156 protein-coding genes, 2 tRNA genes, 6 pseudogenes and 1 riboswitch are annotated in these 183,899 nt (G+C 72.3%); of the genes and pseudogenes, 81 read left to right on the forward strand and 83 right to left on the reverse strand.

Going from position 1 to position 183,899, the window contains the following annotated elements; translation table 11 throughout:
- The 7 genes from AB0G35_RS16880 to AB0G35_RS16910 form a co-directional block, all read right to left on the reverse strand.
- A partial coding sequence (locus AB0G35_RS16880) for an ATP-binding cassette domain-containing protein (RefSeq protein WP_360949275.1) occupies positions 1 to 614 on the reverse strand: 614 nt, incomplete at its 3' end.
- Positions 607 to 1,536, reverse strand: coding sequence for an ABC transporter permease (locus AB0G35_RS16885; protein ID WP_360949277.1), 930 nt, complete (start codon positions 1,534 to 1,536; stop codon positions 607 to 609). The genes AB0G35_RS16880 and AB0G35_RS16885, both read right to left, overlap by 8 nt.
- 78 nt (positions 1,537 to 1,614) lie before the next feature.
- Positions 1,615 to 2,487, reverse strand: a complete 873-nt coding sequence (locus AB0G35_RS16890; protein WP_360949540.1) for a glycosyltransferase — start codon at positions 2,485 to 2,487, stop codon at positions 1,615 to 1,617.
- Positions 2,488 to 2,501: 14 nt separating this feature from the next.
- Positions 2,502 to 3,281 (reverse strand): CDP-alcohol phosphatidyltransferase family protein, encoded by a 780-nt coding sequence (locus tag AB0G35_RS16895; RefSeq protein ID WP_360949279.1) that lies wholly within the window; start codon positions 3,279 to 3,281, stop codon positions 2,502 to 2,504.
- Positions 3,259 to 4,320, reverse strand: coding sequence for an iron-containing alcohol dehydrogenase family protein (locus AB0G35_RS16900; RefSeq protein WP_360949281.1), 1,062 nt, complete (start codon positions 4,318 to 4,320; stop codon positions 3,259 to 3,261). The genes AB0G35_RS16895 and AB0G35_RS16900 overlap by 23 nt, the downstream gene beginning before the upstream one ends.
- Positions 4,308 to 5,045 (reverse strand): phosphocholine cytidylyltransferase family protein, encoded by a 738-nt coding sequence (locus tag AB0G35_RS16905; RefSeq protein WP_360949283.1) that lies wholly within the window; start codon positions 5,043 to 5,045, stop codon positions 4,308 to 4,310. The genes AB0G35_RS16900 and AB0G35_RS16905 overlap by 13 nt, the downstream gene beginning before the upstream one ends.
- Positions 5,042 to 6,847: a DUF5941 domain-containing protein gene (locus tag AB0G35_RS16910; RefSeq protein WP_360949542.1), complete on the reverse strand. Its 1,806-nt coding sequence runs from the start codon at positions 6,845 to 6,847 to the stop codon at positions 5,042 to 5,044. The genes AB0G35_RS16905 and AB0G35_RS16910 overlap by 4 nt, the downstream gene beginning before the upstream one ends.
- Positions 6,848 to 7,406: 559 nt before the next feature.
- On the opposite strand from AB0G35_RS16910, the gene idi reads away from it, so the two are divergent.
- Positions 7,407 to 8,018: an isopentenyl-diphosphate Delta-isomerase gene (gene idi, locus AB0G35_RS16915; RefSeq protein ID WP_360949285.1), complete on the forward strand. Its 612-nt coding sequence runs from the start codon at positions 7,407 to 7,409 to the stop codon at positions 8,016 to 8,018.
- On the opposite strand, the gene AB0G35_RS16920 is transcribed toward idi, so the two are convergent.
- From AB0G35_RS16920 to AB0G35_RS16930, 3 genes are all read right to left on the reverse strand, one after another.
- On the reverse strand, positions 7,993 to 8,484 hold the full coding sequence (locus AB0G35_RS16920; protein ID WP_360949287.1) for an ATP-binding protein: 492 nt from the start codon (positions 8,482 to 8,484) through the stop codon (positions 7,993 to 7,995). The genes idi and AB0G35_RS16920 overlap by 26 nt on opposite strands.
- Before the next feature lie 255 nt (positions 8,485 to 8,739).
- Positions 8,740 to 8,813, reverse strand: a tRNA-Met gene (locus AB0G35_RS16925).
- A gap of 86 nt (positions 8,814 to 8,899) precedes the next feature.
- A complete protein-coding gene (locus AB0G35_RS16930; RefSeq protein WP_360949289.1) occupies positions 8,900 to 10,558 on the reverse strand; it encodes an ABC-F family ATP-binding cassette domain-containing protein in 1,659 nt (552 codons plus the stop codon).
- A 54-nt stretch (positions 10,559 to 10,612) separates the two neighbouring features.
- On the opposite strand from AB0G35_RS16930, the gene AB0G35_RS16935 reads away from it, so the two are divergent.
- Positions 10,613 to 11,380: an enoyl-CoA hydratase-related protein gene (locus AB0G35_RS16935; RefSeq protein ID WP_360949291.1), complete on the forward strand. Its 768-nt coding sequence runs from the start codon at positions 10,613 to 10,615 to the stop codon at positions 11,378 to 11,380.
- A gap of 34 nt (positions 11,381 to 11,414) precedes the next feature.
- On the opposite strand, the gene AB0G35_RS16940 is transcribed toward AB0G35_RS16935, so the two are convergent.
- Positions 11,415 to 12,071, reverse strand: a complete 657-nt coding sequence (locus AB0G35_RS16940) for a DJ-1/PfpI family protein (protein WP_360949293.1) — start codon at positions 12,069 to 12,071, stop codon at positions 11,415 to 11,417.
- Between the two features lie 93 nt (positions 12,072 to 12,164).
- Positions 12,165 to 13,127: a GlxA family transcriptional regulator gene (locus AB0G35_RS16945; protein WP_360949295.1), complete on the reverse strand. Its 963-nt coding sequence runs from the start codon at positions 13,125 to 13,127 to the stop codon at positions 12,165 to 12,167.
- A 152-nt stretch (positions 13,128 to 13,279) separates the two neighbouring features.
- On the opposite strand from AB0G35_RS16945, the gene AB0G35_RS16950 reads away from it, so the two are divergent.
- The 3 genes from AB0G35_RS16950 to AB0G35_RS16960 all read left to right on the forward strand — a co-directional run bounded on the left by AB0G35_RS16950 (position 13,280) and on the right by AB0G35_RS16960 (position 18,352).
- Entirely contained in the window at positions 13,280 to 14,149 is an 870-nt protein-coding gene (locus AB0G35_RS16950) for a hypothetical protein (RefSeq protein WP_360949297.1), read from the forward strand.
- A 163-nt stretch (positions 14,150 to 14,312) separates the two neighbouring features.
- On the forward strand, positions 14,313 to 16,754 hold the full coding sequence (locus tag AB0G35_RS16955; protein WP_360949299.1) for a Tex family protein: 2,442 nt from the start codon (positions 14,313 to 14,315) through the stop codon (positions 16,752 to 16,754).
- A 389-nt stretch (positions 16,755 to 17,143) separates the two neighbouring features.
- The gene (locus AB0G35_RS16960; RefSeq protein WP_360949301.1) at positions 17,144 to 18,352 is read left to right on the forward strand and encodes a Cmx/CmrA family chloramphenicol efflux MFS transporter; all 1,209 of its coding nucleotides are present in this window, start codon (positions 17,144 to 17,146) and stop codon (positions 18,350 to 18,352) included.
- Here AB0G35_RS16960 and AB0G35_RS16965 read toward each other — a convergent pair.
- Positions 18,297 to 20,237 carry an FUSC family protein gene (locus AB0G35_RS16965; RefSeq protein WP_360949303.1) on the reverse strand — a complete coding sequence of 647 codons (1,941 nt, stop codon included), beginning with the start codon at positions 20,235 to 20,237 and terminating at the stop codon, positions 18,297 to 18,299. The genes AB0G35_RS16960 and AB0G35_RS16965 overlap by 56 nt on opposite strands.
- Before the next feature lie 214 nt (positions 20,238 to 20,451).
- On the opposite strand from AB0G35_RS16965, the gene AB0G35_RS16970 reads away from it, so the two are divergent.
- Positions 20,452 to 21,471 (forward strand): FAD-dependent oxidoreductase, encoded by a 1,020-nt coding sequence (locus AB0G35_RS16970; protein WP_360949305.1) that lies wholly within the window; start codon positions 20,452 to 20,454, stop codon positions 21,469 to 21,471.
- Between the two features lie 227 nt (positions 21,472 to 21,698).
- Here AB0G35_RS16970 and AB0G35_RS16975 read toward each other — a convergent pair whose 3' ends face one another.
- Both AB0G35_RS16975 and AB0G35_RS16980 read right to left on the reverse strand, forming a co-directional pair.
- Positions 21,699 to 23,042, reverse strand: a complete 1,344-nt coding sequence (locus tag AB0G35_RS16975; RefSeq protein ID WP_360949307.1) for a M14 family metallocarboxypeptidase — start codon at positions 23,040 to 23,042, stop codon at positions 21,699 to 21,701.
- 295 nt (positions 23,043 to 23,337) lie between these two features.
- Positions 23,338 to 25,302, reverse strand: coding sequence for a Xaa-Pro dipeptidyl-peptidase (locus AB0G35_RS16980; RefSeq protein WP_360949309.1), 1,965 nt, complete (start codon positions 25,300 to 25,302; stop codon positions 23,338 to 23,340).
- Positions 25,303 to 25,556: 254 nt separating this feature from the next.
- Between AB0G35_RS16980 and AB0G35_RS16985 the strand changes: the two genes are divergently transcribed.
- Positions 25,557 to 27,044, forward strand: coding sequence for a M1 family metallopeptidase (locus AB0G35_RS16985; RefSeq protein ID WP_360949311.1), 1,488 nt, complete (start codon positions 25,557 to 25,559; stop codon positions 27,042 to 27,044).
- A gap of 95 nt (positions 27,045 to 27,139) precedes the next feature.
- Here the strand turns inward: AB0G35_RS16985 and AB0G35_RS16990 are convergent, their stop codons facing one another.
- On the reverse strand, positions 27,140 to 27,997 hold the full coding sequence (locus AB0G35_RS16990) for an oxygenase MpaB family protein (RefSeq protein WP_360949313.1): 858 nt from the start codon (positions 27,995 to 27,997) through the stop codon (positions 27,140 to 27,142).
- A 183-nt stretch (positions 27,998 to 28,180) separates the two neighbouring features.
- On the opposite strand from AB0G35_RS16990, the gene sph reads away from it, so the two are divergent.
- The gene (sph, locus tag AB0G35_RS16995; protein ID WP_360949315.1) at positions 28,181 to 29,170 is read left to right on the forward strand and encodes a sphingomyelin phosphodiesterase; all 990 of its coding nucleotides are present in this window, start codon (positions 28,181 to 28,183) and stop codon (positions 29,168 to 29,170) included.
- A 51-nt stretch (positions 29,171 to 29,221) separates the two neighbouring features.
- On the opposite strand, the gene AB0G35_RS17000 is transcribed toward sph, so the two are convergent.
- The 3 genes and pseudogenes from AB0G35_RS17000 to AB0G35_RS17010 all read right to left on the reverse strand — a co-directional run.
- On the reverse strand, positions 29,222 to 29,704 hold the full coding sequence (locus AB0G35_RS17000; protein ID WP_360949317.1) for a macro domain-containing protein: 483 nt from the start codon (positions 29,702 to 29,704) through the stop codon (positions 29,222 to 29,224).
- 156 nt (positions 29,705 to 29,860) lie between these two features.
- Positions 29,861 to 31,327, reverse strand: coding sequence for an amino acid permease (locus AB0G35_RS17005; RefSeq protein WP_360949319.1), 1,467 nt, complete (start codon positions 31,325 to 31,327; stop codon positions 29,861 to 29,863).
- A 114-nt stretch (positions 31,328 to 31,441) separates the two neighbouring features.
- Positions 31,442 to 31,669 (reverse strand): annotated as a pseudogene (locus AB0G35_RS17010) (long-chain fatty acid--CoA ligase); the annotation flags it as partial.
- A 48-nt stretch (positions 31,670 to 31,717) separates the two neighbouring features.
- Between AB0G35_RS17010 and AB0G35_RS17015 the strand changes: the two are divergent.
- Complete coding sequence (locus AB0G35_RS17015; RefSeq protein WP_360949321.1) at positions 31,718 to 32,476, forward strand: MerR family transcriptional regulator; 759 nt, start codon at positions 31,718 to 31,720, stop codon at positions 32,474 to 32,476.
- A 711-nt stretch (positions 32,477 to 33,187) separates the two neighbouring features.
- Here the strand turns inward: AB0G35_RS17015 and AB0G35_RS17020 are convergent.
- From AB0G35_RS17020 to AB0G35_RS17045, 6 genes are all read right to left on the reverse strand, one after another.
- On the reverse strand, positions 33,188 to 35,392 hold the full coding sequence (locus tag AB0G35_RS17020) for a 3-hydroxyacyl-CoA dehydrogenase NAD-binding domain-containing protein (RefSeq protein ID WP_360949323.1): 2,205 nt from the start codon (positions 35,390 to 35,392) through the stop codon (positions 33,188 to 33,190).
- 33 nt (positions 35,393 to 35,425) lie between these two features.
- On the reverse strand, positions 35,426 to 36,640 hold the full coding sequence (locus AB0G35_RS17025) for an acetyl-CoA C-acetyltransferase (protein WP_360949325.1): 1,215 nt from the start codon (positions 36,638 to 36,640) through the stop codon (positions 35,426 to 35,428).
- 22 nt (positions 36,641 to 36,662) lie between these two features.
- A complete protein-coding gene (locus AB0G35_RS17030) occupies positions 36,663 to 37,805 on the reverse strand; it encodes an acyl-CoA dehydrogenase family protein (RefSeq protein ID WP_360949544.1) in 1,143 nt (380 codons plus the stop codon).
- A 27-nt stretch (positions 37,806 to 37,832) separates the two neighbouring features.
- Positions 37,833 to 37,964: a hypothetical protein gene (locus AB0G35_RS17035; protein WP_360949327.1), complete on the reverse strand. Its 132-nt coding sequence runs from the start codon at positions 37,962 to 37,964 to the stop codon at positions 37,833 to 37,835.
- Positions 37,964 to 39,145, reverse strand: coding sequence for a CaiB/BaiF CoA-transferase family protein (locus AB0G35_RS17040; RefSeq protein WP_360949329.1), 1,182 nt, complete (start codon positions 39,143 to 39,145; stop codon positions 37,964 to 37,966). The genes AB0G35_RS17035 and AB0G35_RS17040 overlap by 1 nt, the downstream gene beginning before the upstream one ends.
- Before the next feature lie 178 nt (positions 39,146 to 39,323).
- On the reverse strand, positions 39,324 to 39,704 hold the full coding sequence (locus AB0G35_RS17045; RefSeq protein ID WP_360949547.1) for an MmcQ/YjbR family DNA-binding protein: 381 nt from the start codon (positions 39,702 to 39,704) through the stop codon (positions 39,324 to 39,326).
- A 163-nt stretch (positions 39,705 to 39,867) separates the two neighbouring features.
- Here AB0G35_RS17045 and AB0G35_RS17050 point away from each other — a divergent pair, with 163 nt between their 5' ends.
- Positions 39,868 to 40,608 (forward strand): MgtC/SapB family protein, encoded by a 741-nt coding sequence (locus AB0G35_RS17050; RefSeq protein WP_360949331.1) that lies wholly within the window; start codon positions 39,868 to 39,870, stop codon positions 40,606 to 40,608.
- A 36-nt stretch (positions 40,609 to 40,644) separates the two neighbouring features.
- Here the strand turns inward: AB0G35_RS17050 and AB0G35_RS17055 are convergent, their stop codons facing one another.
- Complete coding sequence (locus AB0G35_RS17055; protein WP_360949550.1) at positions 40,645 to 42,174, reverse strand: sialate:H+ symport family MFS transporter; 1,530 nt, start codon at positions 42,172 to 42,174, stop codon at positions 40,645 to 40,647.
- 284 nt (positions 42,175 to 42,458) lie between these two features.
- Here AB0G35_RS17055 and AB0G35_RS17060 point away from each other — a divergent pair, with 284 nt between their 5' ends.
- Positions 42,459 to 43,649 (forward strand): saccharopine dehydrogenase NADP-binding domain-containing protein, encoded by a 1,191-nt coding sequence (locus AB0G35_RS17060; RefSeq protein WP_360949333.1) that lies wholly within the window; start codon positions 42,459 to 42,461, stop codon positions 43,647 to 43,649.
- Between the two features lie 35 nt (positions 43,650 to 43,684).
- Here AB0G35_RS17060 and AB0G35_RS17065 read toward each other — a convergent pair whose 3' ends face one another.
- Positions 43,685 to 44,389 carry an endonuclease V gene (locus AB0G35_RS17065; protein WP_360949335.1) on the reverse strand — a complete coding sequence of 235 codons (705 nt, stop codon included), beginning with the start codon at positions 44,387 to 44,389 and terminating at the stop codon, positions 43,685 to 43,687.
- A 169-nt stretch (positions 44,390 to 44,558) separates the two neighbouring features.
- On the opposite strand from AB0G35_RS17065, the gene AB0G35_RS17070 reads away from it, so the two are divergent.
- Positions 44,559 to 45,980 (forward strand): amidase, encoded by a 1,422-nt coding sequence (locus AB0G35_RS17070; protein WP_360949337.1) that lies wholly within the window; start codon positions 44,559 to 44,561, stop codon positions 45,978 to 45,980.
- A 31-nt stretch (positions 45,981 to 46,011) separates the two neighbouring features.
- The gene (locus tag AB0G35_RS17075) at positions 46,012 to 46,311 is read left to right on the forward strand and encodes a YciI family protein (RefSeq protein WP_360949339.1); all 300 of its coding nucleotides are present in this window, start codon (positions 46,012 to 46,014) and stop codon (positions 46,309 to 46,311) included.
- A 70-nt stretch (positions 46,312 to 46,381) separates the two neighbouring features.
- Here AB0G35_RS17075 and AB0G35_RS17080 read toward each other — a convergent pair.
- Positions 46,382 to 47,847: pseudogene (locus AB0G35_RS17080) on the reverse strand (sugar porter family MFS transporter).
- A 443-nt stretch (positions 47,848 to 48,290) separates the two neighbouring features.
- On the opposite strand from AB0G35_RS17080, the gene AB0G35_RS17085 reads away from it, so the two are divergent.
- The 3 genes from AB0G35_RS17085 to AB0G35_RS17095 all read left to right on the forward strand — a co-directional run bounded on the left by AB0G35_RS17085 (position 48,291) and on the right by AB0G35_RS17095 (position 51,131).
- Positions 48,291 to 49,196: a sugar isomerase gene (locus AB0G35_RS17085; RefSeq protein ID WP_360949341.1), complete on the forward strand. Its 906-nt coding sequence runs from the start codon at positions 48,291 to 48,293 to the stop codon at positions 49,194 to 49,196.
- Positions 49,197 to 49,313: 117 nt separating this feature from the next.
- A complete protein-coding gene (locus AB0G35_RS17090; RefSeq protein WP_360949343.1) occupies positions 49,314 to 50,195 on the forward strand; it encodes a class II fructose-bisphosphate aldolase in 882 nt (293 codons plus the stop codon).
- Between the two features lie 132 nt (positions 50,196 to 50,327).
- Positions 50,328 to 51,131 (forward strand): DeoR/GlpR family DNA-binding transcription regulator, encoded by an 804-nt coding sequence (locus AB0G35_RS17095; protein ID WP_360949345.1) that lies wholly within the window; start codon positions 50,328 to 50,330, stop codon positions 51,129 to 51,131.
- A 51-nt stretch (positions 51,132 to 51,182) separates the two neighbouring features.
- Here the strand turns inward: AB0G35_RS17095 and AB0G35_RS17100 are convergent, their stop codons facing one another.
- The gene (locus AB0G35_RS17100; RefSeq protein WP_360949347.1) at positions 51,183 to 51,959 is read right to left on the reverse strand and encodes an SDR family oxidoreductase; all 777 of its coding nucleotides are present in this window, start codon (positions 51,957 to 51,959) and stop codon (positions 51,183 to 51,185) included.
- A 418-nt stretch (positions 51,960 to 52,377) separates the two neighbouring features.
- Between AB0G35_RS17100 and AB0G35_RS17105 the strand changes: the two genes are divergently transcribed.
- Both AB0G35_RS17105 and AB0G35_RS17110 read left to right on the forward strand, forming a co-directional pair.
- Positions 52,378 to 52,980 carry a TetR/AcrR family transcriptional regulator gene (locus AB0G35_RS17105; protein WP_360949349.1) on the forward strand — a complete coding sequence of 201 codons (603 nt, stop codon included), beginning with the start codon at positions 52,378 to 52,380 and terminating at the stop codon, positions 52,978 to 52,980.
- Positions 52,981 to 53,421: 441 nt separating this feature from the next.
- On the forward strand, positions 53,422 to 53,733 hold the full coding sequence (locus tag AB0G35_RS17110; protein WP_360949351.1) for a hypothetical protein: 312 nt from the start codon (positions 53,422 to 53,424) through the stop codon (positions 53,731 to 53,733).
- A gap of 283 nt (positions 53,734 to 54,016) precedes the next feature.
- Here the strand turns inward: AB0G35_RS17110 and AB0G35_RS17115 are convergent, their stop codons facing one another.
- The gene (locus AB0G35_RS17115; protein WP_360949553.1) at positions 54,017 to 54,610 is read right to left on the reverse strand and encodes a TetR/AcrR family transcriptional regulator; all 594 of its coding nucleotides are present in this window, start codon (positions 54,608 to 54,610) and stop codon (positions 54,017 to 54,019) included.
- Between the two features lie 424 nt (positions 54,611 to 55,034).
- On the opposite strand from AB0G35_RS17115, the gene AB0G35_RS17120 reads away from it, so the two are divergent.
- Both AB0G35_RS17120 and AB0G35_RS17125 read left to right on the forward strand, forming a co-directional pair.
- Entirely contained in the window at positions 55,035 to 57,266 is a 2,232-nt protein-coding gene (locus tag AB0G35_RS17120; RefSeq protein WP_360949556.1) for an FUSC family protein, read from the forward strand.
- Between the two features lie 216 nt (positions 57,267 to 57,482).
- Positions 57,483 to 57,989, forward strand: a complete 507-nt coding sequence (locus AB0G35_RS17125; protein ID WP_360949353.1) for a MarR family transcriptional regulator — start codon at positions 57,483 to 57,485, stop codon at positions 57,987 to 57,989.
- A 21-nt stretch (positions 57,990 to 58,010) separates the two neighbouring features.
- On the opposite strand, the gene AB0G35_RS17130 is transcribed toward AB0G35_RS17125, so the two are convergent.
- Complete coding sequence (locus AB0G35_RS17130; RefSeq protein ID WP_360949355.1) at positions 58,011 to 59,249, reverse strand: oxidoreductase; 1,239 nt, start codon at positions 59,247 to 59,249, stop codon at positions 58,011 to 58,013.
- 404 nt (positions 59,250 to 59,653) lie between these two features.
- Here AB0G35_RS17130 and AB0G35_RS17135 point away from each other — a divergent pair, with 404 nt between their 5' ends.
- Entirely contained in the window at positions 59,654 to 60,067 is a 414-nt protein-coding gene (locus tag AB0G35_RS17135; protein ID WP_360949357.1) for an SsgA family sporulation/cell division regulator, read from the forward strand.
- A 129-nt stretch (positions 60,068 to 60,196) separates the two neighbouring features.
- Here AB0G35_RS17135 and AB0G35_RS17140 read toward each other — a convergent pair whose 3' ends face one another.
- Positions 60,197 to 60,799: a TetR/AcrR family transcriptional regulator gene (locus tag AB0G35_RS17140; RefSeq protein ID WP_360949359.1), complete on the reverse strand. Its 603-nt coding sequence runs from the start codon at positions 60,797 to 60,799 to the stop codon at positions 60,197 to 60,199.
- A 211-nt stretch (positions 60,800 to 61,010) separates the two neighbouring features.
- Here AB0G35_RS17140 and AB0G35_RS17145 point away from each other — a divergent pair, with 211 nt between their 5' ends.
- The 3 genes from AB0G35_RS17145 to AB0G35_RS17155 all read left to right on the forward strand — a co-directional run bounded on the left by AB0G35_RS17145 (position 61,011) and on the right by AB0G35_RS17155 (position 63,955).
- Entirely contained in the window at positions 61,011 to 61,544 is a 534-nt protein-coding gene (locus AB0G35_RS17145) for a PH domain-containing protein (protein ID WP_261954775.1), read from the forward strand.
- On the forward strand, positions 61,541 to 63,445 hold the full coding sequence (locus tag AB0G35_RS17150) for a PH domain-containing protein (RefSeq protein WP_360949361.1): 1,905 nt from the start codon (positions 61,541 to 61,543) through the stop codon (positions 63,443 to 63,445). The genes AB0G35_RS17145 and AB0G35_RS17150 overlap by 4 nt, the downstream gene beginning before the upstream one ends.
- A 96-nt stretch (positions 63,446 to 63,541) precedes the next feature.
- Positions 63,542 to 63,955 carry an SsgA family sporulation/cell division regulator gene (locus AB0G35_RS17155; RefSeq protein WP_360949363.1) on the forward strand — a complete coding sequence of 138 codons (414 nt, stop codon included), beginning with the start codon at positions 63,542 to 63,544 and terminating at the stop codon, positions 63,953 to 63,955.
- Between the two features lie 380 nt (positions 63,956 to 64,335).
- On the opposite strand, the gene AB0G35_RS17160 is transcribed toward AB0G35_RS17155, so the two are convergent.
- The gene (locus tag AB0G35_RS17160; protein ID WP_360949559.1) at positions 64,336 to 65,106 is read right to left on the reverse strand and encodes a polysaccharide deacetylase family protein; all 771 of its coding nucleotides are present in this window, start codon (positions 65,104 to 65,106) and stop codon (positions 64,336 to 64,338) included.
- 149 nt (positions 65,107 to 65,255) lie between these two features.
- Between AB0G35_RS17160 and AB0G35_RS17165 the strand changes: the two genes are divergently transcribed.
- From AB0G35_RS17165 to AB0G35_RS17180, 4 genes are read left to right on the forward strand one after another with little or no spacing between them, the layout of a single operon-like run.
- The gene (locus AB0G35_RS17165) at positions 65,256 to 65,960 is read left to right on the forward strand and encodes a response regulator transcription factor (protein ID WP_360949365.1); all 705 of its coding nucleotides are present in this window, start codon (positions 65,256 to 65,258) and stop codon (positions 65,958 to 65,960) included.
- Positions 65,957 to 67,564, forward strand: a complete 1,608-nt coding sequence (locus AB0G35_RS17170) for an ATP-binding protein (RefSeq protein ID WP_360949367.1) — start codon at positions 65,957 to 65,959, stop codon at positions 67,562 to 67,564. The genes AB0G35_RS17165 and AB0G35_RS17170 overlap by 4 nt, the downstream gene beginning before the upstream one ends.
- A complete protein-coding gene (locus AB0G35_RS17175) occupies positions 67,561 to 68,205 on the forward strand; it encodes a hypothetical protein (protein ID WP_360949369.1) in 645 nt (214 codons plus the stop codon). The genes AB0G35_RS17170 and AB0G35_RS17175 overlap by 4 nt, the downstream gene beginning before the upstream one ends.
- A gap of 43 nt (positions 68,206 to 68,248) precedes the next feature.
- Positions 68,249 to 68,650, forward strand: a complete 402-nt coding sequence (locus AB0G35_RS17180; protein WP_360949371.1) for a DUF1992 domain-containing protein — start codon at positions 68,249 to 68,251, stop codon at positions 68,648 to 68,650.
- Between the two features lie 18 nt (positions 68,651 to 68,668).
- Here the strand turns inward: AB0G35_RS17180 and AB0G35_RS17185 are convergent, their stop codons facing one another.
- Positions 68,669 to 69,946, reverse strand: a complete 1,278-nt coding sequence (locus AB0G35_RS17185; RefSeq protein ID WP_360949373.1) for a hypothetical protein — start codon at positions 69,944 to 69,946, stop codon at positions 68,669 to 68,671.
- 160 nt (positions 69,947 to 70,106) lie between these two features.
- Between AB0G35_RS17185 and mutA the strand changes: the two genes are divergently transcribed.
- The 4 genes from mutA (at position 70,107) to AB0G35_RS17205 (ending at position 75,687) form a co-directional block, all read left to right on the forward strand.
- Positions 70,107 to 71,993 carry a methylmalonyl-CoA mutase small subunit gene (gene mutA / locus AB0G35_RS17190; RefSeq protein ID WP_360949375.1) on the forward strand — a complete coding sequence of 629 codons (1,887 nt, stop codon included), beginning with the start codon at positions 70,107 to 70,109 and terminating at the stop codon, positions 71,991 to 71,993.
- A 5-nt stretch (positions 71,994 to 71,998) separates the two neighbouring features.
- Positions 71,999 to 74,230 carry a methylmalonyl-CoA mutase gene (gene scpA / locus AB0G35_RS17195; protein WP_360949562.1) on the forward strand — a complete coding sequence of 744 codons (2,232 nt, stop codon included), beginning with the start codon at positions 71,999 to 72,001 and terminating at the stop codon, positions 74,228 to 74,230.
- Between the two features lie 11 nt (positions 74,231 to 74,241).
- Positions 74,242 to 75,249 (forward strand): methylmalonyl Co-A mutase-associated GTPase MeaB, encoded by a 1,008-nt coding sequence (gene meaB, locus AB0G35_RS17200; RefSeq protein WP_360949377.1) that lies wholly within the window; start codon positions 74,242 to 74,244, stop codon positions 75,247 to 75,249.
- Between the two features lie 84 nt (positions 75,250 to 75,333).
- Positions 75,334 to 75,687, forward strand: coding sequence for a coenzyme f390 synthetase (locus AB0G35_RS17205; protein ID WP_360949379.1), 354 nt, complete (start codon positions 75,334 to 75,336; stop codon positions 75,685 to 75,687).
- Here AB0G35_RS17205 and AB0G35_RS17210 read toward each other — a convergent pair.
- Positions 75,684 to 76,622, reverse strand: a complete 939-nt coding sequence (locus AB0G35_RS17210) for a LysR family transcriptional regulator (RefSeq protein ID WP_360949381.1) — start codon at positions 76,620 to 76,622, stop codon at positions 75,684 to 75,686. The genes AB0G35_RS17205 and AB0G35_RS17210 overlap by 4 nt on opposite strands.
- 83 nt (positions 76,623 to 76,705) lie before the next feature.
- A complete protein-coding gene (locus AB0G35_RS17215) occupies positions 76,706 to 77,230 on the reverse strand; it encodes an ATP-binding protein (RefSeq protein ID WP_360949383.1) in 525 nt (174 codons plus the stop codon).
- 196 nt (positions 77,231 to 77,426) lie between these two features.
- On the opposite strand from AB0G35_RS17215, the gene AB0G35_RS17220 reads away from it, so the two are divergent.
- On the forward strand, positions 77,427 to 77,660 hold the full coding sequence (locus tag AB0G35_RS17220; protein ID WP_360949565.1) for a DUF397 domain-containing protein: 234 nt from the start codon (positions 77,427 to 77,429) through the stop codon (positions 77,658 to 77,660).
- A 130-nt stretch (positions 77,661 to 77,790) separates the two neighbouring features.
- Positions 77,791 to 78,696, forward strand: a complete 906-nt coding sequence (locus AB0G35_RS17225) for a helix-turn-helix transcriptional regulator (RefSeq protein ID WP_360949385.1) — start codon at positions 77,791 to 77,793, stop codon at positions 78,694 to 78,696.
- A gap of 84 nt (positions 78,697 to 78,780) precedes the next feature.
- On the opposite strand, the gene AB0G35_RS17230 is transcribed toward AB0G35_RS17225, so the two are convergent.
- Positions 78,781 to 79,596, reverse strand: a complete 816-nt coding sequence (locus AB0G35_RS17230) for an SAM-dependent methyltransferase (protein WP_360949387.1) — start codon at positions 79,594 to 79,596, stop codon at positions 78,781 to 78,783.
- 425 nt (positions 79,597 to 80,021) lie between these two features.
- Between AB0G35_RS17230 and AB0G35_RS17235 the strand changes: the two genes are divergently transcribed.
- Both AB0G35_RS17235 and AB0G35_RS17240 read left to right on the forward strand, forming a co-directional pair.
- Positions 80,022 to 80,840: a class I SAM-dependent methyltransferase gene (locus AB0G35_RS17235; protein WP_360949568.1), complete on the forward strand. Its 819-nt coding sequence runs from the start codon at positions 80,022 to 80,024 to the stop codon at positions 80,838 to 80,840.
- Between the two features lie 314 nt (positions 80,841 to 81,154).
- Positions 81,155 to 82,561 (forward strand): Ig-like domain-containing protein, encoded by a 1,407-nt coding sequence (locus AB0G35_RS17240; RefSeq protein WP_360949389.1) that lies wholly within the window; start codon positions 81,155 to 81,157, stop codon positions 82,559 to 82,561.
- Positions 82,562 to 82,678: 117 nt separating this feature from the next.
- Here AB0G35_RS17240 and AB0G35_RS17245 read toward each other — a convergent pair whose 3' ends face one another.
- Positions 82,679 to 83,107 carry a DUF6314 family protein gene (locus AB0G35_RS17245; protein ID WP_360949572.1) on the reverse strand — a complete coding sequence of 143 codons (429 nt, stop codon included), beginning with the start codon at positions 83,105 to 83,107 and terminating at the stop codon, positions 82,679 to 82,681.
- A gap of 390 nt (positions 83,108 to 83,497) precedes the next feature.
- Between AB0G35_RS17245 and AB0G35_RS17250 the strand changes: the two genes are divergently transcribed.
- The 3 genes from AB0G35_RS17250 to AB0G35_RS17260 are packed head-to-tail and all read left to right on the forward strand — an operon-like array spanning position 83,498 to position 88,142.
- Positions 83,498 to 84,967 (forward strand): aldehyde dehydrogenase family protein, encoded by a 1,470-nt coding sequence (locus AB0G35_RS17250; protein WP_360949391.1) that lies wholly within the window; start codon positions 83,498 to 83,500, stop codon positions 84,965 to 84,967.
- Positions 84,964 to 86,565 carry an APC family permease gene (locus AB0G35_RS17255; RefSeq protein WP_360949393.1) on the forward strand — a complete coding sequence of 534 codons (1,602 nt, stop codon included), beginning with the start codon at positions 84,964 to 84,966 and terminating at the stop codon, positions 86,563 to 86,565. Before AB0G35_RS17250 ends, AB0G35_RS17255 begins: the two co-directional genes overlap by 4 nt.
- Before the next feature lie 14 nt (positions 86,566 to 86,579).
- A complete protein-coding gene (locus AB0G35_RS17260) occupies positions 86,580 to 88,142 on the forward strand; it encodes a GMC family oxidoreductase N-terminal domain-containing protein (RefSeq protein ID WP_360949395.1) in 1,563 nt (520 codons plus the stop codon).
- A 95-nt stretch (positions 88,143 to 88,237) separates the two neighbouring features.
- Positions 88,238 to 88,410: riboswitch (TPP riboswitch) on the reverse strand.
- A gap of 190 nt (positions 88,411 to 88,600) precedes the next feature.
- Here the strand turns inward: AB0G35_RS17260 and AB0G35_RS17265 are convergent.
- The 3 genes from AB0G35_RS17265 to AB0G35_RS17275 all read right to left on the reverse strand — a co-directional run bounded on the left by AB0G35_RS17265 (position 88,601) and on the right by AB0G35_RS17275 (position 89,545).
- A tRNA-Leu gene (locus tag AB0G35_RS17265) sits at positions 88,601 to 88,688 on the reverse strand.
- 203 nt (positions 88,689 to 88,891) lie between these two features.
- On the reverse strand, positions 88,892 to 89,239 hold the full coding sequence (locus tag AB0G35_RS17270) for a chorismate mutase (protein WP_360949397.1): 348 nt from the start codon (positions 89,237 to 89,239) through the stop codon (positions 88,892 to 88,894).
- A 138-nt stretch (positions 89,240 to 89,377) separates the two neighbouring features.
- Complete coding sequence (locus AB0G35_RS17275; RefSeq protein ID WP_360949399.1) at positions 89,378 to 89,545, reverse strand: hypothetical protein; 168 nt, start codon at positions 89,543 to 89,545, stop codon at positions 89,378 to 89,380.
- On the opposite strand from AB0G35_RS17275, the gene fdhD reads away from it, so the two are divergent.
- Positions 89,544 to 90,392: a formate dehydrogenase accessory sulfurtransferase FdhD gene (gene fdhD / locus AB0G35_RS17280; RefSeq protein ID WP_360949401.1), complete on the forward strand. Its 849-nt coding sequence runs from the start codon at positions 89,544 to 89,546 to the stop codon at positions 90,390 to 90,392. The two genes, AB0G35_RS17275 and fdhD, sit on opposite strands and share 2 nt — an antisense overlap.
- Before the next feature lie 65 nt (positions 90,393 to 90,457).
- Here the strand turns inward: fdhD and AB0G35_RS17285 are convergent, their stop codons facing one another.
- Positions 90,458 to 90,904, reverse strand: coding sequence for a MarR family winged helix-turn-helix transcriptional regulator (locus AB0G35_RS17285; protein WP_360949403.1), 447 nt, complete (start codon positions 90,902 to 90,904; stop codon positions 90,458 to 90,460).
- A 135-nt stretch (positions 90,905 to 91,039) separates the two neighbouring features.
- On the opposite strand from AB0G35_RS17285, the gene AB0G35_RS17290 reads away from it, so the two are divergent.
- Together AB0G35_RS17290 and AB0G35_RS17295 are read left to right on the forward strand one after the other, a co-directional pair.
- The gene (locus tag AB0G35_RS17290) at positions 91,040 to 91,981 is read left to right on the forward strand and encodes a zinc-binding dehydrogenase (protein ID WP_360949405.1); all 942 of its coding nucleotides are present in this window, start codon (positions 91,040 to 91,042) and stop codon (positions 91,979 to 91,981) included.
- Between the two features lie 317 nt (positions 91,982 to 92,298).
- The gene (locus AB0G35_RS17295) at positions 92,299 to 94,275 is read left to right on the forward strand and encodes a sialidase family protein (RefSeq protein WP_360949407.1); all 1,977 of its coding nucleotides are present in this window, start codon (positions 92,299 to 92,301) and stop codon (positions 94,273 to 94,275) included.
- Here the strand turns inward: AB0G35_RS17295 and AB0G35_RS17300 are convergent.
- Positions 94,158 to 95,303, reverse strand: a complete 1,146-nt coding sequence (locus AB0G35_RS17300) for a bile acid:sodium symporter family protein (RefSeq protein ID WP_360949409.1) — start codon at positions 95,301 to 95,303, stop codon at positions 94,158 to 94,160. The two genes, AB0G35_RS17295 and AB0G35_RS17300, sit on opposite strands and share 118 nt — an antisense overlap.
- 182 nt (positions 95,304 to 95,485) lie before the next feature.
- On the opposite strand from AB0G35_RS17300, the gene AB0G35_RS17305 reads away from it, so the two are divergent.
- The 8 genes from AB0G35_RS17305 (at position 95,486) to AB0G35_RS17340 (ending at position 105,124) form a co-directional block, all read left to right on the forward strand.
- Positions 95,486 to 96,349, forward strand: a complete 864-nt coding sequence (locus AB0G35_RS17305; protein ID WP_360949411.1) for a LysR family transcriptional regulator — start codon at positions 95,486 to 95,488, stop codon at positions 96,347 to 96,349.
- Between the two features lie 256 nt (positions 96,350 to 96,605).
- Positions 96,606 to 98,432, forward strand: coding sequence for an AMP-binding protein (locus AB0G35_RS17310; RefSeq protein WP_360949413.1), 1,827 nt, complete (start codon positions 96,606 to 96,608; stop codon positions 98,430 to 98,432).
- 174 nt (positions 98,433 to 98,606) lie between these two features.
- Positions 98,607 to 99,614, forward strand: a complete 1,008-nt coding sequence (locus tag AB0G35_RS17315; RefSeq protein ID WP_360949415.1) for a hypothetical protein — start codon at positions 98,607 to 98,609, stop codon at positions 99,612 to 99,614.
- A gap of 15 nt (positions 99,615 to 99,629) precedes the next feature.
- A complete protein-coding gene (locus AB0G35_RS17320; RefSeq protein WP_360949417.1) occupies positions 99,630 to 100,463 on the forward strand; it encodes an aldo/keto reductase in 834 nt (277 codons plus the stop codon).
- A 196-nt stretch (positions 100,464 to 100,659) separates the two neighbouring features.
- Positions 100,660 to 101,451 (forward strand): VOC family protein, encoded by a 792-nt coding sequence (locus AB0G35_RS17325; RefSeq protein WP_360949419.1) that lies wholly within the window; start codon positions 100,660 to 100,662, stop codon positions 101,449 to 101,451.
- Between the two features lie 99 nt (positions 101,452 to 101,550).
- Positions 101,551 to 102,651, forward strand: coding sequence for a DUF1266 domain-containing protein (locus AB0G35_RS17330; RefSeq protein WP_360949421.1), 1,101 nt, complete (start codon positions 101,551 to 101,553; stop codon positions 102,649 to 102,651).
- Positions 102,652 to 102,681: 30 nt separating this feature from the next.
- Complete coding sequence (locus tag AB0G35_RS17335) at positions 102,682 to 104,061, forward strand: deoxyribodipyrimidine photo-lyase (protein WP_360949423.1); 1,380 nt, start codon at positions 102,682 to 102,684, stop codon at positions 104,059 to 104,061.
- Between the two features lie 118 nt (positions 104,062 to 104,179).
- The gene (locus tag AB0G35_RS17340; protein ID WP_360949425.1) at positions 104,180 to 105,124 is read left to right on the forward strand and encodes a YihY/virulence factor BrkB family protein; all 945 of its coding nucleotides are present in this window, start codon (positions 104,180 to 104,182) and stop codon (positions 105,122 to 105,124) included.
- 37 nt (positions 105,125 to 105,161) lie between these two features.
- Here the strand turns inward: AB0G35_RS17340 and AB0G35_RS17345 are convergent, their stop codons facing one another.
- The gene (locus AB0G35_RS17345; protein ID WP_360949427.1) at positions 105,162 to 105,473 is read right to left on the reverse strand and encodes a 4a-hydroxytetrahydrobiopterin dehydratase; all 312 of its coding nucleotides are present in this window, start codon (positions 105,471 to 105,473) and stop codon (positions 105,162 to 105,164) included.
- Positions 105,474 to 105,543: 70 nt separating this feature from the next.
- On the opposite strand from AB0G35_RS17345, the gene AB0G35_RS17350 reads away from it, so the two are divergent.
- Entirely contained in the window at positions 105,544 to 106,362 is an 819-nt protein-coding gene (locus AB0G35_RS17350; protein WP_360949429.1) for a helix-turn-helix transcriptional regulator, read from the forward strand.
- 14 nt (positions 106,363 to 106,376) lie between these two features.
- Here AB0G35_RS17350 and AB0G35_RS17355 read toward each other — a convergent pair whose 3' ends face one another.
- From AB0G35_RS17355 to AB0G35_RS17385, 7 genes are all read right to left on the reverse strand, one after another.
- Positions 106,377 to 106,751, reverse strand: coding sequence for a nuclear transport factor 2 family protein (locus AB0G35_RS17355; protein WP_360949431.1), 375 nt, complete (start codon positions 106,749 to 106,751; stop codon positions 106,377 to 106,379).
- Between the two features lie 135 nt (positions 106,752 to 106,886).
- Positions 106,887 to 107,867 carry a dTDP-glucose 4,6-dehydratase gene (gene rfbB, locus AB0G35_RS17360; RefSeq protein WP_360949575.1) on the reverse strand — a complete coding sequence of 327 codons (981 nt, stop codon included), beginning with the start codon at positions 107,865 to 107,867 and terminating at the stop codon, positions 106,887 to 106,889.
- Between the two features lie 48 nt (positions 107,868 to 107,915).
- Positions 107,916 to 109,304: an amino acid permease gene (locus tag AB0G35_RS17365; RefSeq protein ID WP_360949433.1), complete on the reverse strand. Its 1,389-nt coding sequence runs from the start codon at positions 109,302 to 109,304 to the stop codon at positions 107,916 to 107,918.
- Between the two features lie 345 nt (positions 109,305 to 109,649).
- Entirely contained in the window at positions 109,650 to 110,795 is a 1,146-nt protein-coding gene (locus AB0G35_RS17370) for an MBL fold metallo-hydrolase (protein WP_360949435.1), read from the reverse strand.
- A gap of 70 nt (positions 110,796 to 110,865) precedes the next feature.
- Entirely contained in the window at positions 110,866 to 112,086 is a 1,221-nt protein-coding gene (locus AB0G35_RS17375) for an aminotransferase class I/II-fold pyridoxal phosphate-dependent enzyme (protein ID WP_360949437.1), read from the reverse strand.
- 134 nt (positions 112,087 to 112,220) lie between these two features.
- Positions 112,221 to 112,538 carry a hypothetical protein gene (locus AB0G35_RS17380; RefSeq protein WP_360949439.1) on the reverse strand — a complete coding sequence of 106 codons (318 nt, stop codon included), beginning with the start codon at positions 112,536 to 112,538 and terminating at the stop codon, positions 112,221 to 112,223.
- Between the two features lie 60 nt (positions 112,539 to 112,598).
- A complete protein-coding gene (locus tag AB0G35_RS17385; RefSeq protein ID WP_360949441.1) occupies positions 112,599 to 113,075 on the reverse strand; it encodes a GNAT family N-acetyltransferase in 477 nt (158 codons plus the stop codon).
- 48 nt (positions 113,076 to 113,123) lie between these two features.
- Here AB0G35_RS17385 and AB0G35_RS17390 point away from each other — a divergent pair, with 48 nt between their 5' ends.
- The 3 genes from AB0G35_RS17390 (at position 113,124) to AB0G35_RS17400 (ending at position 115,962) form a co-directional block, all read left to right on the forward strand.
- Complete coding sequence (locus AB0G35_RS17390) at positions 113,124 to 114,605, forward strand: phosphatase PAP2 family protein (RefSeq protein ID WP_360949443.1); 1,482 nt, start codon at positions 113,124 to 113,126, stop codon at positions 114,603 to 114,605.
- A 126-nt stretch (positions 114,606 to 114,731) separates the two neighbouring features.
- Positions 114,732 to 115,547, forward strand: coding sequence for a class I SAM-dependent methyltransferase (locus tag AB0G35_RS17395; protein ID WP_360949445.1), 816 nt, complete (start codon positions 114,732 to 114,734; stop codon positions 115,545 to 115,547).
- 55 nt (positions 115,548 to 115,602) lie between these two features.
- The gene (locus tag AB0G35_RS17400; protein ID WP_360949447.1) at positions 115,603 to 115,962 is read left to right on the forward strand and encodes a VOC family protein; all 360 of its coding nucleotides are present in this window, start codon (positions 115,603 to 115,605) and stop codon (positions 115,960 to 115,962) included.
- A 71-nt stretch (positions 115,963 to 116,033) separates the two neighbouring features.
- On the opposite strand, the gene AB0G35_RS17405 is transcribed toward AB0G35_RS17400, so the two are convergent.
- The 5 genes and pseudogenes from AB0G35_RS17405 to AB0G35_RS17425 form a co-directional block, all read right to left on the reverse strand.
- Positions 116,034 to 116,957: an NADP-dependent oxidoreductase gene (locus AB0G35_RS17405; RefSeq protein WP_360949449.1), complete on the reverse strand. Its 924-nt coding sequence runs from the start codon at positions 116,955 to 116,957 to the stop codon at positions 116,034 to 116,036.
- A gap of 98 nt (positions 116,958 to 117,055) precedes the next feature.
- Positions 117,056 to 118,830, reverse strand: a pseudogene (locus AB0G35_RS17410) (DUF5107 domain-containing protein).
- Positions 118,831 to 119,053: 223 nt separating this feature from the next.
- Positions 119,054 to 119,629 carry a GNAT family protein gene (locus AB0G35_RS17415; RefSeq protein ID WP_360949451.1) on the reverse strand — a complete coding sequence of 192 codons (576 nt, stop codon included), beginning with the start codon at positions 119,627 to 119,629 and terminating at the stop codon, positions 119,054 to 119,056.
- Positions 119,630 to 119,908: 279 nt separating this feature from the next.
- Positions 119,909 to 120,148 carry a hypothetical protein gene (locus tag AB0G35_RS17420; RefSeq protein WP_360949453.1) on the reverse strand — a complete coding sequence of 80 codons (240 nt, stop codon included), beginning with the start codon at positions 120,146 to 120,148 and terminating at the stop codon, positions 119,909 to 119,911.
- Positions 120,149 to 120,307: 159 nt separating this feature from the next.
- Positions 120,308 to 120,877 (reverse strand): sigma-70 family RNA polymerase sigma factor, encoded by a 570-nt coding sequence (locus AB0G35_RS17425; protein WP_360949455.1) that lies wholly within the window; start codon positions 120,875 to 120,877, stop codon positions 120,308 to 120,310.
- Between the two features lie 127 nt (positions 120,878 to 121,004).
- Here AB0G35_RS17425 and AB0G35_RS17430 point away from each other — a divergent pair, with 127 nt between their 5' ends.
- Entirely contained in the window at positions 121,005 to 121,142 is a 138-nt protein-coding gene (locus AB0G35_RS17430; RefSeq protein WP_360949457.1) for a hypothetical protein, read from the forward strand.
- A 7-nt stretch (positions 121,143 to 121,149) separates the two neighbouring features.
- Here the strand turns inward: AB0G35_RS17430 and AB0G35_RS17435 are convergent, their stop codons facing one another.
- On the reverse strand, positions 121,150 to 122,046 hold the full coding sequence (locus AB0G35_RS17435; RefSeq protein WP_360949459.1) for a DUF2867 domain-containing protein: 897 nt from the start codon (positions 122,044 to 122,046) through the stop codon (positions 121,150 to 121,152).
- A gap of 51 nt (positions 122,047 to 122,097) precedes the next feature.
- Here AB0G35_RS17435 and AB0G35_RS17440 point away from each other — a divergent pair, with 51 nt between their 5' ends.
- From AB0G35_RS17440 to AB0G35_RS17450, 3 genes are all read left to right on the forward strand, one after another.
- On the forward strand, positions 122,098 to 122,697 hold the full coding sequence (locus AB0G35_RS17440) for a TetR/AcrR family transcriptional regulator (RefSeq protein ID WP_360949461.1): 600 nt from the start codon (positions 122,098 to 122,100) through the stop codon (positions 122,695 to 122,697).
- A 196-nt stretch (positions 122,698 to 122,893) separates the two neighbouring features.
- Positions 122,894 to 124,081 carry a cytochrome P450 gene (locus AB0G35_RS17445; RefSeq protein WP_360949463.1) on the forward strand — a complete coding sequence of 396 codons (1,188 nt, stop codon included), beginning with the start codon at positions 122,894 to 122,896 and terminating at the stop codon, positions 124,079 to 124,081.
- Positions 124,082 to 124,116: 35 nt separating this feature from the next.
- Positions 124,117 to 124,311, forward strand: a complete 195-nt coding sequence (locus tag AB0G35_RS17450) for a ferredoxin (protein WP_360949465.1) — start codon at positions 124,117 to 124,119, stop codon at positions 124,309 to 124,311.
- Between the two features lie 345 nt (positions 124,312 to 124,656).
- On the opposite strand, the gene AB0G35_RS17455 is transcribed toward AB0G35_RS17450, so the two are convergent.
- The 3 genes from AB0G35_RS17455 to AB0G35_RS17465 are packed head-to-tail and all read right to left on the reverse strand — an operon-like array spanning position 124,657 to position 128,919.
- Positions 124,657 to 126,687, reverse strand: a complete 2,031-nt coding sequence (locus tag AB0G35_RS17455; protein WP_360949467.1) for a prolyl oligopeptidase family serine peptidase — start codon at positions 126,685 to 126,687, stop codon at positions 124,657 to 124,659.
- Positions 126,688 to 126,731: 44 nt separating this feature from the next.
- Positions 126,732 to 128,093, reverse strand: coding sequence for a M20/M25/M40 family metallo-hydrolase (locus AB0G35_RS17460; RefSeq protein ID WP_360949469.1), 1,362 nt, complete (start codon positions 128,091 to 128,093; stop codon positions 126,732 to 126,734).
- Positions 128,086 to 128,919: a M55 family metallopeptidase gene (locus tag AB0G35_RS17465; RefSeq protein ID WP_360949578.1), complete on the reverse strand. Its 834-nt coding sequence runs from the start codon at positions 128,917 to 128,919 to the stop codon at positions 128,086 to 128,088. The genes AB0G35_RS17460 and AB0G35_RS17465 overlap by 8 nt, the downstream gene beginning before the upstream one ends.
- Before the next feature lie 348 nt (positions 128,920 to 129,267).
- Between AB0G35_RS17465 and AB0G35_RS17470 the strand changes: the two genes are divergently transcribed.
- A complete protein-coding gene (locus AB0G35_RS17470) occupies positions 129,268 to 130,149 on the forward strand; it encodes a helix-turn-helix domain-containing protein (RefSeq protein WP_360949471.1) in 882 nt (293 codons plus the stop codon).
- Positions 130,150 to 130,536: 387 nt separating this feature from the next.
- Complete coding sequence (locus AB0G35_RS17475) at positions 130,537 to 131,427, forward strand: serine hydrolase (protein ID WP_360949473.1); 891 nt, start codon at positions 130,537 to 130,539, stop codon at positions 131,425 to 131,427.
- Positions 131,428 to 131,784: 357 nt separating this feature from the next.
- Here the strand turns inward: AB0G35_RS17475 and AB0G35_RS17480 are convergent, their stop codons facing one another.
- The gene (locus AB0G35_RS17480; RefSeq protein ID WP_360949581.1) at positions 131,785 to 134,292 is read right to left on the reverse strand and encodes an MFS transporter; all 2,508 of its coding nucleotides are present in this window, start codon (positions 134,290 to 134,292) and stop codon (positions 131,785 to 131,787) included.
- A gap of 480 nt (positions 134,293 to 134,772) precedes the next feature.
- Positions 134,773 to 135,216 (reverse strand): SRPBCC family protein, encoded by a 444-nt coding sequence (locus AB0G35_RS17485; protein WP_360949475.1) that lies wholly within the window; start codon positions 135,214 to 135,216, stop codon positions 134,773 to 134,775.
- A gap of 175 nt (positions 135,217 to 135,391) precedes the next feature.
- Here AB0G35_RS17485 and AB0G35_RS17490 point away from each other — a divergent pair, with 175 nt between their 5' ends.
- Positions 135,392 to 136,531: an Rv2578c family radical SAM protein gene (locus tag AB0G35_RS17490; protein ID WP_360949477.1), complete on the forward strand. Its 1,140-nt coding sequence runs from the start codon at positions 135,392 to 135,394 to the stop codon at positions 136,529 to 136,531.
- 74 nt (positions 136,532 to 136,605) lie between these two features.
- Here AB0G35_RS17490 and AB0G35_RS17495 read toward each other — a convergent pair.
- Together AB0G35_RS17495 and AB0G35_RS17500 are read right to left on the reverse strand one after the other, a co-directional pair.
- Positions 136,606 to 136,830 (reverse strand): annotated as a pseudogene (locus tag AB0G35_RS17495) (MerR family DNA-binding protein); the annotation flags it as partial.
- A gap of 16 nt (positions 136,831 to 136,846) precedes the next feature.
- A pseudogene (locus tag AB0G35_RS17500) lies at positions 136,847 to 136,969 on the reverse strand (SDR family NAD(P)-dependent oxidoreductase); the annotation flags it as partial.
- Between AB0G35_RS17500 and AB0G35_RS17505 the strand changes: the two are divergent.
- Positions 136,962 to 137,246, forward strand: a complete 285-nt coding sequence (locus AB0G35_RS17505; RefSeq protein ID WP_360949596.1) for a hypothetical protein — start codon at positions 136,962 to 136,964, stop codon at positions 137,244 to 137,246. The pseudogene AB0G35_RS17500 and the gene AB0G35_RS17505 sit on opposite strands and share 8 nt — an antisense overlap.
- A gap of 79 nt (positions 137,247 to 137,325) precedes the next feature.
- Positions 137,326 to 137,904, forward strand: a complete 579-nt coding sequence (locus tag AB0G35_RS17510) for a GNAT family N-acetyltransferase (protein ID WP_360949584.1) — start codon at positions 137,326 to 137,328, stop codon at positions 137,902 to 137,904.
- Positions 137,905 to 137,988: 84 nt separating this feature from the next.
- Here the strand turns inward: AB0G35_RS17510 and AB0G35_RS17515 are convergent, their stop codons facing one another.
- On the reverse strand, positions 137,989 to 138,690 hold the full coding sequence (locus tag AB0G35_RS17515) for a HEAT repeat domain-containing protein (protein WP_360949479.1): 702 nt from the start codon (positions 138,688 to 138,690) through the stop codon (positions 137,989 to 137,991).
- Between the two features lie 396 nt (positions 138,691 to 139,086).
- Here AB0G35_RS17515 and AB0G35_RS17520 point away from each other — a divergent pair, with 396 nt between their 5' ends.
- The 10 genes from AB0G35_RS17520 to pssA all read left to right on the forward strand — a co-directional run bounded on the left by AB0G35_RS17520 (position 139,087) and on the right by pssA (position 152,596).
- Complete coding sequence (locus tag AB0G35_RS17520; RefSeq protein ID WP_360949481.1) at positions 139,087 to 140,907, forward strand: 3-hydroxyacyl-CoA dehydrogenase family protein; 1,821 nt, start codon at positions 139,087 to 139,089, stop codon at positions 140,905 to 140,907.
- Positions 140,908 to 141,043: 136 nt separating this feature from the next.
- Positions 141,044 to 141,847, forward strand: a complete 804-nt coding sequence (locus AB0G35_RS17525) for a TetR family transcriptional regulator (RefSeq protein WP_360949483.1) — start codon at positions 141,044 to 141,046, stop codon at positions 141,845 to 141,847.
- 49 nt (positions 141,848 to 141,896) lie between these two features.
- Positions 141,897 to 144,368, forward strand: a complete 2,472-nt coding sequence (locus AB0G35_RS17530) for an NB-ARC domain-containing protein (protein WP_360949485.1) — start codon at positions 141,897 to 141,899, stop codon at positions 144,366 to 144,368.
- 473 nt (positions 144,369 to 144,841) lie between these two features.
- Entirely contained in the window at positions 144,842 to 146,179 is a 1,338-nt protein-coding gene (gene ccrA / locus AB0G35_RS17535; protein WP_360949487.1) for a crotonyl-CoA carboxylase/reductase, read from the forward strand.
- A gap of 16 nt (positions 146,180 to 146,195) precedes the next feature.
- Positions 146,196 to 148,232, forward strand: a complete 2,037-nt coding sequence (locus AB0G35_RS17540) for a protein meaA (RefSeq protein ID WP_360949489.1) — start codon at positions 146,196 to 146,198, stop codon at positions 148,230 to 148,232.
- Positions 148,229 to 149,191, forward strand: a complete 963-nt coding sequence (locus tag AB0G35_RS17545; RefSeq protein ID WP_360949491.1) for a CoA ester lyase — start codon at positions 148,229 to 148,231, stop codon at positions 149,189 to 149,191. Before AB0G35_RS17540 ends, AB0G35_RS17545 begins: the two co-directional genes overlap by 4 nt.
- A 5-nt stretch (positions 149,192 to 149,196) precedes the next feature.
- Positions 149,197 to 149,721 carry a MaoC family dehydratase gene (locus tag AB0G35_RS17550; protein ID WP_360949587.1) on the forward strand — a complete coding sequence of 175 codons (525 nt, stop codon included), beginning with the start codon at positions 149,197 to 149,199 and terminating at the stop codon, positions 149,719 to 149,721.
- A gap of 5 nt (positions 149,722 to 149,726) precedes the next feature.
- A complete protein-coding gene (locus tag AB0G35_RS17555) occupies positions 149,727 to 150,932 on the forward strand; it encodes an acyl-CoA dehydrogenase family protein (protein WP_360949493.1) in 1,206 nt (401 codons plus the stop codon).
- 169 nt (positions 150,933 to 151,101) lie between these two features.
- Positions 151,102 to 151,749 carry a phosphatidylserine decarboxylase gene (locus tag AB0G35_RS17560; protein ID WP_360949495.1) on the forward strand — a complete coding sequence of 216 codons (648 nt, stop codon included), beginning with the start codon at positions 151,102 to 151,104 and terminating at the stop codon, positions 151,747 to 151,749.
- A complete protein-coding gene (pssA, locus tag AB0G35_RS17565; RefSeq protein ID WP_360949497.1) occupies positions 151,736 to 152,596 on the forward strand; it encodes a CDP-diacylglycerol--serine O-phosphatidyltransferase in 861 nt (286 codons plus the stop codon). Before AB0G35_RS17560 ends, pssA begins: the two co-directional genes overlap by 14 nt.
- A 97-nt stretch (positions 152,597 to 152,693) precedes the next feature.
- Here pssA and AB0G35_RS17570 read toward each other — a convergent pair whose 3' ends face one another.
- Positions 152,694 to 153,818, reverse strand: coding sequence for a glycerate kinase (locus tag AB0G35_RS17570; protein ID WP_360949499.1), 1,125 nt, complete (start codon positions 153,816 to 153,818; stop codon positions 152,694 to 152,696).
- 184 nt (positions 153,819 to 154,002) lie between these two features.
- On the opposite strand from AB0G35_RS17570, the gene AB0G35_RS17575 reads away from it, so the two are divergent.
- Complete coding sequence (locus AB0G35_RS17575; protein WP_360949501.1) at positions 154,003 to 154,515, forward strand: NUDIX hydrolase; 513 nt, start codon at positions 154,003 to 154,005, stop codon at positions 154,513 to 154,515.
- Positions 154,516 to 154,553: 38 nt separating this feature from the next.
- Positions 154,554 to 155,381 (forward strand): nucleotidyltransferase domain-containing protein, encoded by an 828-nt coding sequence (locus AB0G35_RS17580; protein ID WP_360949503.1) that lies wholly within the window; start codon positions 154,554 to 154,556, stop codon positions 155,379 to 155,381.
- Positions 155,382 to 155,481: 100 nt separating this feature from the next.
- On the opposite strand, the gene AB0G35_RS17585 is transcribed toward AB0G35_RS17580, so the two are convergent.
- Positions 155,482 to 156,117 (reverse strand): SDR family oxidoreductase, encoded by a 636-nt coding sequence (locus tag AB0G35_RS17585; protein ID WP_360949505.1) that lies wholly within the window; start codon positions 156,115 to 156,117, stop codon positions 155,482 to 155,484.
- 152 nt (positions 156,118 to 156,269) lie between these two features.
- Between AB0G35_RS17585 and AB0G35_RS17590 the strand changes: the two genes are divergently transcribed.
- Positions 156,270 to 156,935, forward strand: a complete 666-nt coding sequence (locus tag AB0G35_RS17590) for a helix-turn-helix domain-containing protein (RefSeq protein ID WP_360949507.1) — start codon at positions 156,270 to 156,272, stop codon at positions 156,933 to 156,935.
- A gap of 193 nt (positions 156,936 to 157,128) precedes the next feature.
- On the opposite strand, the gene AB0G35_RS17595 is transcribed toward AB0G35_RS17590, so the two are convergent.
- From AB0G35_RS17595 to AB0G35_RS17610, 4 genes are all read right to left on the reverse strand, one after another.
- Entirely contained in the window at positions 157,129 to 157,707 is a 579-nt protein-coding gene (locus AB0G35_RS17595) for a methylated-DNA--[protein]-cysteine S-methyltransferase (protein ID WP_360949509.1), read from the reverse strand.
- 10 nt (positions 157,708 to 157,717) lie between these two features.
- The gene (locus tag AB0G35_RS17600; protein ID WP_360949511.1) at positions 157,718 to 159,190 is read right to left on the reverse strand and encodes an AlkA N-terminal domain-containing protein; all 1,473 of its coding nucleotides are present in this window, start codon (positions 159,188 to 159,190) and stop codon (positions 157,718 to 157,720) included.
- 152 nt (positions 159,191 to 159,342) lie between these two features.
- On the reverse strand, positions 159,343 to 160,347 hold the full coding sequence (pip, locus tag AB0G35_RS17605) for a prolyl aminopeptidase (RefSeq protein ID WP_360949513.1): 1,005 nt from the start codon (positions 160,345 to 160,347) through the stop codon (positions 159,343 to 159,345).
- 9 nt (positions 160,348 to 160,356) lie between these two features.
- Positions 160,357 to 161,289, reverse strand: a complete 933-nt coding sequence (locus AB0G35_RS17610; protein ID WP_360949515.1) for a LysR family transcriptional regulator — start codon at positions 161,287 to 161,289, stop codon at positions 160,357 to 160,359.
- A gap of 130 nt (positions 161,290 to 161,419) precedes the next feature.
- On the opposite strand from AB0G35_RS17610, the gene AB0G35_RS17615 reads away from it, so the two are divergent.
- Entirely contained in the window at positions 161,420 to 162,814 is a 1,395-nt protein-coding gene (locus AB0G35_RS17615) for an MFS transporter (RefSeq protein WP_360949517.1), read from the forward strand.
- Between the two features lie 173 nt (positions 162,815 to 162,987).
- On the opposite strand, the gene AB0G35_RS17620 is transcribed toward AB0G35_RS17615, so the two are convergent.
- From AB0G35_RS17620 to AB0G35_RS17640, 5 genes are all read right to left on the reverse strand, one after another.
- The gene (locus AB0G35_RS17620) at positions 162,988 to 163,494 is read right to left on the reverse strand and encodes a hypothetical protein (protein ID WP_360949519.1); all 507 of its coding nucleotides are present in this window, start codon (positions 163,492 to 163,494) and stop codon (positions 162,988 to 162,990) included.
- A 333-nt stretch (positions 163,495 to 163,827) separates the two neighbouring features.
- On the reverse strand, positions 163,828 to 164,385 hold the full coding sequence (locus tag AB0G35_RS17625) for an O-acetyl-ADP-ribose deacetylase (protein WP_360949521.1): 558 nt from the start codon (positions 164,383 to 164,385) through the stop codon (positions 163,828 to 163,830).
- 31 nt (positions 164,386 to 164,416) lie between these two features.
- Entirely contained in the window at positions 164,417 to 165,838 is a 1,422-nt protein-coding gene (locus tag AB0G35_RS17630; RefSeq protein WP_360949522.1) for an NAD(P)/FAD-dependent oxidoreductase, read from the reverse strand.
- Positions 165,839 to 165,878: 40 nt separating this feature from the next.
- Positions 165,879 to 166,724, reverse strand: a complete 846-nt coding sequence (locus tag AB0G35_RS17635; RefSeq protein WP_360949590.1) for an inositol monophosphatase family protein — start codon at positions 166,722 to 166,724, stop codon at positions 165,879 to 165,881.
- Between the two features lie 486 nt (positions 166,725 to 167,210).
- Positions 167,211 to 169,070: a gamma-glutamyltransferase gene (locus AB0G35_RS17640; RefSeq protein WP_360949523.1), complete on the reverse strand. Its 1,860-nt coding sequence runs from the start codon at positions 169,068 to 169,070 to the stop codon at positions 167,211 to 167,213.
- Positions 169,071 to 169,415: 345 nt separating this feature from the next.
- Between AB0G35_RS17640 and AB0G35_RS17645 the strand changes: the two genes are divergently transcribed.
- The gene (locus AB0G35_RS17645; protein ID WP_360949593.1) at positions 169,416 to 170,183 is read left to right on the forward strand and encodes a Sir2 family NAD-dependent protein deacetylase; all 768 of its coding nucleotides are present in this window, start codon (positions 169,416 to 169,418) and stop codon (positions 170,181 to 170,183) included.
- An 8-nt stretch (positions 170,184 to 170,191) separates the two neighbouring features.
- Here AB0G35_RS17645 and AB0G35_RS17650 read toward each other — a convergent pair.
- The 3 genes and pseudogenes from AB0G35_RS17650 to AB0G35_RS17660 form a co-directional block, all read right to left on the reverse strand.
- Positions 170,192 to 170,509 (reverse strand): annotated as a pseudogene (locus AB0G35_RS17650) (LLM class flavin-dependent oxidoreductase); the annotation flags it as partial.
- Between the two features lie 140 nt (positions 170,510 to 170,649).
- Entirely contained in the window at positions 170,650 to 171,111 is a 462-nt protein-coding gene (locus AB0G35_RS17655) for a hypothetical protein (protein WP_360949524.1), read from the reverse strand.
- 183 nt (positions 171,112 to 171,294) lie between these two features.
- The gene (locus AB0G35_RS17660) at positions 171,295 to 172,599 is read right to left on the reverse strand and encodes a serine/threonine-protein kinase (RefSeq protein ID WP_360949525.1); all 1,305 of its coding nucleotides are present in this window, start codon (positions 172,597 to 172,599) and stop codon (positions 171,295 to 171,297) included.
- A gap of 2,108 nt (positions 172,600 to 174,707) precedes the next feature.
- Between AB0G35_RS17660 and AB0G35_RS17665 the strand changes: the two genes are divergently transcribed.
- Positions 174,708 to 175,364: a YeeE/YedE thiosulfate transporter family protein gene (locus AB0G35_RS17665; protein WP_360949527.1), complete on the forward strand. Its 657-nt coding sequence runs from the start codon at positions 174,708 to 174,710 to the stop codon at positions 175,362 to 175,364.
- Positions 175,364 to 175,780 (forward strand): YeeE/YedE thiosulfate transporter family protein, encoded by a 417-nt coding sequence (locus tag AB0G35_RS17670; protein ID WP_360949528.1) that lies wholly within the window; start codon positions 175,364 to 175,366, stop codon positions 175,778 to 175,780. Before AB0G35_RS17665 ends, AB0G35_RS17670 begins: the two co-directional genes overlap by 1 nt.
- Before the next feature lie 548 nt (positions 175,781 to 176,328).
- Here the strand turns inward: AB0G35_RS17670 and AB0G35_RS17675 are convergent.
- The 4 genes from AB0G35_RS17675 to hydA form a co-directional block, all read right to left on the reverse strand.
- On the reverse strand, positions 176,329 to 179,544 hold the full coding sequence (locus AB0G35_RS17675; protein WP_360949530.1) for a hypothetical protein: 3,216 nt from the start codon (positions 179,542 to 179,544) through the stop codon (positions 176,329 to 176,331).
- A 178-nt stretch (positions 179,545 to 179,722) separates the two neighbouring features.
- Complete coding sequence (locus AB0G35_RS17680) at positions 179,723 to 179,845, reverse strand: hypothetical protein (RefSeq protein ID WP_360949532.1); 123 nt, start codon at positions 179,843 to 179,845, stop codon at positions 179,723 to 179,725.
- A gap of 289 nt (positions 179,846 to 180,134) precedes the next feature.
- On the reverse strand, positions 180,135 to 181,151 hold the full coding sequence (locus tag AB0G35_RS17685; protein ID WP_360949534.1) for a TIGR03842 family LLM class F420-dependent oxidoreductase: 1,017 nt from the start codon (positions 181,149 to 181,151) through the stop codon (positions 180,135 to 180,137).
- A gap of 11 nt (positions 181,152 to 181,162) precedes the next feature.
- Positions 181,163 to 182,572, reverse strand: a complete 1,410-nt coding sequence (hydA, locus tag AB0G35_RS17690; RefSeq protein ID WP_360949536.1) for a dihydropyrimidinase — start codon at positions 182,570 to 182,572, stop codon at positions 181,163 to 181,165.
- A 303-nt stretch (positions 182,573 to 182,875) separates the two neighbouring features.
- Between hydA and AB0G35_RS17695 the strand changes: the two genes are divergently transcribed.
- Complete coding sequence (locus AB0G35_RS17695; RefSeq protein ID WP_360949538.1) at positions 182,876 to 183,748, forward strand: ABC transporter substrate-binding protein; 873 nt, start codon at positions 182,876 to 182,878, stop codon at positions 183,746 to 183,748.
- The last annotated feature ends 151 nt before the right edge of the window (positions 183,749 to 183,899 follow it).

The raw sequence follows: 183,899 nt of genomic DNA on the forward strand, positions 1-183,899 counted from the left end.
AACGCGCGGTCGCCGGTGGCCAGCGCCTCGTCGATCATCAGCACGTCGTGGTCCTTGGCCGCGGCGATGGAGAACCGCAGCCGCGCGGCCATACCGGAGGAGTAGGTGCGCATCGGCAGGGAGATGAAGTCGCCCTTCTCGTTGATGCCGGAGAAGTCGACGATCCCGTCGTAGCGCTCGCGGATCTGCTCGCGGGACATGCCCATGGCCAGGCCGCCGAGGATGACGTTCTTCTCGCCGGTCAGGTCGTTCATCAGGGCCGCGTTGACCCCGAGCAGGGAGGGCTGGCCGTGGGTGTAGACCTTGCCGCGCTCGGCCGGCAGCAGGCCGGCGACGGCCTTGAGCAGGGTGGACTTGCCCGAGCCGTTGGAGCCGATCAGACCGATGGACTCGCCCCGGTAGGCGGTGAAGGACACACCCTTGACCGCGTGCACCTCGCGCACGCCGGTGGAGGGCTTGCGGCGCACGATGCGGTTCAGGGCCGCGGTCGCGCTGCCCTTGCCGGCCCCGGTGCCGTAGACGCGGTAGACGATGTGCAGATCGTCCGCGATCACGGTCGGGATCCGCTCCTGGGCGGCCGCCGTCGGCCGCACGCCGTTGTTCTGCTCAGCCACGTCCGTACCGCTCCTCAGCCTTCCAGAAGTACACAAAGCCGGCGACGCCCATCAGCAGCGCCCAGCCGCCGGCGGACGCCCACACGTGCGGGGGCAGCTTGTCCGCCGTGAAGCTGTCGATCAGCGCGAAGCGCATCAGGTCGATGTAGACCGCCGCCGGGTTGGCGTTGAGCAGGACCTCCACGAACTGCGGGACGTGCTTGCCCTTGAGGATCAGGTCGATGCTGAACATCACGCCGGACGCGTACATCCACGTCCGCATGATGAACGGCATCAGCTGCGCCAGGTCCGGGGTCTTGGAACCCAGTCGCGCCATGACCATCGCCAGGCCCGTGTTGAACACGAACTGGAGCAGCAGCGCCGGCAGGACCAGGAACCACGACCAGGTCGGCAGCTGGCCGAAGCCCAGCAGGATCAGGACCAGCACACCCATGGAGAACAGCAGCTGCTGCAGCTGCATCAGGCAGAACGAGATCGGCAGGCAGGCCCGCGGGAAGTGCAGCGCCCGCACCAGGCCGAGGTTGCCGGAGATCGCCCGGGTGCCGGCCATCACCGAGCTCTGGGTGAAGGTGAAGATGAAGACGCCGGTCACCAGGAACGGCACGAAGTCGGGGACGCCCTTCCTCGTACCGATCAGCAGACCGAAGATCAAGTAGTAGACGAGCGCGTTCAGCAGGGGCGTCGCCACCTGCCAGACCTGCCCCAGCTTGGCCTGGCTGTACTGAGCGGTCAGCTTGGCGCTGGCGAAGGCGGAGATGAAATGCCGCCGGTGCCACAGCTGCCGGACGTACTCGGGGAGGCTCGGACGCGCCCCGCTCTGCGCGAGCCCGTACTTCTGGGCCCGCTGCGCCGCGGTCAGCCCTTCGTCGGAAGCTGCCGGGGCACTCATGGCGACCGCACTGTCGTGCGTGGTCTCGCTCACAGTTGACACTTTCGTCCTCAAGGTGCGCTGCCGGGGCCACGCCCCGGTTCGCGCCTGATGCTCTCAGATACGAGCTTGTCAGATGACGGGAGGGCGGCCCAGCCGGGTCAGTCGCCAAACGGTAGCCCACTTCATGGGACGCCTCGGACCGCACGGAGTGGCCCAGCCCTCCTTGAAGCCGCCCAGCCAGGCCCGCAGCGCCGGTCGCGAGGGGCGGCGGGCGAGGGTGAGCAGGAACCAGACACCGAGATAGACCGGAACCAGTGCGGCGGGGAGGTTGCGGCGGGCCAGCCAGACCCGGTTGCGGGCCACCATCCGGTGGTAGACCGCGTGCCGGGCCGGGGCCGTCGTCGGGTGGTACAGGACCATGTCCGACCGATAGTCGATCATCCAGCCGGCGTTCAGCGCCCGCCAGGCCAGGTCGGTCTCCTCATGGGCGTAGAAGAAGTCGTCGGGCAGCCCGCCGACCTCCGCGAACACCTTGGTGCGCACCGCGTTCGCGCCGCCGAGGAAGGTGGTCACCCGCGAGGAGCGCATCGGGTCGGACGCGCGCAGGCGGGGAACGTGCCGGCGCTGGGTCTCGCCGGTGTCCGGGTCGGCGATCCGGAAGCTGATGATGCCGAGCTCGGGGTCCTCGGCGAACGCCTCGCGGCACAGCTCCGCGGTGTCCTCCCGGGCCAGCAGCCCGTCGTCGTCCAGGAAGAGCAGGACGTCCATCTCGCGGCCGGCCGGCCCGAACGCCTCGATACCGACGTTCCGGCCGGCCGGGATGCCGACGTTCTCCGGGAGCTCGACGGTCCGCACGCCCTCGGGCAGCTCCGGCAGCGGCGAGCCGTTGCCGACGACGGCGACCTCGATCGGATCGCCGTCCTGCTTGGCCACCGAGTCCAGCAGCGCACGCAGCTCCTCGGGGCGGTTGCCCATGGTGATGATCACCGCACCGACGCGCATCTGGGACGCCCCCGTCACTTGAGCCTGCTGGAGGCGAGGATGGATACGAGGTGGAGCAGCGTCTGGACGAGCGCGATGCCGGCGAGCACGGCGACGCCCAGCCGCGAGAAGAACAGGTCGCCCCGGATCTGGTCCACCACCGCGAGGGCCAGGACCAGCAGGGACGCCTCGACGCCGAGGATCAGCCGGTGGAACTTCAGCGCCGCGGCGGCCTTCCGGGCCAGCGCCATACCGGACGAGCGCGGCTCGGACGCCGCCTCCTTCACCGGCGGCAGACCACCCTGGTGCCGGGCGACGCCGACCAGGTCGGTCTCGGCCTTGATCAGGATGGCGCCGAGCGCGGCGAGCGTGCCGAGGAAGGCCCACAGCCAGTCGATCCGCCCGGAACCCCACAGGTCGGCGGCGCGCAGCCCGAAGCCGACCAGGACCGCGGCGTCGCAGAGGTAGGCACCGACCCGGTCCAGGTAGACCCCGCCCAGCGAGAACTGCTTCTTCCAGCGGGCGATCTCGCCGTCGACGCAGTCGAGCAGCAGGTACAGCTGCACCATCAGCACGCCGAGCACGGCGCCCCAGACCCCCGGCACCAGAAGTGCCGGGGCGGCGAGGACGCCGAAGAGGGTCATCAGGTAGGTCAGCTGGTTGGGCGTGACCCGGGTGTTCACCAGGTGCCGGTCGATGCGCAGCGAGATCTCGCGCATGTAGAGCCGGCCGGCCCAGTGCTCGCCGCTCCGCCGGTCCTTCACCCCCGGGGGGTGAACGACCGGGCGGAGCTCAGCTACCGATGGCTTCTGCATAGTCGGCGTAAGCGTCCCTGATCTGGTCGGTGGACAGGTCGAGGTGCTCCAGGATCGTGTAGCGCCCGGGGCGGGTCTTGGGTGCGTACTCGACGACCTGGACGAATTCGTCGTCCGTGAAGCCGATCTCACCCGGCGTGACCGGCAGACCGTGCCGGCGCAGCACCTCGACCATCAGGTCACGGGTCTCCTTGTCCCCGCGCAGGTGCGTGGCGAACGCGGCGCCCAGACCGCACTGCTCGCCGTGGCTCGCCGCGCGCTTGGGGAAGAGGAGGTCGAAGGCGTGGTTGATCTCGTGGCAGGCCCCGGAGGCCGGACGGCTGTCGCCCGCGACCGACATCGAGATACCGGTGAGGACCAGGCCCTCGGCCAGCACCTGGAGGAAGCTGTCGTCGCCGACGCCGCCGGGGTGGCGCAGCACGGCCTCGCCGGCCTGGCGGGCCATGGCGGCGGCCAGCCCGTCGATGTCCTCGCCGGTCTCGCGGTGGGCGAGCTCCCAGTCCGCGACCGCGGAGATGTTGGAGATCGCGTCGCCGATGCCGGAGCGGACGAACCGGACCGGGGCCTCGCGGATGATGTCGAGGTCGATCACCACGGCGATCGGGTTCGGCACGCCGTAGGACCCGCGGCCGGCGTCGTTGTCGAGGGTGGCGACCGGCGAGCACAGGCCGTCGTGCGACAGGTTCGTCGCGACGGCGACCAGCGGCAGGCCGATCCGGGCGGCGGCGAACTTGGCGCAGTCGATGATCTTGCCGCCGCCGAGGCCCACGACCGCGTCGTAGTGCCCCTTCTTCATGGCGTCGGCGAGCTTGATCGCGTCGTCCAGGGTGCCGCCGCCGACCTCGTACCACTCGGCGCCCGGCAGCGCGGGGGCCAGCCGCTCACGCAGCCGTGCCCCCGAGCCGCCGCTGATCGCGATGGCGAGCTTGCCGGACGCGGAGATGCGCTGATCGGCCAGCAGGCCCGCCAGGTCGTCCAGGGCGCCGGCGTTGATGTCGACGACGACCGGGGACGGGATGAGGCGGGTCAGTACTGGCATGCGATGTCACGGCCCTTCGCCAGGTCGTCGTGGTTGTCGATCTCGACCCACTTGACGTCGCCGATCGGTGCCACGTCCACCTTGAAGCCGCGGTTGACCAGCTCCTGGTAGCCGTCCTCGTAGTAGAGGTCGGGGTCCCGCTCGAAGGTGGTCTTCAGGGCGTCGGCCAGCTCGTCGGCGGCGGAGCCCTCGATGAGGGTGACGCCGATGTACTCGCCGGTCGCCTCGGCCGGGTCCATCAGCTTGGTGATCTTCTGGACGCCCTTGTCGGGGTCCACGACGACCTTCATCTCCTCGTCGGCGAGCTGCTTGACGGTGTCCAGCGCGAGGATGATCTTCTGGCCGTTGCCGCGGGCGGCGAGCAGGGTCTTCTCGACGGAGACCGGGTGCACGGTGTCGCCGTTGGCGAGGATCACGTCGTGCTTGAGGGCGTCACGGCCGCACCACAGGGAGTAGGCGTTGTTCCACTCCTCGGCCTTGTCGTTGTCGATCAGGGTGAGCTTGAGGCCGTACTTCTGCTCCAGGGCCTCCTTGCGCTCGTACACGGCCTCCTTGCGGTAGCCGACGATGATCGCGACCTCGGTCAGGCCGATCTCGGCGAAGTTGCCGAGGGTCAGGTCGAGGATGGTGGTGTCCCCGTCAACCGGCACCAGAGCCTTGGGCAGGGTGTCGGTGTAGGGGCGCAGACGCCGTCCGGCGCCGGCAGCCAGCACGAGGCCGATCATGCGGGTTCTCCTTCATCGTGTACGGCGGGTGCTCCGGAAGAGACCCAGAAGCGGATGCTCTCGATGAGCACCAGCAGCGCAAGGACCACGGCCAGGGCCGTGAGCGCGATTGTGAAACCTTCAGGGGACAGCGCGGCTGCCAGGACGGTCACTGCGAGGACGCGTCCCTCGTGGCCGCCGGTTGCCCGGACCAGCCACCGCGGCGGGGCCCCGGTGCCACCGCGGATGCGGTAGACGGTGTCGTAGTGATGGTAGGCGACGGCCGCGACCAGCCCGAACGCCGCGGGGAGCGCTCCGGGCACGTCCGCGCGGGCCGCCAGAACGAGGATCGTGACGTACTCGCCGGCCCGGAAGAAGGGCGGCACGAGCCAGTCGAGGGCGCCCTTGAGCGGCCGGGACACCGCCGCACCGGCGAGCAGCGCGGAGCACACGGCGACGCCCACGGTGAGCCAGGACGCCGGGTCGTCCTCGAAGATCACCCAGACCAGCAGCACAGCGGCCGAGAGAAATGCCATAGCCGGGGCGAGGAACGAACCGGTCCGGCCGCGGCCGTGCGCACCGCGGGCGATCAGCTCGGCGAGCGGCCCGGAGTCGGCGAGGTCGGCCAGGGCCCGGGCGGCGCGGTCGGTGCGCCGGGCCCGCCGGGTCAGCGAGCGCAGCACCCGGCCGGCCGTGGTGTAGCAGGCGGCCAGCGCGCAGCCGAGGAGCAGGGCGTAGAAGACGATGCGCGGGGTGGTGGCCGCGGTGAGTACGGCGATCATGGCCCAGCGTTCGCCGATGGGCAGCACGATCATGCGGCGGACCCAGACCGTCCAGCCGACGCTGTCGAGCTTGTCGGAGAGCGCGGCGGTGGGGCTGGTGTTGCCGGTGGCGTCGTGGTTGGCCTCGTTGAAGGCGAAGTCGACGACATGCCGGCAGGTCTGCAGGACCATCGCGCCGAGCGCCAGGGCCCATACGTCGTCCCCGCCGCGGGCGGCGCCCAGCGCCAGCCCCGCGTAGTAGGCGTACTCCTTGGCCCGGTCGAAGGTGGCGTCCAGCCAGGCGCCGAGTGTCGAGTACTGCAGGGAGTAGCGGGCGAGCTGCCCGTCGGTGCAGTCCAGGACGAAGGAGAGGAGCAGCAGGATCCCCGCGGCGACGAAGCCGGCGCGGGTGCCGGTGGCCGCGCCGCCCGCCGCTATCAGGGCGGTGAGCAGGGAAGCGGTGGTGACCTGGTTGGGGGTGAGGCCGCGGCGCGCGCACCAGCGGGCGAGGTAGCGGGAGTACGGGCTGATGAAGAAGGTCGTGAAGAAGCCGTCGCGGGACTTCACCGCGGTGCGCAGCCGTACCGCCTCGTCGTCGACGGCCGCGACCGCCTCGCGGGCCTGCGCGCGCTGGGCGGGGGTGAGCGCGACGGTGGCGACCAGGCTGCCCAGCTCGACGCGGTGCAGCCCGACGTCCTCGCGGTCCAGGGAGTCGGTGAGCGTCTCGGTGAGGACGTCCGTGAGGTGGGCGGTGCCGGCGCCGACCGGGATCCGGCCGGCCGCGCGGGCCAGCGCGGGGCGGGCCGCGGCCTGGGCGGTGAGCGCGCCGGGCACGGCGGCGGCCGGGAAGCGGGGGTCGGTCAGCGCGAGCCGCAGGGCGTGCAGGTGGCCGACGAAGCGGGGGTCGACGAGGGCGACCCGCTCCTGGGCGGGCACCTCGGCGAGCAGCGCGGCGGCGGAGGCGGCGTCGTCCGCCGTACGGACGTCGAAGCCCAGCGTGCGCAGGTCGGCTTCGAGCGGCGACCCGGCGACCGGCGGACCGGTGAGGATGGCGGTCGACAGACGAACTCACTCCTTGGAGGCTGACAAGGCAGCGCCGGTCGATCCGCATTCGATACGGACTACCCGGGCAGCGGGCGTGGCACACCGGGCGCCCGGAGGGCCGGGTGGCACGTCGGCAGAGGCTATCGGATCGCCGGATGCGGCCGTTCACCGCGCATTCACCGCACGATCGAGTGACCGACGGCTGCGCCTGCCGCGATCATCATGGTGGATGGGGTGGCGCATGAACAACTGGCCCGCGGCCGGGGCCCTCGATCCGGTGCCGGTTATGAGCGGGCTGGTCACGGGGCGGGCGGGTTGTGCCGGGGGTGGTGTGGCGAGGGCCATGCCGGTCAGGGGTGATCACCGCGGGCCGGTGCGATGCCCCCTCCCGGGGCCCCGGGACCGTCTCGCGCGATGCCTTCGGACGGCCCTGGGGTGTGGCCGCTCTCACGGTGGGCCCCAGGTGGGCGCACTCCCGGCCGGACGCACGCAGGTGTGGCGCCGCGCACCCGCTCTGCCGGTGATGCGGACCCGGCTAGGGCAGACTTGACGTCGTAGACCGACGACAAGGATGGGCATGCCGATCACACCTGCCAACGGACAGACCGCCGAGGACACGGCGGTGCGCACGCCGGGCGGCGCCGCCGAACCGATCATGCTGGAGCTGGTCGACGAGGACGGTACGACGATCGGCACCGCGGAGAAGCTCGCGGCGCACCAGCCTCCGGGGCAGCTGCACCGGGCGTTCTCGGTCTTCCTCTTCGACGAGAAGGGCCGGCTGCTGCTCCAGCGCCGGGCGCTGGGGAAGTACCACTCCCCCGGTGTGTGGTCCAACACCTGCTGCGGTCACCCGTACCCCGGTGAGGCGCCGTTCGCGGCCGCGGCCCGCCGGACCGCGGAGGAGCTGGGCGTGGCGCCCGCGCTGCTGGCCGAGGCGGGCACGGTGCGCTACAACCATCCCGATCCGTCCTCCGGGCTCGTGGAGCAGGAGTACAACCACCTGTTCGTGGGGGTGGTGCGGGCCGAGCCGGCACCGGACCCGGAGGAGATCGGCGAGATCGCGTTCGTGACGCCGGAGGAGCTGGCCGAGCGGCATGCCGAGGCGCCGTTCTCCGCGTGGTTCATGACCGTGCTGGACGCGGCGCGCCCGGCGGTGCGGGAGCTCACCGGACGGTCGGCGGGCTGGTAGCCAGCGGGGTGAGCGGCAGCTCGGCCCAGATCGCCTTGCCGCCGCCGGCCGTGTGCTCGACATCGCAGGTGCCGCCCACCTCGGCTGTGACGGTCTTGACCAGCCACAGCCCGCGGCCCCCCACGTCGCCCTCGTCCGCCTCCAGGGCCTTGGGGCGGTAGGGGTGGTCGTCCTCGACGGCGACCCGTAGCCAGTCGGCGCCGATGGTGACCTGGACGGCGATCTGGGGCGAGAGCAGGGCGGCGTGCCGGACGGCGTTGGTGACCAGTTCGGAGACGATGAGCAGCAGGCCGTCCATGATGTCGGCGGCGACCGGCACGTGCTGTTCGGCGAGCAGGTCCCGGACCGCGTGGCGCGCCTGCGGCACCGAGGACTCCAGTGCCGGTGCGGTGAAGCGCCAGACACCTTCGTACGCGAGCGGGGAGGTCAGCTCGTCGGGGGGTTCTGCGGGGGGTCCGGAAGGCATCCTCACAGGAAGAGTGTTGGGAATGCGCTGGTCCGTGCCGGCCTGCTGAACACAAGTCAGCGTCTATCGACGGCTTTTGGCGGATTCCGAGAGTTTCCCGTGGGCTGAGGACCGGGCCTGCTCTCTTTGTGCCGGGTTCGTGGATTCCCCGGGGCCAGCACCCCCAAGATCCCGCCATCGGGGCGCCCGCCCGGCGACAGGGGCGGACAGCACGGCAGGCCCGGTGCCGGAGCACCGGGCCTGCCGTGTGTGCAGTAGCGGGGACAGGATTTGAACCTGCGACCTCTGGGTTATGAGCCCAGCGAGCTACCGAGCTGCTCCACCCCGCGTCGGTTTCCCCCACCTTACGGGGCGCCCGCCGCAGATCCAAATCGATGAACCGGCCACCCCCCGGGAGGCCGCCGCGGCCGCCGGCTCACACCGCGCGGTCGGTGATCCGTCCGGCCTCGACCTCGATCCGGCGGGTGGTGCGCACCGCGTCCAGCATCCGCCGGTCGTGCGTCACCAGCAGCAGCGTGCCCGGGTACGAGGCGAGCGCGGACTCCAGCTGCTCGATGGCCGGCAGGTCCAGGTGGTTGGTCGGCTCGTCCAGGACGAGGAGGTTCACCCCGCGGCCCTGCAGGAGGGCCAGCGCGGCCCGGGTCCGCTCCCCCGGCGAGAGGGTGTGCGCCGGGCGCAGCACATGGGCCGCCTTCAGCCCGAACTTCGCGAGCAGGGTGCGGACGTCGGCGGGCGCGAGGTCCGGCACCGCGGCCCGGAAGGCGTCCATCAGCGGCCGCTCGCCCAGACTGTGCCCGCCGAAGAGCCGGCCGCGGGCCTGCTCGATCTCGCCCACCACCACGCCGGGGCCGAGCGTGGCCTGCCCGGCGTCCAGCGGGAGCCGGCCGAGCAGGGCGGCCAGCAGGGTGGACTTGCCGGAACCGTTGGGGCCGGTGATCGCGACCCGGTCCGCCCAGTCGATCTGCAGGTCCACCGGGCCGAAGTGGAAGTCGCCGCGCCGGACGGCGGCCCCGCGCAGGGTCGCGACGACCGCACCGGCCCGGGGCGCGGCGGCGATCTCCATCCGCAGCTCCCACTCCTTGCGCGGCTCCGCCACCACCTCCAGCCGCTCGATCAGGCGCTGGGTCTGCTTGGCCTTGGCGGCCTGCTTCTCGGTGGCCTCGACCCGGCCCTTGCGGGCGATCTTGTCGTTGTCGGGGGCCTTCCGGCGGGCGTTCCTGACGCCCTTCTCCATCCAGTTGCGCTGGGTGTGGGCGCGGGTCTCCAGGGCGGCCTTGGTCTCGGCGTACTCCTCGTACTGCTCGCGGGCGTGCCGCCGGGCCCGCTCGCGCTCCTCCAGATAGGAGGCGTAGCCGCCGCCGTAGCCGTTGACCTGCTGCTGGGCCAGGTCGAGTTCGACCACGCGGTTGACCGTGCGGGTCAGGAACTCGCGGTCGTGGCTGACGAGGACGGTGCCGGCGCGCAGTGAGGTGACGAACTCCTCCAGCCGCTGCAGTCCGTCCAGATCCAGGTCGTTGGTCGGCTCGTCCAGCAGGAAGACGTCGTAACGGGAGAGCAGCAGGGAGGCCAGCGAGGCCCGGGCGGCCTGTCCGCCGGAGAGTGCGGTCATCGGCTGGTCGAGGCCGACGGTGAGGCCGAGCTGGGCGGCGGTCTCCTCGGCGCGCTCGTCGAGGTCGGCGGCGCCGAGGTCGAGCCAGCGGGTGAAGGCCGTGTCGTAGGCGTCGTCGGCGCCGGGGCGCTCCTCGGCCAGGGCCTCGGTGGCGGCGTCCAGGGCGCGCTGGGCCTCTGCCACGCCGGTACGGCGGGCGAGGAAGGCCCGCACGGTCTCCCCCGGCCGGCGGTCGGGCTCCTGCGGGAGGTGGCCGACGGTGGCGGTGGGCGGGCTGAGGGAGAGCGCGCCCTCCTCGGGGGTGTCCAGGCCGGCCAGCAGGCGCAGCAGGGTGGACTTGCCCGCGCCGTTGGCGCCGACGAGGCCGATCACGTCCCCGGGGGCGACGACCAGATCGAGGCCGGAGAACAGGACGCGCTCGCCGTGGCCGGCGGCGAGGTCTTTGGCGACGAGGGTTGCTGACATCAGACCCCCGATCGTAACCGGCCGCCCGGGCCGCGGTCGCTCTAATATCCGGGCATGGAACCGGGCCTCATGACGCACCTCAGCGACGGCACAGCGACCGTCACCATCAGCAACACGGGCAAGCGCAATGCGATGACCGTCCAGATGTGGCGGGATCTGCCGCCCCTGCTGGCACGGCTGGCGGCCGACCGCGCGGTGCGGTCGCTGGTGCTGACCGGTGCCGGCGGGACGTTCTGCGCGGGCGCGGACATCGCGTCGCTGCGCGGGGCGGCGGAGGAGTCGCAGGGGCTGGCGGTGGCGGCCGAGGAGGCGCTGGCGGCCTTCCCGAAGCCGACGCTGGCGGCGATACGCGGCTACTGCGTGGGCGGCGGCGCCCAGTTGGCGGCCGCCTGTGATCTGCGGTTCGCGGAGGAGGGGGCGCTGTTCGGGGTGACGCCGGCCAAGCTGGCGGTGGTCTACCCGGCGTCCGCCACCCGGCGGCTGGTCCGGCTGGTCGGGCCGTCGGCCGCCAAGTACCTGCTGTTCTCCGGGGAGTTGATCGACTGCGCGCGGGCGCTGCGGACCGGGCTGGTGGACGAGGTGCTGGCCGAGGGCGAGTTGGGCAAGCGGGTCGCGGAGTTCTCGGCCGTACTGGCGAGCCGGTCGCTGCTGACGCAGACGGCGGCGAAGGAGCTGACCGACGGGGCCTGGGACGTGCCGCCGGACGAGGCGGAGGCGCGCGGCGCCCACTGGGCCGCCGAGGCCCGGGCGAGCGGCGACACCGCCGAGGGTGCCGCCGCTTTCCTGGAGCGCAGGCCGCCGCGGTTCACCTGGCCCTCTTGAGGACGGTTCACCTGGCCCTCTTGAGGGCGGGGCGCTACGCCTGCCGTTCCTGCTCCCCGGTGAGCACGTACCGGCTGCGGTCCCGCAGCGCGGCGGTGGCCTCGGCAGGTGCCGTGTCCGGGGAGCCGGCGTCGTAGGGCGGCTGCGGGTCGTACTCGATGCCGAGCTGGATGACCTGGGCCGCGGTGTCCCCGGCGATCCGGCCGGCCAGTGCCAGGCCCATGTCGATGCCGGACGAGACCCCGGCCGCGGTGACGTACTTGCCGTCGAAGACCACCCGCTCCCCGGTGGGATCGGCGCCCAGGGCCGGCAGCTGGTCCAGGGCCAGCCAGTGGGAGGTGGCCCGGCGCCCCTTGAGGAGGCCGGCCGCCGCCAGGAGCAGCGAGCCGGTGCACACCGAGGTGGTCCAGGTGGTGGCGGTGTCCACGGTGCGGATCCAGTCGTGCAGCGGTCCGTCCGCCATGTGTGCGGTCTGCCCCGGGCCGCCGGGGACGACGAGGACGTCGGGCGCGGTGACGTCGTCCAGCGCGGCGTCCGCGACCAGCCCCACGGAGCCGAGGTCGCTGCGGTACGTCCCGGCGCGCTCGGCGACGAACACCGTCTCGGCGCCCGGGATGCGGCTGAGCGTCTCGTAGGGGCCGATGGCGTCCAGGGTGGTGAAGCGGTCGTAGAGGAGGATCGCGATCTGCATGGCGTTTCCCATCGGGAGTAGGGGCACATCGGGAGTAGGGGCACATCGGGAGTAGGGGCACATCGGGAGATGTGGCTCGGGCGGGTGGGCCGTTCAGCGGCCCGCGGGGGCCGGCTGGAAGCGGCGGCGGTATTCGGCCGGCGAGGCGGCCAGGGCACGGAGGAAGGCGCGGCGCATCGCCTCGGGGGTGCCGTAGCCGCACGTCCGGGCCACCTGGGCGATGCCGTCGGCGGTGTCCTCCAGGCAGCGGCGGGCGGCCTCCAGCCGCACCCGGTCGACATAGCGGCCCGGCGTCATACCGACCTCGTCGCGGAACGCCCGGGCGAAGTGCCGCGGGGAGAGCCCGGCGCGGGCGGCGAGGGCGTCGACGGACAGATCGGCGGCCGGGTTCTCGGTGATCCACTGCTGGACGTCGCGCAGCGGCCGCCGCTGTGCGGTCTGGGCGGCGAGCTGGGCGCTGAACTGCTTCTGGTTGCCCGGCCGGCGCAGGAACACCACCAGGTGCCGGGCGATGGTGAGCGCGACGTCCCGCCCGAGGTCCTCCTCGACGAGGGCCAGCGCCAGGTCGATGCCGGCCGTCACGCCCGCGGAGGTGGCCAGGTCGCCGTCCCGCACGTAGATCGGGTCGGCCTCCACCCGCACCGCGGGGAACCGCTCGGCGAGGGCGTCGCACAGCATCCAGTGGGTGGTCGCGCGCCGGCCGTCCAGCAGCCCGGCCTCGGCCAGCAGCATCGCCCCGCTGCACACCGAGACCTTGCGCCGGGCCCGGTGGGCGTTGTTCCGCAGCCAGTCGACCAGCCGCGGGTCGGGGGTGCGGGTGCCCTGGCCGCCCGGGACCAGCAGGGTGTGCGGCGGCCCGGCGGCGGCGAGCGTGGTGTCGGGGACCAGGGTCAGTCCGCTGGTGGTGCGCACCGGGGCGCCGTCCAGGGCGGCCGTGCGGATCCGGTAGGCGCCGGGGACGGCCTGCGCCGCGCCGCTGAAGACCTCCACCGGCCCGGTGACGTCCAGGGCCTGCACGCCGTCGAAGAGGACGACCAGCACCTCGCGCTGTTCCATGCCGTCCATCCTGGGCAGCGGCGCCGATGGCGGCAATGACGGGTTTCCCACCTTTCCTGCCATTGCCTGGTCAGGGCCCCTGCGGAAGCCGCCCCACAGGCCGTCGGGGCCCTGCCGCCGGCGCCATACCGACGGGTCGGTACCCTGCCCGCATGACCTCTCACAGCGCACTGCCCGAGCGGGCCGGCCGCACGTGCCACAACGTCATCAACCCCTTCCATTCCACGCACTACTTCGCGCCGGAGCTGCCCGCCGAGATGGCCGAGGCCGGGGTCGACGACCCCAAGGCCGGCTACTTCGTCTGCCGCAGCGCGGCGATGGGGGCGGTCGGCCCCGGCACCGTCGCGGCCACCTTCTACAACTTCAAGTACGACCTGATCGCCCGGCACCTGCCGGAGGTGTGGGCGAAGACCACCCCGCAGGCCGTGCTCGACGCCCGGCTGCGGGCCGCCGACGCCACCCTGCGCCGGCTGCTCGGCGACGAGGCGGTGGCATCGCCGGAGATGGCGGAGGCCGCCGAGCTGGCACTGCGCGCCACCGAGGCCTGTACCCGCCGGGCCCGCCCGCTCTACGCCGCGCACGCCGACCTCCCGGTGCCGGACGCCCCGCACCTGGCGTACTGGCACGCCACGACGCTGCTGCGCGAACACCGCGGCGACGGCCACCTGGTGGCGCTGCTGGACGCCGAACTGGACGGGCTGGAGGCGCTGGTCACCCACACCGCCACCGGACGCGGGATGAGCCACCGCGGCGTCCTGGCGACCCGCGGCTGGTCCGAGGAGGACTGGCAGGCGGCCCAGGAGCGGCTGCGGTCCCGCGGTCTCCTGGACGGCGAGGGCCAGTTGACCGAGGCCGGCGTCTCGCTGCGCAAGGACCTGGAGGAGACGACCGACCGCCTCGACCGGGCCCCGTACGAGCACCTGGGCGCGGCGGGCGTGGCCCGGCTCACCGAGCTGGCGACCGGTTTCACCACCGCCGTGATGAACGCCGGCGCGTTCCCCGCCACGCTGTTCGGCAAGTAGGCCGCGCGGCCACCGGGGTGTGCCGCTCCCCGCGCGGCCACCGGGGTGTGCCGCTCCCCGCGCGCACCCCGGTGCGGCCCACCGGCTGGGCGGCGCGACAGTCCGCTCGGTCACCCGGCACAATGCAGGCTCAAGCAAGAGCTGGAAGGCGGGCAGGATCAACGTGACGGCAGCCACTGAGCCCATCGGGGCCCTCGGGTCCATCGAAGCGCGGATCGCCGGGGAGCTCGGCGTCAAGGAGCGGCAGGTGAAGGCCGCGGTCGAACTGCTCGACGGTGGCTCGACCGTCCCGTTCATCGCGCGCTACCGCAAGGAGGCCACCGGGACGCTCGACGACGCGCAGCTGCGCTCGCTGGAGGAGCGGCTGCGCTATCTGCGGGAGCTGGAGGAGCGGCGCACCGCGGTCCTGGAGTCCGTACGGTCCCAGGGGAAGCTGGACGCCGCCCTGGAGGCGCAGATCCGCGGCGCCGACTCCAAGGCCCGGCTGGAGGACATCTACCTCCCCTTCAAGCCCAAGCGGCGCACCAAGGCGCAGATCGCGCGGGAGGCCGGTCTGGAGCCGCTCGCCGACGGGCTGCTCACCGACCCCTCCGTGGAACCGGCCACGGCCGCCGCGGCGTTCGTCGACCCGGACAAGGGCGTCGCCGATCCGGCGGCCGCCCTCGACGGTGCCCGCGCCATCCTGACCGAGCGGTTCGGCGAGGACCCGGACCTGATCGGCGAGCTGCGGGAACGGATGTGGTCCCGGGGCCGGGTGACGGCGAAGGTACGCGAGGGCAAGGAGGAGGCGGGCGCGAAGTTCGCCGACTACTTCGACTTCGCCGAGCCGTTCACCGAGCTGCCCTCGCACCGGGTGCTGGCGCTGTTCCGCGGCGAGAAGGAGGAGATCCTCGACCTCACCCTGGAGCCGGAGGACCCGTCGGAGGCCACCGAGGGGCCGAGCTCCTACGAGCGGTCCATCGCCGCGAAGTTCGGTATCGCGGACCGCGGGCGCCCCGCCGACCCCTGGCTGCTGGACACCGTCCGCTGGGCCTGGCGCACCCGCGTCCAGGTGCACCTGGGCATCGACCTGCGGCTCCGGCTGCGGCAGGCCGCCGAGGACGAGGCGGTGCGGGTCTTCGCGTCGAACCTGCGCGATCTGCTGCTCGCGGCGCCGGCCGGCACCCGCGCCACGATGGGCCTGGACCCCGGCTTCCGTACGGGCGTGAAGGTCGCGGTCGTGGACGCCACGGGCAAGGTGGCCGCCACCGACACGATCTACCCGCACGTCCCGCAGCAGAAGTGGGACGCCTCGCTGGCCACCCTGGCGAAGCTGGCCCGCGAGCACGACGTCGAGCTGATCGCGATCGGCAACGGCACCGCCTCCCGTGAGACCGACAAGCTGGCGGCCGACCTGATCGCGGCCCAGCCGGAGCTGAAGCTGACGAAGGTGATGGTGTCCGAGGCCGGCGCGTCGGTGTACTCCGCGTCCGCCTTCGCCTCCCAGGAACTGCCGGACCTGGACGTGTCGTTGCGCGGTGCGGTGTCCATCGCCCGCCGCCTGCAGGACCCGCTGGCCGAACTGGTCAAGATCGATCCGAAGTCGATCGGGGTCGGCCAGTACCAGCACGACCTGTCGGAGGTGAAGCTGTCGCGCTCGCTGGACGCGGTGGTCGAGGACTGCGTCAACGGCGTCGGCGTGGACGTCAACACCGCCTCCGCACCGCTGCTGTCGCGGGTGTCGGGCATCGGCTCCGGCCTGGCCGAGAACATCGTCGCGCACCGCGACGCCAACGGCCCGTTCCGCTCCCGCAAGGCCCTCAAGGACGTGGCCCGGCTCGGCCCGAAGGCGTACGAGCAGTGCGCGGGCTTCCTGCGGATCCGGGGCGGCGACGACCCGCTGGACGCCTCCAGCGTGCACCCGGAGGCGTACCCGGTGGTGCGCCGGATGGTGAAGTCGGCGGGCACCGAGGTCGGTTCGCTGATCGGCAACACGGCGGTGCTGCGCACCCTTGAGCCGGCCGATTTCGTCGACGACTCCTTCGGTCTGCCGACGGTGACCGACATCCTCCAGGAGCTGGAGAAGCCGGGCCGGGACCCGCGTCCGGTGTTCAAGACCGCGACCTTCAAGGAGGGCGTGGAGAAGATCGGCGACCTGGCGCCGGGGATGCTCCTGGAAGGTGTGGTGACCAACGTCGCCGCCTTCGGGGCGTTCGTGGACGTCGGCGTCCACCAGGACGGTCTGGTCCATGTCTCGGCGATGTCGCGGACCTTCGTCAAGGACCCGCGGGACGTGGTGAAGCCGGGCGACATCGTGCGGGTCAAGGTCCTCGACGTCGACATCCCGCGCAAGCGGATCTCCCTGACGCTGCGCCTCGACGACGAGCCCGGCAAGGGCGCCCCCACGGGCGGCGGCGAGCGCCGCGGCGGTGCGGGCGGCGGACGCGGGCCGCGCGACGGCGGCCGGGGCGGCGCGCCGCGGCAGCGCCAGGGCGGCGGCCGGCAGGGCGCCGGGCGCGGCAATGACCGCCGCGGCGGCGGCCGGGACGCCGGGCCGGCCAACGACGCCATGGCGGACGCGCTGCGCCGGGCCGGGCTGCTGGGCAAGGACGGCGGCGGCCGCTGACGGGCCGCCGGACCGGTCGGGCCCCGGGGAGTCTGCCGACACCCCGGGGCCTCCCCGTGTGCACCTCGTCAATCCCGTGGACGGGCCCGGCGGGCCGCCGTTAGTCTGCGTCCATGTCCAGCCCCGAGGCGTCAAGACGCTAGCCACCGGCCGTCCGGTGGCTCTCTCGCGTTGCCTCGCCGGCCCGGCGTTCCACCGTCGCGCCGCCCTCTCCTTGTGCTCCGCCGCCACCGGACCGTCGTCACCCGCCGTCAGCGCCGTCGTGCGCACGGCTTTCCCGTCCGACGTCTCGTCAGGACCGGTGTCGCTCCCCGCAGGTGCCCTGGCGTTCCGCTGCGCTCCTGTGAGGTGACGCGCGCCGGTCCCCGCTGTGGTTGCGGAGTGTTGCTGTGCCCTTCTTCCTGTATCTCCTCGGACTCGCCGTCTTCGCGCAAGGCACCTCCGAGTTCATGCTGTCCGGGCTGCTGCCGGACCTCGCCGCCGATCTGCGCGTCCCACTGTCCGCCGCGGGGTCGCTGACCTCGGCCTTCGCCGTCGGCATGGTCGTCGGGGCGCCGCTGATGGCGCTGCTCGCCCGGCGCTGGCCGCGCCGCCGGGCGCTGCTGGTGTTCCTGGTCACGTTCCTGCTGGTCCACGTGGCCGGCGCGGTCACCACCAGCTATCCGGTGCTGCTGGCCACCCGGGTCGTCGCGGCCCTGGCCAACGCCGGGTTCCTGGCCGTCGCCCTGGCCACCGCTGCCTCCGTGGTGCCCGCGGACGCCAAGGGCCGGGCCACCTCCGTGCTGCTCGGCGGCACCACCCTGGCCTGTGTCGCGGGCGTGCCCGCCGGCGCCCTGCTCGGTGCGGCGTGGGGGTGGCGCTCGGCGTTCTGGGCGGTCGCCGCGGTGTCGGTGCCGGCCGTGGTGGCGATCGTCCGGTCGGTCCCGGCCGACGGCGGGCGGGAGCCCGGCGGCCACGCGGTGCGGGCACGGGGCGAGCTGCGGACGCTGCGCTCACCCCGGCTGCTGCTGACCCTGCTCCTGGGCGCGCTGGTCAACGGCGCGACCTTCTGCACCTTCACCTATCTCGCGCCGCTGGTCACCGACGTCGCCGGGATCGGCGCCGGCCGGGTGCCGGCCGTTCTGGCGCTCTTCGGGCTGGGGGCGTTCGCCGGGGTGAGCGCCGGCGGGCGGCTGGCCGACACCCGTCCGGTGCCGCTGCTGACGGCCGGCGGGGCGGCGCTGCTCGCCGGGTGGACCGTGCTGGCGCTGACGGCCGGCAGCCCGGTGGCGGTCCTGCTGCTCGTCCCCGCCCTGGGGGCGCTGTCGTTCGGCGTCGGCTCCACCCTGGTGGCGCAGGCGCTCTACGCGGCGACCGGGGCGCCGGCCCTGGCCGGCGGGTTCGCCACGGCGGCGCTCAACGTGGGTGCCGCGCTGGGCCCCTGGCTGGGTGGCGCCGCCCTCACCACCGGGTCCGGCCACCGCGCTCCGGTGGCGGTCAGCGCCCTGCTCGTGGCCGTCGCGCTGGCGGTGGGCGGAGCGGCCCTGGCCGGCTCCCGCCGGCTCACCCGGCCCCGGCGTGCCCCCGGATGTGCTCCAGTTCCGCCGCGACGTCGGTGAGCGTGGCGCACTCCGGGTCGGCCCGCAGCTCGACGTCCGGCAGGCCCGTGCCCGGCCGGCTCCCCGGGTCCTCCAGGGCGTCGGCCATCGCGGAGAGCGCCCGGCACAGCCGCTCGGCCTCCTCGGTGCCCGGGCGGCGGGCACCGTGGTCGAGGCGTACCGCGCAGGCGGTCGCGGCGTCCACGATGCGTTCGGCGGCGGTGACCACGGCCGGCCAGTCGGGGTTGCGGTCCCGGGCGGCCAGGAGTTCGGCGGCGGCCGTCTCCGCGGCCGCCCGGGCCTCCGCCAGCGCCCGGTACGCGGCCCGGCGGAGCGCCAGCCGCTCGGCGGGGTCCGTACCGGGGCGGGCCGCCAGGACGTGCCGCAGGAAGCGTTCGGTGGCCCGCAGGGCCGCGGTGACCCGCTGACCGACCCGGCGGCGCGGGTCCGCGAGTCGCGGCAGATGCCCCACGACGAGCACGATGCCGCAGGCGATGGAGGTGTCGACGATCCGCTCGGCGGCGGCCTCCCGGGCCCCGCTGACGTACACGAACGACAGCACCATGAGGGTGATCGCCACGGTCTGCAGCGCGAAGTGCCGGATGGCGAACGGCAGCAGCGCCCCGCCCGCACCCGCCACCAGCGCGGGCCACCACTCCCCCGTCAGCAGCAGACCGGCCCCGGCGAAGACCAGCACCCCGGCGACGGTCCCGGCGAAGCGGTTGACGGTACGGGAGAACAGCGGGCCCAGGTCCGGCTTGACCAGGAAGGTGGCGGTCGCCGGGAGCCAGTACCAGTGGTCGGCCCGCAGCAGCAGCGCCACCGCCGCGCTCGCCGCGATGCAGAGCGCGACCCGCAGACCGTAGTCCCGGCCGGCAGGCCCGAGCAGTTCGTGCCCGCGCCGCGCCGGTTCCGGCCGCCCGGCACGCGGCCGGGTCCCCTTCAGCGGCTCGCTGCGGGCGAACGCCACCGCCGCGTCCAGCAGCGCCTGGTCGAAGGCGCCGCGGCCGGGTGTGCTGGTCGCGGGGGCGGACAGCCGGCCCGGTGGCCGGCCGGTGCGCAGCGCGGCGGCGAACCGGCGGGGGCTGTCGGCGACCCGGGCCGGCAGCGGGCGGGCCTCCCACAGCAGCGCGACGCTGGCCTCGCACAGTGCGGTGGCCGCGACGAACCGTTCGGCCAGCAGGAGTTCGTCCGAGCCGGCCGGACGGCGCAGCAGCCGGTCCGTCAGCAGGCGCAGCCGCAGCGCCTCGTCGGCGCGGTCCAGTGCGGCGGTGAGCCGGCGCCGGGCCGGCTCGGCACCGGTCCCGCCGGCCGCGCCCAGGGCGTCGGCCAGCGCGTCGAAGACCGTGGCGACCGCGGCACGCTCACCGCTGAGCGCACCGCCGGCCGGCCGCGGCGGGCGCAGCACCAGACGCAGCAGGAGCAGCCACAGACAGCCGGCGAGCAGCGTCAGGGCCTTGGCCCACGGTGCGCCGGGCAGCGGCATTCCGGCGCCCAGGACCGTGGTGGCCAGCATCTGCATCCCGGCGTTCGAGCAGACCGGCCCGGCGACGCTGCCCGCGCCGGAGACGAAACCGACCGCGAACAGCGCCGGTACCACCCACCAGCCCGCGTCCACGGCCCGCAGCGAGGCACCGATCAGCATCCCGAGCGCCGAGGCGAGCGCGGGCAGGCCGATGTGCACGATGCCGGTGCGGCGGGTGCCGGGGCGGTCGTTGACGCCGGCCAGCATGGAGCCGAGCGCGGCGAGCACGGCGGGCGCGGGGTGGCCGGTGGCGATGCCCGCGCCGAGCAGCGGCCCGGCGCAGAGCGCCCCGCGGGCAACGGCGGCCCAGGGCACGGGCAGCCGCTGCCAGCGGAACGGGTGGGCGAGCCAGGCGGGCACGGCGCGCTGCGCGCGGAGCATGGGCCTCCTCAGTCGACGGCGTACGGACGGCGGGCGGATCCGAGGGGCGACATCGGCCGACGGTGCTGCTCCCAGCCTAAAGGCCCGGTTCGTCGGCACCGCGTCCGGAGGGTTACCGCAAGATCACCGGTGGCGGAAGTCCGGCTGCCGTGGTGACCGCCCGGATGCCGAGCCGGAGGGGACACCTCGCGGGACTTCCCCCTAGCATCCGGCCATGACGATCGACACGGGCCCGGGCATCGACCCGGGCACGGACGAGGTGTGGGTGGTCGGCGGTGGCGTCATCGGGCTGACGTCGGCGGTGGCGCTGGCGGAGGACGGCCACCGGGTGCGGGTGGTGAGCCGGGACGCGGCGGACGCGACGACGTCCGCGGTGGCCGGCGGCCTGTGCTGGCCGTACCGCATCCGGCCCTTCGAGCGGGCGGTGGCCTGGTCCGTACGGTCCTTCGAGGTGCTGTCCGCGCTGGCGCGGCGGCCCGCGGAGACCGGGGCCCGGATGGTGACGGGCACGATGGCGACCGCCGCGGCGGGCGAGGACGACGGCCTCTCCGCCTGGTACGCGGCCGTTCCGGGACTACGGCCGGCCCGCCCTGACGAGCTCCCCGCGGGGACCGCCACGGCATGGCGGGCGTCTGCCCCGCTGGTGGACATGACGGTCCATCTCCACTATCTGGAACGCCGGCTGACCGCCGCCGGCGGCACGCTGGAACGCCGTGCGCTGACCTCCCTGGAGGAGGCCGGGCGGGCCGCCGGGGTGGTGGTGAACTGCTCCGGCCTGGGCGCCCGCGAGCTCGTCCCCGATCCCGAAGTACAGCCGGTGCAGGGCCAGTTGGTCGTCGTGGAGAACCCCGGGGTGCGGGAGTGGTTCGTGGCCGCGGAGGGCGGCGCGACGGACCCCACGTACCTGCTTCCGCAGCCGTACGGGCTGGTGCTGGGCGGTACGGCGCGCGAGGGCGCCTGGTCGCGGGAGCCGGACCCGGCGGTGGCGGAGGCGATCGTGGCGCGCTGCGCCGGGCCGTTCCCCGAGGTGGCGCGGGCCCGGGTCCTGGCACACAAGGTGGGCCTGCGCCCGGCGCGCCCCGCGGTGCGACTGGAGGCGGAACGCTTGCCGGGCGGCGCGTGGTGCGTCCACAACTACGGGCACGGGGGTGCGGGGATGACCGTGGCGTGGGGGTGCGCGGAGGAAGTGGTGGGGTGCGTGCGGACAGTGCTGGGTGCGGCCGGGCGGGAGTAGGCGGTGGGGGCGGGGTGAGAGGAGGCGGTTGGGACCGGGCGGGAGGCGGCGGTTGGGGCCGGGTGAGAGGAGGTGAGCGGGACGGGGCGGGAGGAGGCGGTTGGGGCCGGGCGGGAACAGGCGGCCGGTTCGGGAAGTGGGTGCGGCTCCCCTCCGCGGGCCCGCCGCTCGGCCCGGCAGGGCGGGCCCGCCGCCCGGCCCGGCCACAGACGGCCGGCCGGGCGGCGTTACGGCGTGCGGCCCGCCCGGGCGCAGTCGGCCAGCGGTGTGGCGGCCGTGAGGTGGTAGGCGGCCCGGCCGTCCAGCAGGAGCGGGACGAGGCGGCGCAGTGACTGGCGCAGCGGGACGACGACCGAGCCGTCCCGGTCCCGGATGCCGGTCACTCCGTGCAGCGACAGCTCGTCCCCGGTCTGTGCGAACTGCTCCGGGGTGAGCCGGTAGCCGCAGGGCGGGTCGGTCAGGACCTGGTCGGGGGCGGGGGGTTCGTTGTCCGCGCCGCCGAGGAGGACCGGGCCGCGGTCGGCGTAGCCGGTGAGCCGGGCGGCGGTGGTGGCCTCCTCGATGCGCCGGCGGTGCTGCGTGAGGAAGGCGAAGGCTCCCTTGAGCGCGGCGAGTTGGGAGGCGACCCGGCGTCTGTTGTTGACCGCCGGGTCGGCCTTCTCGGCGTCGGTGAGGGCGTCGACCCGGGTCTCGACGAGCAGCCCGACGGAGCCCTTCACCCCGGCGGTGTTGCGCAGGATGCGCTCCTGGCCGTCGCCGGCGACCTGCTTGACGGGGTCACCGGTCTCCGGGTCGGTCCAGATGCCGTAGACGCCGGTGCTGAAGCCGGCCTTCCGTACGGCGGGGGTGACGAAGTCCCGGGAGAGCGCGGCGGATTCCCGGTGCACGGGGCCCGCGGTGTTGAGGTTGCGCGGCCACAGCGACAGCAGGTCCTTCATGTAGTACGGCACGGTGGGGCCGTACTCGTGCAGGTCGTACACGGTGTCGGGGCGGTAGTCGCGGAGCACCCGGGCCATCGCGCGGGCCTCGGCGGTCTTCAGCGCGAGGTGGTCGCGGTTGATGTCCGTGCCCTCGGAGTTGCCGCGGGTGTCGGCGGCCCGGCCGTCGGGGTTGGCGGTGGGGAGGACCAGCACGCTGGTCTGCGCGAGGAAGCGCCGGGTGGCCCGGTCCGTGGCGTAGGCGAGGTCCCGGACGGTGGCCAGGCAGGCCTCGCGACCGGAGGGCTCGTCGCCGTGCTGGGAGCAGACGAGCAGTACGGAGTTGCCGCTCCGTACGGCGGCCGGGGAGGCGGGGGCCGGGGCGCCGATGCGGACGAGCCGGAGCGGGCGGCCCTGCGCGGTGGTGCCGATCCGGTCGATGCGGACGCGGGGGGTGGCGCGGTCGACGGTGGCCAGGAAGCGCTGTTCCTCGAACTCACTGGTCCAGCGCGCCCCCTGGCTGGTTTCGAACCCCGTACGGGGCAGGTGGTGTCCGGTCGCGCGGGCGGGTGGGGCCGGCAGGGTCGCGCCGAGGGTGGCGGTCAGACCGAAGGACAGCGTCGCGAGGGCGAGTCGGCGGGTACGGAGCATCACGGGCGGGTGCCTCCCTTGGGTGAGCGGTGGGGGTCGTCGGGGGCGGTGTGGGGGCCGGCCGTGCGGGTGGCCGGGGCGGGGTGGGGCCGGGGCCCGGGGTGGATGCGGCGGGCGGGTGCGGCCGTTCGCGGGGCCGCCCGCGGTGGGGCGGCCCCTAGGGGGTCTCCCTGGTCCGGCGGACCCTAGGGGTGCCTAGGGGTGCCTCCCTGGTCCGGCGCGGCCTGGGGACGGCGGGACCGGGAGACCGGCATCGACCGGGAGAGACCGGCATCCACCGGGAGGCACCCCTGGGTGGTCACTGCGCGCCGGGCATCCGGCTGATCGAGCGCGGCGGGGCGACCCCGGTCAGCGGTGCCGTGCGGTGCACGGGGCCGGACGCGTGCGCGGTGGTCCGCGCGAGGGCCGCGGGGCCGCCGGTCAGCGGCAGGCGTGCGGACGTGCGGGACAGGTCGAGGGTGAGGGTGGGCCGGGACGGGGGCGGGTCGATCAGCCCGGCGTCGGTGCCGGCCACGATCAGCGCGAGGCGGTGCCCGGCGGGCACGATGTGGTCGGTGGCGGCCAGGTCGAGGGTGAGGGTGTAGGGCTTGCCGGGGGTGAGCGGGCGGCCCTCGCGGGGGTCGGCGTAGTTCCCGAGGTCGGCCCAGCCGCGGCTGAAGACGGTGTGCGCGACGTTCTCGGTGTCGGCGGCGGTCTCCTTGAAGCAGCCGGTGTCCCCGTTGGTGCCGGCGCCCCAGCAGGTGCGCCGGTCGAGGGTGGTGATGCCCTCGCCGTCGGCGCCGTAGTTGCGGATGGTGTCGGGGCCGAGGTCCACCAGGACGGCGGAGAGGTGGGCGGTGGAGGTGCTCGGGGTGACGGTGACGGTCACCGATCCGGAGCCGGACAGCCGCAGGGGCGCGCGCAGCGGCCCGGTGGTGAACCCGGCCTTGGCGGGCGTCGGCCGGTCGATGTGGGCCGCCCAGTCGGCCTCGCCGAGCCGGGGGTCGTCGGTGAAGGTCTCGGTGGCGCCCTGGGGTGCCTTCTCGGCCCCGAGGACGCCGACGCCGGGTTCCTGGCCGGCGCGCGGGCGCAGTGTGGTGGCCGTGGTGCCGGGCGCGGGCCACTGCGGGTCGGTGGACCAGACGCCGGGCGAACGCTCGATGTCGGCCATCGGGGCGCGTTCGATGCCGTTGTCGTAGCCCATCAAATAGTGGTCGAACCAGTGGTGCAGGGTCTTGACCCAGTCGGTGCGCCGGTAGTCGAAGGGGTCGACGTGCCCGGTCTGCGAGAGCCAGATCTTGCGCGCGACGCCGTGCCGGGCGAGTGCGTCCCACCACTGACCGGCGTGCCGGGTGCGGACGTTGAGGTCCTGCATGCCGTGCACCAGGAAGACGCTGGCCCGGACCTTGCCGGCGTTGCGGACGTAGTCCCGTTCGGTCCACAGCGCGGTCCAGTCACCGCTGCGCGGGGCCCCGTCGACGAGCTTCTTCTGGACGGCGGCGCATCGTTTCTGCGCGTCCGGGCTGTCGACGGCGTGGGCGAGCGCGTCCGGGCCGGAGTCGTACAGCGGGGCGCCCTTGGCGAAGTAGTAGTCGTACCAGGAGGAGATGCCGGCGATCGGGACGATGGTTTTCAGCCCCTTGACCCCGGTGGCCGCGACGCCGTTGGCGATGGTGGCGTCCCAGCTCTTGCCGATCATGCCGGTGCTGCCGTTGGACCAGTCGGCGGTGACGGGTCTGCCTCCGGTGCGGGCGGTGTACGCGCGGCCCCGGCCGCCCAGCCAGTCGACGACGGCCTTGGCCGACCGGATGTCGGAGCGGCCGCCGACGTCGACGCAGCCGTCCGAGCGGTTGGTGCCGGCCAGGTCGACCAGCACCGTCGCATAGCCGCGCGGCACGAAGTAGTTGTCGTAGAAGAGCGGGAACTGCACCGGCCGGCCGTGGCCGTCGTAGGTCTTCTTCTGGCTCTCGTTGCCGCGTCCGCAGCACGAGTAGTACGGGCTGGCGTCCATGATCACCGGTATGCGGCGGCCCTGGCGGGCGGGTTCGGACGGCCGCACGATGTCGACGGCGACGCGGTCGCTCCGTCCGTCCGCATCGCCGTCGAGCCGGGTGTCGACCCACACCGATTCGCGTATCGCGTGGTCGTAGGAGTACACGGGTCTGCTCTCGCCGGGCGCCGCCTGCGCGGCGGCCGGCCCGATCAGTGCGGACAGCAGCGCGGCGACCGCCGCCAGCACGAGCGCCGTGAAGGGAATGCGGGGAAACCGCGCAGGATTCGTCACGGGCGGACCGTAGCGCGGCTCAACTCCCGTGCGTAAGGGTGCGGGTGACGACGGCCGTGCGGTCGGTGACGGCCGGATCCCAAGGGTCGCACGGGACCGGGCGGGGCGAAGGGCCCCGCGAGGCGCACGGCACCGGCCGGGGCGGTGGGTGGTTCATGTCGGTCATGTGTCAGATCCGGCCATGTCCATGACGCTGCCCCGGTGGGCTGTCTAGGGTCTGAACCAGAGCCATCCCCCTACGAGTTGGAGGACTCGTGCGTCACAGACTCCTCGTCCCGGGCGCGGCCGCGCTCAGTCTGCTGCTGGCAATCCCGGCTTCCGCGGCCGACTTCTCCCCGGGCGCTCCGGGCGTGGGCGACACCTACTACCCCGAGAGCGGGAACGGCGGATACGACGTTTCCCACTACGACCTGCGGCTCAAGTACCAGCCGAAGACGGACCTGCTGGAGGGCACGGCGACGCTGCTCGCCACCACCACCCAGGACCTCTCCCGCTTCAACCTGGACTTCGGCCTCAAGGTCAGCGAGATACGGGTCAACGGCAAGAAGGCCACCTTCGCCACCTCCGGCAAGCACGAGGTGGAGGTCACCCCGGCCGCACCGCTGGAGAAGGGCCGCCAGATCAGCGTCGTCGTGCGCTATGCGGGCAAGCCCTCCGAGCTGAAGATCGACGACTTCACCGCCTGGGCCCGCACGCCCGACGGCGCCGTGATCGCCCAGGAGCCGGACTCCGCGGTGTGGTGGTTCCCGAGCAACGACCACCCCACCGACAAGGCGACCTACGACATCTCGGTCGCGGTCCCGGACGGCACCCAGGCACTCAGCAACGGCGTGCTGGCCTCGCAGACCTCCAAGCTCGGCTGGACGCGCTACAACTGGCGCTCGGACAAGCCGCAGGCGACGTATCTGACGACGCTGGCGGTCGGCAAGTTCGACCTCACCACCGACACGACGGCCAACGGCCTGCCGGTGATCAACGCCGTCAGCAAGGACCTCGGCGCGAACGAGGGCTCGGCGCGGGCGAGCATCGAGCGCACCACCGAGATCACCGAGTGGCTGGAGAGCGTCTTCGGCCCGTATCCGTTCAACGCGGTCGGCGGCTACGTCCCGAACGTGCCGGCGCGGTACGCCCTGGAGACCCAGACCCGTCCGTTCTACGGCAAGAAGGCCTTCGACCGGGGCACCAACGTCTCGGTCGTGGTGCACGAGCTGGCACACCAGTGGTACGGCGACAGCGTCTCGCTCAAGGACTGGAAGGACATCTGGATCAACGAGGGCTTCGCCGCCTACAGCCAGTGGCTGTGGTCGGAGAAGGAGGGCGAGGGCACGGCGCAGGAACTGGCGGACTACGTCTACGCCCAGCACCCGGCCGACGACCCGTTCTGGACGGTCAAGCCGGGCAACCCCGGCGCGGAGAACCAGTTCGACGGCGCCGTCTACGACCGCGGCGCGCTGGCCCTGCAGGCGCTCCGCAACAAGGTCGGCGACAAGGTCTTCTTCGACCTCCTCAAGTCCTGGCCGACCGAGCACAAGTACGGCAACGCCTCGGTGGCCGACTTCGTGACGTTCGCCGAGAAGAAGTCCGGCAAGCAGCTGGCCGGTTTCTTCGACACCTGGCTGTTCCAGCCGTCCAAGCCCGCGGCGGGCGCGGCCAAGCGGACCCTGGGTGCGCCCCGGGGACCGGTGGCGCAGCCGAAGTCCTGGAAGCAGATCGCGGCCACGCACGACGTGCACGGGCACTGATCCCCGGCCGCACGGCGGCCGCCGAGCGCTGAACCGGGCGGAGCCGGGGCCCTCACCCCCCGGCTCCGCCCCCGTACGTCGTCCCCCAGGGACCGCTAGCGGGGCGCCGCCCGGCGCGCCGCGCACCGGGCGCGGCGGGCGATCGGCATGAAGCGCAGCCGCTCCGGAAGGACCGGAACCACCACGCGCACCACTCGGCCGAAGCGGCGCAGCCGGCGCTCCTGCGCCTCGGTCCACTCCAGGCCGATGGCGCGCCGGGCGTCCGGCGGCATCAGGCCGATGCTGACGAACCGTCGGAAGCGGGCGAACCGCGGGCGCAGCCAGGGCCAGACCAGCCGGAGCAGCAGCCGCAGCCAGCGCGGACCGCGGTCGGGCACCGGCAGCGGCGGATCCGGGTCGATCAACTCCCGTACTACTGCGGTCGCTTCGAGGTGGCTGTCGAGGACCCGGCGGTAGTACGGCCAGAACTCCTCGATGGTCTGCGGCATATCGCGGTCCTGGATGCCCAGCACCCGGCCGACCTGGAGCCATTCCGCGTAGAGCTGCCGCTCCTGCGCCTCGGTGAAGGGGCGGCCGAGGTAACGCTGGGCGTACCGGAAGACGGGGTAACCGGTGGCGTGCACCCAGGCGTAGGTCGCGGGGGTGAGCGCGTGGTACGAGCGGCCGTGCGGGTCGGTGCCCTGGATGGTGCGGTGCAGCCGGCGCAGCCGGCGGCCCTCCTCGGCCGCGCCGTCGCCGCCGTAGACCCACAGCTGCAGCGAGACCAGCGAGCGCTCGCCACGGCCCCACGGATCGGTCCGGAAGGCGGAGTGGTCGTCCACGCCGGCGCCCACCGCGGGGTGCGCGACCTGCATGGTCAGCGCCGGGGGCAGGGTGAGCAGCATGCGGATGTCCCCCGCCAACGACCAGAGGACGCCACCAACCGGTGGGGGGTTTGGCTGGCCTTTCTCCATATTCATAGCATTTCACATAATACGGCGCCCCCCGACGACGCGTGAGCAGCGGAATCCCCACCCACGCCGCGCCGACCCGGCGCGGTCCGTACATCTCCTGCCTCCCGGACGGTTACCTAGAAGTAATGTCACCTGGTTGGATGGCGCCGCCGGACCAAATCCCCACCCCCATAGGGAGATTCAGTGTCGAACCCAGCGCCGCGCACGCCGTCCGCCGCGAGCCGTCGCACCGCCGCTCTCGCCGCGGTCCTCGCCGCCGCGACCGTGACCGCCGCGTCCCCCACCGCTTCGGCCGCCACCGCCCCCCACCTGAAGGTGCTGAGCTACAACACCTTCCTGATGAGCAAGAACCTCTATCCCAACTGGGGCCAGGACCACCGCGCAGAGGCGATCGCGGCCGCGGACTTCTTCCAGGGCAACGACGTCGTCGTGCTCCAGGAAGCGTTCGACAACTCCTCCTCCGATGCTCTGAAGTCCCGGGCCGCCGGGCAGTATCCGCACCAGACTCCGGTGGTGGGCCGGAGCAGGAGCGGCTGGGACGCCACCGGCGGCGCCTACTCGGCCGTCACCCCGGAGGACGGCGGGGTGACCCTGCTGAGCAAGTGGCCGATCCTGCGCAAGGAGCAGTACGTCTACAAGGACGCCTGCGGTTCGGACTCCTTCTCCAACAAGGGCTTCGTCTATGCGGTACTGGACGTCAACGGCGCCAAGGTGCACGTCGTCGGCACCCACACCCAGTCCACCGACTCGGGCTGCAAGGCGGGCGAGGCGGCCGCGGACCGCGCCGGGCAGCTCAAGGAGATCGACGCCTTCCTGGACGCCAAGAACATCCCGGCGGACGAGGAGGTCATGGTCGCCGGCGACCTGAACGTCGACTCCCACAGCGCGGAGTACAACGCCCTGCTCGGCAACGGCGATCTGGCCCCGGCCGACAGCCGCACCGGGCACCCGTACTCCTTCGACACCCAGGAGAACTCCATCGCGAGGTACCGCTACCCCGACGACCCCCGCGAGGACCTGGACTACGTGCTGCACCGCAACGGCCATGCCCGGCCCGCCGACTGGCAGAACGAGGTGGTCAAGGAGGAGTCGGCGCCCTGGACCGTCTCCAGCTGGGGCAAGGACTACACCTACACCAACCTCAGCGATCACTATCCGCTGATCGGCGGCTGAGCCCGGGCCCGCACCGCGGCCGGCGGGCGGGGAGCCAGTGGTCGTAGACCGTCAGTGGTCGTAGACCGTCACCGGTATGCCGCGCCGGGTGAGCCGCTCGGCTATCAGCGGCTCCACCCGGGACCACTTCCCGCCCGCCAGCCCGCAGCCGATCCGCGGCATATGGACCGACGCCCCGAGCTCCACGGCCTTGTCCGCGACCCGTCCCAGCCCGGCGTCGATGGCCTCGTACCGCACCGGAACGCCCTTGCTGCCGGTCCTGATACCCCGCTGGCCGACGACGTTGGCCACCCACAGCCGGTCGCCGACCTGGACGAACTGGGCGGCGCCCAGCCCGAAGTCGTTGCCCGCGCGCTCGCGGTGCCATCTGCGGTAGGCCGCCTCGGGCTCCGGCCAGCGGCGGGAGAGTGCGAGGACGAAGCCCTTGCCCCAGCCGCCCAGGTCGTTGCAGACATGCGCGATGATCTTGACGCCCTTGCCCTGTGGTGCGGTGGCGTCCCCCTTGACGTAGGAAATCCCCGTGTTTTCGGTCATGTGTTCACAGTAGAGCCGACCACTGACAATCGGCCGGGCCGCACGACGGCCGGGCGGGAACGGGCCCGGCAGCCGGCGCACGCACGAGGGCGGCCGCGGGGACCTTCCGGCCCGCCGCGACCGCCCTGTCGTACTCAGGCGTCGCTGGGTGTGCGACTACTCCGCCGCTTGCAGCTCGCGTTCCTTGGCGATCCGGGCCACCCGGCCGCGGACCCCGAACCAGCCGGCGGCCAGCGCGGCGGCGAGGACCGGGATCAGCAGCACGGTCTTGCGGCCGACACCGTCGTCGAACCACATCAGCACGATGACGCCGAGCAGGAAGGCGATGGTGGCGATGTCCGTGACCGGGGTGCCCGGCAGCCGGAACCGCGGTCGCTCAAGCTGCCCCTGCTTCGTGCGGCGCACGAAGACCATGTGGCAGATCATGATCGTGCACCAGGTGCTGATGATGCCGAGCGCCGCGATGTTCAGCACGATCTCGAAGGCCTCGCCCGGGAGCCAGTAGTTCAGCCCGACACCGAGCACGCACACCGCGGAGGTGAGCATGATGCCGCCGTACGGGACCTGGTTGCGGTTCATCAGGCCGGCGAACTTCGGTGCCGAGCCGGCCATCGACATGGAGCGCAGGATCCGGCCGGTCGAGTACAGACCGGAGTTCAGGCTGGACATGGCCGCGGTCAGCACGACGAGGTTCATCACGTCGCCGGCCGCCGGGACACCGACATTGGAGAGCACGGTGACGAACGGGCTCTGGCCGGCGGTGTACTTGTTCCACGGCAGCAGCATCGCCAGCAGGATCACCGAGCCGACGTAGAAGACGCCCACCCGCCACATGATGGAGTTGACGGCCTTCGGTACGACCTTCTGCGGCTCGCCGGTCTCACCGGCGGTGACGCCGACCAGCTCGACCGCGGAGTAGGCGAAGACCACGCCCTGGAGCACGATCACCACGGGCAGCAGACCGGTCGGGAAGATACCGCCGTGGTCGGTGATCAGGCTCAGGCCCGGCGAATGACCGCCGACCTGGTGGTGGGTGGCCAGCAGGAAGATGCCGATGAACATGAAGACGACCAGCGCGGCGACCTTGATGATCGCGAACCAGAACTCCAGCTCACCGAAGATCTTCACGGAGATCAGGTTCACCGTCAGCACGACCGCCAGCGCGATCAGCGCCATCACCCACTGCGGGATGTCGGTGAACAGGCTCCAGTAGTGCGTGTAGAGCGCGATCGCGGTGATGTCGGCGATACCGGTCGTCGACCAGTTCACGACGTACATCCAGCCGGCGACGTAGGCGCCCTTCTCCCCCAGGAACTCACGGGCGTAGGAGACGAACGACCCGGACGACGGGCGGTGCAGCACCAGCTCGCCGAGGGCGCGCACGACGAAGAAGGCGAAGAGGCCGCAGACCGCGTACGCGACAGCCAGCGCGGGGCCGGCGGAGTGCAACCGGCCGCCGGCGCCCAGGAACAGGCCGGTGCCGATCGCGCCACCGATGGCGATCATGTTGATGTGCCGGCCCTTGAGGCCCTTGCTGTACCCCGCGTCGCCCGCGTCCTGCTGCGCGCCGCTCCCCCCGTCAGGTGACCTGTGGGCTGTCTCGGTGACGGTTTCCGTGCTCACTGCTGGTGCATCTCGCTTTCGGGCAGGCGCTGGAGCGATGACCGGTCCCGCGGGTCGCGCGGACGGCCGACGGCACACCTTCCCTGAAGAGCGGCCCCCCGTCTGTGGGCAAGATCACAGCGTGTATAGGCCATCCAAGATTTGTCCGTATTTCGCGCGAATTATCCGGCGATGCATTTTGAAAGGCGGGGTCAGTTCGCCCGTTTCGTGACCCCACTCCTCGCCCAGCAACGCAAACTTCTTGACTTGTTCTGTTCGGTTCAAGCGCGCGTTCGCCACCACAACGGACCGCTCAACGTCCGCCCTCACCTTCGGATGCCCGGCCAGTCCCGGCCGCGTGCCACAATCCACAGGTTTAACAAGAGTGGTGAGACAGCAATACTGTTGAACATGGAGTCCGCCACCGATCTGACGGTCGACGAACTGGCCGCCCGCGCCGGCGTCACCGTCCGCACGATCCGCTTCTACAGCACCCGCGGCCTGCTGCCACCGCCGGAGATCGGGCCCCGCCGGGTCGGCCGTTACGGCCCGGACCACCTCTCGCGGCTCGCCCTCATCGAGGAACTCCAGCACCAGGGCCTCACCCTGTCGGCCATCGAGCGCTATCTGCAGCAGCTGCCGCCCGACCTGAGCGCCCAGGACCTCGCCATTCACCGTGCGCTGGTGGCGAGTTGGGTCCCGGACAAGGCCGAGGACGCCACCCGCGACCAGTTGGAGCGCCGGGTCGGCCGTGAGCTGACCGAGGAGGACCTGGACCGGCTGGCGGCCATGAGCGTGCTCGTACGAACCGAGGACCCCCGGGTCTTCCGGGTCGACCCCGGCCTGCTGCACCTCGGCACCCGCCTGCTGGACGTACCGATCACGCTGGAGACCATCCTGGCGGCGCGCTCCGTCGTCATCGAGCACACCCGCTCGGCGGCCCGCGAGCTGAGCCGGCTGTTCAAGGACGAGGTATGGGGGCCACACCGGGAGGGCGGACCGGACCCGGAGGAGATGGCGCGGATGAAGACGCTCTCGGCCCATATGCAGCCGATGGTGGTGCAGGCACTGGTCACCGCCTTCCAACGGTCGATGAAGCAGGAACTGCGGGAGTGGTTCGAGGCAGAGGGCGGGCCACCAGCCTCAGGGGATCGCGCCCCGCAGGAGTAAGCGGGCTCGTCGGATCGCTCACTCGCCACTCGTCACGCGTCGGATCGCCAGCTCGTCACTCGTCGGATCGCTCACTCGTCACTCGTCGGCTCGTCGGCTCGTCGGCTCGTCGCTCGTCGGCTCGTCGCTCGTCGGCTCGTCAGGGTGGCCGTCCCCGCGAGACCGAGCCCCCCCCCGCCAAACCGAGCCCCCTGGCGGCCGCCGGGCATGCGGGACCGCCGGGTATGCGGGAGCGAGAGCCCCGCGGGAGGCAGGAGGCAGGAGGCGGCAGGAGGAGCCAGGGCGTGGGCGCTTCCCCCGCCCTACTCCTGGCGTCGCCCCGCTCCGCGGGACCTGTCCGCCCCACACCTTTGGGCCTCACACCTTTGGACATCGCCCCTCCGTACCTTCTGCCCGACCGTCCGGCGCGTCCGGTGCCTTGCGCCCGACCCTCCCATCCTTCGGCCCTCCGACGCTCCGGTCCTCCGGCACTCCGCGCCTCGCGCCCGACCTCAGTGCCTTGTGCGCCGGCCCTTCGTATTACGGCAACGATTACGGAGAGTAATTCGTTCCCGCCGATGTGCTACCGACTGTGAAGGCGTGGACCGGCTGGGTCTGCGGGTCGAGGTACCGGCTGCTGGGTCTGCGGGTTGGGGCGGAGAAGGGCGGCGGGGCGGGCGGGCAGTGAATCTGCCTGCCCGCCCCGCGTCCACTCAGTGGCTGAACTGGCCCTCAGTCGCTGAACTTTTCGCCCTTCTCGGCCTTTTCGACCAGTAGGGCGGGGGGCGCGAAGCGGTCACCGTAGGCCGCCTGGAGCTCCCGTGCGCGGGTCACGAAGCCGGGGAGGCCGACGAGTTCCTCCCGGCCCGGGCCGCCTTGGTAGCCGTTGATGTACTGGATCACGCCGCCGGTCCACCCCGGGAAGCCGATGCCGAAGATGGAGCCGATGTTGGCGTCGGCGACCGAGGTGAGCACGCCCTCCTCGAAGCAGCGGACGGTGTCCAGCGCTTCGGAGAAGAGCATGCGTTCCTGCATGTCGATGAAGGGGATGGTGGCGCCGTCGCGGGCGAAGTGTTCGCGCAGGCCGGGCCAGAGGTCGGCGCGCCGGCCGTCCTCGCCGTAGTCGTAGAAGCCGGCGCCTCCGCTGCGGCCGGGGCGGCCGAACTCGTCGACCATCCGGTCGATGACCTCGTCCGCCGGATGCGGCTGCCAGGTGCCGTCGGCCTCCTCGACGGCCCGTCGGGTCTCCTCGCGGATCTTGCGCGGCAGTGTCAGGGTCAGCTCGTCCATGAGGGACAGCACCTTGGCGGGGTAGCCGACCTGGGCGGCGGCCTGTTCGACGGAGGCGGGTTCCAGGCCCTCGCCGATCATCGCCACGCCCTCGTTGATGAACTGGCCGATCACACGGGAGGTGAAGAAGCCGCGCGAGTCGTTGACCACGATCGGGGTCTTCTTGATCTGGCGGACCAGGTCGAAGGCGCGGGCCAGCGCCTCGTCGCCGGTCCGTTCGCCCTTGATGATCTCGACCAGCGGCATCTTGTCGACCGGTGAGAAGAAGTGCAGGCCGATGAAGTCCTGGTCCCGCTCGACGCCTTCGGCCAGCAGTGTGATGGGGAGGGTGGAGGTGTTGGAGCACAGCAGTGCGTCGGGCGCGACGATGTGCTGGATCTCCTTGAACACCTTGTGCTTGAGGGCGACGTCCTCGAAGACCGCCTCGATGACGGCGTCGCAGCCCGCGAGGTCGGCGGGCTCGGCGGTGGGGGTGATCCGGGCGAGCAGTTCGTCACGCTTCTGCTCGGTCGTGCGGCCCCGGGAGAGCGCCTTGTCGAGCAGTCCCTCCGAATACGCCTTGCCCTTCTGCGCCGCCTCCAGGGTGACGTCCTTGAGGACGACCTGGATGCCTGCCTTGGCGCAGGAGTAGGCGATCCCGGCGCCCATCATGCCGGCGCCGAGGACGGCGACCTTCTCGACCTTTCGGGGCTCGATGCCCTTGGGGCGGTTGGCGCCGGAGTTGACGGCCTGGAGGTCGAAGAAGAAGGCCTGGATCATGTTCTTGGAGACCTGGCCGGTGACGAGTTCGACGAAGTACCGCGCCTCGATGGTCTGCGCGGTTTCGAAGTCGACCTGGGAGCCCTCGACGGCCGCGGCGAGGATGTTGCGCGGGGCCGGGTACGGCGCGCCGTTGAGCTGCTTCTTGAGGTTGGCGGGGAACGCCGGGAGGTTGGCCGCGAACTTCGGTTGGGCGGGGGTGCCGCCGGGGATGCGGTAGCCCTTGGTGTCCCAGGGCTGCTGGGACTCGGGGTGTGCGTCGATGAAGGCGCGGGCCTTGGTGAGGAGTTCGTCGGGCGTGGCCGCGACGTCGTGGATCAGTCCGGCGTCCCTGGCGCGGGTGGCGTTGTACTGGGTGCCCTGGAGCAGCACCTTCAGCAGGGCGTCGGCGATGCCGAGCAGCCGTACGGTGCGGGTGACGCCGCCGGCGGCGGGCAGCAGGCCGAGGGTGACTTCGGGCAGGCCGATCTTGGTGGCGGGGGTGTCGAGGGCGATGCGGTGGTGGCAGGCCAGCGCGATCTCGTAACCGCCGCCCAGCGCGGCGCCGTTGATGGCGGCGACGACGGGCTTGCCGAGGGTTTCCAGGCGGCGCAGGTCGCGTTTGATGCCCAGGCCGGACTCGAAGGCCTGCTGGGCCTGGGCGGGGGTGACGGCGATCAGGTCGCGGAGGTCGCCGCCGGCGAAGAAGGTTTTCTTGGCGGAGGTGATGATGATGCCGCGGATGCTGTCCTTCTCGGCCTCCAGACGGTCGACGACCGCGGTGAGGGAGGTCTTGAAGGCGTTGTTCATGGTGTTGGCGGACTGGTCGGGGTCGTCCAGGACCAGGGTGACGACGCCGGTCTCGTCCTTTTCCCAGCGGATGGTGGACACGGCTGCGGGTTCACTCATGGTGCGTTCTCCGTGGTGGGTGGGACGAGGGGGTCAGAGGCGTTCGATGACGGTGGCGATGCCCATGCCGCCGCCGACGCAGAGGGTGGCGAGGCCGTAGCGCTTGTCCTGCCGTTCGAGTTCGTCGACGAGGGTGCCGAGGATCATCGCTCCGGTTGCGCCGAGGGGGTGGCCCAGGGCGATGGCGCCGCCGTTGACGTTGACCTTGTCGAGGCTCAGGCCCATGTCCTTGACGAAGCGGAGGACGACGGCGGCGAAGGCTTCGTTGATCTCGACCAGGTCGATGTCGTCGATGGTCAGGCCGGCCTTGGCGAGTGCCTTGCGGCTGGCGGGGGCGGGGCCGGTGAGCATGATCGTCGGTTCGGAGCCGGAGACCGCGGCGGAGAGGATGCGGGCCCGCGGGGTGAGGCCGTAGCGTTCGCCGACCTCCTTGTTGCCGATGGCGACGAGCGCGGCGCCGTCCACGATGCCGGAGGAGTTGCCGGCGTGGTGGACGTGGTCGATCTTCTCGACCCAGTGGTACTTCTGGAGGGCGACCGCGTCGAAGCCGCCGGCGTCGCCGATGGTGGCGAAGGACGGCTTGAGGGTGGCGAGGGAGTCGGCGGTGGTGCCGGGGCGCATGTGCTCGTCGTGGTCGAGGATGACGAGGTCGTTGCGGTCGCGCACGGGGACGACGGAGCGGTCGAAGCGGCCGTCCTTCCATGCCGTGGCGGCGCGTTCCTGGGAGAGGGCGGCGAACTCGTCGACGTCGCGCCGGCTGTAGCCCTCGATGGTGGCGATGAGGTCGGCGCCGATGCCCTGGGGGACGAAGCCGGTGTCGAAGTTGGTCATGGGGTCGGCGAACCAGGCGCCGCCGTCGGAAGCCATGGGGACCCGCGACATGGATTCGACGCCGCCGGCGAGGACCAGGTCCTCCCAGCCGGAACGGACCTTGGCGGCGGCCATGTTGACGGCTTCGAGGCCGGAGGCACAGAAGCGGTTCTCCTGGACGCCGGCGACGGTGTCGGGCAGGCCGGCGGCGATGGCGGCGATCCGGGCGATGTCGGAGCCCTGGTCGCCGACGGGTCCGACGACGCCGAGGACGATGTCGTCGATCGCGGCGGGGTCGAGGCCGGGGAAGCGGCGGCGTACTTCGTGGAGCAGGCCGACGACCAGGTCGATCGGCTTGGTGCCGTGCAGTGCGCCGTTGGCCTTGCCGCGGCCGCGCGGGGTGCGGATCGCGTCGTATACGTACGCTTCGGAACTCACTGGTAAGCCTTTCCGGGGAGGGTTAGCCGAGCAGGGAGCGGCCGATGATTTCCTTCATGATCTCGGTCGTCCCGCCGTAGATGGTCTGGATGCGGCCGTCGGTGAAGGCCTTGGCGACGCGGTATTCGGTCATGTAGCCGTAGCCGCCGTGGAGTTGGAGGCAGCGGTCGGCGACGCGCTTTTGGAGTTCGGTGGCCCACCACTTGGCCATGGAGGCGTGGACGGCGTCGAGGGTGCCGTCCGAGTGGTCGGCGATGCAGCGGTCGAGGAAGGTGCGGGTGACGGCGCATTCGGTGGCCATTTCGGCGATCTCGAAGCGGATGTGCTGGAGCTTGGAGAGCGGTCGTCCGAATGCTTCGCGTTCCTTGACGTACTGGGTGGTGATCTCCAGGAGGTGCTCGGCGGCGGCGATGCCGGCGACGGCTATGCCCATGCGTTCCTGGGCGAGGTTGGTCATGAGGTGGATGAAGGCGCCGTTGAGCTCGCCGAGGAGGTTTTCCTTGGGGACGCGTACGTCGTGGAAGAAGAGTTCGGCGGTGTCCTGGGACTTCTGTCCGATCTTGTCGAGGTTGCGGCCGCGTTCGAAGCCGGCCATGCCGCGTTCGACGACGAGCAGGGAGAGGCCGTGGGCGCCGCCTTCGGGTGTGGTCTTGGCGACGACGATGACGAGGTCGGCGAGGATGCCGTTGGAGATGAACGTCTTGGAGCCGTTGAGCAGCCAGTGGTCGCCCTTGTCCTCGGCGGTGGTGCGGATGCCCTGGAGGTCGGAGCCGGCGCCGGGTTCGGTCATGGCGATGGCGGTGATGATCTCGCCGGTGCAGAAGCCGGGGAGCCAGCGTCGCTTCTGTTCGTCGGTGGTGAGGGAGGTCAGGTAGGGGCCGATGATGTCGTTGTGCAGGCCGAGGGCGAGTCCGGGGGTGCCGGCGCGGGTGAACTCCTCGGCGAGGACGGCGCTGTAGCGGAAGTCGGGGTTGCCTCCGCCGCCGTATTCCTCGGGGACCGCCATGCCCAGCAGGCCTTGTCTGCCGGCTGCGCGCCAGGCGTCCCGGCTGACGATGCCGTCCTTTTCCCACTGTTCGTAGTGGGGGGTCACCTCCTTGGTGAGGAAGGTGCGGACGGTTTCCCGGAAGGCCTCGTGGTCCTCGGTGAAGATCTGGCGCGGCAGTTGCGCGGTCATCTCGGCGGGCCCTCCTCAGAGCCGGTTCTTGGCGGTTTCGATGGGCTTGGTGGCCCGGGCGGCGTCCGGGGCGGCCGGTTCCGGGGTGGTGTCCTCGGTGGTCCGGGGCGGGTCGGCTGCGTAGCGGGGTGAGGTGGTGAGTGTCATCAGTGGGCCGGGTCTTTCCGTTCGGGGCGGCCCGGGGCGTCGGCGGGGTCTTCGGTGGGTGGGGTGAGGAGGCTGGGGGTCTGCCAGTCTCGGGCGATGTCCTCGGTGTCCGCGCCGGGCCGGGCGGGTGGTCTGCGGATCGCGCCGGGGGTGTGTGAGAAGCGGGGTGCGGGGGCGGGCTGGGTGATGCCGTCGTGGTCGACGAAGGTGCCGCGGGCGGCGAGATGGGGGTGGTGTGGCGCCTCACGCAGGGAGAGCACGGGGGCGACACAGGCGTCGGAGTGCTGGAAGACGGTGGTCCATTCGTCTCTGGTGCGGGTCTTGAAGCGGGCCGCGATGGCGGTGCGCAGTTCGTCCCAGGCGGCGAGGTCGTCCCGGGCGGGGGCCTCGTCCTGGATGCCCAGCAGCCGGATGAATTCGCCGTAGAAGCGCTTCTCCAGGGCGCCGACGGCCATGTATCCGCCGTCGGCGGTCTCGTAGGTGCCGTAGAACGGGGTTCCGCCGTCCAGCAGATTGGCGCCGCGCCGGTCCTGCCAGCCGCCGGCCGCCAGCATGCCGTGGATCATCGCCGTCAGGTGGGCGGTGCCGTCGACGATCGCGGCGTCCACGACCTGGCCCCGGCCGTCTTCGGTGCGGGCGTGCTGGAGCGCGGCGAGGATGCCGATGACGAGGTAGAGCGAGCCGCCGGCGTAGTCGCCGAGGAGGTTGGCGGGGATGGCGGGCGGGCCGCCGGGCGGGCCGATCATTCCCAGGGCGCCGGTGAGGGCGATGTAGCCGATGTCGTGTCCGGCGGTGTCGGCGAGCGGGCCCTGCTGCCCCCAGCCGGTCATCCGGCCGTAGACCAGCCGGGGGTTGCGCGCCAGGCATTCCTCGGGGCCGACGCCGAGCCGCTCGGCGACGCCCGGGCGGTAGCCCTCCAGCAGTACGTCGGCGCGTTCGGCGAGGTCGAGGACCTGGGCGACGCCGTGGGGGGTCTTCAGGTCGACGAGCACGGAGCGTTTGTTGCGGTTGGTGAGGTCGTAGGCCGGGTCGATGGCCAGGCCGGCTCCTCCGGGGCGGTCGACGCGGACGACGTCGGCACCGAGGTCGGCCAGGAGCATGGCCGCGAACGGCCCGGGGCCGATGCCCGCGAGCTCGACGACCCGTACGCCGTGCAGCGGGCCGTTGCCTGACTCCGTCATCGCGCCCCATGCCCTTCCGCACTGTGACACTTCTGATGTAACACTCGCGATGTTAAGAACGTGTTCCACTTTCCACAAGACCCCCGTGCCAAGTGGCGACCAGCGGAAAGGCCCGTGCCGACGAGGCTCAACTGCCCTCGCCGTCACGGGCCTTTGCGCGCCTGCTGCCGCTGCGCTGCTATCCCCCGTCGAGCTCGGCGATGAGCTTCTTCGGGGCTATGACGCGGTACGACTCCTCCGCCCAGTCGCAGAGCAGCTCGGCCGGCGGCGCCCCCTGCTCATCGAGCGGGATCCGCACCCAGCCGGCCTTGCCCAGGCCGTAGCCCGCCGGCTCGGCACCGGGCGAGCTCAGGGCGTGGGCATGCGCCTCCGGATCCGTCAGCTTGACCGTGACGCCCGGTGGATGGCTGCCGTCCTCGACGCCGAGGAAGACGAAGACCTTCTTGTTCACCTTGATGACGCTTTCGCCCCACGGAAATTCCTCGACCGCCCCGGGCAGCCCGAGCGCGAACGCCCGTACCCGCTCCCGGGCCGCCACCGGGCCCGCCGCCTTCGTCATGAGCTCCTCCACGTCCGTTCCCCCGTACGGCGCCATCTGCGGCACCGCCTCGGCGCCGCGCGCCTCGCGCACGGGCCGACCGACGCATCCCACGCTAACCGCGGGCACTGACAACGGCCCGCGCACCGCCGGTCGTCCGGCCGTCAGAGGGACAATTGCGGCCATGTCCGCTCCGCAACTCGCCGCCGCACTGTTCGACTTCCACGCCGGTCAGGGCCTGCGCCAGTTCACCGAGCTGGCTCTGGCGCTGCTGCTGTCCTCGCTGATCGGGCTCGAACGCGAGGCCCGGCAGAAGAGCGCCGGACTGCGTACCCACACGCTGGTCGGTGTGGGCAGCGCGCTGTTCATGGAGGTGTCGATCCACGGCTTCGGGGCGTTGCTGGGAACGGACGGCGTGGCGCTCGACCCGTCCCGGGTCGCCGCCCAGGTCGTGTCGGGCATCGGTTTCATCGGCGGCGGCCTGATCTTCGTCCGGAAGGACGCCGTCCGCGGATTGACGACGGCTGCCACCATCTGGCTGACCTGCGCCATCGGCATGGCGTGCGGTGGTGGGCTGCCGCTGCTGGCGATCGGCGCGACCGCGGTGCACTTCCTCATCGTCCGCGGCTTCACGAAGATCTCCGACCTGATCGCGAGGGAGCCCGCCCTCACCCGCGTCGATCTGCGCATCGCGTACCGCACGCAACACGGGCTGTCGGGGCGGATGTTGGAGATGTGCACCGGCCGGGGCTTCCGGGTGACCGATGTCCAGGTGGAGACCGGCGGGGAGGAGCAGCGGTTCGCGGCCGAGGTGCTGCTCCGTCTGGAGGGCGCCGGCGCGGCCCATCCCCTGGTGGAGGCGCTGTCGGAGCTGGAGGGGGTGCGCGGGGTGACGCTGGGGCGGCAGGACGACCGTACGGAGTGAGCGGGCCGTGGCGGGCGGGTACGGGGCGAGCCGGGTTCAGCTCGGCGTCTCCCCTGGGGTCGGACGCGGCGACGCGCCCCCGGGTGCGCCTGCCTCGGTGGCGGCCGGAGGGACGAGGTGGTCGTCGGGCGCCTGACGGTCGAGCAGTCTCCCCAGGCGCTGCGGCACGTTGCCGCCTACCAGGAGGACGACCAGCAGCGTCAGGCCGAAGGTGAGCACGGCGAGCGCGCGTCCCAGGGGCATGCCTTCGGCCAGATGGGCTCCGAGGACGGGCGCCACCGCGCCGCCCAGAGCGCCGACGTTGTAGACGAAGCCCAAGGAGGCGGCGCGGGTCGCGGTCGGGAAGTGACCGGCGAGGTATTTCGGCAGGATGCCGGAGATGCCCTGGCTGAGCGCGAGCAGCCCGAAGACCAGTACGCCGAGGACCGGCAGGTTGTCGCGGACCGCGAAGACGGGGAAGACGAAGGCCAGGGAGGCCAGCAGGGTGCAGGTGTAGGCGCGCCGGGTCCCGAGCCGGTCGCCGGTGTATCCCGCGAGCCAGCATCCCGCCATGGTGCCGAAACCCGCGAAGAACATGACGTCCGTGACCTGTCCGGGTGCGTAGCCGAGGTCGGTCTTGAGGTAGGTCGGCAGCAGGGCCTGGACGGGCCAGCTGTAGAGGAACGCACAGAACGCGGTCGCCATCAGGGACACGTACAGCAGCCATCCGCGGCGGCCGCCGAGCTGTACGGCGAAGGCGACCAGGCACAGCGCCGCGACGCCCGACAGCCAGGGCACGTTTCCCGCTCCTACGGGTGTGAAGACGCAGAACAGGGCGGCGGAGGCGGTCGCGGCCAGGACGGCGTTGAGCCAGCGGCGGCGCCCGGTGAACAGCGGCCGGAACGGGTGCGGACGTTCCTCTTCGGGGCGGGTACCGGACACGCCGATCTCCCGGTGCCAGTCCGCGGCCTCCGGCAGCGCTCTGCGCACCCAGAGGGCGACGAGGACGGGCAGTACGCCGATCCAGAACATCCAGCGCCAGCCCCAGTGGGGCACCACCCACTTGTAGAGCTCGGCCGCGACGACGGTGCCGCCCGCGTAGCCGGAGATCAGGAACCCGGACGCCCGGTTCCGCCACCGGGTGGGCCAGGTCTCCAGCACGTAGGTCGCGCTGGCGCTGTACTCCCCCGCCATGCCCAGGCCGATCACCAAGCGGGCGGCGAACAGGCTGCTGTATCCCCAGGCGAAGCCGCAGGCGAAGGTACCGAGCGAGTAGAGCAGGATGCTGACGATCATGGCGGTCTTGCGGCCGTGGCGGTCGCCCAGTGCACCGAGGAGCGCGCCGCCCAGCCACCGGGTGATGAAGGCACCGGAGATGAGTGAGGCGGCGGAGGTGGTGCTCAGGTGGAACTCGTCGGCGATCTCGGTCAGCACGAGGGTGATGAGGACGAAGTCGAAGCCGTCGAGGAGATAGCCGATCCAGGCGGCGAACATCGCCTTCCACTGCCGTGGTGTGACCTCGCGGTACCAGTTCCGTGGCCCCCGGGAGGCGGGCCCGGGGCCGCGGTCGTCCGGGTGGTCGTCCAAGGGGCGCGTCGTCACGGCAAACCGGCCTCCTCCTGGAGTCGGCAACGACGGTGCACGGGAGAGAAGGGGACGTTCGACGTGAGATGGGACGTCCTACGTCATGCGCTCACGGTGAATGTGGCCCGGCCGCCCCACCCTGTCAAGGGTTCACGCCGCGCCCCGCCCTCGTGGCGTTCCGGGCCGTCCTGGCCCCAACCGGGCCGCGTCAGGCCCTCGTTGACGGGAGGTCGGGGACTGCCTAGGGTCCGAACACCAGCTCACCGGGGCGGTCGAGAGGACACAGCATGCATCGGCAGGACACCGAGGGACGGGCCTACGACCTGGTCCTCTACGGGGCGACGGGTTTCGTCGGCGCCCTCACCGCCGCCTATCTGGCCGAGCACGCGCCCCAGGACTGCCGATGGGCGCTGGCCGGCCGCAACCTCTCCAAACTGGAGCGCCTGCGCGAGCGCTTGGCGGAGCTCCATCCGGCCTGCGGCGATCTGCCGCTGCTGCGGGCCGAGAGCGACGACCGCGGCGCCGTGCACGCTCTCGCCGCCGGCACCCGGGTGCTGGCGACGACGGTGGGCCCCTACCTGCTGCACGGTGAGCCGCTGGTCGCCGCCTGCGCCGCGGCCGGCACCGACTACGTCGACCTCACCGGCGAGCCGGAATTCATCGACCGCATGTTCTTGCGGCACGACGCGACCGCCCGCACCTCGGGCGCGCGCCTGATCCACGCCGCCGGCTTCGACTCCGTCCCCCACGACCTCGGCGTCCACTACACCGTGGGCCTGCTCCCCGAGGGCGTCCCGCTGCGCATCGACGGCTTCGTGCGCACCAACGCGACGTTCTCCGGCGGAACGCTGGCCTCCGCGCTGACCGTCGCCTCACGGCCGGTCGCCATGGCACGGGCGGCCCGCGAGCGGCAGCGGGCCGAGCCCCGGCCGGCCGGGCGCCGGATCCGGGCCCCGTTCGGCCCGCCCCTCAGGAGCGCGGAGACCGGCACCTGGGGCGTGCCGCTGCCGACCCTCGACCCGCAGATCATCGCCCGCTCGGCCGCCGCGCTGGACCGCTACGGCCCGGACTTCCGCTACCGCCACTACGCCGGCGTCCGGCGGCTGCCGATCGCCGTGGGCGGGGCCCTGGGCGCCGGGGCGCTGTGCGCGGCCGCCCAGGTCCCGCCCGCGCGGCGGTGGTTGTCGGGCCGTCTGGAGCCGGGCCGGGGGCCGAGCGCGGAGCGGCGCGCCCGGAGCTGGTTCACGGTGCGGTTCGTCGCCTCCGGCGGCGGCAAACGCCTGATCACCGAGGTCGCGGGCGGCGATCCCGGCTACGACGAGACGGCGAAGATGCTCGCCGAGGCGGCGCTCAGCCTGGCCTTCGACGATCTGCCGCGGACCGTCGGCCAGGTGACGCCCGCGGTGGCCATGGGGGACGCGCTGACGTCGCGGCTCCAGAAGGCGGGCATCACCTTCCGGGTCGTCCGGGAGGGGTAGCCGGGCCGCCCGTTCCATGAGCGCGAGGTCCGGTGTCAGGCTCCGGCCAGGGCCCGGCGGCACAGGGCATCGGCGGCCCGGGTGGTCTCCGGAATCCGGTAGTCCGGCGCCAGGTGCAGCGTGTGGGCGCAGGCCCGGTCGAGGTTGACCCGGTGCCCCACGGAGACAAAGACCGGTTTGACGCCCGTCTGGGTCCGCAGCGCTCGTCCCACCTCCTCGTCGCCGTCCAGGAGCGGAGAGGTGGCACCCCGCTCCGGGCCCGGAGGGTCGTACCGGAAGGTGAAGGGGTTCTTGGCGACACCGATGGTGGGCAGACCGGTGAGCACCCCCAGATGGCTGGCCAGTCCGAAGCGCCGCGGATGTGCCACTCCGTAGCCGTCGCAGATCACCAGGTCGGGAGTGCGGGCAAGACGGTCGAGCGCCGCGAGCACGGTGGGGATCTCCCGGAAGGCCAGCAGCCCCGGCACGTACGGGAAGGAGACCGGGCCGACGGCGGTGGCCTCGTCGACGACGGCGCGGGTACGGGCGTCCAGCGCCACGGCGGCCGCGGCGACGACATCGCGCGCGTCGTCGTAGGCGACGTCCACGCCCACGACCGTGCCCGCGAAGCCCGGTTGCGGGCCGGGTTCGTCGAGCCGTACGTAGGGCCGCAGCCGGTCCTGGACCGCGCGGGCCTGGTCCTCGTCGGCCGGCCAGCGCCGCAGTTCCACGTCGCGGGAGATCGTTCCGGGAGTGTTCATGATGACCGCCACGCTACCGAACGGCTGACCGGCCCGTTCGCCGGGCGGAACGACGACCGGACGGACTGTCAGTGCCCCTCGGTACGGTGAGGAGAGTGGTCCCGGCACTGCACGCCGCCGTCCCGCGGTCCGCCCTCGACACACGTCCCTGACACCCCCGAGGCCCGCCATGTCCGACGCACTTCACGAGCTCGATGCCACCGACCTCGCCGCCCGGTTGCGCCGCCGCGAGCTGTCCGCCCGGGAGGTCGTGCAGGCTCATCTGGACCGGATCGAGCAGGTCAATCCGGCCGTCAACGCCCTTGTCACGCTCGATCCCGAGGGCGCCCTGGCCGCCGCCGGCCGGGCCGACGACGGCCTCGCCCGGGGCGCCGAGGTGCCGCCCCTGCACGGCCTGCCGATCGCCTTCAAGGACACCCACCTCACCCGCGGTATGCGCACCACGTTCGGTTCGCCGCTCTTCGCCGACTACGTGCCCGCCGAGGACGACCTGGTCGTCGACCGTCTCCAGCGGGCCGGCGCGATCCGCCTCGGCAAGACCAACGTGCCCGAGTTCGCCGCCGGTTCGCACACCTTCAACCCGGTCTTCGGCGTCACCCGCAATCCCTACGACACCAGCCGGTCGGCGGGCGGGAGCAGCGGTGGCGCCGCGGCGGCCCTGGCGGCCGGGCTGCAACCCCTCGCCGACGGCAGTGACATGGGCGGCTCGCTGCGCAATCCGGCGTCCTTCTGCAATGTGGTCGGGCTGCGGCCCACCCCGGGTCGGGTGCCTCCGCACCCCGGCGGCAACCTCTGGGACACCCTGGCGGTCCCGGGGCCCATGGGGCGGACCGTCGCGGACACCGCGTTGCTGCTGTCCGCGATGGCCGGCCCGGATCCGCGCTGCCCCTTCAGTCTGGAGACGCCCGGCGCAGCGTTCCGGGTCCCGCTCGACCGCGAACTGCGCGGTCTGCGCGTCGCCTGGGCACCCGACCTCGGCGGACACGCGCCGGCCGATCCGGACGTCCTCGCCGTACTGGAGCCGCAGTTGAGCGTCCTGAAAGCGCTCGGCTGTCGTGTGGAGGCGGCGTGCCCGGACCTGGCCGGGGCCGACGAGGCGTTCCGTACGCTGCGGGCGCACAGCTTCGACCTGGCGCTGGGCGTGCTGCTCGACGCCGACCGGGAAGCCCTCAAGCCCAGCCTTGTCTGGAACATCGAGCAGGGCCGCCGGCTCACCGCCGCGGATCTCATCACCGCCACCACGGTCCGCAGCCGGCTCCACCTCGGCGCGGTGGACTTCTTCTCCCGTTACGATCTGCTGCTCGCCCCGGTCAGTCAGGTCGCGCCGTTCGACGCGGAGCTGGAGTACCCGACGGAGGTCGCCGGCCGTCGCACGGAGACGTATCTGGACTGGATGCGCTCGGCCTACCTGATCTCCCTCCTCGGGGTGCCGGCCCTCTCGGTGCCGGCGGGCTTCACGCCCAGCGGTCTACCGGTGGGCCTGCAGTTCATCGGGGCGCCGAGGGCCGACCTCGCCGTATTGCAGGCCGGCCATGCCTATGAGACCGCGACCCGCCACGGGAGACAGCGCCCGGACCTGCCCACCACCTGAGAGCAAGCAGCCAGTGCATATATTGCGGACCATGTTCGTACTGGAACTGACCTATGCCGCACCCCTCGAACGCGTCGACGCCGTCCTTGAGGAGCATGTGGCCTGGCTGCAGCAGGAGTACGCGGCCGGACATTTCCTCGCCGCCGGGCGCAAGGTCCCGCGTGACGGCGGCGTGATCCTCGCCGCCGGGATGGACCGGGCGACCGTGGAGGAGATCGTGGCCCAGGATCCGTTCACCCTCGCCGGTGTCTGCGAGTACCGGATCACGGAATTCGTGGCGACGACGACCGCCCCCGCCCTGGAGGCGTACCGGGAGCAGCTGCCGACCTGAGGTGCGGACCGGCGAGGCGGGCACCCGGTAGCGCGCCCAGGCCCGGATGCCCGCCGAGCGGGCGAGAAGACTACGAAGACCTGGTAGGCGGCATCGCTGAGGTGCCGAGCGGGGCGGCGCTCACCGGTTCGGGCGCGCCGGCCGTGGGCCACCGGCCGCCGTTGCGCCAGTACTCCTGGATCTCTTCGAGCTGGCGCCCCTTGGTCTCCGGGGCAGTGACGGTCGCGAAGACCAGCGCGGCGAGGGCCAGCACGCCGAGCCCCGCGAAGGTCCGGGCCGCTCCCGCCCAGGCCATCAGCGAGGGGAAGAACTGGGCGATCAGCAGGTTGGCGACCAGATCCGCGGTGAGCATCACCGAGGCCCCGGTGACCGCAGCTGCGCCGGGAACGCCTCACTCGCGTAGACCCAGATCAGCGACCCGAAACCGAAGTTGAAGGCCGCGGTGAACAGCAGGATGGCCCCGAAACCCACCCAGGTCGTGGTGCCGTGCAGCTCGCCCGTGCCGAAGACCGCGGTCAGCACGCCCAGCATCACGACCATGGTGCCGATGCCGCAGAGCAGCACCACCCGGCGGCCGAGCCGGTCGATGACGAGGATGGCGAGCACGGTGGCGGCCAGTGAGGCGAGCTGGACGAAGGACGGCAGCAGGAAGTTCTGTCCGTTGCCGGTGAAGCCCATCTCCTCGAAGATCTGCGGGCTGTAGTACGTCACGGCGTTGATGCCGGTGATCTGGCAGAAGAATCCCAGCCCGATGACGAAGAGCGCCGCGCGGGCGTAGGGCTTGCGCAGCAGGGAACGCGCCGATCCGCCGCTCTCCATGGCGAGTGCGGCGCCGACGGCTGCGACCTCCGCGCGCGGATCGACGTCGGGATCGGTCATGGCCATCACTTCGACGGCCCGTTCCGTACGCCCCTTGAGGACGTACCACCGCGGGGTGTCCGGCAGCCGGAGCAGCGGAATCAGGACCAGCGCGGCGGGGATCGCGGAGAGGCCGAGCATCCAGCGCCAGTGCCCGCCACCGGACAGGCCCCAGTTGACGAAGTACGTGAGGACGATCCCGGCGACCGTGGCCACTTGGTAGGCGGCCACCGAGGCGCCTCGGATACGGGCGGGAGTGGATTCGGCGACGTAGAGCGGCGCGGCGACGATGGAGATCCCGATGGCGACGCCGAGCAGGAAGCGGACGACGTCCAGCACGACGACATTGGGCGCGGCGGCGGAGAGCGCGACGAACACCGCGTACGAGCCGGCGACGATAAGCATCGCCGCCTTCCGCCCCAACGCGTCGGCGAGCTTGCCGCCGATCAGTGCGCCCACGATGGAGCCGAACACCAAGACGCTGTTGACCAGCCCTTTTTCGGTTTCGGTGAGATGGAAGTCCTGGCTCAGGAACACCAGGGCACCGGAGATGCTGCCGGTGTCGTAGCCGTAGATGACGCCGACGATGGCGCCGGTGAGGGCGAACAGCCTGCCGGTGCGGCCGGCGGTCCTGGCGGATGGCGGCGGAGGCGTCGCGGAGAGCTTGGCAGTGGACATGGGAAGTCCTTTGTGCGGCGGAGTGGCCTTGCTGCGGTGAGTGGTGGCGAGTGAGTCGTGGCTGGCGAGCGGTCAGCGACTGACGTCAGCGACGCTGTCGGGCCGATGACTGGTCATGCGCGACCGGTCACGCGTGAGCGAACCGCATGCCGCCGCCATGACTGATCATGCAAGTATTCGACTCACTTCGCGCACGTGTCAACACTCACCTGTAGCCACGGAGACCGAGGCGCAGCGCCAGTCCTTCATCTCACCTCTGCCACATACACCCGTTCGAGGGATGGATCGCCAGCGCGATTGTGCGTACAGTCGATTGCACCGAACGAGAAAGTTGCAGTTTCGAGCAGTCGGCCGGGCGGCGCGATCGCAAAGTGTCCGGCCGGCCCGCAGGGAACCGGCAGCAAGAAAGCAAGACCGCATCACACATCACGGGAGGGTGGGCCATGAGCGAGACCTCGTACATGGAGCAGGAGCTGCACAGCCAGCCGGAGACCTGGCGGCAGGCCGCACGGATCGGAACGGCCGCCGGACCGCTGCCGAAGGCGGGGCAACGAGTAGCCGTCATCGGCTGTGGCACCTCATGGTTCATGGCGCAGTCGTACGCAGCGCTGCGGGAGGGCGCCGGCTTGGGTGTGACGGACCCGTTCGCCGCTTCCGAAGCCTTCCTCGGCGGCGACCGCGGCTATGACGCGGTGGTGGCGATCACCCGCTCGGGCACCACGACCGAGGTACTGCGGGTACTCGACACGGTCAAGGGACGCATTCCTACGGTGACGATCCTGGGTGACCCCGAGACGCCGGCGGTCGCCCTCTCCGACGAAACGGTCGAGCTTCCGTTCGCCGACGAGAAATCGGTGGTGCAGACCCGCTTCGCGACCACGGCGCTGACGTTGCTGCGCGCCCATCTGGGCGAGGACGTCTCCCGGGCGGTGGTCGACGCGGAAGGGGCTCTGGCGGCGACGGTCGAGAAGGAGTGGGTGGACGCCGAGCAGTTCTCCTTCCTCGGCACGGGATGGACCTTCGGGCTGGCCAACGAGGCGGCTCTCAAGATGCGGGAGGCCTCGCAGAGCTGGACGGAGTCCTACCCCGCCATGGAGTACCGGCACGGCCCCATCTCGATAGCCGCGCCCGGCCGGGTGACCTGGCTGTTCGGTGCGGCCCCGGAGGGGCTGGAGGCCGATGTGGTGCGGACGGGTGCGCGTTTCGTGCGCCATGCGCGCGATCCGCTGGCCGAGCTGGTGCTGGTTCAGCGGGTGGCGCTGGAGCGTGCCCGGGCCCGCGGCCTGGACCCGGACAACCCGCGCAGCCTGACCCGCTCGGTGATGCTCGACGCCCCGGCCGCCTCATAACCCGCAGACGGCCCGTACTCCACCGCTCAGGCCGCTTCCCCCTCCCCTCCCCTCCCCTCCCCTCCGCCTTCCGTTCCACTGTCCGTTCCTTTTGTCCTGCAAGGGAGTTCACATCCCATGCCTCTGGTCCCCACCTCAACCATCATCGAGTCCGCACGTGAGGCGCGCGTCGGCGCAGCGGCCTTCAACGTCATCCACTTGGAAACCGCCGAGGCACTCGTCACCGCTGCCGAACGCACCGGCATCCCACTGATCCTGCAGATCAGCGAGAACTGCATCCGCTACCACGGCAGCCTGCTCCCCATCACCCACGCCACGCTGGCCCTCGCCGAGGGCTCCAGCGCCCGGATCGCGGTCCATCTCGACCACATCACCGATGCCGAACTGGTCCGCGAGGGCATCACCGCAGGGGTCGGTTCGGTCATGGTGGACGCTTCCGCACTCCCCTACGAGGAGAACGTCGCCACCACCGCCGAACTCACCTCCTGGTGCCACGACCGTGGCGCCTATGTCGAGGCGGAACTCGGTGAAGTGGGCGGCAAGGACGGCGTGCACGCACCGGGCGTGCGCACGGACCCGGACGAGGCGTTGGCATTCGTCGGCGCGACCGGCGTGGATGCCCTCGCCGTGGCCGTGGGCTCGTCCCATGCGATGCAGGAGCGCACCGCCGTCCTGGACAAGGAGCTCATCGGGGCGCTCCGTGCCACGCTGCCGGTGCCCCTGGTCCTGCACGGGTCCTCCGGAGTACCGGACGACGAGTTGCGCCGGGCCATCGCCGCCGGAATGACGAAGATCAACATTTCCACGCACCTGGTCTCCGTCTTCACCCGGTCCATACGCGGAACGCTGGCTGCGAACCCGTCGCTGGTCGACTCCCGGAAGTACGTCAAGCCTGCCCGGGAGGCCGTGGCCGAAGAGGCCGCACGACTGCTGGGCGTGCTGGCCACTTCGGCGCCGGTCCCGGAGCAGTTCGCGACCCAGGCATCGGCCCGTCGCTGAGAACCGGCCCGCAGCCGAGCGGGCACCGGTCAGACATCAGGAAGGAGTCAGAGGAAAGTGAGGAGAGAGGTGACGAACGGGGGTACTGGACGGGCGTCATCGTGGTCGATGGAAACGAATTAGGCTCGCGCTATGAAGCGCCACGAACGGATGAACGCACTGCTTGAGCTCCTCGGGGAGCGGGGTCGGGTGGATGTCGAGGAGGCAGCGACCGCACTGGAGGTCTCGGCCGCCACGATGCGGCGCGACATGGATGCTCTCGCCGAGCAGCAGCTGCTGACCCGCACCCGCGGCGGGGCGGTACTCAGCTCCGTGGCCTACGACCTGCCGATCCGCTACAAGCATGCGCACCGGTCGGCGGAGAAGGAGGCGGTGGCCCAGGCTGCGGCGAGGCTGGTCGAACGGGGTGATGTGGTCGGGCTGAGCGGTGGCACCACGACCACGGCGATCGCCCGGGTGCTCGCCACACGGCCGGACTTCGCAGAGGCGGGCCCCCAGCCGCATCTGACGATCGTCACCAATTCGCTGAACATCGCCAATGAGCTGGCCGTGCGGCCACAGATCAAGATTGTGCTCACTGGTGGGGTGGCGCACTCGCGGTCGTTTGAACTCGTCGGCCCGTTCAGCGAGTTGGTGCTCCAGCAGATCTCGATCGATATCGCGTTCATCGGGGCGAACGGCATGGATCCGGTGATGGGGGCCACCGTTCACGACGAGGCCGAGGCCCGGGTCAACCGCCTCATGGCAGAGCGCGCCCGACGTGCGGTGGTCGTCGCGGACTCGTCGAAGATCGGCGAACGGTGTTTCGCCCGGGTCGGTGACACGGATGTCTTCGACACCTTCATCACGGACGCGAGTGCCAAGGAAGCCACCCGCCGCGAGTTCGCAGACCGAGGACTGCGCGTGGTGACGGCCCGCCCACCCACGAGCGAGTGAGCGAGCAAAGCAAGCGAGCAGCGCGAGTGAGTGGGGCGGACCGGGTGGGGGTTACCAGGTGGTGTCTCCGCGGAGGGTGGCGTCGGCGCCGCCGTCCAGGTAGATGACCTGGCCGGTGACGTGGGTGTTCTCGGGGGAGGTCAGCCAGGCGAGCAGCGGGGCGACCTGTTCCGGGGCGGCGTGGCCGTGCAGGGGCATCGGGATGGTGCTGTCGACGGCCTGGCGCAACTGCGGGTCGGCGAGCATGGGCTCGGTCATGGGGGTGATGACGGTGCCGGGGCCGACGGCGTTGAGGGGGATGCCGGCGGCGGCCCAGTCGTCGGAGACGGCCGTGCGGCGGACCCATCGGGCGATGGCCTGCTTCGACGAGGTGTAGATCGCATACCCCTCGCCGCGGTCGATGGCCGCCTGGGCGGCGGAGACGGCCGCGTGCTCATCGCCGCTGAGGGCCGCGTCGACGATGGCCGGGTCGGCCGGGTGGACGGCGGCGGCGGAGGAAACCAGTACGGCGCGCGGGTCCGTACCGGCGGCGAGCAGCGGACGCAGGCCCTCCAGGGTGGCGATGACGCCGAAGTAGTTGACCTGGACGGTGCGGGGGTGAAAGTCGGCGAGGCCCGCGCAGGCGATGACGGCGTCGAGTCGTCCGCCGGTCAACTCCCGTGCCCCCTCGGCCAGTTCCTTACGACCTTCGGATGTCGTCAGGTCGGCGGAGATGTCGGTGTTCTTCAGGTCGGCACCGATCACCGTGTGACCCAGGGCCCGGAGGTGGGCTGCGGTGGCGTTGCCTATGCCGGAGGCGGCTCCGGTGACGAGATAGGTGCGGGACATGGTCGGCTCCTTGGAGAGGAGGTGGACAGAAGGGGGTGCTTGCGCCTCGTCGGGGTGGCGGACCGAGCGGGGGTGGATTCGTGCAGGGGGTTGACGTGGGGGCGTGCTCGGTCGGCGGCCGCGGCTCGGTCGAGCCGGTGGTGCGGCCCGGGGGGGGCAGGAAAGGAAGGCTGGTGCGGCGCCACCGGCGGCGAGGCCCTGGGGTGGCGGGTTGCCAACATACGATTTTTTGACATGACGTGCCAAGTAGCTAGTTTGCGTCAGAATTACGGGAGTGGTGGCTTGGATGGCTTGGATGGGGGCTCGGTGAGCCTCGGGCAGGGAGTACGGGGCGGGCTGGGAGCGAGTGTGGAGAGGGGGTGGCTGATAGACAGGGGTGTTCGGAGAGGCGGGGCGACCCATAGGCCGGGAGAGATGGATGACGGCAGCACGAGGTAGACCATCGCTGACCGAGCGGCGACGGCTGGAGACCCGGTTGGAGATCGCCGAGGCCGCGGCGGCGCTCTTCTCCGAGAAGGGGTACGAGGCGACGACGGTCGAGGACATCGCGTCGGCGGCCGGCATTTCGTTGCGCACCTTCTACCGCTATTGCGCGGCGAAGGAGGACGCACTGACGCCCGTGCTGACGTCCGGCGTCGGGCAGCTCATCGAGGACCTGGCGACGCGTCCGGTCGATGAGCCGTTGACCAGGGCAGTGCAGGCGGCGTTCGAAACATCGGCTTCGGCGCGGCGTCTCGCGGATCCGGAGCAGGCCCGTCGGCTGGTGCGGGTGATGTGTACGGTTCCCGCCGTCCGGATGCGGTGGCTCGCCGCGGGACGGGACATGCAGGACCAGCTGGTACCCGTACTGGCGGCGCGGAAGGGTGCGCCGGAGGACAGCATGGAGGTGCGACTGCTCACGTGCGCGTTGATCGATGGGCTCAGCGTTGCCATGGAGTACTGGGCGCGGCAGGACGAGCCGGGTGATGTGGCCGAGCTCACTCAGCGGGCCTTGGAGTATCTGCGGATCGACGAGCTGTAGTCGGCCGGACCAGCTTTAGTCGGCCAGCGGTTGAGGGCGGGGCTTGCTGCCGGGCGGGGCGGGGGGCGAGGGCGGGGCGGGGCGGCGGGCTGGTCCTTCGGCGCGAGCCGGGTCGACGCCTTCGACCCGGCTCGGCACCTTTCGGCTTCGACCTGGCTCGGCACCTTTCGGCCTGGCGTGGCGCGTTCGACTTGGCATGGTGGGTTCGGTCTGGGGGTGGTGGGGGTTCGGCGCAGGCTGGCGTGGTGTGGGCTTGAAGTGACGTGGTCGGATTGGGCGGGGGCTGGTTCCGAAAGGGTCGCTCTTGTGTCGCGCTTGTGTCCCTGTGAGACCCCCGAGGCTGTTTTGCCGTGGCGCGTGTGGACAATGGGGAATGAACGTGCGAAGCCGATCGTGCTTCGCGGGGGTTGAAATCTGAGTTTTCCAACCGGGGGAGATCACGTGCGGAAGATCATGGCCATAGCGCTGGCGACGGTGGCGGGCAGCGCCTCGCTCACATTGCTCGCCTCGTCGCCGGCAGCGGCCGCCGACCACTCACCGCAGTGCGTCAAGGTGCGCAAGTACTTCACCAAGGGCCAGCAGCGCTACGTCCGCCTGTCGAATCTGTGCACCCAGCGCGTGTCGTGCTACAAGATCGTCATTCCTCACCACAAGGACCCGAGCGGTCGCCTTCCCATGGGGGCGACGAAGGACGTCTGGTACGGCACGACGGAAATTCCGCGGGCGCTGTATGTGAAGAATGTTTCCTGCTGAGAGCGGTAATTCCTGCTCAGAGCAGTGAGTAGCGCCAGTGAGCAGTGAGTATCGAGCTCTGAGCAGAGATCAGTGATCAGTGATCAGTGATCAGTGATCAGTGAGCGGTGGGTCGTCGGGGGATCGACGGCCCACCGTGCGTTGCCGCGTCCGTTGCCGGGTCAGCTACCGTCCGTGCCCTACGGCCCGATGACCCGATAGGTTGTCGCCCCGGCGCCCCGGCGGTACGGCATCACGGTCACTGGCGTACGGCGGCACGGTCAGCCGCGTGCGGCATTGCGGGTCAGCCTCGGACGGCGATGCCGTCCAGGACCATGGAGAGGTACTGCCGGGCGATCTCCTCGGGGCTGTGCTGTCCGCCCGGCCGGTACCACGAGGCGGCGACCCAGACGGTGTCGCGCACGAAGCGGTAGGTGAGTCGGACGTCGAGGTCCGCGCGGAAGACGCCGTCGGCCACGCCTCGTTCCAGCGTTCCCAGCCATGCCTTTTCGAACTTCTGCTGGGAGTCGGCGAGATAGCCGAAGCGGGGCTGGTCGGCGAGGTGCCGGGCCTCCTTCTGATAGATAGCGACGGCGGCGCGGTGCCGGTCGATCTCCCGGAAGGACTCGGTGACCAGGGCCTCGATGGTCTCCCTGGGGCCGAGCCCGGCGGCGAGTACGGCGTCGTAGCCGTCCCAGAGCTCGGTCAGGAACGTGGACAGGATCTCGTCCAGCATCGATTCCTTGGAGTCGAAGTGGTAGTAGAGGCTGCCCGCGAGCATTCCGGCCTCGTCCGCGATCCGGCGGACGGTGGTGGCGTTGTAACCCTGAGCGGCGAACACCTCGGCCGCGGTGTTGAGCAGTTCGCGGCGGCGCTCCGGTGAGGCCGGGGCGGTCATGGTCTTCTTCTTGGCGGCTGGCACCCGGCCATTGTCGCTCCGTCGAAGCGGTCCTCCCCATTGGACCTGCCCCCTGATCGGGCTTCCGCCTCCCATCAGACCCGCACCCCCCGTCGGGGATGCGCCTCCCATCGGGCCCACGCCCCCATCGGACCTCCCAGCGGACCCACACCGCCATCGCGGCATACGCCTCCCATCGGGCCTCTCCCGTCGGACCTCCGCCTCCCGCCGAGCTTCCCGCCGAACCTGCACCTCCCGCCTGGCCTGAACCTCCCGCCGAGCCTCCGCCGACTCCGTGATCAACGCCTGGTCAATGACCGCGTCAATGGCTCGGTCAACGCATCGGCAGATTCATTTGCGAGTAAAACACCTGCGAATCTTTTGCTAGCCTGAAGGTATGGGAAAGCACGCCACACCTGCCGGGATGCGCCAGAGGCGGACGAGAGGGCACCGGAACGCCGGGCCAGGGGGCGTGGTGCGGTTCCGGCCGTTGCCGATCAAGAGCACCGTGCGGCTGCGCCGCCCCGTCGACATCTGGCACAAGCCGGCATTCAGCGCCGTCGTGGCCCTCGGCATCCCCGACCTCACGCTGTTCGCGCTGGGACGGCTGGATCTGGTCCTCTACACCTCCGCCGGGGCGATGTGTGCCCTATACGCGCACGGGCTGCCGTACGCCGCTCGGGCCCGGACGCTGCCGTGGATCGTGCTCGGGATGGTTGCGAGCCTGGGTGTCGCCCTGACAGCGGCTTCGCTGGTCACCTCGACCGCTCTGCTCGTGGTTCTCGCCTCGTTGGTCGCGGCGGTGCACAAGATGCTCTGTGACGCCACGCGCATCGGGCCGCCGGGGAACCTCATCCTGACCTTCATCGCAGCATCGGCCTTCTTCGTGCCGCAGCGCCTCGGGCAGGTGCCGCTCCATCTCGCGCTGGCGCTCGGGACCGGCGTACTGGCGTGGCTGGTGTGCATGGCGCCCGCGCTCATACGGCCGCACGGTCCGGAGCGGATCGCCGTCGCCCGGGCCCTGGAGGCCGCGGCGGGACTGCTGCGTGCGGAAGAGATGAACGTCATGGGCGGCGTGGCCGGCATGGGCAGCGTGGCCGGCATGGGCAGCGTGGCCGGCATGGGCAGCATCGACGGCGCGATGGTGCAGGCTCGGCATGAGCTTGCGGCCGCGGTCAATGCGGCCTGGCACACGCTGTTCCTGCTGCCGGCGCGTACCCCGGAGAAGGCTGCGGTGCGTGCCGCACTGGAACGACTGCTGGTACGGGCCGAGTCGGCGCTGGGCGGGACGGCGGCACGGGGAGAGGCCGCGGCACGCGGAGAGACGGGGGCATGGGAAGCGACTGCGGAACGGGGAGAGACTGCGGCGTGTGGAGAGACTGCGGCCTCGGGCGGAGCGGCGGTGCGGGGCGAGGCGGCGGCACCGGGATGGCTGCGTCGGGTGGCCGAGGCCGAGCGGTTCGGCGGGTGGGCTCGTGCGTTGCGGAGCGGGCGGCCGATGCCGCAGGTCACGCTCTCCGCGACGGAGGCCGAGGAATGGGCGGGGGTCGCCGCGGAGGGAGCCGCCGCCGTCGGTGACGAGGGGGCACCCGGGCTGCGGCGGCCCACGTCCGGGCAGCCGCGGGGCGTGGGTGGTGCCGTACGTGCGGTGCTGGCGCGGCTCGCCCCCGGGTCGCCCTTGCTGCCCATAGGTGCGCGGGTCGTCGTCGGCTGCGTACTGGCGGGCTGGGCATCCATGGGCGTCGGGGTCGGGCATCCGTACTGGGCGGTGGTCACCGCGGCGTCCATCTATCAGGCGAACACCACGCTCTCCTGGCAGCGCGCCCTGCAGCGCACGCTCGGCAATCTGCTCGGGCTCCTGCTGTTCACGATGCTGCTGCCGCTGATCCACACCGGCCAGCTCGCGATGATCGTGCTGACGCTGGCCTTTCAGCTCGGAGCGGAGGCGTGCATCACCCGCAACTACTGGCTGGGGTCGGTCTGCGTGACACCGATGGCGCTGCTGCTGACCGAATTCGGCAACCCCCTGCCGGCGCACACGCTGATCGCGGACCGCTGGATCGACACGGTGGTGGGCGCGGCCGTGGGGGTGGCCTGCTGCATGCTGGTCACCAATCGGCGGGCGGCCGACCGGATCGAATCCGCGCTGGAACGGGTGGGGGCGGTGGAGAGCGCCGCGCTGGAACTGCTCGCTCGCGCGGACGTGCCATCGCAATCGCCGTCGCCATCGCCATCGTCGTCGCCGTCGCGTCGGGCGGTGGACGGGGACGCATGGGAGCTGGGCAGGATGCGTGACCGGCTGACCAAGGGCCTGGTCGAGCTGCGTGAGGCGGTCGAGGTGGCGTCCGGCGAGTGGTGGCAGCGCGCGCTCCCGGAGGAACGGATCGCCCGCGCCGAGCAGCAGGGGCACCACACGCTGGCCGGTCTCGTACGACGGCTGTCGGAAACGGCTTCCGCGGCTGCTCCGGCTTCGGCCCCGGCTTCAGCTTCCACTTCGGCCCCGGCTTCAGCTTCCGCTTCGCCCTTCCCCTCTGCTTCGGCGTCCGCGTCTGCGTCTGGGCCTGTGTCTGGATCGGCGTCTGGATCTGCGTCTGCGTCGGCCCCGGCTTCCGCTTCGGCCTCGGCTTCGGCTTCGGCGCCGGTCTGCGCCCGCTGACCGTGGAGGCCACTCGCGGCACCGTCGGGGCCTCGGCCCCTACGCCTCGCCCTCCGCTACGCCTCGCCGTCCCCCCCATGCCTGCCCTCCCCGCGCCTCCTCATGCGCCTCCCCCGGTGACTCCCCCAGCCCCCGCCCCGGGTCCGTGGCGCACGTCCGGTGTCGTATGAGCAGGCACAATTGAAGGCGTACGCAATGGCCGAGAGGAGAGTGCGGGTGACCGAGGACATCGTCGCAGGGGTGCTGCGCCAGTGGCAGCAGGTGCACCCCGGGCTGGACACCGGCCCGATGGCGGTGATCGGACGGCTCAACCGCTGTTCCGCGCTGCTGCAGCAGGCGGCCGATGCCCCGTTGCGGCGGGCCGGACTGACCCGTCCCGAGTTCGACATCCTCGGCACGCTGCGCCGGATGGACCGCGAGCTGACGCCCGGGCGGGTGGCCCGCGAGACGTTCGCCTCCGGTGCGGCGGTGACCAAGCGGGTGCGGCAACTGGAGGAGCGCGGGCTGATCGCCCGCCGGCCCGACGACCGGGACCGCCGGGTCGCCCACCTGTCGCTGACCGACGAGGGACGCGAGATCATCGACCGGCTGCTCCCCGAGCAGTTGCGGTACGAGGCCTCGCTGCTCGACGGCATCGGTGAGCAGCGGCAGCAGGAACTCTCCGTCGCACTCGGCGAGTTGCTGGTGGTCCTGGAGGGGCGGCTCGGCAGCCTGATGGACTGACGAGAACCGGGGGACGGTCTCTCATGGCTCCAGGCGTGCGATGCGTCCCCGTTCGCCCGCGGCCCAGCAGCCGAGGTCGGGGGAGCAGTCGACGGTGTCGTACGAGCCGGTGTCGAACGGGCGCCAGCTGCGGCCGCCGTCGAGGGTCAGATCGCTGCCGGACGGACCGACCGCCAGGGCGATCCGGCGGGAGTGCGGGAGCCAGGCCACGCCCGAGCGGTACGCCTGTGGCGGACGGTCGGCCGCCACCCAGGTGGCGCCGGCGTCGGCGCTGACCGCGGCGGCGCGGGGCGACGGCTGGTCGGCGCGGAAGTCGCCGCCGACCGCCAGCCCGTGCGTGCGGTCGCGGAAGGCCAGTGCGAAGACGCCGCGGGCCGGGTCGCCCGCGGGGATCGGGGCGCCGGTGACCGACCAGGTGCGGCCGCGGTCGGCGGAGTGCAGTACGCGGGCGGTGGCCGCGCCGCCGGTCGCGATCCAGGCGTCCCGGCCGCCGGCGGAGACCAGGCACTGGCCGCTGGCGGCGAACGCCGCCTCGCCCGGCTGTGCCGGAGGCATACCGTCCGACGGCAGTACGCGCCAACTGCGGCCGCCGTCCGCGGTGGACAGCACCCGGTATCTGCCGTCCACGGGGTCGCTGAGGGCGATGCCGTGGCGCCGGTCGAAGAAGGTGAGGCAGTCGTAGAACGCGCGCGGGTCGGTGTTACGGAAGCTCTCCGTCCAGGTGGCACCGGCGTCGTCGGTGCGGAAGACACGGGACGCCTCGCCCTCACCGATCGCCAGGACGACCGCGTGGCGCGCGTCGAACGCCTCGATATCGCGGAACTCCAGCGTCGCGGCGCCCGGCGGCGACACATTGGCCCAGTGCCGGCCGCCGTCGCGGGTGCGCAGCACGGTGCCGGACGTACCGGCCACCCAGGCGGTGCTCCGGCCGACGGCCGCGAGACCGCGGAACCGGGCGGTGCTGCTGCTGTCCTTGAGGCGCCAGCCGGCATGCGGGGCGGTGAGCGACGCCGCCGGGGCCGGCTCGCGGACGGACGGCGGGTGGGGCGTGGTGGGGGTTGCGACGGCAGGGCCGGCGGCGAGGGAGAGGAGCGCGGCCGCGATAAGGGGGATTCGGGTGAGTGCCGCGGCACCAACCGGCAATGCACGGAGGCGAGTTCCGCTGGTGTTGCCCGCCCCGAAGGCCATGCTCACGCCCGCCCCGAGGCCCATGCTCGCGCCCGCGCCGTCCCCCGTGTTCCCGCCCGTGCTCACGTCCATGGACCTGTTTCCGTTCACCCTGCGCATCGTGCGCCGCATCGGCCCCTCCCGCCCCGCTCACGTCAGTGCGTGGAAGCTAGCCGAGCGCGGTGGTCACGTCCAGACCGTCGGCGGCCGGCGGAATTGGCGTGCTGACGCCTCGTCACCTCTCAGTTCCGACTGATATCGGCTGCCCCACCCCTCTCAGTCCCACCTGATACCGGCCACCCCACCCCCGTGACGCAGCTCACGTGTAAACCCGCAGTGACCGTGCACCCCGTCCCGCCGTCAGCTCGTCCTAATGGACGGGGTCAGCATCCGCGTTCCTCCGCAACCGCACCTCGCGGCATCAGCGATGCGCGGCGTTTGCACGCCCGCACGACCGTACGCCCGTACCACCGTCACGACCGTTAGGGAGCCAGGCGATGTCCAGCGTCATCGACCATGCCGTTCAGGCCCGTCTCATCGCGACCGCTCCCCGGTCGCGGGTGATTCCGGCGAGCCTGCGGTACGACCGTACCGACCCGTTCGCGGTGCGCCTGGTCTTTCCGCCGGCGGCCTCGCTGGACGGGGCCGAGGTGGTGTGGACGTTCGGCCGGGAGCTGCTGGAGGAGGGGCTGTACGGGCCGGCCGGGGCGGGTGACGTACAGATCTGGCCCTGTACGTCCGAGGAGATCATGGTCGAGTTGCGCACCGGCGGCGGGATGGCGGTCGTGGAGTTCGCGGCGCAGGAGCTGCGGGAGTTCCTGGAACTGTCGTACGGGGTCGTCGCGCAGGGCGACGAGGCGCGGCACCTGGACGTCGAGGCGGATCTCGCCGCCCTGTTGCGCGAGGCGTAGGCCTCCGCCCTCCGTAGACCCCAGGCCCCGGCCTCCGTAGGCCCAGGCCCCCGGCGTCCACCCGGCCTCGCCCCTGCTTGCCGCACGCTCCCCTCGCTCGGCCCTCGTTCGGCCCTCGCTCAGCCCCGCTCAGCCATCGGTGAAGAGGTTCTCCAGACAGCGGTCCAGGAGACGAAGGGCGGTTTCCGGCTCATGGACGTCCAGCAGAACGTAGGTGGCGAGTCCGTCGACCGTGCTGATCAGCAGCATGGCCTCCTCCTCGGTGGCGCGATCGGGGGCCAACTCACCGCGTTCCACGGCACGTTGGAGCTGGCTCACGAAGAAGTCGCGAAGCTGCGGGATGCCCTGCTGGGCCTCGGCCCGCAAGGCCGGGTCGTGCACGGCACGCACGTAGTAGGCGGCGCCGACCAGCAGGCCGGTGCGGCTCCGCTCGTCCAGCGGCAGCATCCCGGAGAGGCAGGCGCGCAGCACCTCCCGGGGCGTCGGCTCGCCCGTGAGCGCTTCGATGCGCTCGCGGACGCGGTCGGCGGCCAGCTGGTTGATCCGCCGGAGGGCGAAGAGCAGCATCTCGTCCTTGGTGCGGAAGTAGTGCTGCAGCCGGCCCAGCGAGATGCCGGCCTCGGCGGCGACATCGCGCAGGCTGGCGCCGTCGAGGCCACGGGTGACGGCGATCCGCCAGAGGGCGGCGGAGATCTCCTGCCGCCTGGCTTCGTGATCCACCTTCTTGGGCACGGCGGAGGACTTCCTTTCCCGCTTCTCACGCTTCTCGCACTGCTCGTACTTCTCACGCTTCTCGCACTTGTCACGCTTCTCGCACTGCTCGTACTTCTCACGCTCCTCGTGCGGGGAGAAGCCGCCCCCGTGGGGCCGTTTTTTGCAAGTCGCTTGTACCGTTATAACGTATCGCCATCCAATACAGTTGACCTGGAAACGGTGACTCCGCATGTCCGAGCCCGAGGCCGAGCCCCACGCCGCCCTCGTCCTGCGCCCGCCCCGCCATCGCGTCGATCCCCGGGCCCGCCGCTGGTGGGCGGCGCAGGCACTGTTGACGCTCAGCGGTCCGATGCTGCTGACCGCACTCGTCATGGCGGTCCTGTCCGTGCTGTTCTTCCCGGGCGCTCTGCCGTGGCTGGGGCCCCTGCTGCTGGTCGTGCTCGTCGTGCCGGGCCTCGGCTATCTCGTGGTGATGCCGCGCTGGCGGTACGCGGTGCACGCCTGGGAGCTCGGCGAGCGCGCGGTGTACGCGGCGGGCGGCTGGTTCTGGCAGAAGCGGCGGATCGCCCCGCTCTCCCGGGTGCAGACGGTGGACACCGTGCGCGGTCCGCTGCAGCGGAGGTACGGGCTGGCGACGGTGACCGTCACCACCGCCTCGACCGCCGGGGACATAAAAATCGCGGGACTGTCGGACGCGGACGCCGAGGAACTCTCGCGGCGGATCGGCGAGGCCGCGCAGCAAGTACCGGGTGATGCCGTATGAGCACGTCCCACCCCGCGCGGCCCACGCCGTGGGCCCACCCCGCGGACCCGCCCCAGTGGCGGCGGCTGGATCCGCGGACGCTGTTGGTGCACTGCGGCTGGATGGCGGCGCCGCTCGGTTCGCTGGCGTTGACCGCGCTGGCCACCGGGGGCCGGATCAGCACCCGCGGCTGGATCACCCTGGCCGTCATCGCCGCGTCGTTCGCCGTCGTCACCACGCTCGGTCTGATCCGGTGGGCGCGCACCGAGTTCCGGGTGCGCCTCGACGGAGGTGCCGGCACTGCGGGCCACGCGCCCGCGGGGCCCGACACGGCAGGCGGCGCCGCGCCCACCCAGGACCCTGCCACCTCGCACGCCCCCACCCTCGACATCCGCAGCGGGCTGTTGAACCGCCGGCTGCGGAGCATCCCGCTGCACCGCATCCGCACCGTCGACCTGACCGCGTCACCGCTGCACCGGCTGCTGGGCGTCACCGTGCTGCGGGCCGGTACCGCCGGTTCGGGCGAGGGCGGCGGGGCGCTGTCGCTGGATGCGCTGGCGGTGCCCGAGGCGGCGCGGCTGCGCGCGGAACTGCTGGCCCGGGCCGGCAGTTCGGCGTCCGACGGCGAGCCGGTGCTGGCCCGTATCGACTGGCGCTGGCTGCGCTACGCGCCGCTCACGTTCTGGATCGTCGGCGGGGTGTTCGCGGCGGCGGGTTCGGCGTACCGGGTGCTGGACGGCATCGGCATCGAGCCGTGGAAACTGGGCATCGTCCGGCGGGCGTTCGCCGAGTTCGGCACGAGCGCCCTCTGGCTGACGGTCCCGGTGGCGCTGTTGGCCGTGCTCGCCCTGGGCTCGGCCGGGGCCGTGGCACTCTACGTCGAGAACTGGTGGAACTACCGCCTGGAGTGGGCCGACGGCCGCACGCTGCAGGTGCGCCGCGGACTGTTCACGACCCGGTCGGTCGCCATCGAACGCGCCCGGCTGCGCGGGGTGTTGCTGCGCGAGCCGCTGCTGCTGCGGGCCGGTGGCGGTGCGCTGGTCAGAGCGGTGGCCAGCGGGCTGGGCAACCGCGAGGAGAACCGCAAGCGGAGCGGGCTGCTGCCGCCGGCACCGCGCGCGGAGGCCCTACGGGTGGCGGGCGGCGCGCTCCGCGCCCCCTTCCCCGCGACCACGACCACGACCGGGAACGGGACCGCGACCGGGAGCGGGGGCGGGACCCCGACCACGACCGCGACCACGACCACGACCACGACCGCGACCGCGACCGGCAACGGGAGCGAAAGCGCGCTGCCGGCCACCCCGGACACCCCCACCATCCCGGCCACCCCGGTCACCCCGGCCCCTCCAGCCACCCCCACCCCCCTGGCCCCCCACCCCCGCGCCGCCCTCCGTCGCCGCAGGATGCGCGGGATGTGGTGCGTCGTGCTGCCCGGTACCGCGCTGCTCGCCGGGCTGGGGGCGGCCCTCACCCCCGTACTGCTGCACTGCGCCTGGGTCTTCGCGGTGGTGGCCACGCCGGTGGTGCTGTGGCTGGCGCGGGACGCCTACCACAGCCTCGGGCACGGCATCCACGGCGGCTTTCTGGTCGCCCGGTCGGGCACCTTCAGCCGCGACACCCTCGTCCTGCAGCGGTCCGCGATCGCGGCGTGGACGTTCACGGATTCGCCGTTCACCCGCCGGTCCGGTCTGGTCACGCTGACCGCGGCGGTCGCGGCGGGCGAGGACGGCTATCGCATCCGGGATCTGGCGGCCGGTGAGGCGGCCGGATTCGCGGCGGCGGCAGGGCCGGGGATTCTGGCGGAGTTCCTGGTTCCGGCCGGGGAATCACCGGTGGCCCCGGTGGATTCCCGGTGGTTCCCGGGCAGTTCGGGAAGGCCGCAGCAGGAGCGGCAGGGTTTCGACAAGAGCCCGGCAACATGAGATACATCACACCCGTGTCGCGTGCACGGCGAGAGCGGGCACACCGTCCTACTGGACGAGCCATTGCCCAGCCAACAGCCGTGAGGGAGCAGCGCGATGAACACCGTCATCGACCACGCCGTCCAGGTCCGTCTCATCGCCACCACCCCCGGCCCGTACGACGTGCCCGCGGTGCTGCACTACCAGCCCGCCGATCCGCTGGCCGTGCGGATGTCCTTCCCGCCGGAGATCTCGCTGGACGGTTCGGCGGTGGACTGGGCGTTCGCGCGTGAGCTGCTGGCGGAGGGGCTGCGGGCGCCGGCCGGGCGGGGCGACGTGCGGGTGCGGCCGTGCGGCGCGGACCGCACGGTGATGGAGTTCCACGCGGACGAGGGCATCGCCATGGTGCAGTTGGACACGGCGGAGGTACGGCGGTTCCTGGACCGGTCGTACGAGGCCGTGCCGGCCGGCAGTGAACTCGCCTACCTGGGCATGGACCGCGGCCTGGCCGAGCTGTTCGGCGCGGCGTAGAGCCTCGGAGCAGAACCTGGCCGGCGGGGGCCAGCAGAAGCGGTTCCGCAGTACGCAGTCCGCCGTACGCGGTCCGCAGTTCCGCGGTCCGCAGTCCCCGGCACCCGCGACCGGCAGACGGCAACAAACCGACAGACCGCAATAGACGGCAATTGACGGCAATAGACGGCAACAACCGACAAACCTCAGCAGACGCCGACGAACAGCCACAGACTGGGCCGACCGCGCCGTGACGTCACCGGTGCCGCCGGCCCGCAGAACGGCCGTCGCCCCGAGGGAGAGCCCCCGGGGCGACGGCCGCGTCATGTTCCGCAACCGGCCGGTTCCGCAACCGGCCGGGCCGTTCGCCCCCTCCGGGGCGAGCAGGCGGTACCGCCGGTTCAGCGCTTGGGGAACCCGAACCCGTACCCCTGCTGCTTCATCCACGGCAGCAGGCGGTCCAGCGACCCGACGGTGAGGGCGCGGTTGCCGCCGCCGTCGTGGAAGAGGACGGTCGGGCCGTTGGTGATCTCCCCGTGGACGATGGCCTCGATCGCTGCGACGCTGCCGCTCTCGAAGTCCTTGCTGTCGACGTTCCAGCCGAGCGGGCGCATGCCGTGGCCGGCGGCCAGCTTCCGGCTGTACGGGGTGAAGGCGCCACCGGGCGCGCGGTAGTACTCGACCTTCGCGCCGCCCGCCGCGTCCTCGATCATCTTCTGGGCGTCGAGGATCTGCTGCGACTGGTAGCTCTCCGGCTGGTGGTCCATGCCGGTGTTGTGGCTGACGGTGTGGTTGCAGAGCTTGTGCCCGGCGGCCACCACCTGCTTGACCAGGTCGGGGTGGGCCTTGGCCTGCGGGCCGATCATGCAGAAGACGGCCTTGACGTCGTGCTTCTTGAGCACTTCCAGGACCTTGGGGGTCCAGACCGGGTCCGGGCCGTCGTCGATGGTGATGTTCAGGCTGCGGCCCGGGCGGTCGGAGGCGTGCACGATGGACGGGTCGACCGGGGCGATCTTCGGCGCCCGCATGGCCTTCTGGCCGAGGGTGTCCGCCTCGGCCTTGGACGGACCGCCGAGCTGACCGGAGGCGACCGCCCCGACGAGTCCCAGCGACACCACCGCCGCCGCCACCACTCCGATGATGCCGCCCTCGATACCGAAGCGCCGAGCCATCCCCATCCCCGTTCCTCATGCCGTGCCGGTGTCCGTGCGGACGGCGGGCACGGGATGCATCCGCCGTCCTCCACCACGACAGATGCGTCCCGGGCCGGGGAGGCTGCTCCTGTTACGGATCCATCATGAAACTTATTGATACTGGTGCCATGCCACGAGTACTTCTGATCGAGGACGACGCCGCCGTACGGGACGGAGTGTCCCTCGCGCTACGGCGGCGCGGCCACGAAGTGGCGGCCGCGGCCAGCGGCGAGGAGGGTCTGTCGGCGCTGCCCGGGTTCCGCCCGGACATCGTGCTGCTGGACCTGATGCTCCCCGGCAAGGACGGTTTCGAGGTGTGCCGGCTGATCCGCGCCGAGCGGCAGCTGCCGATCATCATGCTCACCGCCCGCGGCGACGATCTGGACGTGGTGCTCGGACTGGAGGCCGGGGCCGACGACTACATCGTCAAACCCGCCCGTGGCGAGGTGCTGGAGGCGCGCATCCGGGCGGTGCTGCGGCGTACGGCGCTGCCCGCCGACGGTGCCCCGGCCGTGGAGCCGGGGCCCGCGCCGGTCGAGACGTACGGCGAACTGGCCATCGACCGGGCCGGGCTGGTCGTCGCCAAGGGCGGCAAGGATCTGGCGCTGGCGCCCTCGGAGATGAAGCTGTTGCTGTTCCTGTCCGCGACACCGGGGCAGGTCTTCAGCCGCCAGCAGCTGCTGGAGCACGTGTGGGAGCACAGCTACCACGGCGATGCGCGGCTGGTGGACGCCTGTGTGATGCGGCTGCGGACGAAGATAGAGGACACCCCGCGCAGCCCCCGTTACGTCCAGACCGTGCGCGGCTTCGGTTACCGCTTCGGTCCGCTGTGAACCGCCTCGCCGGCCGGGTGCCGTCGCGCACCCTGCTGCGGGGGCTGCGGGCGCGGCTCGTCGTGGGGTTCCTGGTGGTGGCGGCCGTCAGTGCGCTGACCACGGCGCTGCTGACGTACCGCGAGGCCCGTAACGCCATTCTGCAGCGGTCCCAGGACATCGCGGTGAACGATCTGCGGGCGCAGGTCAACTCGCTCGCGCCGGAGCTGGTGGTGCCGCCGGCGCAGGCGGACCTGGACAACTTCCGGGTCCAGCTGGAGCGTTCCGGCAAATCCCGTGAATGGGATATTTCCGTTCATTACCGCGGCGTTCCGGACAGTGACGAGGGCGGGCTGCGGCGCAGTGTCGTGATCCCGGCCGACCTCAAGGCGTCGGTGGAGAAGCGGCACGTCCCGGCCTTCCAGCGGATCAACCGCGGCGGCTCGCCGTGGCTGCTGATCGGCATGCCGGTCCGGCAGTCCGACGGCCAGGCGTCCGCGCTGTCCGTCTACGCCCAACTGCCGCTCAGCGCCGAGGAGTCCAATGTCGAGGCGCTGGTGACCGCGGCCCAGCGGGGCGCCCTGCCGGTGCTGATGCTCGCGGTGGTCCCGGCGCTGCTCGCCGCGCGCGGGGTGCTGCGGCCGGTGCGCAAGCTGCGGCAGGCCGCCGGGCGGATCGCCGAGGGCAAGCTGGACACCCGGCTGGAGGTCAAGGGCGCCGACGAACTCGCCGACCTCTCCCGTACGTTCAACGACATGGCGGCCCGGCTGGAGGAGAGCATGGCCGAGCTGCGCCGTCTGGAGTCCAACTCCCGGCGGTTCGCCGCCGACGTCTCGCACGAGCTGCGCACGCCGCTGGCGGCGATGACCGCGGTGACCGACGTCCTCGACGAGGACGCCGACTCCCTCGACCCGGACACCGCCTCCGCGGTCCGGTTGATCAGCCAGGAGACCGGCAAGCTGGCGCGGATGGTGGAGGACCTGATGGAGGTCTCCCGGTTCGACGCCGGTGCCGCGGCGCTCCATCTGGACGAGGTCGACGTCGCCGAGACCATCCGCAAGACGCTGCAGGCCCGGGCCTGGCAGAAGCGGGTGGCCGCGGACCTGCCCGAGGACGTACGGGCCCAGCTCGATCCGCGGCGGCTGGACGTGGTGGTGGCCAATCTGGTCGGCAATGCGCTGCACCACGGCGGCGAGCCGGTCCGGGTGGTGCTGCACGCCCCGGAGCCGGGCGCGGACCGGCTGCTGATCGAGGTCCGCGACAGCGGCCCGGGCATAGACCCCGAGGTCCTGCCGCACGTCTTCGAGCGCTTCTACAAGGCGGACTCGGCCCGAGCCCGTTCGGAGGGCAGCGGTCTGGGACTGGCCATCGCGATGGAGAACGTACGGCTGCACGGCGGTGTGATGCGGGCGGCCAACTCCCCCGACGGCGGTGCGGTGTTCACCGTGGACCTCCCGCTGCGCCAGGAGGAGCCGGCCGATCCCGGCGGAGCGGCCGGCGCGAACGGCACCGGGGCGCCCGCGGCGGACGGTCCGGGCAGGACGGACGGGGCGGACAGGGCGGACAGGGCGGGCGGGACGATCAGCAAAGGGACCCGGGGGGCCGACAAGGAGAACGACGGATGAGCGCCATGAACGGCCGGAACCCCCTGCGGACGCCGGGAGCCCGGCGGCGCGTGCGGGGCGGCGTGGTCACCGGTGCGCTGGGCGGCGTGCTCAGCAGTGCGCTGGCCGGTGCGCTGGCCGGTTGCGGTATCGCGCCCACCGATGTGATCGACGCGGGTGAACCCGCCTCCGGGGTGAAGTCGCCGGGCCAGCCCGCGGCCGACGTCCAGCTGTTCTTCTACGGGCCGTCCGGTCTGCGGTCGGCGACCCGGCCGGCGAAGGCCCCGGTCGACCCGGACCAGGCACTGTCGCTGCTGATGGAGGGGCCGAACCACGCCGAGCGGATGCGCGGGCTGTCCAGCGTGCTGCCGAAGTTCCCGGGCCCGCTGACCGCCGCCACCGGCGAGGGCACGGTCGTGATCAACCTGCCGATGAACGCCAAGCTGCTGGACTCCGCCTCGCTCAACCAGCTGGTGTGCACCGCGGCCAACGCCCGGGTGCCGGGGAACAAGCCGCCGGACCAGGTGATGGTGACTCTGGTGGGCGACACGGTCCGGGTGGGCCCCATGGTGTGCGGCGGCAACAACGCCTTGCCGATCGTCCAGCCCAGCCCGACGACGCCGGGCGGCACCGGCGGTACGAGGAGCGGCGGCGTAGGCTGATCACAGGGCCAGGACCAGAGCCGCGGCATGGGGAGTCTTTGCGATGTCCGAGCGCAAACCACCCGGAGTCAGCTTCGAGAGCTGGGTCGACAAGCAGATCCGCGAGGCGACGGAGCGCGGCGACTTCGCCGGCCTCCCCGGTGCCGGCAAGCCCCTCCCGGACCTCGACCGGCCCTATGACGAGATGTGGTGGATCAGGGAGAAGATGCAGCGGGAGCACCTCTCCTACCTGCCGCCGAGCCTGGCCTTGCGCAAGGACGCCGAGGAGGCGCTCCAGGCTGCCGCGAACGCCCCGACCGAGGCCGCGCTGCGGCGCATCCTGACGGCGGTCAACGAGCGGATCCGCGCGGCGCTGCGCACTCCCCTGGAGGGCCCGCCGCTGAACCTGGTGCCGTTCGACGTCGACGAGCAGGCCCGTAAGTGGCGGGAGCGGCACGGGAGTTGAGGCGCGCCGCGGCGGCCGTCAGGGTGCGGTACGCGCCAGGCGTACGCGGAGGAAGCGCGGCCGGTAGAGGTCGACGTCGCCGCCCACCCGGGAATCGGCGGGGACGCCGGGCGGGCCGAGCCAGTTGATGTCGTAGCTGAGCAGCAGGGCGCCGCCCGCGGATGCTTCGGGGTGGGCCTGCGGGTTGTAGGCGACGACGTACCGCGGGTCGGGGGCGGGTGGCCGGGGCGGGGTGATCCGGCCGTGCGGGCCGTGCCAGGGGCCCTCGGGCGCGCAGGCCCAGTAGCTGGTGAGGGTGCGCATCCCGGCGGTGCCGCCGCCCCCGGTATCCATGGTGAACAGCACCCAGGACGGCCCGTCGCGGACGACGGTGAAGGCGCTGCCGACGCCGCGGCGGCCGCCGTCCCGCAGCACCGGTGCCGCCCGGCCGGGCCGCCGCTGCCAGTGGGCGCCGTCCCAGAAGCGCCAGCTGCCGCGGCCCGCGAGCCGGCCGACCGGGACCCGGGCGAGGTAGGCCCGGGAGGCCGGTGCGGAGGGCGGGTCGTCGGCGCCGTAGACGTAGGTCCACCGGCCGTCCTGGACCGCCGCGGCGCCGTAGAGGGCGCGTCGCCCGGGGTCGGCGGCGGCGTCCGGGCCGACGGTCCCGTCGATGCGTTCCAGATGCAGGCCGGGCAGCGAGAGGGTGGCGACCTCGGTGCCGTACGGCATCCCGAAGACCCACGGTCCGGTGCCGGGTGCCCGGCGCCACAGCAGTACCCGGACCACCCGCTCGGCGGCGCCGGGCGTCCGGGGCTCGACCCGCGCCTGGACCGGCCAGCGCCAGCCGCCACCGGGCGGGTCGGGGAAGTACGGGCCGGGCGCGGCCGGGGTGCCGCCGGTCAGAGTGCGCTCCGGCCGGCCCGAACGGGACGTCACCACCAGGGAGTTGTGCCGGAGGTAGGGGGTGCCGCCGTGGTCGGCGGTGCGCCAACGGCGGTGTCGGCCCTGGGGGTTGGGGGGTGGCTGGACGCGGTCGAGGAAGGTGTCGGAGAAGAGCCAGAGGGTGCGGCCGTCGGGGAGGCGCACCGAGTGGGTGCCGTCGCCGCCGGTCCAGTCGTCGGTGCGGGCGTTGTCGTTGCCGTAGCGGGCGAATACGGCGGTTTGCCGGGAATCGACCGACCAGGCGGCGATCCGGCGTCCGGTGCAGCCGGTCGTCCGGTCGGGGCCGTCGGAGCCGGGCCGTGCCCACAGCAGCGCGGCGGCGACCAGGAGCAGGGCGGCGCCGGCCGTGGTGCGGTGGTTCGGCGCCCTGGACATCGTGCTCCTCGGTCGCTCTCCGGGGTCCTCGGGTGGCGGGGATCACCGTACAGAACCGGTCAGCCACGCATAGATACGCACATGCAGGGGTGGTCAACGAGTGCAACGTCACAGCAAGAGCCCCTGCTCCAGCTAACGGTCGTTCGCCTAGCCTGCTGCCATGACCGCCGAGTCCACCGAACTCCCCCTGGCCGCGGCCTTCCCGGATGCCGATCGCGCGCAGTGGCAGCGCCTCGTCGAAGGCGTGCTGCGCAAATCGGGCGTCACGGAGGCCACGGGCGCCGCCGCCGAGGACGCGCTCGCCACGGATCTCCAGGACGGGATCCGCATCCGCCCGCTCTACACCGCCGAGGACGGCACGGCCGCTCCGGGCCGCCCCGGGTTCCCGCCCTTCGTACGGGGTGGCCGACCCGAGGGCACGACCGTCGCCGGCTGGGACGTACGCCAGCGCCAGGTGCACACCGATCCGCGGCGCGCCAACGAGGCGGTGCTCGCCGATCTGGAGAACGGCGTCACCTCGGCCTGGCTGGCCGTCGGGCACGGCGGGGTGCCGGTGACCGGTCTGGCGGAGGCGCTGAAGGGCGTCTATCTGGACCTGGCCGCGGTGGTGCTGGACGCGGGCGCCGATTTCGCCCCGGCCGCCGAGGAGTTGCTGCGCCTGTACGCCGCGGCGGGTGTGCCGACGGCGGAGGCCACCGGCTCGCTGGGCGCCGATCCGCTGGGACTGCTGGCCCGTACCGGCGACGACAGCAAGCTGCGGGTGCAGCTGGAGGCGGCGGTCCGGCTGGCCGGGCGCGCTCTCGCGGAGGCGCCCAAGGTGCGGGCGCTGGCCGTCGACGCGCTGCCGTACCACGAGGCGGGCGGTTCGGCGGCCGAGGAGCTCGGTGCCTCCCTCGCCACCGGCGTGGCCTATCTGCGGCAGCTGACCGAGGCCGGGGTGGGCATCGACGACGCCTGCCGGCAGCTGGAGTTCCGCTACGCCGCGACCGCGGACCAGTTCCTGACCATCGCCAAGCTGCGCGCGGCCCGCCGGCTGTGGGCCCGGGTCGCGGAGGTGTGCGGGGCAGCGCCCGGCGCGTCCGCGCAGGTCCAGCACGCGGTGACCTCGTCGGTGATGATGACCCGTCGGGACCCGTGGGTGAACATGCTGCGCACCACGGTCGCCGGACTGTCGGCGGGCGTCGGCGGCGCGGACGCGGTGACGGTGCTGCCGTTCGACGCGGCACTCGGCCTGTCCGACGCCTTCGCCCGGCGGATCGCCCGGAACACCCAGTCGGTGCTGCTGGAGGAGTCGCACCTGTCGAAGGTGATCGACCCGGCGGGCGGCTCCTGGTACGTGGAGCGGCTGACCGACGAACTGGCCCGCGCGGGCTGGGCGTTCTTCCAGGAGATCGAGGCCGCGGGCGGTCAGGCCGCGGCGCTGCGCTCCGGGATGCTCCGCGAGCGGCTGGCGCGGACCTGGGCGCGCCGCACCGAGGACCTGGCGCACCGCCGCGAACCGATCACCGGCGTCAGCGAGTTCCCGTTCCTCGCCGAGGCGCCGGTGGAGCGGGAGCCGGCGCCCGCGCCGGTGTCCGGTGGGCTGCCGCGGGTGCGCAGGGACGATGCGTACGAGGCGCTGCGGGCCCGTTCGGACGCCCATCTGGCGGCGACCGGTGACCGGCCGAAGGTGTTCCTGGCCGCGCTGGGCCCGGTCGCGGCACACACCGCGCGGGTGGCGTTCGCCGGCAACCTGTTCCAGGCGGGCGGCATCGCCACCGTGCAGGAACCGGCGGCGGTGGACGCGGAGTCGGTGGCCGAGGCGTTCGCCCGGAGCGGGGCGCGGATCGCCGCGCTGTGTTCGAGCGATGCGGTCTACGGCGAGCAGGCGGCCGCGGTGGCGGCGGCGCTCAAGTCTGCGGGCGCGGTGCGGGTGTTCCTGGCCGGCCGGCCGGGTGAGCGCCGGGAGGAATTCGAGGCGGCCGGGGTGGACGCGTTCGTCTTCGCCGGCTGCGACGCGGTCGGGGTGCTGTCCTCGGCCCTGGACGTCATGGAGGTGGCGGGATGACCGAGATGCAGGATGCCACGCAACGGGCCGGCGCCATCCCGGACTTCAGCACGGTCGAGCTGGACGGGCCGGCCGCGGCGGACGCTGCGGCCGGGGCCGAGCAGTGGACGGAAGCGGTGGAGGCGGCCACCGGCAAGGGACTTGCGGACCTGACCTGGGAGACGCCGGAGGGCATCGACGTCAAGCCGCTGTACACCGAGGACGATCTGGCCGGCGTCGACTTCCTGGGCACGTACCCGGGCATCGCGCCGTACCTGCGCGGCCCGTACCCGACGATGTACGTCAACCAGCCCTGGACGATCCGGCAGTACGCCGGTTTTTCCACGGCCGAGGAGTCCAACGCGTTCTACCGCCGCAATCTGGCGGCCGGTCAGAAGGGCCTGTCGGTCGCCTTCGACCTGCCCACCCACCGCGGTTACGACAGTGACCACCCGCGGGTGACCGGTGACGTCGGCATGGCGGGCGTCGCCATCGACTCGATCTACGACATGCGGCAGCTCTTCGAGGGCATCCCGCTGGACAAGATGACGGTGTCGATGACGATGAACGGCGCGGTGCTGCCCGTGCTGGCGCTGTACATCGTGGCGGCGGAGGAGCAGGGCGTACCGCCCGAGAAGCTGGCCGGGACCATCCAGAACGACATCCTCAAGGAGTTCATGGTCCGCAACACCTACATCTATCCGCCGCAGCCGTCGATGCGGATCATCTCCGACATCTTCGCGTACACCTCGCAGAAGATGCCGCGCTACAACTCCATCTCGATCTCCGGCTACCACATCCAGGAGGCGGGTGCGACGGCCGACCTGGAGCTGGCGTACACCCTCGCGGACGGTGTGGAGTACCTGCGGGCGGGGCTGGCGGCCGGGATGGACGTGGACTCCTTCGCCCCCCGTCTGTCCTTCTTCTGGGCGATCGGCATGAACTTCTTCATGGAGATCGCCAAGCTGCGCGCGGCCCGGCTGCTGTGGGCCCGGCTGGTCCAGCGCTTCGAGCCGAAGAACCCCAAGTCCCTTTCGCTGCGCACCCATTCGCAGACCTCGGGCTGGTCGCTGACCGCGCAGGACGTGTTCAACAACGTCACCCGTACGTGCGTGGAGGCGATGGCGGCGACCCAGGGCCACACCCAGTCGCTGCACACCAACGCCCTCGACGAGGCGCTCGCGCTGCCCACCGACTTCTCGGCGCGGATCGCCCGCAACACCCAGCTGTTCCTGCAGCAGGAGTCGGGCACCTGCCGGGTGATCGACCCGTGGGGCGGCAGCGCCTACGTCGAGAAGCTCACCTACGACCTGGCGCGCCGGGCCTGGCAGCACATCGAGGAGGTCGAGGCGGCCGGCGGGATGGCCAAGGCGATCGACGCGGGCATCCCGAAGCTGCGGGTGGAGGAGGCCGCGGCCCGCACCCAGGCGCGGATCGACTCCGGGCGGCAGGCGCTGATCGGCGTCAACAAGTACCGGGTGGCGAGCGACGAGGAGATCGAGGTCCTCAAGGTCGACAACTCCGCGGTCCGGGCGCAGCAGATCGAGAAGCTGAAGCGGCTGCGGGCCGAGCGCGACGAGGCGGCCTGCCAGGACGCGCTGCGGGCGCTGACCGCGGCGGCGAAGTCCGGTCCCGGCAAGGGCCTTGAGGGCAATCTGCTGGCGCTGGCGGTGGACGCGGCCCGGGCCAAGGCGACCGTCGGGGAGATCTCGGACGCCCTGGAGGAGGTCTACGGGCGGCACTCCGGCCAGATCCGTACGATCTCTGGTGTGTACCGAGACGAAGCGGGCCCCTCCTCCGGTGTGGAGCGCACCCGGACGCTGGTGGCCGAGTTCGAGCGCGCCGAGGGGCGCCGGCCGCGCATCCTGGTGGCCAAGATGGGCCAGGACGGCCATGACCGCGGCCAGAAGGTGATCGCCACGGCCTTCGCCGACCTGGGCTTCGACGTGGACGTCGGCCCGCTGTTCCAGACCCCGGCCGAGGTGGCCCGCCAGGCGGTCGAGGCGGACGTGCACATCGTCGGGGTGTCCTCCCTGGCCGCCGGTCATCTCACCCTGGTGCCGGCGCTGAAGGAGGCGCTGGCGGCCGAGGACCGGGAGGACATCACGATCGTGGTGGGCGGGGTGATCCCGCCGCAGGACGTGCAGCCGCTGCGCGACATGGGCGCGGCCGCGGTGTTCCTGCCGGGCACGGTCATCCCGGATGCCGCGCACGACCTGGTGAAGGACCTGGCGTCGGTCCTCGGCCACGAGCTGTAGAGCGGGGGGTCATGCCTGCGACGATCGACGTCGAACGGTACGCCGAGGGGGTGCGCGCGGGTTCCCGTGCCTGGATCGCCCGCGCCGTCACCCTGGTCGAGTCCACCCGTGCGGACCACCGGGCGGCGGCCCAGCGGCTGCTGGTCGAGCTGCTGCCGTACTCCGGTGCGGCCCGCCGGGTGGGCATCAGCGGGGTGCCCGGTGTCGGCAAGTCGACCTTCATCGACGCGCTGGGCACGCTGCTGACCGGGATGGGGCACCGGGTGGCGGTGCTCGCCGTCGACCCGTCGTCCAGCCGGACCGGCGGCTCCATCCTGGGGGACAAGACCCGGATGGAGCGGCTGGCGACCGATCCGGCGGCGTTCGTCCGCCCCTCCCCCACGTCCGGGACGCTGGGCGGGGTGGCCCGCGCCACGCGGGAGTCCATCGTCGTGATGGAGGCCGCGGGCTATGACGTGGTGCTGGTGGAGACGGTGGGGGTCGGCCAGTCGGAGACGACCGTGGCCAACATGGTCGACACGTTCCTGCTGCTGACCCTGGCCCGCACCGGCGACCAGCTCCAGGGCATCAAGAAGGGCGTGCTGGAGCTGGCGGACCTGGTGTCCGTCAACAAGGCGGACGGGCCGCACGAGCGGGACGCCCGGTCCGCGGCCCGCGAACTGGCCGGTGCGCTGCGGCTGTTGCAGCCCGCCGACGCGGTGTGGACGCCGCCCGTGCTGACCTGCAGCGCTCGTGAGGGCACCGGCCTGAAGGCGGTCTGGGAACGCGTCGAGCAGCACCGCACGCTGCTGGAGTCCACCGGTGCGCTGGCCGAGCGGCGCCGTACCCAGCAGGTCGACTGGACCTGGTCGATGGTCCGCGAACGGCTCATCGACCGCCTCCAGGAGCATCCCGAGGTGCGCAGGCTGGGCCCGGAGGTCGAACGGGCGGTGCGGGACGGCGAGATCACCGCGACGCTGGCGGCCGAACGGCTGCTGTCCGCGTTCGGCCTGGCGGACCCGGCGGCCGGGGAAGCGTAGCGGCGGTCCGGGGTACTCATCCGGACACCTGAGTAGCACAGCTCATGACGCCCGGGCGGCGGGCCCCGAGTATGTCGATGACGCATGGACGGACGTTTTCGGCATCTTTCCCTGGGGGCCATCATCAATCCGCGGGACGTCGCACACGGGCTGTACGAGGACAATCCGCTGGCCGGACTCATCGAGGGGTTCTGTGTGGCACCGGCCGGCGGCGAGCTGGAGTCCCGGCCGGTCGTCCATGTCGAGCTGCGGCCGGGGGTACGGCTGTCGGCCGTCGAGGCGGACCGGCTGGCGCTCGCCTGCCAGCAGGGCGTACTGCGTCAACTGGCCGCCGGCTGCCGGGACTTCCTTCCCTCCCCGGCGGACTGCCCCTCGGCCCACGAGGTCGCGATCACCCTGCACGGGTACGGCACCGGCCCGTTCGCCGGGAGGTCCTAGGGCCGTTCCGGCCCTGACCCGTCGGGCGGGCCCTGGAGCATCCCGCGCGCCCGTCGGGCCCGCTCGGCGAAGTGGGTGACGGCCAGGTCGCAGAACCGTGCGGCCGCCGCGGAGAGGTAACTGTCCTCGCGGCGCACCAGACTCAGGGTCCGTATGCAGTCGGGGGCGTCGATGCGCAGCCAGGCCAGCGGCGCGGCGGCCAGGTCGGCGCGGGCGATGGAGGGCATCAGGCCGATGCCGAGGCCGGCGATGACGAGGAAGTGGGTGGCGCCGGGTTCGTCGCCCTCGCAGCAGATGACCGGGCGGCGGCCGAGGGGGGCGAACAGCCGCTCCAGCAGGGCGCGTTGCCAGTGTCCTGGGCGGGTGGTGATGAAGGGCTCGTCGGCGAGCTCGGCCACCGTCACCCGCTGCCGGCCGGCCAGCGGATGGGCTGCCGGGACCGCGAGCAGCACCTCCTCGTGCAGCAGCCGCACCGCGCCGAGCCCGGCTCCGGTCAGCGGCTGCGAGGCGACGCAGAAGTCCACCTCGTGGGCGCGCAGGTGCTCGCGCATCAGGTCGGGGGTGGACTGGAAACAGCGGACGGTCACGCCGGGATGGGCGGCGCGGAAGCCGGCGAGCAGTTCGGTGAGCGGCAGCAGGGTCTCCGCGGCGATGGCGACGCTGCCGTTGTCGAGCCCCGCGGCATCGGCCATCTCCCGGCGGGCGTCGTCGAGTTCGTCCAGGGCGCGTTCCACCCGGGCGAGGAAGGCGGCGCCGTGGCGGTTGAGCCGGATCGCCCGGCCCTGCCGGTCGAAGAGCGGCAGGCCCAGTTCGGCTTCGAGGCGGGCGATGGTCCGGCTCACCGAGGGCTGGGCCACCCGCAGTTCCTCGGCGGCCCGGCTGATGTGTTCCCGGCGCGCGACGACCCGGAAGTACCGCAGGGACAGCAGATCCATCGGTTCCTCGGGCCTTCGGGTCGGACGACGACGACCCGCAAATGATCACACAGGGCGCGCCCGGGGGCCCGGGGGACGGCGTCTCAGCCGCGCAGCGACACGGTGGCCCACACCGTCTTGCCCGAGTGGTCCGGCGGGGTCCATCCCCAGGCGTCGCTGAGCCGGTCGACGAGGTGCAGTCCGCGGCCCGATTCGGCCAGCGGGTCGGGGTTCCGTACGACGGGTGCGTCGGTGCCGGAGTCGGAGACGGCGCACAGCACGGTGGTCTCCTGCCGGGTCAGGGCGAGCCAGGCGGGGCAGACCGGCGCGGGCACCACGGAGAAGCCGCGGGCGACCGGTGCCGCGTCCGGTCGGCCGGCCCGGATGCCGTAACGCAGTGCGTTGCTGACGAGTTCGGTGACGACCAGCGCCGCGTTCTCGGTCACGTCCGGGGTCAGGTGCCAGCCGCTGAGGGTCGTACGGGTGAAGCGGCGGGCCTGCGCCACGGTCTGCGCGGAGCTGCTGAGGGCGCAGGCGGCGAAACCGTCGGGGGCGGGCATCCACCAGCTCTGCTCGGACGCTTCCTCCCGAAGGGCGTCGTGCACGGTCTCTGCCGGATGAGCGGTCATCAACGTCTCCGCAAGGGCGATTTCGGGGCTGGGCCGGACTGCCTCGGAGAGCTAATATCCTCGGCAGCCGTCGCCCGGTGCAAGTGCATCTGCAATTACATCGGCAAGGACGGTCGCTCAGGGGCTCGTTCACGCCAACGTGATCGCGGGCTCGGGATCGGTCGGAGGGATGTCCTCCAGCAAGGGAGCAGGTCTGATGGAGTCGGTGACCAACGGCATGCAGGCGACCCGCCTCGAAGGCGTCGTGTGGCGCAAGAGCCGCCGCAGCAACCCGAGTGGCAACTGCGTTGAGCTGGCCGTTCTTTCGGACGGCGGAGTGGCGGTGCGCAACTCCCGGTTCGCCTCGGGGCCGGCACTGATCTACACCCGCGACGAGATGGCCGCCTTCGTCCAGGGCGCCAAGGACGGCGACTTCGACGATCTCGTCTGACCGCGCCGACGGCATATGCCGTGGAGATTGGCGCATATGCCGTTCGTCCAGTCGCCCTGACTGTACGGACACTTGACGCGATGGGACACTGGGCGTTCGCCCGACCACTCAGGGGAGTCAGGGAGTCAGTATGAGTGAGGCGCAGCCGAGCAGCGGTCCGTCCCTGCGCCGGTATCTCGACCATCCGCGGGGTGGGCCGACCGTCCTGCGCATCGTGCTGGGCACGCAGTTGCGCCGGCTGCGCGAGGCGGCCGGTGTCACCCGGGAGGCCGCCGACGACGCCATCCGCGGCTCGCACGCGAAGATCAGCCGCCTGGAGCTCGGCCGGGTCAGCTGCAAGGAGCGGGACGTCGCCGATCTGCTGACGCTCTACGGCGTCACGGACGACGCGGCCCGCGAGGACTTCCTCAAGCTGGCCCGGCGGACCAGCAGTCCGGGCTGGTGGCACCAGTACGGCGATGTGCTGCCCGGCTGGTTCGAGACCCACCTCGGCCTGGAAGAGGCCGCTTCGGTGATCCGGACGTACGAAGTGCAGTTCGTGCCGGGCCTGCTGCAGACCGCGGACTACGCCCGTGCGGTGGCGCAGCTCGGCCATCCCCGGTCGACGCCCGAGGAGATCGAGCGGCGGGTGCGGCTGCGCGTGCAGCGGCAGGAGTTGCTGACGCTGCCGGATGCGCCGCGGGTGTGGGCGGTCCTCGACGAGGCCGCGCTGCGCCGGCCGCTGGGCGGCCGGGAGGTGATGGCCGGCCAGCTGAGACATCTGCTGAAGATGTCCGAGCTGCCGAACGTCACGCTGCAGATCGCGCCGTTCAGCCTCGGTGGTCTGGCGGCGGCCGGTGGTCCGATCACGATCCTGCGCTTCCTGGAGCCGGATCTGCCGGACATCGTCTATCTGGAGCAGCTGACCAGTGCGCTCTATCTGGACAAGCGCGACGACGTGGACCACTACCTCGCGGTGATGGACCGGCTCAGCGCCCAGTCGGAGTCGCCGCGCGAGTCACTGGCGATGCTGGAGCGCATGCTCAAGGAGATCTGACCCGGCTCGGCCGATCCGGCCCGGCGACGAGCGGCGGGGGCCCGGTGGGCTCCTCGCCGCTCGTCGTCGTCCCGGTCCGGTACGTCAGACCTTGCGGGCGACACCGCCGTACTCGATCCACTCCAGGGTGAGCTGCTTGGGGCCGATGTCCGCGTCCGGCTTCCAGGTCGAGACCTCCACCAGCCCGGGCTCCTGGATCTCCAACCCGTCCAGGAATCCGGCGAGTTCGTGCGCCTGCCGGACCCTGCCCCACTGGCCATGGGTCTGCTCGGCCATGAAGTTCGTGACGAAGTCGCGGGTCGCCGCGTCCTCGCTGACCAGTTGGCACACCACCAGGAAGCTGCCCGGGGCCAGCCGGTCGGCGACCCGCTTGATCAGCCCGCCCGGGTCGTCGGAGTCCGGGATGCAGTGGAGCACGGAGACGAACAGCGCGGCGACCGGCCGGCCGAAGTCGATCAGCCGCTCCACCTCCGGGTGGCCGAAGATGCCGTCGGTGTCCCGCATGTCGGCCTGGATGACCGCGGTGTTGTCGTTCTCCTCCAGCAGGGCCCGGCCGTGCGCCAGCACGATGGGGTCGTTGTCGACGTACACCACCCGGGACTCCGGGTCGACGCGCTGGGCGACCTGGTGGACGTTGTCCTGGGTCGGCAGGCCGGAGCCGTGGTCGACGAACTGCCGGATGCCGTGTTCGGTGGCCAGCCAGCGCACCACCCGCTGCAGGAAGCGGCGGTTGTTGATGGCCAGCACCTGGGTGCTCGGCACGACCTTGCTCAGCTCTTCGCAGGCCTCACGGTCGACGGCGTAGTTGTCCTTGCCGCCGAGGTAGTAGTCGTACATCCGCGCGACGCTCGGTATGGTGACGTCGACGGTGCTGGACTGCGGTGCTGATTCTCGGCTCATTCGACACTTTCCCGTCGCTTCGACAGCCCTCGGCCATGGCACGGCAATGGCGCCGGTCCGTGTCGGGACGACCACGCCGCGCAGTCCAACATACCTATGAGTGGCGGCTGTTGCAGGTGAGCGGCGAGGCTTCTTACGTCTCGCAAGTGGCGCCCGGGGCGGCGAAGCACCACACCGTTCGATTCCGGCCGAGTTGACGGACGGGGTGCGGTGGGCGGGTGGCGCCGGTGCGGGCCGGGGGGCCGTCCTCGACGGCGGGCGACGCACGGTTCCGGCCGTCCCTTCTGGTGGCTCTTCCGCATGCCTTGTAGAAGGGAGGGATGACCGCCGTGACGAGTGCATCCGGGGACAGCAGTGAGCAAGGGGACGGGGGGCCGATACCCCCGCGGCCGGCAGGGGGGCACACCGCCCCCGGCGTCGCGCAGATGATCCGCGCCAACCAGGCCAACTGGGACGCCCGTACCCCGGTCCATGTGGCCAGCGAGTTCTACGGGCTGGACGGCTCGCGGACCGCCGAGCACTGGTTCGCGCCGTTCGAGTGGGCGGACCTGGGCGCGCTGGCCGGGCGGGACGTGCTGCATCTGCAGTGTCATCTGGGCACGGAGACGGCGGCGTTCGCCGACCGGGGCGCGGCGCGCACCGTGGGCCTGGACTTCTCGGCCGCGGCGGTGCGGGAGGCCGGGCGGCTGGCCGACGAGACGGGCCGGGACATGGAGTTCGTGCGGGCGGACGTGCACGACGCGGTGTCCGCGCTGGGCGGCCGCCGCTTCGACGTGGTCTACACGGGCAAGGGCGCGCTGTGCTACCTGCCGGACCTCGTCGCGTGGGCGGGGATCGTCAGCGCCCTGCTCCGGCCCGGCGGGACCTTCTACCTGGTGGAGTTCCACCCGCTGCTCGACGCCCTCGGCCCGACGCCGGACCCGGAACGTCAGGACCTCCGGCTGCGCCACGACTACCTGGGCGGCCGCGGCGCCCTCCGCAGCGATACGCCGCACACCTACACCGACGGGCCGCCGGTGCGCGGCGCCACCACGAGTTACGAGTGGCGGCACGGCATCGGCGAGGTGATCACGGCGGTGACCGGTGCCGGCCTGACCGTCCAACTGGTGCGGGAAACCGAGCTGTTGCCCTGGAAGCGGTTCGACGCCATGGTGCCGGCCGAGAACGGCTGGTGGCGGCTGCCGCCCTCGGAGCCGTTCATTCCGCTGCTGTACGCGCTGCGGGCGGTCAAGCCGCACGGCTAGCGGGGGCCGCGAGCCGAGCCCCTTTACCCCATGACAGCACCTTCCGTCGTCACGGACACGCCGACGCACGCTCCGCCATTCGGGTTGCTTCGTGCCCCATCCGTGTCCCCGCGTGCCGTCGGCCGCTTCAATGAGTGGTACCGACGGTGGGTGCCCATCCCCTGGCGGGGACCACGGACGGCTGCCTGCACGATGCAGTCCGCAGTGCTTCTTCAGGGCACCCCCGGCAGGAGAGCGCGATCGCACAGGGTTCTGACTGTGCCGCGCGGCGGCCCCACCTCCCCAGCGGAGCCTTCGAAAGGGGCTGTCCAAACATGGCGCTCATCATCACCCTGACCCCGGCGACCGTCGCGGCGGGCCAGACCTTCACGGCAACGATCAGCGGTGCCAACGCGGGTGACACGCTCACCATCACGTACGACGCGCAACCGGCGCAGACGGTGATCGCGGATGCCAACGGCAACGCCACCGTGGCGTTCACGGCGACCACGTCGGGGCTGGTGGTAGCCACGGGCGTGACGAGTGGAACAAGCGTGGCGATGCTCACCGTGACGACGTCGAACTGTGTGGTCACGGTGTCGTCCACGCCCGCCAACCCGACCGCCGGCCAGCCCGTCACCGTCACCGCCACCGTCACCTGCAACGGAACACCGGTACCCGGCGCTTCGGTGGTCTTCACTTCGACCGGCGGCATCGCACTGGGTGTCGCCACCACCGATGCCTCCGGGCAGGCCAGCGTGACCAGCAGCGCGCTGCCGGCCGGCGCCAACGTCGTGACCGCCACCGTGGTCTCCGCCAACACCACGTGCACCTGCGTCGGCGTCACCGGCACCGTGACCGTGAACGTCGGAGCAGCGACCAACTGCGTGGTCACCGTCTCCTCCACACCCGCCAACCCGACCGCCGGCCAGCCCGTCACCGTCACCGCCACCGTCACCTGCAACGGAACACCGGTACCCGGCGCGGTGGTCACCTTCACCTCATCCGGCGGCAGCCTCCAGCTGGGCACCGGCACCACCAACGCCTCCGGCCAGGCCAGCGTGACCACCAGCGCACTGCCGGCCGGCGCCAACGTCGTCGTCGCGACCGTGGTCTCCGCCAGCACCACCTGCACCTGCGTCGGCGTCACCGGCACCGCAACCGTCAACGTCGGAGCGGCGACCAACTGCGTGGTCACCGTGTCGTCGACCCCCGCCAAACCGACCGCCGGCCAGCCCGTCACCGTCACCGCCACTGTGACCTGCAACGGAGCACCGGTGCCCGGCGCGGTGGTGCTCTTCACCACCTCAAGCGGCACCTTGGGGATGGGCACCACCAACGCGTCCGGACAGGCCAGCGTGACCACCAGCGCGCTGCCGGCCGGCGCCAACGTCGTCACCGCCACGGTGATCTCCTCGTCAGGCGCCTGCACCTGCACCGGTGTCTCCGGCACTGTGACGGTGAACGTGACCGGCCTGACGGCGAACCCGGCCTGCTACGCGCTGAACTTCCCGCCGGTGCCCTGGGCGTTCGCGCACGCCACGTTCAGCGTGACCGGTGCGACCCCCGGCTCGACGGTGACCTTCTCCGTGCTGGGAGGCACGGTGTGCACGGCCGTGGCCGACGCGAGCGGCAACGCCAGCTGCACGGGCAACCTCAGCGTCACGCAGGTGCTGGCCTCCACCTACACCGCGACCAGCGGAGGGGTGACCGTCACCGGCAGCCTGAAGGCCTGTCTCTGATGCCCCGCACCGGCTGACGGACAGCCGGACGCCACAGCCGTCCCCCGTAATGCAAGTACGGGGGACGGCTGCTTGTCCTTCAGGATAAGGGCAGTGGGCACGCCCCGACCGCCGTGCTCAGTCCGGCCGCCGCCGGTAGACCGTGCGCAGCAGCTGCCGTTTGGCCGGGCCGGTGACCCGCCACTCCAGGTGCCACTCGTCCGCCGAGCGCACGGTGAAGGTCCCCTCGTAGCGGTCCTCGGCGCAGGGGTGGACGGCGGTCCAGCGGCCGGCGGTGAGGTCGAGGTCGTGGAAGGGCCGGCCGTCGGCGAAGTCGATCGCGGCGCTGCCGTCGGGGCGGGGCCGCAGCCGGAGCGTCCGGCTCGCCGGGTGGGCCGTGCCGTTCCAGGTCAGCTCGCCCTCCTCCACGTGCAGCAGCGCGCCGCCGGCCGGGTCGGGCCGGAAGTCGGCGGTGCCGTGGAAGCGGCCCTCGGTGCCGGTCCGCAGGTCGTGCACGGTGCGCTCGATGCGCCAGCGTCCCGAGAGGTACCCGGCGACGTCGGGCACCGGGTGGAGCGTCCCCTGGTACGGGCCCTCACCGGGCGGGTCCCCCTGGTGCGGGCCCTCTCCGTGTCGGTCCTCCTCGGGCGGGCCCTCTCCGTGTCGGTCCTCCTCGGGCGGGTCCGGAGCCTGCCGCTCCTCGTGTGCTGGCCGTGCGCTGGACATGCCCCCATTCTCCCGTCCGCGCGCGCCGTCACCCCGTCGGCCCCGCCCGGCCCCGGGCCGTTCCCCTCCGGCCCTTCGTACCGTGCGCAGCCGCGGGCACGGTCTTACGCTCGGTGCAGTGATCGTCACGGAGGTGCGCACGGCGGCTGGACGGTGGCCGGGCGCCCCCGGACCGTCCGCCGCGCCCCGCGCTGCCGCCCCGTAAACGCCCGGAGACCGAAAGGCACCACCATGCCGGAGCTGTTCATCGGCGGTCAGTGGACCGCAGCGGCCGACGGGCAGGTGCGGGAGATCCGCTGTCCGGCGGACGGCACGCTGGTCGCGACCGTCGACGAGGGCGGGCCGAAGGACGTCGCGGCGGCGATCACCGCGGCCCGTACCGCCTTCGACGACGGCCCCTGGCCGCGCACACCGGCGGCCGAGCGCGGCCGGCTGGTGCTGCGCGTCGCCGAACTGCTGGTGCGCGACAAGGACGCGCTGGCCAGGGCGGAATCGCTGGACACCGGCAAGCGGCTGGTGGAGAGCGAGTACGACATGGACGACATCGCCAACTGCTTCCGCTACTTCGGCAACCTCACCGCGGCCGGCGGCACCGACCGGGTGGTGGACACCGGGATCGCGGAGACCGACAGCACGGTGCGGCACGAGCCGGTCGGGGTGTGCGCGCTGATCACCCCGTGGAACTATCCGCTGCTGCAGACCGCGTGGAAGGTCGCGCCCGCGGTGGCCGCCGGCAACACCTTCGTGCTGAAGCCCAGCGAACTCACCCCGCACACCGCCATCCACCTGATGCGGCTGCTGGACGAGGCCGGGCTGCCGGCCGGTGCCGGCAACCTGGTGCTGGGCACCGGCCCGGTGGTGGGCGCGCCCCTGACCGAGGACCCGCGGGTGGACATGGTGTCGTTCACCGGTGGGCTGCTCACCGGGCGGCGGATCATGGCCGCGGCGGCGCCGACGGTGAAGAAGATCGCCCTGGAGCTGGGCGGGAAGAACCCGAACATCGTCTTCGCGGACGCGGACTTCGACACCGCGGTCGACTACGCCCTGACGGCGGTCTTCCTGCACTCCGGACAGGTCTGCTCGGCGGGCGCCCGGCTGCTGGTGCAGGACAGCCTGCACGACGCGTTCGTGGACGAGTTGGTCTCGCGCGCCCAACGGATCCGGTTGGGCGGGCCGTTCGACGAGCACGCCCGCACCGGCCCGCTGATCTCGGCCGCGCACCGCGCCAAGGTCGAGGCGTACGTGGCCGCCGGGCTCGACGAGGGCGCGGTGCTGCTGTGCGGCGGCTCGGCGCCGGACGACCCGTCGCTGGCGAACGGCTACTACTACCTGCCGACGGTGCTGGACGAGTGCACCCCGGACATGTCGGTGATCCGCGACGAGTCGTTCGGGCCGGTGCTGACCGTCGAGCGGTTCCGCGACGAGGACGAGGCGGTCTCGCTCGCCAACGACACGGTCTACGGCCTGGCGGGGGCGGTGTGGACGAGCGACGGCGAGCGGGCGCACCGGGTCGCCGCGCGGCTGCGGGCCGGAACGGTCTGGATCAACGACTTCCACCCGTACGTGCCGCAGGCGGAGTGGGGCGGGATGAAGCAGTCGGGCGTGGGCCGGGAGCTGGGGCCGGCGGGGCTGGCGGAGTACCAGGAGGCCAAGCACGTCTGGCGCAATACCGCGCCGCGGCCGCAGAGGTGGTTCGAGTGACCGGGCCCGGCCCGTCCCGCCCGGAGCCGGGGAACGGCCCTGCGCACGGGGAGGGCCATGAGCACGACGACGCCTCGCTCGCCGAACTCGGCTACAAACCGGAACTCAAGCGCACCCTGGGCAACTTCCACACCTTCGCCGCCGGGATCAGCTACATCTCCATCCTGACCGGCACCTTCCAGCTGTTCTACTTCGGCGTCGCGCACGGCGGCCCGGCCTACTGGTGGTCCTGGCCGATGGTGTTCGCCGGCCAGCTGATGGTGGCGCTGTGCTTCTGCGAGCTGGCCGCCCGGTACCCGGTGGCCGGTTCGATCTACAACTGGGCCAAGAAGCTGGGCGGTCCGCACATCGGCTGGCTCGGCGGCTGGCTGATGCTGACCGCGTCGATGGTGTCACTGTCCGCGGTGGCGCTGGCCTACCAGATCACGCTGCCGCAGATCTCGTCGTGGTTCCAGTTCGTCGGCGACGGCACCGGGAAGTCCGCGGCCGCCAACGCCGTCCTGCTCGGCACCGTACTCGTCGCCTTCACCACTCTCGTCAACGCCTTCGGCGTGAAGCTGATGGCCCGGATCAACTCCGCGGGGGTGGCGATCGAGCTGATCGCCGCGATCGTCCTGGTCCTGCTGCTCGCCGCGCACGTCACCCGCGGGCCGAGCGCGGTCACCGACACCTTCGGCCTGGGCCAGGGCGAGACCCTCGGCTACTTCGGTGCGTTCCTGACCGCGTCCCTGGCCTCGGCGTACGTCATGTACGGCTTCGACACCGCCTCGTCGCTCGGCGAGGAGACCAAGGACCCCGGCCGCAACGCCCCGCGCGCGATCCTGCGGGCCCTGATCGCGTCCTTCCTGATCGGCGGGCTGATCCTGCTCTTCGCCCTGCTGTCGGTACCGGACCTGCACGCCAAGGAGCTGTCGGTGGACGGCCTCCAGTACGTCGTGCTGGCCACCCTCGGCTCGACGATCGGGCAGATCGTGCTGTGGTGCGTGGTCATCGCGATCACGGTGTGCGAGCTGGCGGTGCACACCGCGGGCATCCGGCTGGCGTTCGCCATGGCCCGGGACAACAACCTGCCGGCCGCTTCGCTGCTGGCCAAGGTCAGCCCGCGGTTCCAGACGCCGGTGCTGCCCGCGATCATCATCGGCCTGGTGGCGGTCGGCATCCTGTTCCTCAACGTCAACCAGCCGCAGATCTTCTCGGTGATCACCAGCATCGCGATCATCATGATCTACCTGGCGTACCTGTCGGTGACGCTGCCGATGCTGGTGCAGCGGCTGCGCGGCAACTGGGCCCCGCTCAAGGGCAAGTTCTCACTGGGCAGATTCGGGCTCCCCGTCAACGTCCTGGCGGTGCTGTGGGGTGCGGGCATGTCCCTCAACCTCGCCTGGCCGCGCGCCGCGGTCTACAACGCGACCGGCCCGGAGCACTGGTACCTGCGCTGGGGCGCGTTCCTGTTCATCGGCGTCGTCGCGCTGGGCGGCTTCGCCTACTACTGGTTCGTCCAGCGCAAGAAGACCGGTGTGCTGGCCATGCACGCCGCCGAGCTCCCCGACGACACCCTGCCGGGCGGCCCGGGCACCCCCTCCTCCCCCTCCCCCTGACTGGAGACGGCCCGATGTCCCAAGAGATCCCTGCGGACGAGTTCGACTACGTCGTGGTCGGTGGCGGCACGGCCGGCGCGGTCGTGGCGGCCCGGCTCAGCGAGGACCCCGCGGTCACCGTGTGCCTGCTGGAGGCCGGCCCGAGCGACGTCGACGACGACAACATCCTGCGGCTGGACCGCTGGATGGGTCTGCTGGAGTCCGGCTACGACTGGGACTATCCGGTCGAGCCGCAGGAGAACGGCAACAGCTTCATGCGGCACGCCCGCGCCAAGGTGCTGGGCGGCTGCTCCTCGCACAACTCCTGCATCGCCTTCTGGGCGCCCGCCGAGGACCTCGACGAGTGGGCCGTGCTGGGGTGCGCGGGCTGGCACTCCCGGGACACCTTCCCGCTCTTCACGCGCCTGGAGAGCAATGACGCACCCGGCGACCACCACGGCCGCACCGGCCCGGTCACCCTGCGCACCGTCCCGCCGCGCGACCCCTGCGGGGTGGCCCTGCTGGAGGCGTGCGCGGCGTCCGGCATCCCCACCACCCCGTTCAACACCGGACAGACCGTCGTCCGCGGCGCCAACTGGTTCCAGATCAACTGCCGCCCCGACGGCACCCGGGCGTCCTCTTCGGTGTCCTACCTGCACCCCGTCATGGGCACCCGCCGCAACCTGGACGTCCGCACCGGGCTCCAGGCCAAGCGGCTGACCTTCGACCCGGACCGCCGCTGCACCGGCGTGGACTACCTGGCCCCGGACCTGATCCGCACCCACGGCGTACGCGCCCGCCGCGAGGTCATCGTCTCCTGCGGCGCCATCGACACCCCGAAGCTGCTGATGCTCTCCGGCATCGGCCCGGCCGACCACCTCCGCGACGTCGGGGTCGACGTGCTGCTCGACTGCCCCGGTGTCGGTGCGAACCTCCAGGACCACCCGGAGGGCGTGATCATGTGGGAGGCCAAGCAGCCGATGGTCACCTCGTCGACGCAGTGGTGGGAGATCGGCATCTTCGTCGACACCGAGCCGGGCCTGGACCGCCCGGACCTGATGTTCCACTACGGCTCGGTGCCGTTCGACCTGAACACCTACCGGCGCGGCTACCCCACCTCGGAGAACGCCTTCTGCCTCACCCCGAACGTCACCCGCGCCCGCTCGCTGGGCACCGTGCGCCTGCGCACCCGGGACTTCCGCGACAAGCCGAGGGTCGATCCGCGCTACTTCACCCACGAGCACGACGTCCGGGTGATGCTGCACGGCCTGCGGCTGGCCCGCGAGATCGTCGCCCAGGCCCCGATGGCCGACTGGGCCGGCCCGGAGCTCGCACCGGGCCCCTCCGCGCAGTCCGACGACGAGCTGCTGGACTACATCCGCGCCACCCACAACACCGTCTACCACCCCGCCTGCACGGTCCACATGGGCGCCCCCGACGACCCGGCCGCCCCGCTCGACCCGGAGCTACAGGTCAAGGGCGTCACCGGTCTGCGCGTGGCCGACGGCTCGGCCATGCCGTTCCTGCCGGCCGTGAACCCGTGCATCACCACGATGATGATCGGCGAAAAGTGCGCGGACATGATCCGCGCCACATAACCCCGCCCCGCGCGCGACACCCGGATCGGTATCCGCCCCACCCCCGTTCCCCGCCCCCGTTCCCCGTTCCCGAATCCCCTGCGCGCGCACATCAAAGACCTACGAGGTGGGCTCCCTTCGCCGGCATTGTCCGGATCAGGTGCTTGGGGGTCGCCGTCCGGTCCGCATGACCTTTCAGCCTCTCAGCCCGACCTTCACTCACGTCCTCGGCGAGAACCGAAGTCCTCGTTGCGAGGTCCGCTCCAATCGGACTCCCTCGCTCGCCCCGTAGGCCGGTCTTCAGGATACTCCCGACGAAAGGTGATGGAATAGGCCTGGAGTGGCTTTTTCAGATAATTTCCGACATCTGCCGCACTTGCCTCTCGGCTACCCCTCGACCGCCCCTCGACGCAGCCCCCGCGCCCGCCCCGGACATGCAGAAAACCCCTGGTCAACCAGGGGTTTCCAGGGGTTCTCAGTGGTGTCCGAGGGGGGACTTGAACCCCCACGCCCGATAAAGGGCACTAGCACCTCAAGCTAGCGCGTCTGCCATTCCGCCACCCGGACTAGGTGTGATCTTCGCGGGGCGTTTCCCGCGGCGACGTGGACAACCATACCAAGGTTTCGGAGTGGCTTTCACCTGCGGATCCGCGGGGCACGGACAGCTCCCCACGTACCCGCCCGTCCCACCGTCGGCGCCGCGCGCCGCTACCCGCCCTGCGGCGCCCCGCACGCACCTGACCGTCCCGCCGCGGGGCTTGTTCGCCGGGTCAGGCCTTGTCGTGGTTCTGTTTGGCGATGGCCTTATGGTGGCGGACCACTTCGTCGATGATGAAGTTGAGGAACTTCTCCGCGAACGCGGGGTCCAGCCGGGCGTCCTCGGCCAGGCGGCGCAGGCGCTCGATCTGTGCCGCCTCGCGGGCCGGGTCGGCGGGCGGCAGGCTGTGCCGGGCCTTGAGTTCGCCGACCTGCTGGGTGCACTTGAAGCGCTCGGCGAGCAGGTGCACCAGCGCCGCGTCGAGGTTGTCGATGCTGCTGCGCAGGTAGAGCAGTCGCTCACGGGCCGCCTGGTCGGCGACGGCGGCCGCTTCGCCGACCGCCGGTGTGCCTTCGCTCATGTGCTTCTCGCCATCCGTGGTCGCTCTGGAGCGTTGCTCGCTACTTCACCGGTGATCGCATGCACATTACCCGGCCGGCGGGCGTCGGCCGGGCCCGATCTCGCGGATCGGAACACCTCGGACCGTGGCCGGTCCGCGTCAGTCGCCGTCCGCCGTCGGCGCGTTGACCGGGCGGCCCCGCAGCGCGCGGGGCGTGGCCGGGCCGGGCAGTGCCTCGCTGCCGCGTGCCCGTCGTACGTGCAGGACAATGAGGTCGTGAGGAGCTTGGGCCACCAGCACATACGGAACCGGGACTGAGGGCGGCATGGGACGAGTCACGGAGCGACGCAAGGTCATCCGCATCCGGGAGGGGGCGGTGTCCACCCGTCCGGACACGCTCGTCGCCGAGGAGCCCCTGGAGATCCGGCTGAACGGAAAGCCGCTGGCGATCACCATGCGCACTCCGGGCGACGATTTCGCGCTGGCGGCCGGGTTCCTGGTCAGCGAGGGGGTGCTGGGCGGCGCCGGCGATCTGCAGAACATCCTGTACTGCGCGGGGGCGACGGCGGAGGGAGTCAACACGTACAACGTGGTGGACGTGAAGACCGCGCCGGGCGTGACGGTCCCCGACATCACCCTTGAGCGGAACGTCTACACGACCTCCTCCTGCGGATTGTGCGGCAAGGCGAGCCTCGACGCGGTGCGGACGACGGCCCGCTGGCCGATCGACGACACCCCGCCGCTGCGGCTGGCACCCGAGCTGCTGGCCGAACTCCCGGACCGGCTGCGGGCGGCCCAGCGGGTCTTCGAGCGGACCGGGGGACTGCACGCCGCGGCCCTGTTCACCGAGGACGGCGAACTGCTCGACATACGGGAGGACGTGGGGCGGCACAACGCCGTCGACAAGCTGATCGGCCGCGCCCTGCGGAACGGGCAACTGCCGCTCTCCCGGACGGTTCTGCTGGTTTCGGGCCGGGCGTCGTTCGAGCTGGCGCAGAAGGCCGTGACGGCGGGGATTCCGGTGCTGGCGGCGGTCTCGGCGCCCTCGTCGCTGGCCGTGGACCTGGCGGCGGAGACGGGTCTGACCCTGGTGGGCTTCCTGCGGGGTGCGTCCATGAACGTGTACGCGGGTGAGCATCGCCTCGCCCTGCCCGCGACGGCCGCCACGGGCTGAGCGGACGGGAGCGCGTCCGGCGGCCGCCGCGCAGTGCCCCGGTGCCGGCGGCCGGGGCGGGGCGGTCACTGTTCCGGGAGGGCGATCCGGGTGAGCAGGGTGATCAGCTGGGCGCGTTCGTCGGGGGTGAGGGCCGCGGTGAGTTCCGCGTTGGCCTGATCGCCGAGTTGCTGGGTGCGGCGGAGCCGCTGCTTGCCGGCGGTGGAGATCTCGACGGCGTTCTTGCGCCGGTCCGTGGGGTCGGGGGTGCGGGTGACCAGTCCGTCCTTCTGGAGGTCGTTGACCAGCGCGACCATGTCCTTGGGGTCGATGCCGACCGTTCGGCCGAGTTCCGCCTGGGAGACCGGGCCGAGTTCGTCGACCGCCGCGAGGACGGCATGGTGCATCATCCGCATGCCCTCGGTGGCGAGGGCGTCGGCGACCAGGCGGTGGCCGCGGGCCGCGGCACGGCCCAGCAGCCAGCTGGGGAGGGCGCGGATGCGGCTCGGGGCGTAGGCGGCGTTGTCGGACATGGGACCACCGTAGCGAATTCCGTGGGGAAGCCCAACGAAAAACCGTTGGCAGCCCCTACGGTTTGTGGTTATCGTTGGGGAACCCAATGAAACCGGCCGACACCGTGGGCCGACTCTTCCCGGAGGTGCCGGCCCATGCGCCGAGTCCGATTCCATGCCTACGGCGGTCCCGAGGTCCTGCGCGTCGAGGAGGCCGAGGCCCCGGTGCCCGGCCCCGGTGAACTCCTGGTGCGCACCGAGGCGATCGGCGTCACGCTGCCGTGCGTGCGGCGGGTGCGCGGCGACGGCGAAGGGGGCGGCGATCCGCTTCCCTCGATGCCCGGCGGGGAGATCGCCGGCGAGGTCGTCGCGCTCGGGCCGGACGTCACCGGCTTCGCCGTGGGCGACCGCGTCACCTCGCTCACCCTCACCGGCTCGTACACCGAACTCGCCCTGGCGCCCGCCTTCCTGGCGAGCCGGATACCGGACGGGGCGAGTGCGGTGGACGCGGTGGCGCTGGTGCGCAGCGGGCATGTCGCACTCGCCGCGCTCAGCACCGCGAACCCGCAGGGCGCGGAGTCGGTGCTGATCACCGGCGCGGCCAGCGGCACCGGGCACCTCGCCGTCCAACTGGCCAAGTTGCAGGGGGTGCCGCGGGTGGTGGCCGCGGTCGGCTCGGCCGCCAAGGCGGAGTTCCTGTACGACCTGGGCGCCGACGAGGTGGTGACGTACGACCAGGAGTCCTGGGGCGAGCCGGTCGACGTGGTGCTGGACGGGGTGGGCGGCGAGGTGCTGCCGAGGGCGCTGGCCGCGGTGGCCGAGGGCGGCCGGCTGGTGTTCTTCAACTCCGGTGGCGGGACCGTCCCGGCGTACGAGCTGCTGGCCGGCTCCAAGACCGTCATCGGGCTGACCATGCGCCGGTTCACCACCGTCCACCGGGAGCGGTACGAAGCCCACCGCGAGCAGCTGTGGGAACTGGCCGGTTCCGGGCGGCTGCGGGTCGCGGTCCATGCCGAACTCCCGCTGGCGGAGGCGGCGAAGGCGCACGAGATCATCGAGGGCCGGGCCAACCTCGGCAAGGTCGTGCTGCGGCCGTGAGGCCCGGCGCTGCGACCGTGAGGCCCGGCGACCGGCTACGGCCGTGGGGCGCGGCGACCGGCTACGGCCGTGGGGCGCGGCGACCGGCTACGGCCGTGGGGCGCGGCGACCGGCTACGGCCGTGGGGCGCGGCGACCGGCCGGCGGCAACAGGCGGGGTGTGGCGGCCGGGAGAGTGAATTCCGGGTGGCGGGCGGAGAACCGTCGCACGCTCCTTGTCGCGGTCCGCACGCGGCAGTAGCTTCCGTCAGGGATGCACATAGGACGTGGGATGTCCTGATGACCCGACCGCCGATCCCTCGAAGGGCAGGCCGGACCATGACGTCAGTTCTCCGCGCACACCCCAGCCCCCGCCGCAGATCCAGGCGCCGCCGCGCCGCGCTTCTGCTCTCCGCGCTGACCGCCGCAGCCCTGACCCTCCTGCCGACCTCGCCGGCCCGGGCCTTACCCGGTACCGCGTCGGGCGGTCCCGGTGCCGTCGTGGCAGCGCCGCCGGCCGGTGGTTTCGAGCAGCAGGTCCTCTTCAAGGCCGCCCAGGAACAGGGCTACTTCTGCTTCCGGATACCGGCCGTGGTCGAGTCCACCCGCGGCACCCTGCTCGCCTTCGCCGAGGGCCGGCGGCACGACTGCGGCGACTCCGGCGACATCGACCTGGTTCTCAAACGCTCCGTCGACGGCGGCCGCACCTGGGGTCCGCTCCAGGTCGTCAACCGCGGCGGCGGTGACACCCACGGCAATCCGGCGCCCATCGTGGACCGCCGTACCGGCCGCATCGTCCTCGCCGAGACGTACAACAAGGGACGCACCGACGGCCTCAGCTGCGACGTGCCCTGCGACCGCACCCCGCACCTCCAGTACAGCGACGACGACGGCGCCACCTGGTCCGCGCCCCGTGATCTGACGTCCGACGTCCGGCCTGCGCAGTGGAATTCCTGGTACGCCACCGGGCCGGTGCACGGCATCCAGCTCACCCGGGGACGGCACGCGGGCCGGCTGGTCTTCGGCATCAACGCCGAGAGCTACGCGGGGAACCGGGTCACCGCCAACCACGCCGCCCTGGTCCACAGCGACGACGACGGGGACACCTGGAAGGTCGGCGCGCTCGACACCTGGCCGATCGCCCCGGACGGCACCTTCCGGCAGAAGCCCTCGGAGATGACGCTGCTGGAACGTTCCGACGGCGCGATCTACGTCAATGGCCGCGAGCAGGACGGCACCGACCTGGGACATCGGACGTGGGCGGTCAGCCGGGACGGCGGGGACTCGTTCAGCGCCCCCTTCCGCGCCCTCCCCGACCTCTACACGCCGATGGTGCAGGCCTCCGCGCTGCGCCTGCCGCACTCGTCCGCCGCCGGCGGCCGCAGCCGCACCCTCTTCGCCGCGCCCGCCGACCCCGACCGCCGCCGGACCATGACCCTCCGCTCCTCCTGGGACGAGGGCCGCACCTGGGAGGGCGTCGACCGGGGCGCCCGGGTCACCACCGACTGGTCCGGCTACTCGGACCTGGTCGCCGTCTCCCCGGACGTCACCGGCCTGATGTACGAGGGCGGCCGGGTCGACGCCCGGGACGAGATCCGCTTCGTCCGCTTCACCGAGGAGTGGCTCGGCCCGCGCCGCGGCCCCGACCCCACGACCCGCGACACCGCCCCCGGTGCCCGGCCCGCGCTCGTCCTCGGGGGGCCGCGGCGCACCGACGGCCGGTTCGGCGCGGCGCTCGACTTCGACGGCGAGGACGACGCCGTACGCCTCCCGTTCCGCACCTCGCTCCCGCTGGGCGGGCACGACTTCACCTGCAGTCTGTGGTTCCGCTACGAGGCCGGGACCGGGGAGCAGCCGCTGCTGTGGATGGGCGGTGTGGGCGCCAGGGCGCCCCAGGTCGCGCTGGAGGGCGATCCGGTGAACGGCAGGATCGTCGCCCGGCTCACCGCCGTCGACGGGGCCCGACCCGCGGCGACCGCCCAGGCCGTCACCAACGGCGCCTACAACGACGGCGCCTGGCACCATCTGGCGCTGCGCCGCACCGAGGGCCGGCTGCTGCTCACCGTCGACGGCACCGAGACCACCGTCGTCCCCGATGTCCCGGGGACCGTCAGCCGCGGTTCGGTCTTCGGTGTCCACCTCGGCCAGAGGCCGGACGCCCGCGCGCAGTTCACCGGCGCGCTGGACGAGGTGCGGGTCTACCGCCGGGCGCTGACCGACGCGGAGCTGTCCGGCGTCCGCGAGGACGACGCCTCGGTGAGCGCGCCACTGGTGCTGGGACTGTCGTTGGACCGGGTGCGCGGGCCGGGCAGGTGACTCCCGTCGCCGGCCGCCGCGGCGGGGTCGTCGCCCTCCCGCCGCGGCTCCGGTTGCGCGTCCGCGCCCCACCGCCGGGCCAGCACCGCACACACCATCAGCTGCATCTGGTGGAAGAGCATCAGCGGCAGCACCGCCGGACCGGCCTGCGCGCCGAACAGGACGCTGGCCATCGGCAGCCCGGCGGCCAGGCTCTTCTTGGACCCGGCGAAGGTGATCGCGATCCGGTCCGCCCGGCCGAAGCCGAGCCGGCGCGCGCCGTACGACGTCCCGGTCAGCATCACCGCGAGCAGTACGGCCTCCACGCCGAGCAGGCACAGCAGCCGCAGTGGCGAGACCTGGTGCCAGATGCCCTGGACCATCCCGGTGCTGAAGGCGCTGTGGACGACGAGGAGTATCGAGCCGCGGTCCACGTATCCGAGGGCCTTCTTGTGGCGGGTGAGGAGCGGCCCGATCCAGCGGCGCAGCGATTGCCCGGCCAGGAACGGGAGCAGCAGCTGGCAGACGATCGAGACCAGCGAGCCGGCCGAGAACCCACCGCCGTTCCCGTGCAGCACCAGCCCGGCGAGCAGCGGGGTGACGACGATGCCGACGAGGCTGGAGAAGGAGCCGGCGCAGATCGCGGCCGCGACGTTGCCGCGGGCGAGGGAGGTGAAGGCGATCGACGACTGGACCGTCGAGGGCACCAGGCACAGGAACAGCAGCCCGGTGTAGAGGGTGGGCGGCAGGACGTACGGGACGAGCCCGCGGGCGGCCAGGCCGAGCACCGGGAAGACCGCGAAGGTGCAGGCCAGGACGGTCAGGTGGAGCCGCCAGTGGCGCAGTCCGGCCATCGCCTCACGGGTGGAGAGCCGGGCGCCGTAGAGGAAGAAGAGCAGGGCGACGGCTCCGGTGGAGGCGCCGTGGGCGACCGTGGCGGCCGGTCCGCGGGCGGGCAGCAGCGCGGCCAGGGCGACGGTGCCGACCAGCGCCAGGAGGTAACCGTCCACGGGCAGCCAGGAGGGCGGCTTGGGCAAGGGGTGGCGCATGGTTTCTCTTCGGGGCGGGGCGGGGCGTGGACGGGGTCCCTCCAGGGTGCCGGGCGGCGCGGCGATCGGGAAGCCCTCTTACCGTGGTCACTGTCATCATGGAGGGCGATGACCTCGCTCGGCGGCGATGTCCGTCCTCCTGATCGTCGGGCGATGGCCGCCCCGCGCCCCCTGGAGGTGTCATGTTCGAGCCCGTGCAGCTGCGCACCTTCCTGGCCGTGGCGCAGACGCTGAGCTTCACGCAGGCCGCGCAGCGGCTCGGGCTGCGGCAGTCCACCGTGAGCCAGCACGTGCGGAAGCTGGAGGAGGCGGCCGGGCGGCGGCTGTTCGTCCGGGACACCCATGGCGTGGAGCCGACCGAGGACGGTGAGGCGATGCTCGGTTTCGCCCGCACGATCCTGGAGGCGAACGAGCGGGCCGCGAGCTTCTTCGCGGGGACCCGGCTGCGCGGCCGGCTGCGGTTCGGGGCGTCGGAGGACTTCGTGCTGACCAGGTTGCCGGAGGTCCTCGAAGGGTTCCGGCGGGACCATCCGGAGGTCGATCTGGAGTTGACCGTGGAGCTGTCGGGCACGCTGCACGAGCTGCTGGCGGCCGGGCGGCTGGACCTCGTGCTCGCCAAGCGGCGCCCGGAGGAGACCGGCGGCCGGCTGGTGTGGCGCGACCGGCTGGTGTGGGTGGGCGCCGAGCGGCTGCGGCTGGATCCGCAGCGGCCGGTCCCGCTGGTGCTGTTCCCGCCGCCCGCGGTGACCCGGGCCCGGGCACTGGAGGCGCTGGAGCGGCAGGGCCGGGAGTGGCGGATCGCCTGCACCAGCGGAAGCCTGAACGGGCTGATCGCCGCAACCCGGGCAGGTCTGGGCGTTATGGCGCATACCAAGGGCATGATTCCGCCAGGCCTGGTCCAGATTCCGCCACGTGCCGGCCTGCCGGAACTGGGCGGCGTGGATTTCGCTCTTCTCCATGGGCGACGCACTCGTGCGGCCCGGGGCCCGGCGGAGGCCCTGGCCGAGGCGATCCTGGCGGGCGGCGACCGGCTGCAGCTCCCGTAGCGGTGTGAGACGTTCCGCGAACGGAGCGTGTGATCCGGCGCCAGGTGCAGAGATTTGGTGCAGATATGGTCCCGGCGTCGTGATCGTCCGGCGTTGAACAGCCCGGATCCTGTCCCTGCTTCTCCGAAGTCATCCGTTTTCTCCTCTTGGCGCGTTCCCGCGGGGACGCCTTCTCGCCGTGGCAGGCACCTGCCGGATCTCTCCCCCGTGGGGTACGGTCGCGGCCTTGTGAGCAACACCACGAGGAGCTAGGTCATTGCGCGAGTTCACCGTCCCCCCTCTGGCGACCGCGCCCCGGGTCGGCGGGCTGGCAGATGCCGTGTACGACAACGCCGAGGCTGATCCCCGACGCGTCGCGCTGGCCCGCAAGGACGCCGCGGGGAACTGGCAGGACGTCACCGCCGCCCAGTTCCGGGACGAGGTGATCGCGCTGGCCAAGGGACTGCTCGCGCAGGGCGTCCGGTTCGGCGACCGGGTCGGCATCATGTCCCGTACGCGCTATGAGTGGACCCTGTTCGACTTCGCGCTGTGGTCGATCGGTGTCCAGTCGGTGCCGCTGTACCCGACGTCCTCCGCCGAGCAGGTCTTCTGGATGCTGCACAACGCGGGCGCCTCGGCCTGCCTGGTGGAGCACGAGGACCACGCGATGACCGTCGGCTCGGTCATCGACCGGCTTCCGCACCTGCGCAAGCTGTGGCAGCTGGACGCGGACCCGGTGGCCGAACTGACCGCGGCCGGTGCGCACATCGACGACGACGTGGTCCACCGCCACCGGATGGCGGTCACCCCCGAGGCCACCGCGACGATCATCTACACCTCGGGCACCACCGGCCGGCCCAAGGGCTGTGTGATCACCCACGCCAACTTCATGGCCGAGTCCGACAACATCGTCATGCGCTACGAGACGGTCTTCACCTCGAAGCCGAACGACGAGGCGGCGACCCTGCTGTTCCTGCCGCTGGCGCACGTCTTCGGGCGGATGGTGCAGGTCGCCGCGGTCCGCGGCCGGGTCAAGCTGGGCCACCAGCCCGAGCTGGCGGCCCGGGCGCTCCTGCCCGACCTGCAGACCTTCCAGCCGACGTTCATCCTGGCGGTGCCGTACATCTTCGAGAAGGTCTTCGCCGCGGCCCGGCGGAAGGCCGAGGCGGAGGGCAAGGTCGGGCCGTTCGACAAGGCCGTGGAGATCGCGGTCCGGTACGCCGAGGCGCAGGAGAACAAGGCGTTCGGCACCGGCTCGGGCCCCAGCGCCTCCCTGCGGATGCAGCACCAGCTCTTCGACAAGCTGGTGTACAGCAAGGTCCGGACGGCGATGGGCGGCCGGGTGCGGCACGCGATGTCCGGCGGCTCGGCGATGGGGCGCCGGCTGGGACTGTTCTTCGCGGGCGCCGGGGTGCGGATCTTCGAGGGCTACGGCCTGACCGAGAGCACCGCGGCGGCCACCGCCAACCCGCCCGAGCGCACCCGCTTCGGCACCGTCGGCACACCCGTCCCCGGCACCACCGTGCACATCGCGGAGGACGGCGAGATCTGGCTGTACGGCGGGCAGGTCTTCCAGGGCTACCACAACGACCCCAAGGCGACCGACGCGGTGCTGCACGACGGCTGGTTCGCCACCGGTGACCTGGGGGCCCTCGACGAGGACGGCTATCTGACGATCACCGGCCGGAAGAAGGAGGTGCTGGTCACCTCCGGTGGCAAGACGGTCTCGCCGGTGTCCCTGGAGGAGCGGGTGCGGGCGCATCCGCTGGTCGCCCAGTGCATCGTGGTCGGCAACGACCGGCCGTTCATCGCCGCGCTGGTCACCCTCGACCCGGAGGCCGTCGCGCACTGGCTGGCCATGCGCGGCAAGCCGGAGATGCCGCCGTCGGACCTGGTGCGCGACCCGGACCTGGAGACCGAGGTCCGGCGCGCCGTGGTGGCCGCCAACACGCTGGTCTCGCAGGCCGAGTCGATCCGTACGTTCCGGATACTGGCCCACCAGTTCACCGAGGAGCACGGGCTGCTGACGCCGTCGCTGAAGCTCAAGCGCAAGGCGATCGAGACGGCGTACTCGGTGGAGGTGGACGCGCTGTACAAGGCGTGAGGCGCCGCGGGCCGGGTCTCCCACCGGCCCGGGGCGGGGGCCCACGGCCGGCCCGCGGGCGGGGGCCTCCGACCGGCCCGGGGACGGCCTTTCCGTGCGGCTCCCCCGTGCGGCGGAGCCGGATCGGTCCCCGGCACGACGGCCCGGCGCCGGCGGCGCAGCAGACTCCGCTGCATGGACTCTCGCCGTCTCACCCTGCTCGGCCGGACAGCGGTCGTCGCCTGCCTGCCCTATCTGGCGCTCAAGCTGCTGTGGGTGCTGGGCTTCGACGTCGGTGTGGTCGACACCCATCGCATCGGCCGCACCGCCTGGTTCGCGGCCAATCTGTTCACCTTCCTGCTCGACGCGATCGCGGCGGCGGTGGCGCACACGCTGACCCGCCCGGGCGGCCGGCGCGCCCCCGCCTGGCTGCTGGCCTTCCCCCTGTGGATGGCCTCCGGGCTGCTGGTGCCCCTGATGACGGGCCTGGTGGGCGGCAGCGTCGCCGGTCTCCTGACGGGCCGGCCCAACCCGATCGCGGCCGGTGACTTCCTCGCACCCTGGGTCTTCGGGGTGGTCTACGGCGGCTTCCTCGTGGAGGGCGTCACCCTGCTCGGCGCCTTCGCGGTGTACGCGCACACACGGTGGGGCGGCCTGCTGCGGCGCCCGGTGGGCGCGCTGCCGGACACCGGCAGCCGGGCGCTGCAGCGGATCTTCCTGGTGCCCGCGGCGGTGCTGCTCGCCGTACTGGGCGGGGTGCGGGTGCTGTGGGGTGCGGGCTCGACGTTCGGGGTGCCGGCGGGTGATGCGGCCGCGCGTACGGTGCTGAGCGCCGCGTCGGACTGGTCGCAGGGGCTGCTGTCGCTCGCCGGTGCGGCCGGGCTGCTGGTCCTGGTCCTCCCGGGGCTCCTGCCGCGACTGCGGGTACGGGGGCCGCTCGCCCTGGCGTGGACGGGAGTTGCGTCGGCGTTCGCCTGCGGCGGCTGTCTGTGGCTGGGCCGGGCGGTGGCCGACGGCCTCTCCCCCGGTGCGCCGGCGCTCTCCGGCGGGCTGCCCGGCCTGGTGGGTGCGCTGGAGCTGTTCACCGGGCTGGTGGTGCTGTGTGCGGGCGGCTTCACTCTCGGCGAACTCACCGCCGGCGTGCGCGGGAATGCGCCAGGACCGATGATCGTTGAACGTTCCGGAACACGAACGTCGACGTAAGGACCGATCCCCCCCGTGAGCAAGGTTCCGTCCATCACGCTCAACAACGGCATCGCCATGCCGCAGCTCGGCTTCGGCGTCTGGCAGGTCGAGGACGATCAGGCGTTCAGCGTCGTCGGCCAGGCCCTGGACGCCGGTTACCGCAGCATCGACACCGCGGCGATCTACGGCAACGAAAAGGGCACGGGCAAGGCGCTCGCCGCCTCCGGCATCCCCCGGGAAGAGCTCTTCGTCACGACCAAGCTGTGGAACTCCGACCAGGGCTACGACGCCACGCTCCGCGCCTTCGACACCTCGCTGACCAAGCTCGGCCTGGAGTACGTGGACCTCTACCTCATCCACTGGCCGGTCCCCTCCAAGGACACGTACGTCGAGACGTACAAGGCGTTCGAGAAGCTCCTCGCCGACGGCCGCGCCAAGGCCATCGGCGTCTCGAACTTCCTCCCCGAGCACCTGACGCGGCTGCTCGGCGAGACCTCCGTCGTCCCGGCCGTCAACCAGATCGAGCTGCATCCGCACCTCCAGCAGGAGGAGTCCCGCGCCTTCCACGTCCGGCACGGCATCGCCACCGAGGCCTGGTCGCCGCTCGGCCAGGGCCGGGGCCTCCTCGACGACCCGGTGATCGGCCGGATCGCCGCCAAGTACGGCAAGACGCCCGCCCAGGTGGTGCTGCGCTGGCACCTCCAGATCGGCAACGTCGTCATCCCGAAGTCCGCCACGCCCTCGCGGATCATCGAGAACATCGCCGTGTTCGGCTTCGAGCTGGACGGTGACGACCTCGCGGCGCTGGCCGGGCTGGACACCGGCAACCGCCTCGGCCCTGACCCGGCCACGTTCGACATGGCCTGATGTCCGCCGGCACGGCCTGAGTCCTGCGCGCACGGCGCCTCCCGGCCCCCGGGCGGCGCCGTGCCGTGGGCGGTCCGGCCCGAGTGGCGGGGTCGGCGGACGGCAGGAAGTGTGGAGGGAAGAGCGTGCGGCGTCCCGGCACACCCGGCGGGATGTGGCGCGCCGCCCGGCCCGCCCTGCCCCCGAGGAGGCCACGATGCCCGACGTCACCTCTGCCTATCAGCCCGGGACCCCCTGCTGGGTCGACCTCGCGGCCCCCGACCAGCAGGCCGCCATCGATTTCTACGCGAGCGTCTTCGGCTGGACCGGTGAGATCGGGCCCCCCGAGACCGGCGGTTACGCGGTGTGCCATCTGAAGGGCAGGCCGGTGGCCGGCATCATGGCCGCGATCGCGATGGACAACCAGCCGCCACCGCCCACGGTGTGGACCACCTATCTCGCGACCGACGACGCGGACACCGCCTCGGAGGCGGTCAGCAAGGCCGGCGGCACGATCCTGATGCCGGTCACGGACGTGATGTCGCTCGGCCGGATGTGCATCGCGGCCGACCCGACGGGCGCGGTGTTCGGTGTCTGGCAGGCCGTCGACTTCCCCGGCGCGGGCATCGTCAACGAGCACGGCGCGCTGATCTGGAACGAGCTCAACACCACCGACCGCTCCGCCGCGGCAGCCTTCTACCGGGCCGCGCTGGGCATCGAGAACGTCCCGCTGGAAGGCGCCGACAACTACTACGCGCTCAAGGTGAACGAGCGTGCCGTGGGCGGAATGCAGCCCATGTCGGAGCAGATGCCGCCGGACACGCCCTCGCACTGGCTGGCGTACTTCTCGGTGGCGGACACCGACCGGACGGTCGAGAAGGTGACCGCGGCCGGCGGCGCGGCGCTCCAGCAGCCGTTCGACATGATGGCCGGCCGGATGGCCGTGGTGACGGATCCGCAGGGCGCCACCTTCGCCGTGATCACCCCGAATCCGCTGAACCAGGGCTGACGGCCGCGGCCGGGCCGTCGGGCGACGGCCGCAGGCGGTCCTGCCGGGCCGGCAACCCCGAAGTCCCCGTCGCACGGCGCTGATCGTAGGGTCGGGGCCGTGGCAACTCCGGGATGGATGCCGCCGACGGATACCGAGCGGCGGCTGTGCGAAGCGACGGCGCGTGGTGACTGGGACGGACAGATCGCCGCGATCGCCGGCGAGGACCTGTATCTGGCGGCCCCGCAGCAGGGCCAGGACCCGCTGCCGGTCTACGACGACCCGGCGGCGGGCGGGAGGTGCATCCCCGTCCTGACCCGCGGCATGCTCCCGCCGTGGCAGCCGCAGCAGTTCTTCGACCGGGTGTCACTGGAGGAGCTGGCGCAGGACTGGCCGAACGACAAGTGGCGGCTGGCGGTCAACCCCGGCACGCCGTGCGCCGCGTACCTCGCCGCCACCCCCGCGCACCGGGCCGGCTGGCTGCGGGTCCGCGCCCAGGTGGGGGCGCGGCCGGGCGGGCTGCTGGTCACGCACTTCGGCGGTCCGCTGCACGGGCCGGTGGCGCAGGGCCTGGCGTGCGGCGCGCCGCTGGCGGTGCATCACAGCGTGCCCTGGAACGAGCTGGGGACGGCGTTCCTCGACCCCGCGACGGACGCCGACACGCTGCGCGAGCAGTGGTCGGTGACCGATCCGGCGGCCTGGCAGCAGCGCCTGGAACAGCTGCTGGCCGGCCGGTTCGCGCCGGCGGACGCCGAGGCGGCGCTGCGCGCCCGGGCGGGCCGGCGCACCCCGGACGGCGGGGGCGGGGAAGGGGAGGCGGCGGACGCTGCACCGGCCGGTGACGGCGCCGCGGCGCCGCAGCTGCCCGAGCTGGTGACCCGGTACGAGGAGCGTTTCCGCGCGGACGGGCTGCTGCCGGCCGGCGGTCAGGTGGTGTCCGTGGTGGCGCTGGACCTCGCCCATGCCGTGGCGCTGGCCCGGTGGGGCCTGGGCGCCCGGCTGTGCGCGCCGCCGCAGGCCGAGCAGGCGGTCCAGCGGGCCGCGGCCCGGGCCGCGGAGGTGTACGGCTCGTGGGAGGAGTTCGCCGCGGGCCATGCACTGGGCCGGGTGCTGGCCTTCGACCACGGCTGGTTCGGTGCCGCGTACGCGGAGACGGTGCATCTGCACCGGGTGCTCACCCAGGACCCGTCCTCGCCGTGGCGGGGCCTGCCGTTCGCCTGATCCCGGCGCGGAACGGTGTACAGGTAGGCCATGGATGTGGCGATCTGTCTGTTCAGTTCCGATCTCCGGGTGCACGACCAGCCGGTGCTGCGGGGCGCGTTGCGCGCCGCGGCGCGGGTGGTGCCGCTGTTCGTGGTCGACACCGGCGTCGCGCGGGCCGGGTTCATGGTGCCCAACCGGGCCGCGTTCCTGGCCGATGCGCTGGCGGATCTCGACGCCCAACTGCGTGAACGGGGCGGCCGGCTGGTCATCCGTACGGGCGACGTGGTGGCCGAGACCTGCCGGGTCGCGGCGGAGGCCGGGGCCGGGGAGGTGCATCTCGCGGCCGGGGTGAGCGGCTATGCGCAGCGCAGGGAGCGGCGGTTGGCCGGAGCGCTGGCCGCGGACGGGCGGGCGCTGGTCGTCCATGACGCGGTGGTCACCGCCGTGCCGCCGGGTGCGGTGCTGCCCGCCGGGCCGGGCCGGGACCACTTCGCGGTCTTCACCCCGTACTTCCGGCGCTGGCGGGCCGAGAAGCCGCGGGCGGTGCTGCCGGCAGCGCGGTCGGTGCCGGTCCCGGACGGGGTGCGGTCCGCGGCGGTGCCGTCGGCCAAGGAGCTGTGCCCGGGCGGCCGGCCGTCCCCGGCGCTCCCGGAGGGCGGCGAGCGGGCCGGCCGGCGCCGGTTCGCGTCGTGGCGGCGGTCCGGCCTGGCCGGGTACGAGGAGCGGCACGACGACCTCGCGGGCGATGCCACCTCGCGGCTGTCGCCGTATCTGCACTTCGGCTGTCTCTCGCCGGTGGAGGTGGTGCACGAGGCGTCCGGGCGTTCCGGTGCCGGAGCCGAGGCCTTCGTGCGGCAGCTGGCGTGGCGGGACTTCCACCACCAGGTGCTGGCGGCCCGCCCGGACGCGGCGGCGGCCGACTACCGGCCCCGGGGCGACCGGTGGCGGCGGGCGGACGCGGAGGTGGCGGCCTGGAAGGCCGGCCGGACCGGGTTCCCGGTGATCGACGCGGCGATGCGGCAGCTGCTCCACGAGGGCTGGATGCACAACCGGGCCCGGATGCTGGTGGCCGGTTTCCTGACCAAGACGCTGTACGTGGACTGGCGGGAGGGCGCCCGGCACTTCCTGGACCTGCTGGTGGACGGCGATGTGGCCGACAACCAGCTGAACTGGCAGTGGATGGCGGGAACCGGCACCGACACCCGGCCCAACCGGATGCTCAATCCCCTCGTCCAGGCCGCGCGGTTCGACCCGGAGGGTGAATATGTGCGCCGCTGGGTCCCGGAGCTGGCGGGCCTCGACGGGCCCGCGGTGCACCGGCCGTGGCGGCTCGGCGCACCCGAGCGCGCCGCGTACGACTACCCGGAGCCGCTGGTGGACCTGGCGGACGCGGCGCTGCGGTTCCGGCGGGCGCGCGGGCAGGAGTAGCCGTACGGGCCGGCATGTCGCCGGGCCGCCGCACCGCGGGCGGCGGGCAGCGTGTCATGGGCGGCCCCGCCGCCGGGGGATGATGCAGGACGTACCGACGGAGAGGACGGATGACGACATGGGCGACACCGGGATGCGTCGCGGGATGGACCGGACACTGCTGGACCGGGCCCTGGGGGCGGCCGGGCCGCGGCAGCCGGCCACCCGTCCCACCTGGGCCCAGTGCCGCACGGCACTGCGTCGGACACCGCTGTCGGTGTGGCACGACGACGTCACGGACTGGGCGGCGAGCCTGACGTACTACTCGGTGCTGGCGCTGCTGCCGACGCTGATCGTCACGGTGTCCCTGATCGGTCTGGCCGATCCGGACGCCACCGAGCAGCTGGTCAACCAGATCAGTTCGCTGGCGCCGGCCGGGTCGGGCGGGACCGTGCACCGCGCGCTGGCCACCATGGCGCAGCAGCGCACCGCGGCGTGGGTGGTGGTGGGCGGTGCGCTGGTCAGCGCGCTGTGGTCGTCGTGCAGCTATCTGGCGGTGTTCCGCCGGGCGCTGCACGCGATGCACCGGACGAAGGACGACCGGCCGCCGTGGCGCAAGGCGCCGCGCATCCTGGCCACCGCGCTGCTGCTGATGGCGTTGCTGATCAGCAGTGCGGTGGCGCTGCTGGTGAGCGGGCCGATCGCGGCCTGGGCGGGCCGGGCGCTCGGGCTGGGCGATGCCGGTGAGGCGACCTGGAACCTGTTGAAGTGGCCGCTGCTGCTGGTCCTGGCGACCGTGCTGGCCATGGTGCTGTTCCGGTCCGGGCCGCCGAGTTCGCGCGGGGTGCGGCGGGCGGCGCCGGGCGGCGTGGTGGCGGTGCTGCTGTGGCTGGTGGCGTCCGCGGGGTTCGCCGTCTACGTCGACTGCGTCGGCACCTTCAACCGGCTCTACGGCTCACTGGCGGGGCCGGTGGTGTTCCTGATCTGGCTGTGGTTCTCGCATCTGTCGCTGCTGTCGGGCGCGCAGTTCAACGTGGAGCTGGCCCGGGCGGGCCGGGTGGTGAAGCCGCGCTCGGGCGACTGAGCCCGAGCCGCCGGGGGCACTCGGGTGCCCGCACCCGTCAGTCCGCGCCGTGTGCCCCGGCGATCTCCTCGATGCGGCGGGCCAGCCCGAAGTCGAGGTCGGTGACCTTGCCGCCGATGCTGTGGGTGTTCACCGCGACGGTCAGCCGGTTGTAGCCCAGTGTCAGATCGGCGTGGTGGTCCAACTCGTCCTGGATGCGGGCGATGTGCAGCACCATCACGGCCGCCGGGAGGTGTCCCGGGAAGTGGTAGCTGCGGTGCAGCCGGTCGTCCTCGACGGACCAGCCGGGCAGCTCCGCGAGCCGCTCCTCGATCTCCTTCGCACCGAGTGGTTCCACCGTGGCGCCCATCGCGTTCCCCTCTCACCGGTCCTGACAATTCGATCGTACGTCGGACCGCCGATCGATTACCGTCATCGCCATGACGACTGTTGCCGCGCCGGCCCCGCCGGAGACGAGCACGGGTGTGGGCGCGCTGCTGCGCGAATGGCGTGACCGGCGCCGGATCAGCCAGCTGGAGCTGGCGCTGCGCGCCGACTCCTCCGCCCGGCACATCAGCTTCATCGAGACCGGCCGCTCCCGCCCGAGCCAGGAGATGGTGCTCCGCCTGGCCGAACACCTCGACGTGCCGGTACGCGAGCGCAACGCGCTGCTGATCGCCGCCGGCTACGCCCCGACCTTCCCCGAGACCCCGCTGGACGACCCCGCCATGGATGCCCTGCGCTCCGGTCTGGAACGGCTGCTGACCGGCTACGAGCCGTTCCCGGCGCTGGTGGTCGACGGGCTCTACACCGTCCAGGCGGCGAACCGCGGCATCACCATGCTGCTGTCGGACGTCGACCCGGCGCTCCTCCGGCCGCCGCTGAACGCCATGCGGATCACCATGCACCCGGACGGTCTGGCGCCCCGGATCCGCAACTACCTGGAATGGCGCGAGCATCTGCTCGGCCAGATGGAGCGCCAGCTGGCCCTGATGCGGTCCGCGCCGCTGCGCGCCCTCTACGAGGAGGTGAGCGGCTATCCGCTGCCCCCGGGCGGCCGGGAGCGGGCGTCCTTCGGCGGTCATGCGCCGTTCGCGCTGCCGATGATGATCGAGCACGACGGCCGGGTGCTGTCCTTCATCTCGACCATCGCCACGTTCAACACCCCGATGGATGTGACCGTTTCCGAACTCGCGGTGGAGACCTTCCTCCCCGCCGACCCGGAAACGGTCACGTATCTGCGCACCCGGACCGGATAGTCCGGTCCGCCCGCTCACATGGCGGGCACCCGGTCCAGGAACCCCACCACGGTGCGGATCCGCCCGTCGTCGGCCAGCCGCGCCACGTCGAACCCGGCGACCGGCGCCGAGCCGTCCGGCGCCACCAGCTCCCAGCCGAACCGCGCCACGTCGTGGTGCCCGTCCACGTCCCCCAGCTGCCGGAAGACGAACCCCGGGAACTGCGCGTGCGCCCCGGCGATCACCGCCGCCAGCCCGTCGTGCCCGGCCACGTCGGCCAGCGGGTCGGTGTAGGTGGCCTGCTCGTCGAAGGCCGCGGCGACGGCCTTGCCGAGCGCCTCCTCCTCGGTCGCGTTCCAGGCCTCGAAGTACCGTGCCACCGCGTCCGCGTACCGCTGCTGCTCCGTCATGATCTGCTCCTCGTCACGTCAGAAACCACCTGGACTCCCGGTTCACGGGCCGGAGTGCGCCGGCCCGTGAACCGGTGCCCTCAGCTTGCCGGGCGGCGCGGCCGGGGTCGATGACGTCCGAGGTAATGGCCCTCGTCAGCGGGGGTGCGCAAGGCGCAGCGGCTGCCACCAGCCGGGGTTGTCGCGGTACCAGGCGACGGTGCGCAGCAGTCCGGTGCGGAACGGCACCTCGGGGGCGTAGCCCAGCGCGCGCAGCTTGCGGTCGTCGAGGGCGTAGCGGCGGTCGTGGCCGGGCCGGTCGGCGACATGGCGGATCCGGTCCGGGCCGGCACCGCAGGCGTCCAGCAGCAGTGTGGTCAGGTCGAGGTTGCTCAACTCCTCGCCGCCGCCTATGTGGTAGACCTCGCCGGGGCGGCCCCGCTGCAGGACGAGGTGGATGCCGCGGCAGTGGTCGTCGACGTGCAGCCAGTCGCGGACGTGCCGGCCGTCGCCGTAGAGCGGGACGGTCCCGCCGGACAGCAGGGAGGTCACGAACAGCGGGATGACCTTCTCGGGGTACTGGTACGGCCCGTAGTTGTTGCTGCAGCGGGTGATGCTCGCGTCAAGACCGTAGGTGCGGGCGTAGGACCGGACGAGCAGTTCGGCGCTGGCCTTGGTCGCCGCGTAGGGCGAGTTGGGCAGCAGCGGGCTCTCCTCGGTCCAGGCGCCGTCCTCGATGGAGCCGTACACCTCGTCGGTGGAGATCTGGACGAAGCGCGGCACGCCGGTCCGGCGCACCGCTTCGAGGAGGGTGTGGGTGCCGAGCACGTTGGTGCGGACGAAGGCGTCCGCACCGGCTATGGAACGGTCGACATGCGACTCCGCGGCGAAGTTGAGCACCGCGTCGTGCCCGGGCAGCAGGTCGGTGAGCAGCGGGCCGTCACAGACGTCGCCCTGGACGAAGGTGAAGCCGGGATGGTCGCGCACCGCTGCGAGGTTGGCCGGGTTGCCGGCGTAGGTGAGCTTGTCGAGCGCGGTGACCCGGACGTCCCCGGCGCCGGGGTACGCCCCGCCCAGCAGGCTTCGCACGTAGTGCGAGCCGATGAAGCCGGCGGCACCGGTGACCAGCAGCCGCATCACGGTGTCCGCTCCGTCCGCGCCTCCGGGGCGTCGCCCCCGGTGCGGTCACCCGGCAAGGGGCGCGGGCTCCTGGTCGTCCGCCAGGGCGCCTTCGGGGGACGCCGGGTCGGCGGCGGGGGCCTGGCGGGCGGTGCGGCGGGCGGCCATCCAGGCGTAGACGAGGATGCCGGCGAAGAGGAACAGCACGCCCTGGTAGATCGCGGCGTAGCCGGCGCCGGCGACGAGCCAGAAGGTGAAGCCGAAGGCGGCCAGCGCGAGGGTCATGTCGCGGGCGAAGCGGGCCGGGCGGACCCGGTCGCGGCGGCCGGTGAGCAGGAAGTAGACCTGGGCGCCGGCGGCGAGGAGGTAGGGGACGGTGGCGGAGAAGGTGGTGATCAGCACCAGGATCTGGAAGACCCCGCCGGTGCCGAGGACGTAGTTGATGACGGTCAGCGCGCTGGCGAGGATGCCGGCGGCGAGCACGCCGAAGGTGGGGACGCCGCGGCGCTTGATCAGGAACGGCGCGGGGAAGAGGCCGTCCTTGGCGGCGGCGTACGGCGACTGGGCGCTCATCAGCGTCCAGCCGTTGAGCGCGCCGATGATCGAGACGACGGCGGCGCCGGCGACGAGGGTGCCGCCCCAGTGGCCGCCGAACATCGCGTTCACCGCGTCCGAGAACGGCGCCGTGGAGTTCACCAGCTTGGCGTGCGCGACGGTGCCGAAGACCGCGACGGTGCCCAGCAGGTAGACGACGGCCGAGCCGACGGTGCCGAGGACGGTGGCCCGGCCGACGTTGCGCTCCGGGTCGCGGACCTCGCCGGCGCTCATCGCCGCGGACTCCACGCCGACGTAGGAGTAGAGCAGGATCGCGGCGGCGGCGGACATCCCGCCGAGTGCGCTGCCGTGGCCGGCGTGGAACGGGCCCAGGTTGTGCGGGTCGAAGAAGAACAGCCCGACGACCGCGATGAAGAGCAGCGGGACGAACTTCAGGACGGTGGAGACGAGCTGGACGGCGCCCACGTAGCGGGTGCCGGCGAAGTTGGCGAGGGCCGGGAGCCAGAGGGCGGCGAGCGCGACCAGGAGGTCGGTGCCGGCCGAGGCGTGGCCGGGGACGAGGACGTGCACGTAGCCGACGGCGGCGACCGCGAGGGCGGCGTTGCTGACCCAGGTCATCGTCCAGTACGACCAGGCCGAGAGGAAGCCGGCGAAGTCGCCGAACGCCTCGCGCGCGTAGACGTAGGGCCCTCCGGTGTCCGGGTGGCGCTCGGCGAGCCGGCCGAAGACCAGGGCGAGGGCGACCGCACCGATGGTGAGCACGCCGAAGGCAAGAAGGCTGACGGTGCCGAAGGGGGCCACCGAAGCCGGGAGGAGGAAGATGCCGCCGCCGATGATGTTGCCCATCACCAGGCAGGTGGCGGTTCCGAGACCGAAGCGGCGGGTGTGCCGGTCGTGCATGGCGTGGTGGGCCTCTCGTCGTGCGCGGTGCACCCGGGGTTACCGAGCATCGGTAATGGTCGGTGATCGAACGGCCCGGGCCCAAATCAGCGGGATTTGTGCGGCGGGGGGCGGTCCGGCGCGGCAAAACCTTCGGAGGGCGGGGCTTTGGGCCGTAGTTCGTCCGCGGGGGCGCCGTACGGGCCGTCGGGCGGCCGGTGGCCGGTGGCCGCCCGGAGCCGGCGGCGGACCAGGCGGGGGACCTGCTCGGCACCGGTCGGCGGGGTGCCGTCCGGGGAGGGCGGGGTGGGGCCGGCGGGACCTGGGAGGGGCCGGGGCCGGCCGCGCCCCGGCCGTTCTCCCCGGTCAGCGCTCCGCCAGTACCCGGGACGCCCCCACCGGCAGGTCCCACAGGTCCTCGCGGGGGCGGCCGGTCGCCTCCCAGGCGGCGCGGACCCGGCGCAGCGGTTCCAGCGGCGGCTCGCCGGAGAGCAGGAACGTCGACCAGTGCATCGGCACCAGGGCCCGGGCGCCCAGGTCCTGGCAGGCCCGTACCGCCTCCTCGGGGTCGGTGTGCACCGGGCGCAGCATCCAGCGCGGGTCGTAGGCACCGATCGGCAGCAGCGCCAGGTCGATGTCCGGGTAGCGGCGGCCGATCTCCTCGAACCAGTGGCCGTAGCCGGTGTCCCCGGCGAAGTGGACCCGGCGTCCGTCGGGCGCGGTGAGCAACCAGCCGCCCCACAGGGAGCGGCAGGTGTCGGTGAGGGTGCGCTTGCTCCAGTGGTGGGCGGGGACGAAATCGAGGCGCACCGGGCCGCCGGGGGCGGGGAGTTCGACCGCCTCCCACCAGTCGAGGTCGGTGACGTGGGTGAAGCCGCGCCGGCGGGCCCAGCCGGCCAGTCCGGCGGGCAGCAGCAGCGGGGTGTGCCGGGGCAGCCGCTTGAGGGTCGGGATGTCGAGATGGTCGTAGTGGTTGTGGCTGATGAGGACGGCGTCGACCGGCGGCAGGTCCTCCCAGCGGACACCGACGGGGGTGACCCGGGGCGGGGTGCCGAGGATCTTGCGGGACCAGACCGGGTCGGTCAGTACGGTCAGTCCGGCGATCCGGATGATCCAGCTGGCGTGGCCGGCCCAGGTGAGGGCGATGGTGGTGGGGCCCGCGGCCGGCAGCGGGCCCGGTTCGAACGGCAGCTGCTGGATCTCGTGCAGGGTCTCGGTGGCCGGGCGCAGCTTGCCCTCGCGGGCGATCCGGGCCAGCGCGCGGACGCCGGGCAGCGGGGCGGTCAGCCGGTCGGTGAAGTCCCGGGGCCAGGTGCGGGTCCCGCCCAGTGGGCGGGGCTCGGCCAGGGGCGGCGGGGCGTCGGTGACCGGTGCCGGGCCGGTGGCGGGGGCGGTGCCGGGGCCCGCTCCCGCGCCCGGTCCGGCGTCGGTTCCGTTGCCGGGTCCGGCGCCGGTGTCGCCCCGGTGGTCGGCGGACTGCTCGGCGAGGGAGCGCTCGGTCTGTTCGGTCATCGAGGGGCTCCATTCGGTGGACAGAACCGGGGCGGTTCACAACGGGGTCGGGGCGCGGAGGTCCGGCGGATCAGCCGTCCCCGGCGGCGGTGAGCGCGGCCAGGGCACGCGAGAGGGCGGTCAACGCCTCGGTGATGTGCGGGAGTTCCAGCGGGTCGGGCGCGTCCAGGACGCGTTGCCGCAGCTCCCGGTCGGTGCCCAGCAGGGCCTCGGTGCCCAGCCGGACCCGCAGTGCGCCCGGGTCGTCGCCGAAACGGTGCCCACCGAGCGCCGCCCAGGGCGCCAACTCCCGTTCCAGCGCGACGGATTCGACGATGCCGCGGGTGGCGAGGGGGCGCCGCAGCGGTTCCAGGTCCGCGTAGAGGTGGCTGCCGGCGCGCGGCGGCCGGCAGAGGGCGCCCGCCTCGGTGAGGGTGTGGTGCAGGGCGGCGGTGAGCACGCCGTGGATCCGGGCGACGGTGGCCGTCCGGGCCCGTACGGTGTCGGGCTCGCCGAGCGCATGGGTCACGGCGCAGGCGAGCGGTCCCGGCAACGGGGTGCGGAGCTCGGCGAGCACCTCCAGGGTGGCGGCGCGCAGCTCTGCGCCCCGGCCGGTGTCCGGGAAGCGGGCCAGTGCGGCGGGCCAGGAGGCGGGCAGCAGTGTGGCGCGCAGGTCGCTGATCACCACGACCTCGTCCGGCAGCATCTCGGCGGGGCTGAGCAGCACGGTGTCGTGCGGTTCGTGCAGCAGGTCGCGGCGGGTCTCGTCGCTGAGGACCCAGAGCCCCTCTTCGGCCGCCGCCTCGCACACCTCGTGCAGCTGCTCCGGCGCGGGGCAGGTGCCGGTCGGGTCGTCGGGTACGGAGAGCACCAGTACCCGCGGGGTCTCGCCGTGCTCGCGGGCCCGGCGGACGGTCTCCAGCAGCGCGAACGGGTCCGGCAGCCCGCCGGATTCCGCGGGGACCGGCGCGCGGTGCACCGGCCGGCCGAGCAGCCGGGCGGGCGGTGCGTACGAGGCGGAGCAGGGCCGGGGCAGGACCACGGCGCCGTCGGCGGCGGCGTACAGCGCGAGCAGCAGCGGGGACGCCCCGGGGGCGGCGAGGATCTGGCCGGGGCCGGTGGTCAGGCCGCGCCGTTCCCAGTGGCCGGCGGCGGCGGAGCGCAGCGGGGCGCCGCCGCCGGGGGGTTCGGCGTCGGCACGGCCGGCGGCCGCGGCGAGGTGCGCGGCGAGTTCCGGCAGGACCGGCAGGCCCACCAGAGGGTCCGGGTCCGGGTCCGGCTCCGGCCGCGGATCGGGGGCGGTCCGCTGCATCCGTACCTCCACTCCACGACGGCGGGTCGATCGTGGGCCCATCACATGATGGGCGGCCCCGTCCACCTTCGCAGATCGGGCGGGTGCGGCCCGGGGGCGACACGTCGCGGGGACGGGTGGTGATCCCGGGGCCGTCAGGACGCCGTGGCCTTGGTGGTGCCGAGCCGGCCGTCGGTGGGGCTGCAGTCGGTGTCGCCCAGGGTCACGGTCACCGCGTTCACCCGGCCGGTCGGGACCATGACCAGCTGCGGCGCGATCGCACGGCCCGTCTTGACGTCGTAGGAGGGTTCGGCGAGATACGTCCAGTCGCTGGCCGCACCGATGAAGTAGGCGTCCAGCTCGTACCCCGCCCCGTACACCGTGAGCATCGCCGCGGCGCCGCCCAGCAAGCCCCTCGTGCTGAGCGCCGCACCGGCCTGTGGTCCCGGTGCCGCCTTCTCGGAATCCGCCATGCCTCCATCGGTGTGCCGGACCGTTCGGGACCACACCCGCCAGGGTGCGGAAGCACCCGATCAGCGAGGCGGGCGAGCCCTTTGCGGAGAGCTCGTGCCGCACCGGTCTCCCCGCTCGTAGCGATGGACCGTCACCCTCTCCCCCGGCCCCCACTCCTGCTGCCCGGTGGCGCGGCGGACCCAGCCGCGGCGCTCGTAGAGGGCGATGGCCGCGGTGTCGGTGGCCTTCACCTCCAGTACGGGGCGCAGACCGCGGGCCGCCGCGGCGTCCTCAACGGCTCCGAGCAGGCGTCCGCCGTGGCCCGCGCCGCGGGCGTGGGGGGCGACGTAGAGGCGGCTGACCTCGCGTCCGCACAGCGCGCCGTGGCCGACGATCCGGCCGGCCGACAGGGCGACCCAGGCGGCGGTCAGTCCGTCGGGGGTCAGCCATCCTGCCGGGTCGTCCGGCCAGTGGTGCGGATAGCCGCTGTGCGCGTGCACCTCGGCCAGTACGGCCGTGCAGGCGTCGAGATCGGTGGCCCTGCGTCTCCTCAGCACCGGATAAGGGAAGCACGGTTACGGGCGCGAGGGGGTAGGAGGTGCCGCATGCGAACGCTCCTGAGCAACCTCGACCGGCGGACCTTCGACCTGATCGCCACCCGCGAGTGGCCCGGGGCCCAGCGGGTGCTGCCCCGGCTGACCCGCAGCGCCAATCACGGGCTGCTGTGGTTCGGCATCGCGGCGGGCGCGGCGGCGCTCGGCGGGCGGCCGGCGCGGCGGGCCGCGCTGCGCGGGGTGGCCTCCCTGGCCGTGGCCTCGGCCACGGTCAACACGCTCGGCAAGCGCTCGGTGCGCCGGCAGCGGCCGCTGCTGGACGCGGTGCCGGTGATCCGGCAGCTGACCCGCCAGCCGTTCACCTCGTCCTTCCCGTCCGGGCACGCCGCCTCGGCGGCGGCGTTCGCGACCGGGGTGTTCTTCGAGAACAAGTGGTGGGGCCTGGCGCTGGCGCCGGTCGCCGTCTCGGTGGCGTTCTCCCGCATCTATACGGGTGTGCACTATCCGGGTGATGTGCTGGCGGGGGCCGCGCTGGGTGCGGGTGCGGCGTTCGCGGTGCGGGGGCTGGTGCCGACCCGCGCGCAGCTGGCGCCGCCGGCCCGGCCGCGTGCGGAGGCGCCCGCGCTCCCCGGCGGCCGGGGGCTGGTCGTGGTGGCGAACCCGGGCTCGGGGCAGCGCACGGGGCAGCGTCCGGACCGGGCCGCCGAGGTGCACGCGGTGCTGCCGGAGGCCGAGGTGGTGACGTGCGGCGGGCGGGACCGGCAGCCGCTGGACGAGGCGCTGGAGACCGCCGCGGAGCGGGCCAGGGAGCTGGGCGGCGCGCTGGGGGTGGTCGGCGGGGACGGCACGGTCAACGCCGCGGCGGCGGTCGCGATGCGGCACGGGCTGCCCCTGGCGGTGCTGCCCGGCGGCACGGCCAACCACTTCGCGTACGACCTGGGGATCGAGAGCTTCGTGGCGGCGGCGCGGGCCGTGGAGAGCGGGGAGGCGGTCGCGGTCGACGTGGCGCGCTTCCGGACCGGCCCGCACCGGGAGGGCCGCTCTTTCCTCAACACCTTTTCGGTGGGCGTCTACCCGGAGCTGGTCCGGATCCGGGAGCGCTGGGCGGGCCGGATCGGCGCCTGGCCGGCGGGGGTGCTCGCGGCGTGGGAGGTGCTGCGCTCCGCGGAACCGATGTCGGTGCGGATCGGCGGCGAGCAGCGCTCGGTCTGGCTGCTGTTCGTGGGCAACTGCCAGTACCGGGGGCTGGGTTTCGCACCGGTGCGCCGGCACGACCTGGCGGACGGGGTGCTCGACGTACGGGTGGTGCACGGCGGCCGGCTGGCCCGGACCCGGCTGTTCGCCGCGGCCCTGATGGGCACTCCGCGGCGTTCGCCGGTGCTCGGCGAGGCGCGGCTGGCGCGGCTGCGGATCGGCGGGCTCGGGGACACCGCGGCGGTGGCGTTCGACGGTGAAGTGGCCATGTACGGCGGAGAGTTGACGCTGGAGAAGGAGCGGGAGGCGCTGACGGTGTATCGGCTGCTGCCCGACTGAGCGGCGGGGCGGGCGGGGGCGGCCGGACCATTACTGCTCGCCCACAATGCGAGACGGCTCTCTCAAGATACGAGACCGACGCGTACGGTGGGGGTGTCACACCGACGCATGCGAAGGAGTGCCCCCATGCCGCAGGAGTCCGCCGTCTACACGCACGGCCACCACGAGTCCGTACTGCGCTCCCACACCTGGCGCACCGCGGCCAACTCGGCCGGATATCTGCTGGATTCGCTGAAGCCGCACATGCAGGTGCTGGACATCGGCTGCGGTCCGGGCACGATCACCGCCGATCTGGCCGCGCTGGTGCCGGACGGGCAGGTCACCGGGCTGGAGCGGGCGCCGGAGGTGCTGGACCAGGCACGCGCCACCGCCGCCGCGCGCGGGGTCGACAACGTCCGGTTCGTGGTCGGCGACGTCCACGCGCTGGACTTTCCCGATGACACGTTCTGTGTGGTGCACGCCCATCAGGTGCTGCAGCACGTGGGCGACCCCGTCCAGGCGCTGCGGGAGATGCGCCGGGTGACCAGGCCGGGCGGGATCGTGGCCGTCCGCGATGCGGACTACTCGGCGATGACCTGGTACCCGGAGGTCCCGGGCATGACCGACTGGCAGCAGCTGTACCTGCGGGTGGCGCGGGCCAACGGCGGTGAGCCGGACGCCGGACGCCGGCTGCACGCCTGGGCCCGGCAGGCCGGCTTCGCCCCGGAGGCGGTCACCGCCACCACGGGCACCTGGTGTTTCCGGACGCCGGAGGAGCGGTCCTGGTGGAGCGGGCTGTGGGCGGACCGCACGGTCAGCTCGGCGTACGCCCGGAACGCGGTGGACGGCGGGCACGCCACGGAGGCCGAACTGCGGCGGATCGCGGAGGCCTGGCGGGCCTGGGGCGCCGAGGAGGACGGCTGGTTCGGCATCCTGCACGGGGAGATCCTGTGCCGGGTCTGAGTGATCACGGCCAACTGATCGCGTACCGGCCGGGGGCCCAACTAGGGTGGTTCACATGGACATTCTGGGGACCTCGCTGCGGGTGTGCGTCGCCGATCTCAATGCCGCGATCGGTGTCTACGAACGGCTGACGGGCGCGGAGGCGATCCGCTTCCAGCGCGGCGGTGTGGCGGTCGCGGCCGTCGGGTGCTTCTTCCTGATGAGCGGCCCCGAGGCGGAGTTGTCGGTGCTGCGGAAGATCACCGCGACCCTCGCTGTGGAGGACGTGGACGAGGCGGTGGCCGACCTGACGGCGGTCGGCGCGGACATCATCGCCGGGCCGGTGCCGACGCCGATCGGCCGGAACGTGGTGGCCCGTCATCCGGACGGTTCGATCTTCGAGTACGTCGACCGCAAACAGGGCGCCGGGGTCTGACACGACTCCCCCGGCGGCCCTGCTCACACGGGGCCGGCACACCGCCCGGGACGGGCCCTGATGAGGCTCTCTCAGGACACCTCCAGCACGATCTTGCCGCGGGCCCGGCCCGCCATGCTCCGCCGCAGCGCCTCCGGTGCCTCGGACAGCGGGTAGACCGCGTCGACGGCCACGGTCAGCTTCCCGGCGTCCGCGAGGGCGCCGAGGGCGGTCAGACCGTCGCTGTCCGGGCGCACCCACACCAGATGGCCGCCCTTCGCCGTGACCTCGCCGTCGGCGATGGACACCACCCGGCCGCGGTCCTTGAGCAGTTCCTGCGAGACGTCCACCACGCCGCCGCCGACGAAGTCCAGGGCCACGTCGATGCCGTCCGGCGCCAGCGCCCGCACCCGGTCGGCGAGCCCGTCGCCGTAGGAGACCGGCTCGGCGCCGAGGGACCGCAGGAAGTCGTGGTTGCGCTCGCTGGCCGTACCGATGACGCGGAGGCCCTGGGCGACCAGGATCTGCACGCCGAGCGAGCCGACGCCGCCCGCGGCGGCGTGCACCAGGGCCGTCTCGCCCGCCTTGGCGCCGACCCGCCGGGCGGCCTGATACGCCGTCAGACCGGCGAGCGGCAGTCCTGCGGCCTGCTGCCAGCTGAGCGCGGCCGGCTTGCGCGCCAGGGTCCGCACCGGCGCGGCGACCAGCTCGGCGTACGTACCGTGCTGGAGGTCGTCCTTGCGGACGTAGCCGATGACCTCGTCACCGACCTGGTACTCGGTGGCGTCCGCGCCGACCGCCTCGACCACACCCGCCACGTCCCAGCCGGGAATCAGCGGGAAGTGGACGTTCAGCATCGGGTCCAGATAGCCCGCGAGGCTCTTCCAGTCGACGGGATTGACCCCGGCCGCGCGGACCCGGACCAGGACCGAGTCCGGGGCCACCTTCGGGTCGGGGAGGTCGGAGTAGGTGAGGACGTCGGGGTCGCCGTAGCGCTCTGTGCTGATTGCCTTCATGACCGGGCACAACACGGGACGGTCCGGGATCATTCCAGCTCCGCACACACTTTCACTCGATCGGGCGTACGAGTTCGGGGCATCCGTGGGCGGGCCGGCTACACCGGCCGCATCCGGAACTCGTAGCGGTCCGGGAGCGGATGGGCGGACCGGGCCCTGGCGCGCACCTCCTCGGTGACCGGCCCGCCGGCCGCGGTCAGCCGCTCGGCGATCGCGAACCAGGTGTCGCTGAGCACCTCGTCGCCCTCCCGCAGATCGGCGATCTCGAATCCGGCGTCGAAGACCTCCCGGGCCGCTTCCGGCCGGTCCTGGGCGAGCAGCACCCGGGCGGTCAGCAACCGGAAGCGGCCGTCGGCCGCGACGCGCTCCGGCAGCGCGGCCAGCAGCCGCGCTGCCTCCTCGGTACGGCCGGCGGTCAGGAGCGCGGGCACCGCCTCCCGGAGGAGCGCGGGCAGTGCGGCGCGCCAGGTACGGGCGGCCGGACCGTCCGCGCCGGCCGCCGCCACGGCGTCGCAGGCCTGTACGTACCGGTCGGCGGCCCGGGCCAGTTCGCCCGCCGCGGACTCGGGCCCGAGGGTGGCCGGGTCGAACGGCGTACCGGGCAGCGCGAAACCGGCCCGGGCCGCCTCCAGCGCACCCACCCCGAACCGGTGGCCAGCGATTCCTTCGGCTCCCGGTCGGCGTACGGCAGCCAGGCCGCGTACGCCGCGTCGACCTCCGCCCGCGACAGGGCCGCCTCCAGTCCGGCGGCGACCGCCTCGCGCGCCGCCGTCCAGTCCGTGCCGTGCACCACCACGGGGTCGGCGGCCAGCGGCCCGTACGCCTCCAGCCAGCTGACCGCACCGCCGGCGTCCAGCGGCACGTGCTCCATCTGGGTACGGGCGAGCCCGGCCTGGATCTCGGCGTAGCCGCCGGTGCCCGGCTCGGTGAGCCACTGCTGCCAGCGCCGCCCGGCCCGCCCCGCACCCCACAGGAAGAGCTTGCGGCCGCGCAGCACGTCGGTGGACGTCTGGACCAGACCCCGGCCGGCCGCGTCGAGCGAGCTGATCCAGCGGCGGGCGCCGTCGGGCAGCTCGTAGAAGTAGTCGGCAGGGAATGCGCTGCGCAGCGGGTACGTGCGGTCGGCGCCGTCCGACTCGGGGAGGGGGACCCGGCGCAGGGTCCGCTCGTAGCCGAAGTGCCAGGCCTCGTCGGCGGGCGCCAGGACGCGGGCGCCCTCCTCCTCGGGGACCGCGATGCTGGACCACCAGTAGACGGGCACGGTGTGGTGGTGCGGATTGCGGATGCGTACGCCGACGTGGAGGAAGTCGGAGCCGTCCGGCAGCCACAGGTCCACCTGGAACGGCAGATCGCGCAGCCGCTCCCATTCCCAGAGCCGGAGCATCTCGCCGCCGTCCGGCGCCGGGACCCGGGCGGCGTGCAGCGGGGCGCAGGAGAGGGTGGTGTGGCCGGTGGCGCCGATGTTCCACTCGATGCCGCCGGAGAACCACGCCCCGTTGAGGGCGAACGCGGCGGGCTGCAACACCGGGTTGCGGTAGCGGAGTTCGCGGTCGGTGGACTTGTGGAACAGGGAGTACACCCGGCCGCCCAGACCGGGCAGCACGGTCGCGCGCAGCCGGTCGTTCTCGATGACCAGGGCGTCGAGGTCAGTGCGGCGGCGGGCCCGGCCGTATCCGTCGCGCCGCGCGACCGGCAGGATCGAGGTCAGCGGCCGGTACCCGATCTGGTGCGCCATGTCGGCGGGCAGCCCGGCGTCCGGGGGGATCCGGACGCGGTGGAGGTCGTGGCCGCCCTGGAGGGCGGGCAGGGGGTTGTCCGGACCGAGGGGGGCGGCGGGAAGGGTCAGGGTGGTGCGTCGCACGCTCGTGGCCACGGCTGCCTCGCAAGGGGGGGGACCGGCCACCTCGGCTACGGCGGCCTCCTGTTGGCCATGGAACCGCCTCACCGCCGGTCCGAACAGGGCTTCTTCCGGCCCGCGGGGTCAGGGTTACGCAAAGGAGGCCCGCGGGAACGGTGCGGTGCCGCCCCGGAAACAGTGCGAGGAAACAGTGCGATGCAAGCGCATCGAAAGGTCACGTCCGTGGTGGGCACCGGCCTCACACCGTCCCTTCCGCAGCCGTCCCGGTGGCCGTCTCCGTGACCATCTCGCTGGTGATCGCCCAGCGTTCGTGGTCGCGCCAGGCGCCGTTGATGAAGAGGAAGTCCGGGGAGAACCCCTCCCGGCGGAAGCCGGCGCGCCGGACGAGGGCGAGCGAGGAGGCGTTGTCCGGCTGGACGTTGACCTCCAGCCGGTGCAGGCCCAGCGGGCCGAAGGCGTGATGGAGCACGAGGCGCAGCCCCTCGCTCATCAGGCCGCGGCCCGCGGCGTGCGCGAAGGCGCCGTAGCCGATCGCACCGCAGCGGAACGCGCCGTGCACGATGTTGTTGATCGTGAGGTAGCCCGCGATCCGGCCGGTGGTGAGCTCGCAGATCAGGAAGCCCTCGCGCTGCGGTTCCTGCAGCCTGAGCAGATAGGCGTCGTAGGCGGCGGCATCGGCCGGCGGACAGAGCCACGGGTGGTGCAGCTCGGCGCTGGCCCGCGCCGCGGCGGTGAATTCGTCCCGGTCGGCGGCGGTGAAGGGCCGGATGCCCACCCGCGGCCCGCGCGCGAGGTAGCGGTCGTTGATCGTCACCGGGAAATCCTACGGACGGCCGTGCGGTACGGGCCAGCGATTGCGGGCGCGGCCCGCATTCCGGAGGGTCGTCCCCACCACGCCGTCGTTGCCCGGTGCAAGCAGTCTGTCACGGCGCCGTGCCCTCGTCGGAACGCGCTGCGGGCCGGCTCCGGGCACCGGCGGTGCCGCCCACCCCCGTGGGGCCGCGCCGCCGGTGCCCTGGCCGTCAACTCCGTGCGCACACGCCCCCCGTGTCGTGCGCGTACGGACTCAGGTCGCTCGGTAAACGACCGCCCTTCACCGGTTCACCACCGATCGGCCGAGGCCCGACCCGCGCCCGTCGGCGTACCAGGACGCCGGCGAGGGGTCGGTGGGTTCCGGTGGTTCGGTGGTCCCGCAGAGGTCGGCTGCCGCCGCCAGGGACCCGTATCGCAGGTCCCAGTCGTGCGCACTGCGGGTGTCCGGTGGCACGAGGCGGTCCCCCTCTCGGAGGTAGGTCAGCAGCCTCTCGTGCGGAGAGGACTGACGTTCACTCATGGATGCTCCCCATTCGGATGTGAAGGACTGGGGCGGGATAGGTCCCACCCTGAAGCCGCGTTGGCGCACGGCCTCGGGGCGGGATCCAGCCCGGCAGACGGCGCCGGGGGCGGTGGGCGGGCGGCGGCCGCCGGAGATTGCGGCCGCCGGGGCCCGGGGCTACGCCGGTTCCAGGTCCTCGTCCTCCCGCCAGAGCTTCGCCTTGGTCTCGGCCGCGGCCAGCTGCCGGCTCACCGTCGCCGAGGAGACCTCCAGCAGCTCCGCGATCTCGGTCCCCTTCAGGCCCCAGACGTGGGTGAGCTCCCAGATCGCCGCCTGCCGCTCGTCGGCGATCGCCGCCTTCACCGACTCCAGCAGCTCCAGGTATTCGAGGCCGGCGACCGGGTCCGGGCCGAACCGCCGCCCGCCCTCGGGCGGTTCGTCGTACGGCCGCTCGCCCGAGGAGCTCTTGCGCCAGTGGTCCCGGAGCTTGTTGCGGGCCACCACGGTCGCGAAGACGATGACCGGCTTCTCGAACCTCGTGCCCCGGCGGAACTCCTGGAAGATGGCGATGCACACCTCCTGGGTGATGTCCTGGGCCAGGTGGTAGTCGTGGGTGACCCGCGTGACCGAGGCGATCAGCCGCGGCTCGACCGTACGCAGCGCCTCCATCAGCTCGGCCTCGCGCTCCTTGGACAGCCGGCGGGGTGACTCCGCGGAGTCGCTTCCGCCCCCTGAGAGCTGCCTCATGTGTCGTCCCTCTCCGCTGACCGGGTACCGCTCGGGGGTCCCGGGCTCCCTGTAAGGACGCGGTGGGGGCCGGAAGTTTTTCACCGGGCCGATGCAAATTCCGGTCTCCCGGGCGGGACTTGACGGTATGGACACTCGCACCGCACTCGCTCTCGCGCTCGGCGGCCTCACCGTCTACCTCGCCTACGTCAACCCGGTGCTCGGCGCCGCCCTCGGCATCGGTGTCGTCGTGGTCACCTTCCTGCTGACGTACCTGGAGAAGTAACCGCGGATCAGGCGCGTACCGCCGCCTCCCGCTCGGCCGCGGTCGGTGCGGCGAGTGCCAGGCGGCGGTGGATGCGGCGGAGCATCGTGCGGGCCATGAAGGGGTGCACGCGGCGGACCACGGCGAAGTAGAGCCGGCCGGCCGTGTTGTGGATGCGGACGACCGTGCCGAGGGTGACGGTGCCGTCCGCGACCAGCAGCGAGGCGCGGAAGTCGAGGTGCCGGGCGTTCTCGCCGAGCAGCAGCTCCTGGTCCGTCCGGCCGACGACCGGGAAGGACGCCCCGCGCAGTACGCCCTGCCACGCCTCCGGCGCGTCCGGCAGACCGGGCAGGAGGTCCATCTGCCAGGCGTCCTCGAAGTCGGTGCGCGGGAAGGCCCGGTGGGCGAGCCGTGCGGCGGCGGGCAGGGCGACGGCCCGGGCCCGGTCCCACGCCAGGCCGTGGAGCAGCCGGACCCACCGGGAGCGGCGGGGCGGTGGTATCCGCCGTCCCGCGGCGGCCCGTTCGATGTTGTCGAAGAGCTCCTCGACGACGGTGCGGTGCATCGCGCGGATCGCGAGGGACCACAACAGCCGCCGCCCGAGCGGCATCCGGGCCTCCAGGAGGTGTTGTACACAGCAGCGGTCGGGGCCTTCCGGGCGGACGGTGATCTCGTGCCGGCCGGTGCTGCCGTCGGTGAAGTCGAAGCGGATGCGGCGGCCGGGCTCGTACGCGCCGACCCGGTAGCGGACGAAGCCGTGGCCGCCGTCCGCGCCGACCCCCAGCGGGCGGTCGAAGCGCATGGGCGGCCAGGCCGGCGCCGGGAAGAGCGGGTCGTGGTCGCTGCCGAGCCGGTCGAGCAGGGCGCCGACGGTCTCTGCGGGGGCCTGGACGGTGCGGGAATGGACGTCGCGGACGGTACGCACGGAGCACCTCCATACGGTTGCGTATGTTTTACCGTACGGTACCGTATGGACATGCCACGACAGCAGCGGACGAAGGAATCCGGCGGCGTTCCCCGGCAGCGGCTGACCGCGCAGGACTGGGTCGATGCGGCACTCGCGGCCATGGGCGAGGGCGGTCTCGCGGCGGTGGCCGTGGAGCCGCTGGCCGCCCGGCTCGGCACGACCAAGGGCAGCTTCTACTGGCACTTCGCCAACCGGGAGGCGCTGATCGAGGCCGCCCTGGAGCGCTGGGAGCAGCTCGGCACGGAGGCCGTGATCACCGAGGTCGAGACCGAGCCGGATCCCGGCAAGCGGCTGCGCCGGCTGCTGCTGCACGCCACGAACTGGGCCGCCGAGGACCCCTTGGAGGTCTCCCTGCTCGCGACCGCCGCACAGCCCCGGGTCGCGGCCGCACTGGCCCGGGTCACCGAACGGCGGATCGGCTACGTCGCCGCACTCTTCGTGGAGTTGGGCTTCGCCGAGGAGGAGGCGCGCCGCCGCGGACTGCTGGCGTACACCGCCTACCTCGGGCACACCCAGCTCGCGCACGCGGTCCCGCGGAGCCTGCCGGACGGGGCCGCGCGCGAGCGCTATCTGGACGGCGTGATCGACATGCTGGTGCGTCCGCTGTGACGACGGACGAGAGGAGGCACCTGCGACCGAATTCGACCGAACTTGAACCAAGTTGGCCGAACTGCGCGTAGACGTGCCATGTACACGAGGCATGAAGTGGAGATCAGCGCGGGGAATACGGCGCGCAGTTGCGTTGACATCTCACATGCGAGTGGTTCGAGTGCGCTCGAACCCCCCTCGTAACGGGAGGCAGTTCGTGACCGAAGCCATTTCGTACTTCCAGGACCGCACCTGTCCCTACCACCCGCCCAGCGCCTACCAGCCGCTCCGGGAGGCCGGGCCGCTGGCACAGGTGACCTTCTACGACGGCCGCAAGGTATGGGCGGTGACCGGCCACGCCGAGGCACGGGCGCTGCTGAGCGACCCGCGGCTGTCGGCCGACCGGCAGAACCCGGCCTTCCCGATCCCCGTCGAGCGGTTCGCGGCGATCCGCCGGGTCCGCACCCCGCTGATCGGGGTGGACGACCCGGAGCACAACACCCAGCGCCGGATGCTGATCCCCAGCTTCAGCGTCAAGCGGACCGCCGCGCTGCGGCCGGAGATCCAGCGGATCGTCGACGAGCTGATCGACCGGATGCTGGAACAGGGCCCGCCGGCCGAGCTGGTCTCCGCGTTCGCGCTGCCGGTCCCGTCGATGGTGATCTGCTCGCTGCTCGGCGTCCCGTACGCCGACCACGAGTTCTTCGAGGAGCGGTCCTGCCGCCTCCTGCGCGGCCGCACGTCCGAAGAGGCGGAGGGCGCCCGGACCGAGCTGGAGGAGTACTTCACCGGACTGATCGCCGACAAGGAGAAGCGCCCGGGTGACGGACTGCTCGACGAGCTGATCGAGGACCGGCTGCGGGCCGGCGCCCTGGAACACGAGGAGCTGGTCCGGCTCGCCATGATCCTGCTGGTGGCCGGCCACGAGACGACCGCCAACATGATCTCGCTCGGCGTCTTCACGCTGCTCGAACACCCGGAGCAGCTGGCGCGGTTGAAGTCCGAGGACAGCCTGATGCCGGCCGCGGTGGAGGAGCTGCTGCGGTTCCTGTCCATCGCCGACGGCCTGCTGCGGGTGGCGAAGGAGGACATCGAGGTCGGCGGCCGGCTGATCCGCGCCGACGACGGTGTGCTGTTCCCGGCGTCCCTGATCAACCGGGACGAGGAGGCCTACCCCTCGCCCGACCGGCTGGACTTCGGACGGTCCGCCCGGCACCACGTCGCGTTCGGCTTCGGCATCCACCAGTGCCTGGGCCAGAACCTCGCCCGCGCGGAGCTGGAGATCGCGCTGCGTTCGCTGTTCACCCGGATCCCGGATCTGCGACTCGCCGTACCGGCTGCCGAGATTCCGTTCAAACCGGGGGACACTCTCCAAGGCATGATCGAACTGCCGCTGGCCTGGTAGCGGCCATGACGGCGGACGAACGAAAGGAGTCCGGCATGCGGATCACCATCGACCAGGGCGTCTGCATCGGCGCCGGCCAGTGCGCCCTGACCGCCCCCGGGGTGTTCGACCAGGACGACGACGGGTACGGCCTGGTGCGCCCCGGCCGCGAGGACGGCGCCGGCGACCCGCTGGTGCGGGAGGCCGCCCGGGCCTGCCCCGTGCAGGCCATCACGGTCACGGACGACTGAGCCGACACCCGCGCGGACGGTGCGCCGGACACGCGCGGCGGCCGGACGGTCCCGGTGGCCGCGGCGCGCCCGCACCGTACCGCCCCGACTTCACCCTCCCTACGGCATCCACCTCATCCGCTACCGCAACACCCCTTTGGTGACCGGCAGTTCGAGGACACCCGTGTCCTCGGGCGCGCTGGTGACCGCCACCGGTTTCACCCCACGATCGCCCGCTCAGCGTCACCCTGGGCGCGCCCGCCACGTCCACCGGCCGGCCCCTGACCGGCGCGGACATCCGGTCCAGAGGGGTCCCGCGGACGTCGGACGGCGCCGGGACGGGTGGACGGCGGACGTGGCCGGCGGTCAGTCGCGCAGCTCCAGCGGCGGGACGTCCTCGCGCGAGAATCCGAAGACCCGGGCGTAGAGGGCGAGTTCGGCCTCCAGGGTGCGGACCAGGGTCTCCGCGCGGCGGAAGCCGTGGCCCTCGCCGGGGAAGGCCAGGTAGGCGTGCGGTACGCCGCGGCCGGCCACCGCGGTGAGGAAGCGCTCGCACTGCGCGGGCGGGCAGATGACGTCGTCCAGCCCCTGGAGCAGCAGGAACGGCGCGGTGATCCGGTCCGCGCGGTGCAGCGGGGAGCGCTCGCGGTAGCGGTCGGGCACCTCGGCGAGCGGGCCCACCAGCGACTCCAGGTACCGGGACTCGAAGTCATGGGTCCCGCCGTTCGCCCAGTCGGTCAGGTCCAGGACCGGGTAGCTGATGGTGCCGCAGGCGTAGAGGTCGGTGGAGGTCAGCGAGGCGGCGGTGGTCCAGCCGCCGGCGCTGCCGCCGCGGATGGCGAGCCGGGCGGGGTCGGCGGTGCCCTCCTCGGCCAGCGCCCGGGCGACCGCCGCGCAGTCCTCGACGTCGACCACGCCCCACTGGCCGCGCAGCCGCTCGCGGTAGGCACGGCCGTAACCGGTCGAACCGCCGTAGTTGACCTCGGCGACGCCGATGCCCCGGGAGGTGAAGTAGGCGATCTCCAGGTCGAGCACCATCGGCGCGCGGCTGGTGGGGCCGCCGTGCGCCCAGATCACGAAGGGCGGCAACTCGCCGTCGGGCGCGGTGAGTTCGGGGTGGTGCGGCGGGTGGATGTGGGCGTGCACCTCCCGTCCGTCGGGTCCGGTGAAGGTGCGGTGCCGCGGCCGCGGGTAGTAGGCGGGGTCCACGACGTCGGTGTGCCGGCAGGCGATCGCCCGGGCGCGTCCGGTGCAGGTGTCCAGCTCGACGACCTCGTACGAGCGGTCCGGACCGGCCGCGATGCCGACGACCCGGCTGCCGTGCACGGCGAGCGCGGGTGCCCACTCCGTCCAGGGGCCGGCGGTGTCGACGAGGTCGCCGCTGACCGGATCGAGGATGCCCAGCGTCAGGGCGCCGCGGCCGTGCAGCACCGCGAGGGTGCCGTTCTCCAGGGGCAGGAACCAGCGCTCGCCGACGTTCCACAGCGGGCCGCCGAACTCCTCCTCCCGTCCGGGGCACAGGCGGCGGCGCGCCCCCGCCCCGTCGTCCTCACCCCCGCCGGGCTCGATGCGCATCAGCTCCCACCAGCCGCCGCTGTCCGAGACGCACAGCAGCGAGCCGTCGGCGTCCCATTCGACCTGCACCACGGACTCGCCGGCCGCGCCGCCGTCCGGTGCGGTCGGGCCGGGGTCGCCGGCCAGCGGCCGGATGCCGGTGAACTCGCCCTTGCCGGTGACCTCGGCGAGCATCAACAGCGTGCCGTCCCAGGGCATCTGCGGGTGGTCCCAGGCGAGCCAGGCCGCCCTGCCGCCGTCCGGCGAGATCCGCGGGCCGGTCACGAACCGGTGCCGGTCGTCGCTCAACTCCCGTACGGATTCCCGCTGTCCGGCCGCCGAGCCGTCGAGCGGCACGGCCGCGATCACCCGCCGCACGTCCGTCGGCCCGTCGCCGGTGAACTCCTCCAGCACGCACCACACCTCGCCCAGCTCCGGGCGCAGCACCGGATCGACCCAGCGCAGGCCCTGCCCCACATCGGACAGGGGGGTGAGCGGGCGGGGCTCCCGGCCGCCGTCCGGTTCGTAGGCGTACAGCCGCTGGTCGGCGAAGTGGCAGAACACGATCAGCGGGCCGCGCTCGGTGACCGTACCGGCCCAGGGCAGCCCGCCGTACTCCAGCACCCGGCTGCGGACGTTCCACGGCGCGGGCAGCACCGTCTCCTCGGTGCCGTCCGGCCGCCGCCGGACCAGCGCCCGGCGGCCGCCCTCGGCGGGGCGCGGCGCGGTCCACCACACCTCGTCGCCGACCACGCCGACGAAGGCCGGCCGGCCGTCGTGCGCGGCGACCGTCCGGGCATCCATCGGGGACGGCCAGGTGCCGTAAGGGGCCGTGGTCACCATGGTGCGGATCCTCTCCTCCACCGGTCGGGCGTGGCGCGGGCCGGTCAGGCCGCGCGCAGGAAGTGGTCGAGGACCCGGACACCGAAGTGCAGTCCCCCGACCGGTACGCGCTCGTCCACGCCGTGGAAGAGCGCCTGGTAGTCGAAGCCCTCGGGGAGCTTCAGCGGCGAGAAACCGTATCCGGTGATGCCCAGCCGGGAGAACTGCTTGGCGTCCGTGCCGCCGGACATGCAGTACGGGACGACATGGCCGTCCGGGTCGAAGCGCTCGACGGCGGCCCGCATCGCGGCGTACGTCGGCGCGTCCACCGGGGCCTGCAGGGCGACCTCGCGGTGGTGGTACTCCCAGTCCGCCTCGGGGCCGGTCAGCTCGTCCATGGTGGCGCCGAACTCCGCCTCGCCGCCGGGGACGACCCGGCCGTCGATATGGGCCACGGCGGAGCCGGGGATCACATTGACCTTGTAACCGGCGGCCAGCATCGTGGGGTTGGCGCTGTTGCGGACGGTCGGTTCGACGAGCTTGGCGGACGGGCCGAGCGTGCCGAGGAGGGCGTCGACATCGCAGTCCGGCGCGTCGATGTCGGCGTTCAGGCCGTGCAGGGCGACCAGTTCGCGCAGCGCGGCCCGTACGGTCGGGGTGAGCCGGACCGGCCATGGGTGCGCGCCGATCCGGGCCACCGCGGCGGCCAGCCGGCTGACCGCGTTCTCGTGGTTGACCTTCGAGCCGTGCCCGGCCCGCCCGCGGGCGGTCAGCTTGAGCCAGGCCGTGCCCCGCTCCCCCGCCGCGATGGGGTACAGCTGCATCCCGCCGCCCGCGTGGAAGGTGAACGCCCCGGATTCGCTGATGCCTTCGGTGCAGCCCGCGAACAGCCCGGCGTGCCGGTCGGCGAGGAAGCCCGAGCCGTCCTCGGCGCTGGCCTCCTCGTCGGCGGTGAAGGCCAGCACGATGTCGCGGCGCGGCCGGACGCCGGTGCGCGCCCAGTGCCGTACGGCCGCGAGCACCATCGCGTCCATGTTCTTCATGTCGATGGCGCCGCGGCCCCAGACCACGTCGTCGACAACCTCGCCGGAGAACGGGGGCACGGCCCAGTCGGCGGGTTCGGCGGGGACCACGTCGAGATGGCCGTGGACCAGCAGTGCGTCGGCCGCGGGGTCGGTGCCCTCGATGCGGGCGACGACGTTGGTGCGGCCCCGGGTGCGTTCCAGCAGGGTCGGTTCGATGCCGGCGCCGGCCAGTTGCTCGGCGACGTACTCGGCGGCGGGGCGCTCCCGGCAGGTGCCGTCGCCGGCGTTGCTGGTGTCGATCCGGATCAGGTCGGAGGTGAACCGCACCACCTCGTCCAGCGCCTGCCGGTCCACCCCGGCCCGGTGACCCGCGGCGCCCTCTTGCTCTGCCTTCTCAGCCATATTCTTCCTCCACGGCGGACGACACGACGGTGGTGACCGCCTTGAAGCACCGGATGGCTTCGTACATGTTCTGACCGGTATACGCGACGCGGCGCTCCGCGCTGCGCTCCACGCCGGGTACGCAGGTCGCGGCACCCACCAGATGCTCCGCGTCGAACTCCAACTCGACGCGGAAGGGCCCCCGGCGGGCAGGTTCGTGACGGCTCGCCAGCGCCGCGCCCTTGGCGGCCGCGGCCCGGATGTCGGCGGCCGTACGGGCCGGTGGCCGGCAGACCGCGGCGTAGCGCGAGACGTAGTCCTTGACGGCCACCGCGGGCGCCTGCGGGGCGTACCCCTGGGCGTCCTGGCAGGTGCGGTCGTCGCCGGTGACCAGGACGACGGGCACGCCGTACTCGGCGACGACGAGGGAGTTGAGGTAGCCCTCGCTGGCGCGGGTGCCGTCGACCCAGACGCCGGTGAGGGTGTTGGCGAGGTAGGTGTGGGCGAGGACGCCTTCGGTGCCCGCCCCGGTGTGGTAGCCGACGAAGGCGATGCCGTCGACGTCGCCGTGCTGGACGCCCTCGACCATGCTGAGCGACTTGTGCCGGCCGGTGAGCAGCTGCGCCCGGTCGTCGAGCTTCTCCAGCAGGAGGTTGCGCATCGACCAGTGGGCCTCGTTGACCAGCACCTCATCGGCACCGCCGTCGAAGAATCCGGCGATCGCCGCGTTGACGTCGGAGGTGAACAGGTGGCGGCAGCGTTCCCACTGCGGCTTGCCCGGCAGCACGTCGGCCGGCCAGGTCACACCGGTGGCGCCCTCCATGTCGGCGGAGATCAGGATCTTCACGGTCACCAGTCCTATCGCAGGCAGCAGGCGGTATGCACGATTTTCGTCATCACTCGTTCACAACGGTTTCGAGGCCTCGAACGCGCCCGGTGGCGCATGACGCCTCGTCCGGCACCCTCCAGGACCGCCGAGTTGGCCGCAACACCTGCTGCCCCGGGAGAAAGCGCGTGTGACTCGGGAGCGCTCGTGTGGCACCGTATTCCACACAGTTTCTGTCGCAAAGCGGAAGGGCATCCGCCAGAATTCCGATGGAGTTCCGACGGACTTCTGTCAGCCGCCGACACCCCCTGCCCGGTGGGATAGAACGTCCCGAACCGGCCTCCCACATGAGGAGACAGAGGCAGAATCATGAGCACAGCACAGAACGCCAGCCCCTTAGCGCAGCTCGGCACCCCGCAGGCCGACAGCGGTGACGACCAGCTGGCCGCCCTCACCGAACTGGTCATCCGGTCTCTTTGCGAGCGCAATCCAGGCTTCGGGGAATTCCTGGAGCGGAACGACCGGGCGCGGATCACCCGGCTGATCGCGGACGTCCTGCGGGCCGACCGGCCGCTGCCGGCCACCGTGCGGGCGGTCCGGCTGGCGACCGACACCGACATCCACCTCGTCGCCGCCGCGCTCGGCGACTGCCTGGTCAGCCTGCCGGACGAGGAGCCGGGCCTGCTCATTCCCGGCGCGCTCGCCGAGGGCGAGGACGGACGGGCCCGGCTGAAGGGCATCCTGCGCCACCGCGCCGCCGCGGTCGGCCATGCGGTACCACCCCAGGACGCAGCCGCCTCGGTCCGCGCCGCCTCCCGCCTGCTGGAGCTGGCCGCCCGGTGCGACGGCCCCGCCGCGGGCGTGGCCTTCGTCGACGACCACCTCTCCAGCCTGCTGCTCCTCCAGGACGAGTCGCTCACCCGCACCCTCATCGCGCGCCGGCTCAGGCCACTCGTCGGCCTGTCACCGGAGCGGTGCGCACGCCTGGAGGCGACGCTGCTGGCCTGGCTGGGCGGGATGGGCGCGCCCGAGGTGGCCAAGGCGCTCAGCATCCATCCGCAGACCGTGCGGTACCGGATGCGCCAGCTGGAGAAGCTCTTCGGTGCCCGGCTGCGCGATCCGCGGGCCCGCTTCGAGATCGAGCTAGCCCTGCGCGGCCGCCGGCTGATGGCGGGCACCCACCGGCGGCGGGCCGCCGCATCCCGACGACCACGCCCCAGCCAAATCCGACAGCCGGTGCCACGGCCCTGAGGGGCGCCCTACGCACGGGGCGCCGCGCCGCTCCCCCATGCGCCGCACCCCTCCCCTCCACCCAACCCGCCCCATCCACCTCGTCCGCCCTGTCCACCCCGTCCGCCCTGCCCGTCCCGTGCGTCCTGCCCGTCCTGTGCGCACCATGCGCCCCTCCCATCCCGTGCGTCCCGATTTGGCGAATCTCACACCCAAGCCACGCTCCCCATATACGGACATAGCAGCCCATATTGCCGGGCTGCCCTCTGACCTGCCCCGTATCGTCACCGTGACCCATGAAGGGCCCACACGCCGCCGCGCGCGGCTGTGCCGGCCCGACCACCCCCGGTCACCCGAGGCCGACCGCCACCGGCGGGGCCCCGATACAGCGGGACAGGAACCACCCCCATGCACGGATCACGCCTCCACGGACGACGCCTCGCAACCGGCACGCGCCGCGGGCTGGCCGCACTCGTGGCCGCCGGATCACTGCTCACGGTGCTCACCTCGGCGGCCCCGGCCGCGGCCGGCACCGCCAGCACCCCGGTGGCCGGCGCCAAGGTCGTCTGCACCTCCAAGAAGCCGGGCCTGGCCCCGGTCCTGTCCCATGACATCGCCGGCGCCCTGCACGGCCGGCAGAGCGCCTCGGCGCTGGCCGTCTACGACCGACGCACCGGGACCCGCTGCTCCTTCAAGGCCGGCACCCACTTCGACTCGGCGAGTGTGGTGAAGGTCACCGTCCTCGGGGCACTGCTGCGGCAGGCCGAGGAGGGTCAGCGGAAGCTGACCCCGCGCGAGGTCAAGCTGACCACCGCCATGATCACCAAGTCGGACAACGACGCGACCAACGCCCTGTGGCACCAGATAGGCCCGGCCGGCGTCCAGCGCTTCCTCGACCTGGCCGGGATGCGGGACACCGTGCCGGGCCACGGTGCGTCCTGGGGCCTCACCCAGGTCACCGCCGCCGACCAGCTCACCCTGATGCAGCTGCTCACCACGGACGGAGCGGTGCTCGGCCCGGCCTCCCGCGGATACGCGCTCGACCTGATGCACCGGGTCGCGTCCGACCAGCGCTGGGGCGTACCGGCCGGCGCCCCGGCCACCGCCACCGTCCACGTCAAGAACGGCTGGCTGCCGCGGGACACCGGCGGCTGGCGGATCAACAGCGTCGGCACCTTCACCGGCCACGGCCACGACTACGGCATGGCCGTCCTCTCCACCGGCAACAGGACCATGGACTACGGAGTCGCCACGGTCGAGGGCGCCGCCCGGGTCATCCACCGCGACCTGCGGCGCTGAGACCCGCCACCCGCGCGTACCACCGGACCGCCGACGGCGGCGTCGCCCCCGGCCCGGCGACCGCTCCGGTCACGCCTGCCGGCCTGCCCGTGCGCGTGCCGGTGCGAGGTCGGCGGGCGAGCCTTCCCGGCGGCTGGTCTCCAGCGCGACTCGGCCACCCGGACTGCCGTACCGGACGTACCGGTGCCGTCCGACGGGAGGCCAGGCGCCATGGGCGGTCGCTCCTCCGTACCCGGCCGTGCACCACCGCCACCACGGTCCGGCCGCACGGTGATGCCGCGGCGGCATTCCGTGAAGCGGACGAACGGGTGGTACGCCCGCCCAACGGGCGCTCGGGCACTGTCCCTTGGCGCGAGATCAGTCCTCGTGTCCGAGCTGGAGGTCGCGTTCGGTACGGCCGCCGCCGGCCACCTGCAGGACGGTGGCCACCGGCGGGTATCCGGCGGCGACCACGGTGTACTCGCCGGCCGCGAGGTCCACGAAGCGGAACAGCCCGTCGGGCCCGGTGACGGCGGTGTCGACGACGTTGCCCGCGACGTCCAGCAGGGTGACCCGGGCGTCCTCGACGGGGCGCCCGCCACCGGCCCGTACGGTCCCGCGCAGTACCGCACCTCCGGCGAGTTCGATGTCCTGGCGGGTCTCCCGCGACGCCTGGACGGTGACCGGCAGCGCGGCCGGCCGGTACGCCGGCGCGCTGGAGGCCAGGGTGTACTCCCCGGCCACCAACTCCCCGATGACATAACCGCCTTCGCGTCCGCTGCGGGTGGTCGCGACGACCTCGCCGCGCACGTCGGTGAGGGTGACCATGGCATCGCGTACGGGAGTGCCGTCGGCGGTGGTGACGGTGCCGGCCAGCCGGCCGGCACCGCCGAGGACCACGTCCAGCTCGACCGGCCGCTCACCTACGGTCACGGTCACGGCCTGCGGCTGGTGGCCGCCGGCGGCCGCGATCAGCACGTAGGAGCCGGGGCCGGGGGTGCTCAGCGCGTACCGCCCGTCCTCACCGGAGGCGCCGCGCCCGATCTGCCGCCCGGTGACGTCGATGAGGGTGAGCGCGGCCCGCGGCACGATCGAGCCGTCGTGGTGCCGTACCGCCCCGCACACCGGGATGCCCGAGTGCCCGCCACCGGAGAAACCATAGCCACGCCGGTAACCGGCCATCGGGACGGTCGGGTTGAGGGCGTCCGGGTCGACGGCGGCACGGGCCGGAGGCACCGCGGCCGACCCGGTTGGTCCGGTCGGATCGACAGATCCGGCGGGTCCCGCCGGTTCGGTCGGCTCGCCGTACGCGGTGGTCCGGTCCGGGGTCGGGGAGGTCTGCGGGGCGTGAGGGGCGTGGGACACCAGTGGTTTCTCTTTCAGGAAGAAGGCGAGCACGAGGCCCAGGGCGAGCATCGGCGCGAGGGAGAAGAAGACCCTCGGCACGGCGTGGGCGCAGGCGGCGAGATAGCCGTCGCGCAGGGAGGCGGGCAGTGCGTGGACCAGCTGCGGGGTGATCGCCTCAGGGTCGGGCAGCCGTCCCGGCGCCGGCGGCCGGTCGTCGAGCTGGCGGGCCAGCCGGTCGGCGAAGAGGAGGCCGAAGAGGGCCGCGCCGACGCTGCCGCCGAGCTGCCGGACGTAAGGGGCGGGGCCGGTCGCGGCGGAGAGGTCACGGGCCCGTACGGAGTTCCGGACGGCGCGCAGCAGCACCGGCAGCACGAAGCCGATACCCAGGCCCAAAAGGGCCGTCCAGAGGCCGTAGACCACCCGGGACGCGCCCGGGGCCGACCGCGACAGCAGCCACATCCCGCCGGCGGCCACCGCACAGCCCAGGACGGCGAAGGCCTTGTGGGAGTGGCCGGTGCGGTGGATGAGCCCGCCGGAGACGACCGAGCCGAGCACGATGCCGCTCAGCAGCGGCAGCATCAGCAGTCCGGACTCGGTGGCCGAGGCGCCGTCCACCCGCTGCAGGAAGGTCGGCAGACGGCTGGCGGCGCCGAAGAGCGCGATGCCGGCGGCGGTGCCGATCAGGCAGGTGAGGTGGAAGACCGGATCGCGGAACAGCCGCAGCGGGACGATCGGTTGGGCGGCGAAGTGCTCGACGGCGAGGAAGAGCAGCGCGCTGCCGAGCGCCCCGGCCCCCAGACCGAGGACCACCCGAGAGTTCCAGGCGTACTCCGTACCGCCCCAACTGGCGAGCAGGACCAGGCAGGTGGAGAACGCGGCGAGCAGCAGTGCGCCGACGAGGTCGGGCCTGGGCCGGCCGGGCGACGGGGGCAGCTTCAGCGCGAAGGCGATGACGAGGAGGGTCAGCGCACCGAGCGGGACGTTGAGGTAGAAGCACCAGCGCCAGGAGAGGTGATCGACGAGGAAGCCGCCGATCAGCGGTCCGACTGCGAGGGCGACGCCCGAGGCGGCGCCGAGCAGTCCCCTGGAGCGGCCGCGGGACCAGGAAGGTAGGACGTCGGCGACAATGGCGTGGACGCCGATCATCAGTCCGCCGCCGCCGACGCCCTGGACGGCCCGGAAGGCCACCCACTCGTCCATGGTGCGGGACCAGCCGGCCAGCGCCGACCCGGCGGTGAAGACCAACAGCGCGAAGAGGAAGACCGGTTTGCGGCCGAAGAGGTCGCCGAGTTTTCCGTAGAGGGGCAGGCCGAGGGCGGAGGCGAGGAGGTAGGACGTCGCGGCCCAGGACATCGTGCCCAGGCCGTGCAGCTCGCCGACGATCTTCGGGAGCGCGGGGGCGATGAGGGTCTGGCCGAGGGCCGCGAGCAGCAGGGCCAACAGCAGCCCGGCGAGGACCGGACGGAGCCGGCGGGGGCCGAGCGGCAGCGGCGCGGCGCCGTCCGATGCGCCGGGTCGGCCCCCGGCGGCCGGTGCCATGGCCGGGCCGGGGGCCGGTGGACCGGTACGCCCGGCCGGATCGCTCAGGGTGGTCCCGCCCACGTGCTGCTCCCCTCGTCACGCCTGTTGTCGCCCAATTTCTCGCATTGGGCGACAACAGCGTTCAAGCGCGACGAAAGGGGTCCAGCAGGGCCGGAACGGACGTCAAGTGCCTTGCCGACCAGGCCCCTTGGGTTCCCATCAGGGCTTTCCGTACGGAACCGGCGCGGCGGCCGCTGCGCTTCGGCACGGCGGAAACCACCCGAACCGGTGAGCGTGACGGAACGGACTCAGGGTGACGCATGTGACGCCCGCGCTCAGCGCACGAAGCACATGGCGTGCACGCCCCGCAAGACACGCAAGGCACGCAAGACGGGGAACACTCACGATGCGCACGATGCGCACGACAGGGATGATCGCGTACGACCCGCATGACGCGAGACATGCACCACGCAAGCAGAGAGGACGTCGGACGTCCGATCACTTCTCCATGCGCGCCGCGAGGTTGGCGAGGATGGTGTCGTAGATCCGGCCGAGGCCCTTGGGGGCGAAGGTCCGCTCGAAGAAGCCGCCGATGCCGCTCGCACCCTGCCAGGTGGTCGTGACGACGACCCTGGCACGGCCCTCGCCGGCCGGCGTGACGACCCAGGTGGTCACCATGGAGGAGTTGCGGTCCTTCTCCACGAGCTGGCCGTCGGTGGGCTCGTCGACCTCCAGCAGACAGTCGCGCACCCGCTTGCTCGTGGCCTGGAGCTTCCAGTGGACGAGGGTGCCCTTGCCGTCGCCGCCCTCGCGGACCTCGTACTCCGTGAAGTGCTCGGGCAGCAGCTGCCGGCGCGTGCCGCTGTAGTCGGCGAGCGCGTCGAACACGTCCTCCGGGTCCGCCGCGATCTCGCGCTGCGTGGTGGCCTCGACCTGACCCATGTGTGTCTTCCTCCAGTAGTCGGCTGCCGGTCCTGCGATGCGCCGCCAAGCCAACCACCACAGGGGGGCGCGCCCAAAATCCGCGCGAGCCCGTCGCGACGGAACGAGAAGGGAACACGTGTTCTATTATGGCGTCCGGGGGCTCGACGGCATGCAGCATGCAGAAGGAGGCCCGATGCGCTGGGACAACCTGGGCGACGGCCCGGCCGCACTCTTCGGTGCGGACGTGGTCAGCCGGACGTTCGACACCCCCGAATTCCGCGGGATCACGTTCCACGAGGTGCGCGCCCGTTCCCTCGTCAACCGCGTCCCGGGCGCCTCCCGGATGCCGTTCGAATGGACGGTCAACCCCTACCGCGGATGCAGCCACGCCTGCGTCTACTGCTTCGCCCGCAAGACCCACAGCTATCTGGACCTGGACACCGGCCTCGGCTTCGACACCCAGATCGTGGTGAAGATCAACGCCCCGGAACTACTGCGCCGCGAACTCGCCGGGCGCCGCTGGCGCGGGGACCACATCGCGATGGGCACCAACGTCGACTGCTACCAGCGCGCGGAGGGCCGCTACCGCCTCATGCCCGGCATCCTCGCGGCGCTGCGCGATCACGCCAACCCGTTCTCGATCCTCACCAAGGGCACGCTCATCCTGCGGGACCTGGAACTGCTGCGGCAGGCCGCCCAGATCACCGACGTCGGCATCTCGGTCTCCGTCGGTTTCCTGGACCACGAGCTGTGGCGCACCGTCGAGCCCGGTACGCCCGCCCCCGAACGCCGGCTGGACGTGGTGCGCACCCTCACCGCGCACGGCATTCCGTGCGGTGTGCTCATGGCACCCGTCATCCCGTTCCTCGGCGACGCGCCGGAGCAGCTGCGCGCCACGGTCCGCGCCATCGCGGAGGCCGGCGCGGGATCGGTCACGCCGCTGGTGCTGCACCTGCGCCCCGGCGCCCGCGAGTGGTTCCTGTCCTGGCTGGACCGCCACCATCCGCATCTCGTACGGCGCTACGCGACGATGTACGCGGACGGCGCCTACGCCCCCACGTGGTACCAGCGCCGGATCACCCGCCAGGTCCACGAGCTCGCCGCCGAATACGGCATCGGCCCGGCCCGCTCGGGCGAGGCCCGCCGCATCCGGCCGCCGTCCGGCGACACCACCGGAAACTCCGCACCCGCGCCCGCTCCCCCGCCCACGCGCGCTCCCACGCCTGTGCCTGTGCCTGTGCCTATGCATGCGCCTACGCATACGTCTACGCACACGCCTACGCCGGAGACTGCGGCTCTGCCCCCGGGCCCGACCCAACTGACCCTCATCTGACCCGGCCGGTCCGCCGCCTCCGTTGGTCGAACGAGCGGGTCCGCCGCCTGCCGGGCGCGAGCCGGGCCGACCGCTCAGGTCGGGGCGGCCGGGACCGCCGGGATGGCCGGGACGGTCGGGACGGCCTCCAGGGCCCGCGCGAGGCGGTTCCGGGCCTCGGTCTGGGCGGCGATCCGCTCGTCGATGACGGCGAGCCGCTCACGGGCGATCCGCAGGCCCTCCGCGGACGGACGGGCGGTGGTCATGTCGCCGTCCAGGCAGGCGGTGAAGCAGCGGACGTCGGCGAGCGTGAGCCCGGCCGCCGTCCCCCTCGGCGCCCGCCGCCGTCTCCGCCAGCGGCTCGGACCGGCGGCCCACCGCCAGCACCCGCGCCCCCTCGGCCGCGAAAGCCCGGGCGGCGGCCCGCCCGATCCCCGTACCGGCGCCGGTGATGATCACCACCCTGCGGGGCGGAACGTCCGTGCGATGCCTTTCCGTTGCCGGGGCGTCCGTCCCGGGCGTGTGCGTCCCGGGCTGCTGCGGCGCGTGGGTGCCGTGCGCGGTGGACGCGGCGGACGTGCCGTGCGCGGTGTGCGTGGCAGAAGTGGTGTGCGCGGTGTGCGTGGCAGACGTGGTGTGCGCGGTGGACGTGGTGTGCGTGCTGCGTGCCATGCCGGAAGTCTTGAACCTTGTCCTCAGGGGCAAGGTCAAGCCCGCGGCGGCAAAACCCCCTTGACCGGGCCCCTACCCTCTCCGTCATGGATACGGGCAGGGGCATGGGCAGGAGGCCGGGAGAACCGCTCCGGGTACGGGAGATGGGCGAGGCCGACATCGAGGCGGTCTCGGCGGTACGGGTCCGCGGCTGGCAGACGGCGTACCGCGGGCTGATACCGCAGGCGTACCTGGACGGGATGAGCGTGGCGGCGGACGCCGAGCGGCGGCGATCGTGGTTCGGGCGGCGGTCGCCGGAGGTGGTCGACCTGGTGGCGGAGTCGGCCGGTGAGGTGGTGGGCTGGACCTCGGTCGGCCCGGCCCGGGATCCCGATGTGGCCCCGGGCGCCGAGGAGTTGCCCGCCCCACGCCCGACGGCGGGTGAGCTGTTCGCGCTGTACGTCGCGCCTGAGCGGATCGGCACCGGTGTCGGTCGGGCCCTGATGACCGCGGGCCTGGACGTGGCACGGCAGAGCGGATACCGCGCGCTGTATTTGTGGGTGGTACGCGGCAACACCCGCGCCCAGCGGTTCTACGAGCGCGCCGGTTTCGTACCGGACGGGGCGGAGGAGGCGTACGAGGTGGGCGGCAGCAGCGTCCCCGAGCTGCGCTACCGGCGCCCCCTGTCTCCGTACTGCCCGGACCCGACGTTGGACGTCCCATGCACTCGGGACGTCCGGTGACCGCCGCTGAGCGCCGCTGACCGCCGCTGAGCGCCGACCAGCCGCCGACCAAGCGCCGCGACCGCCGACCGCCGCCCGACCGCCTCAGATCCCCGACCCCTCCTCCGCAGCGCCCGTCCCGCCCTTCGCGGCACCCGGGTCCCCCTTCACCCCGCCCCCACCCGCCGCTCCGTCCTCCCCCGGCAGCTCGTGCACCCCCAGCCGGGCCAGTGAGGCCGCCGCGGCGGCGGCCAGGCGGGGGTGGGTGGTGGCGGCGGTGAGGGCGGGGACGGCGCGGCGATCGCCCAGGGCGCCCAGGCCCTCGACGCAGGCGAGTGCCACCCGCCAGTAGGGGTTGTGCGGGGTCAGCAGCCGCTCCAGGGTGGCGATCAGCGCCGGCACGGACTGCGGTGCGCGCAGCTCGGCGAGGAGCCGGACCGGGTGCAGGGCGTACGCGGTGCGCAGCGGGTTGGTGGCGAGGGCGGCGGCGGCGCGGGCGGTGCGCGGGTCGCCGAGCCGGCTCAGGGCGTGTGCCGCGGTGGCGCAGCGCACCGGATCGCGGTAGTTCAGCAGCAGGACGAGCGTCTCGAAGGCGCGTTTGTCACCGGCGCAGCCGAGGATGAAGGCGGCGATCTCGCGGGCCCACAGGGGGCGTTCGACGGCGACCAGCATCCGGGCGAGTTCTTCCCGTCCGGCGGGGGTGTTCTTGCGGGCGAGTCCCAGCAGGCGCTCGTAGGCGACCAGATCCTGTGGGGAGCGGAGTTCGGCCCGCACCCGGTCCGTCAACTCGTGGAATTCGTCTTCCATTTGCCGCTTCCCTCCCGCCGGGGCGCCCCGGTTGCCGAGACGTGGCCTGCACCACAGACTAATGACCCGCACTACCCCTGGCGCTGCGGTTACCCACCGGTTAACCTGCTGGGACGAGCAGCACCCCTGCTCGGGCGGCCTGGTGACGCAGCCGCCACAGAGTGAAGTCGGTTCGGCACTCGCAACAGCACGACATCAGTACGGAGCACGGCACGGCCCCGGGACAGGGCCCGCCGCAGCTCCCGCACCGCCGGCGCTGCCAGCAGCACTGCGGCCCTCCGCGGCCCCGCCGCGCGCCTTGGGTCGTCGCGTATCCGCTGCCCGTCGCGTCCGCGCGGCCACCCCTCAGTCGTCACTTCTCCCCTGCCCTTAGGGGAACACCCTCAGGAGTTCGCGATGGGCCCTTCGTCCACCCCTGATCTCTCTCCCGACATTTCCCCCCTGTCCCTCTCCACCGTGGCCGTCGTCGGCCTGGGCACCATGGGCACCGGCATCGCCGAGGTGCTCGCCCGGGCCGGCCGTGAGGTCATCGGCATCGACACCGACGAGGCCGCGGCCCGGCATGCCGTCGCCGCACTGGAAGCCGCCACGGCGCGTGCGGTGCGCCGTGAGCGGATCACCGAGCGCGAGCGGCAGGACGTCCTGGCCCGCTTCCGCACCTTCACCGATCTGCAGGCCGCCGCGGACGCCGATCTCGTCATCGAGGTGGTCCCCGAGGACTACGAGCTCAAGCGGCAGGTCTTCGCCGAACTCGACGCCGTGGTGCGGCCGGACACCGTCCTGGCCACCGGCACCAACGCACTGTCCGTGACCCGGCTCGCCGCCGATTCGCAGCACCCCGAGCGGGTGCTCGGGCTGCACTTCTTCAACCCCGCACCGGCCATGAAGCTGGTCGAGGTGGTCTCCTCGGTGCTCACCGCGCCGGCGGCGGTCGCCGCGGTCACCGAGCTCGCCCGCGACCTGGGCAAGGACCCGATCGCGGTGGGTGACCGGCCCGGTTTCGTCGCCGACGGCCTGCTGTTCGGCTATCTGAACCAGGCCGCCGCGATGTACGAGTCCCGGTACGCCACCCGTGAGGACATCGACGCCGCGATGCGGCTCGGCTGCGGCCTTCCCATGGGCCCGCTGGCGCTGCTGGACCTGATCGGCGTGGACACCGCCCGGACCGTCCTGGAGGCGATGTACGCCGACTCCCAGGACCGGCTGCACGCCCCGGCGCCGATCCTGGGCCAGCTGGCCGAGGCGGGGCTGACCGGCCGCAAGGCGGGCCGCGGCTTCTACACGTACGAGGCGCCGGGCTCGGCCACGGTCGTGCCGGACGCGGAGAGCCCGGCGGCCACCGCTGCGGCCACGGCCGGGCGTACCGTCACCCGGGTCGGCGTCGCCGGTTCCGGGACGATGGCCAGCGGGATCGCCGAGGTCTTCGCCAAGGCTGGGTACCAGGTCGTGCTGGCCGCCCGCAGCCCGGAGAAGGCGGAGAAGGCCAAGGCCCGGATCGCCACGTCGCTGGGCCGGTCCGTGGACAAGGGCCGGCTGACCGCCGAGGCCCGGGACGCGGCGCTGGCGGCGATCACCCCGGCCGGGACGCTGGACGCGTTCGCGGACGTGGACCTCGCGGTCGAGGCGGTGGCCGAGGACCTCGCCGTCAAGCAGGAGCTGTTCCGGACCCTGGACAAGGTCTGCAAGCCGGGCGCGGTCCTGGCCACCACGACCTCGTCGCTGCCGGTCGTGGCCTGCGCCCGGGCCACCTCGCGCCCGCAGGACGTCATCGGGATGCACTTCTTCAACCCGGCGCCGGCGATGAAGCTGGTCGAGGTGGTGCGCACGGTCCTGACGTCCGACGAGGTGCACGCGACCGTGCGGGAGGTGTGCGCCAAGGTCCGCAAGCACCCGGTGGACTGCGGCGACCGGGCCGGCTTCATCGTGAACGCGCTGCTGTTCCCGTACCTGAACAACGCGATCAAGATGGTGCAGGAGCACTACGCGTCGCTGGACGACATCGACGCGGCGATGAAGCTCGGCGGCGGCTACCCGATGGGCCCGTTCGAGCTCCTCGACGTGGTCGGCCTCGACGTCTCGCTGGCGATCGAGAAGGTGCTGCACGCCGAGTTCCGCGACCCGGGGCTGGCCCCGGCGCCGCTGCTGGAGCACCTCGTCGCGGCGGGGTGCCTCGGACGCAAGACGGGCCGCGGCTTCCGTGAGTACGCCCGGCGCTGACCCGTGGGGGCGCCCCCGCCCGGACGGGGCCGGCTGGGGTGGACTGCTGGAGCCGGACGGCGGTCCACCCCCGCTCACGAGGGCGGAGGTGGGACCTCATGCCGCAGGCCGGGTAAATATGCAGTACCGTCCCCACATGTCCCAGCCCGCTCGTACGCAGCCCTCCGACGCCCCCGACAGCAGCACTCCCGGCACCCGCCGCGCGGCCGCACAACGGCTCAAAATGCGCCGCGAATTGTCGGCGGCGGCGATGGAGCTGTTCGCGACCAAGGGCTACGAGGCGACGACGGTCGACGAGATCGCGGCCGCCGCGGGCGTCGCCCGGCGTACCTTCTTCCGCCACTTCCGCTCCAAGGAAGAGGCGATCTTCCCCGACCACGACGACACCCTGGTGCGGGCCGAGGCGGTCCTGGACGCCGCCCCGCCGCACGAGAACCCGCTCGACACGGTGTGCCGGGGCATCAAGGAGGTCATGCGGATGTACGCGGCCTCGCCGGCCGTGTCGGTGGCCCGCTACCGGCTGACCCGCGAGGTCCCCACGCTCCGCGAGGCCGAGATCGCCTCGGTGGCCCGTTACGAGCGGCTGTTCACCCGCTATCTGCTGGGCCACTTCGACGAGGGCGCGCACCGCGAGGGGGATGACGACCCGCTGCTGGCGGAGGTCGCCGCGTCCGCCGTGGTCACCGCGCACAACCACGTCCTGCGCCGCTGGCTGCGGGCCGGCGCGGAGGGCGATGTGGAGGCCCAGCTGGACCACGCCTTCGAGATCGTCCGGGAGACTTTCGGCGCCGGGATCGGTGCGGGCCGCGGCACGGCGGGCGAGCAGCCCTCGGCGTCCGTCTCCCGGGAGGGCGAGGTGCTGGTCGCGGTGGCCCGTACGGACGCCCCGCTGGAGGAGGTCATGCGCACGATCCGCAAGGCGATCAAGGACCGGAGATGATCCCGTAACGGCCTGACGGGCCCGGCCCGCTCGTGCTATCCACTACGGCGTGGCGGACGCGAGCGAGGCGGGGCCGGCTCCGGCCACCCACAACACCTTCAGTGGCGGGCAGGCCCGCGACGTCATCCAGGGTGGTGTCGTCCAGGTCTACCCGGCGCCCGCCCCGGTCCGCTCCCTGAACGCGCTGCCGCCCCGTCCGGCCGCCCTGCTCGGCCGCGCCGGCCCGCTCGCCGAACTCCTGGCCCTGCTGGCGCCCGGCGACCGCGCCGGGGCGCCCACCGCGATAGCGCTGACCGGCGAGGGCGGAGTGGGCAAGTCGGCGCTGATGGCGGCCGCCGCGCACGAGGCCCACGAGTGGTTCCCCGGCGGGGTGCTCTACGAGGACGCCCGGGCGCACGGCGGCGGGGGCCCGATGAGCATCGAGGAGCTGCTCGGCACCTGGCTGCGGGCGTTCGGCATCCCCGGCGACCAGCTCCAGCCGCACCGGGCCGGGCTGCTCGGCCAGTTCCGCAGCCGGCTGCGGGAGGCGGACGGGGCGCTGCTGATCCTGCTCGACGACGCCGCGCCGGACGAGCACCTCGTGCCGCTGATACCGCCGGACGGCCGCCACCGGCTCCTGGTCACCGTCCGGACCGTCCCGGAGCACGCGCACTTCGCCGTGCTGCGGCTGGACACGCTCAGCCCCAAGGACTCCCTGGCGCTGCTGGAGGCCGCGGCCGGCGAGCCGGTCCCGCCGTCGCAGCTGGACGAGATCGCCGCGCTCTGCGGCCATCTGCCGCTGGCGCTGGACGTGGTGGCCGGCCGGCTGCGGGACGGCGACGACAGCGCGCAGCGCGTCCTGTCCGCGTTACGCCCGCCCGGTGAGCGACTGGCCGAACTCGACCCGGTACGGCAGGCGTTCGAGGCGTCGTACCAGGCGCTCGGCGACCCGGACGCACGGATGCTGCGCCGGCTGGGGCTGCACCCTGGAGCCGAGATCGACGCCGAGTCGGCCGCCGCGCTGGCCGGGGTCTCGCCGGCGGAGGCCGACCGGGCGCTGCGCCGCCTGGTCAGGGCGCAGCTGCTGCGCCCCACCGGCCGCGAGGGCCGGGTCCGCTTCCACGATCTGCTGCGGCTGTACGTCGGTGAACTGGCCTCGCAGGAGCCGGAGTCGGCGCGTGGTGCGGCGTCGGAGCGGCTGCTGGCCCACTACGGCGAGCGGGCCGCCACCGCGGACGACGCGTGGTTCGACCGGGAGCGCGGGGCGCTGGCGGCGGCCCTGGCGGAGGCGGTGGACCAGGGCCGTTACGAGCGGGTCGCTCCGGTGGTGGACCACCTGGTGGCGTATCTGCTGCGGCGCAGCCGGACCGTGGATGCGCTGTTCGTGCTGCGGCAGGGCGTCCTCGCGGCCCGGCACCGGGCCGATCACCTCCGGGAGGCGGAGCTGCTGCGGATGATGCGGCGGCACTACCGCGCGCTGGAGCGCTGGGCTGAGGCCCGGTCCTGTGCGGAGGCGGGCCATCTGGCGCGTATCCGGGCCGGGGTGCGGTCGCCCGAGCTGGACGACGACCTCGGGGAGCAGGCGGCCGAGCGCGGGGATCACGAGGCCGCCGCGCACCACTACGGGCGGGCGGTGCGCGGCTGGGCGCTGCGCGGTGACCGGCGCCGGCTGGCGACCTCGCTGATGGAGCGGGGGGACGCGGAGGAGCGGCTGGGGCGGGCCCGGGAGGCGGCGCTGTCGTACCGCAGGGCGGTGGCGACGGCGCACGACGAGGACCTCACGGTCGTGGCGCACGCCTGGCTGAAGCTGGCGGGGTGCGCGGCACACCGTCATGACCGCCGGCAGGTCCTGGAGCTGCTGCGGCGCGGACTGGAGGTGGCGCGCAGGTCGGGGGACGTGCGGGTGACGGTCGAGGCGCTGGCGCGGCTGTCGGAGGCGGAGACCGAGGCGGGGCGGCCGGGGGCGGCCGAGCAGCTGCTGCGGGAGGCGCACAGCGAGGCCGGGGCGCACAACCTGCCGCTGCTGGGGGAGCGTCTGAGGGAGATCAAGCCGCCGTGGCTGAAGCTGCCGGCGGGACCGGAGGCCGCCGCCACGCCCCGGGCGGGGGCGGACCGCGAGCCGCAGGAGCCGCCGCCCGCGGTGCCGGACCCGCCCGTGGAGCGGTCCGCCCGCCATGTGCGGCCGGTACTGCTGCGGCTGCTGGCCCTGCCGTGCTGCGGGGTGCTCTGGGCGCTCGGCTGCCTGGTGGCGGCGCTGGTGGAGGGCGGTCCGGTGGCCCTGTGGCCGGCGCAGCTGGCGCTGGCCGGGGGCACGGCGTGGGCGGCGCGGCGGGTCTGGCAGCGCAGCCGCGGCGGCCGGTTCGGTGATCTGGCCGCGCTCGGTCTGCACCGTTTCCACGCGGTGGGTGCGGCAGGGCTGCTGGCGGCGGGATGCTGGGCCGGGGCGCCGGGCGGCAGTGCCGTCACGGCCGGTCTGCTGGTGCTGCACACCGCCGCTCAGCTGTGGCCGGCCGCGCGTGAGCGCCTGCGGTCCCGGGCGTGACCGGGGCACGGCCCACCCGAACGGCCTAACCGCCCCACCGATCACCTGCCGTAATATCGCGGATTCTTTCCGTCACCGGCAGGCCCCCTATCGGCCCATCTACCGCTCATACGTGCCGCGCAAATGACATCTGAGAGAAATTCTTGGCACTCAGTGTCTTGTCGACTGGCACGCGGTGTCATACGTTGAGGGTGTCCGGGCGACCGGCGGACGAGGCGATCCTCGTGTGCCGGCTGTCCCAGCAGCCCTCCCGGGCTGCCCGCCCGGGCGCCTGCGTCACAGGCACACACCGCCCGGCACCCGCCGGGCTCCGCGCTCACCAAGGCGCTGCCAGGCACCACGGCCGACGCCTCCGCGAAACCGGCGGGGACGGCGGCGGCGGCGCCACCCCGGCCGAACCGACGGCACCACCTCCCGCACCACCCCCGACGTTCCCTCAAGCCGTTTCCCACGCGCTTCGCCGGAGGCACACCGTGAACGAGATCCTGGACGCGATCCTTGCGCCCGACACCACCAGCGCCGACTTCGCCGCGCTGCCCATCCCCGAGTCCTACCGCGCGGTGACCGTGCACAAGGACGAGGCCGAGATGTTCGCCGGCCTGCCCACCAAGGAGAAGGACCCGCGCAAGTCGCTGCACGTCGACGACGTCCCGGTCCCCGAACTCGGCCCCGGCGAGGCGCTGGTGGCCGTGATGGCCTCCTCCGTGAACTACAACTCCGTCTGGACCTCGATCTTCGAGCCGCTGTCGACCTTCGGGTTCCTGGAGCGCTACGGCAAGCTCTCCGAGCTGACCAAGCGGCACGACCTGCCGTACCACGTCATCGGCTCCGACCTGGCCGGCGTCGTGCTGCGCACCGGCCCGGGCGTCAACGCCTGGAAGCCCGGTGACGAGGTCGTCGCGCACTGCCTGTCCGTCGAGCTGGAGTCCTCCGACGGCCACAACGACACGATGCTCGACCCCGAGCAGCGCATCTGGGGCTTCGAGACCAACTTCGGCGGCCTGGCCGAGATCGCGCTGGTCAAGTCCAACCAGCTGATGCCCAAGCCCGACCACCTGAGCTGGGAGGAGGCGGCGGCCCCGGGCCTGGTCAACTCGACCGCGTACCGCCAGCTGGTGTCCCGCAACGGCGCCGGGATGAAGCAGGGCGACAACGTCCTGATCTGGGGCGCCAGCGGCGGCCTCGGCAGTTACGCCACGCAGTTCGCGCTGGCCGGCGGCGCCAACCCGATCTGTGTCGTCTCCAGCCCCGAGAAGGCCGACATCTGCCGCGCCATGGGCGCCGAGGCGGTCATCGACCGCAACGCCGAGGGCTACAAGTTCTGGAAGGACGAGCGCACCCAGGACCCGAAGGAGTGGAAGCGCTTCGGCAAGCGCATCCGCGAGTTCACCGGCGGCGAGGACATCGACATCGTCTTCGAGCACCCCGGCCGGGAGACCTTCGGCGCCTCCGTGTACGTCACCCGCAAGGGCGGCACCATCACCACCTGCGCCTCGACCTCGGGCTACATGCACGAGTACGACAACCGCTACCTGTGGATGTCGCTGAAGCGGATCATCGGCTCGCACTTCGCCAACTACCGCGAGGCGTGGGAGGCCAACCGCCTGATCGCCAAGGGCAAGATCCACCCGACCCTGTCCAAGACCTACACCCTGGAGGAGACCGGGCAGGCGGCGTACGACGTGCACCGCAACCTGCACCAGGGCAAGGTCGGCGTGCTGGCGCTGGCGCCCGAGGAGGGCATGGGCGTGCGCGACCAGGAGATGCGCGCCAAGCACCTCGACGCCATCAACCGCTTCCGGAACGTCTGAGGCCGGGAGGCAACCCATGACAGAACGTCACCCTCAGTCCCAGGGGCGCAGGGAACGGGACCGGCCGTGGCTGATGCGCACGTACGCCGGCCACTCCACGGCGGAGGCCTCGAACGAGCTGTACCGGCGCAATCTCGCCAAGGGCCAGACCGGTCTGTCGGTGGCGTTCGACCTGCCGACGCAGACCGGCTACGACCCCGACCACATCCTCGCCCGCGGCGAGGTCGGCCGGGTCGGGGTCCCGGTGTCCCACCTCGGTGACATGCGGCGGCTGTTCCAGGACATCCCCCTGGACCAGATGAACACCTCGATGACCATCAACGCCACCGCCATGTGGCTGCTGGCGCTCTACCAGGTCGTCGCGGAGGAGCAGGGCGCGGACATCACCAAGCTCCAGGGGACGACCCAGAACGACATCGTCAAGGAGTACCTGTCGCGCGGGACGCACGTCTTCCCCCCGGGGCCGAGCCTGCGGCTCACCACGGACATGATCGCGTACACGGTCTCCCACATCCCCAAGTGGAACCCCATCAACATCTGCTCGTACCACCTCCAGGAGGCGGGGGCGACCCCGGTCCAGGAGATCGCGTACGCGATGAGCACGGCGATCGCCGTCCTCGACGCGGTGCGGGACTCCGGGCAGGTGCCGCCGGAGAAGTTCGGCGACGTGGTCGCCCGTATCTCCTTCTTCGTGAACGCCGGAGTCCGGTTCATCGAGGAGATGTGCAAGATGCGCGCCTTCGGCCGCATCTGGGACCACATCACCCGTGAGCGGTACGGCATCGAGAACGCCAAGCAGCGGCGCTTCCGCTACGGCGTCCAGGTCAACTCGCTCGGGCTGACCGAGGCCCAGCCGGAGAACAACGTCCAGCGGATCGTGCTGGAGATGCTGGCCGTGACGCTGTCGAAGGACGCCCGCGCCCGGGCCGTCCAACTCCCGGCCTGGAACGAGGCGTTGGGCCTCCCCCGGCCCTGGGACCAGCAGTGGTCGCTACGCATCCAGCAGGTCCTCGCGCACGAGAGCGACCTGCTCGAATACGAGGACATCTTCGCCGGTTCGCACGTCATCGAGGCCAAGGTGGACGCGCTGGTCACCGACTGCCTGGCCGAGATCGAGCGGATCCAGGAGATGGGCGGCGCGATGGCCGCGGTGGAGTCCGGCTACCTCAAGTCGCAGCTGGTGTCCGCGCATGCCGAGCGGCGCGGCCGGATCGAGGCCGGCGAGGAGAAGATCGTCGGTGTGAACTGCTTCGAGTCCACCGAGCCCAACCCGCTCACCGCGGACCTCGACACCGCCATCATGACCGTCGACCCGGCCAACGAGGCGCGGGTGGTGCGGGGGCTGCACGACTGGCGGGACAACCGCGAGGAGGGCCGCGCCCAGGAGGCGCTGTCGGCGCTGAAGAAGGCGGCGGCCGGCGACACCAACCTCTTCGCGGCGACCCTGGAGTGCGCCCGCGCCGGTGTGACGACCGGCGAGTGGGCCTGGGCCCTGCGGGACGTCTTCGGCGAGTTCCGGGCCCCCACGGGCGTCTCCAGCGCCCCGCTGGCGGTCCCGGCCGAGGAGGGCAGCCCGCTGGCCGCGGTCCGCGAGAAGGTCGCCAAGACGGCGGCCGAGCTCGGCAGCGGCAAGCTGCGGCTGCTGGTCGGCAAGCCCGGCCTGGACGGGCACAGCAACGGCGCCGAGCAGATCGCGGTACGTGCCCGGGACGCCGGCTTCGAGGTGATCTACCAGGGCATCCGGCTGACGCCGGAGCAGATCGTCTCGGCGGCGGTCGCCGAGGACGTGCACTGCGTGGGCCTGTCGATCCTGTCCGGCTCGCACGCGGAGCTGGTGCCGGACGTGCTGGCCCGGCTGCGGCGGGCCGGCGTCGACGACATCCCGGTCATCGTCGGCGGCATCATTCCCTCTGCGGACGCGACCGCGCTCCGGGAGGCCGGAGTGGCGGCCGTCTTCACGCCCAAGGACTTCGGTATTACGGAGATCATCGGCCGTATCGTCGACGAGATCCGGACGGCGAACCAGCTCGACCCCTTGGAGGTCCCCGCATGACGGCGGTGAACCGGCAGCGCCCGAGGCGCTCCTGCCTCGCGGTACCCGGCAGCAATCCGCGCTTCCTGGAGAAGGCCCAGGGCCTGCCGGCGGACCAGGTGTTCCTGGACCTGGAGGACGCCTGTGCGCCGCTCGCCAAGGAGGGCGCCCGGCACACGATCGTCGAGGCGCTGAACGAGGGCGACTGGACCGGCAAGACCCGGGTCGTGCGGGTCAACGACTGGACCACGCACTGGACGTACCGGGACGTCATCACGGTCGTCGAGGGCGCGGGCCCGAACCTGGACTGCATCATGCTGCCGAAGGTCCAGGACGCCCAGCAGATCGTGGCGCTGGACCTGCTGCTGACGCAGATCGAGAAGACCATGGGCTTCGAGGTCGGCCGGATCGGCATCGAGGCGCAGATCGAGAACGCCAAGGGCCTGGTGAACGTCGACGCGATCGCCGGCGCCTCACCGCGGCTGGAGACCATCATCTTCGGCCCGGCCGACTTCATGGCGTCGATCAGCATGAAGTCCCTGGTGGTCGGCGAGCAGCCGCCCGGCTATGGCGCGGACGCGTATCACTACATTCTGATGCGCATTCTGATGGCCGCACGCACCTACGATTTGCAGGCCATCGACGGCCCCTACCTTCAGATCAAGAACGTGGACGGCTACCGGGAGGTCGCCGGTCGCGCCGCCGCGCTCGGCTTCGACGGCAAGTGGGTGCTGCACCCGGGCCAGGTCGAGGCCGCCAACGAGGTGTTCTCCCCGTCCCAGGAGGACTACGACCACGCCGAGCTGATCCTGGACGCCTACGAGTGGCACACCTCGGAGGCGGGCGGCAAGAAGGGATCCGCGATGCTCGGCGACGAGATGATCGACGAGGCGAGCCGGAAGATGGCGCTGGTCATCGCCGGGAAGGGCCGGGCCGCCGGCATGATCCGTACATCCAAGTTCGAAGCCCCGGAGGCATGAGCGCGATGCAGTTCGGCCGCACCTATGAAGAGTTCACCGTCGGCGACGTGTACAAGCACTGGCCGGGGAAAACGGTCACCGAATACGACGACCACCTCTTCTGTCTGCTCACGATGAACCATCACCCGCTGCACATGGACAGCAACTACGCGGAGCAGACCACCGACTTCGGCAAGAACGTCGTGGTCGGGAATTACATCTATTCGCTGCTGCTGGGCATGTCGGTGCCGGACGTCTCCGGAAAGGCCATCGCGAATCTGGAGATCGAGTCGCTGAAGCACGTCGCGCCGACCTTCCACGGCGACACGATCTACGGCGAGACCACGGTGCTCGACAAGACGCCGTCGAAGTCGAAGTCGGACCGCGGGATCGTCTACGTGGAGACCAAGGGCTACAAGCAGGACGGCACCCTGGTCTGCGTCTTCCGCCGCAAGGTCATGGTCCCCACGGCCACCTACATCAAGGAGCGCGGCGGCGAGCAGCCCGGCCGCCCCGAGCCGGCGGCCCCCGCGGCCAAGAAGGAGAAGTGACCGCCATGACCCGTCTTGCGCAGACCGAGGGCCTGACCGACATCCAGCGGGAAATCCTCTCGACGGTCCGCGACTTCGTGGACAAGGAGATCCTGCCGGTCGCCACCGAGCTGGAACACCGCGACGAATACCCGACGCAGATCGTCGAGGGCCTGAAGGAACTCGGCGTGTTCGGCCTGATGATTCCCGAGGAGTACGGCGGGCTGGGTGAGTCCCTGCTCACCTACGCGCTGACCGTCGAGGAGATCGCCCGCGGCTGGATGAGCGTCTCGGGCATCATCAACACCCACTTCATCGTGGCGTACATGCTCAAGCAGCACGGCACGCAGGAGCAGAAGGACTATTTCCTGCCGAAGATGGCGGCCGGCGAAATCCGGGGCGCCTTCTCGATGTCGGAGCCGGCGCTCGGCTCGGACGTCTCGGCCATTTCCTCCAAGGGTGTCCGGGACGGCGACGATTACGTCCTGACCGGGCAGAAGATGTGGCTCACCAACGGTGGTTCGTCGACGCTGGTGGCGGTGCTGTGCCGGACGGACGAGGGACACCCGGAGGGGACCGCTCCGCACAAGTCGATGACGACCTTCCTCGTGGAGAAGGAGGCCGGCTTCGGTGAGGTGCGGCCCGGGCTGACCATCCCCGGCAAGATCGACAAGATGGGCTACAAGGGCGTCGACACCACCGAGCTGATCATGGACGGGCTGCGGATCCCGGCCGATCGGGTGCTCGGCGGCCAGACCGGACGTGGCTTCTATCACATGATGGACGGCGTCGAGGTCGGCCGGGTCAATGTCGCCGCGCGGGGCTGCGGCGTCGCCCAGCGCGCCTTCGAGCTGGGCGTTTCCTACGCGCAGCAGCGGCACACCTTCGGGAAGCCGATCGCCCAGCACCAGGCGATCCAGTTCAAACTGGCCGAAATGGCGACAAAGGTCGAAGCGGCCCATGCGATGATGGTTAACGCTGCTCGCAAAAAGGACTCCGGTCAGCGAAACGACCTGGAGGCGGGCATGGCGAAGTACCTCGCCTCCGAGTACTGCAAGGAGGTCGTGGAGGACGCGTTCCGCATCCATGGCGGGTACGGGTTCTCCAAGGAGTACGAGATCGAGCGCCTCTACCGGGAGGCCCCGATGCTCCTGATCGGTGAAGGTACCGCCGAGATCCAGAAAATGATCATTGGTCGCCGGCTACTGGAGGAGTACCGAATCCAGGCGTGAACGTCCAGTTTGGGCCGTTTTGGCCTAGACGAAGATCACACCCCGTCATTGTTCTTCGGCCACGGATTGGCTCTGGCTCTTGGCCAGTTGCCGCTCGCAACCGATAGCATCCGGGAAAGCCGCCGTCCCCCGTATCCCTACGCGGCATCCTCCGCTACGAAGGTCATCCATGCCCCACAGCCAATCCTCTGCACAACGCGGTCGCGTCCGCCTCGCGCGCGGAGCGTCGCCGTGGCTCCTGCCGACCGTTGCCACGGCGGCGGTCAGCCTCGCCCGGTCCCGCCGGTCGGGCCGCTGGGCCGCTGTTGCCGTGCCCGCCACCGCACTGGCGGCGGGCATGCTGTGGTTCTTCCGCGACCCGGAGCGGGAGATCGCCCAGGGTCGCGTCATCTCTCCGGCCGACGGCGTGGTGCAGAGCATCATGCCGTGGAAGGACGGGCGCACCCGCGTCGCGATCTTCATGAGCCCGCTGAACGTCCACGTCAACCGCGCGCCGCTGGCCGGCACGGTGACGTCCGTGGAGCACATCCCCGGCGGATTCGTTCCGGCGTTCAACAAGGAGAGCGAGAACAACGAGCGGGTCGTCTGGCACTTCGACACCGAGCTCGGTGACATCGAGATGGTGCAGATCGCCGGCGCGGTGGCCCGCCGCATCGTCCCCTACGTGCCCCAGGGCACCAAGGTGGAGCAGGGCGAGCGGATCGGGCTGATCCGTTTCGGCTCGCGGGTCGACGTCTACCTCCCGGCGGGCGTCGAGGTCGCGGTCGAGGTCGGCCAGGCCACCACCGCGGGGGTGACACGCCTTGACCGTGATTGATCCCGAGACACAGGCGGGCTGGGCGCCCGAGACGGACGAGGACGACGACGACATGCCGCTGTCGACGCGGCTGTCAATAGCGGACACCCTCACCCTCGGCAACGCCATCTGCGGCTTCATGGCGGTGTACTTCACCACCACCGGTGTGCTCATCCCGCACCTCACGGGGACCGAGGACGGCGGGATGGCCCGGCACAGCGCCGCCATGGCCGTGATCCTGATGCTGTTCGCGTCGGTCTTCGACCTCTTCGACGGGCTGGTGGCGCGCAAGCTGCGGGCCTCGGCGATGGGGGCCGAGCTCGACAACCTCTCCGACCTGATCAGCTTCGGGCTGGCGCCCGCGTACTTCGTCGTGACCTGGGGCATGGTCGCCCAGGACGCGCACCAGCGGGTGTCGGTGGTCGCGGCGGTGGTGGTGCTGCTGGCGGTGGTGCTGCGGCTCGCCCGGTTCTCCTGCGTCACCCTGCGTGACGGCATCTTCCAGGGCATGCCGAGCCCGTTCGGCGCGCTGACCGTCGTCGCCATCGTGCTGCTGGAGCTGCCGTTCCTGCCGACGCTGCTGGCGATCATCGGGGTGGCCTGGCTGATGGTGAGCCGGGTCGAGTACCCCAAGCCGCGGGGCCGGCTCGCGGTGGCGATGCTCAGCTGGATCGTGCTCAGCATGGGCATGCTCGCGGCCTGGGCGCTGGACGCCCCCGGCGGCCAGCTGCTGCTGCAGACCGGCTGCTCGCTGCAGATCGTCCTGGGCGCCATGATCCCGGTCTTCGCCACGGCCCGCCGGGTCAACACCTTCCGCGACAACCGCCGCGAGTCGCGCGCCGAGTCGCGGGCCGCGCAGCTCCCCTAGCGGGGGCCGCACCGCAAGCGCAGAACGCCGGGAGCCCGGGCGAACGATTCGCCCGGGCTCCCGGCGTTCTTCCGTCGGTGTCCTTCCGTGCCGCGGGTCAGAGCAGGAAGTCGCGGGCGAGGTTCTCCGCCGCCCGCTCCAGCAGCGGGCCCGCCTCGGCCATGCAGCGGGCCGGGTCGGACTCCAGGTCGGCCAGCGCGTACGCACGCCGGATGCCGGCCCGGGTGAGGGCCTCCTGCGGCAGCTGGAGCCGGCCGCAGACCGCGACCACGTCCAGACCCGCCGCCCGGGCGGCGGCGGCGACCCCGGCCGGGGCCTTGCCGTGCAGCGTCTGCTCGTCCAGCGAGCCCTCGCCGGTGATCACGAACGTGGCGCGGGCCAGCGCCGGTGCGAAGCCGAGCACCTCCAGCATCACGTCGATACCGGCCCGGAACGTGGCGTCCAGGCCGACCAGCGCGCCGTAACCGATCCCGCCGGCCGCGCCCGCACCGGGCGCGGCCGCGTACTCGGCGGCCTTGGGGCCGACCGCCCGCTCCAGCACCCGGGCGTAGTGCGCGAGCGCCGCGTCCAGGGTGGCGACGTCCCGCTCACCGGCGCCCTTCTGGGGGCCGTAGACGGCCGGGGCGCCCTTGGGGCCGGTCAGCGGATTGTCCACGTCGCTGGCGAGCACGACCTCCGTCTTGGCCAACCGGGGGTCCAGGCCCGAGAAGTCGGCCGTGGCCAGCTCGCGCAGCGGTCCGCCGCCGGGGGCCACCGGATTGCCGTCCGCGTCCAGGAACCGGGCGCCCAGCGCCGCGAGCATGCCCGCGCCGCCGTCGGTCGTGGCGCTGCCGCCGACGCCGAAGACGATCGTGGTCGCGCCCGCGTCCAGGGCGGCGAGCAGCAGCTCGCCGGTGCCGTACGTGGTCGCTGTCAGGGGCGCGAAGACGCCCTCCGGGAGGTGCTGGAGGCCGGACGCCTCCGCCATCTCCACCACCGCGGTGCCGTCCTCGTGCAGCGCGAAGGTGGCCGTCACGGGGGCGCCGGTGGGGCCGGTGACCCGCGCCTCGTGGCGGGTGAAGCCGGCCGCGAGCGCCGCGGCGACGGTCCCGTCACCGCCGTCCGCGACCGGCACGGCCGCCACGTCCAGACCGGGGACCACGCGCCGCAGACCGGCCGTGACGTGCTCGGCGACCTCGACGGCCGTGAGCGAACCCTTGAACTTGTCCGCGGCGATCAGCACATGTGCTGTGTTTGTCCTTGCAGCGTCCGCCACCGTGTTTCCCCTTGCTTTCGAACTGGCAGTCGCGCCGCTGTGACCTTATCCGGCGCGCCGCGCTGCGAACAGGGCATACCGGTACGCGGACGCTTCGAGCGCCCTGGAATGCGCCTCGAAGATCCCCCGGGCAGGCTCTAGGCTCGCGCCCGTGACGACCTCGGATTACGCCAGTTACATCGCCGGGCTGCCCCGCGTGCTCGCGGGCGCCGGCGCCCTCTTCCGTGACGCGCAGGGCCGCATCCTGCTCGTGGAGCCCAACTACCGCGACACCTGGATCCTGCCGGGCGGCACCGTCGAGTCGGACTCCGGCGAGTCGCCGCGCCAGGCCGCCCGCCGCGAGACCGCCGAGGAGATCGGCCTGGACCTGGAGCTGGGCCCGCTGCTCGCGGTCGACTGGGTCCGCGGGCACGGGCGGCCGCCGCTGGTGTCGTACCTCTTCGACGGCGGGGTGCTGGACGCGGACCGGTTCGCCGCGATCCGGCTCCAGGAGGAGGAGCTGCTGTCCTGGCGCCTGGTCGACTGGGAGGAGGCCCGGACCCTGGTCAGCCAAGGGATGGCGCTGCGCATCGGCGCCGCCCTCAAGGCCCTCGCGGACGGCTGTGGCCCGGCGGAGCTGGAGGACGGCGTCCCGCCCGTGGGAGCGGCCGGCGCCCGGAAATGACGTGATCGCCGGCCGCCCCTCTGCCTAGGGTGGCCGGCATGGAAGAGATCGCCGCGAAGATCGCGCAGGTGCCGGGAGTCGTCGGGGTGATGCTCGGGGGGAGCCGGGCCCGGGGGACGCATCGGGCGGACTCCGACTGGGACCTGGGGGTGTACTACCGCGGGGAGCCGGACCTCGCCGCGCTGGAGGCGCTGGCCGCCGAGGTGACCGGCGGGCCGGTCGAGGTGTTCGGGCCGGGCGCCTGGGGGCCGTGGGTGAACGGCGGCGCCTGGCTCGTGCTGCCCGACGGCAGCCATGTGGACTGGATCCTGCGCGACCTCGACCGGGTGCGGCGGGTCTGGGCGGACTGCCGGGCGGGCCGCTTCGAGACCGGAATGCAGGCCGGTCATCCGCTCGGCTTCTGGTCGCCCGCGTACCCGGGCGAGGTGGCCCTGGGCCGGGTGCTCGCCGACACCGACGGCGCACTGTCCTCCCTCCAGGAGGAGACCCGCACCTACCCTCCCGCGCTGCGTACGTCGCTGACCGGCGCGGCGGTCTGGGACGCCGGGTTCTCGGTGGCGATGGCGGGCAAGTCGTACCCGGCCCAGGACGTGCTGCACGCGGCACTGTGTCTGTCCCGGGCGATCGGCCAGCTCGTCCAGGCCCTGTACGCGCACCACGGCACCTGGTGCCTCAACGAGAAGGGCGCCCTCGCTGCCGTCGCGGCCCTGCCGGACACCCCACCCGACTTCGCCGCCCGCGCCACTGCCCTGCTCGCCCGGCCCGGGCGTACGGAAGCGGAGCTCCGGGGCTCGCTGGAGGAGGCGGAGCGGCTGGTGGAGGAGGTGGGCGGCGTGGTCGGGGCGGGGTCTCCGGCGGGTGACTGAGCCGATGCGTGGGCGCCGCGTTGTCTCCGGAGGGCGGGCGGCGGGTGCGCCGGGGTGCCTCCGGTGCGCGGTGCGCGGTGCGCCGTAAGCAGGTCCGCGGTCAGCGGCTGATGCCGACCGCGTGACCGTAGGTGCGGGGGTCGGTGACGAAATCGAGCATGGCCCGGGCGACGTCGGCCCGGGTGATGACGGAACCGGCTGGTCCGGCCTCGACGGCATGGCGGTAGCGGCCCTCGCCGGGGGCGTCGAGCAGCCGGGGCGGGCGGACCGCGGTCCAGTCGAGGCCGCTGTCGCGCAGCACCGTCTCCATCCGCGCCAGGTCGGTGTAGAGCTCCTTGAGGACCGCCCACAGCAGGGGCCCGAAGACCCGGTGGCTGAGGAACGGCTGGCCGGCGCCGGTGCGGTTGAGCGGGCCGGCGCTGACCACCAGGAGCCGCCGGACGCCGGTGGCGGTCATCGCCTCGACCGCGGCCCGGGCCGAGGTGGACGCCGGGCGCAGTGGATCGTGCCGGCCGGCCTGGCCGATGCCGGAGAGCACCGCGTCGGCGCCGTCGACCACGGTCTTGAGGGAGGCGGGGTCCAGCGGGTCGGCGCGGACGACCGTCAGCCGCTCGTGGCGTTCGGTCAGCTTCTCGGGGCTGCGCAGCGCGGCGGTCACCTCGTGGCCGTCGGCGAGGGCGTGGGTGACGAGCTGCCGGCCGACACCGCCGGAGGCACCGAGGACGGTGAGTTTCATGGTCCCTCCCGGGACGAGGTGGGCTGCGGACGAGCGGGATGACGCGGAATGGGCAGACCAAAAGCCCACCGTGCCCACCCCTCGCAGGTGAGTGAGCACTCACCCACCAGGGTGAGTGAGTGTTCACCCACCTGTCAAGGTAAGCTCGGTCCATGACCTCCGACGCCGCCGCCCCCCTGACCGGAGGCGCGCTGACGCGCTCCCGCATCCTCGACGCCGCCGCCGCGCTGATGACGGCCGTGGGCCTGACCCGTACGACGACGAAGCAGATCGCCCGGGAGGCCGGCTGCTCCGAGGCGGCGCTCTACAAGCACTTCCGCAACAAGGAAGAGATCTTCGTCCGGGTACTGCACGAGCGCGCACCGCGGTTCTCGGACGCGCTGCGGCGGCTGCCGGACGCGGTGGGGGACGACCGCGGCCCGGCCCGGCACCTGGAGGAGGTGGCGCTGACGGCCCTGCACTTCTACCGGCGCTCGTTCCCGATCGCGGCCTCGCTCTTCGCCAGCCCCGAGCTGCTGGCCACCCACCGGCGCAAGCTGGACGAACTGGGCACCGACGGGCCGCAGAACGCCGTCCAGCACGTGGCCGCCTATCTTGCGGCCGAGCAGAAGCTGGGCCGGATCACGGCCGGCCTCGACCCGCACGCGGCCGCCACCCTGCTCATCGGCGCCTGCTTCCACCGCGCCTTCCTCGACCTGTTCTTCGACGCCAAGGCCCCCGCCGGTGCGCTACTCCCCGAAGACGAGCGGGAGTTCGCGACCGAAACCGTCCGCGCCCTGCTCGACGGCCTCCGGCCGCCGGCGCCGGGGGCTCCGTAGGAACCGCCGGGACCGTCGCGGCTCCCCTCAACCGGCCCCTGCACCAGAGGAATTCGCCGCCCCCACCAGCGTTGTGGCCCGCAAGGGGGGCCCTGCGTCCCCTAACTAAGGGATCCGTTCGACCGCCCCTAAGGTCGCCCCCGCCGCCGAGGCCACTCAGCCCCCGAACCCCGCATCGGCCCGCCTCAGCGCCTCAGCCGCACGCCTCCGACGGAAAGAGCGCGTCCGTCGCGTCCGCCTCCGACGGGAAGAGGCCTTCCGCCGCGCGCTCGAAGGCCAGCAGGCGTCGCTTGCGGTCCAGGCCGCCGCCGTAGCCGGTCAGGCTGCCGTCGGCGCCGACCACGCGGTGGCAGGGGACGATGATGCCGACCGGGTTGCGACCGTTCGCCAGCCCCACCGCGCGGGCCGCACCGGGCGCGCCGAGCAGTGCGGCGAGTTGCCCGTACGTCCGGGTCTCCCCGTAGGGGATGGTGCACAGCGCCGCCCAGACGCGCCGCTGGAAGGGTGTGCCGCGGAGCGCCAGGGGCAGGTCGAAGGTGGTCGACTCGCCGCGGAAGTACGCGCGGAGCTGGGCCGCGGCCGTGGCGAACGGCGGGTCGTCGGGGTCCGCCGGCGCGCCGAAGGTCTCCTGGGGCGGGCGGTGGCGCTGGTCGGTCATGTAGAGCCCGCTGAGGGCGTCGCCGGCGGCGACGAGGGTGAGCGGGCCCACCGGGGTGTCGTCGAGGACGGTGTGGGTGAGGGGCGCGTCGGGCGCGGGGGCGTGCACGGTCATGGCGGTGGACTCAGTTCGTCGGGAGGTGGTTGATGGGGTGGTCGTCGGTCGCCCAGAGGTACTGGACGGCGTAGGCGCGCCAGGGCCGCCAGATCGCGGAGTGCCGGATGAGGGCGGCCGGGGTGTGCGGCAGACCCAGGCCGGCGGCTGCGCGGCGCAGGCCGAGGTCGGTGGGGGTGAAGGCGTCCGGATCGCCGAGCGCGCGCATGGCGATGCATTCGACGGTCCAGGGGCCGACGCCGGGCAGCGCGGCGAGCCGGGCGCGGGCCTCCTCGCGGTCGCTGCCGACGCCGAGTTGCAGCTCTCCGGAGGCGAGCGCGTCGATGACGCCGAGCAGGGTGGCCCGGCGGGTCCGCGGCATGGCCAGCGACTCCGGGTCCAGGCCGGCGAGCGCGGTGGCGGGCGGGAAGAGATGCGTCAGCCCACCGCCCGGGTCCTCGACGGGAGTGCCGTGCGCGCGGACCAGCCGTCCGGCGTGCGTACGGGCGGCCGCGGTGGAGACCTGCTGGCCGAGGACGGCGCGGACGGCGAACTCGTCGGCGTCGGCGGTCCGCGGGACCCGGCGGCCGGGCGCCTTGTCGACCAGCGGTGCCAGCCCCGGGTCCTCCCGCAGCAGCCCGTCGACGGCCTCCGGGTCCGCGTCGAGGTCGAGCAGCCGGCGGCAGCGGGCGATGGCCCCGGCCAGGTCGCGCAGATCGGTGAGCGCGAGCCGGCAGTCGATGTGGTCGGGGCGGGGCGCGAGGGCGACGATGCCGTGCCCGTAGGGGAGGCTCAGGGTCCGTCGGTAGGCGCCGTCGCGCCACTCCTCGACTCCCGGTACGGCGGTGGCGGCGAGGTGCCCGAAGAGATTGTCGGGGTTGAGCGGCCGGCGGAACGGCAGGCGCAGCGCGAGCGTGCCCGGGACGACCGCCCGGCGGTCCGGCCGGGCGCGCTGGCGCAGTTCGGTCGGTGCGAGCGCGAAGACCTCCCGGACCGTCTCGTTGAAGCTGCGGATGCTGGCGAACCCGGCGGCGAAGGCGATCTCGGCCATCGGCAGCTGCGTCGTCTCCACCAGCAGCCGGGCGGTCTGTGCCCGTTGGGCCCGGGCCAGGGCGAGCGGACCGGCACCGAGCTCGGCGAGCAGCTGGCGCTCGATCTGCCGGGTGCTGTACCCGAGCCGGGAGGCGAGGCCGGGGACGCCCTCGCGGTCGACGATGCCGTCGGCGATCAGCCGCATGGCGCGGGCGACGAGGTCGGCCCGCTCGTCCCACTGCGGCGATCCCGGGCTGGCGTCCGGCCGGCACCGCTTGCAGGCCCGGAAGCCGGCCTGCTGCGCCGCGGCCGCGCTCGGGTAGAAGCGCATGTTCCGGGGCTTCGGGGGCACCACGGGACAGCTGGGCCGGCAGTAGATGCGGGTGGTGAGCACGGCCGTGTAGAACCACCCGTCGAAGCGGGCGTCCTTGGACTGCACGGCGCGCACACAGCGCTCGGTGTCGGTGTGCATGGCTTCAGGATTCCGCAGTGCGAAGGGCAGGGCTGGCGGAAATCCGACATCAACGTCGGCCTACCAGGGCTGTCGCGGATCGCCCTCCGCACCCCGTGTCCCCAGCTCAGCGCGCGAGGCGACAGGGCCACATCACGGGACACGGTCGGGCCTCACCGCGCGAAGCGATCAAGCGCCCCGATCACCTCGGCGCGGGTCCGCCCGCTCCCCTTGTGCCCGGCGTCGTCGATCACGATCAGCCGGGCGTCGGTCCAGGACCGGGCCAGCTCCCACGCGGTGTCCAGCGGACTGCTCAGGTCCTGGCGGCCGTGGATGAGCACCCCGGGGATGCCCGCGAGCCGCCCTGCCTCGCGCAACAGGACGCCCTCCTCCAGCCACGCACCGTGCGAGAAGTAGTGCGCGCAGATCCGGACCAGCGCCAGCTGTGCCTTCGACGGCCGGTCCCCGTAGGGGTTGGCGTCGCCGTGCGGCTCCATGGCGAGCACCGCGTCCTCCCAGGCGCACCAGTCCGCGGCGGCCCGCCCCCGTACGGCCGGATCGGGGTCGTCCATCAGCCGCGCATAGGCCGCGGTCAGGCCCAGGCCCCCCTCCGCCGCAGGCACACCACCCGCCCCGTCCACCCGCCGCGGCGCCCGCGCCGCCCCGTCCCGGAAGCGTTCCCACGCCTCGGGGAAGAACCGGCCGACGCCCCGGTACAGCCAGTCGGTCTCCGAGCGGCGGGTGGTGGTGACGCCCGCGATGACGATCTCCGAGACCCGCTCCGGGTGCCGTTGCGCGTACGCCAGGATGAGCGTCGAACCCCACGACCCGCCGAACAGCAGCCAGCGCTCGATGCCCAGATGCCGGCGGAGCCGCTCCATGTCGGCGAGCAGATGGGGGGTGGTGTTGTGCCGCAGGTCCGTCGCCGGGTCGCCGGCATGCGGGGTGGAACGCCCGCATCCGCGCTGGTCGAAGAGCACCACCCGATAGCGGTCGGGGTCGAAGTGCCGGCGTGCCCGGGCGGTGCACCCCGAGCCCGGCCCGCCGTGCACGACCAGTGCGGGTTTGCCACGCGGGTTGCCGCACGCTTCCCAGTACACGAGGTTGCCGTCGCCGACGTCGAGCATCCCGGCGTCGTACGGCTCGACGGGCGGATAGGGAACGCTCGGAGTGCGCATGGCGTCACGCTAGCGGGCCCACGCGGGGGTCCAGGTCCCAGCGGCGCCGTCGTGGTCGTCCCGCCTCGCCCGCAGATAGCCGCGGAGGGTGGCGAGCGCCGGGTGCGGGTTGTCGCTGCGCCAGATCAGGGAGTGCGGGTAGACCGGGGCGGGGTCCTGTACGGGAATGCGTCGGAGGTCCTGGTCGGCGGGCCATACGAGGCGGGTCTGGGCGCCGACGAAGGTGGCCAGGACCGGGGAGTCGGCGATGGTGTCGAGCAGCGGTTCGGTGCCGAAGTCCGGTCCGGTCACCTCGATGGTGAGCCCGAACGCCGCGGCGAGGTCGTCGTAGTAGGCGGCCCATTCGGTGCCGGCGACGATGCCGGGCATCCAGATCCGGTGGCCGGCGAGCTGGGCGGGGGTGACCGCGCGGGCGGCGGCGAGCTCGTGGGCCGGTCCGGTGAGGAGCTCCAGGCGCTCGTCGTGGACCCGGGCGGCCTCGATGCCCTCGGGGAGTTGCCGCGCGGGCAGGGTGACGGCGCGGAAGGACGCGTCGATCGTGCCGGCCCGGACGGCGGCGAGGGCCGCCTCGGCGTCGAAGAGGGTCACGACGTCGAGCGGGGTGTCGGGGTGTGCGCGGTGGAAGCCGCGCAGCAGATCCGCCGGTGCGAGCCGCCGCCCGATGACGTCGACGCGCAGCGCGCGGCTGCCCGGGCGTACGGAAGCGGCGGCCCGCTCCTCGGCCCGGAGGAGGTCGCGGGCGTGCGGCAGGAAGGCCTGCCCGTCGACGGTGAGCAGGGCACCGCGCGCGGTACGGGTGAACAGCCGCACCGCGAGGTCCTTCTCCAGCGCGGCGACGCGCTTGGAGACGGCCTGCTGGGTGATCGCCAAATGGGCGGCGGCCTCCTGGAATCGGCCGGCGTCGGCCACGGCGACGAAGGTGCGCACGGCATCGAGATCCACGCCCCCATCGTACGCAGACACAACGTCTGGTTGTGCGTGTGAAGGCGCTTCGGTTGTTTGCCACACCGGCTCCGCACCCGCTTTGCTGTCGCCGGTCAATCGAGGGCGACGCGAGGGAGGGCATGCCGACATGAGTACGGAGGCCGGCACGGGCGGCGGCACGGACACCGCCACGGACGGCCGGGCCGGACGGTCGTTGGGACGGCGGTTCGGCTGGCTGTGGGCGGCGTACGCGGCGAGCACGTTCGGCACCTGGCTTGCTTTCGATGCCTTTCCGCTGCTCGCGGTCCTCGTGCTGCATGCCGGCCCGACCGAGGTGGCGGTGCTGGCGGCCGCGGGACTGGCGGTGGGCGCGGCGGTCGCGGTACCGCTCGGCCCCTGGGTGGAGTTCCGCCGCAAGCGGCCGGTGATGATCGCCATGGATCTGGTCCGGTGCGCCGCGCTGCTCACCGTCCCGGCCGCTTTCGCGCTCGACGGGCTCACCTTTACACAACTCCTGGTTGTGTCAGTGATCGTTGCCGCGGCCGACATCGGCTTCACCGCGGCCAGCGGGGCTTTCCTCAAATCGCTCGTACCGCCGCACGATCTCCTCGTCGCCAATGCCCGCTTCGAGGCCACGACGTGGACCGCCACCGCACTGGGGCCACCTCTCGGCGGGGCCGCGTTCGGAGTGTTCGGCCCGGTGATCACCGTAGTGGCCGATGCGGTCAGCTATCTGCTCTCGGCCCTGGGGCTCCGCGCCATCGGCGGCGAGGAGGAGCGCCCCGTACGTCCCGTGCGCACCGGTCGTCTCGTAAGTATTGGTCGCCTCGTACGTACTGGTCGCCTCGTAAGCACCGGTCGTCTCATGAGTACTGGTCGCCTTGTGCGCACCGGCCGCCCCACCGGACCGTCCACCACCCACCTGCTCGACGGCTGGCGCTACATCCTCACCAGCCCCGCCCTGCGCCCGCTGTTCTTCAACACGCTCCTGAACAACGGCCTGATCATGGCGGCCTCTCCCCTGCTCGCCGTCCTCATGCTCGGCCAACTCGGCTTCACCCCTTGGCAGTACGGGCTCGCCTTCGCGGTGCCCTGCCTGGGCGGCCTGATCGGCTCCCGGCTGGCCCGCCGGCTCGTCGCACGGTTCGGCCGGCACCGGGTCCTGCGCACCGCCGGGACGCTGCGCGCCTGCTGGCCGCTCGGTCTCGCCCTCATCCACCCCGGCACGAGCGGGCTCGTCCTCGTCATGGCCGTCGAACTCGGCCTGATCACCTGCTGCGGCGTGTTCAACCCGGTTTACGCCACCTACCGCCTCGACCACACGGACTCCGACCGGGTCGCCCGCACCCTCTCCGCATGGTCGGTCAGCAACAAGGCCACCACCGCTGCCCTGACCGCCCTTTGGGGCCTACTGGCCGCCCTGACCAGCCCCCGCACCGCCCTCGCCCTGGCCGGTCTCCTCCTCCTGGCCACCCCGCTCCTCCTCCCCCGCCACGACCACACCACCCCACAGGAACGGGAACCGGCCCCGAGCCCGGCGTGAGCGGCCCGTGCTCGGCGTGAGGGGCCCATGCCCGGCGTCAGGGGTCCGTGCTCGGTGTTGAGGGCCCGCGCTCGGCGGGGCCTGGGAATGCACGGCCGGTTGCGGGCGGCGGGGAGAGCGGACTGCGCACGAGGCGTCGAAGGGCCTGACCCGGCACGGTAAATGACGTTCCGTCAGTTCCAGAGACGAGTGGTGACGACGCGGGGCGTGTCCGCCGGGCGGTCGGCGGGGTAGGTCAGGGTGATCCGGGTGTAGTGCCACTGACCGGGGTGGCCCGGGCGGCGCTGCGGTTCGTCGAGGCGTACATGGACGCGGTAACTGTGGAAGTGGCCCGCGGCGCAGTAGGGCCGGCAGTCGTTGACCATGTCCCGCCCCTCGGCCTCCGCGGACTGCGGCTGCCATCGCGACCAGCGAAGCGACGTAAGGACGTTGTTGCCGTCGCCGCAGGCGAGCATGAACGTGCCGGGGCGAACCTGCGGCTTCTCGGTGCAGTCGACGACCGCCGCACCGGGCCGCGTCTGTGCCTGCGCCTGCGTCCGTGTCTGCGCCTGTGTCTGTGCCTGCGTCTGTGTCTGTGCCTGTGGTGCCGACGAGGCGGAGACCGGCGCCGACACGGTGGCCACCGCGAGGGCCGCTCCGGCACAGACCAGAAATGCTGATTTCGCGCGCTGAGCTCGCATACCCGCTCCTCGAACCGCTTCGTATGCGTACGCACCGGCTGCGACGCGGGGCCCGGCTCGGTCAGGGACCGGTGTTCCCGCGGGGCGGTCGTGCTCTTTCCCCGCCACGCTACGACCGCGGCGCGGGGCGACGCCACCCCAGCAGGTCACAAACGTGCAACACGGAAAATGCGCGCGATAAGGGACATCGCTGGACGTGCGGGGTGGGTGCGAAGCATGCGAGGCCGCAACCCCACATCCCGTTGTTTCATGGGGCGTTGCGCGTGCGCGATGCCCCGTAGTACCGGGCGGACCGCGCAGCCGCCCGCCCTCGTGCCGTCCTCCCGTCCCCGGTCAGTGCACCTGTGCCGCGAACGCCGCATACGCCCGCTCGTCGAAGAGTACGAAGCGGACCTCTTCGACGGACGTGTCCGTGGCGCGCACCGTTTCGACCGCGATCCGGGCGGCGTCTTCGATCGGCCATCCGTAGACGCCGGTGGAGATGGCCGGGAAGGCGACGGTGCGGGCGCCCAGTTCGTCCGCCACCCGGAGGGATTCGCGGTGGCAGGAAGCCAGCAGGGCGCTGCGGTCCTCGGAGGCGGAGTGGACCGGGCCGACGGTGTGGATGACCCAGCGGGCGGGCAGTCGGCCGGCGGTGGTGGCGACGGCCTGGCCGGTGGGCAGGCCGCGGCCGTAGTGGGAGGCGCGCAGGGCGCGGCACTCGGCCAGGATGTCCGGGCCGCCGCGCCGGTGGATGGCGCCGTCCACTCCCCCGCCGCCGAGCAGCGAGGAGTTGGCGGCGTTCACCACGGCGTCGACGGCCTGTTCGGTGATGTCGCCCTGGACGAGGGTGAGGCGGGGAGCACGGGCTGCGGCGCGACCGTCGTCGTCGGGCATGTGATCGGAGCTCATGGGGCGAGCGTAGGACGCGGAGCCGCTCGGGTCAGCGACGGTTGGCGCGCAGCCGGCGCCAGACCGCCTTGGCGGCGTAGTGGCCCGACATGCCGTGGACGCCGGGGCCGGGCGGGGTGGCCTGGGAGCAGAGGAAGACCGCGGGGTGGGCGGTCTCGTAGGGGACGCGGGTGAGCTTGGGGCGGATGAGCAGGCGCAGTCCGGCCGCGGAGCCGGTGGCCGTGTCGCCGCCGACGTAGTTGGCGTTGCGGGCGGCGATCTGCGGCGGGCCGGCGACCGCGCGGGCCAGCACGAGGTCGCGGAAACCGGGGGCGAAACGTTCGATCTGCCGCTCGACGAGGTCCGTGGCGTCGCCCTCCCAGCCGTTGGGAACGTGGCCGTACGCCCAGAAGACGTGCTTGCCCTTGGGGGCGCGGGTGTCGTCGAACAGGCTGGGCTGCGCGGTGATCAGGAACGGGACGGACGGGTCCTGGCCGTGGACGGCTGCGCTGAGCGCGGCGCCGATCTCGGTGCTGGTGGGGCCGATGTGGACGGTGCCGGCCCGGCGGGCGGCCGCGGCCGTCCACGGCACCGGCTCCGCCATGGCGTAATCGATCTTGAAGACGCTGGGGCCGTACGTGACGTCGCGGTAGGCGTTGCCCAGGCCGGCGATCCGGGCCAGCGCCGTCGGCGAGGTGTCGAAGACGTACGCGCGGGCCGGCGGCAGGTCGTCCAGCCGCTTGACCTCGAAGTCGGTGTGTACCTCGCCGCCGTGCGCCCGCAGCAGCCCGGCCAGCGCGTCGGAGATGGCCTGGGAGCCGCCGCGCGCGACCGGCCAGCCGTTGGCGTGTGCGGCGAGCGCGAACATCAGGGCGATGCCGGAGGTCCCCAGTCCGCCGAGCGGCGAGATGGCGTGCGCCGCGAGACCGGCCATCAGGGCGCGGGCCTTCTCGCCCTGGAAGCGGCGGTTGAGGAGGGTGACCGGCTGCGCGGCGACCAGGCCGAAGCGGGCGTAGGTCAGCGGGTCGGAGGGGACCCCGAGCCACTGGGTCCGCAGGAAGTCCTGGGCCATGGCGTCCCACCTGCCGATGAACGGCGCCACCAGCCGGCGGTACGCGCCGGCGTCGCGCGGGCCGAACGACATCGCGGTCTCGCCGACGGAGTGCGCGAGCACCGCGGCCGTGCCGTCCGGGAACGGGTGCGCCATCGGAAGCTCGGGGTGCACCCATTCCAGGCCGTAGCGGTCCAGAGGCATCTTCGTGAAGGCCGGCGAGCCGGCGCCGGTCGGGTGCACCGCCGAGCAGGGGTCGTGGCGGAAACCGGGGAGCGTCAGCTCCTCCGTACGGGCGCCGCCGCCGATGGTGTCGCGGGCCTCGAAGACCTCGACGGACATGCCCCGGCGGGCCAGTTCGACGGCCGCCGTCAGGCCGTTGGGTCCTGCCCCGATCACCACGGCATCGAGCATCCTCGGCACCTGCGCCACTCCCCTCACGTCCGACCCTCGTCGGTGAGGATCAGTTGGCGGCTGCCAGCAGTCCGAGGATACGCCGCGCGGTTTCGGCGTCCCGGGCCGCGGTGAAGGGCAGGGCGTTGCCGCCGGTTATCCGGAACGGCTGGCCGGTGACCGTACCGCTGGCGCCGCCCGCCTCATGGACCAGCAGCAGGCCGGCGGCGTGGTCCCAGGCGTTCTCCCAGCTGAAGGCCGTGGCGTCGAGGTCACCGCGGGCTATGTGCAGATACTCCAGGCCGGCCGAACCGCAGGGGCGGGGGGCGATCCCGCCGGTGTCGAGGGCGGCCAGCACCCGCTTCTGGTCGTTGTCGGTGAAGTCGTAGTGGGACGTCGCCACGTCCAGGATCGCGTCCGGGGCGGGGCTGCCGGTGCGCAGCGGGACGCCGTTCAGCTCGGCGCCGGCACCGCGGCGGGCAACGGCCATCAGGCCGAGCGCAGGGGCGTACGTCCAGGAGGCGAGCAGCTCTCCACGGTGGGCGAGTGCGACCAGGGTGGCGAAGCCGGGGTCACCATGGACGAACTGGCGGGTGCCGTCGACCGGGTCGACGATCCAGACGGGGGCGTCGCCGTGCAGGGCGTCGAGCACGGCCGGGTCGGCGTGCACCGCTTCCTCGCCGACCACCCGGGAGCCGGGCAGCAGGGCGGTCAGGGCGGCGGTCAGGTGCTCCTCGGCGCGCCGGTCGGCGATGGTGACGAGGTCGTGCGGGCCGTTCTTCTCGATGATGTCCTCGACGGCGAGCTGCCGGAAGCGGGGCATGATCTCGTCGGCGGCGGCGCGGCGGATGGCGGCGTCGACGGCGGCCAGGTCCAGCCCGGAGAGGTCCGGTGACAGGGCCGGCGAGAGGGTCATGGGGGCGCCTGCCGCATCGGCCATAGCGGTGACCTCGGAATCGGTGACATCGGTGACATCGATGACGTTCGTGACGGCAGCGGCATCGGTGATGTTCGTGGTGTCTCCCGGTTCTTGGGTACGAAGTGCTTCGATCATGTGTCCATCGAACCATGAGCCACTGACACAGCGGCCGGCCGCAAGATGAACTCCGGGTACCGCCGGGTGTACGACCAGGTGCCGACCGGCCGGGCAGGGGACGGCGGGGCAGGGCTCGGAGCGGCCGGGCACGGCGGGCAAGGCTGGGAGCAGCCGGGGGCGGCGGGGCAGGGAGCGGAAGGGCCGGGGGCGGCGGGGCAGGGAGCGGAAGGGCCGGGGGCGGCGGGGCAGGGAGCGGAAGGGCCGGGGACGGCGGGGCCAGGAGGCGGAGAGGCCGGGGACGGAGAGGCCGGGGACGGCGGGGCCGGGGACGGAGGCCGGTCCGCGGGCGCCGTGGGACCGCCCGCATCAGCGCCCGACCGCGTACCCCTGCATCCCGCGCGGGTTCGCCGCCGCGGACAGCACCCCGGTCTCCGGGTCCCGTGCCACCGCGCACAACCGCCCCTCGGACCATGCGTCGCCCACCGTGACCAGGTGCCCACGCCGCCGCAGCGCCTCGACCGTCGCCGTGCCGATCCGGGACTCCACGGTCACGCTCCCCGGCCGCATCCCGCGCGGGAAGAAGGAGCCCGGGAAGGAGTCGTTGTGCCAGTTGGGGGCGTCGATGGCGCCCTGCAGGTCGAGGCCGCCGCGGACCGCCGGGCGCAGCGCCACCGCCAGGAAGAAATGCACCTGCCACTGATCCTGCTGATCACCGCCCGGTGTGCCGAAGGCCATCACCGGTACGCCGTCGCGCAGCGCCAGAGAGGGGCTGAGGGTGGTGCGGGGGCGGCGCCCCGGGGTGAGCGAATTGGGCAGGCCCTCCTCCAGCCAGGCCATCTGCAACCGGGTGCCGAGCGGGAAGCCGAGGGCCGGGACGACGGGATTGGACTGGAGCCAGCCGCCCGAGGGGGTGGCGGAGACGAGGTTGCCCCAGCGGTCGGCGACGTCGAGATGGCAGGTGTCGCCGCGGGTGGCGCCCCTGCGGTCCACCTCGGGCGCGACGTCCGCGGGTACCCGGCCGCCCACGGTCGGCTCGCCCGCCCCTCGGACGGAGAGCCCGCTCACGGTCCCGGGAGCCGCGCCCGCGCCGTACCCGTCCTCGCCGGCCGCCACCGCCGCCGCATGCCTGCTGAGCCGCGGGACACGGCCGTCCGGGCTGCCGGGCCGCAGCTCGTACGAGGCGTGCTCGCCGATGAGCGCCCGGCGGGCGGCGTTGTACTCGTCGCCGAGCAGGGTGCCGAGCGGCACCTCGTCCGCGTCGCCGTACCAGGCCTCCCGGTCCGCCATCGCCAGCTTGCAGCCCTCGATGAGCTGATGGACGTACTCGGGACTGCCGTACGCCGGCAACTCGTCGGGCAGGAGGGCGAGTTGCTGCAGGAAGGCGGGCCCCTGCGACCAGCCGCCCGCCTTGGCCACGGTCCAGCCGTTCCCGTCACGGGTGGCCGGCGCCTCGTACGTGGCGGAGAAGGCGGCCAGGTCGTCGCCGGTGAGGGTGCCGGCGTGCCGTTCGCCGGAAGTGTCCATGGCCGGGCGGGCAGCGAAGTCGGCGAGCGCCGCGCCGATGAACCCCTCGCGCCAGATCCGGCGGGCCGCGTCGATCTGCGCCTCCCGTCCGGCCGAGGCAGCCTCGGCCTCCGAGAGGAGCCGCCGCCAGGTGGCCGCCAGCGGGCGGTTCCTGAGCAGACCGCCCGGGGCGGGCGCCTTCCCGCCCGGCAGGTAGACCTCGGCGGACGACGTCCACTCCGTCTCGAAGAGTTCCCGGACGGTTTCGACGGTCCGGCCGATCCGCTCGACGGCGGGGTGGCCGTGCTCGGCGTAGCCGATGGCGTACCGCAGCACCTCGGCGAGCGGCTTGGTGCCGTGGTCGCGGAGCAGCAGCATCCAGGCGTCGAAGGCTCCGGGGACGGCGGCGGCGAGCGGCCCGGTGCCCGGTACGAGCGCCAGCCCCAGCGAGGTGTAGTGCGCCACGCTCGCCCCGGCCGGCGCCGGTCCCTGCCCGCACAGGACGCGCACCGGCCCGCCCGCGGGCGCCAGCAGGATCGGCACCTCGCCCGCGGGCCCGTTCAGATGCGGCTCGACCACCTGCAACACGAACCCGGCCGCCACCGCCGCGTCGAAGGCGTTCCCGCCGTCCTCCAGCACCGCCATCGCCGACTGCGACGCCAGCCAGTGCGTACTGGAGACCATCCCGAAAGTGCCCTGAAGGGTGGGCCGGGTGCTGAACACGTCGCCGCAACTCCTCTTCTCTCCACGTCCCGCCGGCCGCTCCGCCGCACGCCCGGCCAGAGCCCGCCCGCACCGACGCCCCCGATCCGTACCCGGCCACGCTCCGCCCATGTCGGTGCAGGGCCTCCGCCCGTGTAGGCGCAGGGAACCCCCAGCGCCCTCTCGTCGACGGCCGCCGGCGGATCGAGAGCCGGCAGCTCGGAATCCGCCCCTTCCTCCTTCGTGTCTGCGTCATCGTGCCGCCCCGGCAGCGGGGAACGATCTTCCCGCCCGGCGGTTCCGGAGACCCCTCGGCCGCCCGCAATTCCCTCGCCGACGGCCGGTCCCCTGCGTACCCTCGGCCCCATGAGCAGCAGTGGTGCAGGGGACGGGGGCCGGGGTCGGCGGGTGTTGGTGGGGATCCTGAGCGGGGCGGGGATTTCCACGGATTCGGGGATTCCCGACTACCGGGGGCCGAACGGGTTGTGGCGGCGGGATCCGGAGGCCGAGAAGCTCGTGACGTATGACGCGTACATGAGCGATCCGGAGATCCGGCGGCGGTCGTGGCAGATGCGTCGGGAGAGCCCGGCGTTCCGGGCGAAGCCGAATGCGGCGCACGAGGCGGTGGCCCGGCTGGAGCGGTCCGGGACGCCGGTGCGGGTGATCACGCAGAACGTGGACGGGCTGCACCAGCTCGCGGGGGTACCGGAGCGCAAGGTGCTGGAGCTGCACGGAACGGTGCGGGCGGTGACGTGTACGCGCTGCCATGCACGGTCCTCGATGGCGGACGCGCTGGCGCGGGTGGCGGCCGGCGAGCCCGATCCGGACTGTCTGGTGTGCGGCGGGATCCTGAAGTCGGCGACGGTGATGTTCGGCGAGCGGCTGGATCCGCAGGTGCTGGGGACCGCGCTGGGGGTGGCCAAGGCCGCCGAGGTGTTCCTCGCGGTCGGGACGTCGCTCCAGGTCCAGCCGGCGGCCTCGCTCGCCGGGGTCGCGGCGGAGCACGGAGCGCGGCTGATCATCGTCAACGCCGAGCCGACGCCGTACGACCCGCTCGCGGACGAGGTCGTCCGGGAGCCGATCGGGACCGCGCTGCCCAGGTTGCTGGCGGGGCTGGCCGAGCCGGCGGAGTAGCGCCGTATGCCGCCGAACCAGCGGCACTGCTCGCGGGCGTGGTCGAGGTCCTCGCCCACGTAGGCGGGGGCGGCCACGCAGATCGTGACCGCGGCCGGGTCGCGTCCGGCGTCCACCGCGGCCTGGCGCACCGCCTTGATCATCCACTCGGTGAGGAAGGGATCGGCGAGCTGGAGGAGGAAGCCGTCGGCCAGCCGGCCCGCCATGGCCAGCGCCTTCGGACCGTACGCGGCCATCCACACCGGCAGGTGGCCGTTGCGTACCCACGGGATGCGGATCCGGTGGCCGCCGCCCAGGTCCGCCTCGCGGCCCTCCGCCAGGTCGCGGAAGGTGCCACGCGGGATGTACTGGCCGTGCCCCGCGCGTCCGGTGAACTCCCGGCGGTCGATGACGAGTTCGCCGCGCGAGAGGACCGTCTCGACCCGTCCGGTGAGCTGTTTGCCCTCGTAGGCCGCGTAGTCGACGTTCATGTGGTGGGTCCGGGCGGAGACCGTCTGCTCGGCCGCGGGATCGTAGATGACGAGGTCGGCGTCGGCACCGGGGGCGATGGTGCCGCGACCTGAGCGGCGACCGCCTCAGCAGCGAGAACACCAAGTTGGACGATTGCGGCAATCTTGGCGCCCTCGATGAGCACAGCCACGCCGTCCATGGTTGTCGCAGCCAGGCGCCCGCACTCAGCGAGACCCTTCAGGCGCTTCCCGTTGATCTTGCCCCGGTGGGCATTGAGCGCCTCCACTCCCAGTGAACCGCCCGCCGAGCCGACGACGCTCTGGATGGCTTGATGCGCTTCGTTCGCACCGCCGATGTCGTCCGCGAACTCCCGCAGCGCATCGGCCATATCGCGGCAGTCGTCCTCGTCCACATTCGGCCATGAAACGCCGATGCTGTCGAGCATCTCGTCCGCCCAGCCCGGCAGCACTACACCCACGTGGAACAAAGCCCCTGGTCAACCGACCCCCGCAGGTGAGCTGGACGCTGTCATTCAGTGACAGTTCCTCAAGAGGCGATTACGTCCCGTCCGGCTTGCCGCCCGGGCCGCGCGCGGCAACCGGGTCAGGCGACGGGAGCCAGGCGATGCAGACCGTGCGAGGACTCGGGCCCCGCGCCCCTGTCAGTGCTTGCGCTTGCCGGGCTCGTAGGCCTCCTTGACCTTCTTGGGGCCTGGTTTGGCGTCGGTCGACCCCTCCGGCTTCTGCTGGGCAGGCTGTGCCGGGGGTGGGGAAGCGGTCTCGTATGGCGTCGAGAGAGGCGGCGTGGCGGGGCTCGTGCTCGTGCTCGTGGACACGCTGGTCTGCGGCCCCTGCGCTGAGCCGGTGCCGGGCGAGAACCACACCATGCCCACCACCAACGCCAGGGTGAAGACGCCAGCGCCGGCCAGCACGGCCACCAGCGGGGAACGGCGGAGGAACGGCAGGTGTGAGCGGCGGGTCACGGCCCGGTGCACGCTCGTTTGCCACTCGGTGCCCGCCACCGGGGCGACGACACCGTTGGAGTGGCCGGTGGGCGCGGGGACGGAGCCTGCACGGGCGGCGGCTCTGGAACCGGTGACGTGCGGCCGGTCCGGGCGGCCGTGAGCCTGGTGTTCGCTGGGCAGCGGCTCCGGCGCGCCGCGCCAGGCTCCGCGCCCGAACCAGTCCGCCACCTCCTCAGCCGTGGCTCGGTTCTCGGGGTCCTTAGCCAGCAGACCGAGCAGATAGCTCTCGAAGGCGGGCGGTAGATCGGCGCCGAGTTGCCGTGGTGGGACCGGGGCGGCATCGAGGTGTTGATGAAGCACCGCGAGCGCGGTGTCCGCCTGGAACGGCGGCCGGCCGGTGAGGAGTTGGTAGAGCACACAGCCCAGGGAGTACACGTCGGATGGCGGGCCGGCGGTGCGCCCCAGAGCCCGCTCGGGCGCGAGGTAAAGGCTCGTGCCGACGATCTGCCCGGTGGCGGTGAGCGCGGCACCAGGGTCGTCGAGGAAGCGGGCGATGCCGAAGTCGCCGATCTTCAGGGTTCCGTCAGCGCCCAGCAGGAGGTTGGCCGGCTTGATGTCCCGGTGCACGATGCCCTGCCGGTGCGCGGCGGCCAGCCCAACGGCGGCCTGTGCGGCGATACGGGCCACGTGCTCGGCGGGCAGTGGTCCGGAGACGGGGAGCAGGTCGGCGAGGCTGCCCCCGTCGACGAGCTCCATCACCAGGAACAGGCGGTCTTCGTGCTCGCCGAAGTCGAGAACGCCGACCACATGCGGGTGGCTGAGGCGACCGGCGGTCTGCGCCTCCAGCCGGAAGCGGGAGGGCGCGGTGGGGTCGGAGTCGTGGGGAAGCAGGAGTTTCACGGCGACCGGTCTGCCGAGCGTCTCGTCGAAGGCCCGCCAGACCTCCCCCATCGCGCCCCGCCCGACGGTGTCTCGCAGCCGGTATCGGCCCGCTATCAGCACTTGCTCTTCATCCTCATACCCAAAGACGTCTTGATCGCCGCAAGCCATGGCTCACCATGGAGCGCGGATCAAGGTGCGGGGGGCCGCAGCGGCCCCAGCGTACCGGCCCTGCGACCTTGTCTTTCCGGGTGGCGCAGAGCCCGGCTGCTACCGGCAGCCCCGCCAGAGGACGAGGTGCGCGCAGGGGCCTCGGCTGAGTCGTGATGGCCGCAAGTTGCTCCATTCACCAGAGTGCTGGATTCGTGGCCGTCTCCCGCCAGCAGTGACATTTCAGGGACACGGCGCGCAGGAAGGGGTGACCCGATCACGAGAGCCGAGGCGCTCCCCCTCATGGAGAGGTGCGGGGGCGCCGATCGCAGGAGCAGGCTGGTTCTCCCGTGCCGGCTCGCCCCTGCGCACATACGACAGCCCGGGCGTCCCACGTGTAAGTGGCACCCGGGCTGCCGTCAGCAGCGAATCCCTCAGAGGCCGTGGGATGGCACCGGCGGCCAGGATATTCGCCCTCTCGCGCGCGTCCACGACGTCTGCCCGGCATTTACGGCGGCGACGCGCGACCGGCAGTTTTCCGTCCGGAGCCTCATCTCTACATCCGGAGCATCATCGCGCTCCGCCATTCTTCGGTGCAGCGGGCCCGCAGAAAGTGGACGAGGACGAGGCCATCAGAAGAAGCGGATGCTGTCACGCGGAGCGCCGTTGACGTTCGTCGCGAGACGCGGGTGTCGGTGCTGGCTCCGCGCTCGGCGCAACGCGGCACTCCGGATTTCTGAAATGGGGGTTCTCATCTCCCAACAATCCACGCCTTGGACTCAAGGGACCGAAAGTAAGCGCACTCGGATGATTACCTCAGGCCGGGCTTTTCACCCAATCGATGAGCCGAGCCCACCAGCCGCCCCTCGACCGGCCCTGTGGACTCCCTGGGGCACCAGAGGCGTGTGCGCGTCGCGACGGCCCGCCCTGCAGGGCTGGCGCCGAGCCCGATCGAGTCGCCGCCTTCACTGGGCGCGCACGCTTGCTTTCCGCAGGCTCACACATGCACCGCTGAGCGTTCGGAACGCCCATGAGCACTTGGTCCACATGCCTCCCGCACCCCTCATAGGTCAACTTCCGGCACGACGGACAGACGGCACGTTGACACACGATTGCCTCCCTTAGTTCTTCGCTTGAGATCCACGATATTCACGCCATCACCACAATAAACTCCAGAATTTACAGCTCCTTCAGAAAGAACTTCCTTGCGCCGGCGCGGGCCGCCCTCACGAAGTCGGATCACGGCCCAAGTAACGTCGCCGGCGGGCACAAATATCCGGACATGAGAGGCAGGCGCCGCATATCCGTCGCGGAGAGTATCTCACTAAGTAGCGCCAAGTGGCCTGTTTGGAAAAATTCCCAGAGTTGCTCGGGACACCGAAACAATGGTTGCATCTCGCCCCGTCGAGAAAGGGAGGCACAGCGCCTTATGTCATTTTCCGCCACCACATTGCTTTTGAGACCGTCGACCGGGCACAGCAAGGGCAGGGATCGAGAACGGCAACCACTCTCCCCGAACGGGTGGTGCGCCGGCCAGAAAGGAGCAACGTGAGTTGCTCGCATGCCGCAGGATGTCCCCTTTTCCCTCTCCTCAGGGCGAGCTTGCAAGGTTGGCGCGAGTACTACTGCGACAGCGCAGATCGATGGCTCGGCTGTGCCCGCTACCAGATGTCACTCACCGGCGAGCGCGTGCCGATCAGCCTGCTGCCCAACGGAGCCAGTGCGCGACACCTCGAAGCCCGGGCCGAGGCGGGCCGATCCAGCGCCACCAGCGCGACAGCCACCCCTCGGCAGTCCCCGCCGCCACGACCCACTCCGGGGCCACCGGAGCCCGCGTCCTGGACCCAGCCGGCACCGCCCCAGGCACCTGAGCAGTCACAGTCGGGACCTGAAACCGCGACACCGGAAGCCATGGCCCAGTTCGGGACCACACCTCCACCAGCAGATGTCTGGCCTGACCAGCCGTCACCGCACCCACAGGTCCAGCGACCTTCGGACAGCCTCGCTCGGCAATCAGGGCACTCGCCCGCCCCGAAGCGCGGCTGGTGGGCTCGTTTTGCCGATTGGATGAGAGGACCCGCATGAGTACCTACTGGCCCTGGTGGGCGGGCGCTATCGGGCTCGCTCTGGTCACCCTCAACCACACCCTCATCACTGATCGGTCTCTCGGGGTGTCGGCCGCGTGGGATCGCGTGCTGCACTGGCGCCGCGAACGCGAGCTCGAACGGATGGACGAGGAGTTCGCCGACGATCAAGCTCTGGCCGAGGCGCTTGCCGCAGCCACAGCGGAGCACTTCGGCACCGACACCGGTACGTCCACCGTGCCGCAGGCTCCGTACGAGAAGTCGCAGCCACTGGAAGCCGACACCGAACCGGCAGCGAGTGAGCGTCCCGCAGCCACGAGCCTGCGCCCGGCCCCCCTGGTCACTCAGGCTGCCCTGCTGATGTCGATCTTCCTCGGCGGGTTCATCGCCGCGGTCACCTCCGGGCGGTTCCACCTCCGCTCCGACATGGGCCCCGGTTATCGGGACCTGGTCACCGCCGATTCGACCACCATGATCGCCATGTTGTTCGTGGGAGGTGTGCTGGTCGGCTTCGGCACTCGGCTGGCCGGTGGGTGCAGCTCCGGCCACGGCCTCAGCGGGTGCGGCCGGCTGCGCCCGGTCAGCATCGTCGCGACCGCCGTGTTCTTCGGCACCGCCGTCGCGGTGTCGTTCCTCCTGTGGAAGGTGATCTGATGCGTACCCGGGGCGCGATTCTGCTGGCCAATATCCTCACCGGACTAGCTCTCGGTTACACCGTCGCCCACATCGGTTTCGGTGACTTCGCTGAGCTGAACCGCATGTTCACCTTCCAGGACCTGCGCATGTTCCTCTCCTTCGCGGGTGCTGTGATGATCCTCGTGTGCGCGTTCGCTCTGCTGCGGGTTCGCCGCACCCCGGGACGCATCCACGCCGGCGTGATCCCCGGCGCGGTGTTGTTCGGTACGGGCTGGGCGATCTCAGGCGGGTGCCCGGCAATCCCGATCATCCAGGTCGCCAGCGGATACCTACCCGCCCTGATCACCATCGTCGGCGTCATCGTCGGTATCCGGTTGTGCCGCTGGGCCAACGCCCGGTACTTCCATCTCGACCGCGGCTCCTGCGGGCTGTAACTCAGCGGGCTCACTCGCATCCTCAGTGCCATGCCGACAGCAGCCGCCCCTCCGAAGACGACCGTCCCGGCGAGGCCGATCAACATGTTGGCTCGGTGTGCTCGGAAAGAGGCTCCGCCCGACCGAGGCGGGTCGGCCGCGGAGAGCGGCAGCGTCCGGGGGCCCCACCACGCGAAGGAAGGTTGTGGTGGTCCCCCTTCTTCCGGAACAGGGGGCGGAAGCAGTCGGCCACCTGTGCCGCCGTGGGACGTTCCGAAGGTTCCGCCGCCAGCATGCCTAGCAGGCAGGCGTCGAAGGCATCCGGGATATCCGGCCGTCTCCGCACCAGTTCCCCTTCCCCGGTTGGTGGAGGTGAGCGCGGGGGCGGCCCTCTCGGTGAAGCAAGCGATCCCGAAATCAGTGATCGATCCCGAAATCAGTGATCTTGATCGCGCCGCTGTCGGCGGTCACGAGATGTGCTGCCCCGCAAGCCAACCGAGGGCCACCTCCGGGAGCCAACACGGCGTCCATGCCGACAGCCATGCCGCGCTCGCCCAGGGCTCGCCCGGTCACCATGAGATCCGGTTCCGCCATCGGCGAGGCAGGGCCACTCCATACGCGCCCACAAGCGGCATGGACACAGGCGTCAGCAGAGACCCCCACGGCTCTGCCATCTGGCCGTCGGCGGTTAGGCCATAGCGCAGTAGGTGCTCCCAGTTGGGGTCCCATCGCTGACGGAGTCGTGCGAGATGGTTCAACGCTGCTGCATATCCCGCATCGGCAGCAGCGCGGTGAAGGCGGTAGGCGTCCCCCAGCCTTCCTCTCGTGGCGCGTGCTTGAGCAAGCTCGGAGAAGACCTCCACATGGCCGGCATGTGCCGCTCTGCAGGCGAACCCTTCCGCCGCTTCACCATCCCCCGCCTCCTCTTTCAGACGGGCCAACTCCCCCAGTGCCTGCGTCTTCCCCAGTTCGGCCGCAAGGCAGTACAGACGCTCCGCGTCCTGTGGTCTTCCGGCCTCCTCCCGCAGTTGGGCCAGTTGCACGAGTACCCGACCGCCTCCCGCCGAGGCCAGGCGCTCGGCCCCTTCACGGTCACCGTTCTTCTCTCTCCGCAGAACGAATTCGTGGAGCGCGAGACTGTCACCGGCTCGCGCCGCGCGGAGCACAAGCCGTTCGGCACCGCTTTTGTCGTCGGCTTCTTCACGTAAACGGGCGAGCAGTACGAGTGCTCCTGTATTGGCTGCGCGCTGAGCAGTGTCCGCCAGCCGCTCGGCTGCGCCGCGGTCCCGGGCATTCTCACGCAGCCACACCAGCTCAAGCAGGGCGAAGGTGCTGCCCGCATCCGCAGCGCTGCAGGCCATGCGTTCGGCTTCTTCACAGACCCCTGCCTCCTCTCGCAGCAGAGCCAGGTGAGCCAGCGCATCAGTGCTGCCCTTGTCAGCCGCGGTACGGTACAGCCGCAGCGCCGTCTCGGCGTCCCCGGCTTTGTCGCGCAGGCGAGCCAATTCAGTCAGGGCGAGAGTACTGCCCTTACTCGCTGCCGTACGAAGGAGTCTTTCCGCCCCCTCACTGTCTCCCGCCTTTTTCTTCAGGCGAGCCAGCTCCAGCAAGGCGAACTTGCTGCCCGACTCGGCCGCGAGGTCCAGAACACGTTCCGCGCTGCTCATGTCGCCTGCCTGCTGTCTCATCCAGGCCAGCCTGACCGCCGGGCGGACCTTGCCATGCACAAGGGCCGCTCGCGCCAAGCGCTCGGCAGCATCACAGTCGCCAGACCGCTCCCGTATCCATACCAACATGGACAGGGCATAGGGGCTGCCCGTTCGTTCCAGAGCCGAGAAGGCGAGTGCCTCTGCTCCTGCTCGGTCACCCGAGTCTTCGCTCGACCGGGCCAGCCCGGCGAACGTTCTGATCTCCCCTATAGCGGCGGCCTTCCGCATCAGGTCTTCTGCGCCCTGCTCGTTACCGGCCTCTTGCCGTAGCCGGGCCAGTCGGGTCAGGACGGTGGTGTCTCCCTGGCTGGCAGCCACGTGGGCCAGTTCCTCAGCTCCGTTCAGCTCCCCTGTGATCTCCCGAAGCCGGACAAGCTCCCATCGCACCCGGCCATCGGCCTTCCAAGCAGCCTCATAAAGCCGCTTCGCCTGCGCGGCGTTTCCCGCACCTTCGAGGAGCCGGGCCAAGTCGGGCCGTACATGGGTGTTACCGCCATCGAAAGCCTTCTGGTAAAGAGCCGCAGCAGCACGCAGGCGCCCTCGCGCCTCTGCCGCACGTGCCAGCGACGCACAGTCCTCGTGGCCGTGGCAGTGCCAGGCTGCAGCTTCCCAGAAGGAGGCCGGTGGGCACATCAGCCGGCGTTCAACGCGACCCTGCTGTTCGAGATAGTCGGCGAGCCGGTACACCGGCCCGTCGACGTCATTGCTCCTGCGCGGAATCCTCGTCAACGGTCCCGGGACGCCGTTGCACGGTGTGCCACAGAATGCCAAAGCCTCGTCCACCCAGTCGTCCCCGGACCAGGCGAGTTCACGTTCGTTGAGGTAGCCCTCAGCGGCCGTCGCGAGGAGCGCACGGGACAGTGCGGGGCCGTGCCCGAGTCGCCGATAGTCCATGGCTGCATGGATGAGCGCCATCGCGCCCGGTGGCGCACAACGGTAACGGGTCATGAGCTTCGGCACGCCGGCGAGAAACTGTGTGATTTCCCCGTCCGTGGCCCCGTCGAGAGCACTGGCCAGTCGTGGGTCGCCGTCCGCCTTCTGGCGCGCCTGACGCAGGTCGCTCTCGGTGAACGCCTTGGGCACCAGGACGTATTGGCCGATCCCCGTCAAGAGTTTGCGCTGCTGTTCGAACCGGTCGTCAGCCCCCGTGGCGGAGGGAGCTGTCAGAGGGTCCCAGAACCGCGGCCAAATGGTGGCGAGGACCAGCAGAGGACCCCGGTGTCGGTCGACAAGAGCCGTGCGCAGCCCTGCGGTGATGCGCTCAGCGGTCTTCTCGTCCGGTGCGAGGAGGTAGTGCTGGGCTTCATTGAGCCAGATCACGGTCCGTGGGCCAACCTCGGCGAGGTGGACGAGCGCGGCGTCGGGGCGCGTCGGATCGTAGGGGTGCCACACGCGCCATCCGTCGGGGAGTCGGCGCAACGCCTCCCAGCAAGCCCGGGTCTTCCCCGTTGAGGACTCCCCCACCAACGTAACCAGGAGGCTTTCGCCACAGGACGCCCGATCCACCAGTTCGCTCAGCGCTCGGTCGTGATCCCGCTCAACGTACAGCGGCAACGTAGGCAGTGACTCCCGCCCGGGGACGGTGATGGCCTGGTGTACCTCAAGGGCGAACGGATCGAGATCTCTCACCGGAGTCCCCAGAGGCTGTGCAAGCTGGGCGGCGGCCCACATGCCCTTGACCCGGCTCTCCACCGCGCTTGCATCCTTGCCCGCTGTGCGGGCCAGCAGCACGGCAACAGAGACAACGTCCTCCTGTCCCGCCAGCAGTTCCCGTGAGCCGATGATGCGGTGGACCGTGGCCTTTGAGGGGCTGCCAGGGAATGTGTCATCTTTCTCGATCTCAGCCGCTACGTGCTGCACCGGCGGTGTTCCCGCTTCCACGTAGAGCTGATACACGTAGTCCTTCAAGTCACGCAGCGCCGCCGGGGTCACGCCCAGGGGCTGCGGAATGCGCCGCTGGCTTCCCTGCCGCGAACTACTCCTGTGACTGGTCATCGAGACATCCTTGCGTGCCGAAGCCGAAGCCACACACAAAGTGACGGAATGCAAGAGGATTGCAAGGGCTTCGCCGTACACCGGCGACGGGTAAGCACCGTCTTCGGGCCCGAGCGCCTCACCAGCCGTCTGCCGAAGGCAGCATCCGAGGCAGAGCAAGCTGGGACGACAGCGGCCCACGGCAGCACATCGAGCGCGGTCACGCCGCACAGTCGGGTGAGCGTCGGGGCATGCGCTGCGGCATTTCGAGATCGTGCACTCAAGACAGCAGCATCCTCAACGCCTCGCTGGTGACCGCTCCGGCGATGGCGGAAACAAGGCTGCCCACGATGATTCCCATCAGGGTCAGCCACTCGCGACGGCTCATCGGCCGTCTGGCCATGACAACTCTCCCCTCTCCGTATGTCCGACCGGTAAACGGCCGGCTCCATGCCACCTTCCCGGAGGACGACGCGCCCTGGATGAGTTGAGACGAGTCGACACAGGGCGAAGCACCCCCGAGGCAGCGTGGCAACGGCCCGGTCTGCGAGGCGGGCGCCGTCGAGGACGATGGGGAGGAGTTGTGCAGCGCCCTGTTCACTTCGGTGAGCAGCAGCCCCGAGAACGCCGCGCACAGCAGGATGTTCTTCGGTCAGGACACATTGACCGACGAGTCGGCCTCTATGCCGCTCTCAGTGCCCCAGAGAAGGGATGACACCCGACCCGTACCCGTCGATGACCTTTTCCCGGGCGTCATGCATGGCGTACACCGCGAACTGGTCGACGCCCAATGCCCGCAACGCTCGCAGCTTCTTGAGGTGTTGTTCTTCGGTGCCGATGACGCAGAAGCGGTCGACGATCTCGTCGGGTACGAAGGCAGTATCAGGATTGCCGGCGCGGCCGTGATGGGCGTAGTCGTAGCCCTCTCGTTCCCTGATGTAAGCGGTGAGGGCCTCGGGGACGGCATCGGAGTACTCGCCGTATTTGGCGACGAGATCCGCGACGTGGTTGCCGACCATACCGCCGAACCAGCGGCACTGCTCACGCGCGTGCGCAAGGGCGGCGGGCGAGGTGTCATCGGTGAGGTACGCAGGTGCGGCCACACAGATCGTCACCGAGGACGGGTCGCGTCCGGCGGCAGCCGCCGCATCCCGTACGGCATTCACCATCCATTCCGTCAGGTACGGGTCGGCCAGCTGGAGGATGAAGCCGTCGGCTTGCCGGCCGGCCAGGGCCAGCGCCTTCGGGCCGTATGCCGCCATCCATACGGGAAGACGCCCGCCGCGTACCCAGGGAATCCGCAGGGCCCGCCCGTCCACCTCGGCCTCGCGGCCCTCCGCCAGATCACGGATGACGTGGATGGCCTCGCCGAGCGTGGCCAGCGTGTTCGGCTTCCGTCCGGCAACCCGCATCGCCGAGTCGCCCCGGCCGATGCCGCACACCGTGCGGTTGCCGAACATGTCGTTGAGCGTCGCGAAGGTCGACGCGGTCACCTCCCATGTGCGCGTCCCCGGGTTTGTCACCATCGGTCCGACCGTCAACGCAGTCGTGTGCTCCAGAATCTGGCTGTAGATGACGAAGGGCTCCTGCCAGAGCACTGCCGAGTCGAAGGTCCAGCCGTAGCGAAAGCCGTTGCTCTCCGCGCGCCGCATCAGGTCGACGACCGTCGACGCGGGCGGGTCCGTCTGCAGAACCAGTCCGAAATCCACCGTGGGGCCTCCTAGTTCAGGTACTGGCAGGTGGCGCGCGGCATGTACTGGCCATGGCCGGCGTGCCCGACGAACTCCCGCTGGTCGATGACGAGTTCGCCGCGCGACAGGACTGTTTCCACCCGGCCCGTGACGCGCTTGCCCTCGTACGCCGAGTAGTCGACGTTCATGTGGTGCGTCGCTGCCGACATGACCTGCTCGGCGGTCGGGTCGTAGATGACCACGTCCGCGTCCGCGCCCGGCGCGATCGTGCCCTTCTTGCCGTACAGTCCGAACATCCGGGCCGGGCCGGCGCACGCGATCTCGATCCAGCGGCGGCGGCTGATCTTCCCGTCCACGACCGCCTGGTGGAGCAGGTCCATACGGTTCTCCACTCCGGGCAGACCGTTGGGGATCTTGGAGAAGTCATCGCGGCCCAGCTCTTTTTGGCCCGCGAAACAGAACGGGCAGTGGTCGGTGGAGACCACTTGGAGGTCATTGGTGCGCAGGGCCCGCCACAGAGCGGCCTGGTGCTCACGTGGCCGCAAAGGCGTGCTGCACACGTACTTCGCGCCCTCGAAGTCGGGCTCGGCCAGGTTGTCGGTGGACAGGTACAGGTACTGCGGGCAGGTCTCCCCGAAGACCGGCAGCCCCATGTCCCTGGCCGCCGTCAGCTCCGCGACGGCCTCCTGAGCCGCCACATGCACCACGTACAAGGGGGAACCCGCTACCCGGGCGAGCTGGATCGTTCGGTGCGTCGCCTCCGCCTCCAGCAACGCCCTGCGCACCTCACCGTGATACCGCGGCTCCGTCTCGCCCCGCTCCAGTGCCTGTCGCACCAGCACGTCGATCGCGATGCCGTTCTCCGCGTGCATCATGATCAGTCCGCCGTTGTCCGCGGCCTGCTGCATCGCCCGCAGGATCTGCCCGTCGTCGCTGTAGAAGACTCCCGGGTAAGCGGTGAAGAGCTTGAACGAGCTCACTCCTTCGCCCACGAGCCCGTCCATCTCCCTCAGCGTCGATTTGTTCACGTCGGAGAGAATCATGTGGAAGCCGTAGTCGATCGCGCACTGGGCGTCGGCCTTCGCGTGCCAGACGTCCAGCCCCTGCCGCAGCGACTGGCCGACCGACTGGATCGCGAAGTCGATGATCGTGGTGGTGCCGCCCCATGCGGCCGCACGCGTGCCCGATTCGAACGTATCGGAAGCGGTCGTGCCGCCGAACGGCATTTGCATGTGGGTGTGGGCGTCGACCCCGCCCGGGATGACGTACTTGCCGGTGGCGTCCAGGGCGCGGTCGGCGGCGGCCGCCCAGCTGTCGGCGGTCGGGCTGCCGTGGGCGGCGAGGGCGGCGATCCGCCCGTCCTCCACCAGGACATCGGCATGGATCTCATCGGCGGCGGTGATCACCAGTCCGCCCCGGACGACCGTACGGCTCACCATGTCAGCTCCCTGCCTGTCTACCCGTGCCTGCCTGACGCCACGTCATGACCGGTCTACACCCGTAGATTCCGCGTGAGAAGGAGACACCGTAGAAGCATGTCACCATCCGTGGCAATACCGTGACGCTCGATCAATACGGATGCGTCGTGTTGCACCCGTCGTCAGCCGGGCGGTGCAACACCGGCAGGGGCGGGCCGGAGGGGTGCGGGAGTGGCGCGATGGGCAGGTATCCGCCGACGCCGGCGGGCAATCCTCGCAAGCGGCACGACCTCATGGCGGACGACACAGAGAGGGCGGCAGGTCATGGAGCAGCGCACACCGTGGGAGTTCTCCGACGACCGGGGGCGCCTGGTGGTGGCCGGACAACGGCCGGAACGGCTCGTGACGTACATACAGGCCGGAGCGACCCTGTGGGACCACGGCATACGCCCGGTGGGCCTGTTCGGGTCGCAGCACGACGGCGCCGCCCCCGACCCCGCCAAGGGCGGCGAGCTGCCGCTGGCGGAGATCCCCTACCTGGGCGCGGGAACCGCGCTGCACCCCGACGCCCTGCTGGAGGCCGGGCCGGACCTCGTGGTGGCGGTGACGTACGACGGCGAGCAGCTCTACGGCCTGGAGCAGAAGACCGCGCTGGAGCTGGAGGCGCACGTCCCGGTCGCCACCGTCGCGGTGGGCCCGGGCCGGAGCCTGGCCGAGGTCCGCGAGCGGTTCGCGGCGCTGGCCGGCTCCCTCGGCCGGGGCGAACCGCTTGGTCTGGCACGGGAGTTGGACGCCGCGGAGGACGCCCTGCGGCAGGCGGCCGGCCGCCCGGCCCGGCCCCGGGTCCTGGCCCTGTCCCCCGCGGGCCCGGAGCGGGTCCATCTGGCCCGGCCCGGCTCCTGGCCGGACCTGCGGGCGCTCGCCGAGCACGGCGTGAACCTGGTGGAACCGCCCGCCGGCGCGGGCATCAACTGGTCCACGGTCGGTTGGGCGGAGGCGGCCGGGCTGGCCCCCGACGTCATCCTCATCGACGTCCGCGCCAATGCGGCGCGCCCCGAGGCCCTGCGTGCCGATGCGCACTGGCGCGCGCTGGAGTCGCACGTACGCCTGCTCCCGTGGAACCCGGAGGCGCCCTGCAGCCGGCTCGCGCACACACGCTTCTTCTCCCGCGTGGCGGAGGCGCTGCGAGTGGGGTGACCTCTAGTACCGGGAATATCCAGCCCGGCGCGTCGAGTTGAGGCCCTGCAGGGGGTCCTCGCACCCCCTACGGGATCTGTTCGACCCACCCCTACGGGACCCCACGCCCCCTTGCAGGCCCCAACGTCCACCCCCACCCACCGCATTCCCA

Origin of the sequence: Streptomyces sp. NPDC021749 (assembly GCF_040640655.1) — a bacterium.
Taxonomy (GTDB): Bacteria; Actinomycetota; Actinomycetes; order Streptomycetales; family Streptomycetaceae; genus Streptomyces.

Bases quoted from the DNA above. Each gene is read 5' to 3' on its own strand.
- AB0G35_RS16890 (WP_360949540.1), bottom strand. From the start codon at position 2,487: ATGCGCGTCGGTGCGGTGATCATCACCATGGGCAACCGCCCCGAGGAG.
- AB0G35_RS16895 (WP_360949279.1), bottom strand. From the start codon at position 3,281: ATGCAGAAGCCATCGGTAGCTGAGCTCCGCCCGGTCGTTCACCCCCCG.
- AB0G35_RS16900 (WP_360949281.1), bottom strand. From the start codon at position 4,320: ATGCCAGTACTGACCCGCCTCATCCCGTCCCCGGTCGTCGTCGACATC.
- AB0G35_RS16905 (WP_360949283.1), bottom strand. From the start codon at position 5,045: ATGATCGGCCTCGTGCTGGCTGCCGGCGCCGGACGGCGTCTGCGCCCC.
- idi (WP_360949285.1), top strand. From the start codon at position 7,407: ATGCCGATCACACCTGCCAACGGACAGACCGCCGAGGACACGGCGGTG.
- AB0G35_RS16920 (WP_360949287.1), bottom strand. From the start codon at position 8,484: ATGCCTTCCGGACCCCCCGCAGAACCCCCCGACGAGCTGACCTCCCCG.
- AB0G35_RS16930 (WP_360949289.1), bottom strand. From the start codon at position 10,558: ATGTCAGCAACCCTCGTCGCCAAAGACCTCGCCGCCGGCCACGGCGAG.
- AB0G35_RS16935 (WP_360949291.1), top strand. From the start codon at position 10,613: ATGGAACCGGGCCTCATGACGCACCTCAGCGACGGCACAGCGACCGTC.
- AB0G35_RS16940 (WP_360949293.1), bottom strand. From the start codon at position 12,071: ATGCAGATCGCGATCCTCCTCTACGACCGCTTCACCACCCTGGACGCC.
- AB0G35_RS16945 (WP_360949295.1), bottom strand. From the start codon at position 13,127: ATGGAACAGCGCGAGGTGCTGGTCGTCCTCTTCGACGGCGTGCAGGCC.
- AB0G35_RS16950 (WP_360949297.1), top strand. From the start codon at position 13,280: ATGACCTCTCACAGCGCACTGCCCGAGCGGGCCGGCCGCACGTGCCAC.
- AB0G35_RS16965 (WP_360949303.1), bottom strand. From the start codon at position 20,237: ATGCTCCGCGCGCAGCGCGCCGTGCCCGCCTGGCTCGCCCACCCGTTC.
- AB0G35_RS16970 (WP_360949305.1), top strand. From the start codon at position 20,452: ATGACGATCGACACGGGCCCGGGCATCGACCCGGGCACGGACGAGGTG.
- AB0G35_RS16990 (WP_360949313.1), bottom strand. From the start codon at position 27,997: ATGGAGAAAGGCCAGCCAAACCCCCCACCGGTTGGTGGCGTCCTCTGG.
- AB0G35_RS17000 (WP_360949317.1), bottom strand. From the start codon at position 29,704: ATGACCGAAAACACGGGGATTTCCTACGTCAAGGGGGACGCCACCGCA.
- AB0G35_RS17015 (WP_360949321.1), top strand. From the start codon at position 31,718: ATGGAGTCCGCCACCGATCTGACGGTCGACGAACTGGCCGCCCGCGCC.
- AB0G35_RS17020 (WP_360949323.1), bottom strand. From the start codon at position 35,392: ATGAGTGAACCCGCAGCCGTGTCCACCATCCGCTGGGAAAAGGACGAG.
- AB0G35_RS17035 (WP_360949327.1), bottom strand. From the start codon at position 37,964: ATGACACTCACCACCTCACCCCGCTACGCAGCCGACCCGCCCCGGACC.
- AB0G35_RS17040 (WP_360949329.1), bottom strand. From the start codon at position 39,145: ATGACGGAGTCAGGCAACGGCCCGCTGCACGGCGTACGGGTCGTCGAG.
- AB0G35_RS17045 (WP_360949547.1), bottom strand. From the start codon at position 39,704: ATGACGAAGGCGGCGGGCCCGGTGGCGGCCCGGGAGCGGGTACGGGCG.
- AB0G35_RS17050 (WP_360949331.1), top strand. From the start codon at position 39,868: ATGTCCGCTCCGCAACTCGCCGCCGCACTGTTCGACTTCCACGCCGGT.
- AB0G35_RS17060 (WP_360949333.1), top strand. From the start codon at position 42,459: ATGCATCGGCAGGACACCGAGGGACGGGCCTACGACCTGGTCCTCTAC.
- AB0G35_RS17065 (WP_360949335.1), bottom strand. From the start codon at position 44,389: ATGAACACTCCCGGAACGATCTCCCGCGACGTGGAACTGCGGCGCTGG.
- AB0G35_RS17070 (WP_360949337.1), top strand. From the start codon at position 44,559: ATGTCCGACGCACTTCACGAGCTCGATGCCACCGACCTCGCCGCCCGG.
- AB0G35_RS17075 (WP_360949339.1), top strand. From the start codon at position 46,012: ATGTTCGTACTGGAACTGACCTATGCCGCACCCCTCGAACGCGTCGAC.
- AB0G35_RS17085 (WP_360949341.1), top strand. From the start codon at position 48,291: ATGAGCGAGACCTCGTACATGGAGCAGGAGCTGCACAGCCAGCCGGAG.
- AB0G35_RS17090 (WP_360949343.1), top strand. From the start codon at position 49,314: ATGCCTCTGGTCCCCACCTCAACCATCATCGAGTCCGCACGTGAGGCG.
- AB0G35_RS17095 (WP_360949345.1), top strand. From the start codon at position 50,328: ATGAAGCGCCACGAACGGATGAACGCACTGCTTGAGCTCCTCGGGGAG.
- AB0G35_RS17100 (WP_360949347.1), bottom strand. From the start codon at position 51,959: ATGTCCCGCACCTATCTCGTCACCGGAGCCGCCTCCGGCATAGGCAAC.
- AB0G35_RS17105 (WP_360949349.1), top strand. From the start codon at position 52,378: ATGACGGCAGCACGAGGTAGACCATCGCTGACCGAGCGGCGACGGCTG.
- AB0G35_RS17115 (WP_360949553.1), bottom strand. From the start codon at position 54,610: ATGACCGCCCCGGCCTCACCGGAGCGCCGCCGCGAACTGCTCAACACC.
- AB0G35_RS17120 (WP_360949556.1), top strand. From the start codon at position 55,035: ATGCGCCAGAGGCGGACGAGAGGGCACCGGAACGCCGGGCCAGGGGGC.
- AB0G35_RS17130 (WP_360949355.1), bottom strand. From the start codon at position 59,249: ATGGACGTGAGCACGGGCGGGAACACGGGGGACGGCGCGGGCGCGAGC.
- AB0G35_RS17135 (WP_360949357.1), top strand. From the start codon at position 59,654: ATGTCCAGCGTCATCGACCATGCCGTTCAGGCCCGTCTCATCGCGACC.
- AB0G35_RS17145 (WP_261954775.1), top strand. From the start codon at position 61,011: ATGTCCGAGCCCGAGGCCGAGCCCCACGCCGCCCTCGTCCTGCGCCCG.
- AB0G35_RS17150 (WP_360949361.1), top strand. From the start codon at position 61,541: ATGAGCACGTCCCACCCCGCGCGGCCCACGCCGTGGGCCCACCCCGCG.
- AB0G35_RS17155 (WP_360949363.1), top strand. From the start codon at position 63,542: ATGAACACCGTCATCGACCACGCCGTCCAGGTCCGTCTCATCGCCACC.
- AB0G35_RS17160 (WP_360949559.1), bottom strand. From the start codon at position 65,106: ATGGCTCGGCGCTTCGGTATCGAGGGCGGCATCATCGGAGTGGTGGCG.
- AB0G35_RS17165 (WP_360949365.1), top strand. From the start codon at position 65,256: ATGCCACGAGTACTTCTGATCGAGGACGACGCCGCCGTACGGGACGGA.
- AB0G35_RS17175 (WP_360949369.1), top strand. From the start codon at position 67,561: ATGAGCGCCATGAACGGCCGGAACCCCCTGCGGACGCCGGGAGCCCGG.
- AB0G35_RS17180 (WP_360949371.1), top strand. From the start codon at position 68,249: ATGTCCGAGCGCAAACCACCCGGAGTCAGCTTCGAGAGCTGGGTCGAC.
- AB0G35_RS17185 (WP_360949373.1), bottom strand. From the start codon at position 69,946: ATGTCCAGGGCGCCGAACCACCGCACCACGGCCGGCGCCGCCCTGCTC.
- mutA (WP_360949375.1), top strand. From the start codon at position 70,107: ATGACCGCCGAGTCCACCGAACTCCCCCTGGCCGCGGCCTTCCCGGAT.
- scpA (WP_360949562.1), top strand. From the start codon at position 71,999: ATGCAGGATGCCACGCAACGGGCCGGCGCCATCCCGGACTTCAGCACG.
- meaB (WP_360949377.1), top strand. From the start codon at position 74,242: ATGCCTGCGACGATCGACGTCGAACGGTACGCCGAGGGGGTGCGCGCG.
- AB0G35_RS17205 (WP_360949379.1), top strand. From the start codon at position 75,334: ATGGACGGACGTTTTCGGCATCTTTCCCTGGGGGCCATCATCAATCCG.
- AB0G35_RS17210 (WP_360949381.1), bottom strand. From the start codon at position 76,622: ATGGATCTGCTGTCCCTGCGGTACTTCCGGGTCGTCGCGCGCCGGGAA.
- AB0G35_RS17215 (WP_360949383.1), bottom strand. From the start codon at position 77,230: ATGACCGCTCATCCGGCAGAGACCGTGCACGACGCCCTTCGGGAGGAA.
- AB0G35_RS17220 (WP_360949565.1), top strand. From the start codon at position 77,427: ATGGAGTCGGTGACCAACGGCATGCAGGCGACCCGCCTCGAAGGCGTC.
- AB0G35_RS17225 (WP_360949385.1), top strand. From the start codon at position 77,791: ATGAGTGAGGCGCAGCCGAGCAGCGGTCCGTCCCTGCGCCGGTATCTC.
- AB0G35_RS17230 (WP_360949387.1), bottom strand. From the start codon at position 79,596: ATGAGCCGAGAATCAGCACCGCAGTCCAGCACCGTCGACGTCACCATA.
- AB0G35_RS17235 (WP_360949568.1), top strand. From the start codon at position 80,022: ATGATCCGCGCCAACCAGGCCAACTGGGACGCCCGTACCCCGGTCCAT.
- AB0G35_RS17240 (WP_360949389.1), top strand. From the start codon at position 81,155: ATGGCGCTCATCATCACCCTGACCCCGGCGACCGTCGCGGCGGGCCAG.
- AB0G35_RS17250 (WP_360949391.1), top strand. From the start codon at position 83,498: ATGCCGGAGCTGTTCATCGGCGGTCAGTGGACCGCAGCGGCCGACGGG.
- AB0G35_RS17260 (WP_360949395.1), top strand. From the start codon at position 86,580: ATGTCCCAAGAGATCCCTGCGGACGAGTTCGACTACGTCGTGGTCGGT.
- AB0G35_RS17270 (WP_360949397.1), bottom strand. From the start codon at position 89,239: ATGAGCGAAGGCACACCGGCGGTCGGCGAAGCGGCCGCCGTCGCCGAC.
- fdhD (WP_360949401.1), top strand. From the start codon at position 89,544: ATGGGACGAGTCACGGAGCGACGCAAGGTCATCCGCATCCGGGAGGGG.
- AB0G35_RS17275 (WP_360949399.1), bottom strand. From the start codon at position 89,545: ATGCCGCCCTCAGTCCCGGTTCCGTATGTGCTGGTGGCCCAAGCTCCT.
- AB0G35_RS17285 (WP_360949403.1), bottom strand. From the start codon at position 90,904: ATGTCCGACAACGCCGCCTACGCCCCGAGCCGCATCCGCGCCCTCCCC.
- AB0G35_RS17290 (WP_360949405.1), top strand. From the start codon at position 91,040: ATGCGCCGAGTCCGATTCCATGCCTACGGCGGTCCCGAGGTCCTGCGC.
- AB0G35_RS17295 (WP_360949407.1), top strand. From the start codon at position 92,299: ATGACGTCAGTTCTCCGCGCACACCCCAGCCCCCGCCGCAGATCCAGG.
- AB0G35_RS17300 (WP_360949409.1), bottom strand. From the start codon at position 95,303: ATGCGCCACCCCTTGCCCAAGCCGCCCTCCTGGCTGCCCGTGGACGGT.
- AB0G35_RS17305 (WP_360949411.1), top strand. From the start codon at position 95,486: ATGTTCGAGCCCGTGCAGCTGCGCACCTTCCTGGCCGTGGCGCAGACG.
- AB0G35_RS17315 (WP_360949415.1), top strand. From the start codon at position 98,607: ATGGACTCTCGCCGTCTCACCCTGCTCGGCCGGACAGCGGTCGTCGCC.
- AB0G35_RS17325 (WP_360949419.1), top strand. From the start codon at position 100,660: ATGCCCGACGTCACCTCTGCCTATCAGCCCGGGACCCCCTGCTGGGTC.
- AB0G35_RS17335 (WP_360949423.1), top strand. From the start codon at position 102,682: ATGGATGTGGCGATCTGTCTGTTCAGTTCCGATCTCCGGGTGCACGAC.
- AB0G35_RS17340 (WP_360949425.1), top strand. From the start codon at position 104,180: ATGGGCGACACCGGGATGCGTCGCGGGATGGACCGGACACTGCTGGAC.
- AB0G35_RS17345 (WP_360949427.1), bottom strand. From the start codon at position 105,473: ATGGGCGCCACGGTGGAACCACTCGGTGCGAAGGAGATCGAGGAGCGG.
- AB0G35_RS17350 (WP_360949429.1), top strand. From the start codon at position 105,544: ATGACGACTGTTGCCGCGCCGGCCCCGCCGGAGACGAGCACGGGTGTG.
- AB0G35_RS17355 (WP_360949431.1), bottom strand. From the start codon at position 106,751: ATGACGGAGCAGCAGCGGTACGCGGACGCGGTGGCACGGTACTTCGAG.
- rfbB (WP_360949575.1), bottom strand. From the start codon at position 107,867: ATGCGGCTGCTGGTCACCGGTGCCGCCGGCTTCATCGGCTCGCACTAC.
- AB0G35_RS17365 (WP_360949433.1), bottom strand. From the start codon at position 109,304: ATGCACGACCGGCACACCCGCCGCTTCGGTCTCGGAACCGCCACCTGC.
- AB0G35_RS17370 (WP_360949435.1), bottom strand. From the start codon at position 110,795: ATGACCGAACAGACCGAGCGCTCCCTCGCCGAGCAGTCCGCCGACCAC.
- AB0G35_RS17375 (WP_360949437.1), bottom strand. From the start codon at position 112,086: ATGCAGCGGACCGCCCCCGATCCGCGGCCGGAGCCGGACCCGGACCCG.
- AB0G35_RS17380 (WP_360949439.1), bottom strand. From the start codon at position 112,538: ATGGCGGATTCCGAGAAGGCGGCACCGGGACCACAGGCCGGTGCGGCG.
- AB0G35_RS17390 (WP_360949443.1), top strand. From the start codon at position 113,124: ATGCGAACGCTCCTGAGCAACCTCGACCGGCGGACCTTCGACCTGATC.
- AB0G35_RS17395 (WP_360949445.1), top strand. From the start codon at position 114,732: ATGCCGCAGGAGTCCGCCGTCTACACGCACGGCCACCACGAGTCCGTA.
- AB0G35_RS17400 (WP_360949447.1), top strand. From the start codon at position 115,603: ATGGACATTCTGGGGACCTCGCTGCGGGTGTGCGTCGCCGATCTCAAT.
- AB0G35_RS17405 (WP_360949449.1), bottom strand. From the start codon at position 116,957: ATGAAGGCAATCAGCACAGAGCGCTACGGCGACCCCGACGTCCTCACC.
- AB0G35_RS17420 (WP_360949453.1), bottom strand. From the start codon at position 120,148: ATGAGTGAACGTCAGTCCTCTCCGCACGAGAGGCTGCTGACCTACCTC.
- AB0G35_RS17425 (WP_360949455.1), bottom strand. From the start codon at position 120,877: ATGAGGCAGCTCTCAGGGGGCGGAAGCGACTCCGCGGAGTCACCCCGC.
- AB0G35_RS17430 (WP_360949457.1), top strand. From the start codon at position 121,005: ATGGACACTCGCACCGCACTCGCTCTCGCGCTCGGCGGCCTCACCGTC.
- AB0G35_RS17440 (WP_360949461.1), top strand. From the start codon at position 122,098: ATGCCACGACAGCAGCGGACGAAGGAATCCGGCGGCGTTCCCCGGCAG.
- AB0G35_RS17450 (WP_360949465.1), top strand. From the start codon at position 124,117: ATGCGGATCACCATCGACCAGGGCGTCTGCATCGGCGCCGGCCAGTGC.
- AB0G35_RS17455 (WP_360949467.1), bottom strand. From the start codon at position 126,687: ATGGTGACCACGGCCCCTTACGGCACCTGGCCGTCCCCGATGGATGCC.
- AB0G35_RS17460 (WP_360949469.1), bottom strand. From the start codon at position 128,093: ATGGCTGAGAAGGCAGAGCAAGAGGGCGCCGCGGGTCACCGGGCCGGG.
- AB0G35_RS17470 (WP_360949471.1), top strand. From the start codon at position 129,268: ATGAGCACAGCACAGAACGCCAGCCCCTTAGCGCAGCTCGGCACCCCG.
- AB0G35_RS17475 (WP_360949473.1), top strand. From the start codon at position 130,537: ATGCACGGATCACGCCTCCACGGACGACGCCTCGCAACCGGCACGCGC.
- AB0G35_RS17480 (WP_360949581.1), bottom strand. From the start codon at position 134,292: ATGGCACCGGCCGCCGGGGGCCGACCCGGCGCATCGGACGGCGCCGCG.
- AB0G35_RS17485 (WP_360949475.1), bottom strand. From the start codon at position 135,216: ATGGGTCAGGTCGAGGCCACCACGCAGCGCGAGATCGCGGCGGACCCG.
- AB0G35_RS17490 (WP_360949477.1), top strand. From the start codon at position 135,392: ATGCGCTGGGACAACCTGGGCGACGGCCCGGCCGCACTCTTCGGTGCG.
- AB0G35_RS17505 (WP_360949596.1), top strand. From the start codon at position 136,962: ATGATCACCACCCTGCGGGGCGGAACGTCCGTGCGATGCCTTTCCGTT.
- AB0G35_RS17510 (WP_360949584.1), top strand. From the start codon at position 137,326: ATGGGCGAGGCCGACATCGAGGCGGTCTCGGCGGTACGGGTCCGCGGC.
- AB0G35_RS17515 (WP_360949479.1), bottom strand. From the start codon at position 138,690: ATGGAAGACGAATTCCACGAGTTGACGGACCGGGTGCGGGCCGAACTC.
- AB0G35_RS17520 (WP_360949481.1), top strand. From the start codon at position 139,087: ATGGGCCCTTCGTCCACCCCTGATCTCTCTCCCGACATTTCCCCCCTG.
- AB0G35_RS17525 (WP_360949483.1), top strand. From the start codon at position 141,044: ATGTCCCAGCCCGCTCGTACGCAGCCCTCCGACGCCCCCGACAGCAGC.
- AB0G35_RS17540 (WP_360949489.1), top strand. From the start codon at position 146,196: ATGACAGAACGTCACCCTCAGTCCCAGGGGCGCAGGGAACGGGACCGG.
- AB0G35_RS17545 (WP_360949491.1), top strand. From the start codon at position 148,229: ATGACGGCGGTGAACCGGCAGCGCCCGAGGCGCTCCTGCCTCGCGGTA.
- AB0G35_RS17550 (WP_360949587.1), top strand. From the start codon at position 149,197: ATGCAGTTCGGCCGCACCTATGAAGAGTTCACCGTCGGCGACGTGTAC.
- AB0G35_RS17555 (WP_360949493.1), top strand. From the start codon at position 149,727: ATGACCCGTCTTGCGCAGACCGAGGGCCTGACCGACATCCAGCGGGAA.
- AB0G35_RS17560 (WP_360949495.1), top strand. From the start codon at position 151,102: ATGCCCCACAGCCAATCCTCTGCACAACGCGGTCGCGTCCGCCTCGCG.
- AB0G35_RS17580 (WP_360949503.1), top strand. From the start codon at position 154,554: ATGGAAGAGATCGCCGCGAAGATCGCGCAGGTGCCGGGAGTCGTCGGG.
- AB0G35_RS17585 (WP_360949505.1), bottom strand. From the start codon at position 156,117: ATGAAACTCACCGTCCTCGGTGCCTCCGGCGGTGTCGGCCGGCAGCTC.
- AB0G35_RS17590 (WP_360949507.1), top strand. From the start codon at position 156,270: ATGACCTCCGACGCCGCCGCCCCCCTGACCGGAGGCGCGCTGACGCGC.
- AB0G35_RS17595 (WP_360949509.1), bottom strand. From the start codon at position 157,707: ATGACCGTGCACGCCCCCGCGCCCGACGCGCCCCTCACCCACACCGTC.
- AB0G35_RS17600 (WP_360949511.1), bottom strand. From the start codon at position 159,190: ATGCACACCGACACCGAGCGCTGTGTGCGCGCCGTGCAGTCCAAGGAC.
- pip (WP_360949513.1), bottom strand. From the start codon at position 160,347: ATGCGCACTCCGAGCGTTCCCTATCCGCCCGTCGAGCCGTACGACGCC.
- AB0G35_RS17615 (WP_360949517.1), top strand. From the start codon at position 161,420: ATGAGTACGGAGGCCGGCACGGGCGGCGGCACGGACACCGCCACGGAC.
- AB0G35_RS17620 (WP_360949519.1), bottom strand. From the start codon at position 163,494: ATGCGAGCTCAGCGCGCGAAATCAGCATTTCTGGTCTGTGCCGGAGCG.
- AB0G35_RS17625 (WP_360949521.1), bottom strand. From the start codon at position 164,385: ATGAGCTCCGATCACATGCCCGACGACGACGGTCGCGCCGCAGCCCGT.
- AB0G35_RS17635 (WP_360949590.1), bottom strand. From the start codon at position 166,724: ATGACCCTCTCGCCGGCCCTGTCACCGGACCTCTCCGGGCTGGACCTG.
- AB0G35_RS17645 (WP_360949593.1), top strand. From the start codon at position 169,416: ATGAGCAGCAGTGGTGCAGGGGACGGGGGCCGGGGTCGGCGGGTGTTG.
- AB0G35_RS17665 (WP_360949527.1), top strand. From the start codon at position 174,708: ATGAGTACCTACTGGCCCTGGTGGGCGGGCGCTATCGGGCTCGCTCTG.
- AB0G35_RS17670 (WP_360949528.1), top strand. From the start codon at position 175,364: ATGCGTACCCGGGGCGCGATTCTGCTGGCCAATATCCTCACCGGACTA.
- AB0G35_RS17680 (WP_360949532.1), bottom strand. From the start codon at position 179,845: ATGGCCAGACGGCCGATGAGCCGTCGCGAGTGGCTGACCCTGATGGGA.
- hydA (WP_360949536.1), bottom strand. From the start codon at position 182,572: ATGGTGAGCCGTACGGTCGTCCGGGGCGGACTGGTGATCACCGCCGCC.
- AB0G35_RS17695 (WP_360949538.1), top strand. From the start codon at position 182,876: ATGGAGCAGCGCACACCGTGGGAGTTCTCCGACGACCGGGGGCGCCTG.